This is a genomic window from Paenibacillus sp. FSL R10-2736 (genome assembly GCF_038000245.1).
In the GTDB taxonomy this organism is placed as follows: domain Bacteria; phylum Bacillota; class Bacilli; order Paenibacillales; family Paenibacillaceae; genus Paenibacillus_AQ; species Paenibacillus_AQ phytohabitans.
The window spans coordinates 749728-980413 of record NZ_JBBOBN010000001.1 but is presented as its reverse complement, the minus strand read 5'-3'; the positions used below and the strand labels follow the sequence as shown (position 1 = coordinate 980413).

Here is a 230686-nt window from a genome sequence, read left to right as displayed (position 1 = left end):
AAACTGATTGTTGATATTAAGGAAATCACCTAATCAAAAGACGGTAACGGTAACGTAATTTAACTATCGTTCCCCGTTAGTTCATGACTTTTCACTACTTAGGATGGCTTCAAATATTTTTTTGCCTGTAGCGTCTATCATAGTTCCTTGAGAAGGCTCTTTTTTAGTAATCCATTTCATTAATTGAGCAACATAATAATCCATAAGAGAATTCGAGAAAAAAGAATAATTGGATAGCAATACAATTCCTACATGGAGTTCCTTGTTGAAAGCTAGATAACTGTTAAAACCAGCTGAACCCCCATTATGCCAGAGGATACCTTTATCCAGGAGTTTATCCTCACCCCAGCCAAAATAACGGTTTGAATTTCCGATCCATATAGGGATATGACTTTTTTGGAGTGTAGAGGCTATCGGATTATCATCATTTAGATTGGCTTGGACAAATAAACTCAAATCGTTAACCGATGACTTAATCCCCCCAGCTCCTTCATGTATAGAGAGATCCCAGTGAGGGACTCTCTTCCCAGTTGAAGCATGTCCATTCAAAAACCTTCTATTCTGTTCTGAATCAAGTGTAACGGCTGTCTCATTCATCTTTAATGGGCTCGTTATGTATTTTTTTAACAGTTCATCATACTTGCTTCCTGACACCTTGCATAGAATATTCCCCAGTAAGCCCACACCGATATTGGAATATTCAAATGAACCAATACTATCCGTGTAGTCAGCAATAGATAGAAAAGCAGTTAAATCTTGCTCGGTATACATTGAATAAGGATTCGATCTTTTTTTTGCCAGATTGTGGTTTGTTGCCAACATAGGTAAACCAGAGGTATGAGTAGCAAGGCTTTTCAAGGTAATCTTATTCAAATAATCGTTTTTAACGTTTGGCACAAACTTACCAACCATATCATCCGAGGAGAGCAGTTTTTCCCGTTCCATTTCTAATAAGAGAATGGATGTGAAAACTTTGGTTATGGAGCCGATTTCAAACAACATATGCTCAGGAGGAATCGTACTTCTCTTTTTATTATTACTGAACGAAAAGTATTCAATACCGCCCTCTCTAATAATCCCGATCGCAAGATGTAGGTGTTTCTTATCTTTCGTGTAATCTGAAACAAAATTATGTAAATCCTTCATAGTAACAGCTACTCCTTTTAGTTTTATGATGCTTACAAAAATCCTCGGTATTAAACACTATATTAAGATAACTTCTATTAATCAGCGAGCGCTCGTGTAATATTCGCTTTTGCTTCATCAGCTACTCTTTCATCTTTGTCGTCAATTGCTTGCATTAATATTAACATCGGAATATACACAGCAATCAAACGAGCTAATAACTTCGTCTCTTGATCCACTTCCCCATATTCTCTGAAAAACTCAGTACGAGCATGATAAGGCAAAAAGCTATAAACAACATTCAAATCACAGGCAGGGTGACCAATATTCATATCTCCCCAGTCAATAATTCCTGAAACTTTTCCATTCTCGTCCACCAACATATTTTTAAAATGAAGATCACCATGAAGGAATACGTTCCTTTGTTTTACTTGGTCTGTTTTAAGCTGCACCAAATAATGAGCAATTGCAGAATGTTCTTCCTCCTTAATATGAATTTTCAGATCGGACAAGAATTTTAGCATTTTTTCTTTTCGTAATGCTATATCTGTGAGATTCCTGTGGTCATGTTGAATACCGTTTTCTTGAGCCACCTGTACTGGAAATGCATGCAATCTTTTTAAAAAATGCGCGAGTGTCGCTACCGATAATGTGCGTTGCTCATCAGTTAATCCAATTGGAAACATTCCCGATAAATATGGATAACCAAGAAATGGTGCAGGATAGTCACTATTCCCTTCACCTAAAAAAAGTGGTTTCGAATAAGGGATAGAAATAAAATCCTCAAGCTTCGGTAATATCTTCGCTTCCATTTTTAACGAATCAATAGCAACTTTTCTTCTTGGAAAACGAAAAACATATTCGTCTCCAGCAAGGAAAACTGTATTATCCCAACCATAACCTAGTCTTTTGATTTCTTTAGACGATAACTGTGGAAACTGACTACTTATTAATCTTTGGGCCAATTCCTCTGAAATTTCCCAATCTGCATCCCATAAATTCGAACTTCCCATATACCTTCCCCTAACAATTGGCGTTTTAATAATGACATGCAAACATGAAACAGTATTATTTTACCACTAAAATTTCATTGCGGTTGGTATTAAACAGTTATAGGAATTAACTCTCGAAACTGCCCTATAGTACATTTAAGTAACCTGTATCCACCACGCTATTCTGCCCGTTAGTGAGCAAAGGCAGCCGATCCACTGACCGACTGCCTTTGTGTCGTTATTGAGCTATCGTTTCCCGTTTAGTTTAAAAGTTACCCTTTCGTTCTAGCTTTTGGTACAGTAATTCCTTATGATCTTCTGATAGCTTTAATAAAGCGAAATCATCACGCTCGATTAGTTTTCTGACCTTAATTGATTCCTCACAGGCTAAATCATATAGATTCTTATCTATAATTCCGTTGATTAAAGCTTCTTCCAGTTCATCCGTGTCCTTTATAATTAATTCACCAGACGGTAACACAATTAAATCCAGAAACAAATCGTCCATCCACGGTACATTATTCTCGCTAACTCCATTTCGGGAACAAATATCGATGTACCACTGTACGGTACTGCCTTTTGAATCAAACATTGTTGTTACCGAATGGTTACGATCAGAAGGGAATTGCTGAAGCCATAAATAGCCATCATCAACAATGCAAAACTTTTCTCCGTGATATTTAACGTAAAGTGGGTCCGATACTTTGATAATCCGAAGGAGGGTGACATATCCATTGAAGCTATCCGATTCGATAAAAGACTGAGCGTATTCCCTAATTAAAACACGCTGCCAATCTGAACGGTCCCCGAACTTTCTCTTCAGCACCATTTCTCTCCCCCTATCTTCTTTGCTTTCAGCTTAATATTTTCCCATTTTAAGAAAAATGACTTATTTGAACTAAACTGTCCGTTAGTTTAATTATGAGTCCCTAAAGTCCATACATTCTTGAAGTATGTCTCGATTCCTTAATCCTCTAAAATTTGCATATTCTTAGCTGTTCTAAGCTGAGAATCAACTATACCAGGAAACTCGAGTAGATCGAATGCAACTTTTTGACCTTCTTTGAGAAACCGAAAGCCGTTCGGTAACCTATTTGAGTCTGGTAGTATTTTGCTAAAGGGTGCAAAACATGGTTACCATCCTGCCCGTCTAGCATTATCCGTCCGTAACCTTCATCTTCTTTGAACCAATTGACGATCCCCCATCTGGTGTTCGGGCAATCTAAACTGGTCTCTTTTTAAGAGGGTCTCATGGTCAGTCCATAAAACCACATAGACGACATTTAGGGTTAACTCCTTTACTTTATCTTTCAGTCAATAAGACTCAAGATATTATTCCAAATGAGGGTCAACTCCGATTTGCTTTCCCAAGGTTTCTGACGCCCACTACTGTGCATATGGCTTACATCATCAACTGATATATAAGCACTGTTGTTTAAAACGTTAAACCAATGTACTTGAAGTTGTTGACTTCCCGACTCCTGCTGGTCCTGACAATATATATACTGTTTGCATTAACGTTCCCCTCTTCCTGTAACTGAAAAATCATAATATGGCATATTATACCATAATCATTGAAGAGAATTATTATGCTAAACTGCGCATGACAAGGAGCTGCTCTGCCACTCTTTATCGAAGGAACTTCATATGCCATCGATATCACGTGTCACCCTTCCTCCACAACAAAAAACCTCCCCTCACCCCAAAGGATAAGAGAAGGCTTAAACGCGTCACCTCTGAAGCACGGCAGCTATATTTTCAGCTCCCCAAGCTTGATCAGCTCGACAACCGCTTGCGAACGGCCTTTTACGTTTAATTTTTGCATGACGTTGGAAATGTGGTTGCGGACGGTTTTTTCGCTAATGAATAACAGTCCTGCAATATCCCGTGTAGTTTTGTCCTGCACTAGAAGCTCGAATACTTCGCGCTCACGATGCGTCAACAGAAATTTGCTATGATGTTCGTTCCCTTTCAATGGTGTCACCCCTCCTTGCTCTGGGTTTGTTTGGTATAACAAGGTAAAGGGATACAGTCAAACCATACTATGTAGGGTGGCAGTTAATGGTGCTGTTGCAGCATTAATTTGGGCGGGGACAGACGCGGATCGCGGACAACCCTGGTATTCCTGACCAAAACGCATAATAAAAACGGCTTCAGCTCCTATCGTTAAGGGCGTCATCCGTTGGGGCAAAGTCTATAGAAAGCACGCTGCTAAGTAATGATTAGGCAGAAAATGTTGCTGTGAATCCGTCCGCCCGCAGCGTTAAGCCGCAAACTTTACCGGTCCGTCACGCCCTTTCGGTCACGCCGGCTTAATCCGGTAAGGCTGCTAACAACCCCAGTGTAATTTATGAAATGGATTCCATAGCAAGCTTTTTTATATGCGAAAATGTGAAAATTTCTATGGTAAAATAAAACCATTCCAATTCTGACTCGGGGGGCAGCATACGCCATGGCTAATATTAAAGAAATCGCCCGGATTGCCGGAGTTTCCGTAACGACCGTCTCGCGGGTGCTGAATAATCATCCTTATGTCAGCAAAGACAAAAGAGCCGCCGTCCTCGATACGATTGAGCAGTTAAACTACACCCGCAATATGAACGCCGTCCACCTGATTACTGGCCGTACCGGTACAGTGGCGGTGATTCTTCCGTATATCAATGCTTTTTATTTCTCGATTATTATGAATGGTCTTGCCCATGAGGCACTGCTCGCGCAATACCGGCTGATCCTGTGCCAGAGCAATTATTTGGCGGATGAAGAGATTAAAGTGCTGGAGATGCTGCGCAATAAAGAAATCGACGGTGTGATCATTGTATCGACTGCGCTGAAGCCCGAAACGATTGAGGAGTATACCGCGTACGGTCCGGTTGTAACCTGCCAGGACAGCGGGCAGCGCCGTTATTCCTCTGTATATATTGAGCATTATGCGGCTTTCAAGCAGGGGCTGCAGTATTTGAAGGGCAAAGGGTACCGCACCATCGGCTATTGCGAAGGCAGGCAGAATGGCAGCAGCGCCTCTATCCGGCAGACTGCCTTTCGCGAATTCATTGCTGAGCACAAGCTGGTTTTTCAGGAGGAATGGATGATCTATGACTGCACGACGGAAGAAGACGGTGCGGCCGTGGCACGATTGCTGCTGGAGATGCCGGAGCGGCCTGAAGCTATGATTATTACCGGAGATCATGTGGCAGCCGGACTGATGATTGAGGCGCGCAAAGCCGGTCTTAGTATCCCCGGAGACCTCGCTGTCATGGGCTTCGATAACCAGCCGATCGGCCGGTTGCTGGAGATCACCACCATAGATAACCACCTGTATGAGATGGGTGCATCCGCCTTCCGTATTATTCATGAGCAGATTAGCTCAGACAACCCTGACCCGGTCTACCGCAAGCTGGATTACCGGATTATTGAGCGGTCCACGGTGTAGAATCAGTAATCTGCGATCACTGCTTGTTTCCTAACCAATCGGTCAATTGCCGGCAGGTACGCGGAATAATTCGTGCTGAGTTAATCCAGCGTAGTCTCGAATGCTTTAAACTTCAATGTGGCGGAACGTTTAAAAAACATTGCGTATACCAGGCATTCCGCCGGGGATTACGCTGTTGTCTCTGGGATACCCGGCAGCAGAGCGAGCTTAGAGTAAGATAATTAAGTTTTGCTTCAGCCTGTAAAGGCATAATGTTGTACGTAGTGCAACTCCGGTTCATGGATACCCGAGTGTCCGGGAGGAATGTTGTACGGAATACAGGAATTCCCCCGATCTTCTGCTGGAACAAGAGGAATTGCTGCCTTTTCTACAACAATTCTTGATTTAGGCCGTTGTTATGAATAAATTGTTGTATTTCGTGCAGGAATCAAGTAGAAACAGCTATGCTGTCTGTTTAAAGGACGGTACCGTTTCAGGGGAACTTGAAGGATAAGTTATCATATGAAAAAGTATATATTCCTATATACTCAAAAAAATAAACTGCATCTTCCGCCTGTCGGGAGGCGTTTTTTGGTGTTTTAATTGTGCGGGTCAGCATGGATATGATAATTATCACATTTTTATTGACAGGTACTGGATGGGGATTTATGATAGGTCCATCATTGATAACGATTATCATTTACATAAACAAAAGGGGTGTCCAACAGAATGAAGATAGGTTATGCAGTACCCGCGGGTTTGCTTGCGGCTTCCCTCCTGTTTGCCGGCTGTGCAAGCAATGATAACAATAATAATGGCAACAACGGCAATAACAGCAATACCTCCGGGAATAATGCCGCAGCCCAGACGGGCAATGGGTCAACCGGTGCACCGGCCGCAACTGCAGATTCAACTGCTGCTGGCGTTACGGCGGATTTCACCACGGCCATCGACGAGTACCGGAAATATGTAATTGAACAATGCGACGAATTCGTGAAACAGACCGAAGGCTTCACCGATGCGGTGAAAGCAGGCAAGCTTGAAGACGCCAAAGCGCTGTATGCTCCGGCACGCATGTATTATGAACGGATTGAGCCCATTGCTGAAGCGCTCGGAGATCTGGACCCCAATATTGATGCCCGCGAGAACGATGTTGACGCTGCGGACTGGCGCGGCTTCCACAAGATTGAACAAGCCCTCTGGCAGAACAATACCACAGATGGAATGACTGATGTCGCGGACCGTTTGCTGAAGGATGCGCAGCTGCTGCGTGCCAAGGTGGAAACCGCTGAGATTGATGCCAACCTGCTCGTTACCGGAGCTGTGGAGCTGCTGAATGAAGTATCCTCCTCCAAAGTAACCGGTGAAGAGGAACGTTACTCCCACACGGATTTGTATGATTTTGTCGCCAATGTACAAGGTGCCCAGAAGATCTATGAGCTGCTGAAACCCGAGCTGGCCAAAAAAGACCCTGCGCTGGAGCAAACGATCGGCGAGCGCTTCACGGCACTGCTGAATGAGCTGGCGCCATTTAAATCCGGTGACGGCTACGTTTCCTACGAAACGCTGAAAGAAGCTGAGGTCCGGACGTTAAGCCAGAATCTGGACGCCTTAGCTGAGCCTCTATCCAACATGGGAACTATTCTGGGAGTGTGACCGGTATGAAAAAGAAAGACAGGACTTCCCGGGAAACTCCCGCGACAGAGAGCGTTCTCTCCAAGGATGCTTCTAAAGATCAGCTATTATTCGATAAAAAACTAAGCCGCCGCGATATGCTGCGGCTTACTGGCGCCTCCGGACTCGGCCTGCTGCTCGGCGGCGGCGGGGTAGGCAGCATTCTGGCGGCACGCAAAGCAGCCGGGCAGCCGGGCCAGACACTCTCTTCCCCGCAACACGCGGGAGCGGACATTATTCCATTCTACGGGAACCATCAGGCGGGAATCATTACGCCTGCGCAGAATTTCCTGTGCTTCGCCTCGTTTGATCTGACAACGACCAAGCTCAGCGAGGTCAAAAAACTGCTGGAGGCCTGGACCACCGCCGCCGCTGCCCTTACTGCCGGTACGCTGATCGGCAGCGTGAACGACAATCCCAATCTTCCGCCTGCCGACACCGGCGAGGCCGATGGTCTTACCCCCTCCAAATGTACGCTTACCTTCGGGGCGGGTCCTTCCTTCTTTGACAGCCGGTTCGGACTGGCTGCGAAACGGCCGGCCTCCTTCACCGATCTCCCGGCATTCACGGGAGATAGCCTGGAGCCGCAGTGGTGCGGCGGCGATCTCTGTGTGCAGGCCTGCGCCGACGATCTGCAGGTAGCGTTCCATGCCATCCGCAATCTGGCCCGCATCGCCCGGGGCACAGCCGTGCTGCGCTGGACGCAGGAGGGCTTCCAGCGCAGCGGCAGCGCCGACCCGGCAGGCGGCACACCCCGTAATCTGCTCGGCTTCAAGGACGGCACGGGTAATCCCAACGTCACCGATGACGCCGAGATGCGAAGTGTCGTCTGGAGCGGAAGCGGCGATGGCCCCGCCTGGATGAACGGCGGCACGTATCTCGCACTGCGCCGGGTACGCTTTCGCATTGAGGTCTGGGACCGCTCTACGCTGAGCGATCAGGAAGCAACGTTCGGGCGTCACCGGCAGAGCGGCGCTCCGATTGGAGCGCGGGATGAATTCGCCGAGCTGAATCTGGAGGCGGCGGATGCCAGCGGCAAGCCTGTCATTCCTCCGGATTCCCATTCAGCCCTCGCCCATGGGGACGGCTCGGTCAAAATGCTGCGGCGCTCCTACTCCTATTCGAGCGGCATGGATCTCAAAACCGGACAACTGGATGCAGGACTGGTATTTATCAGCTTCCAGAAGGATCTGGTGAAGCAGTTCGTAAGCATTCAGCAGCGTCTCTCGAAGAATGACCGGCTGAATGAATATATGGTCCATACCGGCAGCGCCGTATTCGCCTGCTTCCCCGGTGTACGGGAAGGCGGTTATATTGGGGAGACGCTGCTGGGGTGACGGACATTGGAAGGACTGCCCGGATTCAGCGTGAGGAATTGACGCTGAATTCGGCGCTGGATACATCCGGGTTCGTAAGGCTGCGCAGTGTGACCAGAAACAGCGGGATGAACGATGTGGGATGGATGTTCAGGGACGGATGTTCAGGGACAAATAATCCGGAGCAGACTGGAGATTTGAGAACAGGAAAGTGTGTCGCGGAAGTTGCGGGATGAATGAGATGTGGCACGAACGATCAAGAACAAATATTCCAGAGCAGACTGGAGATTTGAGAACAGGATGTGTGACGGGGAAATTGCGGAAAGAAACGGAGCAGCGGCGGGATTGAGTAAATGGAGGGGCGGCTGGCAGCTGGCACGGCGGCAAACGGAATCAGGCAAAATGTTGCACTGGGTACAACTCGAATACCTAGTTTCCTGCCTATTGGGACGGATTGTTGTATGAAATACAACAATCGCTTCGTTTACCAGCCTGGAACCGGTGGAATGCTGCATTTCATACAACAATTTTAGTTTAGGGGCAATATTTCAAAAGAAATGTTGTATTTCGTGCAGCATTGTTAGCGGAGAATCAGGTACAACAGTTGCTGCCTCCCCGTAGTTCCACTGTTCACTGCTGTAACAACCACGCTTCAGGTTCAACTCTTAAGTCCGCCTTCTATAGAGGAAACATAATAGCATGCTTATTCGCGAAGGGAATGATCCCGATGATCATAACGGTTAAAATCAGTCCATGGCGGCAGATCCGGGCAGCGCTGCTGCTGATCTGCCTGCTTCTGCTGCTGCCCGGCGCGCCGGCTTCTGCGTCAGGCGCGCCGCTCGATGAGCTGCTGCCGCCTGTAGGCAGCGCGCTAGTAGAGGCCGGCCAGAGCCGCTGGGATGCGGCGGCGGCCGATGTAGAATCGTTCGCGGCGCTGTGGCGCAGCGCGAACGAAGGCACGCCGGACTCGGCACTCGCCGGTCCGGCAGCTGAAGTCGACGCCGCGCTGGCAGCCGCGGCGCAGGCCCTTGCGGCCGGCGGCGGAGCGCCCGCCAAGGCCGCCTTGTCCACGCTCGCCAGAAGCGTGGACGCGTACGTCACCGCCGCCGCAGGCGGGGGCGGCGGTGACTCAGGCGCCGCCGGGCGCGCAGCGGCGGCGAAGCTGCTGCCCGCGGCGGAGCGCACGCGGGATGCGGCGCGCAGCGCCGACTGGACGGCGGCGGCGGAAGCCTACCGCGCCGTCGTGAACGGCTGGACGCCGGCGGAGCGCGGCATCCGGGGGGACAATCCCGCCGTCTACGGCCTGCTGGAGACGAAGATGAGCCTGCTGCGCATTGCGCTGCAGGCTCATCCGCTCCGCGAAGAAGCCGCGCAGGCGGAATCTGAGGCGCTGGTTGCGCTTCTGTCCGGCTACAGCGAGGGCAAAGCGGTCGATACAGGTAGTGCACCAGCAGAACCGGCCTCTATTGAAGGGCTGATCAGCTACCTGAACAAAGCTTCAGCCTCTGCCGAAGCCGGAGACAGTCCGGCAGCAGCCACGATAATGGAGCAGTTCATCACAGCTTGGCCGTCAGCAGAAGGCGCCGTACAGATTGCCTCGCCCAAGGTCTATGCCAATATAGAGAATGAAAGCACTGCCGTCACCGGCTATCTGCTCTCCGATCCTCCGAAGCTTGCCGTGGCGCTGGAAATCATGGACAATATGCTCGCCGAGCTGACTCCGCTGGCCGGAGAACAGACGTATACTGCGTGGGATGCGGCACTCATTCTGCTGCGTGAGGGACTCGAAGCGATTCTTGTGCTCGCCGCACTCCTCGCTTATCTGCGCAGGGAAGCAGAACCCGCAGCCCGGCGCTGGGTCTGGTCCGGGGCTGGGGTGGGGCTGGCCGGAAGCATCGGCATCGCCGTGTTGCTAACCTATACCATCTCGCAGGCAGCCTCCGGGGGAGCACGTGAGCTGATCGAAGGTATTGCCGGGCTGGTCGCCGTGGTCATGATGCTCACCGTCGGCCGCTGGCTGCATGGTAAATCCAGTACGGCTGCCTGGAATAAATATGTGGACCGCCAGATGCAGGGTGCTCTCGCCAAGGGCAACCTATGGTACCTGTTCTTCATCGCTGCGCTGGCAATCCTGCGCGAAGGAGCGGAAACAACTATCTTCTATGCAGGTATGGCTCCTGCTATCGCTACTTCCCAGCTGCTGCTCGGGATTGGCGGCGCACTTGCAGTACTGGTCGTTCTCGGCTACGCAATCATTGCACTGAGCGCCAGACTGCCGATTGCCGCCTTCTTCCGCACCGCCACAGTGCTGATCTATTATCTCGTGTTCCGCTTCCTTGGTGAGAGCATCCATGCGCTCCAGGTAGCCGGCAAAATACCGGCACATGCGGAGAGCAGCCTCCCATCCATCGGCTGGCTCGGCCTGTATCCGACCTGGGAGACCTTTGTGCCGCAAATGCTCATTCTCGCTTTCATCTTCTGGGAGCTGCTGCGCGGCAGACAAGCTTCCCGCAGAATGCGCACGCCAAGCCGGTTAACCAAATAAACACTCTAACATACAGCTGTCATATGCGTGAGTGACCTCAAACACGCAGATGACAGCTTCTATTTTGCCAGTCCGCCATATTCATTGTCCCCCTCTACTCCCTGCTCCCTGCTCCCTGCTCCCTACTCACCGCTCACTGCTCTCCAGCTTCTTCCCGCCGCCTTCTGTTCTCTCTTCTCTATTTTCTGCCCTTTGCTTCCTATTATCTGTTCTGCCCTCTCCTTTAACCTTTATTTCTTACCCCAGCTCTCCTTTCTGCCCTTTGTTGTCTGTTCTCTGCTTTCCAACACCTGCTCTCTGTCCTCTGCCACGCTCTGCTTCTTCCTTTTGCCCTTCCTATGATGCCATTGTTAGCTCAAATGCGCCTTCAGCCTCTCCCTGACTGTTACAACCAGCCTGCAAAGGAGAATTAAGTGGAAAAAGGTCACCTAATAATGGAAGAAATCCTGATTACAGCATCACAGTTGGAAAAACAACACTTAATTTCACTCAAATAGCAAACAACGAAGATATGAGTAGAATTAAGTAACATAAATCCACTTAAATTCAACAACAAGCAGAATAAGACTGGTTTAAATGACGAAAATCCAACTAATTCCCCGGCGGACGGACGCATTTCCAGCAATCACATCACTGGCAGACGCTTCTCTAGCAGACGCATCTCCGGCATACGCCTCCCGCAGGCGAGTCACCAGCCAGTACATCCCTCCCCGGCGTGCCATGTTCTCGGCAGACGTGTCCCCCGCAGGCGCCCCCCAATAAGCACCTCCCCAGCTATCACACTTCCAGCCGGCATGTCTCCCGTCCCCTTAGGGCAAACTCACTATTGCATCCTTGGGCGATTTGTTTTATTCTGAGTATGAAAATAATTTTCTTTATTATTAGCATATTAGTTAAAATAATTTCAGGAAACATTTCTGATTCACTGTTCATCTATTCCACAAAACACAGAAATCAGCGTCAGCTTTAGCGTCAACATAAGTACAAACAAACTACAGGATTACAAAGAACGAAAGAAAAGAAGGTGAGTACTTGTCTCCAATCCTGCATGCCCTGGAGCATGACAAGCCCAAGCTGTCGCAAATGGAACGCAAGCTGGCGGAACGCATACTGGCTTCCCCGGGAGAAATTGTCCATATGGGGATTACGGATCTGGCCGAAGAGTGCGGCATCAGCCCGGCAACCATTACACGGTTCTGCAAGGTGCTGCATTTCAAAGGGTTCCCTGATTTCAAAGTCAAGCTGGCGGCTGAGCTCGCCCACAGCGATGCTTCGCCGCAGGACGGCGGCTCCTCTTACCAGGATATCGTGGCCGGAAATCCGCTGCCGTTCATTGTCGAGGCGATGCAGGCCAATCATCTGGCCTCCATCCGGGATACCACGTCGCTGCTTGATCTCGGACGGCTGCAGAGCGTGATCGATCTGCTCTGCCGGGCACGGCGGGTCGATCTGTACGGGATGGCAACCTCATCCATTGTCGCCCAGGATTTCTATCAGAAGCTGATCCGCATCGGCGTGAACTGCACGGCTTTTGCCGATTCGCATATGCAGATTACTTCCGCTTCCTCGCTCGCTGCCGGTGATGTCGCGTTTGCAGTCTCTTATTCGGGTGAAACCCCGGAGACGATCGATGCGTTAACCTGTGCTGCGGCAAGCGGCGCAGCCACAGTCTCATTGACCTCATACGGAAGCAGCACACTGGCAACACTGGCCGATATCCCGCTGTTCTCATCATCACTTGAGCAGGGTATGCGGCGCGGTGATATGGCTTCACGGATCGCACAGCTGCATATTATCGATATTCTGTTCACCGGCATGGTCAGCACCCGGTTCGGGGATTTCATTCCCAAGCTGGAGCAGTCGTATCTGAATGTACAACACTACCGTCATAAACGGGGAGGACAATCATAATGAATATTTTGAAATTCCAGAACGAAGAAGATTTCGCAGTAACCGGGGCGAACCTGATTGCCAGCCTGGTGCAGAGCAATCCCAAGGCAGTGCTGGGTCTGGCTACCGGAAGCTCTCCGGTCGGCGTGTACGCGAAGCTGGTGGAAATGCACCGCAAGGGCATTGTGAGCTTCGCCAAAGCCTCTTCCTATAACCTTGATGAATACGTCGGTCTGCCCGTAGATCATCCGCAGAGCTACCGCAGCTTCATGAATGAGCATCTGTTCAACCATATCGATATCGATCCTGCCCGCACTCATGTCCCTAACGGAAATGCGCCGGATCTGGATGCCGAATGCCTGGCTTATGACCGGATGCTGGAAGATAACGGTCCTGTGGACCTGCAGATTCTCGGCATCGGCAGCAACGGCCATATCGGCTTCAATGAGCCGGATGCCAGCCTCAGCAGCGGCACACATGTCGTTGATCTGCTGGAGGAAACACTGGAAGCGAATGCCCGCTTCTTCGACAAGCTGGAGGATGTGCCCCGGCAGGCCGTAACGATGGGTATCGGCGGTATTCTCAAGGCCAAGCAGATTGTGCTGCTGGTGCGCGGGGAAGAGAAGGCGGAAGCGGTAAAAAATGCGCTGGAGGGTCCAATCACGACCCAATGCCCCGCCTCGCTGCTGCAGAGCCATCCGAATGTTGTGGTCCTGCTTGATGAAGGAGCAGCAAAATGGCTGAAATAAACGTTTCATCCGGTGAACTGCTGTACGGCAAAGTCCTTACTCCTGACGGGGTCATCCAAAAGGGTGTAATCGCCGTCTCGGAAGGCCTGATCCAATATGCCGGAGAGGCGGCCTGGCTTCCGGCAGCCTATGCTAGCTGGCAGACGGGAACTTCACCTGAGCCAGAGGGACTGCTAATTCCCGGATTTGTTGATGTGCATGTGCATGGGGGGGCAGGTCATGACTTCATGTACAGCGATGCCGATTCACTGGATACCATTACGCGCTTCCATGCTTCCCAAGGCACAACGTCTATGCTGGCTACAACTATGACTGCCGCCAAGGCTGACATTGACCGCGTGCTGTCTGAAGTGAATGCTTATCGTAACGCTGACGGCGGCATGCCTTATGCCCAGCTGGCAGGCGTACATCTGGAAGGGCCGTTCATCAGCCCGAAATGGCCCGGAGCACAGAATCCCGGGCATATTGTCCCGGCCAATACGTTATGGCTGGAGGAATGGGAAGCCCGGTATCCGGGGATGATCCGCCAGGTTACACTGGCTCCGGAACGCGAAGGCGCACTGGAAGCCATCCAGTGGCTGCGAAAGCATGGAATTACGGCAGCGCTCGGCCACACGGACGCCACGTTCGAAGAGGTTATTGCCGCTGCAGATGCCGGCTTAAACCAGGCTGTGCACATGTTCAATGCCATGACGCCGCTGCATCACCGCAAGCCGGGGACCGCAGGTGCCGTCCTGTTCGATCCGCGCATCCGCGCGGAGGTGATTGCTGATGGCATTCATGTTCATCCGGCAGCGATCAGCATTATCGCCCGGCTCAAGAACGGGCATAACCTGCTGCTGATCACAGACGCCATGTCGGCGACCGGACTCAGTGACGGGGAATATGCCATAGGCGATTTGCCCGTTATTGTCAGCGGCGGGATTGCCACGCTGAAGGAGCATCCTGAGTCGCTCGCCGGCAGTACACTGACCATGATCCGCGGCTTCCGCTACCTGGTTCAGGAGATCGGACTCAGCCTGCAGGAAGCTTCACAGGCAGCCAGCCTTACCCCTGCTGTATCGCTTGGCATGCAGCGGTCTATCGGGTCGCTGGAGGCAGGCAAACGCGGCGATATCCTGCTTCTGGACGATGAACTGAATCTGCGCGGAGTATGGATTGGCGGACGCAAGCTTGAGGCTGAAATCGGGTAAGCTGCGAGCTGTCTGCTTCTTCCCTGATCTATATATGTATAAGCAAGCCAAGCAGCCCTTCGGCCCGGATTCGGGTGCGGTGGCTGCTTGGCTGTTTGTGTCTGTGCTATGCCCTCATGCTGAATAAGCTTCATATTCCGCTGGAATACTAGCCTAATTGAGACAGGCCAGTTTACTTAATGCTTAACATTTCACGCTTAATGCTTAAATGCTTAATACCCGCTGCGCGTAGGGAAAATCCGTTCGACCATCGTGCGGAATTCATTCGCAAAGCCTTTAAGCGGATGCCCTGCACGGAATTCCTGTGCATAATAATCTGCCCGCTCAACGAAATCGGGGTTGGCCGAGACATACACATTCTTAAGGTCTGTTTTCCCCTTTTTAACTTCTGCGGCGATCTTATCCTTCATATCCTGGGTAAGTGTGTCCTTATCCGTTATCGCGGTTCCGTTACCCGGCGATACGCTGCGGATTCCAATGGTATTGCCCAGACTTTCATCGATGTCGCGTTTCATATGGCGTCCATCGACCATATTGCTGCGGGACATGATACCGTTGTTGCCGTTCCCCAGATAATTCTCCGGATCTGCAACGCCCGTACCGCCTACAGTACCCGTGCCTGTCATGCTTCCCGGAATTCCGGCAATGGAACCGCCTGTTCCTGTCATGCCCGGATTACCGGCTGCGGTTCCTCTACCGGTACGCATACTGTTGTCCATTCCGCCCATTCCGGCACCTATCCCTGTTTCCAGTCCGCCTGCCGGTCTGCCCGTACCGCTCAGCATCCCGGATGTGCCGCTGCCGCTGGTACTGCCATAGCTGTACGACTGGATTCCCCGGGTGCTCTTGGCATGGACTCCTCCGGACGCCTCTTCCAGCATTACGGCTACATAGGCGCTTTTGCCTACCAGCATTACGTTGGCTGAACGGACTTCCGGCATGGCCGCCACACGATTCGCCAGTTCCTCACTCATCTCCATACTGTCGAAGGAATTCGCACGCATTCCGTTCTGCGCAGAGTTGACGTGAATACGTCCGTCCGTCCCCCGTACACTTTTCGTTTCCACCGTATTGTCCGTTGCAGAGTTATTCGCACCGCATCCTGTAATACTCACCGCGCCCAGCAGCAGCGCAGCAGAAACCGTTAAACCGAATTTCGACCGTAACATCCGTTCATCCCCCGTCATAAGAATAGTTAAGTGCAGCGTAACAAGCTTTAGCATGGCCTCTGCCCTGCCAAGCTATCCTGAAAGGATTTGGCACATCGCCCTTTAACCGTCACGCGTAAGTGAAACTTGGCGTATCTTATAAACAGCAGACTGTGTTTCTCCGCAAGGTTAATGTCAGGAGGGGTGATCTTGAAGGTTTTATTCACGTTTTATGTACCAAGCGGCGGGGTAGAGACACTTAACAAGCTGCGGTGTGAGAGTCTTCAGAAAAGCGGCATCGAATGCCATGTGCTCTACCTCATGCCGGGGTCCGGAAGCCACAACCAGACAAACTTCCCGGTGTTTATCACTTCCGTGGATGCAGAGATCAAAGCGGTGCTGGATACGCATAATTATGATGCCATTATTGTAACTTCAGACTATTTACTGCTGGAACGTCTGCGCCGGTTGGGGTATGGCCGTATTCTGATATATGAATCTCAGGGACTTGGCAAGCGCAGTGATGCGAGGAATCTGATTATTGATTCTGTACCTTTTCTCCGCTCCTACTGCAATGCCGTACTGATTCCCCCCACAGATCATTTACTGGAGCTGTTTATCGAGATCTGTCCCTGGCTGCACCGTTATGTCATTCCCAACATTGTGGATGTACAGTCCTTCCAGCATATCCCCGGTGAACCGCCCTGCGATCCGGTCATCGCCTGGGTAGGACGGCTGGAAACCAATAAGAACTGGAGTGAATATCTGAAGATTGCCCATCAGATCCGGCTCCACAAGCCTGATCTTCATCTCTGGATGTTCCATGATCCCGATCTCGCTGCAGATGACCAGAAGGAGCAATTTAACAGAGAACTGCAATCCCTGGGCCTGAAAGACCGCCTCAGTGTGTTCACCAACATTCCGAATCATATTATGCCGGTATATTACTCATCCATCGCCGGTTCCGGGGGATTCCTGCTGTCAAGCTCTATCACAGAGGGCTTCGGGTATGCTGTAGCTGAGGCCATCTGCTGTACCTGTCCTGTACTTAGCACCGATTCTGACGGGGTCAGATCGTTTATTACCCACAACATTACGGGTAAATTTTACCCGATCGGAAATTTGGAAGCGGCTGTAAACGAAGGGCTGGAGCTGATGAACAACATTCCGCTGCGTGAAGCGATCCGCCAGCAGGGCCGGCAGCATATGGTATCCCGTTTTGGATTCGAGCAGTATGCCCACTCCTTCCGTGAAATGATGAATTCCTTCTCGATCTTCTGAAGATAACATGAAAAAGAACCCTCAACCCCGTACAGCTTCCGGGTTTTGAAGGTTCTTTTGGGTTATACGCCCTGTTTGGATACAATCTCAAACAGCTCAGTCTGAAAGATCTGCATGCTTCTCTCCCAGGTGAAACGCCCCGAGTCCAGCTCTCCTCTCGCGGCCAGACGCTGACGGAGCTCTTTATTGTAAACAAGTGCAGAGACATCCTCGGCCAACCGGTTCTCGTAACGGTACGACATCAGGCAGTTATGCCCGTGTACACAGTATTCGAGATTGCCCCCGGAATATACGGTGACCAGCGCGGCACCGCAGCGCATAGCTTCCAGCCCCGGCAATGAGCCGGTGTCATAGGTGCTGGAGCTGACAAAAATGTCGCTCTCATTATAATGATACGACAGCTCAGAATCATTACCCGGAGTACGTATTTGAAACCGTCCATCCCCAAGCATCGCTTGCAGCGTTTCGGAGGAAGCATATTCCGACGGTGGCGTGATAATATATATCTCCACTTCAGGATGCCTCTGTTTCACTATGTCCAGCTGCTGAAGCAGATAATCCTGTTCCCGGTGGCCGGAGAACCCGCCCTCGGGACGGCGCATAATGGCCGAGACGACAATCTTATTCCCGCCTCTGCCGCGTAAATGGGTATTAGTGAAATCAGGGTTTAGACCAATCGGAACAATTCTGCCCTTAATGCCATGATTAATCCGTACGATCTCCTGCTGCCAGCGTGAGAGTACAAGCAGGTTGCGGGTGATATTATAAGAGGCGAACGACAGATTATTATTGGGTAAAAAAGTCGGCTCATAGCATAGGGCCAGCCGGATATGCAGCCCCTTGCCCTGTTTACTGGCCCGCTCTGCAACCGGCACCGTTGTATAATAGTTGGAGATGATCACATCCCCGTATGGAAAATCATCTTCGGTAAGCACCGTTGCCGGTGCAGTGATAATGGGGCATTTCATTTCATATTCCACAATGCCGTGACTGGGTAAAAGAACAACCACCTCATGGCCAATTTCCGCCAGACGGTTGGCCAGCTCGGCCAGCATCCGTTGCGCACCGCCTCTGGACAACGTCAGAATCGGGAATGTCAGTCTCATTTCCCTCTCTCCTTTCTCAGCAGCTGCGTCAGAATGCCTTGATGCCTGCTCTGCACCAGAGCAATCTCCCGGTTCTGCGCTTCACTGTGTATGACAGAGCCCATCTCTTTGTGCACACGGTAATCCAGCAGCGGCTCCTCGATATAGGACCATTCATAATGCGGCAGGATACGCAGCCACAGATCATAATCCTGTGTATACAGGAATTTCTCGTTAAACCGTCCTACCTTATTGAAAATCTCCATGTCGAGCAGAACCGAGCTGCCGTTCACCGGACAGCCCGACATCATGGTCTCAATGAGATCACCCCTGTTATGAAACGGCATGCTGATGACTCCCGAGAACCGCTCTCCGAGCTCATTGATATAGTAATAGGCTGTATGGCTGAAGGAGGTTCCAGAGCTGCGGATGGCTTCCATTTGCCTTTTGATTTTATCCGGGTGGAACAGGTCATCAGCACTTAACCAGGCAAAATAAGCTCCGCTGGCCGCCTTGATTCCCATGTTGAGCGCCGAGGCGGTACCGCCGTTGGTTTTGCGGATATACACAATATTGTCCTTGTACGCCTCAAGCTTCTCCATATAGCGTGTAGAACCGTCATCGACAACGATCAGCTCAATGTCCGGGTAGCTCTGAGCCAGCACACTCTTCACCGCCAAATCCACATAAGGGCAATTATAGAAGGGAATCACCACCGAAACCTTGGTTTTTGGAATCATGCGCTCACCTCCTTCCCGATTCAATTTATACTGTTTTGCAGGCCAGCAAAGCATCCAGCGGCGCATGATCCTCGCCAAACGCTTCACGGAATGAAGGATTCTCCGCATGATGGAAGCCTTTCAGTACGGTTACAGCGTAGCCCAGCTTCAGGAAATCCTCAGGCTCCCAGCCGCTCCAGTGCTTCTGGTAATACTCTCCGTGCAGGTTGAAATGATCCTTTCCCTCCTGCGGGAAGAACCCCCGCGGCGTGAATACGACTACCCGGTTCGAAGCAATGATCTCCGCTTTCCGCAGCAGCTCCGTGCCTTCTCTCATCGAGAAATGCTCCAGGGAATCAATCAGTGTAACCGCAGAGAATGTTCCCGGCAGAAACAGCTTATCAATATGGCTGGCATCGGCATGAACCGGAATGATATGCGGGGATTTGTATTTGCGGTGCAGCAGATAAGGTCTGTGGATATCCAGCCCCAGCACAACAGCCGCTTCATATCGTTCCAGCAGCGTACCGGTACCGCTGCCGATATCCAGGATACTCTCGGAGAATTTCAGCTGCTCCAGCAGGACCGGCAGGAAGTCTTTCACTTCTATTTCCCGGTACATATGCTTTCCCTCCTAAAAGTTGTGATAACATCAACTTCCTGAATTCTCTTCGCAAAACTCAATTCGGAAGCATGGGCTTAATTAGTTGCACCCGCTTCTTATTTCTACTCCTGCTTAGCCGCCCATGGAAGCGATCAGGCTGCTCAGCGGGGCATGATAGCGGGCATTGGTCGCTGCGGCTTCAGCCATAATGACATCATAATGTTTGATCGTCCCCATGCCGTCATGCCGGCGGTAGGCCGTTAAAGACTGATTGAGCATAATAGGAGGGTATCCGTTCAGAATCGCCCGGTACCACAAATCATAATCATGAGTGTACGGAAGAGCTTCATTGAACAGGCCAATGGCTCCGAATATCTCCCGCTTGAACATCACGGTGCAGCCGTTGATGGGATTGCCCTGCAGGAAACAGCGTAAGTAGTCCAGCTGGTTATGAAACACTGCCGCTGCGTTCAGCTGGGTCAGCTGCGAATCCCCGTTAATGAAGTTGAAATTCGTGTACGTGATCAGCAAACGGTTCTGCTCCATGAACAGAACCTGGTTGTTGATTTTGTCACGATAGAACATATCATCCGAGCTAAGCCAGACTACATAATCCCCTGTAGAATGGGCAATACCGTGATTCAGTGCGGAGGCAGTACCACCATTGGCTTTGCCCAGGTAGTGAATATGCGGCAAATATGGGGTAATGCGCTCTGCATGCATGAATGATCCGTCATCAACCACGATAATCTCATAAGGCTGCCAGGATTGAGCCAAGGCGCTTTGCAGCGCCTGCTCAATATAAGGGCAATTATAAAAGGGAATGATTACCGATACTCTGGGCTTCATCATATTCTTCCTTCCTTGCCGGCCCTTGTATAGCCGATAATATCCGCAAGTGACCGGTCCAGACCGATCCCCGGCTTCCAGCCGAGAACGGCGGCATTGTCCTCAGGTTCTTCCTGCAGTACTTCTCTATCAGCAGATGCAGAGGAAGGCTGCACTGGAACGGCAGATGCTGGGGAAGCAGCCGCCTGACCTTCCTCCGCATGCTGCGGTCCCCAGTCCATCTCCACCGGAGCCGCTGCATGAGCCAGCAGCTTCCCGGCAATCTCCCCAAGCTCCCGCTGCGCCCCGGAGTCAATCCGGTAGATCTTGCCGGTCTCTCCTTGATCCAGAATATAGCTATAGGCTCTAACGGCATCACGTACATCCAGAAAGTCGCGCTGCACATGCCGCGAGGAGATCTTGAATGCGGCAGGTGGAGCTTCTCCCCTGCCGGCCGCAGCTTCACTGCGCACAATATGCTGCGCCAGTAAGGAACAGAAGCCGGTGGACGGTCCGGGACCAATCAGATTGGAGGGCTCCGCCATCAGAACAGGCTGTTTGAACAGCGTCCCCCAGGCCAGCGACACCAGTTCCTCCAGCGTCTTGCTGAGACTGTAGGGATGTGGCGGACCTGCCGCGGAATCCGGTCTGTACTTAAGCCGGGAGCCGGCCACCAGGATACGGCTGGCCGGCTGGAAACGCAGCGCCTCAAGCAAATACAATGTAGCCATTACATTAGTCTCCATATAGAGCAGCGGGTCTTGCCAGGACTCTGGAACCGAGTTCTTGCCTGCCAGGTGCAGCACCTGATCCGGCATGACCTCTCCAATCATCCCGGCGACAGCCTTACGGTCGCCGAGATCACAGATATATTGCTGAACGCCTGCCGGGAAGACGGAAGCTTCCGCTGCGCAGCGGCGTACCACAGCGGTCACTTCAGCTCCCTCAGCCGCAAAATAAGCTACGGCATGCCTGCCGGTAAAGCCGGCGGCTCCGGTTATCAGCAGCCTCCGGCCCTTCATGTCGGCATCTCTGAGCCGTGCATAAAGTCTGCAAGCTCCGCAAGCATCTCGGGATAGGACGGTAATTCGAAGTTCACGTCACTTCTGGTGCTGATCAGCGTCCGGTCCTGCACATGGACCCCTTCGGGGACAATCTCGACATCCTCCTTATGAAACGCCGACTGCATCATCTGCAGCAGTTCATATTTGCTCACCGGCCGGGGATGGGCCAGATGGATCAGCCCGGACAGATCAGCGTCCAGCAGGGAACTGATCACTTTGGCCAGCTCCAGTGTGGTGACTCCGTTCCACATCACACGTTCATAGCCGGTTACCCGGCCCTTCTGGGCCAGGAACCATTCCATGAGCCCGATGCCGCCGGAGCGGATTTCGGGACCAATAATGGAGGTGCGGATCGTCAGGTGGCCGGGGTCACGCACTTCTCCAAGGCTTTTGGTGATGGCATAAACCGATGTGCCGTCAGTGGCATCCTCTTCCGTGTACCCGCCGCGCGTTCCTTCGAACACGCAGTCGGTACTGATGTGGATGAGCCGGGCATGGACGCTGTCCGCTGCCCGCCGCAGACGGTGGGGAAGGAATCCGTTGACATGGTAAGCGCCGATTACGTCACGTTCGGCGAATTGATTCAGTACACCCATTGCATTAATAATGCAATGGGGAGAGACGATTTCGACCAGTTTCTCTACGCCGGCAATATCATCGGCATCCACATACAGCCCGCCAAGATCGTTCTTATCCCGGGTTGTATGGAAGACGTGATGCTTGCCCTGGCGGCGAAAAAAATCCGCCAGCATGTGACCCGCCATACCGTTTCCGCCGAGGATAAGCAGCTTCACTTGAGGAACCCTCCCCGGATCAGAATGTCCTTGATCTCTGCCTGATCCATCAGATTGTTCTCCGAGCTGAAGCTGTTGAAGGACACATGCGGGTATTCGCGGTAGTGCTCCTTCAGCTCCGGCATATCCAGGGTAGGAAGAATAACCAGATACTGCTCATCGTAGACAACGGTAGTTAAGCTCTCGAAATCACTCATGAGAATCTCATGGATTTTTTCACCCGGGCGGATTCCAGCCTCGATCATGCTGACATCTCTTCTGCCCGAAGCTTCGATCAGTACCTCGGCCAAGTCCACGATCCGGCAGGTTGGCATGGTCATAACGAAGATCTCGCCGCCGATGCTGACCTCAGAGGCTTTGAACAGCAGCGTGATGGCATCGCGCAGGGTGAAGAAGAAGCGGGTCATATTCATATCTGTGATCCGCACCTGTCCCTTGTCCTTGATCTGCTTCATAAACAAGTGGACGACACTGCCGTTCGTCCCCAGAACATTGCCGCCGCGCACCGTTACAAAACGGGTGCCTGAACCGATCAGGTTGGCGTATACGAACAGCTTCTCGCCGATCGCTTTGGTCATGCCGTAGAAGTTCGACGGATTGGCTGCTTTGTCGGTGGAGATGTAGATCGCTTTTTCCACATTGTTGGCAATCGCTGCTTCGATCACATTCTGCGTGCCGACCACATTGGTCTTCAGCGCCTCGTACGGCTGGTCTTCGCAGACAGGAACATGCTTGAGCGCCGCCAGATGGAACACATAATCCACTCCGCGGCATGCAGCCACGAGGGCATCCTTGTCACGGATATCACCGATGACGAAGCTGAGGCGCTTATCTTCAAATTCACGGCTCATGGCTACCTGTGCAGACTCGCTGCGGGAGAATACGATGATTTCTTTGGGATGCTGCGGCAGCAGTTGCCGGATAAGCTCATGCCCCCAGGAACCGGTACCGCCTGTAACCAGAATCCGTTTATTATTGAACATGCAGGTTCCCTCCAAGCAGAAATTTAACTACTTTAACCGAGACATCGGGGGTCAGGTACCCCTCCGGCGCCTCCCAAGCAGGCTTAAGCGACGTCATCAGCCGGGTACAGCGCAGAATGCTGTTCTGCTCTACGCCGGACACTACATTACTTCCGCAATCGACCGTCTCCGGACGTTCTGTGGTCCGGCGGATAGTCACTGTCGGCACCCCCATCAGGCAGCATTCCTCTTGAACGGTGCCGCTGTCCGTAATGGCGCACAGGGCATTACGCTCCAGATGGACAAAATCAAAAAATCCGAAGGGCTCATGGAATTCCACCAGCGGGTTCATAGTCAGCGGGAACTGCTCCGTAAGCTTGGAGCGTGTACGCGGATGGATGCTGCAGATCAGGCGGAGTCCATAATGTTCAGCCACAAGGTTAAGTCCCGACATAATCTTGAGCAGGGATTCAGGATCATCGACATTCTCGGCCCGGTGGGCAGTCACCAGCAAATACCGGCCTGCTTCAAGGTTCAGCCGGGACAGAATATCGCTGGACCCGATTTGCTCCTCATAATGCGTAATCACCTCATGGATCGGATTGCCGGTTAACACGATACGCTGGCTGGGGAATCCTTCGCTGAGCAGATGTCTTTTACTCTGCTGGGTATAAGGCATATTTATGGTCGAGACGGCATCTATGACACGGCGGTTTTTCTCCTCCGGCACTTTCAAATCGTAACAGCGGTTGCCTGCTTCCATGTGTACGACAGGAATACCCATCCGCTCGGCAAGGATTGCACACAGCGCGCTGTTCGTGTCACCCAGCAGCAGAATCCGGTCGGGCTTCTCCTGAAGCAGGATGCTCTCCAGGCTCCCGAACATGGCGGCCAGCTGGCCCCCGAGTCCGGCCTGCTTATCCTGCAGCACATAGTCCGGTGCGCGGAGTCCCAGCTCGGCGAAGAATATCCCGCTGAGGCTGGCCGTGAAATTCTGTCCCGTATGCACCAGCACATGCCGCTCCGCATGCTCATCGAGCAGCGGAATGATGACGCTGAGGCGGATGATCTCGGGCCGTGTGCCCAAAATCGTCATGATCTTCATGGGTTCACTCCCCTTTGATTATGGCCTGCCCTTAAGGAGGGGCAGGCGGTTCTGTCAGAGCTGGCAGCCGGTCCGGCGCAGCGGCGGTGAAGGACTGGCTGCCAGGAGCGGCGGAATCAGGGGTAGTTGTGCCCCTGATTCTGGTGATTCCGGCGGTTGTAGCTGAATCAGGGGCATTTGTGCTCCTGATTGGCGCGATTACGCCGGATGGAGCGGATTCAGGGGCAGTTGTGCCCCTGATTGGCGCGATTCCGGCGAGTGGAGCAAATTCAGGGGCATTTGTGCTCCTGATTGGCGCGATTCCGGCGGGTGGAGCAAATTCAGGGGCATTTGTGCTCCTGATTGGCGCAATTTCCGGCGGGGGCGGCGGATTTAGAGGGATTTATCCCTCTAATTAGCGCGATTCCGGCGGGGGCAGCGGATTTAGAGGGAGTTATCCCTCTAATTAGCGCGATTCCGGCGGGGGCGGCGGATTTAGAGGGATTTATCCCTCTAATTAGCGCGATTCCGGCGGGTAGTGCAGATTTAGAGGGAGTTATCCCTCTAATTAGCGCGATTACGCCGGGGGCAGCGGATTTAGAGGGATTTATCCCTCTAATTAGCGCGATTCCGGCGGGGGCGGCGGATTTAGAGGGAGTTATCCCTCTAATTAGCGCGATTCCGGCGGGGGCGGCGAATTTAGAGGGATTTATCCCTCTAATTAGCGCGATTCCAGCGGGCACAGCGGATTTAGAGGGATTTATCCCTCTAATTAGCGCGATTCCGGCGGCGGCAGCGGATTTAGAGGGATTTATCCCTCTAATTAGCGCGATTCCGGCGGCGGCAGCGGATTTAGAGGGATTTATCCCTCTAATTAGCGCGATTCCGGCGAGGGCAGTGGATTTAGAGGGAGTTATCCCTCTAATTAGCGCGATTCCGGCGGGGCAGCGGATTTAGAGGGAGTTATTCCTCTAATTAGCGCGATTCCGGCGGGGGCAGCGGATTTAGAGGGAGTTATCCCTCTAATTAGCGCGATTCCAGCGGGTAGTGCGGATTCTGAGGGATGCGATGCCGGCGGCGGCTGGCGCAGCGCCGGCAAAGTGCCGGTCCGCGGACTCCCCCGCGGACCTCAGCCCGCCTTGCGCCGCCGTCTTCCCCGGCGGCGCGCATGGCCCGCGCGGCGGTGCTTGCCGCCGCCGCTGGCCTTCCGGCGCGCGGAGCCTGCCGCGCGCTTCTTACGGCGCGGGCGCGTTCCCGCCGCGCGCGCCCGGGCCTTGGCGCGGCGCAGCCTGCCGCGCCGGAGCTTCGCGCCCCGCAGCCGTGCGGCGCGGCGCGAGGGGCGTACCCGCGGCGCCTCTGCCGCGGGGGCATCTTCCCCGCCCGCCGGCGAAGCTGCGGGCGGGGCTTCTTCGGCGCCGCTGACTTGCGGCGGCGCGAGGCAATAGCGGAGATGCCACCTCTCCGCTAAGCCGTACAGGCGGGCGCGGTAAGCCGCCGGGCCGTAGACGGCCTCGATGCGTTCCCGCGCCAGGCTGCCAATGGCCGCCGCCATGGCCGGAGCGGCCAGCAGCGTGTTCACCCGCTCGGCCAGCGCACCGATGTTGGCCGCAGGCACAAGCAGCTCACCGCAGCCCGCAGCGTTCAGAATCTCCCGCAAGCCGCCGGAATCATAAGCGACTACCGGCTTGCCGAAGGCATAGCCTTCCAGTGCCGTCATGCCGAAGCCTTCACGGATCAGGCTGGGAACGACCAGCAGATCCATAGCGCAGTAGGCTGCGGGCAGACATTCTTCATATCCGACAAATCTGAACCGGGAGGTTAACCCCTCCAGCTTCACCTTGCGGACACAGCGTTCATAGTAGCTTTTGTCTCCGGGGGAACCCACTACAATATAGCGGGCTGCCGGATGCTGCTCATGCACAAGGACAGCCATTTTGACGAAATGCTCCAGACCTTTTTCTTTATTAATGAAGGAAGAGACATAACCGATCAGCGGTTCCTCCGGCGCTACCTTCAGTTCACTCCGCCGTTCTCCCCGGAGCTTGCTCCAGGCTTCAAACATCATTTCCGTTTCATTCCAGGACGGGGGGAGCTGGGTCACCTTGCCTTCACGGATATCCTCGGGGAAGCAAGCCGCAGCCGTCTGCGAGATGGCCAGAATCTCATCGCTGTTGTTATGGATCAGCTCCACGCTGATCGGAGTGAATTCGTTATCCGTAATGGTCTCGGAGATCTTCCACACCACCGGAATGCCCAGTGATTTCGCTGCCATCGGCGGCAGAGCATGCACACAGGTACTGGAAATAATGAACGACGGGCGCACACCCGCAAGCCAGTCACTCAGCTCCTGGTACTCCCGGCTCTCCTGAAGCTTGCGGATGTCTGCCGGAAGGCCTGCGTATGGAGTGTACATTCCATAGACAAGCGGAATAGATAACAGCTGGACATTGATTCCGTAGCTCCGAGCCAGGCGCGTCAGCTTCCCGTCCTGCGGGGCTACGAGAATACAATTAAAGTAAGGAGACAGCTCCCGGCTGAAGAACAACAGCAGCTTCTCCGCACCCGTAATACTGCGTGTATTGGAAACATGGGAAAAGAGGACGATTGTAGCTTTGTCGGCCATGGTGTCTCGGCGCTCCCCCGCGAGGGCTGTGGAGCAGCCATTCACCTCCCTAAAAGTTTTACGAAGCATTCACTACAGAGCATTTCTTCGTGTGAAACTCGCTCCGGAAGCATCATCTTAAGTTTTACGAGCATGCGCTAAGCTTTACTTTCTTTCATCCGGTGGATATCCGCCGCAGGCAGGCTAACATCATAACCCGGTACTCCATCCAGTATATTGAGGGGGCACAGATGCCGGCACGACACCTGTCCCCGGTGATGCGCACATTTTTCAATCGTTCTGCGGGGATTTAGCCGTAAATGACCGTCAGCAGCTGGTTCAGGCGTATGGTGTAGGTGTGGTCCTTCAGGGTCCGTTCAAAAGCGCGCAGCGCCATATCCCGGCGTTCCTCCTCATGCGTCAGGTAGAAACGGATTTTATCCATCATTTCCTGCGGGCTTGAGAAGGTGTCAATCTCTTCCCCGACCTTATAGAAGGAACCCATGTCATCCCGGGCGTCACTGAGCTGCAGCGTGCCGCTGGCGGCGATTTCGAAGGTGCGGGGATTCGGCGATGCGGCCGGAATATACAACGTATTGTTATTGGCTACCTCATCAATGTGGGAGCGGTGCAGGTTGATGACAATCTTCGAACCGCTGTAGGTGACTGCCGTTTCCTGCGGAGACATCCATTTGCCGATCTCAATCCGGTCACCATAGATAGGCGCTTCCGGCAGACGGTCCCACCAGATTCCGTTAATCACCGTGTTGTAGCTCATCAGCTCCGGCATAATATCGCGGAAGAAATTGATCCGGTTCCAGTAAGCAGACCCGATGAAGCTGACATCGCGGCTGACCGGCGAACGTCCGGTAGTCGGGCGGTAATGCTCGCGGTGGGCAGCAAAAGGCAGATAATGAACTTCAGAGCACCCGAGGCCGCGGTAGAACTCCACGCAATTACGCTCCAGAGTGAATACATAGTCATAGTGGGCGACGATTTTCATGGTGAAATCCGTATAGTACGGATCATCGGTGAGCCATATCGCAGTTTTAATGCCTCTGCCGCGCAGAACGGCGACCTGATCCAGCGGTAAATCCAGACCGTCCAGGACCAGGACCAGATCCGGACGCTGGGCCGAAGCCAGCTCCACCAGATTCTGGCGTACATCCGTAATTGTTACCTGCGCGGTCAGTCTTTGCAGGGCGAAGAGTACCGCATCATCAAGCGGAGAATACGGATACCCTTTGCCTGAAGCCACATACATGACATGGATATTGCGTACGGGAAGCGGTTCTTCCGGCCGGCCATCCAGAATCGCCAGGCGTCCGCGCAGGTACCCTTCGTCGTATCCGACCTTGAAGCCGGTAAGGCGGCCACTCAGTTTCTGCTCTTCCGCAGGGGTCCGCGGCAGAGGCGGCGCAGGCATTATAAATTGATTATTCATGTTTATTCGCTCCTTCTATCCCATAATGGATTTCACCCTTGTGCAGCAAGAACTCCCAGCAAATGAGGCAGACGCGCGGTAAACGTGTGGTGGCGCAGTGTCGTCTGCAGTCCCCGCAGCGCATACTTGCGGCGCTCCTGCTCATGCTTCAGGTAATAGTCAATTTTGCGTTTTAGCTCGTCGGCAGAAGCAAAGGTCTCCAGGTCATGACCCGGACGGTAGTGGCTGCCCAGGTCCTCGCGGATGTCGGTCAGCTGCATCGTTCCGCAGGCACTGATCTCATAGGTCCGGGGATTAATGGAGAGGGACGGCAGCTGGAAGGTATTCCTGTTGTCCTGCCCGCCTTCCCACGGACGGTGAATATTAATGACAAGCTTGGCACCGCTGTAATAGTTGGCCGTTTCCTCGGGAGGGATGAAGCCGCTTTTGATGAATGGAGACAGTTCTTCGAAGGTGTTCAGCCGTTCCCAGAAGCCGCCGGCGATCAGCACCTTCTTGCCGCGGAGGAACGGGGCCAGTTCATCGAACAGCTCCGTCCGGTTGCGGAAGGCATTGCCGATAAATACAACATCGTATTGATACTGCGGTCCGGTACGGCGCGGGTAGAACATCTGCGGGTTGACGCACAGCGGAAGGTAATGCACCGAAGTCACACCCAGGGAACGGTAGAATTCCACGCAGCCCAGTTCGTGTGTAAACACGTAATCATAGTGCCGGCAAATGACTGATGTGTCCTCGGTAAAATACGGGTCATCCACAAACCAGATCGCTGCCGGAATACCCAATTTTCTTATTTCCGTAATTTGTTCCAGATGATTCTCGGGAAACACATGCAGCCCGTTCATCACAAGCACCGCTCCCGGCGACTCACGCGCTGCCACCTCCAGCATGGTCTCCGGAGAACAGATAATTAGCTCACTAACCAGCTGCCGCAGTGCTTCTGTTACTCCCGTGTCTATCGCCTGAAACCCTTGGGGCACATACATCAGCTTAAACGGCCGGCATGCACCCACTACAGGAGAATTCAGACGCTTCACGGCTTCACACAAGCCGAGACGGTATCCTTCCGTGTAACCGTCACGGTAATCCCGCGGACGCACGTTTCTATTTTTTGCTTTCACGGCCTTCACCCTGCCCCGTCATATTCTCAAGACAGTGTACTATATGCGGAGTCAGCATCCGCCTCATGGACATCTGTCTGTATCACGGCGAAATTGGCACATGCCCCCTGTCTTTCGCCCGCATGGCCCGAACCTTTGCAGATTTCATCCACTCCAGTTCCCCGGAAAGTGAGGGGGAGCGCCGAAGCCTTTAGTCAGGTCCTTTGCGGGCACCCCAAAATTCATATAGAATCGAAGAAACAGCTTTCCATCTATCCGGCTAAGAGGAGGGATTTAGAAATGAGTTCGATGTATGACCCGATGCTCTATCTCCGCCATGTAGACCTGCTTCGTGAACAGGTGCCTTCCTTTGATACTTATCCGTTTAACCTGCCGGTGGTGCGGGCATTGGAGCGGATTGCTTTTCAGAAGCAGGTCACATTTCTTGTAGGGGAGAACGGAACAGGAAAATCGACTGTACTGGAGGGAATCGCAGCCGCCTGGGGGTTCAATCCGGAGGGCGGGACGCTGAACTTCTCTTTTAACACCCGAGCCTCGCATTCGAGTCTCTATGAATACCTGCGGATTGCCAAAGGGGTCAAGCGGCCGAAGGACGGCTTCTTCCTGCGTGCGGAGAGTTACTACAATGTGGCTACTTATATCGATGAGCTGGACGAGGACCCGGAGGCTGGGCGATCCATCAAAGACTCCTACGGCGGCAATTCTCTGCATGAGCAGTCCCATGGAGAATCCTTCTTCTCCACTTTCGTCCACCGCTTCGGCGGACAGGGCATCTATATTCTGGACGAGCCGGAGGCGGCCTTGTCCCCCTTGCGGCAGATGTCGCTGCTGGTGCGGATGCATGAGCTGGCAGCACAGAACTCCCAGTTCATCATCGCTACTCACTCCCCGATTCTGATGTCCTATCCGGGTGCGGATATCTTCCTGCTGGAGGGAGAGAGCATTACGCCTGTGGCTCTGGAAGACACAGACCACTATACGGTGACGCGGGCCTTCATGACCGACCGGCAGAGAATGCTCCGTGAGCTGCTGGGAGATGATTATGCTTCGGATGCTTCGGACATATAACAGAACAAAATCACCCTAGCAGGTGAATTAGGCTGGAGCTATGCAGCCGGTGCAGCTGATGTAGATTTTAAGCCCATCTCACATTGCTCTATTCTGACTACTTTTGTTTGGGGCAGCCGCCGGTAAAATCAAGGGCACTTTTACCCCTCATTCTTGCCTTGGGCCTGCGTCCGGCGAAATCAGCAGAGGGATTTATCCCTCTAATTTCCTCATATCGCCCACTTTCAGCGGAATCAGAGGGATTTATCCCTCTAATTTCCTCATATCGCCCGCATCCGGCGGATTCAGAGGGATTTATCCCTTTAATTTTCTCCTACCGCCCTCTTTCGGCGGAATCAGAGGGATTTATCCCTCTAATTTCCTCATATCGCCCGCATCCGGCGGATTCAGAGGGATTTATCCCTTTAATTTTCTCCTACCGCCCTCTTTCGGCGGAATCAGAGGGATTTATCCCTTTGATCTTCTCCTGCCTTCAGGGGCACTTTTGCCCCTCATTCCCGCCTGCCGCCCACATCCGGCATATTCAGGGGCACTTTTGCTCCTCATTCTTGCCTGCTGCCCACTTTCGGCGGATTCAGGGGCACTTTTGCCCCTCATTCTTGCCTTGGGCCTGCGTCCGTCGAAATCAGCAGAGGGATTTATCCCTTTAATTTCCCAAGCCTCCGGCTTCCGGGGATTCAGTGGAATTCCTGATACAAGAACACATTTGCCCTTCAGACGGACCTGCTCCAAATTCCAAAGAAATTGATCCACAACAGACGAATATCCTACTTTCCTATACAATCAAAAAAGACACTTTAGCGGCACATCTGCCGTTAAAGTGTCTTTTGAATTTACAAAGCTGCTCTTTGATTCTCTAATAAAGCTGGTCGTCCTTCTCTGTATTGCAATCACTGTATTCATTGAGGAGCGCATCCAGCTTTACCGATTGGCGAAGCACCCTTACATCCTGCATCCCGTGTTCCAGGGCTAGTTTGTTCAGTTCCTGCCTTGCCTGTTCAATTTTGTCCTTGTAATCATCATTACCCATAGCGGCCCCCTTGTAGGATGAGGCTGTTCCAAGCCATTTTCCACTCTTTTACTAAAGTTCCAAACACATTGTATTCTATAATCCGTAAAGGGTCAATTAGCGGTTTGCCGCGAAAACAGGTTTCAAAAGCATAACGAGTTTATGCACAGCCCAGCCAAACATCGCTACCGCCATCATATCGAAACAGACATTGAACAGGAACAGATGCTTGCCGATATCCGCCCGGCCGTCACCCAGCACCGGAACAAGGAATGAGAATAACCCGATCAGTCCCAGCAGCATCATCAGTTCACCGGCAATCCGCGCCTGCTGCCCCCTGCTGCGGAAATAGTGAGTCATTACAATCGCATAATACACCAGGTAGAATAGAGCCAGAAACCCGAGTGTATGCGGCAGATAATTCTTCTTGAACTGGCTCCATGTACTATAGGTATAGTCGATAGCCCCCTTGGGCTTATTCATGCTTTTCTCATAGCTTCCAAGATAATAGGGACGGATGGACATGCTGTTCTTCGCTGCATATTTCATATTCTCTACCAGTCGCGAAGGATGTCCCAGATAGAAGAAGAGTACGTCTGTATGAGATACAAGATTATAGAAATCCGCTGTAAGCGAAGGATCATCCTGCTTAATGGCCGTGCCGGCCTGGAAATAATTCGTACCCGCCAGCACTTCCAGCCGCTCCGGCAGACCCAGCTCACGCAGATCACCGCGCACATCCGGAGATTCGTTCAGGATTCCGAAGAATACGGTCTGATAGAGATTGATATGCTTCAGTTCCTTCGGTGCGGCCACGTACAAAGCCACGGACACGAGCGCCGTTGCCACCGCAAACCGCAGCGCCAGCTTACGCCAGTTGCCTGTTCCATTCAGCGTCCGCAAACGCAGGAAGATCAGCGCAAACGCCAGGCCGACAGGTGCATTCTGGATTTTGGAGCAGATCAGAAACAGCACGGCCACGAAGAACAGCTTCAGCCCGCCCGCCGCCGGCCGCTCGGATCCGGCCAGCCGGAGTCCGAGCGCGAAGGTGAGCAGCATGAACACCATCGATACCGGCTCACCGAACAGTGAATTGAAATAGGCCAGATAACCGATATCATAGAAGACAAACAGCAGCCCCGCACCCATCAGCAGTCCCGTAATATAGGAGCCTTTGGCCCCCAGCTTCACGATCAGCCATGTCGCAGACAGCAACAGCAGCGCGTAGACACAGGCAACCAGCCGGATATCGAAATAGCTGCCATGTACTAGCCCGGCAAGCAATCTTGGCACCAGCACAACGAGAATTTGCGAAGAAGGATAGAAGCCCTTGAACAGATTTTCGTAGGAAAATCGGCTATGGCTATAGCCGAAAAAGCGGTCCGCGTAGCTTTCTGTGCTGTCATAATAATTCAGTCCGACCGTCTCCATCATGCGTTTGAAATCCCCGTTGTCGGCAACGCCGGTGAAGGGTTTCAGGAACAGAAGATAGAGGATCAGAACGCAGCCCGCAAGGGCCACAAGAGTCTCTGCTTTATTCAGCTTTTTCAAATCCCTGTCTCTCCTCCTAGCGCTGCGGAAGCAGCTTCACATATTCATCGGACAAGCCCATCAGCTTCAGGATATAGTCATAATCGGTCTGATATTTACTGAAATCCTCCACCGGCTCATACGTATCCAGCGAGATTGCCTCTCCGTCCGCGAAGCTTTTCCCGGGCACGAACATCACCTCATCATTAAAAAAGGAGCCTGTCGGCAAATAATAACGCATCCCTACCACATTGCTGTCAATGTTCAGCAGATCATGCCCAAAAGCGGTAAAGCCTTCATCCTTCAGCGATACCCCCAGCAGGTTGGCCACCGTAGGAAGCACATCCAGCTGTCCGCCGGTCCGCTCCACCACCTGTCCCTGCTCCATGCCGGGTGCATGAATAATTAACGGAATATTAAAGCGGCTGATCCGGTCATCATACGGGGTTCCAAGCGCTTCCTCCACCTGCTCCGCCGGGACATCCTTCGGCTGCAGGCCGAAATGGTCGCCGTACAGCACCAGCACAGTATCATCCCACATGCCCTGCTGCTTCAACCCGTCAATCAAAGTGCCGACCGCATAATCCGTATAATTCACTGCCGTCAGGTAATCGCCCAGCATTGTGCCCTGCAGATCATCCGGAACCTTAATCTTCTTGAAGCTGTCCGGAATCTGGAAAGGATGATGGCTGGATGCCGTTACAAGCTGGGCATAAAAAGGCGTCCCCTTCTTCTGCAATGCCGCCAACTTCTCCACCGCCGTAGCATAGAGCTGCTCATCCGAAGCCCCAAAGGCGTTGAAGTGATCATTTTTAAAATACCCTTTATCATAGTAGCCATTGAAGCCAAGCGCCGGGTAGAGCTCATTGCGGTTCCAGAAGCCTACCTTGTTCACATGGAAGGTGTAAGATTCATACCCCTTATCCCGCAGCAGACGCGGCAGGCCCGGCAGTTCCCGGTCCCCGAAGCCCGTTGACATCGCAAGCGTTGCAATCGGATAAACCGAAGTATTGCTCATGAACTCCGCATCCGAGGTGTTGCCCGGACCGACCTGCTGGAAAACATGCGGGAAATAAAAGCCCTCTCCGGCCAAGCCGTTCAGCACCGGTGTCAGCTCCTGGCCATCCAGCGACTGATGCAGCGGGAAATTCTGAAATGCCTCCATTTGGATTACAATTACATTTTTGCCCTTTTGCGATCCAAAATATTCCGGCAGTCCCCCTGCGATATCCTTGTATGGATAACCAGCCTCCAGCGCCTCCACCTTGGCAATTGTTTCATTAATATCCCCAGTGCCGATGAGGCCGTTATCCTCCTGGGCTTTGATCGCGGCAACCACCTCATAGTTCAGAAATCCGGCGCTTTCCGCCTGAACCAGCTCATTCGTAATTCCGCGTGCCGAATCAATGGAATAGGCCGACAACGAACCGCCGCCGATAATAGCAACTAGCAGGGCGACCAGATAGACTCTCCGGGCTCTGCGTGAAGACTGACTTCCACGGTGCTGCTGTACGGGACCATTCTTCCATCTGCGGAACAGCAAATAAATGATCATAATAATCAGATCGGCAAAAAACAGGTAATCAATCAGCTCAATCGTAGATTCTACGCTTTCTTTCACCTGGAACACCTGATTCAGCTCATAGAGCGCCAGATAAGTCGGCACCGAGCCGAAATGGTTGAAGTACACACTGGCCGCGAAGAACAGCAGCGACAACAGGCCGTTGAAGCTCCAGAAAACGGCCTTCCTCATCCGCACAGGTGTAATAAGAGCCAGCACCCCCATCATCAGCAGCACCGGGGCAATATCCGCAGCAATCCATTCCCACGCAATCCGGTCAAAAAACAAACCTCTCAGCAGCAGCAGCTTCAGCCAGACCAGTCCGATAACGATATAGAAATGAGCCTGCACCGGCGCAAGTTTCTTGTCGTTCATAATAATACGTTCCCCTCTTACTCTCTATATTGAAAATCCGTGTAAACTCTATTGCATTTTTCTGTAAAAGTTCAGATTTCTCTAGTATAGCAATACTTGAAATAGTTATCAAAACTGGAGGTTCTATTAAATGTAAAAAGACGCCGCCCTGGCGGGCGTGCGTCTTGGCTAAAGCACTACTAATTCATCTGAAACACAGGAATTCTATTCAGGGCTCATATTAAAAGATTATTCGAAAGCGTCAGTCTGCTGCATCATGTAAAAGACTCCGTCCATATTATACGAACCGGTAATTACAGTTGCTCCGTCCCGGCTTTTGAAGGCAATCGTACCTATGCCCGACATCTCTTTAACAAATCTATAATCCTCCAGCCGGATGCCGAACATTTCATCGGCGATGGCAGCAGCCGCAAGCTGAAGCTTGGCCTTATCCATATTCAGCAGATTTGTGCTTGGATCGGCGGAGGTGAATGAATTTCCATCGTAAAGCGCCATGTCTTCTACTTGAATAATATCTTGTGTAGAGTAATCCATAAGTACCGTAGTGGCCATACGTTCACTCTCTCCATACTTCAAAACGAGTATATCCCCTTTCGTGGCCACGGTGCGGCTGATGGAGTATAGACGCTCCGTCCCCTGTTCTCTAAACAGCTTAATTGCCTTAAGACCCGTCTGCTTCACTTCCGCAGTCACCTCATTCTCGCCCATGCTGAAGGTCGAGCTGCGGTAGACGCCGTTCTCGTAATCAATCTGCCCTTCATTCCCCATAAGTAAGTCATCGGTCTGTACGCCTAGCTCATCATCGTTTGTTCCGTAGTGGACGAAATGCTTAAGGCCGGTGACCGTGAATTTCCCTTTATAACCGGCATTCCGCAGCTGATCCATCGCTTCATCAATGAACTTGGAGTCAATTTCCTCGGGAGTGAAGAAGGTGAACATGTTCGTCCGGAACACTTCGCCTGTCTCCGTGTTGATCCAGACGGTAGCGTAGTAATCCCCCTCCTTAAAATCGACAGTAGCGATGCCTTCTTCCGGTTCTTTAAGCCGCTCCAGACTGGCAAAGGGTAGCTTATCCCCCAGTTGCTCAAGCATTACCTGTTCGGCAGTCGCCTTAAGCCCTTCATCCGTAAGATCAGCCTGGCCCGCAACCGGAGGATCGATTATTCCGGCGCTGCTTACCTGTAACGGATTAAAACCCCCGGGCTGACCGGACCAGCCACTTCCCCAATACACTGCCCCGGCTCCGAACAACAGGAGGATGACGGCGGCGGAGAGTATCCGCAGGCGGATTGCCCTGCGCCATCGGCCGGATGGCAACACCTGGTTTAGTGAGGAACCGTCCATTCCAATCTGCCGGGCCACCTCGCCAGCAGCTTCTTCCGTAAATTTCATTTCCGGAAACGGGCCTTTACGGGCCAGTTCATACCACTGCGGCTCCTGCTCACGCTTATCCATTACTCCATCCTCCTTAGTTTGTCCTGGATTTTATGACGTGCGCGGTGCAGCCTCGATTTGACGGTGCCGGGGGATATCCCGATCAGCCCAGCGATTTCCCGGACCGACAGCTCTGCTTTAAGATCAAGCACCAGCACCTCACGCAGCTTATCCGGCAGCTTCATTATCATGCTCCAGATCTCATCCACCTGCCGGTTACCGAGATATTCCATCTCCGCCGAACGGGCAACAGCCGCCTGCCCCGCAGCATCCTGCCGCTCCTGAGCCGTAGCGGGTAACGGCTGCATCCCGCCCCACAGCCCGGAGCGGAAAAACCGCGATTTGCGGTAGGAGAATACCGTATTGCGGGCAATCGTGAACAGCCAGGTTTTGAGCGATGAAATCCCCCGGTAGGTACCGATCCGGTAATAGCATTTGATGAACACCTCCTGCGTGAGCTCATCCGCCTGATCACTGTTTTTGGTCAAGAAATAAATATAATTCCACACATCTTCCCCATAAAGCTTCATTATCTGCCGCAGCTGCTCTTCACTGATAGCCTCCGCCTGCTCCAATCCATCCAGTTCCAATGGGTTCACCTCACTATATTTGACCTCAAGAATGGAGGGACGGTTCACTTTTTCTAATAAAAATCAACTCATTCCTTCATCCAGCCTGCTCCTCAGTGTTAAAAGCGGACTTCCCGGGCAGCCGACGTTGTTGCGTAAATTTTTTAATTTAAAAATCCTGCACAGAATACAACATTTCCCTGGTTATTTCGGTTCCATTTCGAAATTGTTGTACAAAAAGCAGCATTTCTCCTCATCCAAGCGGGTTAGCGGGACAATTGTTGTAATTTGTACAACAAGCCTCACGAACACCATGGTATCTTGCGATTCAAGTTGCAAAAAGCACAACATTTCCGCCAGTACAGCGTGTAATTAACTCAAAAAAACAAAAAAACAGAGGACCTGAGTCCCCTGCATAGTATATAGCTTGAACGAGAGGCTGCCCACTGTTCGCACCGATTCCAATTGCGGTGAATATTGCGACTTCCTGCCGCTCTGTTCCCGGAACACCGGTTAGTTAGCTCTTAAGAGCGATATGTGTGATGATCCTGAGCGTGCTTCAGAAATAGAGACATTACCCCAGCGGAGTGTTCACCAGCAGTCTTTTGATGGAACGGTTAGCTTCATGGAGCACGGTTTCCTTATCGACGGTCTTCAGCAGGCCTTTATGCATCAGAATTTGTCCGTCCACAATCGTCGTTTCCACATCTGCACGGGTGGCGGAATAGACAATCCGCGAGATCGGATCTATATCATAGGAAGGGAAGGTATGGAAATTGTACAGGTTGAGGATCGCCAGATCGGCTTTTTTGCCAACCTCGATGCTGCCGATTTGATCCTCCATGCCCACCGCCTTCGCACCCCCGATCGTTGCCATCCGGAACACACTTCTGGCGTCCATCGTGGTCGGCCCATGCTGCGGCTTCTGGATCACCGCCGCCAGACGCATTTCATTGAACATATCCAGGTTATTGTTGCATGGAGCACCGTCCGCGCCAAGGCTAAGATGGATATGATCATGCAGCATTCCAGGAGTGTCGGCGATGCCGGAGGCCAGCTTCAGGTTGGAGCCCGGGCAGTGGCTGACATGAACTCCGCGGTCCCGCAGAATCCGCTTCTCTTCCTCATCGAGCCAGACGCAGTGGGCCAGAATCAGGCGCTCATTCGCCAGCCCCAGATGATCCAGATACACCACGTTACGCATACCGGTCATCGCCTGCACAATCTCGATCTCCCCCAGATTCTCGGAAGCATGGGTGTGCACCTTGACCCCGTAGTGCTCCGAGAGATTACGCACCTCTTTCAGCAGCGGCTCCGTGCAGGAAATGACAAAACGCGGGGAAAACGCATATTGAATCCGCCCGTTGCCGTAACCATTCCACTTCTCCAGCAGATCCACGCTCTCCTGAAGGGAAGCTGCCGTATCCTCCTGCAGCGCTGCCGGTGCATCCGCATTCTTCTGATCCATCATCACCTTGCCGGACAGGGCGCGAATGCCGCTTTTGGCGATTGCCTGGAAGGCAAAGTCTGTATGATTCACCGTCTCCATATCCACTATGGTCGTTGTGCCGCTTGTAATTAACTCCCCAATGCCGAGCATAGCGGAATAATACAGCGACTCCTCATCATGCGCCGCCTCCAGCGGCCAGATCCGCTTGCGCAGCCAGTCCATCAGCTCCAGATCATCACCTTTGCCGCGGAACAGTGTCTGGCACAGATGAATATGGGTTTGCACAAAGCCGGGAATTACCGTGCGGTTCTTGGCATCAATTACTGTCTCTTCCCCCTGCGCCTCCAGGCCGCTGCCGATCTCCACAATCAGATTATCCTTGATGCGGATATCCCCGTATATAATCTCCTCTTGCTTGTTCATTGTAATAATCTCCGCATGCTTGATCAGGATGTTCGCCATAACCCATTCCCCCTTGTCCTTGTTGATGTCCAGCTGATGACTAACACAAAAAGGCCACAAAAATATGCCTCAGCATATTTTCGTAGCCAGAAATTTACGGTTCCCGGTAGAGACCCTTAAACCAATTATTAAGGATATACGAAAAGGACTATTCAATTGCTTCTGAATAATCCCATCATAAAGTAAAGACAACTTTCCTGTCAACATAAGTTATAAATATTAACACAGAACTATTCACAGCAGAATAAAATGAATTATCCACTATTATTATCTTCAAATATGTAATATAACATTACATAAACTATCCGGAAATCTCCGTCAGCACCTTCTCAAATACAGGAAAAGCCGCTACCCGGCCGGGAAAATGAATCTCGCCTCTCTGCACATAGCCAAGCGAGGGATAAATTTTGAGTACCCGTTCATTCTTCGCATAAGTATCCATCCGAATACTGCTATACCCGCTGTGACGGGCGTGCTCTTCAGCGAAAGCAATCAGCTGCCGGGCGATCCCTTTACCTTGGAACTCCGGATGAACCGCGAGCCGGTGCATGATCAGATGCGGCCCCTGCTGCTGTAACCATTCAATTGCCCCATATTGCTCCGCCTGATTCTCATCCAGCACAATAATACCGGCAATGGCTTCGTTGTCCAGACAGACAAATAATGTGCCTGTATCAATATCCGCTGCAATGATCTCACGGTTCGGATAGCTCTCATCCCATTGATCGCTTCCGCCTGCCTGCATAACTTGTACACATTTGGCAATCAGATCCATAATCTCTCCGATTTCATTGCTCTGTGCTCTTCGTATCTCATTCCCAATCATGTATAGTCCCCGCTTTCCTACCTGGCATTCGAACCCGGTAAAGTTCTGTTAAGAAGTCTACCATATCCGGGCGGAAATTCCGATAGGCCGCCATTTCCAGTATCGTCCATAGGCTATAGAGGCGGCAGGAGAACTTGCCAACCTCTATAGCCTCTCATCTTCTAAGCCACAGCTGCTGCTCTCTCAGCCCAGCTCCAGCTTATGCCCGTCCTCGAAGCCCTTGGCGAAACCTGCGTCGAACCCCACGTTGTATGCTTCGGTGTAGCCCTGCTGAAAGGCGTCTCCCGGCGGCAGCTCCGGAGGGACGCCCAGATCCGGGGGGAGCGGGACTACCTGCGCTACCGGCGGCGCTTCGACTGCCGGAACAACCTGTACCGGCGGCTGAACCACATGCACCCTGCGGACAAGCCGGCGGCGGAGTCTTCTTTTCTTGCGCAGCAGCGGCGCTCTCTTGCCCGTCTTGCGGATCAGTCCTCTGCGCGTTTTGCGTCCAAGGCCTCTGCGCACCCTGGTCTTCCGTGACAACAGCAGTGTGCGTCTGCGGCCCTTGCTGCCTGAGCGCAGCTTGCCAAGTCTCTTTCTCTTCATCTGTCTACTCCTCCTGTACTTCATCTACTTCTTGCAGCAGTACCCTCTGAGCAATCCTTGCTCAGCCATGGCGCAGCAGGAATTCCCTGTTTGGGCTCATGCAGTGAAATGCCGGATATCATCCGGCACATTGAACTCTGGTACCCGCTCAGAATCCTGATATTGTCGCTCAGCTTGCGGGCTGTCAGCTCCGATTGCCCCGTAACTTCGGCAATGCTCTCGAGGATGGCTGCGAGCGCGGCTTGACTGCGGGCGATCGAGCGGATCATCTCCAGCTTAACGGCATGTTCGGAGAGAAGCCCGCCGCTCATTTGCTATCGTCTCCGAAGCTGAATCCATCCCCGCCGTCTCCGCCGAAATCACCGCCGCCCTCATCTTCACCGCTGCCCAGTACTGCTTTCAGATTACTGTACAGCCCGTTCTCCAGCTTCGTCAGCCCCTCCACCATCTCTACGATCACTTCGTGGATGGAGAGTGACTCCTTCAGCTGGTCTTCATGGGAGTCGAATGCTCTAGCGTGGATATGATGATGGGTCCACTGCTTCACTTTTTCCGCTTCCACCGCTTTGGCTTCGAGAATCATCGCGATGTTCCACTGGATTACAGCGGTCGACTCCAGCATTTGCAGATAAGCCTTTTCTCTGCTCATCTTCCGCCTCCTTGCGCAGGTTACGCGTTACTCTTCTTCCTGACCGTTTAGTTCCTTGATCACTCTGCCTACTCCCTCTGCCATCGCTTCTTCAAGATCGGCAAGTGCATTCAAGTAAGCAATAATGTTCTTGTTAACCTGACCTGAGCTTTCTACCAGCCCACTGAATCCGCCGAAATCAGGGTCCGCATCCGGCAGATCGTGAACTATTTGCGACATACGGACGGCTACGTGGCGTTCGGCGTCGAGAATCCGAGCCATCTGTTCGTGCGTATGGGCCATGTGCTGCAGGACTTTTGTAATTTTACTCTGCACCTTCATGTCTCCTTTGCTCAAACGCCCTGCTACAGCATATGCGGCATCAGCCGTGACGGTGCCGGAGAAGCACCGCAAGTTATGGAGGTCCGCGTGTCATAAGACAGCTAAGCGCTGCGGCTGCAAGTGCTGCGGCTGCTAAGTGGAAAAACGTCACTTAATTTATTCGAATGACCGGGAATCAGAGCAACAAGTGGAAAAAGAACAACTATTTTCATATTGGCTGGGCAAAAAAGTGCATTAGTGAAGAATTAAATGCCTTTTTTCCACTTAGTGTGGATACAAAAGACAAAACGGGATTATTAAGTGGAGAAAATCCAACTGCTTCCGGCGAGAAGGACTGAAGGGGCAGTGGCGGAGGATTCGAGGGGACTGGCGGGGAAATCGAGGGGCAGTGGCGGGGGGACTCGAGGGGCAGTGGCGGGGAAATCGAGGGGACTGGTGGGGAACTCGAGGGGCATGGAGGGGGATTCGAGGAGCATGGTGGAGGATTCGAGGGGCAGTGGCGCGGAACTCGTGAGGCATGGAGAGGAACTAGAGCGGATAATGCCAGGGCTTACGGGAAGGTTACCGGCTGGAGGATATTGACAAGCAGCTCAACAGCAGACTATGCTTGGCTGAAATCGGAGCTATATTATAGTTGTCCGGATCTATGTATCCGGAGTGGAAGTGGAGGTAATCTATGAAACTTACAGACAACCGTCTGAATCTGCGGCCCCTGACTGCAGCCGAGCTGGAACTGGCCTTGGACAATTACGCGGAGCTGGAGCAGTCGCTGGGCTTGAACGTAACCGCAGCCCCAACCCTGCTGGATGACGAAGAGATGCGCTATGCCATGCGGGTGAGGCACGCCAAGGTTCTCCGGGATGAGCAGAACTATCCGTGGCTGACCAACTGGGCCATTATTCATCTGGAGGAGCAGCGGATTATCGGCTTCCTGATCCTCAAGGGCGGGCCGAATGAGCAAGGCGAGGTCATTCTTGGTTATGTCATTGATGAGAAGTACTGGGGGCATGGCTACGCTACAGAAGCGTTGCGGCAAATCACGGCCTGGATATTCAAACACCCGGATGCACGCTGGGTCATCGCGGATACCGAGAAGGATAATACTGCCTCGCACTGCGTGCTGCAGCATCTGGATGCAGAGCTGTACCGGGAGACCGAAGACCTGCTCTGGTGGAGAATCGCCCGGCCCGCCATTAGCTTCGATGATGATACAGGTATTTTGCGGGGAACCCAACACATATAAATACTTATCTATTAAAAAAGCTGCCCCTCAGGGCAGCGTATCTCTCAGCTTTTCTCCGGCTTCGCGCAAGGACTGGAACGTTCCCGCGTCACTCCACCAGCCCTTGAGCACATTATAACTAAGCTTGCGCTCTGCGGCATAAATATTGTTCACGTCGGTAATTTCCAGCTCCCCTCTCTTGGAAGGGGATACGCGGCGGATAATATCGAATACCGCTTCGTCGTACATATAAATACCTGTAACACAGAATTTAGTCTTCGGATGCTCCGGCTTCTCTTCAATATAAGCAATCAGGGAAGAATCCCCGCTGTCAAACACCGGTACCCCGTATCTCCGCGCATCATCGACCGGTTTCAATAACACCTTCGCCGTTCCCTGCGGCTGCTTCAGATAACTCTCCACATAAGGCTTCAGATCATCCATAAAAAGATTGTCACCAAGCAGCACAACAAACCGTTCCCCCGGCAAAATAAATCCTTCTGCCAGCTCGAGCGCTTCCGCGATGCCTCCTGCAGCTTCCTGGATTTTGTAAGTCAGGGATACGCCGAATTCCGCGCCGCTGCCCAGAAAGTCGGTGTACTGTCCTGCGGACTGTTTGCTGATGACCAGGAGAATATCGGTTATACCCCCCCGGCGCAGCCGGTCAATGCCGTAACACACCATAGGATATTTGCCGACCGGAAGCAAATGTTTGTTCATAAGCCGGGTCAACGGGTAAAGCCTTGTTCCTGTTCCGCCCGCCAGTATGACTCCTTTCACTTACTTTCCTCCTCTTTATCTATGTCTTTAGCCTTTGGCCTGGCCCCTCAGATGAATTGTGCGGGATCTACATGCCATTTCTCCATAAATAATCTTCGGTTACGCTCCACCAGCTCCTGAAGTGAGGAAGAGTAGACTTCCCTGAAGCTGGCGCTGCCTTCATGATGCACCAGACAATCTCCCGCGATCAGCAGCCGGTACCCCTTCAGTCTGGCGCGGTAGCAGTAATCATCATCCTCGTAATGGCCCGGTGAAAAGCGTTCATCCAGCAGGCCGATGGTATCCATGAGCTCTCTTTTGAATAATAAGCACAGCCCTACAAGCCTTCTGGCCTCCAGCCGTTTCGCCGCATCCGGAGCATTCGCCAAACGGGCTTCAGCATGATAACCCGGAATATCCGTATACCCCGTCTCCACCTGCTGCCGTCCGCTGGCATAATTGGTCACCGGACCCACCATTCCGATATCCGGGGCGCTGTACAAAGCGCTCTTCAGATTCGCCAGCCAGCCCTGCGACACAATAACATCATTGTTCAGCAGCAAAAGCTCATCTCCCGCAGCCAGCTGCAGCCCCAGATTGCAGGCCAGCGGAAAACCGCGGTTCTCCGGAAGGGAAACAAAGGTCAGCTTATTCGCGCGGCAGTAAGCATCCGTTTCGTCACTTGAAGCATTGTCGACCACAATAATTTCATAGGGTGAATCCGTATACGCCCTGATTGATTCAACACAGGAACGCAGCAGGCCGAGCCTGTTATACGTTGGAATAATAATGCTGGTCAGTGTCATAGGGCATTCCTCCACGCCGCCATCTGCCGGCGCTGCTCCTGCAGATGGCTCTCGGACAGCCGTCCGCTTGCCTGCTGCTCTCCAAGAACCTGGGCCAGCGCCTCGGCATGATCACCGGCGATCAGCTGTTCCATCGCATTTCCGGCCCCTGTGTTGCTCTGGCGCAGCCGGTTATGCTTGATCACATTCACCGTGCCTGCCTTCTCCACCCGCAGCTGCCGAATAATCGAGAGCGCATGCGCTTTCGGAGGCACCATAAGCTCACGGTAGCCGATCCGCTCCAGCGCCTTCCTTGACAAGGCATGGGGAACAGCTGTCATCGAGCTGACGCCCAGATCACTCCGCCCCAGTAGGGCATTCAGATACATTTTGCAGCGGGTGACCGCATCACTGAGGGCAAAGGGGGGCAGCAGATGATCAAGATCATTCAAGGCTACATCAACACCGCCATCCACCGCCTCCGCAAAAAGAGACATTTGCCGGGCGGGAATCACCATATCCCCGTCCAGGAACAGCAGAATATCCCCCCGGCTGAGCTTGGCGCCAAGCGACCGTCCCACATCATGTCCGGCAGATTCCGGAATATGCACAATTGTCGCCTGTGGGCATAGCCGGGTACGCTGGAAGCTGCGGTCGCTGCAGCCGTTAAGCACGACAATAATCTCCAGCGGCTTGAGCCGGGTTACCTGATCAAGCAACTTCAACAAGGTCTGCTCCTCATTCCTGGCCGAGATAACCACGGACAATGAACCGTGCAGAGCCGGCAGCTGCCGTCCTGCTCCGCTGCCGGCAGCATTGCCGGCGGCAGAAGCCCCCGCTGCCGTGCGGCGGGAACCCGCTTTGCCTGCCGCCTGCCGCCGGACAGCTGCAGCTTTGGCGGCGCTGCTCCGGCGGGGCGCAGCAGCGGCTGGTTTGGCCGCCTTGCTCCGGGAGGCGGCGCTGCCCGGCCGGGTACGCCGGGCAGAGGCCCTGCTCCTGCCCGATGCTTTTGCACGGGAAGATACGTGAACCTCCTGCCGGTGTCCGGGTGAAGGCTCCGGTGCTGCTGTCATCTCACCATCCCCCTTCGCCGGTTGCCGTCAATGAAGCCTGCTCTTTCGCCTCTGCGCTGAAGGACCAGACCTGCCGCATCCAGATGATCCGTGAGAATAACCTCACGCAAGGGATCTGTTCCCGCCTGCTTGGGCCGTACGGCATTCAGCCTGCCGACCGGCACCTTATGCACGGCCTTCACCTGCAGGCCCTCAAGCACCGCCTGCGCGTGTGCCAGAGGCGGCCGTGATAACAGGCCGCTCCCCAGAGAGGCAAGAGCTCTGCGGCTGAGTGCATGAGGCACCGCCGTCAGCGAACAGCCCTTCAGATCCGGACGGCCAAGCATAATGTTGAGCACATGCTTGGAGAGCACCACCGGATGCGGGAATTCCTGACGGACCGGACCGGAGTAATCATTCAGAGCCACATCTGTTCCATGACTGACCGCGGCCACAAAGGGACGCAGCTGTGAAGCGTTAAGCACAAAATCCCCGTCAATAAAGAGCAGGACCTCTCCCTTGGCCGCCTCTGCTCCAACACTGCGGCCCACATCATGACCGAGCGGCTGCTCGAAGTGAATGACATGTGCTCCCAGTGACAATGCAATCTTTGCCGTATTGTCGGCAGAACCGTTAACCACAACAATAACCTCACAGCGGGGATGGACTTCCCTGGCTCTGGCAATCACCCTGCCAATCGTTCCGGCTTCATTCATAGCCGGAATGATCACCGACACATAGGGAGCGGGGTGGTTGGCCGCAGGGAGCGGCACGGCAGGGCGCGCCGGCCGGGAAATCCGCCGTTTGGGTTGCAAAGCCCGCCGCCCCGTGCGGCGGGCAGATGTACGTATGTGCTTCAAGCTCATCCACCTTCCTTGCAGGGCATGGTCTCCGGGCTGAGGGTTACATCACAGTCTATGTAATCCGCTGTCCCGGGTAACGGCAAGTGTCTCCCTCCGAGCAGAAATTTGGACAAATGCCCTTCCGCTGCCGCAGTCCCGGTGAACCCGGATTTCGCTGTACTTATCAACATAAAGAGCGCAGCCGGCGGCTGCGCTCTTTGTGGTTCATCTTCCTGCTCTAATCAAACACCCGATGATCTGCAGCCGGCTTCACCAGAGGCGAACCGAGGGCGATCCAGGACAGCACTCCATAGAAGTGGGGAGTTTCGCGCAGGCGCACTACTTCAATCGTCGCGTCCCCGCCCGATCTGTTCTTCAGCGAAGCATGGAAATATGGCTGGTTGGTCATGGCGACCAGCACATAGCCGGTATGGCCGAAGCTCTCATCAAAAGATACAGTTACCTCAACACTCTGCGCGTCTCCATTAAACATGAAGGCTGTCATGCCGAACTGCTGCAGAACCTCCCGGTTCCCGGCACTCTGTACAGGACTGAACGACAGATGCTCGGGATTAACCGTTCCGGGCGCCAGATGGTCTCCGGTCACTGCACCTTGAGCAATATGATAGCTCTGCACGCTGTCTTCTTCCAGATGGCGGGATTGAATGGCAAATGAAGTGATTTTGGAAGCATCCACTGCTTCGTCCTGAAGCTCTGCACTCCCTACCGAACCTTCGGTCAGATGTTTGGTTCCGATGCTGCCAAGAGCAAGCTTCTCGCCGGTAATGCTGCCGTCCGTCAGCTGCCCTGCACCGCGCGTTTCCTCTGTGAGCTGCTCAAGCTTTTTCACAATGCCGCTGCTCAAATGACGCTCTTCCAGTGCGCCATCTGCCAGATGCGTGCCTTGGATGCTCTGCCCTTGCAGATGCTGGGCACCTACTGCACCTTCCGCCAGCTTGCTGCCGGTGATGCTGCCGTCTGCCAGCAACTCGGAGGTCAGCGTATCCTCGGCCAGATGGTCCAGACTGATGCTGCCGGAGCGGATATGGCGGCCGTCTACCGCGCCCGGGGCCAGATGGCCCCCGAATACGCTGCCCGGAGCCAGATGATAGGAACCTACTGCGCCTGCCGCCAGCTTGCTGCCGGTGATGCTGCCGTCTGCTATCTGCCCTGCATTGCGTGTCTCCGCTGCGAGATGGTCCAGCTTCTTCATAAGGCCGCTGCCCAAATGACGCTCTTCCAGTGCGCCGTCTGTCAGATGTCCGCTCCGGATGCTCTGCTCCTGCAGATGCTGGGCACTTACTGCGCCTGCCGCCAGCTTGCTGCCGGTGATGCTGCCGTCTGCTATCTGCCCTGCATTGCGCGTTTCCGCTGCGAGATGGTCCAGCTTCTTCACAAGGCCGCTGCCCAAATGACGCTCTTCCAGCGCACCGTCTGTCAGATGTCCGCTCTGGATGCTCTGCTCCTGCAGATGCTGAGCACCCACTGCACCTTCCGCCAGCTTGCTTCCGGTGATGCTGCCGTCTGCTATCTGCCCTGCATTGCGCGTTTCCGCTGCGAGAAGCTCCAGCTTCGTCACAATACCGCTGCTCAAATGACGCTCTTCCAATGCGCCGTCTGCCAGATGCTCTCCTTGGATGCTCTGCTCCTGCAGATGCTGAGCACCCACTGCACCTTCCGCCAGCTTGCTTCCGGTGATGCTGCCGTCTGCCAGCAGCTCTGAGCTCAGCGTATCTTCAGCCAGATGCTCACGCTTGATGCTGCCCGCGCGCAGATGGCAGCTGTCCACTGCTTCCGGTGCCAGGTGACCGCCATAGACGCTGCCGGAAGCCAGATGAACAGAGCCCACTGCGCCTGCCGCCAGCTTGCTTCCTCTGATACTGCCGTCCGGCAGCAGCTCAGAGCTGCGGACTTCCTGCGCCAGATGTTCCAGCTGGATGCTGCCGGAGGTCAAATGCTGCCCCCCCAGCGACCCTTCCGCGACATGCTCTCCGTGGACGCTCTGCGGCTTCAGATGTTGAGGCCCCACTGCCTCTGCCGCCAGCTTGCTGCTTCCAATACTGCCGTCAGGCAACAGCTCAGCACTTCGCACTTCGTCTGCCAGATGCTCCAGCTTAATGATACCCGAACTTAAATGCCGCTCCTCAAGCGATTCATCCGCAAGATGCTCGCCGTGGATGCTCTCCAGCTGCAGATGCTGTGAATGTACAGCTCCTGTGGCCAGCTTGCTTTCGTCAATACTGCCATCCGGCAGCAGCTCGGCGCTCAGCGTCTCGGAGGCCAGATGTGCGAGCTGGATGCTGCCGGTGCGGATATGGCGGCTGTCCACTGCATCTGGAGCCAGATGACCGCCATAGATGCTGCCCGCAGCCAGATGGAAGGAGCCCACCGCACCTGCCGCCAGCTTGCTTCCGCCAATACTGCCGTCCGGCAGCAGCTCCGCACTCCGGGTTTCATCTGCCAGATGCTCAAGCTTGATCAGGCCGGAATGCAAATGCCGTTCCTGCAGTATACCGTCAACCAGATGCTCGCCATAGATGCTCTCCTGCTGCAGATTCAGCGAGCTTACCGCACCTGCGGCCAGCTTCTCGCTGCTAATGCTGCCATCCGGCAGCAGATCTGAGGTCAGTGTATCCTGGGACAGATGTGCCAGCTGGATGCTGCCGGGCCGGATATGACGGCTGTCTACGGCACCCGCAGCCAGATGGCCGCTGTAGACGCTGCCTGCCGCCAGATGAAAAGCGCCTACAGCGCCTGCTCCCAGCTTGCTGCCTACGATGCTGCCATCCGGCAGGAGATCTGCACTGCGCGCTTCTTTCGCCAGATGCGCCAGCGTGATCTCGCCTGCACGGATGTGCTGCCCTTCTACGGCTTCCGGCGTCAAATGGATAGTCTGCACACTGTCCGGGGCCAGATGGACAGATTCCACAGCCCCCGGGGCCAGCTTCTCCCCGCTGATGCTGCCGTCCGGCAGAAGCTCCCCGCTGCGGACTTCTGCCGCCAGATGAGCCAGGCTGATGCTGCCGCCAGCTATATGCTGTCCTTCTACCGAGGATTCAGCCAAGTGGCTGCCAGCTACAATTCCGGCTGCGAGATGGCGGGAGGCTACAGCACCCTCCGCCAGCTTGGCGGCACCGATGCTGCCATCCTGAATCTGGATAGAGGATACAGAGCTAGGAATGATATGTCCGTTACCGATCGACATCGGACGGATATGCGCTCCGCCCACACTTCCCGGCGCGAGATGTCTGCCCTGCACCGATGTATCGCTGATGGAATCCGGTCCAACGGCACCTGCTGCTAAATGTTCGCTCTGCACGGCTAAAGCTGCCAGCTTTGAAGCACTCACACTGCCGTCAGCCAGCTTGATCGAGGTAACCGATAAATCGCCAAGTTTGTCTGTTGAGACACTCTCCGGCGATAATTTCAATGAAGTTACAGCATGGTCGGCCAAATGATGCGGCTGTACAATACTGGCAGCGAGGTGCGCCTCCTTCACTGCTCCGGAAGCCAGCTTATCTCCCGATACCGAACCGGACTGCAGGGCGGATGAAGTTACACTATTTTCCCCGAGATGCCTGCGCTCTACAGCTCCCGGAGCCAGATGTTCAGCGTCAACCGCTTCCTCCTGCAGCACGCGGCTGCTGATGCTGCCATCGGCCAGGTGCTTCTCTTCAACGGCACAGACTGCGATATGTTCTCCACTTACCGCTTCCCTGGCGAGGGCATTTCCGCCAACCGCACCGGTGGCCAGCTTGGCGGAAATGACACTCCCGTCCGCCAGCTTGGTTGAGCTGACACTCTGGGGACTAAGATGTTCTCCCGTAACAGAGTCATACGCCAGCTGCTCTTCCGTAACGGCCCCGGGAGCCAAATGCCCGGCAAGAACGGCATGCTGCTGGAGCTGCGCAGATCCGACAGATTCTATAGCCAGGTGGGAATTGTCTACGGCTTCGCGCTGCAGATGGGCCGAGGTGATGGCCTGCAGGGCAATTTGCGGTCCGCGTACTGCGGATTTGGCGATATGGCGTGTAGTTACCGCTTCATCAGCCAGCTTATGCGGCAGGATGCTCTGGTCCGCGATCTTGGAGGAAGTCACCGCCTGCTCAATCAGCTGTGTTGTACCCACTGCACCCTCTGCCAGCTTCACGAATGAAATACTGCGGTCCGCCAGATGCCGGCTGCCAATTTCCCCGTCAGCGATATGCTCCGCATTTACGCTCTCCGGGCTTAAGTGCTGGCTGCGGACAGCCTTCTCCTTGATCTGCCGTGATCCGACTGCTGCGTCCGCGAGATGCCCGCCGTCAATGATGCCCGCCTGAAGCTGCTCCTTCCCGATCAGCCGGGTAGCCAGCTGCTCCCGTCCAATTGCGCCAGGAGCCAGATGCTTCGATGTAATGACGCCCTCACCTACGTGGCGGCCTTCAATCACCGCGTCGCCCAGCTTGACGCCGCTGATCTCTCCATCGGCAATTTTATCACCGGATATCGATTCATCTGCCAATTTCGAGCGGTCAATGCTGCCGTTGCCGATGTGGCGGCTGACAATACTGCTGCTGAGAATTTTCTCGCCGGTAACCGCACCGTCATCCAGCAGCTCCGCCGTGATGATGAACTCACTGAGATGCCGGCTGCTGATGGCTCCGTCGGCAATCTGCCCTCCGCCAATAATCCGGTCCGCCAGCTTCTCCGGACCGATGCTGCCATTCTTCAGCTTTTCTCCGCCAATGGAATGATCCAGCAGCTTCCCTCCGCTGATACTGCCTTCCGCCAGATGCTCGCCGGCAATGGATTCCGGAGCAATCTTAGAGGAAGTAATCGCCTTGTCCGCGATGTTGATGTTCTGCACGGCATAGTCCTGCAGCCATGGCGTACCAATGATGCCGAACTTCAGCTTGGACCCGTCAATCGTGCGCGGAGCAATCTTGGCACCGGTGACTGCCGCATCGGACAGATCATCGGTATAGACGGGCTGCAGGCGCTCTTTTTCCACAGTTACAATGACAGCCGGCTCTACCAGAGATTCAACATCCTCATGCTGCTCCTGGTCCTCTTCCACTACCGTTTCCTGAATAGCCTCTGGTTCAAGCAAAGTCTGCCGGACCGCCTCCGGCGCCTCCAGGATTTCCACCCCGCTGACCTGCAGCGTCCGGTCCACAGTATCCACCGCTTCTACGGCGGCAGATTCTTTCACTTCTTGTATTTTGGGACTGCTTTTCAACATGCTAAGTTCAGTCTTATTGGGATCATCTACATAATAGAGCGGCTTTTTTGAACTGCGATGCTGATTTCTTTTGGAACTCTTCACAAGCAGTCTCCTCCTTCCATCTGTTGTTTCTCCTAGGCATCATATGCAGTAGTATGGGCTGATGACACCATTCCTCCGGCTAAGCTTTGTTAAGAAAAGGGTGTAGTGTTCAAAAGAATTTCATTCCCGCCTCTCAAAAAAGGGCATCTGCCGCCGCGCATCCGTCCAACCCTGACGGGCACGTACACACATACAATGACAGGAGACGAAAAATCAGCCGGGAAGCTACTTCAAGATAACGGGAGGAACGAACATGGGGCAAAAGCTCGTTGGGATACTGCTAAATGCCGCTGTGCACGGGGGCGTTCCCCGGTTAAAAACCGGACAGGAATCTCTGGCCAACTACGAGGAGGCCGCCGCCGCATACGGATTAACCCCTTGCTTTCTGAAGCTGTCCGGCATCGATACGCAGACCGGCTTCAGCAGGGCATATATAAAGGGTCCGCACGGCTACCGGAGTCAAGTCATCCCGACGCCGGAGGTCATCCATAACCGGGCGATCTATGACCCGGGCAGCAGTGGCGTCCAGCGGCTGCTCCGGCAGGGTATTCAGGTATACAATACATGCAACCGCTACGGCAAGGATCAGATTCACGGCCTGCTGGAGCAAAACCAGGAACTGCAGACGGTTCTGCCAGTCACATCCGCCGGAATGTCCGGCCTGAAGGAAATGATGGAGAGATATCCGGATCTCATTCTCAAGCCTTGCCGGGGAAGTGTAGGCAACGGGGTTATGCGTCTTACAAGGATCAGCGGGGCCGGGCGTTGGAAATGGAGCTACTCTCCTAACGGCTCAAGACGCTGGTACAGTGTGCCGGTGAATCAGGGCGCCATCCCCCGGGCACTCCGCGCCAGACTATCTTCGGTACCGTACCTGGTACAGGAGCGGATACCACTGGCTGAGATAAACGGCCGCCCCTTTGATCTGCGCATTACTGTACAGCGCGGCTGGGGCGGAGACTGGCAGGTGACCGGCATGTTCGCCAAGCTGGCGGCACCGGGCGGCTTCGTGTCCAACATCGCCAGGGGAGGCGAAGCACTGAGTTCGTCCTTCGCTCTGGAGAAGGCTTTCCCCGGCGAAGCAGCCGCGCGGATCCGCATGTCAGTCCTCTCCCTCAGTCTCGCCATTGCCCGTGAGCTGGAGCAGAGCCTCCCGGGCCTTGCCGATATCGGTCTGGACATCGGCGTTACGGGGAGCGGACGCTTATATTTCATCGAATGCAACGGGCGCGACCAGCGTTACGGCTTCAAGAAAGCCGGGCTCGGCCTCATCTGGAAAGAAAGCTACCGCCGCCCAATGGGCTATGCCAGATATCTGTATGAAGAGGCTGCACGGCATAACTCTTATTGATTTGTCTTCTATTCTATGTCAATATAATGCAGAGCGGGTGAGGTCCTTGGCTACCGGGACCTTGCTGCTGCATGATGGAAGGGAGATGGGCATGGTTAAACAATTGCTGCGGCTGATGACCGAGCTATCCTCACACAGATGGCTTTCCCGGGTAATGGGCGCTTTTTCCCATAGCAGACTCAGCCGCTTTATGATTCCGGTATTTATTCGTTCCTATCATATTCCTGCCGCCGAGGCGGAGAAGACTGCCGGAGAATACCGTACACTTAATGAATTCTTCAGCAGACGCCTGAAGCCGGGAATGCGGCCGGTGGCAAGCGGTGAACAGGCTGTGGCAAGTCCTGTGGATGCCATGATTACGGCAATGGGCGACATTAACTGCGGAACAATAATGAATGTGAAGGGTCAGGATTATACGCTGGAGGATTTGCTTAATCATTCACCACACCTCGAATTGTATAAAAAAGGCTATTATTTCGTCCTCTACCTGAGCCCCACCGATTATCACCGGATTCATTCCCCGTTAACCGGACAGCTGCGGGAGAGCGATTATATCCGCGGGCGGGCTTATCCCGTGAATGATTTCGGCATGCGGCATATGAAGAGTGTCCTGAGCCGCAACGAACGGCTGATTACTTATATAGCCGGCAGCTATGGCGAAACCGCCGTGGTCAAGGTAGGCGCAATGAATGTGAGCAGTATCCGCTACACGGATGAATCCGCTACTGAATGGCAAATAGGCGACGATCTGGCCTATTTCGAGTTCGGCTCTACCGTAGTTCTTCTGCTGGAGAGCGGCACCTTCACCCCGCGCCACGGGCTTACCGTAGACACGAAGGTGAAGATGGGCGAGCTGCTGGGTGAGATGCAGCGGGCAACTTAGCCGCCGGGCAGAGTCCGGCTTGAATGAAACAACTCAAGATGAATTTATGGAAGGTTTCCAGACAGACAAAGCCCCGCACAAGGATACGTGAGTGTATCTTGTGCGGGGCTTTATTTTGGGTTGAAGAAACCCTTCGCAATATCCGGACCGGATGACTCCTGCGTTTACCGTATATTTACCGTATAAAGGTGTTCCTTACCCGCTTCGCTCTCTGAGCATCAGTATACCCGGCTTACAATCGGCTCAACTGCGCTATCTTTGGTGCATTGTACTCGGTTTTTCGCATACAATCGGCGCGTCTGCCCTAACGCTGGTGCATTGCTCCACAGCCCCCTAATGAAGTTGGAGTCCTCCCCCATAAAAATGTAGACTGAATACAGGAGGAGGATGAACACAATGGGAAACTTAACAGGAACAAGAGAGAAGGCAGCGCAAGAGGTGTTGTCTGGCATTAAGGCAGCGGTGGTTGCCCGAAAATATGGGGTGACCCCAGCGACGGTGAATCAGTGGGTGAGAGATTACCGAGAGGCCCATGGGGAACAAGATCATCCGTATCCCCAGGAGCAGGTGGAGGAACTGAAGCGCCTCCTGGAAGTGGAGCAGAAATACGAGAAGGCCGTCAAGATACTCGGCGAAAAGGAGTTAGAGATTGAGATTCTGCGTGAACTGCTAAAAAAGCCAACCCCTGCTTATCCGAAAAAATCGAGGTAGCCGACATGTTCATTAAGCAGGGGAATACAGCAGCTTTGGTACTGCGTCTCATGGGGCTAGCAGAGTCCACGTACTACGACCGTAAGAAACGCAGGTCACTGTCCCCAAAGGCCGTTCAAGGGGGGCGTGGAAGACCCCAGCCAGGCTACTCCTTTAACGAGTCTGGGGAAAAGATTAGTGACGAGGAGATCCAGGAATGGCTGCTGGAATTAATCGCTGGAGAAGAGCACGTGTACGGGTACAAACTCCTGGCCAAGTGCTTGTGGAACCAGCACCGGTTGAAGCTCAATCACAAGAAAAGCTACCGGCTGTGTCAGGCGCTGGATATCCTGCAGCCCCAGCGTCAGAAGCGCTTTAAGCATCCCCGGAAGCTGCCGGAGAACCGAGTCATTACAGGAGCGGGCCAGCTCTGGCAGATGGACATTAAATACGGGTATGTGGAGGGACGTGACCGGCATTTCTTTGTCCTGAGCATTATCGATGTGTTTACCCGCGTCATCGTCGGCTACCACCGGGGATCGTCGTGTGAGGCCAAGCACGCCTGCCAGACGCTGGCGCGCGCCATGGAGCATCACTGCGCCCCTGACAGCGCACGCCCTGTGATCCGCACCGACAACGGCCCACAGTTCGTCAGCCACCTGTTTGGCGACATGTGTGAAAGCTGGGAAATGACCCATGAACGTATTCCGCCTCGAACGCCGGATTTAAATGCTTTTATTGAATCATTCCACAGTAATATCGATCGGGATTTGTTCCGCAAAGAGGCATTCGAAACGTTCGAAGAGGCCTATGAAGCGGTGGACCGGTACATGGACTTTTACAACAATCGCAGAATGCATACGAGCCTTCGTAACCTGCCGCCAGCTACCTTTGCAGAGTGGGTGCTGACCCTAGAAGACCGCTCCCGCTTCTTCTGGCCGAGAGAAAAAGCGAAATAAAGAGCATATCTACAACAAGTACTGATTTTATACGGAGGACTCCGGGATAAGGGGGTCGCACCGATTGTACTCGGTTTTTCGCATACAATCCCTCGCCTAGCCCATTTCCAGCTTAATCAAAGGGATTTATCCCTCTCATTCCCTCGTCCAGCCCATTTCCAGCTTAATCAAAGGGATTTATCCCTCTCATTCCCTCGTCCAGCCCACTTCCAGCTTAATCAAAGGGATTTATCCCTCTAGTTCCCTCGTCCAGCCCACTTCCAGCTTAATCAAAGGGATTTATCCCTCTAATTCCCTCATCTAGCCCACTTCCAGCGTAATCAAAGGGATTTATCCCTCTAATTCCCTCGTCCAGCCCACTTCCAGCGTAATCAAAGGGATTTATCCCTCTAATTCCCCGGATCACTCCGTAATCTTACTCTGATTAGCCACCTCGCGCGCTTTCTCCTGTACCTCTTCCGGCTCGCCGAGATAGAAACGGCTGATTGGCTTCACATCATCATCCAGCTTGTAGACCAGCGGGACGCCGGTTGGAATATTGAGATCCAGCAGCGCCGTCTCATCAATATCCTCCATGTATTTGATCAGGGCCCGCAGCGTATTGCCATGCGCCGAGATCAGGACGCGTTCCTTCTTGCGGATCAGCGGCACAATCCGGTTGCCCCAGAAATCGCCGACCCGGTGCACGGTATCCTCCAGGCTCTCTCCGCGCGGAATATCACCGGGACGCACTTCCTTGTAGCGGATATCATTTCTGGCATAACGCGGATCATCCGGCTCCAGCATCGGAGGCCGGACCGAGAGGCTGCGCCGCCAGATATGGAGCTGTTCCTCTCCGTATTTCAGTGCGGTTTCACTTTTGCTGAGGCCCTGCAGCGCTCCGTAATGGCGCTCATTCAGCTTCCACGATTTCTGCACGGGAATCCACAGCAGGTCCATCTCATCCAGCACATAGTTTAATGTCTTAATTGAACGCTTCAGCACCGAGGCGAAGGCAAGATCGAACGTGTATCCCGCATCCTTCAGCAGCTTGCCTGCTTTCTTCGCCTCTTCCACACCCTTCTCCGTCAGATCGGGATCACTCCAGCCCGTAAACAGGTTCTGCCGGTTGTATTCACTCTCTCCATGCCGTATCAGTACTATTTCGTACATAAGTTCTCTCCTTCTCCCGTGTGTTTATTCAGCTGCTCTTAGCGGCAGCTTCTCAGTTCTTATGCGGTTCATCCTTATATTCTGTCACAGACAGATGCTCTCTTCAACTTTACGTCCCCGGCTTCCCTGCAGCCACTGTAATAGAAGAAACGGCCCCGCCTTGAATGGGCGCGCCGTTCCGTCAGAGGTCTATATTATCTATTCCCCAAAAAGCCCTGCCGGTAATCCGGCAGGACTGACCTTCTCCCGCCTGGACGAGAAGGGCTTACATACTGTTTCGCTGTGCTCCCGGGTCACCGGGCCATCCAGCCGTATTCGGGAGCGCTGGTTGTCAGCGTATTTCCGACGGACTTTTCCCAGTGTGCTGCTTGAACTGGCGGCTGAAGAAGAAGATGTCACGGTAGCCCAGTGCATCCGCCACCTCAGTCACGTTCATACCGGCGTACAGCAAGAGATGCTGGGCCCGTTCGATCCGGGTGCGGATCACATAGGACTGAACCGAGGAGCCGGTGATCTCTTTGAACTTGATCGAGAAGTAACGCGGCGACAGCCCTGCCCGTGCGGCCAGGTCCTCTACCCGGTGCGCAGCCCCTGGATGCTGGCTGACATAGTTAGCCACCTCGTGGATCACCTCAGCCAGCTGGTTGCTGACATGGCGCTCGACCGGCACGACCTGGTCCTGCCGCAGCAGATGAATCATCAGCTGCTTCAGGATCAGGCGGCCTTCTTCCTCTGCAGCGTAGGTCTGCACCAGGAACAGGCGGACGTAACGGGCCAGCAGATGCTCGAACTCCACGGTCTCCGTCAGTTCGTGATAAGGCGCAGGGATCTCCGTCACCTCTTCAGCGACATCGAAATGAATATATGTAAGCACAAGCGGTTTCTGCGGATTATGTGTAGCACTGGTGTGATCCCCCGGGCGGAACAGGAAGCAGCTTCCCTTCCCCACCTGATAGGGCACCCCGCTGCGCACAACGGTTCCTTCCCCGCTCCAGACATAGAACAAATCATAATTTTGCAGCGGCTTCTCTCTTTTTTGCCACTTCCAGCCCGGTTCACAGACGATCTTCGCCAGGGCCGGGAGGATTACAAAAGAGGATGGCGATGCATGCAGCATATTGGTCCCTCCTAAAGTTTTGTGGGCATGCCTTCCCTGTATTCCTTCGAAATAACGGGCAGTAACACCCGCTTCGAATGCGTAAGCTTACTTTTCATAATACCTTGTCCGGTTCCCTTTTGTACATCTTCCCCTACCCGCAGGACTGTTCCTATCAACAATCTATCTGTTAAAATATAGGAATCATCCTACTATAGATCGGCGGGAAGTATATGGACTACCACTATCTCTTTCACTATTATGATGAATCCACCGGCCCCTTCCGGAATCTGTCTGACCTTTCGCCTCAATCAGCGGAGACGGTGCTGCAGGATATCCGGGAGCAGAGTAAGGGCTTTGCCAGCCAGCGTTCCGCCGATTATCTGCAGATCCGCCGCAGCCTTGAACAGAGGGCGAGAGAGCAATTTATCGCCAAAGGAGGCAAGCCGGTCCGCCGGCATCCGCATTACATGACTTTGGGGCGATGCCCCTGGCTGCAGCAGTGGTATCCACAGGGGATGGAGCTGAATATCCCGGTTGCGGCCTTCAACCCTGAGACGATCAGCTTCACCTACGGCGATTTATTTCCCACCATGCGCTATGCGGACGGCAAACCTTACCGCGGGCAGGTCTACACACTGAAAGAGATCCTTGAGGTGGTCCGCGAATACGGCCTGCCGCAGAAATGGAACGCAGCAGGAGACTCTGGCCCTGAGCGTTACGTCGAAGTCCAGATCTGGGAGGAGCCGCCCGGCTTATTCCAAAAGTATTTGTGAAAACGCGGCATTCCTCAGTGACGGCGGCAATTCACGGTGATATAATGTTAGGCAATGTTAGCGTATATATCCCAGAAGAATACCGGAAGGATGAAACTGATGAATCCACTGGCTGGACAATTGAATGACAGCATCAAGGCAGGCAATGAACATGTGTACGATATGCTCTCTAATCTCGGCAAAGCAATCTATTTCCCCAAAGAGGGAATCCTGAGCCAGTCTGCAGAAGCGACGGCTCATGCCAAGAAGTATAATGCTACCATCGGTATTGCTACCGAGAACGGAATGCCGATGCACCTTGGTGTGATCCAGGATAAACTCTCCGCCTACAGCCCCAAAGACCTGTACGGCTACGCGCCTCCTGCAGGCAAGCCGGAGCTGCGTACGGTATGGCGGGAGAAGATGCTGCGTGAGAATCCGTCGCTTGAAGGCAAATCCTTCAGCAATCCTGTCGTTACGAACGCCCTGACACACGGGCTTAGCATAGTTGCCGACTTGTTCGCAGAACAAGGGGATGCCGTCATCTATCCGGACAAAAACTGGGAGAACTACGAGCTGACCTTCGGCATCCGCCGTCTGACCGAGACCGTTAACTATCCGCTGTTCACCGAAGATATGAGCTTCAACAGCGAAGGACTGCTGGATGCGCTGCTGGCCCAGAAGGACCGCGGCAAAGCCATCGTCCTGCTCAATTTCCCTAATAACCCGACAGGGTATACACCAGGCATTAAAGAAGGCGAAGCCATCGTTGCCGCAATCCTGCGTGCCGCTGAAGAAGGCGTTAATGTCGTAGTAGTCAGCGATGATGCTTATTTCGGACTCTTTTTCGAGGATTCACTGAAGGAATCGCTGTTTGGCAAGCTCGCGAACCTGCATCCCCGTGTCTTGGCAATTAAGATCGACGGAGCTACTAAAGAAGAATTTGTCTGGGGCTTCCGCGTCGGCTTCATTACCTATGCTTCCGAGAACAAAGAGCTGCTGGCTGCCCTGGAGCAAAAAACACTCGGGATTATCCGGGCCACCATCTCCAGCGGAGCGCATCCGTCCCAGACCTTTGTACTGGATGCGCTGAAGGCGCCGGAATTCGCCGCCCAGAAGGAAGAGAAGTTCCAGATCATGAAAGGCCGGGCCAACAAAGTGAAGGCGCTGCTGGACAGCGGCAAATACGGCGATGACGTATGGACTTATTATCCGTTCAACTCCGGGTACTTCATGTGCCTGAAGCTGCTCACCGTGCCGGCTGAAGCCTTACGGCTCCATCTGATCCACAATTACGGGCTGGGCACCATCGCCCTTGGCGAAACAGATCTGCGCATTGCCTTCTCCTGCATCGAAGAGGATCAGCTTGAGGATCTGTTCGATCTGGTCTATGCAGGCATCCGCGATTTGGAGAAAGCCTGATTCCCAGCCTCTGCATACGTAAGTCAGCTCCGGATTTCCGGGGCTGACTTTTTTTGCCCTGCCCTATGGCATTGGCCTATACACGTTCTTCCCTCCGCACATACAATACGATGTACTCAAGTACAACAACTCAAACGCGAAAGGGGAATGAACATGAGCGAAGAAGTTAGAGGCGGATACGGATACGGACACGGTGCATTCACAAGCACAGGCGCAATTCTGGTTCTCTTTATCCTGCTGGTTATCATCAGCCGTTCACTCTTTGTCTAACCGGGAATAAGTCCCTGGAGGGAGCCCAGCGCTCTCTCCGCTCCCCGTGTTGCAGCATTCCCTGTTCCACCCAAGTAGAAACGGCTTTGCCGTCCTTTTAAGGACGGTGTTGTTTCAGCGAGAAATAGAAGGATAAGTTATCGTGTGAAACATATAAATTCTTATATTTTGAAATTAAGAGGAGAACTCCCTCTATATAAAAATGGCCTCACGCTCCGCGTCAGCAGAGTATGAGGCCATTTTTCATGTGCACATTTTTGTTGCTAAAAGAGTCTGTTCTACAAGTCATCCTCATCCGTCCGGGCTTCCTTGCGGGTTGAATAGGCCTTGAACAGATAGGCCAGCAGCGCTCCGCACGCCAATGTTCCCAGAACCGGCAGCGGACGCGCTCCCGCCTGAAGCAGAAGAGGCAGTCCGGTCAGCAGAGCCAGCACCAGATGCGCCCGGAATACAAACTGGATGGTTCCCTTGCTCTTGCTGCCTTCCGGCAGCGGATACACGGTCAGCCAGAACGACTCGCTGTGCAGCTTGCGCAGCGCCGTCAGCTGAATCCCCATCAGGAAGAGGAAGAAGATATAAATGCCGCTGCCGGTGTAGCTGTCCTGATTCATCCAGACCAGGAACAGGTCCAATACGGCAATCCGCAGAACGATTCCGAAGATATCGCCTCTGGCGAAGCTTTTGGTCAGGAGGAAGCGGTAGGCGGAATTCCGCTGCCAGGTTATGCCGCCGCCCCACCGGGACAGGTAGCGCCGGGCATAGACCCGCTGCTCACGTCCGGGGACATCAACGAACCAGCCGAGGACCATAAGCGCCCGGGTCCCCTGATTCTTCTCCATCGTAATCAGGCGTTCCCACGGAACAGAGTGCCGGCCGGGTACGGCCAGCGCTGCCGCGTAGGCTGCGGCCAGAATTACGATGAAGATCAGCGCGCGGACCGGCGGCTGCCATACCCAGGCCGCAACCATCAGGATGCCCACTGCCCAGCGCAGCAGGTTGTAGCCAATGGCAGCCGGCCGGGAGAGCATAGCGGTCTCCCGCCATAACCCGAAGCTGGCGAGAAGCTTCACCAGGATCAGGACCAGCAGCGTGGCCAGCAGCCCCTTATGGGATTCATCCGTGCGTATGTACAGCGGCCATAATGTAATGAGGACAAAAGCCAGCCGCAGGATCTTCCACACATTCCCGCTGACCCAGGAAGGGGCGAAGTACTCCTTCATCCGGTGGCCCTGCGGCAGCAGGAAGATCGTATCCGGAGTCTGCAGATAGGTCCGGAAGCTGCTGTGCACCGCCGCCGGCACCAGCAGGACGAGCATAATCCAGCGGATGGGAATACCTGCCGGGATATCGCGCAGCAGGGAAGTGTACCAGGCGGAGAAGATGATCAGCACCAGCAGGAACACCATTGCTACCCCGCTCTGGATGATATACCCCATATAGGGGATCAGGCTTCCTGTAAACCGGCTGCGCCGCTGCCGGCGCAGCTCCTTCAAATCCATATCATTTCCCTCCCTGAACCAGTTCGTAGAACAGCTGCTCCAAGTTCAAGCCCTGCAGCCCGGCCTTCGCGGTCATCTCGGCGAGCGTTCCCTCCGCGATTACCATTCCGCGGTGCAGCACAATGAACCGGTCGCAGTAATTCTCGATGGTGGAGAGGATATGCGAGCTCAGCAGAATGGACGCCCCGGATTTCTTCAGGTCCAGCATGAAATCCAGCAGTGAGCGGATGCCGAGCGGATCGAGGCCGAGGAACGGCTCGTCAATCACATACAGTGCCGGGCGTGCTACGAACGCACACATAATCATCACCTTCTGCTTCATGCCTTTGGACAGATGGGACGACAGCGTATCCATCTTGTCCTCCATATTAAAGAGTGCGGCCAGCTGGCTGGTGCGCGATTCATAATCGCTGCGCTCCACCCCGTAAGCTCTAGCAGTAAATTCAACATGCTCGCGGACGGTCATCTCCTCATAGAGGAGGGGGGACTCCGGAACGAAGGAAAGCGCGCTGTGGTAGCTCTCGGGATCGCTGCTGCGCGTCTTGCCCTGCACGGTAATCTCACCTTTATGCGGAGACATGAGTCCAAGAATATGCTTCATGGTTGTACTTTTGCCTGCGCCGTTCAAACCGATAAGCCCGACCATTTCACCGGGCTGAACCTGCAGGCCGATATCATGCAGCACCGGCTTGTTCAGGCTGTATCCTCCGCTTAAGCCCGTAATTTGCAATACGGGAGCTGTGTTCATTGGCCGTCACCTCTCGGGGTTTTGTTCTTGAGCCACTTCGGGGCTCCCTTGTTCTTGCGGTTCTTGTCCCGCTCCGCATTGCTGCGTGCCTTGCCTGCGGGTGATGCCGCGCTGCGCGTGCTCGCGGCAATCCCCGGCCGGTGCTGCTCACGCCGCACCGTACCAGCCCCAGCGCCAGCTGCGCCCAGCTGCCCTGCCGGAGCTTCGCCGCCCGTCCCTCCGGCTGTTCCAGCCGCCGAGGTCCGCACCTGCGGCTTGCCGTTGCGCGGCCCAGCTTCGCCGCCGCGCGGGGTAGAGCCTTCGCGGCGGCCTGCACCTGCGCCGCCGCCGCGGAATTCACTGCGCTCGCCCTCCGCCAGCGCCTTGCCAAAGGCCATTTCCCGCTCGTCCAGCTGGATATCCAGCTCGCGGGCGAATTTGCGCATGATGAACGTCTGCTGCTCCGTAACAATCGTTACGGACAATCCGCGTTTGCCCATGCGCCCCGTGCGTCCGGCACGGTGGACATAGTGCTCGGAGTCAAAGGCCGGATCGAAGCTGACGACCAGCGTCAGATTCTCAATGTCCAGGCCTCTGGCCGCCACGTCGCTGGCAACCAGCACCTTGAGCTTGCCGTCACGGAAGCGGCTCAGCACGTTTGCGCGCGTAACCTTGTCGGCATCGCCGTACAGCGCTGCGGCAGGTAGTCCCAGATGATTCAGCTTCGCGGTCACCTCAGCAATATCGTCGGTGGCATTCACGAACACAATCGCCCGCTCGGGCCTGTAGTGGCGGATCACCCGGCGCAGCATATCCACCTTGTTCCGCTCCTCGGATACCACGTAGTGATGCTCAAGACTCTGGGCCGTCATCATCCTGGGATCAATGCCCACCTCTGCGATGTTCTTCATTTCCTTGTTGGCCAAGAGCTTGGTCTCCGGTCCGATGGTCGCGGACAGCATAACCAACTGGCGTGTGCGCAGCGCGCTGCTGACGATCTTCGTCACTTCGCCCGCTCCGCTGAGCTGGAACATCTGGTCCGCCTCATCGAGAATAATCGTCGTCACCTCATGCATCTTCAGCTTGCGCAGCCCGATCAGCTCCCGCACGCGTCCCGGTGTACCTACAACCAGCTGGGGATGCTCGCGCAGCTTGTCAATCTGGCGTTTGATCGCCGCCCCGCCGATCAGCCCCATCGCCCGGATGCCCCGGTGGGCTCCATAGCGCTCTGCTTCGCGGAGAATCTGCATCGCCAGCTCCTGGGTTGGTGCCAGCACCAGCTTCTGCACCGATTTCTGGTCCGGATTGATCCCTTGCAGCAGCGGCAGCAGGTAGGCCAGAGTTTTGCCTGTCCCTGTCTGGGATGCGGCCAGAACATCTCTTCCTTCCAGCAGAAGCGGGATCGTCTGCTCCTGTACAGGGGATGGTTCGGTGATGCCGAATTCAGACAATCGGGCAACGAGGTCTTCCTGAATGCCGATAGCTGCAAAAGAAGCTTTATTCATAATAGTAATTCATCCTTTTCGCTTAAGATAATATGTTCATTATATGCCAAAAAGGCCTCTCCACCAAATGGAAGGCCATAAGTTCCAATCTACGCCATATTTTATATATGTAATTCCATCCTGCATGCAAAAGGGGACAAGCCGTTTGCTTCATAGCTGAGCAATCATTTTCTGTTCATTGCGTTATAGGTCAGCTTATCCGCCAGCCGCGGAAACAAGCCGTATAGACGAATCCCGAAGGCTGCCAGACCGGGCAGATCCACTTCTTCCTTGCCTTTGTCCATCAGCTTCACGATCTTGGCAGACACATGCTGCGGAGTCATCATGATCCGGCTCACGCTTTTCTCATAATTGCCTGAAGGATCGGCGGTCTTGAAGAATTCGGTGGCGATGGGTCCGGGGTTCACGGCCGAGACAATAATTCCGCTCTTGCGGAGCTCCTGGCGGAGCGCATTGGTGAAGCCGAGAACAGCATGTTTCGTAGCCGTATAGGCAACTGCGCGGGCTGTGCCGATTTTGCCGGCCATAGAGGCCACATTCACGATCTGACCGCTGCCGCGCTCCAGCATATGAGGCACTACCGCCTTGGTGCAGCGGACAATCCCCATATAGTTCACGTCCATCATGGCATCGAATTCGCCGGACTCCATCTCCGTAAAAGCCGCAAATTTGCCATAACCGGCATTATTGAGAAGAATGTCGATTCTGCCGTACTGTTCAAGAATCTCCGCGAAGGTACGCTCCACTGCCGCCTCATCGGTCACATCACAGACGAACAGTCCAAAAACGCCCGGTATCCCGGCCGCGGTTTCTTTCAGCTTGTCTTCCGAACGGGCCAGCAGAATGGGAACGGCCCCACGCTGGCTGATCATCTGTGCCGTAAGCGCACCGATACCGCTCGAAGCTCCTGTAATAACAACAACCTTGCCTTGTAATGCCATGGAATGTGTTCAGCTCCCGAATATCCGCCTAAGAGATCATAACCTGAATATCAAGCTCCCCGATGCCTTCCATCATAAGCGGAATACTCAGCGCTCTGCGCGGAAGGATGGACATGCTCTCTGTCTTCATTAACTTCGGCGGTGTAATGTCTACCGAAACCCCTTGATTGGAGAGAATAGTACTGGCATTGCCGCTGATCATGTTGCCAAGCTCCGAAATGGCACTCTGGCCCATCTCGTCCATTTCCGTAATCACATAGCCGCCCATCATGGCCGAAACCATCTTAAGCGCCACGTGCTCGGCGATTCCGAAGATAATATTCCCGCTGAGCTGACCTGTCATTCCCACTTGAATCCATATATGATTATCGATCAGTTCAATGTCCTTAATACCCAGAATACCGGTAGACGGCGAGACTTGTATCACCTGTTCAATTACAATTCGTGCAGACTCTAGAAACGGATTGATTACTTCTGCTTTCATGAAAGTGCTGTCCCCCCTCGACCAGGCTTTAGTCATATACCAAAAGTCCTAAGCAATAATGATTTATTATACTTCATATATCGGCATTATTCATCAAAAATTAATGGTCTTGTCGAATGAATTCACAAGATAGTTTGGACGGCGACATTGCCCTGCCGGGTGTAATCTCCTATAATTTAATCAAATGCCAACACTGAACGTAAGATTTGCGGCGCATTTCCCTCCGGGTGCAGCATTCACTGCGTATTTCCCCCTCATTCCTGGCAGACAATCCGCAGCATGCAGACCCTGGCCCATCAAGCTGTTAACGGCGCAAACGTCCTCTGGAAAGAAGTCACTTTCCCACAACGATACCAATATACGGCGGCACCAATCCGGTAGCCATTAGGGGGCAGTCCATGAATATCAGCCAGCTTGAAACACTGATTACCATTTCCAAAACCATGAGCTTCCGCAAGGCGGGAGAACTACTCAATTTGACCCAGCCGGCGGTTTCAGCACAGATCAAAAGTCTCGAAGAAGAATTCAAAACCCAGCTTGTGGACCGGAATCAGCCTGTAACCCTGACAGACCGGGGCCAGGTATTCCTCACGCATGCGGAGCAGATTGTAGGTATCGTTGAAGAGCTTAAGCAGCGTCTTGCGGATCTCGAAGAGAATCCCCAGGGGCATATTATTCTAGGCACGACCACCTCCATTGCCATTCAGATTCTGCCGCGGATTCTGTCCTATTTCCAGGACCAGTTCCCGCATATCAAAACCTCGATCTCGTCCATGTCCTCTTCACAAATCTATCAGCATGTCGAGAACGGTCTCGTCGATGTCGGCATCGGCTATCTGATCGGCCGCAGTCCCGGAATGACAACTTCCGTCCTATATTATGATACCTTTGAACTGGTCGTCTCGCCCCGCCATCCTCTGGCCCAGGTCAAATCGGCCGGTATTGAGGCGCTTGGCAAAACACCGCTTATCCTGCTGTCCCCGGACACCGTCGGCCGGAGATTCGCCGATGAAGTACTCGCCAAACACGGTATCCAGCCCCAGGTCATCATGGAGCTGACCAGCAGCGAAGAGGTGAAACGGATGGTGGAGCTGGATCTCGGGGCAGCCGTTATTTCCAAACAGTCTGTAACCGCCGAGGTCCGAAGCGGTACGCTCAAAATCGTCCCGATCATCGAGCTTGAGGTCACTCACCCTGTAGGCGTCATCACCAAATCCGGCAAGTATGTCAATTCGGCCATGAGACAGTTTCTGAGCGATCTTAAGGGAATGCCCGAAACCCAGTTCATCGGCTCAGAGTAACTATTAATCAGCAACCTGCAACCTATTCTGCCACCTTGGCCTAAGGAGATGTTACCTCTATGAATTTCGACCTGCATACCCATCATTTCCGCTGCGGTCATGCTGACGGAAGCATCAGGGATTATATTGAAGCCGGGATAACCGCGGGTCTTGATGTGATCGGAATTTCCGATCACACACCCTATTTCGGAAGTCCGTCCGAGCAGGCTTTTCCGCGTATCGCGATGGCCAAATCGGAGCTTGTCCACTACGTGGAGGAAGTACTGGCTCTGCAAAAGGAGTACGAAGGCCGCATTGATGTCCTGCTCGGCATTGAGTCCGACTATTTCCCCGAGCATGCGGAGCTGTACCGGAAGACGCTTGCCGCCTATCCGTTTGACTATGTGATCGGTTCGGTGCACAGCGTGGACGGCAACAGCATCTTTAATAAAAGCCGCTGGAAGGGTCTGGGTCCAAAGCAGAAGCTGGCAGCCAAAGCGGAGTACTACCGGCTGATTGCCGAATCCGCGCGCAGCGGCATGTTCCAGATCCTCGGACACATTGATGCGATGAAGGGCAACTACCCCCAGTTCTCGGAAATCTCCGCTCCCCGGGAGATTGATGAAGCCTTAAGCGCAATCAGCGAATGCGGGCTGGCCATCGAGATCAACACCTCGGGCGGCACCAAGCTGTGCGGCGGCTGGTATCCGTCGGATGAGATCCTGGAGCGGGCGCTGCATTTCGGCGTGGAGGTCAGCTTCGGCTCCGATGCCCATAAGCCTTCCCGGGTGGCTGATCAGCGCAATAACGTCGCCGCGCGGCTTAAGGAGATCGGATTTAAGCACTGGGTCTACTACAAACGGCGCGAGAAAATTACAGTAGGACTATAGCTGTAGGATAACGGAGACGGCTTAATTCTCTGCTGGACAAAATAAATGCACCGCATGCGGTCCGGCTGTTGACGATGCTTGCCATCGTCCGCCGTTACCGCTGCGGTGCATTTTTGCTATGGTTATTCCTTATTCAGATTATCGCAGGTGAAGCCCTGCTGCTTCAGCGTCCGCCCGGCGTCGCCGTACTGCGGATTCAGGGCATAGAAGCGGGCAATTGTACTGCTCCAATCCCTCTCGGTCAGCCCTTGAGCCCTAAGCGATTCGCGATGGGTCTCATTGTACTCTTGGATCAGGGCTTTCTGATCAGGGTCATATGTTTCTTCATGATACACAGCCGCCATAGGCAGGCGCGGCTTCTTCGGCAGCTCTTCGCCCGGATAGCCGATACACAGGCCGGCTACTGGGAATACATATTCAGGCAGCTGCAGCAGCTCAATCACTTCCGCTGTGCGGCGGCGCACGCCGCCGATCGGGATAATCCCCAGTCCCAGCGACTCCGCAGCAGCCACCGCATTCGCTAAAGCGATGCCGACATCGGTTGCACCGACCAGCAGCGCATCCACATCTCCTGCCGCTTCAAACGGCTGGTCTTCCAGCTCTGCCGCCAGCCGGGCCCGGTGAAAGTCCATGCAGAACACCAGGAATACCGGCGCTTCGGCCACATGCTTCTGGTTCCCGCTCAATACCGACAGCTGCCGCTTCCGTTCTTCGCTGCGTACCGCAATGACCGATACCTGCTGGCCGTTCACCCAGGATGGTGCGGCCTGGGCTGCCTCAATTATGGTCTTCAGCTTCTCTGGTTCTACCGCCTGCCCGGTATATTGCCGGAACGAGCGGTGGTTCGTAAGTAGTCTAATCACTTCGTTCAAGAGCTATGTCCTCCTCGCCAAATGCTGTTTCTGTATATCCATCATAGCCTAATGACTCCGGCTACCGCCAGCAGAAAGCGGTGATACCGGAATCCGGCATAGGGCACGCCACAAAAAAATGGACCCGAATCATCGGGTCCCAGCAGCAGTTATATTTTCAAAAGGGGGTCATGTACTTAGTTTAACCGGAGACTGTTAGAGTTTGATAACGGCATTATTTCATTTGTGTAACATTGTGAAGACTTTCATTACATCGCCCGAGCCGTCCGCCATCGGCAGTGTCCGCTCCAGGGTCAGACCGTTCTTGAGCATCACCTGCTCCGATCTGAGGTTGTCCCCGCGGCAGCGTCCCTCCACCTTCAGCAGCTCCAGTTCGCGGAACCCGTAGGCCAGCAGCAGCCCCAGTGCTTCAGTGGCGAAGCCGCGCCCCCACCATGCAGGATTAAGCATATACCCCAGCACCGCCTTGCCCTCATGCCGGTTCCAGTTCTGCAGGGAGACCGACCCGATCAGCTCCCGCTGTCCTTTGAGATAGATGCCTGTATGCAATGCGCAAGGGTCATAACCATGCAGCATCCGGTTCACCAGCTTATCCAGAACGCCCTGCTGGGAGGATGAGCCCTGGCGCAGCTGAATATGCGGCTGCACCTCCGGATGGGAGAGCAGCGCCCGCAGCACTGCACCGTCAGCGGATGCCATACTTTTCAGTTCTACCGCCGCTCCCTGCAGCGCCATACCCATAATCGCTTCATAAGTGCTCATGAACTTCACCCTCTTCTGCTGCTCTCGTTAAGCCGCATCCTCAAGCTCTGCCGTCTTACTCCCGGCGCAGAGTCAGTACAGTAAGCTCCGGCCGGCACATGAAGCGCAGCGGCATCATGGTTTCGCCGAATCCCCTGTTCACATACACCGGCATCGCCTTATTCTCTGTGTAATACAGGCCGTCTATGTATTTCTGCGAGCCGTAAGGCGTGAACGGCGCACCCAGCAGCGGCAGACGGATCTGACCGCCGTGGCTGTGCCCCGAGAGCTGCAGGTGAAACGGATACCCTTCCGCCGTATCGGCGTAATCCGGCTCATGCATCATCAGCACCGTGAACGTGCCGTCCGGGATGCCCTGGATTGCGGCCTCCGGGTCCGGCTTGCCATGCAGCATATCGTCCAGTCCAGCCACCGCCATCACGGCGCCGCCCTGATTGATCAGGTAGGACTGGTTCCGCAGCACCCGGAAGCCGGATTCGTTCAGCAGGCGGGTAAGCAGCTCCGTATTCTTGTAATCATGGTTGCCCAGGATGGCGTACTTGCCCAGCGGAGCTTCAAGCTCTGCCAGTATAGCGACCGAGTCTGTCAAATCCTCGGCGTAGCTGTCCACAATATCCCCGGTGAAGCAGATCAGATCCGGCTTCTCCTCCTTGATGTGCTTAGTCAGCCGGGCCAGATCATGCGCATCCTTGTTGAAGCCCAGATGCACATCGCTGAAATGAACGAGCCGGGTACCGGCAAAAGCCGAAGGGAGATCCTTCAGCGGCAGCTCCCTCCGCGTAATCTCCAGCCAGTTCGGCTCGCCCTGCCAGGCATAGCCGCCGGTAAGCAGGCCGGCGCCAACTACGGTTGCCGCCCCCCGGGCGAGGAACTGGCGGCGGGTCATTTTGCGGCCGCCGGCCCCCTCTTTCTGCGGAGGGGTATGACCGCCGGTGCCTGCTGCCGGCAGGTCAGACCTGGGAGAGCCCCCGGACGATTTTGTACTCATAGGGAGATTCTCCTTTCTATCCTGAAATCTATTCGGTTAATGCCGCTTATGTTCGTATACAGAGCATGCTGCGCTTATTGGCAATATTTCCTCCGGTTCATTCATCAGCGCCTGAGATACGGCTAATCGTCAGGCTAATCCGCTGGTTCATCAGACATCTTATTGCTTCCAGGCCGCTTCGGCGGGGTTCCGGCATCCGGTGCTTCCCGTTCATCCGGTGCTTCCTTTTCTTCCTATTCTTCCTGCTCTCTCTCCTCATGCTTATCCGTTACAGCTTCTTCCACTTTGTCATCAATGTCCACTTCTATAGCCGCCTCAATCTCCTCTTCAGTGGTGCCGGGTCCGAGAATTTTGCGGAACAGGCCCAGCATGGACAGGGCATAGGCAACGGTTATGAAGCTGAAGCAGATCTGCATAACTACAACAAGCCGCGAAGTGTTATCTATGGGGGCCACATCCCCGTAACCGACTGTCGTAAATGTAGCTACGCTGAAGTACAGGAAGGTGATCAGCTGGCTGAGCAGATCCTGGCCTATCCCCTCGCCCTGGAAGGAGGACTGGCCAAACAGCTTATATATGGATGTATATACGACTGTAAAAAAAATAATGCAGGTAAACGCCGCGATGCTGATCCGGACCAGTGTCTGCTGCAGCCTGACTTCCTTGCTGTTGGAGTCCTTGATCTCATGAAAAATAAACAGAATATAGAACAGGACCGAAGCCAGGACAAAAATCAGAATCAGACCGCGCAGTCCCCGGTTGCCGGGTACAATGGTGCCCAGATCGATCAGGTTCAGCAGATCCTCAACCGAAATCAGGGCATAGATCAGAATGGGAGCCAGCAGAACGCCTTTGCCCATCCAGCTCAGCTTAATCCGGAGAAACCACAGCGCCAGCAATATGATTACAGCAAAATTGAAAATCCATATCCACCACGCCATGCCTTACTCTCCTGTTCTACGGCCCCGGACTCCTGTCCTGCCCTGAAGGTACCGTTATCCTCCACGGATAAAATGCTGCGACCCGTCCCTGCCCCCTGTGCCTAACCGGCAGTGCGTTCACCGGTACCTGTCTTCACCTGCACATCGTCTTCTCCTGCTCCGCTGATTACAGTGATCCGGCATTCTTCCTCCGGTGTCTCCTTGTATGCCAGAGCGATGCCTTTATGCTCTATATCCTTGCGGCTGACCCGCCGCAGCTTGAAGCTTACTCCGATCTCTTTCGTGAACGGGAACGGGGTAAGCGTCAGCGTAGCGTTGTCCTGCCACTCTGCCTGAATCGCACGTCCGGAGGTGAAGCTGAATTCCTCGCTGCCCGAGAAGCCGTCTGCGAACCAGGGATGCTTCTCGGACTCGGCGCTGCCCGGCTCGCTCAGCGCCAGAAACAGCGACAGGTCATCACAGAACTGCAGCAGTCTGGCGTCATAATACAGTTCGCCTTCTTCAAGCGGCCGGCTCTGCTCCAGCTCACGGTGGATACGGGCTCTGCGCTCCGCTTCATCCTGCAGATACCGGGTGAGCTCCGGGCATTCCTCACCCGATACCTCGATCAGCCGCTCGAAATGGGAGCTGCACAGCAGCGCCCCATAAGGCGTATCCGCTTCAACCTCGTTGATGCCCCGTCTATAAAAGGTCAGCTTAGGCACAACAGGGAAGTCGATGAAGCTGTACGGCGCATCTTCCGCATCGTTCCAGAACGGAGTCTCATCCAGATCGATCCAGCCCCGGTCATGATTGCTCACCGCCCGCAGCACCTCCTCCCGGCGGCCTTCCGCAGGTGTATGCTCTTCCTTGAACCACTTCGCAAATTCCCCGGCCAGCAGCCCGTGCTCATGCTGCTTCACCATCACAAACGCTCCGTCCTGTTCACGACAAATCACTGTAATTCCTCCCCGTTATCCGCTGTCTGAATCCTGCCATCCACTATGTAGATTATAACATATCCACCTATATTTATTGGAATGCGGCACACCTTAACGGCTCTATTGTATGCGCAACACAATATAAGACTGTCTAAAAATGTACCCTTTTTCCACCCTGAAAGAAACATATCCGGCTGCATTAGCCATTTCCAGTTCCACCCTGATCAGGAAATTAACTTCAGGCGCAAACAGGCCGTTCAGGAAATACTCCTGAACGGCCTGTGGTTTAAGGATAGCAGCTGATTACACTGCCGCAGATATAAATGTAAAGAAAATGCAAGCTGTATCGTTACACGCCCAGCCAGCGCTTGAACATATGCTTCGTCGTCTGCTTGTTGATCTCGGCAATGGAGGTGGTCAGCGGAATTCCCTTCGGGCAGGCGCGCACGCAGTTCTGCGAGTTACCGCAGCCGTCGATGCCGCCGTCTTCCATCAGTGCCTCCAGGCGCTCATCTGAGTTCATCTCACCTGTAGGGTGGGCGTTGAACAGGCGCACCTGCGAAATAGCCGCAGGACCGATGAAATTGGTCTTCTCATTGACATTCGGGCAAGCCTCCAGGCAGACACCGCAGGTCATGCACTTGGATAACTCATAAGCCCACTGGCGCTTCTTCTCCGGCATCCGGGGTCCCGGACCCAGATCATAAGTGCCGTCGATGGGAATCCAGGCCTTAACCCGCTTCAGGGCATTGAACATCCGGCTGCGGTCAATCACCAGGTCACGGACCACCGGGAAGGTCTTCATCGGCTCAATGCGCACCGGCTGCTCCAGGTTATCGATCAGCGCTGCGCAGGCCTGCCGCGGCTTGCCGTTAATCACCATGGAACAGGCGCCGCATACTTCCTCCAGACAGTTCGATTCCCAGCACACCGGGACCGTATTGTCACCCTTCGCGTTCACCGGATTGCGCTGGATTTCCATAAGCGCGCTGATCACATTCATTCCCGGACGGTAGGCAAGCTCGAACTCCTCCGTATACGGGTTCGTTTCCGGCTCGTCTTGGCGGGTAATGATAAATTTTACGTTTTTGGGAGCTGCTGCAGTTTCCGCCATGTCAGTTACCTCCTAAAATTTTGGATAGCATAGCCTTCTCCGAATCCAGTTCGCCAAACTCGCTCCGGAAGCACACGCTTTAAGCTTTTAACGTATTGATGATCTTTCGATTCCGGCGCTAACTGCACTTTGTACAATTAAAACCAGGGGTTCCAGCCTAATTTACGATTTAACTGCACTTTATACATTTATATTTCATAAAAAGGCTCATTCCAGCCAGTCCAGAAGATTCTAACTGCACTGAATACAGTTATTCGTCTCCCATGCGGCAGCGGTGCAGGAATAGCTGTATGAAATACAGTTAAACTGCAGATTCCCCGCCGCCAGGACATGCCAGCAATTCAGCGTCCCTACTGTACTGCCGCTTCGTCCTATCAGTCCTTCGAGTAATCCCGGACCCGCGGAGGAATCAGCGATACATCCACTTCGTCGTACGAGATTTGCGGGCCGTCAGGCGTCCAGGCGGCTTTGGTCGTCTTGAGGAATTCTTCATCATTGCGCGTCGGGAATTCCGGCTTGTAATGCGCCCCCCGGCTCTCGTTGCGCAGCAGCGCTCCGAGGGTCATTGCTTCTGACAGCTCCAGCATATTCCACAGCTGGCGGGTGAAGGCAACGCCCTGGTTGCTCCAGCGTGAAGTGTCGCTCATGTTAATGTTGCGGTAGCGTTCCTTCAGCTCTTTGATTTTGCCGATGGTCGCTTCAAGCTTCTTGTTCTCACGCACTACGGTCATGTTGGCCGTCATCCATTCGCCAAGCTCCTTGTGGATTACGTAAGCATTCTCCGTGCCTGTCATCCCCAGCAGAGACTCATATTTGTCCGTCTGTGTCTTATGGAAGCTGTCGAACACCGTGGAGGAGATATCCTGGACCGACTTCTTGAGGCCCTTGATATATTCCACAGCCTTCGGCCCCGATACCATGCCGCCGTATATCGCCGATACCAGCGAGTTCGCGCCAAGGCGGTTCGCCCCGTGGTACTGATATTCACATTCCCCTGCGGCGAACAGGCCGGGAATATTCGTCATCTGGTTATAGTCAACCCACATGCCGCCCATCGAATAATGCACAGCGGGGAAGATTTTCATCGGAATTTTGCGGGGATCATCGCCCATGAACTTCTCGTAGATCTCGATAATACCGCCCAGCTTGACGTCGAGCTCCTTCGGGTCCTTATGCGAAAGATCCAGGTACACCATGTTCTCGCCGTTAATGCCCAGCCCCTGATCCACACACACATTGAAAATCTCACGTGTTGCGATATCGCGCGGCACCAGGTTGCCGTAGGAAGGATATTTCTCTTCGAGGAAATACCACGGCTTGCCGTCCTTGTAGGTCCAGATACGTCCGCCTTCGCCGCGCGCCGATTCCGACATCAGCCGCAGCTTGTCATCGCCCGGGATGGCTGTCGGGTGGATCTGGATGAATTCCCCGTTGGCATAATGTACACCCTGCTGATATACAGCGCTTGCAGCGGTTCCAGTATTGATGACCGAGTTCGTTGTTTTGCCGAAAATAATCCCCGGACCGCCGCTGGCCAGAATGACCGCATCCGCCGGGAAGGTCTGAATCTCCATCGTCTTCAGATTCTGGGCGCTGATGCCGCGGCATACACGCTCGTCATCGAGAATAACGGAGAGGAATTCCCAGTTCTCGCTCTTGGTCACCAGGCCTTCGGCTTCCCAGCGGCGCACCTGCTCATCCAGCGCATACAGCAGCTGCTGGCCGGTTGTCGCTCCGGCGAACGCTGTCCGGTGGCGCTTCGTCCCGCCGAACCGGCGGAAGTCGAGCAGCCCCTCCGGCGTGCGGTTGAACATAACACCCATCCGGTCCATCAGGTGGATAATGCCCGGTGCGGCTTCGCACATGGCTTTGACCGGGGGCTGGTTGGCCAGGAAGTCGCCGCCGTAGACGGTATCGTCAAAATGCTCCCAGGGCGAGTCGCCCTCGCCCTTTGTATTAACAGCGCCGTTGATACCGCCTTGCGCGCAGACCGAATGTGATCTTTTGACAGGGACCAGTGAGAATAGATGTACATGCGCGCCGGATTCGGCGGCCTTAATGGTAGCCATCAGGCCGGCCAGACCGCCGCCCACGATGATGATATCGGCTGATGCCATGATTGTTCCCCTCCTATATTAAAATCTGTATATTCCTAAATAAAGCTGCGCAGCGACTGCATCGCCGTGGCCGCGGTTTGAAATTCATCGTCACGGAAAGTCACCAGTGACAGTACAAACATGAAGGTAACAAGTACGAACACACCGAGACAGAGGATAGAGGACACCCGCTGCGAACGCGGCCCCACAGTAATACCCCAGCTGATCAGGAAGGACCACAGGCCATTGGAGAAATGGAAGCAGGCTGCTACAATACCGATGATATAGAAGGTCATCAGCAGCGGATTAGTCACAATATTGTGCATGACACCGCCCAGTTCTTCATGTTCTACATTGCCAAGCGCCACCTGGACACGGGTATCGTACAGATGCCAGACAATGAAGATGAAGGTGACGATTCCGCTGATGCGCTGCAGCGTATAACGCCAGTTTCTTTCCAGATTGTAGCGGTTCAGGTTCGGCTTCGACTGATAAGCGATGTACAGGCCGTACACTCCGTGGTACAGCAGCGGCAGCCAGATGCCGAACAATTCCAGGAAGAAGACCAGCGGCAGGCTGTTCAGCCAGAGCACACTGTCCGTGAAACCGGAAGCACCACCCTCTACTGCTGCGAAGTTCGTCAGCATGTGCTCAAGGAAAAAGGCCCCGAGCGGGATAATGCCGAGCAAGGAATGAATCTTTCTGGAATAAAATCCTCTCATGCAAAGTGTCCCCTTTCCAATTAAAACAGCGTTTTCAAATTATCTTTTTAAAGAGCATACACCGCCGGGAGTACAGTTGAAACAGGGCAGCGGCAGGCTGCAGTAAGCAGCAAAATGTCTATTTGCACCACTTTTCATTGTTTTCCCGGACTTTGCTTTATTATTCACAATATGTGAATATCTTGTGTCACTTTTCATGTTACTCTTTTTTCGCTTATAAGGGAATTGCAATCTAATTATTAATCGTTATACAATAAACGCATAAGAATATTTTTAATATGATAATAATTCTCATTTAGACTGAGAATTCACTTCAGTTTCAGACGAATACTCCTATAAATCAACGTATCTCCCGGCTCCCGGCTATGCTTTTTATCACTAATCCATTGGAATCCTTAATCAGCAATCATCTAATACAATCCGCCGTTTACAGATTGGGACAAAGGAGTGCTTGTAATGTACGATGATTTAGACGCTTTTGCTGCAGTTGTGGAGCATTCCAGCCTGAACCGGGCCTCCCGCCAGCTTAACCTGTCCCAGCCCGCTCTGTCCCGCAAAATTTCCAAGCTGGAGGAACGGCTCGGGGTCGCCCTGTTTCACCGTTTCGGCAAGCGGCTGGAGCTTACGGAGGTAGGACGGCTCACTTATACCTACGCGCTGGAGCAGCGGCAGCAGCGTTCCAAGTTCCTGGAAGCGTTGTCCAAGTTCAAGGAAGGCGAACCGCAGCTCGTCACGCTGGGGGCCAGCCTGACCACACTGCAAACCACGCTGCCTCCTCTGGTGAATGCCTACATGGAGAAATACCCGGCGGCTGAGCTGAAGCTGATCACCGGGAAGACGCATGAGATGGTTACCGCAGTCAGCGAGGGCAAATGCGATGTCGGCATCATCGCCTCCCAGGTTCAGGAGCCGGGGCTGCGCTGCATCCCGCTGTTCGAGGACCAGCTCCGGCTGGTCGTTGCCGAGCACCACCCGCTGGCCCAGTCTCCGCGGCTCACGATGGAGCATCTCTCCCGGCTGCCGATGATTCTCTTCTCCAAGGGCACCTGGTACCGCCGGACGACTGATGATCTGTTCCAGCGCTGCGGCGTTGATCCCGATGTGCGGATGGAGATCGACTCCTTCGAAGCGATTGTCCGGCTGCTGCCGACCATTAAGGCGGCCGCGCTGCTGCCGAAGTCTTATCTCCGCCCGGAGCTGCTGAACGGCGGGGGACTCGTCTCCCTGCACATCAAGGAGCTGGAACAGACGCAGCGGACCACCTGCCTGATCTACCAGGGCAGCGGCGGACTTAGCACTGCAGCACGCTGCCTCGTGCAGGTAACAGAAGAAGTGTTCCTGTCCGGACGCGAATAACAGAAATCACCCGGCAAGCTTCCATATTGCTACGGAATAGCCTGCCGGGTGAATGTGTTACAGAGATTTTATGACATAGGATTAGCGGAACTTGCCTGCATCAATGGCAGCTTGCTTCTCATCCAGAACTTCCTGGTAGCCTGCATCCAGGTAAGTCTTCTTGGCTGCTTCATAGGTAGCATCGAATTCAGCTTCAGGAGCCAGCACGACCTTCACATACAGTTCCTGGAACAGCGTATTCAGGTCCGCTTTGTATTCGTTTACCTTCTCCAGTACAACGTTGAACAGGGCATCCGGTGTACGGAATTCGGCAACTTCATCGTAATACTTCACCAGATCATCAGCAAGCGTCTCATAGCCGGCCGGTGCCCAGTTGCGTAGATTAGCCGTGCGGGTTTTGGCTGCATCCGGATACTGTGCAATTTCAGTTACAAGGCCCCAGTAATCTTTGTTATTGTTCTGTGCCAGAACAGCTTCGCCTTTGTAATCTGGATTCTTCAGCGCGATACCGTCTGCATCAAGTGTATAGTTCTCCCCTTCGATACCGTTCTGGAATTTGAACAGGTTCTCCGGCTGGCTGAGCCATTCCAGATACATCCAGACTGCAGCACGTTCCTCAGGTGTAGATTCATAGTTAATCCCCATGATGAAGCCGAACGGCCAGTAGGCGCGTCCTTGAGGCTTATTGCCTTCCGGAACACCTGCATAAGGAGGCACTACAGCAAATTCAGCATCCGGGTTGTTCTGCAGGGTAGCTGCAAAGACATCCGTATTATTTGCCAGGTAGAAGGCGAAGTTCCCTGTTTTGCCGGAAACAAATTCAGCTTTGACCTTAGGCTCGTCGTTACGCAGATAGAATTCCTTATCAAGCAGACCGTTATTATACTGATAGTTCAGGTTTCGTAAGTAAGCCTCTGTATCAGCCGTGGTAAGGTCAGCTACGCTAAGATCGGAATACAGCGCACGGTATTTCGCGTCAACCGGCCATTCACGGAAGGCATAGTTAAAGTTATAGAAGTTCTGCAGCAGGTTGCCGCCGGTCACACCGAGTCCGGCCTCTTTCCATTTCGCCAGCATCTCGTTGTATTTCTCCAGGGAAGTCAAATCTTCAACCTTCATGCCAACCTTTTCAACCCAGTCCTTGCGGATAATGTTGACGAAGTTGTCGGCTTCAGGGCGGGCAGCGAAGAAGAAGGTTTTCTGATCATCCACTGTACCATACTGCTCAATAGTGGAGCCCATGTTTTTCCAATAGGTTGGTGCGTAATTTTCGATTTCAGCATAATCCAGCGGCTGCATAACATCCTCACCATAATAAGTAAGCGCTTGCGGCATGTCGTAATGGAAGATGATATCAGGGGCTTTATGCGATGCCAGCAGTTGCTCGTAATCTGTTACCTCTTTGGCGCGGGTAATCGGTACATAATTGACTTCGATATTGTACTTGTCGCCAAATTCCGCTTGTACCCAGCGGGTATAATAGTTATCGGACACATTCCAGCCCTCATACGCCCGTTCGTAGACCGGAATATCCAGCGAGACCTTCTTCTCGAAGCCCTTGGAGTAATCAGGGAAACTTCCTTCAGTCTGGTTCGTAGCTGCGGCTGATTCTGCCGGGGCTGTGGTAGGCTCGGTGTTGCCATTCTTAGCGTTGTTATTTCCCCCGGAGCATCCGGCCAGCATACCGGCCGTCATCACAGACGCCATCAATAATGAAACAAAACCTTTTTTGTTCATCGCAATTCCCCCATTTGTAATTTTCGGATTCAAATAGAATTACTATATACTAGAGCGCTGGACTACTCCTTGACCGCCCCGAGCATAACACCTTGAACGAAGTATTTCTGGACGAACGGATACACACAGAGAATAGGCAGAGTAGCAAATACTACAACGGATGCCTTAAGGACCTCCGGATTACTGAGCTGTACCTGGGTGGCTTCCAGCTGGAAGCTTTCACTCGCCTGGATAACCAGATAATAGAGCTTGAGCTGCAGCGGCCGCAGGGAGATCTCATGCTTAATATAGAACAGGGCATCCTGGTAAGCATTCCAGCGGCCGACTGCGTAGAAGAGGGCAAGTGTCGCCATAATCGGCTTGGACAGCGGCAGGACAATGCTGAACAGGATCCGGAAATGCCCGGCACCGTCGATCCGCGCCGATTCTTCCAGACTTACCGGTATACCGTGCGTTAGCGAAGTCTTCATAATCAGCAGATTGAAGGCACTGAACGACAAGGGCAGAACCAGTGACCAGATCGTATCCATCAGTCCCAGATTGTTAATATTCATATAGTCCGGGATGATGCCTCCACTGAAGTACATCGTGAACAGGAAGATGAAGGTGATGACCCGGCGGCCCTTGAACTGGGCTCTCGACAGCGGGTAAGCGGCACAGATGGTCAGAATCATTCCCAGAATCGTGAATAGTACAGTCACGATAACCGTGATATACAATGAACGGAGGATACTGGCATCCGCGAAGATTTTTTTGTACGCTTCGATGGTGAAGCCCTGCGGCCACAGAAAGACCTTATTGGCAATGACAAAGGAGTCAGAGCTCAGGGATTTCGATACGACATGAATAAACGGCAGCAGGCATATTAGCGAGACTAAGATGATTGCGAAGCGGATCAGAAATTCCCAGATATCTATACGTGCTTTATGGGGTGCGGCAGAGCCCCCGGCTGTTGCTTTCATGGTTCCTCTCCTTTCTACAATATTCCATCCTCGCCAAGTTTCTTGGCTACACGGTCCGCTGAGATGACCAGAATAATACCGATGACGGACTGGAATAATCCGATGGCTGTCGCCCGGCTGAAGTTGCCGCTCTCGATCCCCCAGCGGTACACCAGCACCGGAATGGTCGTGGTGAACTCTGTGGTGGCCTTATTCTGCAGAGCGTAAATACGCTCGAAGGAGCCGTCCATCACTTTCCCCAGAGCCATGATCAGCAAGGTCACAATAGTCGCACGGATGGAAGGCAGCGTGATATTCCACACCTTTCTCCAGCGTCCTGCTCCATCGACCGTAGCCGCTTCATACATCTCCGGATTAATCCCGCTCATCGCCGCCAGGTAGATAATGGTGCCCCAGCCCATACTCTGCCACACACCGATGGCCAGGTAGCTGATCAGCCAGTTATTGTCTTCCTGCAGGAACGGAATACGGGTACCGCCCATGAGTTCAATCAGATTGTTAACAACACCGCCGCCTTCACTAAGAAGCTGATAAGCGATAGCCCCGATAATGACCCAGGACAGGAAGTGAGGCAAGTACAATATCGTCTGATTAATACGCTTGAAGCGTATGCTTTTGACCTCATTCAGCAGCAGCGCCAGCACAATCGGCATTGTGAAGCTGAAGCAGAGGTCAAGCACGTTGAGCAGCAGCGTATTCCGGACGGCCTTAATGAAATCAGCCTTGGCGAACAGCTCCTGGAAGACTTCCATTCCGACCCAGTCACTGCCCCAGAAGCCCCGTGCAATTTTGTAATCCTTAAAAGCAATTACAAGTCCGGTCATCGGCAAATATTTGAATACGATTACAAATGCCAGCGGAAGCATAACGAGCAGGTAGAGCTGCCAGTCACGCTGCAAATAATATCCGAATCCCTGTTTCTTTCTTAATAAAGGACTGTTATTAGTTTGTGAAGCGCTTGCAACTTTCAAAATTTTCACCTCCTGCCTTCAATGTTCTTCTTGCCGGCCAATGTCCTCCGGCTCGATTTCTATGCTAGCCCCTTTGCCTGATCTTGAAAATCATGAGTATTGATGATCACCATCAAATTTGATTGAAGTGCCGTTCTAAAGGCCTTTGCAGCACAATTATGATCAAATGTGATAGGCATTCCCAAAAATAATAAAGCGCTTTCAAATGTAGACAAAAAAAATCCGGCCAGGAGAAGGCTCTTAGGAGCTCTTACTCTTGGCCGATTTAAAGCTGCTTGGCGGCATGCCTTCGTATTTGCGGAAAAAGCGGTTGAAGCTCTGAACATTATAATAGCCAACCTCTGCTGCGATTTGCTTGATTGAGCATTCCGTATCCAGCAGCAGCTCTTTGGCCTTCTCGATCCGCAGCTGATTCACAAAATCAATCATGCTATTGCCGGTTTGCTCATAGACGATCTTGCGCATATAAGAATAGCTGATACCGATTTCCTTGGCCATATCCTCGAACACAATCTCTTCACGGAAATTTTTCTTCAAATAATGAATGATTCGTTCCGCATGATTGGTTTCACTCGTGCTGCGGTCCAGGCTCTGTACGATTTCAGTGAAGAAACCATGCAGATATTCCTCCAGCTCATCCAGTGTATCCATTGCAGCAAGAATGGAGTACACATTCCCTCTGCCCATAACCATCCGGCCCGTGCTGATATGATTCTCACGGAGGTGCTTGATCGTTGCCCCCATCAGCTGATAGTAGATGAACATAATATTATCGTAGGAAATATTCTCTTCCGAAGCGATCTGGCTGCGGATGCTCTGAAGCTCTTTGAATATCCCGGCCAGTTCACCGGCATCCAGGAAGTTGAGAATCCTCCGCTCACTGCTCTCGGAATCGAGGTATTTACGGCTGCCATCCTCTTCATCGTGCCAGTACATAATGCTTCCCGCCCCGTTAATCATCCGGCGTTTGATGACTTCCATCGCTTCAAACAGCCGCAGGGCAACCCTCTCGGGTGCATCAGCCAAATCACTTACACCGATTGTGACTGAATGCTCCAGCAATTCAAGTGATTGATCCCGGATCTGCTCCAGCGCCTGACGGATCAGCCCCTCCTTCTCCCCGGACTCATCCGGAGCAAAGTTCAGCACAATCACTATACAGCCATCGTTATGATAGACACTGCGGGCGAGAATTCCCTCCGGGAAGAAGCTCTCATACTTCGCATTGAGCAGATACCGGTGATAGCTGCGCGTCTCCACATTGGTATTGCCCACATACCGCCGGTACTGGTCAATAGACACGACAACAACTCTGTAGCCTACTTCCGGAAAAGCTTCCGTGATCCGGGGCGGAATCTCACCGCGCAAAAGACGGTGAACTGCAAGACTCCGGGTATCCTGTTCACGCTCCTGCAGCAGCTGGAACAGGCTTTCCTCTTCCTCCTGCATGCGTTTGAACGCCATATCCAGGAAGGCCAGCTCATTCTTATTGACCACACCCAGGTCGCTCTTCGAGCGGATCGTCCGCACCAGCTGCCGGAGGGGCCTGGACAGCCAGGTCGCAAGAAAGATGGCAAGCAGCGTCCCGAGCAATATGATAGCTCCGGTAAGCAGAATGATATTCCCCTGCATATCCCGTGATTTGATCATCAGCTCATCCATGGAGCTCCAGCTCACATTCCACCACCCGGACACTGCCGAACGGCTCCATGCGTATATCATCCGCTTGCCGTCCAGCTCGTGGAATGTATAGCCTTCACTGGATTCCTGGTTCAGTATTTCCTGAAGGTAAGGCAGCTTCCGACCATCAGAGAGCAGCAGTGAATGATCATTGTAGGAAATGACCTTACCGTCTGAGTCCAGCAGCAGGTAGTTGCTGTCTCCAATCTCTGTTGCATGCAGATATTTGCCGATCTGGCTCTCTTTCAGGTTGACTACGATAATCCCGCGGGTGGTGGAGGACAGGCGGTTGAGGGGATAAACATACGACACCACATTTTCACCCGACTCCAGCTTACGGGGAACCCATACCCCGCTGATGCCTCTGCGTCCTTCAAGCGCTTCTGTGATCCAATCGATGGACTCGTACCGTTCCAGCGTCGTGATGCTACTGTCAGTAGAGAACACATAATCCGAATCATTCAAATAAAAGTACGAAGAGTACACACCGTCTACCCGGCGGTTCAAGTTCAACAGTTCTTTCGTCACGGAGAGTGCCAGGCTCACATTGTTGTAATTTGCGTTAATTTCATCGTACGTCTCAAGGCTGCGGATACGGTCAAAAATATTCGTCGCCGCCAGACGCGACGTGTCCTGGGCCAGATTGGCAAGCGCATTCTCATTTAACTTGCGGTTGGCATTCAGCCCGGCAAGCGTCGATTCTCCAATGGCTACTTCTGAGTTCTGTATAATCTGTGACCCGCTGTACCATGTCAGAATCGCTGTGGGAATCGCCATGATGCAGAATAGTATCAGTGCCAGCTGCAGGATCATCGGTGTTTTTTTCATATTGCTATCCCCCTAAGGATGTCTCTATATATAACTGCCTTGAAATTATCTTCTGTCCATACCTCAGCTGGCTGTATCAATATGTTACCGCTTACATTTAAATTTTCCAACCCCCTGAGACAATTAATTTGTGCCTCGCGGCAAATCTCTCCGTCCGGATCACTTCAATGTTTTTATTTTAACATTTCAGATTACATTTTACATATGTGTATAGGAAATTTTTTCAAACAAATTCGGATTATTTGCAGACCACTTGGCAATGTTTTCTTAGCCGAAGCCCATTTCCGTCATTTGCAGGTGAATGTCACTTGACACCGGACTGATTTCCGCTTAAGGTTAGTTACATGAGTAATTAACCAGTTAGGTGGTGAAGCGGTGGGTATCCAAATGGATGACAACCGGCCGATTTTCGTGCAGATTGCGGAGCTGATTGAGAATGACATCATCGATGGAACCGTGCCCGAGGAGACCCAGGTGCCTTCCACGAACCAGTTCGCAGCCTTTTACAGCATCAATCCGGCAACGGCGGCCAAAGGCGTGAATCTGCTCGTAGAGCAGGGAATCTTGTATAAAAAGCGGGGGATAGGAATGTTTGTTGCAGCGGGAGCACGCTCCGAATTGACGAATAAGCGCAGGCAGCAGTTCTATGAGCAATATGTGGTGGCAATGATCCGTGAGGCCGCCAAGCTGGGCATTACAACAGAGCAATTGTCTGAAATGATCCGTAAGGGGGATGAGGACCGATGATGGTTATGGGGAAGAAGCATGCAGCAGCGGCAGTTCCATCCGGCGCAAAGCTCGATTTAAGCCATGTGAGCAAGGTTTTCCGCGGAGGCCAGGGCGTACATGATATCTCGCTGAGCCTGGAGCCGGAGATGATTCATGGACTGATCGGAGCCAACGGCAGCGGCAAAAGCACCCTGCTCTCCCTCATTGCCGGCCAGAGGTTCGCAGACAGCGGACTGATCACGTATGGCGGCGATCACGTGAATGAGCATGCAGCGGCACTGAGTCAGATCTGTCTGGTCAAGACCTATGAACGCTCCTGGGAGAACTACTCATTGAAGGAAATCTTCAAGTTCGCCTCGATCTTCTACCCCCATTGGGATGAGCAGCTGGCCAGTGAGCTGATGGACAAATTCCAGCTTAAGGGCAGCAAGAATTACCAGCAGCTGTCGCGCGGCGGCCAATCCATGGCAGGGATCATTAAGGGGCTGGCCAGCCGTGCTCCGCTGACGCTGCTGGATGAGCCGGTAATTGGCCTCGATGCCTCGATGCGCGAAATCTTTTACCGGACCCTGCTTGAGGATTACAGCAATAATCCACGCACCTTTGTAGTGACTACACATCTGATCGAAGAAGCGGAGAACCTGTTTGAACGGATGGTTTATATCAAAAGAGGTCGTGTCGCCTTCCAGGGTCCTGTAGAGGATTTTGCCGCCAACGCCGTCTATGCTTCCGGACCTGCTAACGTGCTGGAGAAGCTGCTGGGGGATGTCCGGGTACTGCACAGTGAACGCCTGGGGGGCAAGCTGCTGCTTGCGCTTGAGGATCTCTCCGGCCCCGCCGAACGCAGAATGCTCCAGGATCAGGGCGTTGAGCTGTCTCCGGTTCCGCTGCAGAAGCTGTTCGTATATCTGACGCTGCGCGATGCAGAGAATTCGCAAGGAGGCGGAAACCGATGAGCTACCGGAGTTTAATGAAGTTTCATCTGAAAGATTACCGCAGAGGCGCCTTGATTCTGCTGAGTATATTCGTTTGTGTGGACACCGCCCTGGTACTGTTGATGAAGTTTCTGCCCGCCTGGGATATGGGAACGGCGGACAATATCTTCAGCGTTAACCGGAATATTATGTCTATCTTCATGATTGTCAGCATGATCGTTACCGTGGCTATTACCTTTCCGCTGATGAGCAGCTTCAGTGTGACCCGCCGCAATTTCTACGTCAGCTCGCTGCTGGCCCTGCTGGCCTTCTGCATAACGGCTGCGCTGGCGGAGACTGCCGTGTATCTGATCGGCCGGGCTGTTCTTCCTTCGATCGGACTCCCGGTTGATGTGGACCGGCCGATCCTGCTCTCTGCGTACGTGTTCATGCTGACCCTGCTCGATGTGTCGGTAGCCACCTTCCTGATCGGCGCCTGTTATTACAGATTCAAAGTAATCACCGGAACCCTGCTGGCCATCGTGTATTTCGGAGCTGTCGCCCTCATTTCCCAAATGTTCCCTTCCATGGAGTACATGGAGAACTTCGCATTATTCTCGTCAGACCCCGCAATGCTCGAGCCTGGAACCACTCTCCTAGTATGGGGGATGATCGCCCTGTGCGCCGGGGCCGGGTGGCTGATATACCGCCGGACTGACATCCGGATGTAGCCGTCTTTCTGAAGAGCAAAAAACGTCCGGCTGCACGTCAGCCGGACGTTTTTTTGCATTCTTTTATAGAGATACGCAGACTGGTCTTCCGCACCTAATCCGCATTCACCGCTTCATCCTCGAATTCCCCGATGCTGTCATTGGAGCCGATTACCACCATAATATCCCCCTGATGCACATGGTCATGCGCCGTCGGGGCAACGATGATGCCGTCCTCACGGTTCAGGGCAATGATGCTGCAGCCGTATTTGGCGCGCGTGTTCAGCTCGGAGAGGCTTTTGCCGTCCATACAGGCAGGCACTGTCAGCTCAACAACCTTGTAATCCTTGGAGATCTCAATATAGTCCAGTAAGTTCGGTGTCACCAGCTGGTGGGCCACACGGATTCCCATATCACGCTCCGGAAAAATCACCCGGTCCACGCCCAGCTTCGACAATGCGCGCCCATGCAGAATCGAGATCGCTTTGCCGACCACCTGCTTGACACCGAGCTCCTTGAGCAGAATTGCGGCCAGTATACTCCGCTCCATATTATCGCCGATCGCCACAATCCCGCAGTCGAAATTGCGCACTCCGAGGGAGCGCATAATCCCTTCATCCGTAGCATCCGCCATCACCGCATGGGTCAGCCGGCCGGTCATTTCCTCCACCCGCTCCTCCTGATGGTCGATCCCAAGCACCTCATAGCCCATGGACATCAGCTCTAGCGCCAGACTTGAACCGAAGCGGCCCAGGCCGATTACAACAAACTGTTGTGCTTTCATGTCTCTATTTCCCCTTATCCAATTATCATTTTGCCTTCCGGATACTTATACAAAGGTTTACCCTGTTTCGGACCCAGTGCATAGGCCAGCGTCAGAAGTCCAAGCCGTCCGGCGAACATCGTCAAGCAGATCAGGATTTTGCCGACCTGTGTCAGCTCCGGCGTCAGTCCCAGACTTAGTCCCACATTGGCGAAGGCCGAGGTCGTCTCGAACAGAATCATCAGAAAAGGCAGACCCTCCGTAGTCGACAGCATCATCGATACCGCAACGATCAGCAGCAGAGCCAGCAGCGTAATGGTCAAGGCCTTGAATACGCGCTCCTGGGCCAGCCGGTAACGGAAGAGTACGATGTCCTCCCGGCCGCGCAGCATGGAGATGACTGCTCCGATCATCAGCGTGAAGGTTGTCGTCTTGATGCCGCCGCCGGTTGAACCCGGGGAAGCGCCGATAAACATCAGAATGACGATGAAAAACTGTGTCGCCTGGCGCAATCCTGTAATATCCAGCGTATTGGCTCCGGCTGTACGCGGTGCAACGGACTGGAACAGGGATGCCCAGATTTTGGTCCCGAGGTTCATAGGTCCCAGCGTCCGTGCGTTGGTGAACTCGAAGATGAAGATCACTGCCATCCCTGTCAGAATAAGTCCGAAGGTCATCGACAGCACTACCTTACTATGCAGCGACAGCCGGCGTTTCCGCCGGTACTCGGCCAGATCGGACATCACGATGAAGCCGATCCCGCCGGAGATGATCAGGAACATCACGACCAAGTTGATCACAGGATCACCGACATATGCTGTCAGGCTGTTATCATGGCCGCCAAACAGATCAAACCCGGCATTGTTAAACATCGACACCGCATGAAACAGGCCATAATATAAGGCACGCGGAAGCGGCATATCAAAGGCAAAGCGGACGGACAGCAGGATGGCTCCTGCCGCCTCAATAACCAGCGAGTAGATCAGCACTTTGCGGATCAGCCGCACAATCCCCTCCATCGAGCTCTGATTCATTGCTTCCTGGAGAATCAGCCGGTCCCGCAGCGAGATTCTGCGTTTAAGCACAAGCGCAAACAGCGTGGCCATCGTCATGAAGCCGAGTCCGCCGATCTGGATCAGCACCAGAATGACGGCCTGTCCGAATCCGCTGAGCTGGGTTCCGGTATCCACAACGGCAAGTCCGGTCACACAAGCGGCAGAGGTCGCAGTAAACAGCGCATCCATGAAATGAAGCGGCTCCCCGGCTACACTTGATACCGGAAGCATGAGCAGTAAAGTGCCTATCATAATTACTGCGGCGAACCCAAGCACCAGGATTTGCGGAGGAGCAAGCTTCAGAAATCTGAAGCCCGTTATTTTGGGAAACGGTGAAACCAAACTCCTCATCCTTTCAGGTTCCTTATTGGAAGTTAAGAATTGTTCAATATCAAATAAACATACAAAATTATATACGTTATTGCCTAACTTCACAAAGAATCATTTTCAAAATAAGCTGGAGTACAAATAAAGAACAATCTGCAAATAAACAAGCATAAGCTTGGACCTCTCCACGTAAAAGGATAATACGGCAATTTTTTGTAACTGCCGGGCAAGTAATATTATAATGGAATGTACAAGAGTATTTCATTTCAAGGAGGCGTTTCATGAATCCCGTCGGCCAGCCCCTACAGCAGCGGCCCCTTACCACCAAACTTATCCTTGCTGGAATTCTCGGACTTATTGTGTTTGTCATGTTCCAGGTCGCCCCCCAGCTCTTCCAGGGCTCCGGTGAGGACACAGCAATTATCAGCAAAAGCGAAGTGCAGGACAAAGCCGCCGCATTCGCAGCACAGCAGCTCGGCCACGAAGCAGGAGTGAAGGATGAATGGACTATCCTCTATAAGACAGACTCCTCTTTCTACGGCTATATGTCCAGGGAGAAGCTGCTTGAGGATTACACCAAGAACAAGCTGGACCAGCGGTACCCGTTCGATGTCTACCATGCCGCACTTTATCCTTCCGGTGAAGCGGATGCCCTGCTCTCCGTGGATATCAATATGTATACCGGTGAAGTAGTTGCCTTTGCCCGCCGAGCCGATGCCGGTGCCGCAGGACTCGATTACGGGGAAAGACCGGCCAAGGTTGTAACAAGCCCTGCCGGTACTGCAATAACTGCAAGCAGTGAAGCGGGTCTTACCCTTGAGCAAAAAGAAAAGCTGGCCCGCCCGTGGCTGCAGCTATGGGGTGCAAATCCGGCGAAGCTCCAGATCGAGACGGGCAGCGATGAGTACGGGCTTGTCTACACGGAGAGCTCGGTTAAGGTCGGAGATGCGCTGCTGCATTATAACTTTAACTTCTCCGGTGAGCAGGTCTCCTATTTCCGCGCAGGATTCACTGCCCCGGCCTGGCATGATAGCTATGTTAAAGACCAGACCGCTCTTGCCAAGAAGCTCACCTTGTTCGGCTATGGTCTGCCTACACTGCTTCTGGGTATACTTGCGCTGATCTACAGCATTCTGCGCCGGGGTCACACGTCCTGGAGGCGCGGGCTCTTCCTTAGCTCCGCCCACTTCCTGATTATGATGGTCAGCAGCTACAATGTGCTTCCCGAATCAGGCGGTGACAGTGCCGAAGCGCGGATTACCGCTGTAGTAATGTTCATCATCTATGTTCTGTACAGCCTGCTAATGTCCTCACTGCTCTACTTCTCACTGGTTGGAGGCGACGGCCTGTGGCGCGCAGAAGAGAAGCTTAACCCCTGGCCGCGTGCCAAAGAGCCCGGTTACGGCCAGTATGTACTGGACAGTATCCGCGCCGGATATGTATGGGCATTCGTCCTGCTCGGCGTGCAGACCATCATGTTCATTATTCTGTCGTTCGCCTTGGATAACTGGTCCACCACGGACGCCAGCCAGTCTCCCTACAATATGAAATACGCCTGGCTGCTGCCGATTGTCGCCTGGCTTGCCGGTCTCTCTGAAGAGGCTGTCTACCGGTTGTTCGGCATCCGGATGCTCAAGAAGCTCGTGAAGAATACCTTCATCGCTGCACTGATCACTACGCTGATCTGGGCGCTCGGGCATACCCTCTATCCGATCTATCCGGTCAGTTCGCGCCCGATTGAGCTAACCGTAATCGGTTTGCTGTTCAGCTATATTTTCCTGCGCTACGGCTTCATCGCTGTGATGTTCAGCCATGTGGTGTTTGACAGCATCCTGATGGGGGCCACGCTGATCTTCATGCAGGATAAGGTGAACATCGGCGCCGGTATTGTCACGATCATCCTGCCGTTCATCGTCGGCTACATCGTGTACCGCTTCAACCCTCCGCGGGGGCCGGAGCAGGCGGAGCCGGTCCAGCCTCTGACCTAGACATAGACGGAACCGTATCGATCCGCCCTGCATATCCAAATGGGGCTGTCCCACAAGCCATGAAATGGCTGCTTGGGACAGCTCTTTATTTTGCAGTAGCATCAACGTGGGCACTTGGGTGGACGCTCCGCGAACGGACCGTTTTAAGCGGGATACGAAACACTTTTTTCAACAAACACAAAAAAGAAATCGCCTTTTTGGTAGAATGGAGGTACCACCCAACCATTTCAAAAGGAGCGATTTCTTTGTACATTCAATAGTCCATGGACCCACTTTGCTTGCCAAGGGATCTGGAAGAAGACATTCCTTTGGACCCCTCGCTCGTGGCGTGGATGCAGCCGTCAACCGGCTGAACGAAACCCTCTATGACGCTGCCTATTCCCGGTGGCGGCCGCGACAGCCCCCCTCCTGAAAGGCTCACCATAGCCATCATCTACGCCAATACCCAGCGCAATTATTCGTCCCGCCCAATCGTTTACAGTGACCCGATTACGGTATGCGGTATGCGGTATGCGGTATGCGGTATGCGGTATGCGGTATACTTAATTGCACTTCGTACAACTAAATCGTCTGATTTATAACCGATTCTCCGTTTAGTTGTATTTCGTACAATTAAATGGCCAAGTGAACCTTCATTTTCACCATTCTGGCAGATTTAGTTGTACAGACTACAGTTATAAGAGGCAAGCCTGCCTTTTCGCAGTTTTTAATTGCACAGTATACAACTATTAGTGAATTCCCACTTGGAACTGAATACATCAATTGCTGCATTGTTGGATGAACTCGGCGAGTCCTCCAAATCCAAATCAGTGGTGAGAAACTTGAACTTGCGACGCGGAGCTCGAAGAACAATTGCTGCAGAAGCCCAAAGATAAACCGCTGGGAGCCCGAAATAGGTATCTTAAGTAGAAGAAATTCTACTTACGGGACAGCCCCTTCTGCTCATAATCCGGTAGGCACACCGTTTCTATGACTCGTCCTGCACAGATTGATACGGACGGCAGGGAAACCGGAGCCGGATCAGCGTCCCTTCACCAAGCGAGCTGTGAATGGCTACGCCATACTGCCTGCCGTACTGCAGCTGAATCCGCTGGTCCACATTGCGGATGCCATAGCCGATTCCCTGGCCCGCAGGCTCCAGAATCTGCCCGATCAGCTCTTCCTTCATCCCGAGCCCGTTATCCTCCACCTCGAAGATCATATCCGCTCCTTCCCGGTAAGCCCGGATGATCAGCGAAATCTCATCATCGTACCAGGCATGCTCCAGCGCATTCTCCACAAACGGCTGCAGAATAAACTTCACGCTCTCGCTCTCCAGAACCTCCGGTGCAATATCATAAGTCACCTGGATACGGTCCACATTCTTAATCCGCTGAATATCCAGATAAGACTCGGCAATCTGCAGTTCCTGCTCCACCGGAATGATCATCTCCCCGCGGTGCAGCGTCAGCCGGTAGAACCTGGCCAGCGAACGGATGACCTCATGCAGCTTATCGATCTCCCCCAGCTTGGCCATCCGGCTGATCGAAGAGAAGGTATTATACAGGAAATGCGGATTCATCTGGGAATGCAGCACCTGCAGCTCGGTCTCTTTCTTCTCCAGGTTGACGACATAGACCTCGTCAATTAACCGCTGTATAGTTGAAGCCATGTCGTTAAAAGCACTGCCGATTTCCGCAAACTCATCATTGCCCTGCACCGGCATCCGTTTGTGGAAATCCCCTTCCTTAAAAGACTTCAGGGAAGCGATCAGCTTCTGGAAGCTCCGTGCGAAATACTGGGACATCACCAGACTGATCAGAAAGAGCAGGATCAGAGTGATCAGACAGATGCCGATGGTCACATTACGGACCTGCTGTGAATTCTTCTGCAGTGAAGAATACGGAATCCAGGCTACTACGCTGGCGGGCATATTCGTAACCGGCTGTTTAATTTGCATATAGGAATCCGGCTGCTGAATATAGTCTGAAGCAGCTGAGGGCAGCAAATCCGGTTTAACCTTGTTGCGGGAGCTTATGAAGAGCAGGCGGTTGTCATTATCCACGATGAACAGAATACTGTTCTCGCCCAGCTGTCCCGAGCCGGCATCAGAGAAGATATACTTCATATTCGCCGTCATCTTGATCAGGCCGTTCAGCTGCAGTGTATCGTAATTGATCAAGGGACGCAGGTAGGAGATGCTCGCGTCCGTCCTGTCGTTGCCCACCTGCCGCCATTCATAGGAGCCGTAATGCAGCTTCAGCCCTCTATACCAGTCTTCATTCTCAATACGGTCCATGTGAAATAGGGAATACTTACGGACATCGCCCGCTGCACTCTCGTTGTAATAGAATTCTCCGACATTAGGGTTGCTGACATACACGGACAGCTTAACCTCCGGGTCCGGCAGATTCGCAGCATTCTCCAGCCTCGGAAGAATATACTGCGACATGATGCTATATTTCTCCCAGCCGGAATGATAACCTGTCAAATAACGCGAGAGGGTCTGATCCGTATATAGCTCGTCGGTGCTGCGGACCACATCCTTCAGCCGGTAATCGACGTTGCTGGCAATTTGCCTGACAGCCACCTCCAGATTGCTTCTGGTGTGCTCCTCAGTGGAACGCACGGAGGAGACATAGGCGTAGCTTCCGATGCCGATAACCGGTGTCAGCACCAGCAGCAGATAGGAAATAAGCAGCTTGTAGCCCAAAGGCATGTATAGGGGTTTCGTACGCTTCCTCTGCATGCCGGATCAGCTCTGCTTTCTGTAATCGGCTGCGGTAATATTGAAATATTCACGAAATTGCCTGCTGAAATAAGCGATATTCTTGTAGCCCACCTTATCAGCCACTTCGTAGATTTTGTATTGATGCTGATCAAGCAGAAGAATCGCCTTCTCCATCCGGATCCGCACAAGGTACTCATTGAAGCTCTCGCCTGTGTGCTCCTTGAACAGGACCCCGAGATGGTTCGGTGAATAGGCGAAATGGCTGGCCACCAGCCGTAAGGTAAGATTCTCCGTCAGCCGCTCCTGAATATAGACCTCAATTTGCTCCATCAGCCGGCGGTTCTTATGCTGCTTCTTCATGAACAGGATCTCGGAAATCTGGAACAGCGTATACCGCAGCCAGCGCTTAATATCATCCACCGTCTCCAGATGATGAATGGCGTCCATTTGCTGCAGACTCTCATAGGTTTCGTTCAGCGTCCCCAGATAGGCTTCGAGCCGGGTGACGATATGAATGGAGAAATGATAGACCTTCACCGGATGCTCGAACAGGGCCGCCATCTCGAACAGCTCATCAATGCAGTCGCAAATATCAGCCAGCCTGTAGCCTGCCATAGCCCCGAACATTCCCTCCAGCACAACGCTCAGCTCTTTAATATCCTGGGTCATTCCCGGCTTGTTCATTACGGGGGGAATCACTCTGTTCTTGCCGAGGAACATTTTGCCGTTCATATATGCCTTGGCCTGGGAAAAAGATGAGCTCAGCGCTTCCAGAGCAAACACCTCAGCACCATAACTCACAGTAATAGTGTAAGCAGTGTGCCCGCGAACCTTCAGCACCAGCTGCTGAAGCCACTCCTCCAGCTCCAGGCGCTGCCCGGTATACACGAAACCAAGCTGTGAACGGTTCAGCCGGCACCATTTCCCCGCACTGGCAGATTCAATCTCTGTCCCAATATACTGGAACAGCCTGTCCAGACCGGCATAGACCTCCTCCGGATGCTCCTGTACCCGCCGGAGGACATCATCTGCCTCAATCAGCACTGCGGAGGCGCTGGAGAAGGCCAGATCCAGCGGATACCGGGCCAGGAAGGCCCCCAGTGTCGCACCGTCAATACTGCCCTCCAGCAGGTGCTGCAGCACATCATTTTTGATGAAATCAAAGGACGCGATTACGCCGCCGTCTTCCGGACCTTTGCTCCGCTCAAGATTCAGTTCAGCCGTAGCGGTGCGCAGCACGCCGATGAGCTCCTCATCATCAACCGGTTTCAGAATATAGGCATGCGCCTTCAAATCAAGCGCCTGCTTCGCATAGTGAAATTCCTGGTATCCGCTGATGAACACGATCTTCAGCCCCGGATTCAGCTCCAGCGCCAGGCGGGACAGCTCCATGCCGGAAACCACGGGCATCCTGATGTCCGTGATCAGCAGATCAATCTCATGATTCTCGATATATTGAAGAGCGGCAAGCGGATTGCTCTCGCTGCAGACCACTTCAATGGCAAGCTCACTCCAGGGAATCAGGCAGCGCAGACCCTCCAAGTCATAATTTTCATCGTCCACCAGGACGGCTCTGTACATCGCAATCAGCACTCCTTCATGCGGAAAAGAGGGTACGTATCGTATCCCTCTTCTTTCCAAACGTTTAGAATTGCGGGGAATAGGCCTTGATCTTCTTAAGATTGTTCCGCCATACTCCGGTTTTCCAGGCGAGCAGCCTGTCATATCCCAAACCCGCTGCTTCCCTGTCTGCTTCCTCCATCAGCTGCCTGACCTCTTCCCCGCTTGCCGCAAAAATCATCCGGGGGATTACCTGCGCATACTGGTCTTTCAGTCTTTGCAGAATAATTCCCTCTTCGGAGGCAGGCGCCGGATCGAGATTGGAGAATTCGGTAATGTTCATCGTCGTCCTGAACGTTACATTCGCTTGCCCGAGTGTTGTCCAGTCCCGGGCTTCCGCAGGCAGCAGCTTCTCGCGTCTGGCTTTGGCTGAATCAATATATGAGGTATTACCATACCAGTTGAATTCCCCGATCTTCAGAGCATCATACTGCTTCAAATTACGGCCAATATAGGAATCATTTGGAATTGGAATTCCATCCTCCACTTTATCATAAAACATTCCCTGCGGCCCGAAGAAAATAATACGCTGTCCCTCCGGGCTCGTCGCCCAGTTCATATAGGAGAAAATGGCCTCCGGATCTCTGGCCCCGGTTGTAATCACATTGACATTCCAGCCCAGCGTATTGTATCCGGAAGGGTATACCTTATCCGGGTCCACACCTGCCCGGTGCACCGGCCAGATGATATCGTATCCGTCTTGCGGATCTTTGGCCGAGAGCTGATTATCCGCCTCGCGGCCGATCCCTTCCACGATGGCGTCATACGCGCCGAATACAGCGATCCGGCCGGTTTTGAGCTTCTCCAGCACCTGATCCCGGGTTTCGGTCAATAGATCCGGGGAGGTCAGGCCCTGGCGGACCAGCCGGTTAGCCAGCAGCACCGTGTCCAGAAATGCCGGATCCCGGTACACAGAAGTCAATCGGGAGCCGACGGGCACACCGAAGATTTGTCCTGAACCTGGAGAGATGAAGCTTGGTGTCCGGTTATCCGCCGCACCGCTGTACAGCATGCCGATCATCTGTATATCCGCTCCGTCCCGGGTCTCCCCGAAGTCAATCGGGACGAGTTCAGGATACTTTTGCTGCACCCGCTTCAGATAAGCCTCCAGATCATCCCATGTCTCCAGCTTGGGGGAGCCAAGCGCCCGGTAGATCTTCTTCTCAACCAGGAAACCGGCGTTGCCGCTGCCGTTGCTGCCGTTAATATACCAGTTCGGAATCTGGTACAGCTTGCCGTCTTCACTGCGCAGCATGTTCAATGTATCCTCGCCTATGGTCTGGACAAATTCAGGATATTCCGCCAGATAAGGGTCAAGTGCCACCAGCTTGCCTGCTTTTTGCAGCCGTTCCACATCCTTGCCCCGGTCCATGACCAGCACATCGGGGAGCTGATCCGAGACAATCATCGCGTTCAGCTTCTGGACGGCAGCCCCGCTGGATTGTACCGGAGTAAGCGTAACCTTCAGATTATCAGTGATCCAACGGCTATGCGGCCTGCCCTCCCAGGTCGGCGCCGTATACCAGTCATAGTTCACAAAGACGGTGAACTGGACCGGCTTCACCTTGGCAGCCAATGCTGAAAGGGCGGTGGCCGGATGATCCGCAGGCAACGTATTGCCGGGATCACCGGAACTGCCGGAATTGCTGCGATTAGCGCTATCAGCATTACCAGTCCTGTCAGTGGTATTGGCGTTACTAATGCTACTGGCATCGGCAGTTCGGCTTGAGCTCAGTGCGTTAGGGCCGTCCTCCGAAGTGGCCTCCTGCGTTTGGAGGTCCGTTAGTTGACCGCCGTTTGAGCAGGCAGCAAGACCACCCAGAACCAGCATAACTAACAGCAATTGCAGCAATTTGCCTCCCTTCCCCCCATTGCAGGCAGCCCGGTTCTGCCTTTCCTGCAAGAACCGCAATAACATTGACCTGTGCATAATCCTCACCATTTCTTTACGTTGATGCCTCTATTCTATCGCCAATGCCGCCCTGATTAATAGACCGACATTTCCCATAAAGAATAGCCGTACTGTGTGCCCCGCTCCGTACCGTTCACCTTCACATACCGCGCGCTGACCGGGGTGAAGCTGATATCGTCCAGTTCCCCGTCTCCGGTTGCCGCCGAATAGGCCGTTGTCCAGTTCGTGCCATCTGCCGAAGTCTCAATGGTATAGGATTTGGCATACGCTCCCTCCCAGTTCAGCAGGACTCGGCTGACCGTCTGAGCAGAGCCGAGGTCAACCTGAATCCACTGCGGATCACTGAAGGCCGATTCCCAGCGGGTGCCAGGATCTCCGTCCACTGCTCCTGCAGCGGGCTGTTTCGGATTCTCCGAAGCGGTAACTGCCTTATTCAGGGCAAGGTTCACTGACGGCGGTGTTCCGCCGGTAATCACCTGCTGCACGGAGGCATCATTGTATCCAGCTGCAGTTACCGTAACCGCGTAAGTCTTCGCTGCTGGGAACAGCACGGTGTTCAGCGTAATTTTACCGGCTGTCACGGTATAATCCGCAGCCGCCGCTGTAGTTCCATCCACCTTCACGGCACTGATGGCACCTCTCCAGGCTGCATTATCTGTGAATGTTAGCTCAACCGGCTGGCCGGCTGCATTCTGCGTTGTATCGGCTGCCAGGGCAGGCGGAGCAAGCGGTGTCACGGTGCCGCCGCTGCCGTACACTTCCAGTTCCCATAAAGAATACCCGTATTGTGTGCCGCGCTCCGTCCCGTTTACCTTCACATAACGTGCGCTGACCGGGTTAAAGCTGACATCATCGAGGTTCCCGTCTCCAGTTGTGGTGGAATACGCTGGCGTCCAGTTCGTACCATCTGCCGAAGTCTCGATCGTATACGATTTGGCATATGCTCCCTCCCAGTTCAGCAGGACACGGCTGACCGTCTGATTCGAACCGAGGTCGACCTGAATCCACTGCGGATCACTGAAGGCCGATTCCCAGCGGGTACCCTGATCTCCGTCCACTGCACCCGCAGCCGGCTGTCTCGGATTCTCCGAGGCAGTAACCGCCTTGTTCAAGGCCAAATTCGCAGAGGTTGTTCCGCCAGTGACCACTTGCTGCACTGAAGCATCGTTGTAGCCCGTTGCCGAAACCGTAATCGTGTAGGTCTTCGCCGCAGGGAACAGCGCGGTGTTCAGCGTGATTTTACCGGCTGCCACGGTATAATTCGCTGCCGCCGCTGAGGTTCCGTCCACCTTCACCGCACTGACCGCGCTTCTCCAGGCAGCATTATCCGTGAATGTCAGCTCAATCGGCTGGCCGGCTGCATTCTGCGTTATATCGGCTGTCAGGGCAGGCGGAGTGAGCAGCGTCCCCGAATTCACCTTCGTCGGGTCAACCTTCACCAGCTTCTTGGCTTCAACTACAGCTGAGCCCGTAATTCCTCCCGCGTTGCGGAACGTAACGGTAATTGCCGCATTCGTCGGATTCCAGACCAGTGCACTATATGCCGATCCTTTCTTATACACAGTTGCACTATACCCGTTCGCCGCCCAAATGTCTTTGGTGCGTGATCCAAGAGTTGCCATGTTATGCACGAACCAGTACGTATTGAACAATTCATTCTGCTGCGGCAGTGCCGGATTCCATTTATTCAGTACAGCCTGCGGATCGCTCAGCGCCTGAATCGGCCAGACAATATGGTACCAGTCCGTTTCCGGCCCGCCGTTATCGGCTACGAAGCCGCTGTATAATCCGGCAGCCTTGGCTGTGTCGAACCCGTAGCTGGTTAAATATTCTGCCGTTGGCAGCCAGTGGATACCATAGACATACACCGGATTGCCGTTGAAAAAGGTTCCGAAGAAGTTCGAGCTTCCGTAAATCTGCCCGACAGATTTATGCGTATAGCCCGGCAGCCAGTTATCCTGGTCGTAGTTGAACCAGTATTGCTGCACCGCTCTAAGCTCGGTCGTGAAGCCCATAATGGACGCATCCCGGAACGCTGTGTTGCCGGTCAGTGTACTCCACATATACTGGCCAACCCAGCCGAACAGCGATTCTCCTGCCGCTTCCTGGTTATTGCCGCTGTCATTGTCGGCATAACCGCCGGCCCATGAATGGCCTTCATACGGGTCGAAGTTGCGGAAGTAAGGATACTTCGGATCCGTCTTCGACGGATTGGCGTAATCGCGGATCAGCTCATCCACCATACCGCTGTATTTATTCCTGAAGTCGGTATCATAGGTGGCCAGCACGGCGGAGGCAAATACATAATAGCCATACGTAAAGTGATGGTCCGTGATGCCGGAGTTCGCGCCGAACTCACTGTTCTTATAGATCAGGGTTCCCCAGTCGGAGTTGTAGTCGAAATAGTAGTTAGCTTCTCCCGAAGTGTACGTGTACCAGTCTGTCAGCACCGTCTTCATCCGGGAAAGGAACAGATTCTTGTAGCTCTCGCTGCCGATTTGATCGGCGATCAGCACGCCCATTGCCAGCGGATGCAGCTTCTTGCCCTGCCAGTAAGCATCGGCCTGCATCAGATTGGCGGCGGTGTCCGTATCCAGCAGCGCCAGATAATTGAGCAGATCCTGGCGGGAATAGGTGGAATCGCCCGGCTCGGTGAACTGCGGCACAATGCCGTAGAATTTATCGGCAGTGGCAAAAGAATTGCCCTCTGTAACCTTCATCGTTCCGCGGATCGACGGGAAGGAGACAGCGGTCAGCGGAGTTGTGGTAACCTTCCACTGGTGGGGGAGCTGCGCCATCAGCGTTGTATTCGGAAAGCCTGAACGCTTGAGTTCTGTAGTCGCATTGAAGGTGGTAGTGACATCCGATGTGGTCTCGTTGAAGGTATAAGCTACCTTCGTATCCGTCACAAATGCATATCCGTGCTGGTAGAAGTAATTCAGATTTGCGGGTGCCGGAAGAGCCGACAAGCTCAGGTAGTTCTGGCCTCCGCCCAGCTGGATTTTGAGCTTGGCGCCGACTTTCTTGAAGGTTGTGCCGGCCGGTGCATACAGCCCATAGTTTCTGGTCACCATTACGGGCGTTGGCGCGCCATTGGAATTCGTGACCGCAATGCCGATATGGTCTGCAGTAACCGTGGCGCCGTCAGCCGCCAGAATCGTATTATTGCTGTCATCGAAGAAGCGGGCCGTTGCCGGCAGGTAGACTTCAGGACTGGCAGGATCGCTGAATTGTGAATAGAGATAAGGCGAGCCTTTGACGAAGGTCGTCTTCATCTTCTCAGCAGTACCATCGCTTAACACGGCAGTTGCTGACCAGTCGCCGTAAGCGGTTATCCGGTTCGACATCCCTGAAGTATTAATGTTGCTGGCCATCAGGAACAGATCCGGGCTGCCTGCGGCTTCCTGCGCCTTGCCGTCGGCACTTAAGTAGCCTGCGCCCGGGTTCAGAACGCTTAGTCCCTGCTTGGTATATTTCGATTTGAGCGGAAGGGTAATGATGCCGTTTCCGAGCTGATTGATCATGATCGACTGCCACCAGTCATTGGAAGGCAGCGGCGCAGTCAGTGCATCCGATTTATACAGCGGATATTTGGGCTGGGGAACCGAGAGGTCATTCGCAGCATAGCTGCCTTGACCTACGGCCACTGTTGTCAGCGCCGGCAGTGCGGGAATGTTATAGACCGGCTTGGCATCACCTGTCACATAATCATACGCCTGAAATTCAAAGATCGAGTAACCGAAGGAGGTCGCTCTGCTGATACCGTTCATCCGCAGATAGCGGCCGGTGGCGTAGATTGGAAGATTAAGTGTGCCTCCGTCGCCGTGAAGCTCCCGGTAGATTGTAGTCCATGAACTGCCGTTATTCGAAACCTGAATATCATAGGTCCTTCCGGCGGCAGCCTCCCAATTAATGATGACCCGGCCCAATGTCCGTACGCTGCCAAGGTCCACGCTAAGCCATTCATTATCGGTAGCGTTGGAGGACCAGCGTGTGGTCAAGCTGCCGTCAAACGCCAGTGCCGGCAATGTGGAGCCAGCCGGGAGATAGTCAGCCACCTGATAAGACGATGCCGTCGCCGGCTTGTTCAAGGCCACATTCGGCCCCAGCACTACCGGAGGAGGATTAACGCCGCCCGTGCCGTATACCTCGAACTCAAAGAGGGAAATGCCGTATTGCGTCAGACTCCGCACGGTTGCCAATACCCGCACATAACGGCCGGTGCCGCTGAGCGTGAGATCATCCACGCCGCCATCTCCCGTAGTTGTGGAATAGACATCACTCCAGTTCAATTCGTCCGCGGATACCTGGATTTTGTAGGACTTGGCGTACGCCCCTTCCCAGCGCAGGACAACGCGGTCTACTGCGGCAGATGCCCCGAGATCAACATAAATCCAGTTCGGGTCGGTTCCCCACGCGCTGCTCCATCGGGAACCCGTATTGCCGTCAACGGCCAGATCCGGGGTGTTATTGCCCTCCGTGCCCGACGCATAAGCAGGGCGGTCCTGGGAGAGCAGATAAGAGCCAGCGGCATGCGCCCGGCCGGGCGGAAAGACCAATGCGACACTTAGCAGCATGATTATGCTCAGAAAAAAAGCGGTGCCGTTTATACCTTTCTTGCGTTTTAACCTTTTGGAATATGTCATTACCCTTAATCCTCCTCATGTCTATTGGTATGCAGCCATCCAGCCCATAACAAAATCTTTCCTGGTGTGATCATCAGCCTCCTTTACCTTGGTTTAAGCAGTCTACATCCCACGTATAGAAGCGCTTTCATAGATTCAAGATAAGCGTACCTTTTACCGAAACCGGTTGCAATTATACAAATCAACGATTTTATGCAGAAAGTAAGGATTAACTTATTTTCGCAGCAAAAGACCGGTCCTTCATCATCTAACGGATAAAAATTAAGGCCACTTCTGGGGCAGCCTCCGGCGAAATTAAGGGAACCAATGCTCCTCGTTTCTTTCGGGTCGGGGTAGCACATTGTATTCGGTTTTTCGCATGGCTCGTTTGCCTTCACGGAAGCACATTGTATTCGATTTTTCGCATACATTTGATCCGGTTGCCCTCACGGAAGCACATTGTATTCGGTTTTTCGCATACATTTGATCCTTCATTGGCCCGTCTTCCGGGGGTTCAGCGGGATTCCTGACGAATAGCATAATTTCCTATGTCACCAAAAAACCGGCCCCCATGGGGCCGGCCTCTGTTTCGTTACCGTTTGAGCCTATTTATAATGACGGTTCCTCATCCTTGAGCGCATCCAGAATCTGCCGGGCCAGCTTCTCGCCAATAGACAGAACACGGAAATCTTCCACGGAAGCTTCCTTGATCTTCTTCAGCGAGCCGAAATGCTTCAGCAGCGACTTCCGCCGCTTCTCCCCGATTCCCGGAACCGAATCCAGCTTCGAGGTGACCATCGATTTGCCGCGCTGTTCGCGGTGGAACGTAATTGCGAACCGGTGAACCTCATCCTGAATCCGCTGCAGGAGATAGAACTCCTGGCTGTCCCGGGCCAGCGACACCGGTTCGGCGGAATCCCCGACCAGCAGCTGCGCCGTTCTGTGCTTATCATCCTTGACGATACCGCAGACCGGAATGAACAGACCCAGCTCATTCTGCAGAATATCGATCGCCGAGGAGATCTGCCCTTTGCCTCCGTCGACCACGATCAGGTCAGGCTGCGGCAGATTCTCCTTGAGCACCCGTTCATACCGCCGGCGGATGACCTCACGCATCGTCTCATAATCATCCGGCCCCTGCACAGTGCGGACCTTATATTTACGGTACTCTTTGCGGGCCGGCTTGCCGTCAATGAACACAACCATCGCCGAGACCGGATTCGTTCCCTGAATATTCGAGTTATCGAATGCTTCAATCCGGTTAAGCGATTCAAGTCCCAGACTCTGCCCCAGACTGCTCGCCGCACCGGAGGTGCGCTCCTCATCCCGCTCAATGAGGCGGAACTTCTCATCCAGCGCCACCCGGCTGTTCTGGCAGGCCATGCCGACCATCTGCTTCTTGAGCCCGCGCTGCGGCACAAGTACCTTGATGCCCAGCCATTCCTGCAGGGCTGCCGCTCCTCCGGCCGCGTCCACGGTTCCTTCAGCAGCCGCTTCCTGTTCCGCCTGCTCCTGCGGCGGCGCTGCAACCTCCGCCCTATCTTCCGCCTCCAGCGCCGCCTGCATTTCCCGGCTGCCCAGCATGCCTGCAGCAGTCTGCAAGCCCGTTACCGCAGCACCTGTACCGGTCTCTGGCGTTAGCGCTTTAACGGCTCCGTCACTCAGCATATCCGGCAGCAGGATTTCCTGCGGCAATGCCGGGTTATCGCTGTAATACTGCGTCACATAGGACATGAAATCACTGTACGCTTCCCCGTAGAACGGAAAAGCCGACGAGTGGCGCTGAATCATTTTACCCTGCCGCATATACAAAATTTGCACACACATCCAGCCCTTATCGACTGCATAGCCGAAGACGTCCCGGTCCTTGGTATCAACCGTGTTGATCTTCTGCTTCTCCATCAGGGCATCGATGTGAATAATCTGGTCCCGCAGCTCCTTGGCACGCTCGAAATACAGCTCTTCTGCGGCTTCCTGCATTTTCTTCTGCAGATCCTTCTTCACCGCATCATGCCCCCCGTTCAGGAAGGACGAGATACTCTGCGTAATCTCCTCGTAAGCAGACTTCGGCACTTCCTTCTCGCAGGGGGCCAGACACTGGCCCATGTGATAATACAGGCAGACCTCCTTCGGCATCACCCCGCACTTGCGCAGCGGATACATCCGGTCCAGCAGCTTCTTGGTCTGCTGGGCCGCATAGCTATTCGGATACGGGCCGAAATATTTAGCTTTATCTTTCAGCACCCGCCGCGTGACCTCAAGACGCGGATGCGTTTCATTCGTTATTTTTAAATACGGAAAAGTCTTATCATCCTTCAGCAGCACGTTGTAACGCGGCATATGCTTCTTGATCAGATTGCACTCCAGAATGAGTGCTTCCATATTGCTCGATGTGACGATATATTCGAAATCAACAATATTGGCGACAAGCCGCTGCGTCTTGCCGTTGTGGCTGCCGGTGAAATAAGAGCGCACGCGGTTCTTCAGCACTTTGGCCTTGCCCACATAAATAATAGTACCCTCATCATTCTTCATCAGATAGCAGCCGGGCAGATCAGGCAGCAGCGCCAGTTTGTTGCGGATATTATCCATATAATCCATGAGTTCTCCCCCACCTGTTACTACACTGTTATAAGGTAAGTTTAGAATAGAATGTACTACAGATTCAAGCCTTATTATAGAACACCCGTTTCTATTTGACACACAAAGCGCCTTCGGATGACCGAAGGCGCTTTGTGTGAAGGGGCCGCGAGGCCCCCGGATACAGCGGAATTAATCTTTTATTGATGTTTAGCTACGATATTCTTAAGGGAATCCTTGGAGTTCAGTCCTACGACTTTGTCCACGGGTTGGCCGTCTTTGAAGAAGATCAGAGTAGGAATACTCATCACTCCAAAACGGGAAGCCGTCTCAGGATTCTCATCTACATTCAATTTAGCAATTTTTACGCCGTCTCCCAGCTCGGTGGACAATTCCTCCAGAATAGGGGCAAGCATTTTGCAAGGGCCGCACCAAGGTGCCCAGAAGTCTACTACTACAGTACCTTGACCTTCCACTTCATTAACGAAGGATTGGTCAGACACGTTCACGATAGCCATGATATTGTTCCTCCTCAAAGTTTTGTGAGCATCCGCTTCCTGAAACAGTATTGTTCAAAATACTTGGAAGCCTAAGCTTAGCTGTACGAAATAAGATCCGCTTCTATAGCCTGAGCCAAGATGGCGAAAATTACTCCGAGAATATAGCGGGATAAAATGCTTCATGTAATATGATAACCAGATTACCATTTAGCGACACATCCACAGTATAACATAAATACAATGCATTTGTTATATGTTTTATAAAATTATATTGTATAAAATCAAATTAGCCTAAGGTTTAACTTCATCGTCCGGGAGGTTCCGGATATCCCGAAATATTCGAATCCAAGCTTGTCATATAAGCGGACGGCCGCCTGATTCTCCGGATCTACACTAAGAGAAACCGATGGGTATCCATCGGATACGGCTTGCTGGATGATAGCCTCCATAAGTCTGATTCCCAAGCCCTGCTTTCTATAGCCGGGCCGTATAGCGACACCTAATTCCGGGGTTTCAGCATCCACGAATCCATAGCCTTGGTTCGTCTCATCAAACAGTCTGTACCAGGCAGCACCTGCGGGCTGATTGTCAAGCAGAGCGATTAGCGCCCTATCACCTTCTTTCCCCCACTTCTCGTTGTACTTCACGATATCCGGTGAACTCAGCAGTTCACTCCTGGAGGGCTTCCCTTGTACTATATTGATTGACTCATAATGCATATCCATTAGAAAATGGTATTCCTGCGGTTCCATAGGTCTAATACTTATCATCGAATCACCTCTCTGCATCTCATACAAGACTAGGCGCCGATCTTATCTTTACAACTTCCCGGCAAGTTCGTATACTTGAAGAAAGCGCATTAATTGTCAATGACTTCTCTCACATGTATAACTGTAACTTACTTTGCACAGTCATGCAACAGCAAGGAGGAAGAAACGATGGATGTCAACGCGCAAGTCCGTGACCCGCGGGAGCATGTCAACGAAGAGCCCCGTAATGACCTTGGCGACCTAATGGCCGGTTTTTTTGGAATGACAGGATTTATGACCGTAGTTTTCTTCGGGATGGTTATCATCAAGTTTATTATGTCCGAATAAAGCTGCAGGCAGCAGAGCGACAGCTAAGTTTACGCAAAAGCTAGATGCATACGGAGAACTCATACCAAACAGCGGCGGGGCCAGGGACTTCAATGTCCGGGTCCCGCCGCTGTTTGTGTGCGGGCAGAGCAGCTCTTATTTCTGCTGAAAATCCTTTTTCGGCGAGCGGCACTGATTTGAATGATTGAGTAACGCAAAATCCTGCACCAAATACAACATTCCCTTCGCTTAAGCGACCCAAATCGAGAATTATTGTATGAAAAGCAGCACTTCACCCCCACCGAGCAGTTAAGCACGACAATTGCTGTATTTTGTACAACATTCCTCACAAACACCCCGTTTCTTATGCTCCCAAGTTGCATTCCTTACAACATTCAGGCCTCTTAAGCAACAAAAGACGGACCACTCATAACCTCCGCAGCCAGTAAGCGGCGGGATTATAAATGATCCGTCCAGTAATATATATCATGCAGCGGAATTTATCTTACCGTACCCCGCTGATTGTCCCCATGGAGTGGAATGACATCCACAAACGGGGCGATCCGGTCCATCAGCCGCTGGCCTTTGTAGACCTCTTCGCCATCCTTGCTGGTCATGCTCAGATGCTTCTCCAGCCCGTCCAGCGGATAGTTCGAGGTGTAGAAGGTCGGCTTGCGGTTCATCCGGTAATTCAGGATCGCACCCAGCACATGGTCACGGGCCCAGGGATTCAGGTTCTCGGCACCGATATCGTCAAAAATGAGCAGATCGCAGTTTTTCATCGTATCTACCATTTCCTTAAGCTTCTGGTTGTCCATCATAATTAGCTTCAATTCCTCGATGAAGTCCGGCATGTATACAATCACGCCGCTGTAACCGGCAATTGCAAGCTCGTGAAGCAGATAGCACATCAGGAAGGTCTTGCCTGTCCCGAAGCTGCCCTGCAGATAGATCCCGCGCGAAGTCAGGCCCTCGGCCCGCACAGTCGCAATGTAATCAAATATCCGGTTCACGGCACTGGCCCGCCGGGGGTCCTTGCCCATAATGTCCATCTCATCATATCCGCCGTTCAGCACCCGCTCATCCACATAGAAGCTGCGGATCCGCTTGCGGATGTTATCCTGGTTATCCTGTGCGATCTTCAGCTTGCAGGGTGTCTTGCGCTCATACAGATCCGGTATCCCGTTAACAGTCTCCACTGTAAGCTTGCTGTAGTGTCCCTGGAAATCATTCGGACAGTTCTCCAGGCCCGGACAGTTCTTGCAGTGGCGGTCCTCCTCGACATACTGGTAGAGCCGGCTTAAGTGCAGCCGCAGCCGTGACTCATCCAGCTCGGGATGATCAGCCTGAAGCTGCTTGACCAGGGGATTATTAAACAGTCCCTGCTCCAGATCACGGGAGCGCTGGCGCAGAGTGGAATTGTTCATCGAACGCAGCACTTCGCCCATAGACTCCATCGCCGCACCTCGCTTTCTTTAGGGCGTTCTAAGGACGCCCTTTTTCTTACTGGCCTTAATCTCGGCCGCTTTCTTCATCATCGCCGCGAATTCCTCATCCGATACGGTCCCGGCACTGCCGTCATCCAGCACAATCGGGATCTCCGGCTTGCCGGAACGTCCGGTGTTCTTCGTATATGAACGCTGACGCGTCCCCGCCGCAGCCGTGCCGGCAGAGCCGGAAGCCGCTCCTTTACCCTTCACCTTGGACTGGTCGCGGATATACCGCACAGCCTTCTCGTAAGTATTCACCTGCTTGACCAGCATGTTGGAGGCAATGGCCTCCACGAAATTGCGGTTCATCCGCTGGTCGCCGCCGGAGGCCACCATTGTCATCAAATAGTGAATCAGTACATTGATGACTTCACCGTTCAGCTTGTAGTTCAAATCGATCTTCTCGAAGATATCCATCAGCTGGCCAGGAACAGCCCCGGGGAAAAACGTCTGCAGCAGACGTGTATAAGGTTCGTTGCGCAGCATCATATTATATTGGTGAATGTCGCATTTGGACATAAATTGCGGAGGCACTTCTACATAGAACTCCATTTCGACAGACTGCTCCACCGGCGCACCGGAAGGATCACTCTCATCAGCGGCAGCAGAGCGCAGCGATACCACCTTGGCAGCGGCGATCTCACGTTTCTCCTGGCGCTTCATATCCTGGCGGAAATGCTGGCTGGCCTTGTACTGCAGTGTATCCAGAATCACCTCGCCATCCGGCGTGAAGACATCATCCTCGTCGAGCAGGCGGCATAGATCCTGCGGGCCAAGCTCGTACTTGCGGGCCACATAATTAATAACGCCCATCTGGTTATGATCGAAACGCAGCTTCTCCACATGCGCACGGTTGACCGACTCACGCGGGAACCGCAGAATGATGTCGCTGTAGCCGATATTCGGCTCTCCGCCGTCAACTGTTCCCGGCTGACGCACGGTAGCCACCTCGGCCAGCGCCTGCTCCAGTTCGTAATCAATGACATGTGTATTGAGCTCAAAAATATCATAAAAGGGCAGCGAAATATTCTCTTTACCGACCGACCGCCGGCTCCATTCTTCCGGTTCCCGGTTCCAGAACTGCTCACGCAGCGACAATACGGCGAATTTGCCGATCTTATCCCTGAGCAGCAGCGTTAAATGCTGGGTCGCAAAAAATTCCGACGGCGACAACGGCGGCATTAATTCGTACTCGTACATATAATCATCGTTCTCCGCGGCATAAATCCGGCAGGTCTGCAGCAGCCCCACCGCTTCCAGCCGTGAAGCCTGGTCAACTAAATATTTGCGGCCCTTCTCATTGGGCTCCACGCCCAGGGTCATAAAGAGCCTGCGCTGCTGCTCCACACCGGAATACCCGATGGATTCAGCAGGAATATGCTCGAACAGCAGTCTGTACAGGCTGATGGCAAAAGCGCCGACCATCGGCTGATAGACCGAACCGAGCATTCGTCCATCCACATGGCTTAGACCGAATTCGCGGGAAACGCAGTACCGATGATGTTCGGTGAAATGATGCAGGTTGCTCATACGCATCTGCGGAAAACCTCCCCCTCTTCTATACGAATTCATATAGATTTCTATTCTATCACAAAACACCCGGCCGGAAATGTAAAAAAAGGCCCAAAAAAGCTGCTTTTCCCCCTATTATCGACAGCTTTGTAACACTTGCTGATTCTAGCGGAAAAGATAAGAAAAAACGGCTTCCCCTTAGTTTTGAAGGAGATCAGCCGTTTGTTGTCTTGCCTGCTCTGCACATTCCTCAGAACATTTTGTATCCGCCCAGCCGCAGCTTCTGAATGGTCCAGCCGCTCAGTACAGCACCGGCAAGGCCGGCTATACCGGTCAGATAGTCGACTACATGAAAGGTAGAGAGATGCTCCCATAACGACATGGAGCTCCGGTCCCAGATGGAGTAGACCACTACGGGAAGAATAACGATTACGAACAGGTATGCGGGAAACCATGTAGTCTTCATTAACATGTTAAGGATAAAGCCAATGCCAAACATCATAACAAAGAACAAAACGGCCAGAACAAACACTGGAATAAATCCCATCGTACCGCCATCCCCTCTCTCTATAAAGAACCGCACACCAAACCTTATTTAATAGTAAGTTTACTAGAAAAAATGTAGCGAAGCAATGAACATTATCGTCCAGTGGTTTGCAATCAGCGCAAATGGCGGCTGCAGAGTTTGCTCTTGGCCGTTCGCATGCGATACAATGCAAATAGCAAATGGAAACGGCTGCAGCGTCTTCATAAGAACGGTGCACGTTTCTTTTCGGAAATATGTTTATACATATTAAACGTATGCAAATTTAAAAGGAGTGAGAACATGAACGAAGCCGCTTTGACACTGGAAGGCTGGTATGCCCTGCATGACTTCCGCTCTCTCAATTGGACTGCCTGGACGGCAGCCGATGATGAAGAACGCGCCGTTGCCCTGGAGGAGCTGCATGCTTTCATGCAGGAGTGGGGGCCTGTGGAAGAAGCCAAGGAAGGCAGCTCCACCGTGTATTCCATCGTTGGCCAGAAAGCTGATTTCGTGATGATGTTTCTGCGGGAAAGCCTGGAAGCATTGAATGCGCTTGAGACTGCTTTTAACAAAATTGCCTTTGCCCAATATACTACCAAAGCCTATTCATATGTAAGTATTGTTGAACTCAGCAACTATGCCGCAGGAGGAACTGCGGGAGACGGCAGCGATCCGATGCTGAATCCGCATGTTGCCGCCCGGCTGAAGCCTATTCTGCCGCAAGCGAAGCATATCTGCTTCTATCCGATGAACAAGAAACGCGAGCTTGCGGACAACTGGTACATGCTCGACATGGACAAACGCCGTGAGCTGATGCATTCCCATGGCCTGATCGGCCGCGGATATGCCGGTAAGGTGAAGCAGATCATCTCCGGCTCCGTCGGATTCGATGACTGGGAATGGGGCGTGACCCTGTTCGCTGAAGATGCCCTGCAGTTCAAGAAGCTGGTCTATGAGATGCGCTTTGATGAAGTGAGTGCCCGCTACGGCGAGTTCGGTCCCTTCTATGTCGGCAATCTGCTGACTGAGGAATCGTTCGAAGAGATGCTGAAGCTCTAAAACAGAGAATAACCAACAGTATTTAAAGGGAAGTCTTCCTTACAGGAAAGCTTCCCTTTATTGGACTTTTGCTATAGTAACAAGAAACTTGCTTATGACGCTGCTGTCCAATATACGCAAATAGACCGCCCCCTCGCGAAGGTATGCGGTCTATTTGTCGTGTCATATTCACAAATTCTATATCCTCAATCAGACGGATTCTTACCATCAGCCTCTTCGTCCTCATCATCCTCGTCCCCATCCCGCAGACTCTCCAGATATTCAGCCGTCGCCCGGTCACGGGCGCGGCCCTTATCCTTCAGGCGCTCTATGGCCGGGAGAATGAGAATATCGATTTCCTTCTGGATATTGTAAGCCAGATCATATCGTGTCTGATCCTCAAGATAAGAACCCACCTCAATTAGAGCATTGTAGCGGTCCAGCTCCTCACGCGTGAGCAGTCCGCGAACTTGTACGCTGCAATGGCGCATCTTAGAGGAATCTTCCCTTCTTGAGTACCAGCGGAATGCCGCCGATAATGAGCAGGTAGCGCATGTCTACAACCTTCTTCAGCTGCGCCGCTGTCCAGCCCTTATAGGTCTTGTCGCCCACTACTGCAATCCCCTGGCCTTTGCCCAGCGAGGCTACGGTGCCCTTGTTGCTGAACGCAAACTTCTTCGGCTGCTGGCTGCGGATGGCCGCTACAAGATTATGCGCACAGCATTCTCCCTGCTGCATAGCAATCTGTGCCGTTGGAGGGTAAGGACGCCCTTCCGGATTAATCATAAGGGAACCGTCACCAATGATGAAGATATTCTCATGTCCCGGAGCACGCAGGTATTCGTCTACCTTCACACGTCCGCGCATAGCTTCGAAGCCGGCAGCTTCAATCAGACGGTTGCCGCGGATACCGCCGGTCCATACGATCGTGGAAGCTTTGATTTCTTCACCGGTTGCAAGGATGACACCGCCAGGCAGGCATTCCTTGATCGCCACGCCGAACTTGAAGGTTACCCCCTTCTTCGTAAGCACTGTCATGGCATGCTCGACAAGCTCCGGAGCAAAGCCAGGCAGCGCTGTAGGAGCAGCTTCTACATTATAGATGTTGACCATACTTGGATCGACATCATATTCTTTGCAGAGCGCCGGAATCCGGTCTGCCAGTTCAGCCACAAACTCAATGCCGCTGAAGCCCGCGCCGCCGACAACAAAGTTGATATGCTCTTGTGCATTATTCTCATTCTTGTATTTGGCAAATTGATACTCAATATGTTCACGGATCAGCCGCACGGAGTTAATGCTGCGGATGGTCAGCGCATATTTGTCGAGTCCCGGGATTCCGAAGGTCTCAGGCTCGCCGCCAAGTGCGATTACGAGATAATCATACGAGAGGGTTCCGTCTTCCAGAATAACCTTCTTCTGCTGGGTACGGATCTCCTGTACGGAAGATTTAACAAGATCGATTTTGAATTCATCGATAAGCTTGGAGATGGATACGCGGGTATGCTCGATGCTGTCCGTTCCTGCTGCTGGCATATGCAGATGGGTCGTGAAATAATGATACTCATGGCGGTTCACCAGGGTTACATCCGCTTCATTATAATTCAAAGCTTTCTGCAGCCGCTGGGCGGTCAAGATACCTCCATATCCCGCGCCTAGGATAACAATTTTGGGAATACTGCTCATGTTCCGGCTCCTTCCAACAGGTGAATCTGTCTATGTGTTATTTTTTGTAAAAAAATTAGGTTTCTTTTGTGAATTTATACACTTAAATTCAGAAGAATTTCCAATAAAACTTAAAGGATTTCTAAAATAACCATATCCATTGTAAACCTTAGTATCGTTTTAATCAAATACAATCATACAACAAAATGTCACATTTTTCAGTGAAATCAAAGGCTTTGCAGCGGGGTGCCACAATGTTTATAATGAGTAGGTAAGCAAGTATGGCAATTTGAAACTATCAACTCGGAGGTGTAATATTACGTGACACTAGAGCAATCCGTTCCTATGAGCGATCTCATCATCATAGGCGGGGGACCAGCCGGTATGTTTGCCGCTTTTTACGGCGGTATGCGCCAGGCTTCGGTAACACTTATTGAAAGTATGCCCCAATTGGGGGGGCAGCTTGCTGCTCTTTATCCCGAAAAATATATTTACGACGTGGCCGGTTTTCCCAAGATCACCGGACAGGAGCTGGTGGATAACCTTTCACGGCAGATGGAGCTCTTCCAGTCTGATATCCGTCTGGAGGAGAAGGTTGTATCTGTTGTGAAGCAGGACGAGCGCCACTTCATCGTCACCACCGATAAAGCTGAATATCACAGCAAAGCTATTATTGTCACAGCAGGTGTTGGCGCATTCGAGCCGCGGCGCCTGGAAGTGCCTGATGCGCAGCGTTTCGAGAAAGCCAATCTGCATTATTTTGTAAGTGATCTGAATGCATATAAAGGCAAGAAAGTGCTGATCAGCGGCGGCGGCGATTCTGCTGTAGACTGGGCGCTTATGCTTGAGCCTATCGCAGAGCAGGTAACCCTGATTCACCGCCGGGATAAATTCCGCGCGCATGAGCACAGTGTCGAGAATCTGATGGCCTCCAAGGTCAATGTTATTACGCCATCCGAGATCACTGAGCTGCATGGTGAAGAGTTCATCACCAAGGTAACCCTGTCTCATATCAAGACCAAAGAAACGCAGGAAATCGAAGTAGACAGTGTCATTGTCAATTTCGGCTTCGTTTCCTCACTGGGACCGATTGCGGAATGGGGAATTGAGATCGACGGCAACTCTATTGTGGTTGACTCCCGCATGGAGACCAGCATTCCGGGTATCTTCGCCGCAGGCGATATCACCACGTATCCGGGCAAGCTGAAGCTGATTGCTGTAGGCTTCGGAGAAGCGCCGACTGCTGTGAATAACGCCAAGGTGTATATTGATCCGGAAGCGAAGCTGTCCCCGGGACACAGCAGTAATCTCAAACTCTAGGATTGCGTATAACCTAAAACTTACAATAAAAGGGTATCCTTTCAGGTTGATTCCACCTCAACTTGAAAAGATACCCTATTCTGTGTTACTTGCGGTTTGATTAATTCTGGGTGCTGTAAAGGTATGCTCTGATCTTTAGTGAAGAACCGCATGAACTGGAGAGTGTAAGTTCCGTTTGCGAATTTCAGCGAGTAGCAGAGCGATGAAATCATGCTCCAATTGCAGCTCTATCGCTCTATGATAAGAGTCCAGCAGCATCTCATCCGACAATTCAACCATAACGTTCACCTACCTTTCCTTTATTTGGATCTGAATCTATCATAGCAAACTATCATTATTCGAACAAGCGTTCTCATTATCCACAAGCTACTGTGGAGATCCTGTGCATAATATGTTAGTAAGGGTTGTAATGTCAGGTACTGCACGGTGGACTATGGGGATAATAGTTATGCACAGGGCAGATATCCCGCTAATCCTTAAAAATAATTTTTAGAATGTTCATAATTGGCTGGGATATTTATGTTCATATTACCTCGGAATTGACACGACTAAACGCAATATTAGCTTATTAATGTATTTATCGTCAATTATTAAAATTTTCTTAATCAATTTTCGGTTATTTTGGTCTTGTATTTACTTCCAGAATCCATATTTTCCCCCGCTGATCCACAGCATAATCGAAGCCCAGCTCACCGATGCCGGGGAAATGCCGCTCCAGCAGCTCAATGCAGACTAAAGTCAGCCGGCGCATCTCCGCTTTCTTGGCGGAGGTCCGGATTCTCGGCAGCGATCTGTTCAGTCCCTGACGGCAGCTGAGCATCGTTCCCCCTTTACAGAGATTAGTAACGAACAATCCCGGCCGGGCTACTCTGCCTACCATGGAGCGGAATTCCCAGTGATCGCCGTTTTTCACCACTTTGACCCGGTAATCAATCGGACGCCCGGAAATCCGGGCAAGGGAAATGCCTTGCTGGATCAAATATCTCCGCTTTACCTTGAAGCGGTCCAGCGCGTACCTCATCGAAGCAAAATCACGGTATATACGTGTATTATGCATATACGTGAAGCCGTAACCCCGGTGATCCCGGAACACCTTGATCACCCCGTAGCCTCCGCCGCCGACAACCGGCTTAATCACAACATTCCCGTATCTTCCCAGCATCGCCAACAATCCGGCAGCACTATATTCCCGTGTTCTCGGAATGTAACCGGCAACCCGTGAATCGCTAAGCAACGCCGCGGTCTTCAGCAACTTGCTTGCCAGTTCTCTCCCCGCCATTTTTTCGCCCTCTCCTTTCGAATTCCCAGCCTACCCTATAGATTACTCACGAAAGACCGCACCCTCCTGTATGATTGTCCGTGGTAAGGGAGTCCGCAGCAAAAAAGGGCATATAGCCGCAAGGGCCGTATGTCCCGGTGTTCCGTTTATTCCAGAGCTGGAATATTCTTAAAATTCGTTGTATTATAGCCTGGAGGGGAGGGTTTCCTAATGGCACAGTTTTTTGAAATCCTGTATTGGTTTGCGATGGTCGGCATGTCTGTTGTACTGGCAGGAACCACGATACTCGTCTGCGCGCTGGGCTTCAAATTCATCAAAGACCGCCGCAGGGTTCTAGGCGCCGGCTGTATCGCCTTTTCCCTGGGGGCCGCTGCCCTGATCGTGTTCATGATTAATTTCAAATTCATCCTACCGGCCTGAAGCAAAGCTCCCGGCAGCTATGGCAAAAGACATCGGTAGAGCAGACTGCCTTTTATCATCGCTGCCTTTGAGCGGAATCTAACGTATACATGCCTCATAGATTTGCCTGAGATACTATATTCTATGACACCGTGAAGGGTTGGCCTGTGCCGATGGACAGCTTCATTAGCTGAATCTCTCAAGCCTTGCAGCACCTCCGGTAACGCGCCACACCTGAATTCAATTCTTGCCGTCAAAATACACCGCCAACTGCCTCGTTACCGATTCTCTCACCTCTTCGCCGGACCGTTAGCTCCTCTTCCTCCACATTTCCAAAGTACTCGAACACTCATATCCCATCCATAATTTCACATTTTCATCATTTTACACAATATACCTTAAATGGTTCTATGTTAGAATTAGTAGCGTGAATACTCGAAAAAAGGAGAATATAACGTGTCGAAACCTGTATACGGCAAACAAGCGGCTCCGTCCAAGACGATCGAAAAGAACTCCGGACCCGCATGGGCGCTCTGCATTGCCTTCATCCTGTTCCTGGGGTGGACCCCCTTCCAGGTTGGATTGTTCAACGGAATGAGAGTGGAATTTGAGAAGCCTATTTATATGGCTGCCTTGCTGAGCGGTCTGCTCCTGCTGGTCTGCGCTGTCCTGTACTTCAAGACCTTCAGGCTCGACGGGCAGCGAGATCTGCTTACCTTAGCCGCAATTCTGCTCCCGTTAACTTACGCCTTGTCCCTGTGGGGTGCCGCTTCGCATTATATGGCCATGAACATGCTGTTCACCCAATTCACTTATGTGGCGGTCTTCATTACCAGCGTGTATCTGCTCCGCCAGAGGCAGCTTAATAATGTTATTCAGCTGGGTATCCTCGCAATCGCATATCTGATCGTCGGTTTCGGTCTATTGAACTGGCTCGGAAGCTGGAAGCTTGCCGGCAGTCTTGTAGGCTGGTTCTCGGATACTGTGGTCAACGGCAAGTACACTGAAGCGGTGATGACCGATTCGAACGGGCTTCGCCTGACTTCCATTTTCCAGTATGCCAATACATATGCAGCGTTCCTGATGGCTTTTCTGTTCGTCGCCTTATTCGCGCTGATCCGCTCCCGGAAATGGTACGGACAGCTGATGCACGGATTTATGCTGGTTCCCTTCATTGTCTCGCTGCTGCTTACCTTGTCCCGCGGCGGTCTGGTCCTGCTGCCTGTGGTATTCATTATTCTGCTGCTCTTCCTGAAGCCTGTGCAGCAGATACTCTGGATTATTAATCTCGCCATTGCCGGCGTATTGTCTCTGCTGATTACGAATCCGGTAACCAGACTGGGACTCGAGCTGAATACGGCCTTCACTTCCTCTGCAGCCTTTGAGGGCTGGGGATACCTGCTTGGTGCATCATTCTGCGCCGCCGCTCTCTGCTGGGTTGTCCAGCATTACTTTGCCCCTTGGCTGAGCCGCAAGCTCGGCAGCACAGAATCACGCCGCTGGAGCGGAGTATGGATTCCTGTGGTGTCCGTTGCCGGTGTGTTGATTATCGCCTTCCTGTTTATCGGAACCCGTGCGCGTAATATTCTGCCGGAGAATATCGGAACACGGCTGGAGAATATCAACTTCAAGCAGCACAGTGTACTTGAACGCTTCACCTTTTACAAAGATGCCATGAAGGTGGTCAAAGATTATCCGGTACTGGGGACCGGAGGCGGGGGCTGGGCGTCACTCTATGAGCACTACCAGAACAACCCTTACCTGAGCCGCCAGGTCCACAACTTTTTCCTGCAGTACCTGATTGAAGTGGGTATTCTCGGCTTTATCGTGTTCATGGGCTTCATCCTGTTCATTTTCTGCAAGTATGTAAGAGGGTACCTGAAACGCGACAAAGACGATTACGATAACGGGTTCTTCTATCTCATTATCGCGTTGTCGATTCTTGTTCACAGCCTGCTTGATTTCAATATGAGCTATGCGTTCATGGGGATTCTGGTCTTCCTCGCTCTGGGAGGGATGACCGTTGTCATGGAGAGCAGACCGCTCCGTCTCAAGTGGAACAAGCTTTGGATCAGAGCCGGGTATTTCGGGCTGCTGGGAATCGGCACCGGGTATCTGCTGTTCCTGTCTCTGGGGTATATCAGTTCCAGCTCTGAAGCCTATACCGCCAAGAAGCTGGTCAAAGTCAGCCAATCCTATGAAGAGATCAAGGCCCCTCTGGTAAAAGCACTCAAAACCCGCCCGAATCATCCCGAATCGGCGGCTTATCTATCCATGCTGGATCAGCAGGTATTCACCCAAACACAGAATAAACAGTTTCTGGAGGAATCCTATACGGTGTTGACCCGCGCACTTGAAGGTGAGCCCTATAACAAAGATCTGATATCCCAGCTGGCGAAATATTATGATCTGAAGGGCCAGAGTGAAGAGTCTTACCGGGTGTATCTCGATAATGCGGACAAGTTCATGTGGGATATTAACTGGTATGATCATCTGATCAGCCGGGCCTCGCTCCTTGGGCTGCAGGCCTATGCGAAGCGAGATGAAGCCGGGGAACAGAAATATTTCAACAGTGCACTGGCTTCCTACAAGCATGTAACGGACGGCATTGAGCATTTGAAGACTCTTCCACCCGAGCAGCTTCAGGGCCGTGAATTCTTCGTCACCTCAACGATTGCTCTGAACGCAGGCCGGATACAGGTCCTGTCCGGTGACGAGGAAGCCGCCCGAACAACAGTACAGCAAGGCTTCACCAACGGTTACGAAGACTTGACGGAGACCGCAACCCTCTGGGATACAGATTGGTACAGCGCGGTGATCGGCCGTTCCCAGGAGCTGGGAGCCGCAGCCTTGAAGCGGGCACTGGAGGCTTATGCACTGGGCCAGACGGATCTGGGGGATCAGGAGACGGTTAATAAGGAACGGTATTTCAAAACCGGTCTGGATGCTTATGCCCATGCGGCTGCGGATGAAGAATGGTTCAGTACCCTTCCGGCTGAAGATCAGCAGGGACGGGGATCGATGATTACTTCAGTTATGCTGCTGAACGCCGGTAAGATCCAATATTTATCGGAACAATGGCAAGCCGCCGCAGCCACACTGCAGCAAGGGCTGACTGAGGATTATAACGATGCCGTCAACCGGGAAACGGCCCGCTGGTATCTCGCTGTACAGCAGAGAACCCAGAGTGCCCAGGATCAAGCAGTGTATGACAAGCTGATTACGGCTGATCCGGAAGAAGCAGTCAAGATTAACGAAGTTGCCGTTATGCCGCTCTAACTGTACTATTTCAAATTAGAGAACAGTAAAAACAGGCTGTCCCAAAAGCTGTAAAATGGCTTCTGGGACGCCTTCTTTTTTTGAGTAAGATCAACCACACCGGGAATCGTCACGTTAACCGTGCATTCGGCATTCTCCGTTTAACCGCTTCAATGGTCCAGGGACTGATGATGCTGCGGCCGGCAGGAAGGAGAGCTGTGGAAGATTGCATCAACCGGATTAACGAATTATTATTTATATCAGGTCTGTTGGTGTCTGGGAGGTAGTCAAATGTCAAAAACGATATTAGTTGTAGACGATGATGAAGAAATCGTAAAACTCATCACCAAAAGTTTAAGGTACGAGCAATTTGAAGTCATCACAGCCAGGTCCGGGGAAGAAGCCTTATCTGCAGTGGATGATAACCACATTGATTTCATTGTACTGGACATAGTGATGCCTGATATGAATGGACTTGATGTCTGCAGAAATATCCGGACATCCTATAATGTTCCCATCCTTTTTTTAAGTGCGCGTGATCAGGACATTGATAAAATCGTCGGTCTCGAAATAGGAGCAGACGATTACATGACCAAACCTTTCAGTATTCAGGAGCTGGCCTCCAGGATAAAAGCCCATTTCCGAAAAGTGGACAGGCTGCATAAAGAGTGGGATGAGCTTAGTCCCGGTAGAGAAAAGGCGGATGCTCCGCTTATTTTGAACGATAAAACGTTTGAAGCCTTCCTGCATACCCGGAAGCTCGACTTATCCGCGAAAGAATTTCAAATTCTGTCTATCCTTATGCGTCATCCCAATCAGGTACTCAGCCGTGAGCAGATCTATGAGAAGGTCTGGGGAGACGAGTACGGAGAAATCAATACCGTAACGGTCCATATCAAGAATATCCGTAAGAAGCTGGGTCCTGAACATAACTTCATTAAAACCATTTGGGGTATAGGCTATAAATATACGGAAAGAGAGCAATAGGATGAAACTGAAAATAAAACTTCCCCTCTTATTCCTGCTGATGCTTCTCATTCTTATGTTTTCCATTGGACTGTACTTGAAGTTTGTCTTCGCAGTATATTCCCCTATACGCACTACATTGCTGGACTCACGATATATAGCATTGCTGCTGCCCATCTTTGCCATCGCCTGTTGTATATTTATTATTCTGATCATCTATATTTATAGAAGCATTGAGAAGCCCATTCGGCTCCTGAATACCAGGCTGGGGGAAGTAAATGTTGTTCATCCCCTGCCTCCGCTGGCTTCGAGGAGTAATGACGAGATCGGAGAACTTTATAAGCACTTCAATAAGATGGAGCATAAGCTGCAACTCGCCCACAGAGAACAAACCGATATGATTGCAGCCATCGCCCACGATTTGAAGACACCCCTGACCTCTATTAACGGTTTCACCGAACTGCTGGCTACACACAAGGACTTACCCGACACTGAAAAGCAGGAATATTATGAACTGATTCAAAAGAAGTCAGCATATATGGTTGAGCTCATCAATGATCTCTCCAGCTTCACCAAACAAAAACTGGAGCTTGAATCCATGGTAGCCGGGCCTGTAAGGGCAACAGAGTTATTTGAAGACATTGCTTTTGAATATGAGTACGAGCTGGCTGGACTTGACAACGAACTGACTTGCCGCCATTCATTCACGGACAGTATATGGCTAATGGTCAATGAACCGATGATCCGCCGGGTGTTCGGCAACCTCTTCAGCAATGCTGTAAGATATGGGGGGAAGAATAAGCTGAACGTGTATATGACCGGATACCTGAGGGAGCATCATGCCTATTTCCAAATCGAGGATAACGGAATTGGCGTGCCGGATAAGGATCTCTCTTCTCTGTTCCTTAAATTCTTCACGGTGGATAAATCGCGGCAAATCCAAAAAGGCGGACTTGGGCTGGGCCTGGCAAGCTGTAAATCTATTATTGAGCATCACGGAGGAGAGATAATGGCCTTCCCTTCCGAATATGGCGGTTTGGGGATACGATTCAGCCTTCCCCTGGCTTCACTTCACTGATTGTATTTACGCACTTCTGCTTCAACAACCAAAGATTACAGGCTGCTGCCGGGTGTGACACCCAGGCAACAGCCTTTTTGTGTTTTAGCAGTTTATAGTTTTTTATATTCTCTTTATAAACATTTATTTTTCTTTTACCGAAGCTTCATCTTTGGATGTAAAAATAATTTCTATATTAGAAGCACTAAAGAAATAAACAAAAAGCAAAAGAAGCGGAGGGGAAATTTGGAACTGTAGGAGCGGTAGCGACCGCCCGAAAGCTTTCCGAAGGAAAGCTACCTCGTAAGCATAAGCTGTCACCGGATTTCACCCGCGAACAGCGGTTCAAAATCAAGAAATCTGGGGACAACAGCGGCTGGAAGTCCAAATGTTCACCGCAGTGACGATGAAGCTTCAAGTTCAAAAAGGAGGATATTAAAATGTCAATTGAGTTCAGCCGCTGGCCCAACAATTACATGATGTCATACCAGGTTACCAAAGCTTTGGGTATGGCAAGCCTCGGTGCTACGGATGTCACCGAAATCTACGAGGCCTGCAAAAGAATTGACCCCGATGACAAAGCTACGTGGCACAGGGAGTGGCTCATCACCGCTCAGGCATTGGAAAAACACGGCAAGGAGGCTGAAGCGGCCGGAAACTGGTATACCGCACGGAACTGCTATATTCGTGCCTGCAATTACTATAGAATCGCAGAGTATTCGGTGATGGATGATGATACCCGGAAAATCCGTATCTTTAAAAAGGTTAATGAACTCTTCGAAGCTGCCGGAAAGTACTTCGATGTCCCGCCGGAGAAGATTGAGGTTGATTACGAGGATGTTAAGCTGGATGGTTACTTCTTCTCCCCTTCCTGGATAGAAGGCCCCAAGCCGACTGTATTTGCGCTTAACGGTGGTGACGAGTGGTCCATTGAGAATTATTTCTGGTTGGGTCCTGCCTTCATTGCATGCGGATATAACTTTTTGGTCTATGATCAGCCCGGCACCGGTCTCTCGATGTATGAAAAGGGAAAGGGCAGACGGGCGGACAGCGAGGCGTTTCATTCCCGGGCCATCGACTTCCTTCTGACACGGCCGGAAGTCGATCCGGATAAGATTATCGTGCACGGGGAGAGTTTTGCGGCTTACGACTCCTTGCGCTTCGCTTCGTTCGATCACAGAATTGCTGCCGTCATCTCCGACGGAGGTACGCATGCCTTCGACTGGAAAGCCATGCTGTCCTGGATGCCGCCAAGTCTGGCCGCACACGGCATGCGAATTCTGGGGGCAGACAGCCTGGAGGATTTTGCGGGGAATCCGCGTTTTGCCTATGATCTTGAGGGCGTACTCCACCAGATCGAATGTCCGCTGCTTGTCATGCATGGAGCGGAAGAGATATTGGTTCAGCCCAATCCGCTGACACAGGCTATGAAGAATTACGAGCAGGCAGGTTCGACTAACAAGACATTCTTCCCGATAGAGGATAGACGGCTTGGCGGATTAGAGCACTGTCAGGTAGATAACATCAACGTGCTGCATGAGGTAGCGCTGAATTGGCTCTGTTCCATTGGGCTTGGGCCAGCCGCACCCCGCCAATCTTAGGGATTGTCATAGGAGGAGTTAACAGCTATGCGAATTTTATCAGAGAAAAAAAGCGGCAGCACGCCCGCTATACAGATTGACGGAGTGCACAAAAGGTTTGGCGATTATACCGTATTAAACAATCTTTCGCTGGAGGTGAGCCAAGGAGAGATCTTTGGATTCCTGGGTCTGAATGGCGCCGGGAAGACAACGACGATCAAGATGCTCCTGGCGATGCTGAAGCCAACCTCCGGCAAGCTCTATATGTTAGGTGAAAAGGTCGATGCCGGAAACTCTAAATTATGGAGTAAGGTCGGATATTTGGAGGAGGCTACTTTTTATCCCGATCTCACGGTAACTGAGAATCTTGACATCGCAAGGCGCATGCAAGGGGTGGCTGACAAGGATGCCGTACATCAGGTGATCTATAAGCTGGGACTTGAGCCGCACCAAAAGAAAAAAGCAAAGCATCTCTCTTTGGGTAACAAGCAGCGCCTGGGACTTGCGAAAGCGATGATTCACAATCCGGAAATTCTAATCCTGGACGAGCCGATCAACGGCCTTGATCCCGCAGGCGTGGCAGAGATACGGAATATGTTATATAATCTGGCAACCAATTTCGGCGTAACTATTTTTATATCCAGCCATCTGTTAGAGGAGCTCTCGAAAGTGTCCACACGCATTGGGATTATTCATAATGGGCGCCTTGTTAAGGAAGTCGCAATGGATAAGCTGGAGCAATCCTTACAGAAAAACCTGGTGGTGAACGGACTGAACAAACCTGCCTTAAAGAAGGTGCTTGAAGAGCATGGCTATGCCTTTGAGGACACCCTGGACGGCTCTATTAAACTAACCAATGAACATGCGGCAGATCATCCTGAACGGCTGGCCGAACTGCTCGTTCAACGCAATCAGCCGCCAACATCGCTCCGGGTGATTACGGAGGATTTGGAAGGGTATTTTCTCCGCACCATTGGTATGACCAGGGGGATTAAATAATGAATATTCTATCTGTGTTACATTGTGAGATTCGCAAGATTATCCGCTCAAATGTGTTCTGGATCATGTTTCTTGTGTTAGGCTTCGGCCCCATCATGATGGGCGTCGGAAATGTATTATCCAGTGACGCCGGCGGTGTCAACTGGGAGCAGTATTTAACCGGATTGCTTGATACACTTGCTCCGCTGGGGCTTATCGGATATACCTTTGTTGCGGCATGGGTATTCGGACGGGAGTTTGCGGATAGAACCATCAAAGATTTGCTGGCAAAGCCCGTGTCCAGAGCGAAAATTGTATTGTCCAAATTCCTTGTCATTTTAGTATGGTGCCTGTTACTTTCCGTCTATATGTTTGCCGTGGGTTTTGCCGTAGGGGCGATCATGGGAGCCCAAGGCGGGTCCGCTTCCTTCATTTCGAGCTTGTTCTTTAAGTTCCTGATCACCTCGCTATTGTACATTTTTGTGACCGCACCAACCATTCTTTTGGCTAATGTGACCAAGGGCTATCTGGCACCCCTGGGGCTCATCCTGATCATCGTCATTCTGTCCAATGTGTTGGCCTCATTTGGATTTGCACCCTATTTCCCATGGACCATCCCGTCGGTATTTCAAAGCACCGGTTCCTTACAGCTCAGCAGTATATTGATACTTGCGTATACAGGGATCATCGGAATAGCCGGAACATTTGCCTGGTGGAGATATGCGGAGCAGCCATAAACAAGGAAAGCAACACCTGACAAGCTGATTGCAGCTGATCCGCAAGAAGCAGTCAAGATTAACGAAGTTGCCGTTATGCCGCTCTAACTGTAGTATTGCCAGACCAGAGAACAGCAAAAAGAAGGCGTCCCAAAAGCCATAAAATGGCTTCTGGGACGCCTTCTTTTTTTTGCGTAAGATCAACGTGTGCACTTGAATGGACGCTCCGCGAACGGACCGTTGTTCCAATTCAACCGCGTGCCGCCATATACTCGTCCTTCAGGATAGAGTATTGGTAAGAGTCCAGCCACTTCCCCTTATACCGCATATGTTCTCTCAGATGTCCTTCATATACCATCCCTATGTGTTGCATGACTCTGGCAGAACCGATATTCTCCGGGCGGCAGGTCGCGTAGATCCGGTGAAGATCAAGGTTATTGAAGCCCCAATCCAGCAGCACGGCGGCAGCCTCACTTGCAATACCCTGTCCCCAATACAAGCGGTTATAGCAATAACCGATTTCTCCCTGCCCTTCTCCGCTGATATGTATCCCGCAGCCGCCTACCAGTACATCCTCCTGCTTCAGAACGACTGCGTACTCGAACCCCTGGCGCGGCTCCTGCTGTTGCATATCCAAGGTCAGCCGGATGTAGCTCCGGGTATCCTCCAGGGAATTAGGTCCCCAAATCATGTACTGGGCCACAGCCGGGTCGGAGGCATACTCATGTACCCGCTGGACATCCTCAGACCTGAATTCCCGGATCAGCAGCCGGTTTGTTTCAAACTGCATGCTTGGTCACATCCTTATGCTTACTGTTGTAATCCGGGGAGACTTCATGGCTCAGCAAGTTCAATTCTTGCATATTGCTCTGCGAAATCTTCCCCTTGGTTCAACGCTTGGATTAACTTGAGAAGCCCCTCTTCTCCTGCACGAGCGAACCACCGCGTAACTTCATAACAAGCCAAATTGTAATTCTTCCAGGCTTCCGGAGTTCCATAACTGAAAGCATCATACGAGTCTAAAAGGCCGTAATCCACAGGCTTCTTCCCTTTATCCGTTACCAGTTCCCATGCCGCTGTGCTATTAGACAATCTCCCGTCCGCCATTGAAGCCAGCCCTTCATCAAACCACACAGGCACTACATTGCGGTTGCGCAGTCGTTCCCTCAATTCAGCGTGGGTGAATTCATGCGAAATCACATTTTCATTAAACCCGTCCGGGCCGATCACAATATAGTTATTCCAGGGCAGGTAATAGGTTTGTCCGGTCGGATTTTCAGTGTATTTCCCCAGACTCCTGGAAGTTAGCGCCACAATCAAATACGGAGTCGAAGTTCGCTCACCAAAAATAGCCGTAACCTTCTCTTGCGCAAGCTCAACGTAAGATAGCAGCTGATCCTGCAGTTCCTTCGACATATCCGGCTCTATATAAACATCCGGTGCCACTTCAACCATGCTAGAGTAATTGACCAAGGCAGCATGCACCGGCTTGGCATAGACTCCCCAAGAGATCATCAGCAGTGCTATTAACAATATACCCGACGCAGCTATTACTTTCATTTTCCGGGTCAATTTCAGCATTTAGTTAAACAGTCCTCTGCCAATAAAGTTAGCCGTAACCGGCTGCTTCCCGATCTCCCGTGACCATACAGACAATTGACCAGTGTGATGGATCTCATGGGCAATCAGATGCCGCATGACTTCGCCGTATTTATGGAGTTCGCGTTCCCCTTCATCCGTGATATCAATCATGATCCGGTCTTCCAGGCTGTCATTCCAGCCGTACACGAATGGAGCCAGCTCCTCATGGCACCGCGCGGATAAATCCTTGACCTGCTGCAAGCTGGCTACTTCCTCGAATGAAGGAATCTCAATCTCTTTCTCTTGTATTCCGCCACAGATCCAGCCATACTCGACGGTCACAATGTGATAGAGCGTAGGAAGAATGTATCCTATGCCTCCAGTGCGTAATTTCATCAGCTCTTCCCCGTCCACCGTCTCACACCAGTCGAACCAGTCTTTGCGCACCTGCCAGTTATACTCGAATAGCTTCAACATGCCGCTGCCTCCAATACTCGTAAATTTCATTACGCTTACTATTCATGATTCGCGATATTCCCCTGTTATCCTCCCTCGTAAACCAAGTGTCATTAACTCATATCCTTTCTCTGCACCACTATATCCGGCGGTTTGTGAAGTATTGATTATAGCTGTACTTTTCACACGTAACGTATAATCTCGTAGATCAGACTTTTACATTGATCAAATCGTTCCAATAAGGAGAGGTTTTAATCATTGTGAGAAAATCAAAACGCTTGTCAGCTATGTTTGTAATTTTCCTGCTCCTGTTCTCGTCTATTCCACTATCCCTGTCTGCAGAGGAAATACGCCAAGAAGAACAGGTGGATCTGGGACCTTGGGCGTTCAGCGCCTTCGGACCGGGTACAGTACCAGCTACGAACCCCGAACCTATTGTTCAAGATCCAAATACAGTAATAATGAGTACGTACGGCGGAAAGATTGCTTCTGGAGAGGAGGGACTTTCCTTTTATTACAAAGAACTTCCCGTTGACACGAACTTTGAGCTCCAAGCCAAAGCTACAGTGAATTTATTTAACAGCAGATCCAGCGTCGGCACGCCTAATCAGAAATCCTTCGGACTTATGCTCAGGGATACTGTTGGAACAAATGGAGATGACAGCAAAACCATTTCTAATTATGCTGCAGTCGGTGCGTTGGATCAGGTAATGAAAGGATTTTATAAAAAAACCTCGCAAATAAAGCTTCCTGCATTTAGTGGAATCAATGCTCCTGCTGCGGGAGAAACCTATAATCTCAGCATTAAAAAATCAGGCAATACTTATCTGCTAAGCATCGGTGAACAAACTCAAATTGTAACACTCGACGATACATTCACGGATACGATCTTTGCCGGAATCTATGTAGCAAGAGATGCGGAAGTAACCTTCAGTGAACTAGACATCAAGGTCGAGGCCAAACGTGTATCCCACTTAATCGCTGATACGAGCGGGATGACCAAAACCTCCTATCTGATGGGTGAACCCCTTGATCTGACCGGACTGGCCGTTAAGGCTGTCTTTTCTGATAACAGTGAAGCCGTGTTGTCTTCCGCTGATTATATTGTTACCGGCTTTGACAGCACTAAGGCTGGAGAGAATACGATCAAGATTAATTATAACGGCGCTTCGGCAATCATCCCGCTGCAAATCATTCCGCTGACAGTGACCTCCTTATCGGTAAAATATGAGCCGGCCAAAACGGTCTATTATCCGGGAGATACGTTTGATCCGGAGGGACTTGTGGTCGTTGCTGACTATAATGATCATTACCTGATCACCGAACTGGACCGCAGTCTCTATTCGCTCTCCATCGGCGGACAGCCCGTTACTGAAGCATCGCCGCAGGTGTTTACGGAGTCAGGTCCATATGAAATCAATATCACCTCCACAGAGACTCCATCCATGGCGGCTGCTTTTAACGTTGAAGTCATTGACGCTGCCCTGTCCAAGCTGGAGATTAGACATGAACCCAGACAAACCGTCTATTACACCGGTGATTCCATCCAGTTAGAAGGATTAGCAATTTACGCCCATTATTCTGATGACACTCAGATCCGCCTGACCAAAGATGAATATACCGTCTCTCCCCTCAACACCTCGGTACCAGGAGATAAAGAGATCACAGTTACCCATAAAGGATTAACAGCAACCTTCCACGTTAAAGTCCAAATGAAAGAGCTAACCGGTATCGAAGTAACAGGCTATCCGGCAACAACTTTCTTTATAGGCGATAACTTTAACAGCGATCATCTGATCGTATCTAAAGTCTATGACAACTTGGACCGGGAAGTCCTAAGCGATTTCATCCTGGACAGCTCCAAGTTTGATAACCAAAGGGCCGGAGTATATGAAATCGGAGTCATCCCTGAGGATACATCCATTCAGCCGATTACGTATTCAGTCACGGTAAAAGAAAAGCTTGAACCCGTCTGGCGCAGCATTCAATTCGGCCAATCCACATCCGCTGCTAATAACAAGATGCTTCTACAAGAAGACGGAACGGTAGAGCTGATTGCGCTGGAAGGCGGCGGCAAGGTTACTGAGGACCACGATGGCATTACCTTCTATTACACAGAGCTTGATGCGTCAGAAGATAATTTCGTGCTGTCTGCGGATATTAGGGTGTCGGCTTTTGCCAAAACTCCATATGACGGACAAGAGTCATTCGGCATCATGGCGCGGGATGCTATTGGGACGCCAGGAAATTCCAGCGTATTCGCCTCGAATATCGCTGCTATCGGCGGCTACAGCGGCGGTACCAAAAGCGCAATCGGCACCCAGCTGTTTGTCCGCTCCGGCATCTTGAAGTCTGACGGAACCGGAAGTAAAGGCATTCAGACCATCATGCTGAGGAATGAACGGCCTGCCCCCGGCAACACGGCTCCTGCAGCTCCTTATCGTCTAACGCTCTCCAAGACGAATAGCGGCTTTACTGGACAGCTTAACAATGATCAGGAAGCTATCATTTTTGAGCCGGATATTCTTAACGTACAAGACGCCAAAATGTATGTCGGATTCTATGCGGCACGTCTCGCTACGATTAATATCCGCAATATCCAGTTGACGGTGACGTCAGCTGCTACAGATTCTCCTAAGGTTGAACCACCGGCAGCTCCGGTCATACCAAGCTTGAGCATACTATCTCTAAGCAAGACTTCTACACCAGAATATCAAATGATTGTTCGTCCTAATGTCAACGGAACCGTAACAGTGAAGCAAGGCTCTAAAATCATCGCCCAGGATATCGAGGCTAAAGCCGATAAGCGTCTTGCGGTTCCGGCGGTACTCGCTGATCAGGGGGATACGAACTTCAGCGTTACTTTTGTACCAGAGGATACCCAGTATTTGACCTCTTACGATAAAATCGTCCATAACTTCACAGTAACCCTGAGCAGCTATGGGGAGGGAGAACATATCTATGTATCTCCTGCGGGAACAAGTGCCGGGGAGGGTACGGCTGATCTCCCGCTTGATCTCGACACCGCCATTGAATATGTCAGACCAGGCCAGCATATTATCGTGCTTGACGGCCATTACGTGCGGAAATCACCGCTTGTCATTCAGAGGTACAATGATGGAACTGCAGCCGCGAAGAAGTACCTGGAGGCGGCACCAGGGGCAAGACCCGTCATCGATTTTGACAAAAAAACAGAAGGCGTGCTGCTCAGCGGGAACTATTGGCATGTGAAGGGGATTGATTTCACCCGCTCGGCGCCAAATACGAAAGGCTTTACGGTTGGGGGGAATTATAACATCGTTGAGAATAGCCGCTTCTATGCAAACGGGGACACGGGGCTTCAAATCAGTCGTACAGACGGAACGGCACAAGAAATCGCCGAATGGCCATCCTACAACTTGATTCTGAACAGCACCTCCTTCGATAACCGCGATCCGGCAGACAATAATGCAGATGGCTTTGCCGCGAAATTGACTTCAGGTATTGGAAATATTTTCAGAGGATGCCTGGCACATAACAATATTGACGATGGCTGGGACCTGTACACCAAGGCAGGCTCAGGTGCGATTGGTCCAGTATTAATCGAGAATAGTGCAGCCTTCAATAACGGATATTTAACAGACGGAACGGTTGGCGCCGGTGATAAAAACGGGTTCAAGCTGGGGGGAGAAGGCATCCACGTCCCGCATACCATCCGCAATTCCATTGCCTTCGGAAATGGCGCATATGGCTTCACCAGTAACAGTAATCCGGGTGTGATTGCTATAAACAATATCGGATTTAATAATACGCGCGGAAATATGAGCTTCACCACTTATGACCAAATTACAGCAGACTTTAAGATTGACGGCTTCGTATCCTACCAGACGAGCATCATCGGGAAAGATCAGTATCCTTCTTCTTTGGCTGCCGACAATAACTTCATGTACGATGGTACAGCGTCAGTCAATAAGTCAGGCAAGCAGCTGACAGATGCTAACTTCGCAAGTTTGAATCCGGTGAACTCTTATACGAGGGATGCGGAGGGAAATATCATCTGGGGTGACTTCCTGAGGTTCATTCCTTTTGAGGAGCCGGGACCGGGAACTCAGCCAGAGCCAGAGCCAGAACCGGAACCAGAAACAGAGCCAAGTCCGGGTCCTTCCGCTACACCGGCGCCTTCTGCCACACCGGGTCCTACGGCTGCACCTGAACCCACGGCTACACCAAGTCCCGCTGCTGTACCAAACACCGGCGGTTCCGGATCAGCCATTGGAGATTCTTCTACGACCGTACTCCTGCTGGATGGCAGCGTCAGAATTGAACTGCCCATAACGGTTGATGCAGGGAAAGCCAGCGCCATACTGAAGGATTCCTCCCTGCAAAAGATAATCGCTTTGGCCAAAGCTGATTCAACCGGTATTAAAACTATCCGGATTCAGCCTACAGCAGATGAAGCCAAGGACATTAATGAATATGAGGTAAGCCTCCCTGCTTCAGCATTTCGCGCAGGAGCTTCTGCCTTGCAGATAGAGGTCAGCTCGTCATTGGCCACGATTATGTTACCAGACAGTCTATTCCCTGCGGCAATGCTCGACGGTGCGAAGACGATTACTTTATTCCTAAGAACAGTCGATGCTGAAGGGCTGCTCAAAGGGAAGTTAGGAGACAGCCCGCTGATCGGGTATGAGCTTCGCCTGGATGGAACAAAGCTTCAACTAGACAATCTACAGTCACCCGTACAGATCGGCCTTCCGCATTCACCAGCCGTTCCTGCGGCGGATAACGCCTTTATTGTTGTGTGGCATGTCAATGACAAGGGAATCATCCAGCCTGTAGTCAGCGGGGATTATAATGCAGAGAAGCAGCAGGCCATTTTCTCAACCACTCTTTCGTCCGGCCACTATGCAGCGGTCTATAATCACAAGACATTTCAAGATATCACCCATTCCCATTGGGCAAAGTCCGCAGTGGAAGTCCTCACTTCCAAGGGTATAATTAACGGTATATCAGCAACTGAATTCCGGCCGGATCAGTCCGTTTCACGTGCGGATTTCGCACTTTTACTGGTGCGGGCTTTGGGACTGAATGCAGCAGAAGGGGGCGGCTTCGCGGATGTGTTATCCAATCCTCCGAATGAACCTATATCCAGACAAGAGATGTTTGTTATGGCGGCTAGAGCCCTACAGGCTGCAGAAGGCTGGAAACAGGGGGCGATAACTGCCTCTGGTTTAGATAGCTTCACAGATCACGACCAGATCGCCGGATACGCAGCAGATGATATTGCGGCCTTGGCAGCAGCAGGTCTCATCAAGGGAGACGCCCGGCAGCAGCTCAAGCCCACTGCATATTCCACGCGTGCTGAAGCGGCGGTGTTAATTTACCGAATTCTTATGCGCAAATAAAAGAGAACCCCCAAACCATATTGAAGTGGTTTTGGGGGTCTTTTATGCCTGAACCCACTTTATTTGGTATAAGATTAAAACATTTATGAGCGTACAAATGGTACAGGAATTAAGGTCTATAATGTAATTAACATCCCAAATACACAAAATCACAACAGGATTTCCGAAAGGAAATCTTGGAGAATTTTCTTCACTGGTAAGTTAGCAGTATTTAATAAGTCATTTACACGTTGAAGTATTTTAGGATTGTCTAATATCATTTTTTTACTTTCTTGATCTGTAAAACTTCTTAGTGTGTCAACGCATATCTCGAATAACTCCTCATCATTAGTATCGAGCAAGGATAGTAGAATATTAAGTTCAAGTACATTGCACTCATTATCCAAACAATATGCTAATTTCTTCTGCCAATCTATTGGTTTACTAAGCACTTGATTAGATAGTTCGGCCCAATCACTTGGGCTAAACTCTGTAAGCATCTCGCTTGCAATGACACAACCATCATCGTACCAAGAATCTACTGTTGTATCAGTAGCTAAAAGGTTATCTAGTTCTTTGTACATTTTGATGCCTCCACTTATTTTAAAATTAAAAACCTGACGGGCGAGGCGCGTTTATCGTGCCTGTTGGATAACCGCTTGTTACATCTTCACCAACTTTGATCACGTCAATTTCTATACCATTTATAGTAGCCCTATGCCAAGTTGCTCCATCCCTTAATCTTTTAGAAATAGCAGGAGTATTACCAACATAAGTAATGTCCCTTATAATTTGTTCATCACTCCAGGATTCTGGAAATAAGGTACTCTTTTTTAGTTTAGAAATATTCCCGTCAGGGAACTGCTTTGTAAAAACTACATTTTTTGTACCATAAGCATTAGTGGATAATACTTCAACTGCGAAATTGTCGTTAACATTGTTAATGCTAGGCGAATGTCCTCCTATTAAATCATTTTTCGGAATCCTTCGTTGTCCTTCTAGTATCTTTGTTTCCATTTCCGGACTAATTACTGTTTTGGGAATAACGACACTACCACCGTTCCCCAGCCCCTCAATCTTACCCGCACCGGCACCCATCTCATCCATCGCATCCATATACTGCTGCTGCACCGGCGTCCTCGGCAGTGAAGGTCCATCGGGTATCTCCCCTGCCTTGAAGGCCAGCCCCTCTGGTGTCTGTAAGACCGGACCCAGATCCGGGAGCTTCTGCTTGATCCCTTTCAGGGCATCCTTCGCCGCTTGGCTGACAACGTCTTCCACTCCGCTGAACACTTTCCCGGCTTTGCCGATTTTGGTGACCTGCATTCCCGGTACAAGGAGGGAAGCTACCGAACCCAGCATCGCTGCCTTCTCTTCCGGCGTTCCTTCGTCAAATTGATGATAAGCCATCTTGGCCGCTTCCACCAGCACTTCCGGATGCTCCATGATATATACCGCTTGATCCTTCATTTCTGTCGTTGTTTTGACCGGGTCGACCACAAGCTTGAAGGCAAACGTAGCCGTATCTGCCAAGCCCATCACTACCTCTTTCACCAGTCCTTCGGTAAAGGCCAGCACCACCGCATCTGCCTGATGGACTCTTTTCTCCCATTTCGTTAACCCGTATGTATCATCCAGCCACCCCAGGTAGCTGGTATACATCGGTGTGAAGTCATTAGGCACATAGACTTTGTCCACATAAAAAGCCAGCATCGTCTCATTTTCCTTGTTGCCTGCAGTTATCGGAGTGCCATCCGGCAGTTCCAGCGGCGGACCGTTCAGCCGTCTTGCAGCTTCGATCTGCTCCTGGACCTGCCTCACAGCCTCAGCGATCCTGATCTCCTCCCGCTTCACTTCCAACTGGCTTCGCGCATAGGCTCCAGCTGCATTCTTCTCCATCGCCATCCGCAGCAGGAGGAGATATTCTTCGTTATGTATGAGCGGTACACTCTCCGCCGTGATCGACGGATCATAATCGCAGGCTTTGACAGCCGGCTGCTTGAAATAGCCGCTTAGATCCTTCCCTGCTTCATATTTTTCACTACTTCACATTTTAATCCATATGTTACTTCTGACGAATTATAATCATGTCTTCGTCAATTAATCTAAGATCTCACGAGCTTCCGCCTTACAGCTTGAGGTCAGTTCATCACTAGCCACGATTATGTTACCAGACTATATATCCTCTGCGGCCCATATGCAGCTGTCTATAATCACAAGACATTTCAGGATATTCCCCATTTCCATTGGGCATAGTCCGCTGTTGAAGTGCTCGCTTCCAAAGGTGTAATTAACGGCAGTTCAGAATTGGCCGGAGCAGCCCGTTTCACGTGCTGATATTGCTTTTTACATAAACGCAAAACAGCTCCCAGCTTGTTTGCAAGATGAGAGCCGCTTCACGCTTATATTTTCATAAAATGATGATCCTATAATCTCTATCTATAATAATAAACTTGTCATTAAAATCTATAGATAAACCCTCGTATTTCTCGACAAGCATTTCATTAAGCGTTAATAAATCTGACCCTTCCCGAACATACAAATACATTTCGTTAATATTTCGAGTTATAGGATCAAGATGCATCTCAACTTTCATAATATCATTTGAATTTCTTTCAATAGTAGTTATTTTGTATACTATTTTCTCGACATCTTCCTCCACATTTGAATCGTTTCCAAACATTTCACCAAGTGATGAATAGTTCGGTTTTCCCCTCCTGAATATTTCCACTAACCCTATAACTAACTCCTGAAATGAACTTTCTGAAAATTTCAACTTTAACAATTCCCATGAGTTATCAAACATCCAACTCATATCATTGGGATCATTATCACTATCATCCAAAATTCCAATAACTACAGGTTTTCTATAAAGAAATTTCGAGTTAATTCTTTCATCATTATTTAAAAACATTAAAATCCCCTCCCATCTTTTCTGCCATTTTACTGTATAACCTATCCCATACTGCCTCTGTGTTACCTTCTTTAAATAATGCTTGAACCATAGGGTCACTGGAAAGCTCTCTTTGTGTTTGTTTAAAAACTTTCTCAACATCCAGTGGATGTATCGCCCATCCAAGAGTTCCTCTCTTAATACTGAACGTTACCCCATTTGGAGTCACAGCTCTTATTTCTGCCATATCGAAATATACCACTGTTTCTAGGTCAGCAATACTAAACCTACTACTACTAGGATGATTATGAGTAAATGTTGTATCCTTTGCTATATCTTTATAAGCAGAAAGGTCAATTTTTGCTTGTTCCCCATCAGAGATTAATCTACCAATCACATTGCCGTCATTATCGAAAAACAGACCATGCTCAAACGGCTCATTTCTAATACCATCTTCTAAATATTTAACTGTTGAAGGTGCTTTGTCTACTTTCCCTATACTGGATAGTAAATTTTGACCACCCGAACCCTCACTTACTACACCTATGTTAGAATCTGCACTACTAGATTTACCCTTCCCCTCAGATAAAGGAACATTCAGCTTCTTCACCCTAGACGCAGATATTTCACCCGCACCGGGGTGCAGCGGAAGGCTTCTCTTTATCGTTACATTGCCGCGCATTCCTTCAATCCCTTGAAAACTGGCGACTACACTGCTAATGATTATACCATAGGCCTGCAGCTTCGATAATTTCGCACCGGTCCAGTAGTTGGTCCCGTCTTTCGCTGCCAGAATCTGCTCCTGCATGATATCAACGGGCACATTATCCAGATTAGATTTGATTTCTCCATTCCTGACGGCTTCCTGATACGCTATGGATGCTTGCGCCGCCTCCTGGTCTGTTATGCCATTTTTACTGAGTACCCATGTGTTTCCTATAAGTGTTTTGCTGTACTCCTCAAAGTTATATTTCTTCGCTTCCGTATTGCTATCCAGCGCCAACTTACGTTCAGCCGCCTCAATCTGCAGCCGCTTCACTTCCAACTGGCTTCGCGCATAGTTCCCAGCGGCACTCTTCTCCATCGCCATCCGCAGCAGCAGGAGATATTCTTCGTTATGTATGAGCGGTACACTCTCCGCCGTGATCGACGGATCATAATCGCAGGCTTTGACAGCCGGCTGCTTGAAATAGCCGCTTACATCCTTCCCTGCTTCATATTGAACCTTGGCTACACCTAGGGACGCCAGCTTCCGGCGTGCTTCCTCGGCCTGCGCGTGGACGGCCTCCATCTGCGTCTTGTTCCCGAACGCTTCATAGACCTTGAAGGCCATCTGCGCCTTCGCGATCCCATCACGCGCCGCGAAGATATCCTTCAACTTGCTTAGGGCCGCAATACCCTCTACGGTCAAAAGCCCGGACGTTTGGATGATATTGCGCAGCTTCTGCACTGCCGGATCGTTATTCAGCTCATCCTTTCCCATCAGGACGGTAACCGAAGTGATCAGATGCGATACACTCTTCTGCACAAAGGCTGGAATGGAAACGCCGCCAGCGGCATTTGACGCCCCAAAGCTTCCGAATGCACCCGCGAGAAGACTAAACTGCTGCGTAAGCTTGTCGGCCTGCCGTTTATTCTCCTCCTGGAGTCCTGCGACTCCTTTCAGGGCGGTCCGGATAATATCCTCCAATTTCTCTGCTTCTACGGTTAATTCATTGATCATGACCTGGGCCTTCACGAGGTGGTCTCCCATGGGAATTCCGCCCCAGCCACTGGACTGGCCCTTCAGCTGCAAATACAGCCGGTTGGTGTCCTGGCTTACCTGGCCTATTCTGGTCTGCAGGCGCTGGACTTCATCCTCGTTAAATATAAGCTTCGTTGACGCCATGTCCACCCTCCCGCTTTGTCCGCACAGCAATATTTCCTATGTAATTTATAAATAATATTTAGGATATTCTTTTTTATTATCGGATTATTTTTCCATAAATTTTATAGTTATCCATCCCTCCGGCATTTCCTTAAACCTTGATCCGTTGTCATTCCAATCTTCTTCTGCTTTTTTGGCCAAATAAAAAACCTCCTGAAAAGTGTAGTGTACTTCTTACACAATTCAAGAGGTTGGGAAGCCGTGATTAACGGCTGCATATTCAGCTGTCTATCTCAAATTACAGTGCTAAAATCCAGTCTTAGCAAGGCTCAGCCGCCGGCTTGCCTGCATCTTCCTTCGTACGGAAAGAAGATCCGCAGCCGCACGTAGCAGTTGCGTTCGGATTATTGATGGTGAACCCGCCCGTCATACCGGATTCCTCGAAATCAATCTCCAGGCCGTCAAGGTAACGGATATCGTCTTTGCTTACGACTACCTTCAAGCCCTCGATGTCCATATACACGTCTTGCTCGCTTTCGTTATCATCGAAGCCCATGGCATAAGAGAACCCGCTGCAGCCCCCGGGTGTTACGCCCAGACGGAGAAACATATCAGGTACTTCCTGCTCAGCAAGCATGGTCTTCAATTGGCCTGCTGCTAATTCACTAATGTTAATCATAACTTTAACCTCCTACAAGTTTTGTTAGCATCCGCATCCTTATCTCACTTCGTGCAAAACTCGCCTCGGAAGCATAAGCTTAAGTTTTGTTGGCATACTTCTGCAATAGCTTTTATCAACCAGCCCTAAGGCCTCAGGTAATGTTCAAATAATTGCACTTCTATAATTTAAATTAAGTATACTCCACTATTCTCTTAGCCTCAAGTCGCAAACGCACCGCAGTTATGCATTTCATGCCGGATTCCCTTAAGTTTTCTGGCGGTTGCTCCCCCTCCGGGAGAGGTTTATAATAGGAAAAGCGATATACGTAAAAATTCGGAAATTTGTCACGAGGTTACATCTAACCTCTATTTCATGCCGGTCTGCAGCCGGCTCATTTCATTAGCTCACGATTCTGCGATGCAGCTGCCTCGCCAACCTTCAGGAGGAAATTATATGTCTACCCTTATAACACCCCACATGGATGCCCGGATGGCGAATATCATTGAGAAGGTCCGCGGCGGAGAAAGATTAAATTTGGAAGATGGCGTTTATTTATATGAGAGCAATGATTTATTAACGATCGGGCAATTAGCCAATGAGGTTAACCAGCGAAAAAACGGGAATAAAGTATATTTTATCGAAAACATGAGTCTATATTTCACCAATGTCTGCGAATCCCGCTGTGCATTCTGCAATTTCCGCAAGGATGAGGGAGAAGACGGCGCTTATACCCTTTCCGGCGAGGAAATGGTGCAATATGTGCAGCAGCATATCCATCCCGGCGTACGCGAGTTCCACATTGTCGGAGGCCATAATGATAACGTGCCCTTCCAGTACTATGTTGATTCGCTAAAAGCCTTGAACGAGCACTTCCCTGACGTCACTCTCAAGGCCTACACCGCAGCAGAGATTGACTTCTTCACCCGCATCAGCGGCCTTAGCATCCGTGAAGTGCTGGAGCAGCTGCGCGCCGCCGGACTGAAGACCCTTACCGGGGGAGGGGCAGAGATTTTGTCCGACCAGTACCGCAAAAAAATGCGTGTAGACAAAGCCAATGTCGAGGAATATCTGGAGGTTCACCGCACCGCTCATAATATCGGCATGAGAACACATACGACTATGTTATACGGCTCCATTGAGTCCCGGGAGGACCGCATCCGCCACATGCTGCAGATCCGCGAGCTGCAGGACGAAACGGGCGGCTTCATGGTGTTCATCCCGCTCTCGATGCAGCCTAAGAACAAGAATGCAGGCATCATGCGCCGGAACTCTGCTTACGAGGATCTTAAGACGATTGCGGTAAGCCGTCTGATGCTGGATAACTTCGACCATATTAAGGCTTACTTCATTAATATCGGAGCACAGCTGACCCAGGTAGCCCTCAGCTTCGGAGCTTCAGATGTACATGGCACGATTCTCAAAGAACGGATCAGCCATGCCGCGGGCGCATTGACCCCGGAAGGTCTGACACGTGAAGAGCTGATCTGGCTCGTCAAAGGGGCCGGACGGATTCCGGTTGAACGGGATACTTTCTACAACGAGATTAAAGTATACGAGTAACAACTAACCGCACCAGCCAATAACCCAGCGGAACTGCCTTGCCCATCTCGCACCATACCTGAAAGGAAGATCGGTTCGCATGAGAACTCTACTTGTCCTGGGCGGCGGCTACGGCGGTCTTGCCCTCATTCAGCAGCTACTTAACAACCATCTCCCCCATGATGTGGAAATCGTCCTGGTTGACCGGATGCCGTATCAGGGAATTAAGACGGAATATTATGCACTGGCCGCAGGAACTGTAACGGATTATCATCTGCGGATTCAATTCCCGGTTCATCCCCGCTTAACGATCCGCTATGGTCAGGTGGGCTCCATCGATCTGGAGAGCCGGGTGATATTCCTCGATACCGGGGAGCCGATATCTTATGATATTCTCGCGATAGCGCTCGGCTGCACCGATAATTACCATAACATTCCCGGAGCCGAGCACTATGCCTGCAGTATTCAGAGCTTTGCCGGGACCCGCGAAACCTACCGCCGGCTGAACGATGTGAAGCCTTACGGAACGGTCAACATTGTAGGCGGAGGACTGAGCGGAGTTGAGATTGCCTCAGAACTGCGGGAGAGCCGGCCTGATCTGAACATCTCCATTCTGGACCGCGGGGAACGGGTATTGTCTTCTTTCCCGGCCAAGCTGTCACAGTATGTGGAGGAGTGGTTTAATGAGCATCATGTGGAGACCATAGGACGGGTATCCGTCTCCCATGTAGAAAAGGATGCCATCTTCAATGGCACCCAGGCAATTCCTGCTGATGTTACGGTCTGGACTGCCGGCATTCAGCCGGTGCAGGTGGTCCAGCAGCTTGAACTCCCCAAAGACCGTGGAGGACGGATCATTGTGGGCAATTATTACAATGTGACCGACTATCCGGAGGTATACGTGATTGGAGACTGCGCCAGCCTGCCCTTCGCACCAAGCGCACAAGCCGCAGGTGCCCAGGGAGAACAGGTGGGGCAGATTATTCAGGCCCTATGGCGGGGTGAAACGCCGAAGCTGCATAAGATCAAGCTTAAGGGAACTCTCGGTTCACTGGGTAAAAATGCCGGCTTCGGCCTGATGGGCCGCCGCTCCGTCATGGGCCGTGTTCCGCGCCTGCTCAAAAGCGGCGTGCTCTGGATGTCTAAGCGCCATTTCGGGTAGCCCAACCAAACCACGGCTGCGGGTTTAGTCGATTTCAAGGCTATCCCATGCCTCAGCCTCTTTAATGGCTGCCTCAATCGCCTCTTCAAGTCCGTCGGCGGATTCGGCTTCAATAATCTCCCCGTCGACCATGGCGAAGGGCTGCAGATAACATTGTCCGCAGTTGTTCAGACAGCCGTACTCCACCACATCGTATTCGGGGTTTTGCTCCAGCTTATTTTTGAGCTTTTCTGTACCATGTCCGATATTACTGGCACAAAATTCTATAATTGGTCTCATGATGATCTCCCTATTCTGCGCTAACCATTTTATTTTTTAACTTTTTGTACTATAATAAACATACGAAAGGAGTGATTGAGAAATGAGTGAGAATGTACAAAGTGCAACCATGTACGATGAAGTATTGGAAGTGCTCGATAAACTTCGTCCGTTCCTGCAGCGCGATGGCGGTGACGTCGAACTGATCGATGTAGAAGACGGCATCGTTAAGTTGAAGCTTATGGGTGCCTGCGGCAGTTGCCCAAGCTCCACGATCACGCTGAAAGCCGGGATCGAACGCGCTCTTGTTGAAGAAGTAGAAGGCGTGGAAGAAGTTATTCAAGTATTCTAATCCCGTATCATAGATCATCCCGGCCTCCGTTGAGAAGGCCGGGATTTTTTTTATTATAGTGGATTTCACAGGCAGGATCAACCCGCCGCGTTCCCGGTAAACTTACCCATCCCTCCCAAAGGCCAGAAATGCCCTGTCAACCGTTCCCGGCTGACAGGGCATTTCTGGTCTTCTCTTTAGTTGTTCAGCTTAAGCTTTAGGCTTAGAATGCAGGGATAATTGCACCTTCATATTTCTCTTCGATGAAGGCTTTGGCTTCAGCAGAGTTCAGGGCCGCAGCCAGCTTCTGGATCGCATCGGAATCTTTGTTGTCCGGACGGGCTACCAGCAGGTTGGCGTAAGGGGAATCTGCTCCCTCGATGAACAAAGCATCCTTGGTTGGAACCAGGCCGGCTTCCAGCGCATAGTTGGTGTTAATCAGCGCCAGATCTACCTCGTCCAGCTGACGCGGCAGCATTGCTGCATCCAGCTCAATGATTTCAAGCTTCTTAGTGTTCTCAGTGATATCAGCTTTGGTGGAAGTGATGTTGGTGTCATCCTTCAGTTTGATCAGACCGTTCTTAGCCAGCAGGATCAATGCGCGTCCGCCGTTGGTGGCATCATTCGGGATAGCAACCTTGGCACCGTCAGCCAGTTCGCTGATCGCTTTGATCTTTTTGGAATACGCGCCGAAAGGCTCAACGTGAACCGCGGTTACAGATACAAGATCCGTGCCGTTCTTGGCATTCTGGTCATCCAGGTAAGGCTTGTGCTGGAAGAAGTTCGCATCCAGCCCCTTCTCGGCAAGCTGTGTATTAGGAAGGATATAGTCCGTGAATTCTTTGATCTCAAGCGTAATGCCTTGTGCTTCAAGCAGCGGAGCAATAGCTTTCAGAATTTCCGCATGCGGTACAGGAGAAGCTCCAATGACCAGGGTTACCGGTTCTGCAGCAGGTTCAGTGGTCGGTTCTGCAGCAGCAGCTTCCGTTGGCGCCGTTGTAGCCGCAGAGTTTGCCGCGTTATTCGCAGCGTTATTGTTGCCGCAAGCTGCAAGCACCAATATCATGGTCAAGCTGAAGAATGTGAGCAGTACTTTTTTCATCTGTAAATCCCCCTCTAATCAATAATTTGTATGAATAAGGCTCTATATGGACATACCTTATTTCCGTGTAAAATGTCTTACCAGCCGGTCACCGGCCATTTGCAGCAGCTGCACCAGAATAACCATCAGGGTCACCGAGATAATCATGACTTCCTTCTCATAACGGTAATAGCCGTAACGGATCGCCAGGTCACCCAGACCGCCGCCGCCTATCATCCCCGACATTGCGGTATACGAGACGAGGGTAACAATCGTAATCGTAACACCGGCCAGCAGACCCGGACGAGCCTCCGGCAGCAACACACGCATTACAATCTGTCCCGTGGATGCTCCCATACCCTGCGCCGCTTCGATGATCCCACGGTCAACCTCCCGCAGTGCGGTCTCTACCAGTCTGGCGAAGAATGGAGCCGCGCCGATCACCAACGCCGGAATCGTTCCAAGTACGCCTATCGAGGTACCCATAATCGACTTGCTGAACGGAATCAGGGCAACCATCAGAATAATAAAGGGAACCGAACGCAGAATATTTACGACGAATGATAATACCGAGTAAACAACCCTGATAATAGTGTTATTAGACTTGCCCCATAAATATAACACAATTCCGAGTGGTAAACCAAGGATAATTGTGAATATTCCTGAAAAAGCTAACATTTTTAATGTTGCGACCGTGGCATCAAGCATTTCTTCCCAGTTAATCGCGCTAAAATCCATTCCGCCCATTAAGAAATCACCTCCACATCAAGGCCTTCAGCCGCAAGCTCGGAAAGTGTTGCTTCCACGGCTTCGGATGGCCCTTCAAACCGGACGATCAGCTGACCATACGGGACGTCCTTGATAGTAGAAATGGTTCCCTGCAGAATGGCGAAGTTAACTCCGGTTCCCTGAGCCACATGGGAAAGTGTCGATTCGTACGTCTTTTGCCCGAGAAAAGTAATTTTGACCGCCTTAGTATATCCGGCATGTACAGCATCAATCGCTTGCCGCAGCGGTCCGTCTGCCTGAGTTTCACTGCGGATGAATTCTTTCGTAACCTCATGCCTCGGTTTCAGAAAAACCTGGGCAACGTCGCCCTGCTCCACAATCCCGCCCCCATGAATGACAGCCACCCGGTCGCAAATGCTCTGAATAACGTGCATCTCATGCGTAATCAGCACAATCGTCAAGTGAAATTTCCGGTTAATATCCAGCAGCAGGCGCAGTATTGAGTCCGTTGTCTGCGGATCCAGCGCTGAAGTCGCTTCATCGCACAGCAGAACATCAGGATCGCTCGCCAGAGCACGGGCTATTCCGACCCGCTGTTTCTGGCCTCCGGACAGCTGAGCCGGATATTTGTTCCGGTGCTCCTCAAGTCCGACTAGAGCCAGCAGATCCTGAACCTTCCGCTCAATCTCCGTCTTGGAGGTTCCGGCCAGCCGCAGCGGAAAGGCGATATTGTCATAGACGGTTGCGGAGGAGAGCAGATTGAAATGCTGAAAGATCATCCCGATCTTGCGCCGCTGCTCCTGCAGCTGTCCCTGGCTGAGTGCGGTCAATTCCACCCCATCCACCCATACTTCACCCTCGCTCGGACGTTCCAGCAGATTAATGCAGCGGATCAGCGTGCTTTTGCCGGCACCGGAGTGGCCGATCACACCGAATATCTCCCCCTTCTTAATCGACAGGCTTAATCCGGAAAGCGCCGTTGCGGCCTTGCTTCCTTTACCGTATACTTTCGTTAAATCTTTCAGCTCTATCAATCGCCCCGTCCTCCTTCTTCCATGCAATTTACAACAAAAAAGACCTCTTACGATCCGTGCAGATCGGAAGAGGCCGTGTGTGTGAAGTAAACAATGCCGTCTCATCTGCCAAGACCGCAAACTTAGCGGCATTGTAGGAATTAGCACCATGACATTTGCAGCCAGCAGCTAAGCTGTGTACAAATCGGTTGCCGGGCTTCATCGGGCCTATCCCTCCGCCGCTCTCGATAAGATTATAGTATGAAGTTATATATGCCGTTTCATGTTAGAAGTAAATACTTGCATAAGTATATTAAGTTTCCGGTTCTTTGTCAAAGGTAAGTTTTTACGGCTGTCCGTGCTCTGAACGCTGGCTGGATGCAGCTTTATTCTTGTGCCACTGCTCATTGCTGTACCTGAAGGCAGCCGATAAAGATTTGCACACCATCTCCAGGCTCTGCCTCAAATCCTCCAGATGACTGTCAAGATCCTCCAGTTGGATTTTGTCATGCAGCCCCTGATGGCGTTGCCAGAGATCATCCGTCATCTCAGCGTTCATGTAGTGAATCTCGGCATTGCGCCGTTTGCGCAGATTCTCCACCGGTTCGCGGTAAGAGTTCCTGATCTTCTCCAGCTCATTGGCCAGAGCGTTGTGCGCATGAAGCAGCTGAAATTGGCGAAGCACTGTGAAGTAAGAGAAATGCGCTTTGACTTTACCTGTATTCAGATCATACAGACTGTTCAGAACCGTACCCAGCTTGTCCAGCAGGGAGAACACCCGGATGAAGCCGTCCTTATAAAAATACACATACCTGGCGTACTCTCCCTGTTCCGTGGGCGACATATCATCCATATAACCGGCAACCACCGACTTCCGGTAAAAGGCGGCGGCGAACCAGCTCTGCTCCAGCTCGTCCAGCGATGAGATCAGACCGCGTGTCCATATCTCCAGCTTGCGGTATTCATGGTCACGGTCTTGATGTGTGTTCATCTCCTTGCGCAGCATGGAGGCGACCTTCGCCATGTTGTCCATGGCTTCGGCCAGTACCCCGCTGTTCTCGCGGGGCGGCTCTCCCAGTAATGTCCGCAGCATATTTGTCCTCCTCAGAATACTTAAGATCTATACAAGAGGGAAATAACGGTTCCAGTTCCGGTTCACCAGTTCAACCGTGTCCTCATGCGGAACCAGCTCCTCCGGGTACCCCGGCTTCATCCGGGCATCTATTACAATCGGCAGGGAATAGCTGATTGCGTTACGCAGTGCATGGGTCTCCGCATAAATATCATCCGCCGGATTAAACCGGGTGAACACTGTCCACAGGAAGGAGGTTTGTGTGCGCACCGCTTCAGCGGCATCGTCCACCAGAACAATCAGCGGCCAGGCTGTGCCCTTCTCCTTGAAGGAAGCGGCCAGCCTGACGGGAAGCTCAGGGTCTTCTATATAGGATGCTCCGGAAACGGCTAAACATCCGCCGCAATAGGGCACGGCGCCGGTGATTGCTGGAAGGTGACCCTCCGTATAGGTTCTGGGCAGCTCACGGATCGGGTTGCCGGTGCCCATCATCACAGCCTTACTGCCATGATTCAGCTTACGGCCGGTATAGTCAAGGGTATCCATGGAGGTGTTAGCGAAGATCACCAGATCCGATGCCGGATTAAAGCGTTCAAGCACGGTTTCCAGCAGTTTAGGGAAATCCGTAAGCTCAACCGGTTCATTCGTCAGGAGCAGGAATTTCGTTAAGGAGAGCTGGCCTTCCCCCAGAATACGGAAAGCCGAAGCCAGTCCCTCACGCGGATAGCTCTCCCTGACAACAGCCGAAGCCAAGGCGTTCGAGCCGGATTCGGAGTACGCCCACAGAGCTTTCACTGAAGGCATCATTAGCGGATAGGCCGGAGCCAGCAGCCGCTGCAGATAATCCTTCAGATAATAATCCTCCTGGCGGGGTTTGCCGGTAATCGTGGCCGGAAATATCGCGTCCTTGCGGTGCCACATCCGCTGCACATGCATCACGGGAAAATCATGCTGCAGCGAATAATAGCCGGATTGACTGCCATATGGACCTTCCGGTCTCCGCTCAAACGGAGACACCCGCCCGCGGATGGAGAATTCAGCTTCTGAAGGAATGCGGTGACCGCCCAGGGGGTCCTGCACCATAGGGAGCTTCCCGCCCAGCATAAGGGATGCCAGCATCAATTCCGGAAGCCGCTCTGAAACCGGGGCAACAGCAGCCGCAATCAGGGCAGGAGGCCCGCCGATAAAGACAGAGACCGGAAGGGTCTCCCCCAGCAGCTCAGCCTGGCGGTGATGGAAGCCGCCCCCTTTATGGATTTGCCAATGAATGCCGGTCGTGCTGTCATCATGAATCTGGACCCGGTACATCCCGAGATTATGGTCTTTGGGGTTGGTTATGCTCTCTGTATAGACCAGAGGAAGGGTGATGAACGGCCCTCCATCCTTAGGCCAGCTGGTAATTCGGGGTAATTCCTGTAGCGGATTACTGCTGCGGCAGATGCCTAGGACCGGCGCTTCACCTTGTGGTATATTCTTGGTTCCTGCTCGGATCAGGTCAAGCAGCAGGCCCTTTTCTCTCCATAGTCCGGCAGCTGATGGCGGAATCATCGTTTCCATAGCTGCCGTCATGGATTTCACTAACTGCTCCGGGCGGGTCCCGAAGGCCTTGTTCACCCGGCGGACAGTACCGAACAGATTGGTTGCAACCGGGAACGGCGTTCCTTGTACATTTGTAAACAGCAGCGCCGGGCCGTCCTCACCGGCCACCCGGCGGTGAATCTCGGCCAGCTCCAGATGCGGATCAACCGGAGTATCAATCACAGCAAGATCCTTGTCTCTGCGGAGCTGTTCGATCCATTGTCGCAAATTACCGTATCCCACTAAGCGTTCCTCCTCGAACCGGGCCGAACCTTGTCCCCATGCCCTTAACGGTAATCTTATTGCTTCTTGTCCGTTCCGCTTAACTGCCAGACACGGACACTCATATAACATAGAACCCCAAACAAGCCGGCAATCAGCAAAATATGCGATAACGCGGTAAATATGTACAGTCGTTCATTATACAGCGTATGAACCACAGCAGCCCCACTGAATACCTGCATCAGGCAGAGCAGCACTGCGGCAACACCCAGAGCCCTCAGCTCCGGCAGCTCTTTGTATCTCCAGAAAGCCAGATGTCCCAGAATAGCAGTCAGCAGGAACAGCAGCGCTGCTGCAACCCGGTGTATGAATACAATGCCCACCCCGCCAGACAGCTCCGGAATCCATTCCCCATTGCACAGCGGCCAGCCTGAACAGCCCCCCTGTGAATCGGTATGACTTACATAAGCTCCAATATACACGACCATATAAGAATATAACGCAGTAAACCAGGTTAAGTTACGGAAGCCCCTGCTAACTTTCGGTTCTGCAGTGCTATTCTCTTCCCCAGAAAGGTAGCTCCGTCTGGCTCCAAGCGCAAGCATCAGTGAGCTGGCGAACGCAATCAGCGAGAATCCCATATGTAGAGCCATCACTGCAGCAGACTGCGACTTGATTACCGCAAGCGCTCCCATTCCGCCTTGCACCACTACGAATATAAGGGTTAACAAGGCATAGGTAAGCAGATCCCTGCGCTTACGGGCGTAACGCCAGAACGCAAACATCGAAGCCAGTGACATTAGACCCGCAAGTCCGCTGAACAGGCGATGGGTATATTCAATCAGGGAGCCTACGGTATAAGCCGGTATCAGCTTTCCGTGACACAGCGGCCATTCATTCCCGCATTCCAGCCCCGAACCCGTCTTGGTAACCACCGCTCCGCCGAGCAGCGCCAGAAACATAACGAGGCAGGTTATATAGCTAAGCCATTTTAATTGAAGGGTCGTCAATGTTATCACCCGCATTTTTATAGGAATGAATTAGTATAATGATTGCGCCCGCAGACCATTCTAGAAAAAAAACACCGCTTCTGCTCGGGTAGGGCGAAAGCGGTGCTGCTTCATTACTTGTGGATACTAAGGTAAACATCCAGCGCCGTATTCAGGAAATTCTCAATTTCCTCACGGGACTTACGAAGCTTATTCACGAATCGGACCAGCTCCCGTCCATCGGTATAAGCGACAAAGCTCGGAATGCCCAGAATATTCTGTTCCTGGCTGACGTCGCCTACTGCATCGACATCCACTTCAACGAGTGTAAGGCGGTCACTATATTTCTGTTCCACATCCGGCATGAACGGATCAATGAATTTGCAATCCGAGCACCAATCCGCCTTGAATACCGCCACCGTTAAGCGCGGAGATTGTATTGACACCTGAAACTCAGCAGGAGAACTAATTTTGTCCATCTATTATCCATCCTTTCTCATCTAACCGTTACCCATGATTCTCTTCTCTTTAAGTGAAGCAAAATGTACGGAATAAGTCAAATAAAAAAGACAAAATAAGACAATGATCACAGCTTTATTCGTTTGCACGCACGTGCGCCGGCTGCAGCTTCATTAAAGGATTCAGCAGTTTGCGCAGCGGACGCGGGTAACCAGCGATTTCCTTGCTGCTCAGTACACCCAGAACAATCAACAGCACCAAGTAAATGATAACCACGGCAGCTCCAACGACCAGACATGTAATCAGGAATGCCAGTCTTGCCGGCATCAGATGAGTCAGCATAATCCCCGCTTCATTGAGGCCATAACCGATTCCGGCCGATGCGAGTACAGCGATTGAGAATCCGCCCCAGCGTTTGCCGAGAATTTCGAAGGGAATGATCTTTTTGAGCATCCGCAGATTAAGCAGCGTAATGACAATGAAGCACAGGGCCGTAGAGCCGATGATGCCATAAATGCCGAACAGCTGGCTGAACAGGAAGTTGGAAGCGAACTTCACAATAATCCCGGCAAGCACGTAATACATCGAAATCCGTGATTTGCCCATCCCGAGCAGAATAGAGTTCGTAGTCATCATAGTGATTTGAAAAATAGTGCCCAGCGTCAGCATCGCTACAATCCCGCTGCCGTCCAGACTGCTGAAGATCAGTCCATTGACAGAATATGCCGCCACAACGAGAGAGAGTACAATCGGTGTGCCGGTAAGAATAGAGATACGCATGGCAAGGGTAACCTGGCGTTTCAGATGCTGTTCATCTTTGCGGGCGTACGCCGCTGAAATAATCGGAATGAGCGACGTACTAAGCGCGATGGAGAGCACCGGCGGAATACCCGCTATACTCTGTGCACGGCTGCCGAAGATCCCCAGAGCCCGGGTAGCTTCCTCCATTCCGATCCGTCCGCTGAGCAGCGGAACAATAAAGGAAGTATCGATAAAGTTCACAACAGGTACTGTGATCGAAGATAATACAATTGGAATGGACAGCTTGAAAATATCTTTATAAATTCCAAGTAACGGAAGGCGTGCCTCATTCGATTCATAAAGAGCAATCTGCTCCTCGCTGCGGCGCATCTTCATCGCGTAATACAGCATGACACCGAAAGCGCCGACGCTCCCGAGCACACTGCCGAAAGAAGCGCCTGCAGCCATCCATGTGTTGCTGTAGCCTTGACGCAGCAGAATAAAAGCCAGCAGAATTGCCGTAGATACCCGGGCAATCTGCTCAATAATCTGTGAGATACCTCCGGCCATCATATTATTGCGCCCCTGGAAATAACCGCGCATCATCGCGATTGCGGGGAACAGCAGCAGCGCCGGGGCAATCGCCCGGATTGCCAGCGTACTCTCAGGAACCTTGGTGTACTCCGCATAATACGGAGCGGCTATGTACAGTATTGTACTCATTACAACACCTACAACAGCTGCAAAAATAAGGGCGGCACGATATACCTGCTGCGCTTCATGCGGACGGTTCAGAGCATAACGCTCTGATACCATTTTGCTCAGCGTGCTGGGTATTCCGGCGGTCGCCAGCGGAAGAAGCAGGAGATACACATTGTTAGCCTGTGTAAAGGATGCATTCCCGATATCATTGAATAGATGTTCCAGCGGAACCCGCTGGGCAAGTCCAAGGATGCGGGCCACAAGTGCGGCCGCAGCCAGAATAAGCGTGCCTTTAACAAAAGATTCTTTCTTGGTGGACAAGCTGTTTCGCCTTCTTCACAATAAATTTAATACCGTCCGATCCAGATAAAGAAGAGGACGACCATAACAATCTGCAAAATGATCTTGACTACGGTACTGCTGAACAGCCCCAGCAAGGAGCCGAAGCTGACCTTGACCGCCTTGCCGGGCTTCGAGCCGGCAATCAGTTCACCGGCAAAGGCCCCGAGGAACGGGCCGATCAGCAGACCAAAAGCCGGAATGAGAAAGGGGCCAATAATCAAGCCGATCGTGCTGCCGATGACGGATGCCCGTGAGCCGCCGAACTTTTTGACTCCCCAGGCCCCGACCACATAATCGGCAACGAACAGGACCACTACAATCAGTGTCTGGATAATCCAGAACCAGGCGCCGAAGGAGTGGAAGGAAAAGAACCAGCCGTATACGAAGAAGGCCAGATAAATCGCCAGCGCGCCCGGCAGGATTGGATATACCGCTCCTGCCAGCCCTACTGCAAACAAAGCAATGATCAGAATCCAACCCAGGATCGTCAATTCCTTCAACTCCTCAAGTTTTGATAGCAATAAAAGAACTCCAAAAGGTGTCGCTCGTAACTGCGGTGAATGTTTGAGCTTCCGGCCGCTGTTGCCCCCAGATTTCTTGATCTATACCGCTATTCGCGGTGGAAATCCGGTTACAAGCCTAAGCCTGCTTAGAAATTCTACCGGCCGAGGTACCAGCCTCCGTAAGAATATACTTCTCGATCACTTCCGCGATCCCGTCATCATTGTTCGTAGCCACAACAGCATCGGCTTCCTGCTTAACGGTCTCCTGGGCATTGCCCATCGCTACGCCGAATCCGGCCTGCTGAATGGCCGCCAGATCATTTAGACTGTCGCCGACGGCTACAACCTGGGACATGTTAATGCCAAGCAGCTTGCAGACTTCCAGAATGCCGGATGCCTTGTTGACGCCAAGCGGATTAATCTCCAGATTGAACGGCGAGGAATTGGTGATCTCCAGCCCGCCCAGCTCCTGCAGACGCATCAGCAGCTTATGGCGGATATCATTATCCTCAGTAGAATAACCGAATTTCAGCCATTCCCTGCTGTCAATTTCGCCGTCCCAGGTGTCGCGGTTATATACTTCATCCACGGAATAGGCCCAGAACCAGATATCGAATTCTTCGGCAATCTTATGCATCTGTTTGACCAGTTCCACATCCATCAGGGACCGGCGGTACAGTTCTCCCGGTGCGCGCCATACTTCACTTCCGTTTACCATAATCATTGGGGTCTCCAGGCCAAGCTGCACGGCATAAGGCATCGCACTCCGGGACGAACGTCCGGTAGACAGGCAGACATGTACGCCGGCATTCATCGCTTTTTTGATCCATTCCACCGTTTTGGGGGTAATTTTCTGTTCATCATTCAGTAGGGTTCCATCCATATCCAATGCAAGCAGGCGGTATTTGGCAATCATTTGCCACCCCTCCATTCTTGTATGTCTCCCGGTCGGGAGCAGCTGTGTATTTGTCAATCAGGCTACGGCGGTTCGTCAGTTTGTTCCTGTCGTTCCGGCAGTTCCTGCCGCATTATCTGCTCCTTCCGAAGTAGTTTCAGCATCTCCGTTGGCCGGATCTGCATTTTTCACATTTTTCTTCGGGTTGCCATCCAGGCCGTACTCCCAGTCATACGCATCAAATATTTTACGCGCGACCGGCGCGGCACTGTTGGAACCAAACCCGCCTTCAGGGATGACCACAGCAACTGCTAACTTAGGATTATTACGCGGGGCAAAAGCAATAAATACCCCGTTATCACGCAATTCACCTTTCCCCAGCTGCTGGGAGGTACCTGTCTTACGGGCAAAATCATAAGGGAAATCCGTAAATGCAGTAACCTTACTGTTCATGCCCTGTTTGATTTCTCTCCAGAAGGACGGGTCAAAGGTAGTTACTTCATCCAGCACCTCGCGCTCAAACTTTTTGACCACATTGCCTTCAGAGTCGGTGATCTTGCTGACCAGCTGCGGCTTGATGCGCACACCTTCATTGGCAAGCGTGGAAGCATACTGTGCCAGCTGCAGCACCGTATAACGGCCCTGCTGCCCGAAGGAGGCATAGACCAGTGCGGCTTGCGCACTGCCCGCTGCCTTGATATCGGTGTAGTTAATCTGTCCCAGATACTCATTGGGAAGCCCGCTCTGTGTGGAGACACCGAGGCCGAACTCCTTCATATACTTATCCCAAACTTCAATCCCCTTGCCCTTATATTGCTCATAAAGCTTCTTGCCGACCATATCCACCATGAATACGTTGGAGGAATCCTCAATCGCTTTGGCCGGGTCCATCGAACCGTAGACATGTCCGGAGGAATTGCGTACGGAGGATTTGTCATCCTTACCGAAATAAGCGATCCCTTTATCATTGTACCGGTAAGAGGTGCTGAAGAATCCTTCGTTCAAGCCCACAAGCACACTCAGCGGCTTAATGGTTGACCCCAGCAATACGGTTGAACCGAATCCATGGCCCGACATCCCCGAAGAATACGGAGTAATCGTCCCATTCTGATAGTTACCCATAATTTTATTCCAAGTATCGGAATCCAGCTTCTCCGCCGTCCAGACATTGGTATCATAATCCGGCATACTGGCCATGGCAACAATATTGCCTGTATCCACTTCCATAGCTACGGCATAACCCGTGAGTGCATCGGGGTGGGTTTTGCCCTGAACGGCATGACTGTGCAGCCAGCTGATCTGCTCCGTAATGGCCTCTTCCGTCTTGAGCTGGACGTTCTTATTAATCGTCATCCAGACATCATTACCCTTGACCGGCGGCACAACCTCTTCAACCTTCTCGGCCATATTCTGCGGATTCACTGAAATGACCTGATAACCATTCTTGCCGCGCAGCTCCCGCTGATATTGCAGCTCCAGACCGTCAAAGCCGACAAACTCATCATCTTTATAGTTCAGGCCGGGATCGGCATCGATCTTCTTCATTGCGTTCTGTATGTTCTTATAGATATTAAGTGTACTGGACGATTTGAAGGGCTTGATATACCCGACTGTCTGCACAGCAACTGTGTCCTTGTCATAATGCCGCACGCCTTCTTCAACAATCTCAAGACCGGGGAACTCGCTTTTATGCTCCATGAAATAAGCAACTTCCTGGGTGGTAAGACCGGACTTGATCTTGCGTGCCATATAACCCGAATATTTTTTGAAATATAAATCCAATGAAGTAATTACATTATTCACCGTCAGCTTCTCGCCGTCCGGATCACCATGTTTATCGAATTCCTCGACCAGCCGGGTTGCCAGCGCATAGGCGTTAGCTCTAGATTCCGGCTTCAGTGCACTGATTCCGGTCTCCTTATCCACGGCTTTGGCCGTATATTCCTTCGTCAGGGTGATATACAGCGATTGAACGGAGGTCGAATAGGCAATTTCTTCTCCTCCGGCTGCGCGAATCGCACCACGGATGGACGCGAGCGGTACACTTTTGGTATCACGGCTGGTCTCCACCTCGGTCAGCTTAGGTCCTTCCACAAACTGCACAACAGCCAGACGGATAATAATTACGCAAAAGATTACAAACGTGCTGAAGAAAAACACGTTGAGCCGCAGGCCAAGCGAACTCTTGCTGTCCTTCTCGTCCGGGGGAGAGGCCTGCTTTCGGAAAACACTCACAGTTTTTCACTCCTCTACATCTCAAGTGGAAACGGCTTGGCTGCCCTTGATAAGGACAGCACCGTTTCAGCGGGAAAATAATATAAACCTCTTAGTTCACAGTTGACTCTTGTTTCTCCGCTACTGGCGGAAGATTTTTTTTGGGGACTCCATCGAGCCCGTATTCTGAGTCATAGGCTTCAAATATTTTGCGGGCCACCGGTGCAGCACTGTTCGATCCAAAGCCGCCTTCCGGAATGATCACCGCTACAGCAAGCTTGGGATGCTCGCGCGGAGCATAAGCAATGAAGACTCCGTTGTCACGGACCGCACCGTACGCATCCATTTCAGAGGTCCCTGTCTTGCGGGCAAAGTCATACGGGAATCCGTCAAACACCTTAACTGACGTGTTCATCCCCTGCTTGATTTCCTTCCAGTAAGAAGGATCAAACGTAATTTTGTCCAGCACTTCCCGTCCGAATTCCTTAACCGTATGGCCTTCGGCATCAGTAATCCTGCTGACCAGCTGCGGCTTGATCCGTTCCCCTTCATTGGCAAGCGTCGCTGTATACTGGGCAAGCTGCAGTGCGGTATATTTACCTTTCTGACCGAAGGAGGCAAAGACTAACGCCGCCTGGACAGAACCCGCTTGCTTCGTGTTGATATAATCGGCAACTCCGGCACTCTCACCCGGCAGTCCGCTTTGTGTCGACACCCCAAGTCCGAAGGCCTTCATATACTTGTCCCATACCGCGATTCCTTCACCCTGATACTTCTTATAGAGCGCATTGCCGACCCAGTCTACCATAAAAGCATTGGATGACTCCTGGATCGCCTTGGCCGGATCAAGCGGCCCCAGGACGTGACCGGAGGAATTGCTCACTGAGGAACTGTCATCTTTGCCGAAATACGCGATTCCCTTGTCCGTATACGTATCGGTGGTGGTGAATAAGCCTTCATTGAGACCAATTAACACACTTAACGGTTTGATTGTGGAACCCAGGAAAATCAAGGACTTCAGGCCATTCCCTGAGACACCGGAGGTATTCTGGTTAATCGTGCCATTCTGGTTATTATTCTTAATCTTATCGTACACTTCCGGCAGCAGCTTCTCGGCATTCCAGACATTCGTATCATAGTCCGGCATGCTGGCCATGGCTACTACATTACCTGTATCCACTTCCATCGCAACCGCATACCCGGTTAGAGCATCCGGATGATACTTACCCTGTACCGGATTGGTATGCAGCCAGCGGATCTGATCCATAATCGCCTGCTCTGTCTTCATTTGCACGCTTTTATTGATCGTCATCCAGATATCGTTGCCCTTGACAGGCGGAACCGATGCAATGACTTCCTCAGCCATGTTCTGCGGATTAACGGAGAGGGTCTGATAACCGTTCTTGCCTCTAAGCTCGCGCTGATATTGCTGTTCGAGACCATAGATACCGACAAATTCATCTTCCCTGTAAGTCAGGCCGGGATCAGCACCCGTTTGTTTCATGGCATTACGGATATTCTTGTATATATTATAGTCCTCTGTAGAACGGAACAGCTTCATATAACCTACCGTCTGAACTGCCACTGTATCCTTGTCATAATGGCGGACGCTTTCTTCCACAACAGCTACCCCAGGATAGCTTTCCTTGTTCTCCATCAAATGAGCGATTTCCTTCACTGTCAGTCCCGTCTTAATTTTGCGCGGGACATAACCAAGCGATTTCTTATAATCAAGATCCAGCAGAGCAAGGATATCCTCCTGCGAGAGTTTTTTGGCGGAAGGATCACCATATTCATTAAAAACTGACGTGAGCCGCGCCACCAGTGACTTCGTCCTTGCCTTGGCTTGAGCAGTGAAGTCGTATACTCCGGTGTCCTTATTCTTGACTTTGGCTGTATATTCTTTGGTTAAAGTGATATATAACGACTGAATGGATGTGGAATAGGCAAGTTTCTCACCGCCGGCAGCATGAATAATTCCCCGGATCGCCGCAAGCGGCACATCCTTGGTCTCCCGGCTGGCCTCGACCTCAGTAAGCTCAGGACTCTCCACAAACTGCAGCCCTGCAAGGCGGATAATAATGATGCAGAAAATAAAAAAAGTGCCGAAGAAAAACAGATTTATGCGTAAACTCAGGTAGTTTCGGGCAGAACCTCCATCCGGGCGGGAGCCCGGCTTACCGAACCATCTCACAGCATGTCCTCTCCTTGTATGTTATGCAAAACCGTGTATCCGGCAGTCCACAGGCAGAGCTCTTCTTACACGCTGTTATTGTACCATAGATGGAGGAGCTCCCGCTTCTTGTCAGAGGATGTTTTCCTTGATATGCGTTGAATCGAAATCCTTGGTATTGAACCAGTTACCGCTGCTGGCCCAGGTAGAATCCAGCGGAATCCAGGCTTCCCTGCTGCTGATATAGACCTCATTCCAGGCATGGGGGCCATAACCGCCCTGCCCGTCATAGCCCCTGCCGGTTACAACCCGCACCTGAAGGCCCTGCGAACGGGCCATCATGGCATAGAGGCGGGCATAATCTATACATACCCCCAGCCGGGTATCAAAGGTATCCTGCGGAGTCTGCTCATGCCAGATCCGTTTCTGCTCATAGTTCTCTGCCTTGGTATAGTCATAGGTGATGCGTGAGCCGATCCAATCATAGAGCAGCTTGGCCTTCTCTTCATCCCCGTCAGCCTGTCCGGCAATATCTGCGGCTGCACCGGCGATGTCCGCGGAGATATCATGGTCAATCACTTCATATTTGCGCCGCAAAATATCATTCATCTCGGCGGCTACCGCCTTGGTCAGCACCGGAAGCTTACCCCGGACCTGTTCACCGGCCAGCGGCTCAAATACCGCTGCCGCACTCTGGCTGTAGATCGGCGAGGACTCCACGTAGCGGCTGAAGCCGCTGTCCGGATTCAGCCCTACGCCGATGTAGAGCGCGAAGACCAGGACAAGTGCGCGGGCAAGCCCTGCAGCGAAGCCGAGAACGGCACCGCTCAGACGGCTGGCCCCCGTAATCTTCCCTGTAGTCCTTGAAGAAAATCGCGGCAGCCGGAAAGGCAGGAGCAGGAACAGCAGACCCAGCATTAGGCGGATCAGACTGTAGGACAGAAGGAGCAGGAGCAGGAACCGCACAAGCGGAGAGTTCGCCAGCACCGATACTGCTGTGTAATACACCTGCTGCCACTGGCTCAGCCGGATGTCAGGGAGAACAACGCCTGATGCCCACTCCCCGGCTAGTGGCGAGAGGTATACAGCGGCCGGAACCGCCATGATCAGGGCCGCGATCGCCATTATTCCTGATCCGAGCAGTCCAAACAGCCCTCCGGCTGCTCTTTTGAAGCCCCGGCCCCAACCCTGCAGTACGGAGAACAGCACGACCACCAGCAGGACGATCGAGATGATATTGGCCTCACTAAGACTATCTATCCAGCTGTTTAGCATCTCTCTCGCTCCTCCTTCTGCGGCTATATAGTCCTTGGTTCAGCTGCACTTTTATTTGCCGGCCTGCTTCCGGGCTTCATCGATAAATGTTTTGGTGGTATCCGTTACACTCCACTTTCCAAGACTGACCCCGCGGAAGATTACTTCAACCTTATCCTCTGCTGCTGAGCCCTTCACTTCCAGGTTCGGAGTAGTGATCGTAAAAGTACCGTCACCGCCGGAGGTATACACCGCATCCTGCGCTTCCTTAAGCATGACTTCCTGCGCTTCGTTCTTCAGTGTGCTGACCGTCCCGTCCGCCACTTTGTTAACAGCATTACCTATCTGATCCATGGTCACCCCGCTGTAGATGAACAGGCCTGCAACGATAATGATAACAATTGCCCATTTCAGTACAGTCTTAACGAGATTAATTACTGCAAACAGCAGGACAAGCGCAATAACGATAACAAGCCAATTCTCTCTGATAAATTGTGACCACACTGCCGGATCCATCAATTTCACAACACCCCTATCGCAAATTTCGCCACTCCGGAACTCCTGTCCCGTCAGACATTTCAATAATAATCATTATTATACATGAATGCCTCTTATAATTCATGGTTCCCGGGCTGCAGAAGCGCATACAGAGTTTGGCCAAGAAAATGGTATAAGCCCCCTCCGGCGCACGTAAAGTACAAGTAGGCCGTTTCTTCCAAGTGAATTCCGTTCCATTACTCATCGGCTGGCCACCAATCTGGAGGTGTTACCCGTGAAAACCGCGCTGTGGCTGTATCTGTTTCTGTTCCTGGCCTTCTTTGACCTGCATGCCCAGTATCCCATTCTGACGCCGTTTGCCATGTCTTTGGGAGCTGGGCCGGCCTTCATCGGCTGGATGATGGGGATGTATTCGCTGACCCACCTCCCCGGCAACCTGCTGGCCGGTGTACTGGTTGACCGCAACGGCAGCCGCCGTTACATCGTCTTTGCCCTTACAGCAGCCGGGCTAATTCTGCTGCTGCAGGCCCATGCCCAGCTGCCCTGGCATCTGCTGCTGCTGCGCGCAGCAAGCGGCTTCGCACTGGCCTTCCTCTCGCCTGCCTGCATGACCCTGCTGGCCTCCCTCTCCTCTGACCCGGCTACCCAGGGCAAGTACATGTCAGGCCACGGGATCATCCACACGTTGGCCTCTGTGGTCTCACCGGCGGCTGGTGCGTTCATCGTGGCCAAGGCCGGCTATTCCGGTACCTTCAGCACGCTGGGCTGGCTGCTGATCCTGACAGGTGTGATGGCCTTCTTCAGTGTCCCGAAGCATTCTCCTGCGCTGGCTGTACACAAACCCGCTCTGCCGCTGCCGCAGGAGAAAGCAGCGAATCCGCTGTCAGCCGATATTCCAGTCTCTAAGCGCTACTATCTGCTGCCTTTTTTCGTATCCTGCTCCCAAGGGGTACTCTTCTTTGAACTTCCGCTGTCTCAAGGAAGCGGCGGAATGATTTCGACCGGAATTCTGCTGTCGCTGCTCAGCTTGGGGGCACTACTGACCCTCAGCCTGTTCTTCCTGAACCGGCTGGCCCCTGGCATCCGCATTGCTGCCGCCCTGCTGGGAATGGCGATCTGCTTCTTCACTCTGGCCGCCTTCCGCAGCATCCCGGCGGGAGCCGTTCTGTTCATGCTGGGCGCAGCCAAAGGTGTGTTATTCCCGGCCATGGCTTCCCTGTTCATCAGTCTGGGCGGTGCAGGCCGGATGGGCCGTACCTTCTCGCTGCAATCCATCGCCATGTCGCTCGGGGCATTTGCCGGGCCGGTAGCCGCCGGACAGCTGCGGGACTATGTCTCCCCTTACTTCATTGCCTTCGTGCTGCTGATGACAGCCCTTCTGCTGCTTCCCCCCGGGAGATCCGGCAGTCCCGCTGCTTATTCTCCGGGCTTGAACGGCCATGCCGCCTGATTCCAGCCGCATTCGCCAGCAATCACCCGCATTTTTTCTGCCGGGTGATTGTTTGTTTGATGACGTTTGTTTTTACGACATTTCCCGGGGAATGAATACATATTGCTCTTTGAGCTGTTAAAATTGGCGAAGCTTAGGTACAATATCGTCATAACCAACTACGATCCGGGAGTGAGCAACAATGTCTATTACCATTATTGTCGAAGGCAAGAATGACCGCAGCCGGCTGAGACGGCTGCTCGCGCCGGAGGTCGACATTCTGTGCACTTTCGGCACCTTGAACACACTCAAGCTGGAATCCCTGCGCCGCACTGTCGGTGATGGAGAAGTATACCTGTATATGGACAATGACAGCTCCGGCAAAAAAATCCGCGGCGTACTGCGCGATGCCTTTCCCGATGCGGTGCATATGTATACCCGGCGGGGTTATGCCGGTGTCGAAGGCACTCCTGACGAGTACAGCATCACCCAGCTCGAAAAAGCCGGGCTTGAGGAATATATTCTCTATCCGCAGCCGTTCAGCAACAACTAGCTGGCTCCGGTCTATAGTTCAACACCAAAAACGCCTTGCCGGTCCTCCTTAAATGGAAGGAATCCGGCAAGGCGTTTGGTATATTTCGGCAAATCTATTCACGGGCCAGCTTCTTAACCGATTCTGCCAGAAACTCGGGAGTCACATTCTCCGTATCGCCGGCATCATATAATCCCCGGAGGCGGTTGGTCCGGTCTACCAGACCAATAAGGTTGGCATGGGCGAAATCATCCTTACTGTTGCCGTAGATCAGAACCTTGAATGATTCTGCCGCCAGCTTACGCACCTGCTCCTGATCCCCGCGCAGGAAATACCAGCCGTTATAATCGGCATGAAACTTGTCGCCGAATGCCTTGATCGCTTCACGTGTGTCGTTCTCCGGGTCAAAGGAAATGGAGACAAATTCAATATCCTTGCCGAAGCTGCCATCCTTCACCAGCAGATCCTGTGTCTGTGACAGCATGTAAGTAGTAATAGGGCACACATCCGGGCATTCGGTGAAGAAGAAATAGACCAGCCTTGCTTTGCCTGCCGTATCCGCAAGGCTCACCTGCTGTCCATCCACATTCTCCAGAGAGAAGTCCTGTACCTCCCCGATGACCGGCAGCTTCTTGTCTCCGAAGCTAAGCGAATTCACTACCAGATAGACGGCCATAATTACCGCCGCCAGCAGCATCAGCCAGGTCCATTTATAGCGTTTCAAGGTCTGCACAGGACCCCTCCCCATTCATCATAAGAATCCGTACTTCCACCGCGTGTATCTATAATTTAACCGTGGATCGTATTCAATACCAGCACAATCAGACTTATGGTCAGATAGTTAATGGAGAAGAAGAAATTTTTCTTGGCCCAGGCATCATCATCCTTCGCCTTAAATCCGATTAAGGTTAAATAGAGCCAGGCCAGCGACAAAGCTGACGATACAATCAGATAAAATATTCCTGCATAGTCATACATGTACATCAGTACAGGGATAGGCAGCAGCAGTGCCACATAAGGGATCATCTGGAATTTGGTGCGGCGTGTCCCTTTGACCACTGGAAGCAGCGGGAACCCTGCGGCCCTATACTCCTCTTTGCGGCGGATACCAAGTGCCCAGAAGTGGGGCGGCTGCCACAGGAAGAGCATGGCGAACAGCAGCCAGGCACCAAGGTCCACGGTTCCGGTAACAGCCACATAACCGATTACAGGCGGCATGGCACCGGAGATGGCTCCCACGGATGTGCTCCAGGTAGATGTTCTTTTGAGCCAAAGGGTATACACTACAACATATACGAACATGCCGACGATGCCAAACAGTCCGGCCAGTACTCCGCAGAAAGCAAACAGCACAGCCAGGCCGGCAATACCGAGCCCAATGCCGTACAGCAGCACTGTCTGAGGCTTCAGCCTGCCTGTAGGCAAGCCACGCTCACGGGTTCTTTCCATCTTCATATCCAGATCCCGGTCGAAATAATTATTGAATACACAGGCCGAGGCCATAACCAGCATAGTGCCGAGCAGGGTAAGGATTAAGCGCCCATATTGTACATCCCAGCCTGAAGCTACCCAGTAGCCTGCAAAAGCAGCGATCAGATTGGAACGGATAATACCGGGTTTCGTCACCGTAATGAAGTCGCGCCAGCTTGCACCTTCCGGTGGAGACTTGGCAGACATTGATGCGGAATCGGAAGAAGCTTGATATCTCAATTGATTGTCCACGTATGGTGTTCCTCCTTCTAAGGGACTTCTTAACGTTCCGCCGGAGCCTGAGTAACCGTTCGGCTACATCTGGATAATATTACTCGCTCCGCTATTAACTTTATCATAGCAAACTGGGAAAGACTTTGACAATCATTGACCATGATGTTCATCAATTCGACAATTACGTGACAATATTTATTTCCTCCCCCCTAAATAACTGGACGCTAAATTGGGTAGTTATTAATAGAGAACTTCCGTACAAAGGAGATCTGACAATGGATACCGCTACACATTTTGTTATGGGACTGGGACTCGCCGGTCTGTCGTTCGTTGATCCTTCAGTCGCCGCGAATGGGACACTTGCCGGTGCCGTAATGGTCGCTACTGTACTCGCTTCTCAGGCACCGGATGCTGATACTGCGCTGCGGCTGAAGGACAATGCAGTTTATATCCGCAATCACAGGGGAATCACCCATTCCCTGCCCTTTTTACTGTTATGGCCGGCTCTGATCACAGTGGTCATAGGTCCGGTCTTCGGATTAACGGATCTCCATGCCTTAAGCCATATTGCGCTTTGGAGCTTCATCGGCGTTGCCATCCATGTGTTCTCGGATCTGTTCAACACCTATGGGACCCAGGCGGCACGCCCGTTCACCGAGAAATGGATTGCCTGGAATATTATCCACATCTTCGATCCGTTCATCTTCGGCAGCCATGCGGCAGCGATCATTCTCTGGATCAGCGGGATTGTGCCTCCGGCGCCCTTGTTCATTACGCTATACGCAAGCATCGTCTTGTATTACATCTGGCGGACGCTCGTACATGCGCGTATCACACGCAACATCAAGAACAAGGATGTGCACCATAACGCTGGTGACCGGTACTTTGTCATCCCTACGATTTCACCTACACGCTGGAACGTGGTCAAAGCCAAGCCGGATGGCAGCTACAACGTCGGACTGCTGAACAACGGCAAGCTGGAATGGTTCAAGCATGCGGTGTGCTCCACTCACCCCGCTGTTGAACATTCGAAATCCCATCCGGATATTCAGGCTTTTCTGTACTTCACCTCTTACGCTGTCGCCGAGGTCGAAGAGCTGCCCTCTGGTTATATTGTACGCTGGGGGGATGTTCGTTATTTACACCGTAAGCAATTCCCGTTCGTTGCAGTACTGGTCATGGACAACCAGTATCATCCGCTGAATACTTATGTAGGCTGGCTCAGCAGTGAGAAGCTCGATGAGCGCTTCGCCATTGATCCGGGGACAGTTAAGACATAGCAGCGTAAACAAGGCATATCCTGAAGATGGATGGCATCCGCCCATGCGGATGCCATCTTTTTAATTTATACGGGCAATGAGTTGAAGCTCACCCTCTTTACGAATTGTTGTATGAAATACAGCAATTCCCCCGCTTAGCGGCTATGAAGGAGGAGAATGCTGCCTTTTGCAACAATTTTTGATTAGAGGCGATTTAATAAAGAAAATGTTGTATTCTGTGCAGGATTCCGTCATTGGACCTTTACTGGATTCTGAGGTCTAATTCTCTCACCGCCTCTTGACGCCCCGGACCGCATAAGGCACAATCACAATAAAGCGGTTACAGTTTATACTTCATGATATGAATTGAAAATCCCGGGGTGCAGAAAGCACTCCGGGACTCGCTCCACCGCTATTGCAGCAGAAAGGAAGGCTGGAACATATGGGTAAAGGTCTGTCACTGTGGTTCGCCTGCTCTTCAATTCTCATACTTACGGCAGCTTCCATTTCAATCAGCTATAACATTTGGCTGGCGCTGCTGCTCGGCGCCCTGTGCGTGCTCAATATCGGCTGGGGCTTCATCATCAAAGCCCGGCTGAGACGCAAGGCCGAGCGCAAGCTGCCCTCCTCTTAACGGTAAGGCAGGAAGCCCATCCGTTCCTTCACGCCTTCCAGTGTCCGGGCAGCACTGCTGCGCGCGCTTTCGGCACCTTGAGCCAGAATATCGCCCAGTGTGCCTGAGCTGCGGATCTCATGGTATCTCTGCTGGATGGGTTCAAGCAGGGCGACGATTACTTCGCCAAGCTCTTTTTTGAAGCCGCCATACATTTGCCCTTCATACTTGTCAGCTATCTGCTGGAGGCTCATTCCCGAGCATTCGGCATAGATACTCATCAGGTTGCTGATCTCAGGCTTATTGGCCGGATCAAATACCACTTCGCGTCCTGAATCCGTGGTTGCGCGGCTGATCTTTTTGCGGATGACATCCGGCGGATCCAGCAGACCGATTCTGCTGCCGGCATTGGGGTCGCTTTTGCTCATTTTTTTGGTCCCGTCATCCAGAGACATAATCCGCGCCCCGACTTCAGGAATATACGGCTCAGGAATGGTGAAGAAATCACCGAACCGGTGATTGAAGCGCCCCGCCAAGTCGCGGGTCAGCTCCAGATGCTGCTTCTGGTCTTCACCCACCGGTACCAGATCGGCGTTGTAGACCAGGATATCTGCAGCCATCAGCGATGGATATACGAATAATCCGGCTCCTACGGATTCTTTGCCTGCCGATTTATCCTTAAACTGCGTCATCCGTTCCAGCTCACCCATAGCAGTCAGTGTAGTCAGAATCCATCCCAGCTCAGCATGCTGAGGCACGTGGGACTGCATGTAGACATGGGAGATGGCAGGATCAATGCCTGCAGCCAGATACAATGCAGCTACCGATTCCGAATTCTCACGAAGGGCAGCGGGGTCTTGGGCAACCGTAATGGCATGCAGATCCACCACCATGAAGTAACATTCATATTCCCTTTGAAGCTTGACGAAATTCTTGATCGCTCCGATATAATTCCCGAGTGTGAGCGAACCGCTGGGCTGAATCCCCGATAATACTTTTTTAGCCATGATCTTTATCCTCCATCATCTGTTTATTCCGTTTGCGTCAGGACGCAAAAAGGCCCCACATCCGCAAGGGACGTGAGACCGTGGTACCACCCTTATTCGCTGCTCCTAAGTTATCCCTGAAGGACAGGCAAGCAGCCTTAGCTTCCGTTAACGGGGAAGAGCCGGCCGGTCTACTGAAGGCTTATGCAGCCCGTTCGATCGCGGCGCTCAAGGGTCCATTCGGTCAGAGGTGCACCACCGGTTCACATCAGCCACCGGCTTTCTGAAGGTACAGTCCATGCTTACTTGTCCCTGTCATCACGTTGTTGTCATTCATTGTTGCCTTCATCATAGAGCGTGCCGGAGAAGTTGTCAAATCTCTAACCACCGCCGAATAAATCTGGTATGATAAGGATATTCGTGTATGATCTGATTACAGTTTATCAAAGGAGCATATCTCTTATGAAACAGGTGACCAAAGGGCAGTGGAACGGTTATGATACGTACATTTTGCATAGCCGTGAGCTGGAAGTCACGCTTTTGCCCCGGCTGGGGAACAATGTAATTTCCTTATGGGACCGCAAGGAGGAGCGGCAAATCCTGCGCCAGCCTGATGAAAGCGACTTGGCTTTTTATATTCAGAAACCTTATCACTTCGGCATTCCGCTTCTGGTACCGCCCGGCCGTATCCGAAACGGGCAGTTCGCGTTCGATGGCACCAGCTACCAGTTCGACCGGAATTCAGGCGATCATCATATTCACGGCCTGCACCGTACCCAAGCCTGGTGCGTCAGCGATATTGAAGAGGACGAGGAGGGCTGCGCGGTAACAACCGAATTCACAACTACGGATGATCCGGAGTGGATCAGGCAATTTCCCGAGCCGCTGAAGCTTGAGATGACATTCCGCCTGCAGGGCCCCGACCTGGTGCAGACACTCAAGGTTACCCATCTGGGCGGCAGGCGCATTCCATTTGGTATCGGCTATCATACATGGTTCATGCTTGACGGCGCCCCTGAGCGCTGGAGCCTAACTCTCCCTGTGCAAAGCGTTTATGAGCTAAATAATGAACTCCTGCCTAGCGGACATTTATTACCGCTCGGTGAACTCGATAGTCTTAACAGCCATATGAACCTCCAAGGCAAGAATCTGGATACGGCCCTGAGGATGGATGATCATCAGCCTGCCGAAGCGTTACTGATGCGCGATGACGGCTATGGACTGCGTTATTCGGTGGACAAGGAACAATTCCGCCATTGGGTCCTCTATACCAAAGGAGAAGCTGACCAGTTCCTCTGCATTGAACCGCTCACCTGGCTTCCGGATGCGCCGAATCTTCAGCAGGATGCTTCCTTCACCGGAATGGCCACGCTTGAACCGGGCCAGACACTCGTGCTTGGCAGCTGCTTGCAGATGATTTATCCCGGCCAATAAATTTCATATAATTACCAGCCTCTAAACCTTCGAAATTCGTGCATGAATTCTCCCCCTAGCGCTCATACTATCTTCACAACGGGCGAAGGAGGTGAACAAACATGGGTCAAGCAGGTCAACAAGGTCGTGGTAGCCGTTCTAACAACCTGGTCGTTCCTCAAGCGAATGCAGCGCTGCAGCAGTTGAAATATGAAGCAGCACAAGAGCTTGGAGTAACTATCCCGGCTGACGGTTATTATGGGAACTACACTTCCCGCGAAACCGGTTCTTTGGGAGGATACATCACCAAACGTCTGGTGCAACTGGCAGAGCAACAACTGTCCGGTCGTTCGTAGTAGCAGCCTTATCATAAGTATCCGGCCAAGCGCATAGCTTAGGCCGAGCAGCTTCACAGCCCTCCCGCGCTTCTCGTCGAAGCGCAGGGGGCTTTTTATATGGGCATGCAAAGATATATATAATCGGGTAATCAGCCAAAGGACTGGTCGGAGACATCGCCATGGTTACTGCGGGGGTAGCGGATCATCAGGTTGGCCATATTGTAATTAGACTCCAGTGTCGCATCCACCACCACCATCCCCTGGCGGACGGCAAATTCATAGCTGATCTCGCCATGAGTCCAGCGCTTCTTGTACTTCAGGCTCTCCAGAGCCATCACCCGGAAAGAAGATTGCTGACCCGCAGTTAATCCTTCCTGCTCCGCTGCATAGCTCCCGCTGCGACCGGCAAGCGGATTATGGCGGATGCCGAACTTTCCGATGACGTTATTTCTGATTTGCACAAATACGATACCGGAAGTCAATCCTGACAATTCTTCCTGCAGTTCCTTAAACACCAGATCGATTTGTCTTGCCAGCGATAGTTGTTCCGTCCTCAACATACATATCCTCCTAGAAGTTTTGTGGGTGATACAAATTCCATGATTCAGCTTCACAAAACCCGCTTCGTAAGCTATGGCTTAAGTTTTGTGTGGGTAAAAATACAGAGTAGTAAAGTATCAGCCTAACAGCCCTTATATAAGGCTTTAGGCACATTATAGGTCACTAATTAAACGCATTCAACATTATCCAACATAATTGGGTTATTATCCCTATGAATGCGCAAATTTCTTAATACCATTAGCTAAATCAATCCTTTTATCGCCCTTTTTCGACAAAAACGCAACTAAAAAAGCCCCTGTTTCCAGGGGCTTTGCGTATTCATACCATATTCTATAGCTATTGCTTTACTGCAAAAAATTCAATTCGCCTTATTTCCGACAAATTCTTAGGCCAGATGCGCTGTCATTTCCAGGAATTCATTAATGTCTGCAGTAATCAAATCTGCGGCCCCCTGCCAGAAGTCCGGCTTGGACAAGTCCACGCCAAGATGCTTCGACACCAGATTCTCCAGTGTCATAACTCCGGTATCCTTCAGCAGGCTGTCATATTTATCAGCAAAGGATGCACCTTCCTGCAAAGCAAGCCGGTACAGTCCGGTACTGAACATATATCCGACAGTGTAAGGGAAGTTGTAGAACGGCACATCCGTAATATAGAAATGAAGCTTGGAGGCCCAGAAATGCGGGTGGTACTCCGAGAGCACACCGCAGAAGGCTTCTTTCTGCGCTTCTTCCATCATGGCAGACAGTTCTTCCGCATTCACCAGACCCTCCTTGCGTTTCTCGTAGAAGCGGGTCTCAAACAGGAAGCGGGCATGAATATTCATGAAGAACGCTACGCTGTTCTGAATCTTCGCTTCAAGCAGCGCCAGCTTCTCCTCAGCATTGCCTGCGGATTTCACCTGTGCATCAGCCACTATGACTTCGGCGAAGGTCGAGGCCGTCTCAGCCACGTTCATGGCATAGTTCTGATTGAACAGCGGCTGGTCATCCAGCAGGAATGAATGATAGGCGTGACCGAGCTCATGCGCAAGCGTCGATACATTGGACGGAGTACCGCTGTAGGTCATAAAGATGCGCGATTCTTTGCTCTCCGGGAATGATACGCAGAATCCTCCGGGGCGTTTGGCCGCACGGTCTTCGACCTCAATCCATTCATTGTCAAAAGCATGTTCGGCGAAATCCGCCAGCTTCGGACTGAATTTGCGGAACTGGGTAACAATATCGGCTGCCGCTTGTTCATAAGGGATTTTGCCGGAGGACTTGCCGACAGGCGCTTCCACATCAACCCAGGCCAGGGATTCCAGACCCAGAAGCTTCGCCTTGCGCTGCAGGTAGGACACAATCGCAGGCTTGTTCTTCGTAATAACCTCCCACATCACATCGAGCGATTCCCGCGTCATGCGGTTAATGCCAAGCGGCTCCTTCAGCACATCCTCCCAGCCCCGGCCCTTATACAGCTTCAGGCGGAAGCCGGCCAGATGGTTAAGGGTGTCGGCACAATAATCAGCAGCGCCGGCCCAGGCCTCTTCCCATTTGCGGAACATGGTGCTGCGGACCTCAGGGTCCTCGTCATCCAGCTTGTTGAAGGCTTGGCCGGCAGACAGCAGCTTCAGGCCTTCTTCATCCTCAAAAGGAATCTGGACCCGGCTCACGATCGTTTCGTAATGCTCGCTCCAGCCATGGTATCCGTCAACTGCCAGTTCAAGCGCAAGGCTCTCAAGCTCCGGACTCATCTTCTCCCGGGCCTGATCACGGCTCTCACTGAGCACGAAGCTCAGCGGGGCAATCTCCGGCCGTGCCATCCATTCAGCCCATACCCCGTCCGGAGTCTGGCGCAGCACATTGTCGAATGCAGAGCTGACGCCCTCGAATCCGGCCCGCATGCCAGTTACCTTGGACGACAGCCTTACAGCCCCTTTGTCCTGCTGATTCTGGGCTCCCAGACAGCCGGTGAATTCTGCAGCCTGCGTGAGGCGTCCGGCACAGCTCTGCAGCAGTTCGATCACACCGTCCAGCGACCCCGTAGAAGCAGCATCGGTTGGCGCAACTGCCGCAGCGACCTGCCGGCGCAAGCTTTCAATGTCTTCCTCCAGATGGTTCAAAAAACTCTCAAACTGGGGGGAAGCCGAACCTCCAGGGAAAATGGATTCCAGTTCCCAGGTCAATGATAAAGGCTGTTTCATGTATTCTCACCATTCCTTTGTTCATATTGGTTTTCTTTGTATTTGTGCTGCAGCCATGGTAAAGTGAATTACGATAGTCCACCAATGTTAAGGAGGCCACCCTTGTGAAGCCACTGCAAATTTCGCCGGAAACGGCCATTACGTTATCCAAACAACTCGGCGTTCCGCTGGAACACCTGATGCATATGCCTCAACATATCCTGCTGCAAAAAATCGCCGAATTATCCAAGAAAGCAAGTACAGAGCAGGACAAGGAATGATTCCCTTTAGCCATACCTGGCCTTATGATATTATTCTGGGAGACATGTACGTGCAATACTGCCCGTTCTGCGACCAGGAGAATGTTCTTCTGCCTATGAAGCCCAAAGAGCTGCAAATCGTGCGTGACGGCAAAAAAAAGCTGCTGGTCTTCCCCTGCTGCAGTGCCAGCCCCACGGTCATCGACAATGACGGGGACTATCTGCTGTTCGACCGGGCTGTCCGCTAAGCAGCGGAAGACAGTTCCCCGGCTTCAGTCACCAAATACAGGCGTATGAGGAGTTTTCTCTTCTACGCCTTTTTGGTGTCCGGATGACTCCGGACCGACATTCAAAATCCAAGTGCGGTTCTCTATGTAGCCGACGGAAGCCCGTCCGGATCAATCTCTTCTCCGCGCATCTGCTCCCGCAGAATGGCCCACTGTTCACGTGAAGCGCGGATCATAGCCGCATCTGTAATTCTCTGGTCATTAATTACGCGGGAGAACCACCTCACAGCCACAGCGAAATCACCGACACGGCGGTTAAGCTCCCCGATCAGATACATCAGACGGGCATCATTTCCTCCGGAGGAATCATTCTCGAACACCTTCACATACTCATCAAGCGAGTAACGCAAGAAACGCTGCTCCTGTACCGTATCCCCTTGATAGCGGTATAGCCAGGCAATATGGTGCAGCAGGCTTGCAATGATCCGTTCCTTGTCCTTGATGCTTTGTGCGCAGATCAGAGCCAGCTTGTAAGTCTCCAGAGCTACCTCCCAGCTGCGCTTGTCCCCGAAGTCACGGGTTACCCAGCGTCTGCCCACCTGCGCTTCAAAAGATTTGCGCTGCCATTCCACCAGTTTGTCTGCTGAATTCTCCGTGGATGCGAAGCCGCACTTCGGACAGACACGCACAACATAATAGTCAGGATTCTCATCCTTGTAATACGAGCAGAAATCAGCATCACGGCGGATGGCTTTTTTGAGACTGGGACGTACTCTGGATGTTGAAAATTCATGTTCGCAGTTGCAGCATACAACCTTAATTGAATACAGGGGTATTAATTCCGGCAAAACGCCCTCATCCTTTCACAGCAGCTCTTATTCATGGGGCATATTGACAAAATGATGCGCAGGACCCGCCAGCCGGCTGAGTACGAACGAACGCAGGGGCTCTTCCACACCGGTCTCTTCAAGTGCGGCCTTCATGCAGTTCAGCCAGTCATCCGCCCGTTCCGGAGTGATGGGAATATGCATATGCCTGGCTCTCATCATGGGATGGCCGTGCTGCTCCGAATAAAGTGCAGGACCACCAAAAAACTGGCTTAGAAACTGATATTGCTTCTCCAGTACAGGAGTAATATCTTCAGGAAATAACGGACTTAGCTGCGGGTGGAGCTGTACCTTGGAGTAGAACACTTCCACCAGACGGTGAACTCCCTCGGCACCTCCCAGGTTGTCAAACAGACTCTCATTCGAATTCATTGGAGGCTTCAGCCTTCTTCCCTGTTAATCTGACAAGCAGTTATTTTATTATACCAAAAAATAAGCTCCACAGTTATCCCTGCCTTAAGACATGCATCCTAAGGGAAAAAACACAAAAAAAAGGCGCCAAACCTAAGTTCAGCGCTCGTTAACTACTGTAGTCAGTAGGTTCTAAATTCTTCATCACCAGGCGGGACAAGAGAGACCCGGATTACATATACAAAAGCACAAACAAGAACTCCGGCAACTACACTCATCACCATCACTCCATCCCTTAAATCAATCTTGATCAGATGTGCATTAATTAATTTTATAATATCATAATTCCGGTGAAAAAGCACCGGTAAATGTAACCGCTTTCCTCGTTATTTTTGTGCTGTTTGTCCCACTTCCGGCATACAACTAAGCATAGAATTGGAGGTGCCATCGATGACACTGAACAAAATTGCCGGCCCGCTGCTCGGTATCCTGCTGGCGGGCTGCATGCTGCTGATGCTGATCCATCCGTCCAGCTCTCTGGATGCGGCACTTCGCGGGCTGGCTGTCTGGTGGGACGTGCTGTTTCCTTCATTGTTCCCCTTCTTCGTCATTTCCGAAATCATGCTGGGCTTTGGCATCGTCCACCTCTTCGGGGCGCTGCTTGATCCGCTTATGCGCCCGCTCTTCAATATACCCGGCAGCGGCGGATTCGTGGCTGCCATGGGATATGTGTCAGGATATCCCGTCGGCGCCAAATTAACCGCCAAGCTGCGGGAGCAGGGAATGATCAGCAAGGTGGAAGGGGAACGGCTGGTGGCCTTCACCACCTCCTCAGACCCCATTTTCCTGCTTGGCGCCGTATCCGTCGGGTTCTTCCATGATGCCTCCCTCGGGCTTATCCTCGCCCTTGCCCATTACGGGGGCGGATTCATCGTCGGCCTGCTGATGTCATTTCATGGCCGCAGCAGACCCGGGGACTCCGGGACAGCTCCCTCTACGCCCGCAGCCCCCTCATCTGCAGCCCCGTCAGGACCAAGCTACGGCAGACTGCGCACCGCGATGAATGCCATGGCTGAAGCCCGCCGCAAAGACGGCCGAAGTCTCGGCGAACTGCTTAGGAACGCCATCCAGTCCTCGCTTCAGCTTATTATTGTCGTTGGGGGGCTGGTAGTATTCTTCAATGTGCTAATGGAGCTGCTTGCCCGCGCCGGAATTATGTCCATGCTGTTCAGTACCACCGGCCGGCTGCTGTCCCTGGCCGGATTCCCGCCGGGGCTCTCGGCCGCTCTGGTCAGCGGGTTATTCGAGGTGACACTCGGCGCCCGCTCGGCCGGAGAAGCGGCTGCAGGAATTCCGCTGCAGTTCAAGGTGGCCGCTGCAGCGTTCATCCTCTCTTGGGGCGGATTATCCGTTCACGCCCAGGTAGCCAGTATACTGAATGGCACCGGACTGCGTTACCTTCCCTTTATGGCCGCACGGTTAGTGCATGCCCTGCTCTCTGCCGGACTTGTTCTTCTGCTCTGGAAGCCGGTGGTCAGCTCAGGATTGGCCGGACAGTGGGGCACACTGCCCGTTGCCTCCGGCCTGGCTTCACCGGATTCGGCCCTGATCAGCAGCATCAGCCTGCTCTGCCTGCTGCTGGCCTGCATGCTGGTGCTGTCGCTGCTGATGCTGCTGGCGGGCAGGCTGCGGCGTTTTTAAAAGATTCAAATATTGTGTTCCGGGTCAAGATTGATTATGATCGGTGTATGACTGAATCATACAAAGGAGCCTGTACATCTTGAGATATTATGTTCTGGACCGCGGAGATGAATTGTCCATCCAACTAGCGGAGCAATTTCACAAGCTGGCGGCGGAGCGGGATTTGGAGCTGGATGCCAAGTCTCCGGAAATTGTGATATCGATTGGCGGCGACGGCACCATGCTGCATGCTTTTCATACGTTTATCGACCAGATTCCTAATTTGGCTTTTGTCGGTGTGCATACCGGGCATCTGGGCTTCTATGCGGACTGGCAAGCTGAAGAGCTGCCGACCCTGATTGATTATATGTGCGGAGATATTGGGCCGCATAATCCACGCATGGTGCAGTATCCGCTCCTTGAACTGGAAATTCACAAGAAGTCCGGTTCAAGCTCGCATATTGCCCTGAACGAATTCACACTTAAAGGCGTAGACGGAACGGTTGTCATCCAGATTGATATTAACGATGTAACCTTCGAAATGTTCCGCGGTGACGGCATTTGCATCTCTACCCCCTCCGGCAGTACCGCTTATAACAAAAGTCTGGGAGGCGCCATGGTGCATCCCACGATCGAGGCGCTGCAGATTTCGGAGATTGCTTCGATTAATAACCGGGTATTCCGCACGATGGGTTCACCGCTGCTGCTGCCCAAGCATCATCACTGCGATATTTTCTCGCGCAAGGATCAGCGTCTGCTGCTGACCGTGGACCATAACAATATACCTGTGGATGATCTGATCTCTGTACGTTGCCAGGTGTCCGACAAAAAAATCAGTTTTGCCCGGTACCGCCCTTTCCCTTTCTGGAACCGTGTCCGTGAAGCGTTTCTAGTGTAGGATTTCTGGGGAATAGAAGGATATCCGAACCAAATGATACGTCTGCTTTCCATTGCTCTTACAGCCGGAGATGCCCCGCCTCTCCGGCTTTATCATGCCGCCTGCCCGGAGTCCTGCTACCTCCGGAGCATCGTTCATAAGAAATGGACAGAGGGAATTTTCAAATGGTATAATGAACCTATTTTACAAAGTTTGCTAATTAAAAGGAGAGAATCTATTGAAAAAACTACTATCCCTCATTGGCGTGAGCCTGCTGGCCCTCGTACTGGCCGTTCCCGCTTTTGCAGCAGAGAAACCTATCAAAGTCTACATAAACAACAGCAATCTTACCTTCACCGCCGGAACCCCTTATCTGAAGGATAATACGGTGCTGGTGCCATTCCGGGTTATATTCGAGAAGCTCGGGCTGCAGGTGCTATGGGATTCCAAGACAGGAACAGTTACAGGGACAGGGACAGGCCTGAATATCAGCCTTAAGGTCGGCAGCAAACGTGCTACTGTCAACGGTACGGTCAAGCAGCTTACGGTTGCTCCGGTATCCACGGCAGGTACAACTTACATACCGCTGCGTTTCATAGCTGAAGCCACCGGCGGAACAGCCGTCTGGGATTCAGCCAGCCGGAGCGTGAAAATTACAGTACCGCAATCCTCCTCCAGCGATGAGAAGGATATTACAGCACTCATTCAATTATCCAATAAATATTATAATGAAGAAAAAGCCATCAGCTTCTACTCCCTGGTGGATTCCGAATCCGATAATATGGAATCTGTAACGGATATGAATTCCCTGTTCGAGCTGTACGACCTCAAGAATACCATTACAAGCCTTAAGATTCTGAGTCTTGCCGGAGACGAGGCTACTGTCTACACTGTCGAAAGCTCGGTTAGAACCGGCGGTTATTATATCCCGGATGAGCAGTTCGAATATTTGTACACACTGGTCCGTAAGGACGGGTCCTGGAAAATCTCCGGAATGGAGGTACAGGAATCCACGGTGCTGCTTACACGCGAGCAAGGCATGAAGCAGGCGGTGCTTCCACAGGGTGACGCCACAGTAATCAAGGATAATCTCAGCAAATATTATCAGAACATGACTACCCAGAATGTTGATGGAACCCAGGCACTAATGACCTCTTACGGTGAGGAATACGACGCTGCCAGTGCAGCCGATCTGCAGGATCTTTTCGATTCCTATGATCTCAGCTACTCGCTGACAAATGCGAATATCTACTATTATGCGGCCGACGAAGCTGCGGTCTACACGGAAGTCTCAATAAAAGACGGTGAATCGGGAGAGAGCTACACCCAGTCCCTCATCTTCATTCTGAGCAAATCGGAAAGCGGCTCATGGACCATTGACGACACTTATCACATCAGCTTTGATAGTGCGCAATCCTAGAATATCAAAATATATCAAAAGGATGTATGAACTTATGAAATCAGCCAAGATCCTTACTGCAGCCCTAAGCGGCTGCTTGGCTTTATCCATCGCTTGGGCTCCTGCCGCTTCGGCCGCAGACGCTGCTGCTTCCACTGAAGCAGTGCAATCCTCCAAAACGGATATCATCAATGAAATTATGGAATATCTTGAGTACTACAATGTGGAGGGTATTGATCAGGATACGCTCATCCGTGGTGCGATTGACGGCATGGTAAGTACGCTGGATGATCCCTACAGCCAATATTTCGATCAGGCGGAAGCCGCTGACTTCGGCCACGCGGTTGATCTGGAATATGTCGGCATCGGCGTCCGGCTCGTATATACGCCCAAAGAACTCTACATTGAAGAAGTGATGAGCGGTTCCCCCGCAGAGAAAGCCGGTCTGAAACGCGGGGATATCATTCTTAAGATTAACGGTGTAAGGGTAGATGATACGGCAGGCGATGAGCTTGCCGGCGCGTCCGGCACGAAGGTCTCTCTGCTGATCCAGCGGAACGGCGTTAGCAAATCCTACAGTGTTACCCGCAGTGAAATTACCACAACATCCGTTACCAGCACAATTATCGGGTCCAAGGTTGCCTATATTGCCATCAACGGCTTCACACAGACCGCTGACGAAGAGTTCTCCACAGCGCTGGATAAAATGCGAGCAGCAGGAATGAAGTCACTGGTGCTCGATCTGCGTGACAATACAGGCGGCTACATGGATAGCGCCCAGAATATTGCCGCCAAGTTTATGGATGCCGGAATTATGATGTATACCTCCGACCAGAGCGGCGTACTGACACCTGTAACGATCACAAACGGCAGCAAAATCGGCGTTCCCGTTGTTGTACTGACCAATGAATACACCGCCAGTGCTTCCGAAGCTTTGACCGGGGCACTCCGCGACAACAAACTGGCTACAATTGTCGGTACCCGTTCTTACGGCAAGGCGCGGATTCAGAGTCTGATTCCCATGTCGGACGGCGGCGAGCTGAAGCTGACAACGATGAAGTATCTGACTCCAAGCAAGGAGGATTTCAACCACATCGGACTCGCTCCTGATATTGAGATCAAGGGCAAAACGGCCCAGCTGATCACGGCTCTGCAGATCGCCGGACTGACCGGAATCACAGCCTCCGGTGACAATCATATTCTCGATATCAACGGTGCTGCTTTTGCCGGAAATGTCGGTCTGATCAAGCAGGGGGATAAAGTCTATGCCTCCTCCCGCGTACTGTCCGCGCTTGTAGAGAGTGAAGTAACCTGGGACGCGAAGAACAAGAAGGTGCTGATTACGACCGGGGCCGGCAAAAGTTCGGGATTCACCCTGGCCGCCAAAGAGGCGCTATACCAGGACGGCGAAACCTTCATCGAGCTGGGTGCCTTCAAGAAAAAGTTCCCGCTGCTTACATGGAGCTACAACGCTGCCCAGAATCAGCTGAAATTATCGGTTAAATAATTGGATTTTTGACACTTATTTAATACCTCCAGCATTCTCTGTGGAATCTAAATGGATTTATGTCACTTAATTCTGTCCACATCCCCGTTATTCGGCAGGTAGGCCGCAAATAAGTAACGTTTTTCCAACTATTTCGCTGAGCATTTGAAATCCGGTATTATTAGATGTACTTTTTCCACTTATCTGCTTCTCTATATGTGCGCAATAAGCTCAAATCATTATTAGCTAAAATACAGCACTGACATCGAAAGAGTCCCTCCAGCCATGTGGCTGAAGGGACTCTTTAGGTTATCGGCAGCGCCTAAGCGACACTGCGGGAGAATGCACCGAAAAATTGGAGAAAACCTGGAGAATAACCGCCCCGTGAACAGGCGTTGCTAACTTTGGCTGTTATTCGGGTTCTGGCTGTTCTGGCTATCCTGTTTATTTTGATTGTTTTGGTTGCTTGGGTTATCTTGCTTGTTCTGGTTGCTTGGGTTATCCTGCTTGTTCTGGTTGTTCTGTCTGTTGGGATTGTTCTCTCTGTTCTCTTTGTTCTGCTTTTGATTATGTGAGTTGCCTTGATTGCCACCCTGATTGCCCTGCTGGCCTCTGCCCTGGAACTCTTTATGGTTCTTCTTGCCTTGCTCCTTGTTGCGGTGATTCCGGCTCTGGTGCTCACGCACAGGTCTGTCTTTGGCAGCATGCTCCCGGCCCGAACCGCCTGCGTTATCCTTGTCCCGGTTCCCCCCCTTAGACGGGGATTCGCGGTGATCTTTCACATTCCCTGCCGACTCGGCAGCCTCCTGCTCCAGTTCTTCCTCCGTTCCCGGTTCAGGAACTTCCTTAATCAGAATATCCTTGAAGGTTCCCTCCTGCGGAGCTTCCTTCAGCTTGTGCAGCACAAAATACGCACAGCCAAAATTACAGTATTCATTAATATAATCCACCATGCCTGAAATAGCCGTATCCCGGTTCACCTTAGGGTGATTATCCCGGTAGAAGCCCTTCAGACGCAATTGGCTGTACCCCCAGTCGCCGATAATATAATCGTAGCGGTCCAGCACCTCGCTGTACCTTCCGCGAAATGCTTCCGGGTTCCAGCCGTCCTTATGATCGAGCATGAGCTCGTAACCTTTTCCACCTATAACGATCAAGCGTGTGTCGCCTGCCTTTCTATGAGAGGGTTGGGGGCGTTGATAAGCCGTCATTCCATGACTCCATCAACGCGGAGGGGTGGTGCAACCGCACACCCCAGGACCTCGCCGCTAACGCGCCATTGGTCCTTTCCCCTTTTTAACAACTGAAACCTGAAGCCGTAACCTTAAGGCTAAAGCATAGAGCCAATTTAAAGCTAATACTTTAAAAAAGCATTTAAAACCTACCCCCTGTGACTCCGTCACGAGGCAAATTTGCACAGCAAATTTTTGTAAAGATTACATTATAGAACGCACACAAGATTAAGCACTACACTTAAGCCTGGGAAACCGAACGCGCCTCACGCGCAACCGCAGCAGACTTCACCTGATCATGCGCATGATAGGAGCTGCGCACCAGTGGACCCGCCTCCACATGGCTGAAGCCGCGCTTCATTCCCTCTTCCTTCAGCATAGCGAATTCTTCCGGCGGATAATACTTCTCCACGTTCAGATGTTTCGGCGAAGGCTGAAGATATTGTCCTAATGTCAATATATCACAATCTGCCGCTCTCAGGTCATCCATCGCCTGCAGAATTTCGTCCCACTCCTCGCCGACCCCAAGCATAATGCTCGATTTCGTTGGAATATCCGGCTTAATCTCCTTCGCACGGCGCAGCAGCTCCAGGGAACGGCGGTATTTGGCTCTGGCCCGGACACGGTCCGACATGCGTTCCACGGTCTCGATGTTGTGATTCAGAATATCCGGATTGCTGTTCATCACGATCTCCAGACTCCCGCGGTCGCCCAGGAAATCGGGAATCAGCACCTCTACGCTGCACAGAGGAAGACGCTTACGAATAGCGGCCACCGTCTCGGCAAAAATCTGCGCGCCCCCATCCTTAAGGTCATCGCGGGCCACGCTGGTAACCACACAATGCTTAAGCATCATCCCTTCTGCTGCTTCAGCCACACGTTCGGGTTCGAGCAGATCGAGTTCAGTCGGCAATCCTGTATTTACAGCGCAGAAACGGCAGGCCCGTGTGCAAATATCACCCAGAATCATGAAGGTTGCCGTACGGTTCGCCCAGCATTCATAAATATTCGGACAGCGCGCTTCTTCACATACGGTATGTAACGTCTTGGAACGCATCATGCCCTTAATTTCCTGATAATCTTCACCGGTGGTTAACTTGATTTTGATCCAGTCTGGCTTGGGCTGTTTGGCTGTTCTATTAGTCAAAATGATGAAACCCCGCTTTCGATCTGAATGTCATTTTCATAGTTAAAAGTTGCTGCCTCATATTATAGCATGTGGAATAGTCATTTGCCTGTTTTTGTGAACCTTTGGGAGGTAACGGATAAAAATAACGCTTTTGCTTCAATCTAAAGAAAAGCACCTGCAAGGTGCCATTTCATGAGGATGTATAGATGACTAAGCGTCCGGAACACAGGAGGTTGAGATTATGCCTGCCCTATTCAGAAGTTATAACACCCGGAGAACCCTTATATGCATGTCGGCAGCCGCCTTGCTCTGGGGCAGCAGCCCTGCTATGAGTACCCCCGCCCACGCTGCCCGTTATCATAAGCTGCCGGAGCTGACGTCCAGCGGTCCCGTAGCCGCAGACAGCAAAGAAGCCGCCGCCGCTGCCCGCAAAGGGCTCTATGAACAGATGAGTGCAGCAACCGGAATCCCCTGGTTCCGGTTCGCTGCGATTGATCAATATGAACGGTCTGTCGCCAAAAAGAAAAAAAGCACTGCGGCTTCAGAAGCAGACTCCGCAGCAGCTCCGGCCCGGCTCACCGGTATCTCCATCCCGGCACCCGTATGGTCCGGACCCCTGAACCCTAATCAGGAGGATAAATTCCCGGAATCCATCACCTTCTTCGGCGGCTTCGGCCGTGACGGCACGGGAGACGGCATTGCCGATCCCGGGAATGATATTGATGTGCTCTATAGCATGGCAGAGCATCTGCTTAAGTACGGCAGATCCTCCAGCGACTTCAGCATCGGCATCTGGGAGTATTACCATAACGGCCGCGCAGCTCAGCGGATAGCCCAGTTCGCCAAGCTGTATGAGCATTTCGGGCGGCTTGACTTGTCAGGCAGCGCCTTCCCGCTGCCCATAGGTACGAACTACGCCTACCGCAGCACCTGGGGAACAGGCCGGAGCTGGGGCGGGGCGCGTGTACACGAAGGGACGGACTTGTTCGCACCGCATGGCTTGACCGTCCGCAGCACCTGCTTCGGAGTGGTGGAGACCAAGGGCTGGAACCGTTACGGCGGCTGGCGGATCGGCATTCGTGATATCGAGAACCGCTACCATTATTACGCGCATTTGATGGGTTATGAGAAGTCCTTATCCCGGGGGGATATTGTGATTCCAGGCCAGACCATCGGCTGGGTGGGCAGCTCCGGATACGGCAGTCCGGGCACCCAGGGCAAATTCCCGCCCCATCTGCATTACGGGATCTACCGTGACCGCGGAATTACCGAATGGGCCTTCGATCCCTATCCGCTGCTCAAACAGTGGGAGAACCAGGAATTCCGGCAGCTCAAAAAAAACAAAAACAAGAAATAAGCCTCTGTTTCATACAGATCTTCATTTAATGCAGCATCAGACAGCCAAACGGCTCAATCTCCACTAGCATCCGCTTATCGGTGCGGATGGTGAGTCCGCTCAACAGATCAACCAGCACAGTTTTGTCCGGGCGGTAATTGCACAGCTCAAGCTGGTACGCATTAGGAGAATTATTGATAATAAGGCCCATCCGGTCCTGTTCACTGCGCCGCACATAACCTAGGACATTGCGGGGTTCGTCTGTAAACCACGGGCGGAATCCGCCTGTCCGCAGCACTTCATGTTCTTTTCGCAGAGAGATCAGCTGTTTGTACCATTCCTGCAGCAGGATATTCTGATCCTGAGCCTCCCAGACCATCGGCTGCCGGCAGTGGGGATCCGTAGCCCCTTCCATTCCAACTTCATCACCGTAATAAATCATGGGCAGACCTATATAGGTCATCTGGAAAAATACAGCCAGCTTCATCCGGCTTAAGCTTGTGGATTCATGGTCCCAGCCCCTGCCTCCCTGCTTGCAGGCAGTCAGAAAACGCAAGGTGTCATGGCTGCCCAGCAGCTGGAACATAGCTGAATTAGCCTGATCATTATAGAGGGCTTCCTGGTGCAGCACCTGTTCCATGAAGCGGACCGGGCCCGCAGATTGTCCGGCAAAAAACTCCAGCACCGCATCCCGCAGCACGTAGTTCATCCCGCCGTCGAACTGGTCTCCCCGGAGCCACGGTCCGGAAGCATGCATAATCTCACCAATCAGCAGGAGGTCGGGGAACTCGGCCTTCAATTCCCGGCGGAACCTCGGCCAAAAGGCCGGGGACACTTCATTAGCCACATCCAGCCTCCAGCCGTCGATTCCCGCCTCCCTTACCCAATACTTGGCTACCTCCATCATATAATCAGCTACATCCGGATGATCCATATTCAGCTTCGGCATGCTGGCTTCCGCTTTGGCGAAGGTCTCATAGCTGGGAACCGGCGCCTGGCGTACAGGGAAAGAACGGATATAGAACCAGTCTTTATACGGCGATGTCTCTCCCCGCTCCAACACATCCTTGAAGGCAAAGAACGTATCCCCGGCATGATTGAATACCGCATCGAGCAGAACCTTCATCCCGTGTCGGTGTGCTGTATCAACCAGCATTTTCAGATCCTCCATCGTACCAAAGCCCGGGTCCACCTTGTAATAATCCGATGTATTGTATTTATGCTCAGAAGGCGATTCGAAGATCGGAGTCATATAAATGGCGGTCACACCCAGCCCGTGCAAATAGGGGATTTTGTCTGCAATGCCTTGTAACGTCCCCTGGTTGTAGCTGCTGGGATAAATCTGATAAACAATCGCATCTGCAGTCCAGGAAGGCAGCAGGGTTGCCTGCGGACGGTGAATATATGCATATTGAAAAGCCCCGGCCTGCTCCCGGTTCTCCGATACTCCCCTCTCTCCATACCATACATTTTCCCCTGCGGGATTCTTGATATGGAACTGATACCGGCATTTGCCGGTCTCCGTCCGGAGTACCGCCTCATGAATGTCATATGCCCCGGCAGAACCGGTCCGCTCCATCTCCTGCGGAAGCTCGCTGCCGGGTGAATCGTAGCGGTCGGAATGAATAACGGTACAGCAGAGCGACTGTCCGCTCTGCACAAATAAACGCAACTTAAGGGTGCCGGAACCTACCGGGAAAGCGAAAGGGTCTTCGGCCGTATGGTATAGAAACAAATGCTTGGACATCAGGTTCAGTCTCCTTTGGTACTGCATAGAGTAGCTTGCACAATCTGTGTTATTATGGCAGGTAGAACGAGTTCACTGTCATGGAATACAAATACCGTTATGACCGAGAGGGATCGCTATGAAAGTTACGATTAAGGATATTGCCCAGGCGGCAGGGGTTGCCAAATCCACCGTATCCAAGGTAATGAATGACTCTCCCAAAATATCCGAGGAAACGAAAACCCGGGTCAGGGATATTATTAAACAGATGAACTATACTCCCAGCAGTATTGCCACCGGACTTGCCAGACAAAGCAGTAATACGGTCGCAATCCTGATCGATATGTCTAAGGAAAGCGAATTTCTGAATCAGTTCTTTTATAACATTATCGGCGGGGTGGAGAGCGTCATCGGACCTCTGAAATATGAGCTGACCATTGCCAACATTCAGCATGATCAGGCTGAGGGGCATTTCCTGCACAGACTGGTGCTGAATAAGCGGGTGGACGGTATCATTGCCAACACTTCTGTGCTGACTCCTGAGCTATGCGCAGAGCTTAACAGGCTGGAGTTCCCCTATATCTCGATCGGTGAAATTAATCCTCCAGGAACATGGGTCGATTGTGACAATGAGCTGGGAGGAACCGTGCTGACTAAGCATCTGCTGGAGCAGGGATATTCCTCGATTGCTTTTATTGGCGGAGAGCAGAACGAGCCTCTGTTCCTGCGCCGTATCGCCGGTTATACGGCCACGCTGCGTCAGGCGGGACTTCCGGTGCGCAGCGACCGGATTATCAATGGCAGAGCAGCCGAAGAGGATGGCTATGACGCGGCTATGCAGCTGCTGCAAAGCGCAGAACCGCCCGATGCTATTGTCTGCATGAGTAACTTCTCTGCTTTTGGAGTGCTCCAGGCTGCCCGGGAACTGAAGGTCCAGATTCCAGCGCAGCTGGGCATCGCCACGTTCGATGAATACCCGCTGTCTCCCTATACCACACCTCCGCTAACTTCACTCAATATGGATACCTTCCAGCTCGGGGTCTCCGCAGGACGGTTATTAATGGACAAGCTTGGCACCACGGTCACTACTGAGAGCGGACAGCTGCTGGAGCCGGTGCTGATTCCAAGGTTGTCTTCCCTGCGAAGCAGTAAGTAGTCTGCGGACTGAATAGATTAAATGAGGCAATTCGTCCGAATGAATAACCCGGACTGGACTTGGCTGGGCTATACCGGCCCTACCCGGGGGAAACCGGTTTCCTTGAATTGAAATTAACACGCACTATAGGCAATGTCAATGTGAAATCATACAATAAAAACTGCATGCCGAAGAGCCCCTTCCACTGAATTGTGAAAAGGGGCTCTTCGGCTTGTCCGTTTACCTTCCCTGAATTAATGACCGGAGCTGCGGATAAACTGCAGCACTTCCCTCATCATCGCCGGGCTCTCCTCGCTGTGGCAGACCATATGCCCGCTCTTTTCCATAATCAGCACCTGCTTGCGGCCGGAGGGGATGGTCTGCTCCAGATAGCCAGCACTTTTGAATTTGACCAGATGATCGCGCTTGCCCTGCACAATGAGGGTTGGCAGATCCATCTGCGGATAGATCTCAAAGCTCTCGCGGACCAGACGCTGAAATTCTCTTGTGGCCTTCGCGGGAGTGGAGCCCCATTTACGGATGTAATTCCTGATCATCTCCGGCTGCCCCAGCGTCCGCAGGATCTGGACCGGATTCAGCGGAAACACAGGGGTGGACAGCAAAGTCAGTGATTTGATCCTGGCCTTATATTGAACCGATAGATGGGAAGCAATCAGCGCCCCTGTAGAAAAACCTATCAGATGTACACCCTCTGTCCGGTTAAGCAATGTACTCAGCTCATCCTCGGCGCTTTGCCGCCAACCCAGGCGGTCCGACTGGAGCAGATCACTCCGGCTGCCCCCGTGTCCTTGTAACGTAAACGTTCTGGACAGGCAATCATGCGCTCCGAGAAACTGGGACAATGGAGCAATCTCATATTCGCCTCCGGTGAAGCCGTGTATAAACAAGCAGCTATCCATCATTTATCCTCATTTCACCCCTTATTAATATCCATTTTATCCATTTATAGAAAAATAAACCTTAACAGAGCTGAAGTCAAGGTTTACTCCCTGTTCCTGCTATGAACCGACTGCAAAACAGCGGTTATCTCTCCCACCAGATCAGACTCAGCGCAGAGATAATGGTTCCGACCGCAGCACTTGAGGAGGTTACATTGATGCTGATTGCATTGTTAGGCGGAACGATGATACTTCCGGTAAAGGCCGGAGTAAATACTCCCGGCGCTAATTGATAAGTGGCTAATACGCTTCCTCCGGTGATTGCCGCGGTAGAGGACTGAACCGTCATGGCACTGGCCGCCGGGCTGCCCAGATTATTATTCACCGGAGTTACAGTAGCAGGCGAAGTGATTGTCCCTCCTCTAACAATGGTAAAGGTTCCTGAGATGGAGGTCAGCAGCGAGGTCCCGCCGATGCTGCCGCTTACGCGGGATAAATATAAGGTTCTGCCGCTGCCGGCCGGATTATTGATGCGCACTGTGATGATGGCAGAAGCAAGTCCCAGGACAATCGTTGCCGAGTTCGAAGCATTCGCCGAGAATAAAACGGCAGACTGGGAAGCGCTTATCTCCGGCGGTGCGCTAATGTCCGGTGCCCGAAAGGTATTCGTCATCTCTACATAGACCGGCTGGTCATTATCATTAATTACATAATTATTAGGCATGATCCGCTCCCTCCCGTTCTGGCTCTGATCTGATTCTGGTTCTAGTTCTCCCACCAGCTGATGTTCCCGGTAGCCGCTGTACTGCCAGATGCAATTGTAATGCTTATCGTAAGCGAACTGCCGGGGGGCAGGATTATTCTTCCGTCCAAATCAAGAATCACCGGACCTGTGGCCAGCAGCAGCGACATTAACGTTGCCGGACTTCCGGTGGGTGCCGCCGTTGCTGTCCGTGCAGTCGTCACACTGGTGACGGCGCTGCCGAAGTTATAGTTGACCGGGGTTACGATAGATCCCCCGACTGTTGCATTGCGCAGCAGTGTTAAGGTTACCGCAGCTGTCCCGGTGCTCGCGATTACGCGCGAAATATACACCGTACGCCCGCTGCCGCCCGGATTGGATACCTGCATCACAAGCGGAGCAGCAGTCGTAACTGTGGAAGCAAAGGAAAATCCGAACAATAAGCCTGACATGGCTGCCCCCGCCTCAGGCAGGGTATCAATACCGGGAGCAATATAGGTGTTGACCTGCTCTGTATACAGCGGCTGACTGTTCTGGTTGAATACAGCATCATTGGGCATAGCTTTACCCTCCCTCTCTCTAGCATATTCTCATAGTATGCAAGGACGTCTGGCAGGTTGTTTGGTAATATGCGTATTTTTGCACCCGCAACCCAGTCATCCTCTTAAATTCTCCATATAGTAATATCACACCATTCGAATGGTCCAGCTTAAACGTACAGGCTTCACCCTGTTCCACCCGCCAGCTTATATATGCTTGAGACCCAGACGACGGTTTGGGTCTTTTCATGAGTAAGCAGACGATATCCATTCTATGAAGAAAGGATGAATAACTTTGCCGAATTTCAGTTCATTTCAAGCCAATCCGGACAATCTGCGTACGCTTATTTTTGGCCGGGACCCTTCGACCCTGATTGACCGCCCACTGACAACGGATGCCAGCGGAAATCTGACCACCGTTATCTTAAACGGAACCATCTCCAGTGTGCTCGGCGCTACGATTACTGCTGGTACATTAACATCTGCCGGTACAGTTACCAACATCCTTGCCGGTACGATTACTAGCGTGCTTGGCGCTACGATCACCGCTGGTACATTAACATCTGCCGGTACAGTTACCAACATCCTTGCCGGTACGATTACTAGCGTGCTTGGCGCTACCATTACTGCTGGTACATTATCGTCAGCTGGTACGGTTACTAACATCCTTGCCGGTACGATTACCAGCGTGCTTGGTGCTACCATCACTGCCGGTACATTGTCTTCGGCTGGTACGGTTACTAACCTGCTCGACGGTACCATCACTAGCGTACTTGGGGCTACCATTACTGCCGGTACATTGTCTTCGGCTGGTACGGTTACTAACCTGCTGGATGGTACGATTACCAGCGTACTCGGCGCTACCATTACTGCTGGTACATTATCTTCGGCTGGTACGGTTACTAACCTGCTCGACGGTACGATTACTAGCGTGCTCGGCGCTACGATTACTGCCGGTACGTTAACCAACCTGCTGGACGGTACGATTACTAGCGTACTTGGGGCTACGATTACTGCTGGTACATTATCATCGGCTGGTACGGTTACTAACCTGCTCGATGGTACGATTACTAGCGTGCTTGGCGCTACGATTACTGCTGGTACATTAACTAACCTGCTCGATGGTACCATCACTAGCGTGCTCGGCGCTACCATTACTGCTGGTACATTATCATCCGCTGGTACGGTTACTAACCTGTTGGATGGTACGATTACTAGTGTGCTTGGCGCTACGATTACTGCTGGTACGTTAACCAACCTGCTGGACGGTACGATTACTAGCGTGCTCGGGGCTACGATTACTGCTGGTACATTGTCTTCGGCTGGTACAGTCACCAATATCCTCGCCGGTACGATTACTAGCGTGCTCGGCGCTACGATCACTGCTGGTACATTGTCTTCAGCCGGTACAGTCACCAATATCCTCGCCGGTACGATTACTAGCGTGCTCGGGGCTACAATCACTGCTGGTACATTGTCTTCAGCCGGTACAGTTACTAACCTGCTCGATGGTACCATTACCAGCGTGCTCGGCGCTACAATCACTGCTGGTACGTTAACTAACCTGCTCGATGGTACCATCACCAGCGTGCTCGGCGCTACGATTACTGCTGGTACATTATCATCCGCTGGTACAATTACCAACATCCTAGCCGGTACCATCACTAGCGTGCTCGGCGCTACCATTACTGCTGGTACATTATCATCCGCTGGTACGGTTACTAACCTGCTCGATGGTACGATTACTAGCGTGCTCGGCGCTACGATTACTGCTGGTACATTGTCTTCGGCTGGTACAGTCACCAACTTGCTAGATGGTACGATCACTAGCGTGCTTGGCGCTACGATTACTGCTGGTACATTGTCGTCAGCTGGTACGGTTACTAACATCCTCGCCGGTACAATCACCAGTGTGCTTGGTGCTACCATCACTGCCGGTACATTGTCTTCGGCTGGTACGGTTACTAACATCCTCGCCGGTACAATCACCAGTGTGCTTGGTGCTACCATCACTGCCGGTACATTGTCTTCGGCTGGTACGGTTACTAACATCCTTGCCGGTACGATTACTAGCGTGCTCGGCGCTACAATCACTGCTGGTACATTGTCTTCAGCCGGTACGGTTACTAACCTGCTCGATGGTACGATTACTAGCGTGCTTGGCGCTACAATCACTGCCGGTACGCTGAGCAGCGTAACCTCGATTTCACAACGCAGCTTTATTGAGCTGGCTACAACCGGAATTGCAACTTCAGATACCTACACGCCTTTGCCGGCCAATACTACCAGCGTACTGGGCACCTATTCTTACTTCATTGTGAATACCGGAGCCAATCCGGTGAATACCCGTGTTGAGATCAGCGCGGACGGAACTAACTATTTCGTGGATACTACAGGCGACAATCCGCTGCCGGCCGGTTCGGTTGATGTCATCGTGCCTGCACGGTTCCTGAAATACACCCGCCTCTCCTATCAATCCTCTACACCGGGTGCGGCTTCTACGCTTAATGTCATTTTTGATGCACAAGGAACGTAAAAGAAATGCCCGTCATATGATGCAGAAGCAAAGAGTGCATGGATATCCATGTACTCTTTCCTGTGCAGCATTCTGCTTCTACATAAGACGGCAAAACGCGACCCAGTGCCTCAACTAACAATAAGCAGTACCCGAATGATATGGCCCGCCAAGGAGGAACAATCGTGAATAAACCTGCCAAACCCACGCTCGGAGTGCAGCTGATTGTCAAAAATGAAGCCGAGCTCCTGCCCCGCTGTCTTGCCAGTCTAAGCGGTGCTGATGAAATCATCGTTACCGATACCGGATCTTCAGATCAAACGATGGACATTGCCCGGGCTTATGGGGCTGACGTATATGCGGTCGAGTGGAGTAATGATTTCTCGGCAGCACGCAATTCCGGATTATCCTGCGCGAATACCGACTGGATACTGGTGCTGGATGCGGATGAAATATTGCAGACTTCCATAGAGTCAATCAAGGATATCCTGCAAGGCAGCACAGCCGAAGCTTATACAGTACGCATAGAGAACTGGCTGGGGAGTAATCCGGAGGACCGTCTGTATCACAGCAATGTGCGGTTATTCCGCAATGGACAGGGCTATCTTTTCAGCGGAAGAATTCATGAAAGTGTAGATCCCTCTATTCTAAAAATACATGGAGCCGCCGCAATCGGAACCAGCAGCATAGAGATCATTCACCTCGGCTACCTGCCCTCCATTATGAGCGCCAAAAATAAAATCAGCCGCAACGAACAGCTGCTGCGCCTTGCGCTGGAAGAAGAGCCTGACGAGGCCTTTTACAGCTACAATCTGGCGGTCACCTGCTGTCAGGACGGGCGGCTGAAGGAAGCCGAAGAACTGCTGCGCCATACGCTTGGCCATGCTCCGCTTCAGGTCTCCTACCGTCCGTCCATGATTCGTGATCTATGCAAAATCTATCTGGCCACCGGTAAAGTAAAAGCGCTCGACAGCCTCCTGACACGCGAGCTTACGCGTTATGGCGATTATCCCGACTTACACTATATTCAGGGACAGTCCTGGGAGAGCCAGGGGCTTCCTGATCGTGCTTATCAGTCTTACCAGCATGCAGTGGACACTTCCTCCGCCGCTGCTCCGCACAGAGCTTATGTCAGTGAACAAGGCATGGACAGCTTCCGCCCGCTGCACCGCATGGGGGTCATCTCACAGCAGCTTGGCAAGCAGGAGGAGGCCGCCCGTCTGTTCTACCGTTCACTGCAGCATCATTCGCTGTATCTCCCGGCGATGCAGGGTATCGCCTCTGCCTTTCAGCAGCTTGAGGTGCCGGATGAAGACATCGCCGGGCTGCTAATGCAGCTGTCCGGTACCGGGCAGAGCGCAGCAAGAGGCGCAATTATCCGCACTTTATATGAGCTTGGCGCTTATAAGGTAATTGCTGAGCTGCCGCCTGAGCTTTTTCCGCTGGAGACAGCTACTGTGCTGCTTATTCTCTCTTCCTGGGTCAGCACCGGGAAATATCATGCGTTCAACAGGACTGCAGCCAAGCTGCGGGCACAACCCTTGCAGCTGTCTCCCGGTCCCGGGGGATTGGATACAGAGACTATGCGGCAGCTATGGCTCCTTGAAGCGGTCTGTACGTGGGAGCTTGGCGAGAAGCTCCAGCAGGAGAAATGGTTGCAATCGCCTGCGGAGCTGCGCTCCGGATTGCTTTTTATCGATACACAGTTGTCGTCAGAAGCAGTCCTCCCGCAAGCAGCCGTTGCCGATTCCAGCAACTCTACGCTCATTACCGAGGTAATCCGGCTCGCTGTGAAGCTGGAGCTTGTGACACTGGGTAAGCTGCTTGTGGAGCGTTTTCCTGCTTATACAGGCGATCTGGCGGAGGCGCTCTATGAAGAAGGCTGGCGGGCGGAGGCGGGGGAGCTGTTCATCCGTCTGGTCAGCAGCAAAGAAGCGCGGGGCTCGACACTGCGGTATCTCGGAGAGATGCTGGCGGATAAAGGGCATTATGCCGAAGCAGCGGACTGGTACCGGCTTTCGCTCGAAGGATCTCCCGGGGATGAGGCAGCCAGTGCCGGATTGGCGCTCTGTTATCTGCATTTGGCGGAGCTGGGGCTTGGAGAAGTTGCAAACAGCTTCAAGGGGGAGAAGGCCCACGGGCCTCTTCAGGAGGATCGGGCAGCGATTGCCCATTCCATCGAGGTGCTGAACCGCACGCCCTGGCACACGGCTTGGAATTACAAACAGCGGCAGAGAGGAGCAGACCTGAGCTTATGAAAAAAGCACCGCGCAAACCGCTGATCTCCTTATGCATGATCGTCAAAAATGAAGCCGACACTTTGGCACGCTGTCTGCAGAGTGTCCGCGGTGTTGCCGATGAAATTATAATTGTGGATACAGGCTCCACCGACTCCACGGTTTCCATCGCCCGCAGCTTCGGTGCCCGGATCATCCCGTTCCCCTGGACCGGGGATTTCGCGTCCGCACGCAATGCCGGTCTGGCCGGGGCGCGTGGAAGCTGGATTCTGGTGCTGGATGCGGATGAAGAACTGGAGCCCGGGAGTAAAAAAGAATTGCTGGTGTGCGCGGAGCATACGGAGTATGAGGCGTTTTTTGTGCGGATTCATAACCACAAGGGGACGGACCGCGCTTCGCAGACCATTACGGTCAATCCGATCCTCCGCATGTTTAAGCGCCGTGCGAGCTATCGTTTCAGCGGAATTATTCATGAGCAGATTGCCGCTGTGATTGTGCAGGAAACCCCGGCGGCCGCGATGCATATGAGCACCGTTGTGGTTCATCATTACGGCTATGCCGACGGGGTTGTGGAGAAGAAAGATAAAATCAGCCGTAATATCGGGCTGCTTAAGGAACAGCTGAGGATGAATCCGGGGGATGCTTTTCATCATTTCAATATGGCGGTTGAATATATGCGGCTGGGCGATTACGGGCATGCCCTGGAGCATATCCTGACCTCGCTAGACCATGTGGAGCCGGATACGAGCTATATTCATCTGCTGTATAAATACGAAATCCGCTGCCTGGCTGTAACAGGTGATCTCCCGGGTGCGCTGGAGGCTTGTGAACGGGGCCTTGCCCTCTTCCCGGACTATCCCGATCTTCATCATATAAAAGGGGCTTTGCTGCTGCAGGTGTCGGCTTTTGCCGAGGCCAAAGCTGCGCTGGGCCGGGCGCTGGACATCGGAGCTTCGCCTCCCGCCTACCATACGGAATCCGGTCTCGGTACTTACCTTACCCGGACTCTTCTGGGGCAGGCATGCCAGCAGATCGGCGAGGATAACGAAGCAATAGCCTGCTTCACAAGGGCGGCTCAGCTCCATCCGGAGCCCTTGCCGCTGGTCACCCGGCTGGTGCGGCTGTTCAAATGTGCCGGGCGTGAGCTTGAAATCAGGGGCTGGCTGGCCGAGCATTTGCCCGTCATCCTGGCGGAGCAGCGCCCGGAGCTTGTGCGGCTGCTGGTAACGGACGGTTGTTATGCGGCGGCGGCTGATGTGTTGGGCGGCGGGGTGAATGAGGATGCTGCGGGAGAACTTGCTGCGAGGGAACAGGTCGTGCGGGAGTTTGGTGAGGGAGAGTTTGCTGCGGGGGAAACAGTTGCGCGGGAGCGTGTTGAGGGAGAGCTTGCTGCGGAGGAACAGGTCGTTCGGGAGTTTGGTGCAAATAAGCGGAGGTCGGGGGCTCATGCTGAGGAAGGGCAAGATTACGCTGGAGAACCAGAGGCCGCATCTGCCGATTCTCTGATTCGGCTGCTTCAGCGGACCGATGCCACTTCCGCAGCCAAGCTGTCGCGCGGCGATATAGCGGAGCTGCATCAGCACCCTGCGATTGCCCGAACAACGGGCGGGACAATGTCCGCCTCCGAATCAGCGGCTTCAGCGGTACAGCCCTGGATATCCCTCGCTGACAAGGTACTGGCTACGCTGGAGGCTACATCCGTCTTTTCCCCGGCGGCCGCAAGAGCTCGTCTCGCACTTCCGCTTCCCAGACCAGCTGATTAGGAAGGAGCTTCTGACTATGCATAATCCAGGGCTATCGCTCTGCATGATTATTAAGAATGAGGCCCAGCATCTGGAGAAATGTCTGAGATCCGTGCAGGGATTGGTCTCCGAGATCATCATTGCAGATACCGGATCGACGGATGGCAGCATGGAGATCGCCCGCAGGTCCGGTGCCCGGGTCATTGAGATGCCATGGGAGCATGATTTCTCCAAGGCCAGGAACCGGGCACTGCGGCTGGCCTCCTATGCCTGGATTCTGGTGCTGGATGCGGATGAAGCAATCGCAGGCTGGAAGCTGGAAGAGGTGGAGCGGCTGCTGGAGACGCAGGGTGCTGACGGTTATTTCCTGCCTTTTATCCACTATGTGGGTGAGTGCCCGGAAAAAGATTATGTTACGGACAATGTGTGCCGGCTGTTCCGCAATGATGAACGCATCCTGTTTCGTGGCAGCATTCATGAGGAGGTGGCCTCCAGTATCTGGAGCCTGCCGGGAGGACATATCGCATACGCAGCTTTGCCGGTGCATCACTATGGATATCTGGATGGTGAGCTGCAGCGCAAGCATAAAACCAGCCGCAATCTGGAGCTGATCCACTCCGCTCTGCACCTTGAACCCCGCAGCATCCATCTGCGGTACGCACTGGGTACTGAGTATTACCAGCAGGGAAACTACAATGCTGCGGTGGAGGTTCTCCTCCCGCTGCTGGAAGAAGTTCCGGCTGACTCCGGATATACCGCTGACCTTTACCTCAAAATAGCCTACGCTTTGGAGGCCGGAGAACGTCCGGAAGAGGCTCAGGCTGTCTACGAGGCCGGGAGCATTCTGTATGCAGATTTCACGGATCTGCTGGAGAGCTATGCCGGGCTACTGATGGAACAAGGTGCGTTATGGCGGGCTTACGATCTGCTTCAGCGGGCGCTGGACAGCGGTAATACCGCGCATAAATACCCCTCCTCCTCCGGCAGCGGCACAAGCCGCACCCGCTTATTCACCGGGCAGGTCTGCGAGCAGCTGTTTCTATATCAGGAGGCGCTGGACCATTACAGGCAGGCTCTGGTCTACACCCCTGACGATTCCGCCGCCTGGGCACAGCTGGCACCGCTGTGCCTGCTGTCCGGACAAGAGGAGCAGCTGACAGCCATCACCCGTCAGCTGCTCCCTGCCTTGCCCCAGAGAGTGCTGAGCAGGCTGGTGCCTGCCGCACTCAATGCCCGCGCCGCCGGGTGGCTGGCGGCGCTCAGCGCAGCACCGCATCTGCCGGAAGCCATCCGGCAGGTTGTGCAGGTGCTGCTGGATACGCTGTTCCGGGACCCGGAACAGCCCTGTACCGCATCCGTCCGGCTGGAACGGATGCTGCTGGATGAGCCGGATCAGCCTTGGATATCCGGCTATCTGTGGGCCTTGTCCTGCCGCAGCGGCGGGAGCGCTGCAGCAGGACAGTGGCTGGAGCGCCTGGCCCGGAACAGGCCAGGCATTGCTGCTGTGCACCGCTGGCTCGCGCAGCAGACCGCCGGTGCATCAGCTCATCCGGCAGAGCGGGAGCCGGAGCCGCATATGGAATGTGAGGCCGATGAGCCTGCTGATGCTGCGGGAACTGACAGATGGCGGGAAAGAGGTCCCCGGCATGCTGAATCCGGCAATTCCGCCATCCCGCAGCGCACCGCTGAAGATTACGCAGACAATTCTGCTCCGCCTTCCGGCAGCTCACCACAGCTTGGGCTCAGCACAGATACACCGTTAAGCTTTCCGGATATTTCTTACGCTGCGCAGCTGCTGGTCCAGGCAGGTGCTTGGGTTACACTGCTCCTGTTATTCAAGCCAATGGAAGCTTCACGTTTCCATTGGAGCCGCTTGCCCCAGCCTCTGCTGCACGGGCTGCTGCACGCGCCTGCTCCGGTCAAGGAGCAGTGGTGCGCTATGTATACCGGGCAAGCACATCTTTACAGCTCACCCGGCGATGCTGCCGAATGGCTGCTGTACGCAGCGATGGCTAATTCTTGCGGGCTGCTTCCCCGGCTTGACCCCGCTGACGAACAGGCGCTGCGACAATCCGGCGGACCTGCGGCAGCCATTGGCCTCAGCTACCATAAGCTGCTGCTAGCAGCGGAGGTTCATCCACAAGGGATGCCTGTCGTTTCCGGCAGCATCCCCTGGCTGATGCTTGTAAAGTCCGCCCTCCAGGCAGCACCGTGACACGGACCTTACCTGCCAGGAACCGCTTCTCAGTATCTCTCACAACATTAATAGAACTTAAAATTTATAGAAACTGCTAAAAGGTCTCGTAACACTCTATGGGCCTCAGCGACAGTCAGCAACACTCAGCACACTCAGTAACACCTCAGCACACTCAACAACACTCAGCATCACTCAGTAATACTCAGCATCACTCAGTAATACTCAGCAACTCTCAGCATCACTCAGCATCACTCAGCATCACTCAGCATCACTCAGCATCACTCAGCGACACTCTGCAACACTCTGCAACACTCTATACTGGCTGTCATCAGCTGATTGCATGACGCACGATAGATAGAAATGCAGGTAGCCAGCCGCTTCAATCCATTCTGCTTGCACATACAGCAGAATGGAGTCATTTCATCCTTTGAGGACAAGCCCGGTAATATTACTCATTTCCCCATCTCGCCCACTCCTAGCGCAATCAAAGGTATTCGTATCCCCTTATTCCCCACATCGTCCATCTCCAGCACAACCATAGATATTTCTATCTCCCACCCTCCACCCGAAACTCCCAGGGTAACATCAAGAAGTTTGTGTAAAAGCATAGAACAAGCTCCCCGGTTTGTTTAGGCGTAGAGTTAGGTTAGCAGTTAGATATACGATTAGATATAACAGTTAGATAATCTGAATTTAGACAACAACCCCGCAAGTTACCGTTCAAAGACTGCGGGATAGCGGAATACGTAAATATTTATCACTTTTATTCGTTTCCGGCAACATGGAGACTTCTCAGTATGCACCGCAGACCTAAATGTTGTACGTTATGCAACTTCGACCTATAGATAACTGGGTGTTTAGGAGAATTGTTGTAAGAAATACAACAATTCTCCTGCTGAACCGCTCTAAAAAGGAAAAATCCTGCATTTTATACAACATTTCCGGATTTGAGCTGATATCCTGAGGAAAATGTTGTATTATGTGCAGGATTTTATAAAAATTACGCTTTCCGCCGCAGAAAGCGGGCGGATGAACCGGGGAATTCCTGCGTCAACCGCAACCACCCTGAGGTCCAGATAATCGCAGGGTGTAGAATTAGTTTTATAAGCTGCAACCTTAAGTCCAGCCAATATAGATGTACAGTTAAGTATTCAGTTAGATGTCCAGTTTGTTGTTCAGTCAGTTGTTCAGTCAGTCAGTTTGTTCAGTTAGTCGTTCAGTCAGTCGTTCAGTCAGGCACCCAGTTACTCCCAGGCTCCTGCCCCCTATTCCCTCCACTCCACCAGCCGGGGATGCTCATCCAGAATGGAGCGGTACTGTTCGAGGCTTCCCCATTTTCCTTCGGGGTCAAGCTCCATGTAGCGGTCGTATTTGCGGCGCAGCTCTTCGGGTTCCAGTGCCCAGCCGTAGTGCTTCACCCGCAGCTCGGCCAGGAAGCCCGGCAGAACCGCATAGGACAACGCCAGCCGGGGGACATGGTGATCCATCCGCGGGGTGTAATAATAGAAGCCGGGCAGATAGCGGACCAGTGTGCGCGTGTGCTTCATGTGGATATTCCAGTGCTCATCTTCCCGGTAATGGGTCGTGCCGCCCCAGAAATCAAACAGCCTGAACGCTACCCAGTCGTAAGCGTCCTGATCGATCAAACGCCGCATTTCCTGCTTGGCCCGGTCTTCATAGAATTCATCCGCATCTACGGACAGCAGCCAATCCGGGCCGGTAGATACCGCCAGATCCCAGAGTGTTTTGCGCAGCTCCCATTCACGGCCGAAGATAGAGTGCTCCAGTGTCACCAGCTTGCTAACCTTGGCAAAAGAGTTGCACAGCCGTACCGTACCATCCGTGCTGCCGTCGTCCACTATTACGATATCGTCGACAAATTCGCTCAGCTCTTCCAGCACCTGCTCCAGATAACGGCCGGTTTCATTACGCACCTGCATCATCGCCGTCAGGCGGTTGCCGGATGTCTTGCGCAGCGGTTCATGCATGCTCTTCGCCATCCATTACCCTCCCTCTCAAGCCTTGTACGGCTTCTTCCATATCGGCCATTTCTGCAAACAGCTGTCTGGCTCCCTGGTCCGCTCCCGCCGAACGCAGAAAGCTGCGAATAGCGTCATGCCGCCGGCCATACAGCAAATGCAGTGTCCCTTCAATCACCGGAAGCTGCACTGCACCCTCCAACACCGGAGAGGTGCCCCCTGCAAGCCCCGGAATCTCAGGAGCCCCTGCTATTCCTGCTATTCCTGCAAATCCGCCCAGCCCAGTATTCTCCGCAGCGGCCGTCCCGTCCGCCTCCATTTCCTCATAGAGCTGCAGCGCCTTCTCCCACTGAAAGGTTCCGATGTAATTCAGCAGCAGCCGCTGCCGGGCTTCCGGCCCGGATAACCGGCTCAGAATCCCATTTGCCGCGGCACCATCCTCATTTACCGTGAAAATCTCTGCCCGGAGCAGCTCATGCTCCGCCTCGCCGCCACTCAGCCACTGCTTCATCTGCGCCGCCTTCGCCCTTTCCCCGGCCGTAAACGCCGTGATTTCGTATTGCCGGACGGCAAGCTCCAGATTGCCTTTCTTCGCTTCGATCGCCGAGAAGAAACGGTAATGCGAATGCAGACAATCCGTATAATCATGCAGCAGCATCAGCTCAAAGGATTGGGCCAGATACAGCGAAGCGGCTTCATCTCCCCGCAAATATAAATAAGAAGCGGCTAAATAATGTACTGAAGGCTGAAGGGGCATCTTGGCGCACATGGATATATAGAATGCGGTGCGGTGCCGGCGCTGTATGTCCAGCCAGCCGGCCTCCTCATCCGAAACCACGGGAGGCTGCCATAATTCCGTAAGCGCCTTGTTCCAGATCGCTTCGTAATCGGACAGAAAGAACAATTGCTCCTCCCGGCGGAGCAGTCCGTAGGATAAGGGCTGGTCTCCGCTGAGATACACAATTCCCTTCCGGCGCAGATTCTGCTCCAGATATATCCGTTCTGATGTGGTTCCCGCCAGATCGGCCTTCGCCGCGAGCAGCGCACTGTATTTGTCCCAGAGAACACTATCCTCCCCTTCCGGACAAAGTTCCAGCAGGGCTATAGTATACGCAGGCTGCAGCGCCAGCACATCCGGGAGCCAATAAGGCGAAGAGACAAGCAGCGTATATTCTTTGGCATTCAGACTGTACAATTCGCCCAGCGTCACGGACCTGATTCCGCTGCCCCGCTGCTGGGCAGGCGTCATCCGCCCGGCAAAACAGACCTCACCACGGTCCGGGAGCAGCTCCAGCATTCTTTTATACTCATAATTCTCCCAGGAAACACGGCTAAGCACGATATAGTTCATAAGTGTCCCTCCCCCTCCCCGCCGGGGGCTGACGGATGAAGCTTATTCTGGCTGCCTGCCGGCTCACCAGCATAACCCACCGACAGATCCGGGTCAGGAATAAGCGCCAGACTGCGGAAGAAGCCCTCCCGCTTCATAATCCTTCCGGGCGTGACTCCGCTTCTGTGTGCGATGCGTTCAAGTGGAAGATGCTGCGTTGTCCCGCCTGCCCCAGGCCGCTGCCCGGGTTCTTCCGCTGCATAATCCGCACTGACAACAATATCCGCCCGGCTATGCTGCAGGACTTCCACCAGCTTCTCGATGTAACGGCTGTCATATGCCGCAGAGGCAGATAAGTAGACAATGACTTCGCTGCCATAGAGAGCCGAGATATTCTCCAGCGCGTGCAGCCAGGGCTTCTCGCCATGAACAGTAATCACAGCGTCACGCTCATGCACCGGAAATTCGGGAAAAGACTGGCTCCAGCTGTCCCGGACCCACACCCAGCGGATATTGCTGTAGCTCTGGCCTTCCTGCAGCGTCTGCTGCCGCTCACGCGAATCCGCTGCCGTCCAGTTTTCTTCGAAATAGACAACAGTGGTCACAAGCGGAGTCTCCGCCGTATGCCGGCCCAGCGGAATTGCCGGCTGCGGCAGACAAGCAGACAGATCACCGGGAATCTGGAGCAGACCCGCATCAGCAGGACTGCCCTGCAGATTCCATTTCCGGCGGTATGCCCGCGCCCCCGCTGCAGAGGACGCATTGCCTGCGTTAATCACAGCGCCTTCCTCCAGCGGGTGAAGGACATGCACATATACCGGATCACTGAGCGCAAGACTTGCCCCCTGCATCCGGGCCCGCAGACACCAGTCTGCAATGATCAGCCTGCGCTCCACTAGGGATGAATCGAAGCCTCCTACCCTCAGCAGCAGCTCTCTTGCTATAAGCAGACAGGAACCGCCCAGTATCTCCGCATACCTCCACTCCCCTTGCCGTTTGTCCAGAGTGTGGGCTACATAAGCTGACAGTTCAGAGTATCCGGCAAAATGCAGCCGTTCCTGCCCCTCGCCCCATTCACTGGAGGAACGCGGAGCCACCACGCCCACCGCAGGATCATCAATAGGCGGCCACAGCAAATTGCCAAGCCAGCCGGGAGACACCATCACACGGTCCTCCAGCAGAACGGCAAAAGAGGTCTCAGCATAAGCCAAGGCCTCATTCACCCTGTAATTCCCGGCGGCAAAGGGGAGAAACACCAGATTCGGCTCCCCCGAGAACTGCTCTGACAACCATTGCAGCGGAAATTCAGCAGTCATCGGAACGGCAATCAGCCGCACGGAAGAACCGGAGTGCCGGAGCAGCAGCCGCAGGCATTCCGCCGACCACTGCGCATGCCGCAGCTCTACCACAAGCGTAACGCCTCCCTGCACCGGCAGCGGAAGCAGCCCTTCCCGTTCCAGATAGCTGTATCTACCGGCCAGACGTTCCGTGCTGACAGCTTTTACAGTATTCAAGGTTTCAATTGTATGGATTGCATCCATCGCTTCATAGGACATCCTGACTCACACTCCATTAGTCATAACTGCGCTGTCTATAGTGTATGAGCGGGATAGGGCAGGTATCCCTATCTGCCGTATTCAGCGGACAAATGGTAAGTTAACTAGCGCTACCACCCGCCTGTCATTACTACCGGCCTGATTCCGCCGGCATCGAATTCCATTCGGTCAATACATAACATACGGTTGCCCGGCTCCGGGTCTCCGATGATTCTCCGGTGATAGACGATAAGCCATTCATCACGGTCAGGAAGATGTAAATATCCGTGATGGCCGGGGCCTTCCGCTAGAGGCTCCTGCCTCTCCAGTATGGTCCCTTTGTTATCGAATGGCCCCAGCGGATTATCGCTTACACCGTAGGCCACCCGGTAGGTCCCGTTGGTCCACCCTCCCTGCGACCACATCAGATAATACAGACCGTCCTTCCTGATCATGCACGGTCCTTCCACATAACCCGGCGGGGTAATAGAGCAGATCATTTGTCCGTCCGGGAAAGGGACAAAGCCCGTCATTTGCTCATTCATCCGGGCCACGTTGCAATGTCCCCAGCCCCCGTAATACAGATAGATTGCACCGTCATCATCCTTGAACAGATGAGCGTCAATGGGCTGTGCGCCGTGAATAAACTTGCCGATCAGCGGCCGGTGGAGGTACCCCCTGTAGGGGCCTTCGGGAGCATCCGCAACGGCAATCTCCAGCCCTCCTGCTTCACCGTCCTTCTGGATATCGTTCGAGGCAAAGACAAGATAATACCGGCCGTTATGCTCAATCTGGGTCGGAGCCCATACCGCTCTCCAGATCCAGGGGAAATCATCCATTTCAATTATGCCCTCATGGACCTTCCAATGGATCAGGTCCTTGGAGCTGAAGGCATCCAGATTCATCTGCCGCGTATATTCCGTAAATGATCTGGTGGCATAAATATAATGCCTGCCGTGATAGGTCCTGGCTTCGGGGTCTGCATACCAGCCCGGCACGATCGGGTTCGTAATTCCTCGCAAGCGAACCTCCCTCCTTTCTCCGCAACCTGCAAATTAACAGCTATATAATCCGTTCTCTTCCTGTTCCCGGATCCAGACCTGCATGAAGCCGGATTCTCTGTTGTCCCAGGCGTAATAGGGAATGAACCGGAGCGGTCTGCCCTCTTCATCCCGGCTCTGCAGCACCGTCACCCCGCCCAGCAGCTCCGGCAGGTGTTCCACCCGGAACTTCGCCCCGGGCGGAATGGAGCAGGCATCATAGGACAATCCGGGATGATCCGTCTGCTCCAGACAGTACACCACGGGTCCCCGCTGAACGGCAACCCTCCCTCTGTCCGCCTCCACTTCAGGCTTGGCCCGCACAAGATTCACGGGCATATCCAGCTCAAGCACAACCCTATCTCCCGGCGACCAATGCCGGTTAAGCACCAGATACCCTTGATCCGTCAAGGCTCCGGCCCCGCTGATGCTGACGCCGCCAGCCTCCAGCCGGTATCCCCTGCACCATTCCGGCACACGCAGCCGGATGCTGAAGCCGGCACTTGCTGCAGGGTTCACCTCAAGCTCGATCCGGCCATCCCAGGGATACAACGTGCTTTGCTTCAGCCTGACGCCCAGTCCGCTGCCCAGCACAAGCTCTGCCTCGCTGTTCATGTACTGATTGACCACCAGGCCTTCTTCTGCAGTAGCATAGACGAATTGGCCCAGGGAAGGCAGAAAGCGGGCCAGATTGGTCGGACAGCAGGAGGTTTCGAACCAGGGCACACGATGATGCCCGCCCTGTGAAGCAAGCGGATTGACATAGAAGTACTTATCCCCGGACAGGGATATTCCGGACAAGGCGCCGTTGTACAGTTCACGCTCTACCACATCGGCGTATTTGCCGTCTCCGAACGTCAGGTTCATCCGGTGATTCCAGAACACCATGGCAATGGCGGCGCAGGTCTCGCAATAGGCTGTTTCATTGGGCAGGTCATAATCGAAGGTGAAGCCTTCATTATGCCTGGACGGCCCAATGCCGCCCGTTACATACATGTTGCGCTCCACCGTGTGGGTCCAGACCCGGTGCAGAGCCTCTGCATAAGCGGAATCCCCTGAAGCATGGACAATATCCGCCATTGCCGTGTACATATACATGGCACGGACAGCATGCCCGGTCACCCGCTTAATCTCGCTGACGGGAACATCATCCTGGCAATAGGCCGGCCCCCATTCCGGATTGTCCCAGATCGCGCCCGCGCCATATCCATGGCCGCGCTCCTCCAGCAGCCACAGCGCAAGCTTCCAGTAGCGCTCGGCCCTGGTCACGCGGTACAGCTTCACCAGCGCCAGCTCAATCTCCTGATGCCCTTCCACCCAGTGCCGCTTGCCGGGGCCAAACACCTCATCATAATGATCGGCCAGACGGCAGGCCACCTCCAGCAGCCCGCGCTTGCCGGTCGCTTCATAATAGGCAACCGCCGCCTCAATCAAATGGCCGCCGTTATACATCTCGTGCTTCTCCATATCCGTCCATTTGCCCTGCGGATGCTCCAGTGTGAAGTAAGCACTAAGGTATCCATCCGCTTCCTGCGCTGCCGATATCAGCCCGATAATCCGGTCGGCTTCAGCTTCCAGCGCCGCATCCCGCCTGGGCATCAGCGCATAGGCTATGCCTTCAAGCACCTTGTAGACATCCGAGTCATTATAATATTTGCCTTCGTAATGCCCCTCCATCAGGCCCCCGGCCTTGGCGAAGTTATCGATGCGCCCGGTATCCTCACATTTGGACAAGCAGTCCGGCAGAGTGGTCTGCCGGAGCACCTCCAGGCGCGGCCGCCAGAAATGATCATTAATTGTTATACTCGTAAAAGACACACCCTGCCAGGCATGCAGCTTCGCTTGTTGCTCTGCCATTTCCGTTCCCCGCCTCCTTTATCCTTTTAATCCTGTTAAGGTAATGCCCTCCAGAAAGTAACGCTGCCCGGCCAGAAACACAATGACGCAGGGCAGAACGACGGTGGCCGAGGCCGCCATCAGCAGATCCCACTGCGCGGTGTAGGTACCCTGGAACATTTGCAGACCCAGAGCGAGAGTAAAGAGACTGTCGCTTTTCAGGTAAATCAGCGGGCCCATGAAATCGTTCCAGGAGGCCAGAAAGCTGAATAAGGCAACCACGATGATCGCGGAACGGCTTAAGGGAAAGATGAGCCGGGTATAGATTTGCCAGTAATTCGCCCCGTCCACAAAGGCCGCTTCATCAAAGTCGCGCGGAATCGTCAGATAGAATTGCCGGAGCAGGAAGATATTGAAGATTCCGCCGCCGAAATAAGCGGGTACAATCAGCGGATACAGCGTATCGTATAGACCCATCAGCTGCCAGCCGAGAAAGCTCGGGATAATCGTCACTGCCGCCGGCAGCATCATGCTGGTCATCAGGATGGCAAACACCGTATCCCGGCCCTTCCACTGAATCCGTGAGAATCCGAAGGCCCCGATACTGCTGGTAATTACAGTTCCCACAAGTACCGTAACCACGATGATCAGTGTGTTCTTGAAGAAAATATCGAACGGCAGCACCGTAAGCGCCTTATGAAAATTGCTCCACTGAAACGGCTTCGGTATCCATTCGGGAGGCATGGTAAAAATCTGCGATAAATTCATCAGCGAGCTGCGGATCAGCCAGACAAACGGAATGACGAACATGGCAGAGATCAGGATAAGCGCTCCGTAGCTTGCGGTAAGTGATAGCTTCGATGGCCTCAAGCACGGTCCCCCCCTTCGTAATACACCCATGACTTCGAGGTTCTGAAGACGATAAAGGTAAAGAACAGAATAATGATGAACAAGATCCAGGCCAGCGCGGACGCATATCCCATCTCGGCATCCCGGAAGCCCGTTCTCCACAAATAAAATACATAGAACAGACTCCGGTTGTTCGGTCCGCCCTGCGTCAGAATATAAGCTTCGTTGAAGACCTGAAAGGAGCCGATAATCGTCATGATCGTATTGAAAAAGATCGTAGGGGTGACCATCGGAACCGTCACGTGGCTCAGCTTGCGGAACCAGCCGCCTCCATCCACCTCAATCGCTTCGTAATACTGCCGGGGGATACCGGAAAGTCCGGCGAGAAAAATAATCACCGTGCTGCCGATGCCCCATAGCGTGGTAAGAACCACTGACGGGATGACACTGCTCTCCCCGTACAGCCAGTCGCTGGTCGGCAGATGCAGCCGGCTGAGCAGTGAATTGATGAGGCCCAGATCGGGATTGAGCAGCCACATCCAGATCATGGCCGAGGCCACCGCCGGAACGATGCTCGGAAGATAGATAATCGTACGGAAGATGGCTCTTCCCTTTACATTGAGATTGAGCAGAAGCGCGATGCCGAAGGAAATAAGAATAACTGCAGGCACACGCAGCACGACGAAATAAAAGGTGATTCCCAGCGATTTATAGAACAGCTCATCCTCACCTGAGAACAGCCGCACGAAATTATCCAGACCGACAAAAGACGTCTGATCCTTGAACACATTATAGTTGGTCAGGCTGAGCACCAGGCTTGCGATCATGGGACCCAGCGTAAAAATGGCAAATCCAAGTATGGCGGGGGCGGTGAACAGCAGCCCATAGAACATTCCCTTTCGCATACCGGCCTCCAGTCTCGAATTTCGCAAGTAGAAACGGCTTTGCCGTCCTTTAGACGGACGGTACCGTTTCAGCGTGAAATAGAAGGATAATTTAAAGCGTAAGCATATAAATTCTTATATTTGCAAAAAGAACGGCGAACGAGGCATCGGACGCCGTCCTTACTACTAGTTTCGCAGTTAATTATTCCTTGATATCGCGGCGTCCCTTAACTTGGGCCTGGGCCTTTACGGCAATCGAGTCCATCGCTTCCTGGGCGGTTTGCTGGCCGAGCCATACCTTATCCAGTGCGGGATTAACCAGATCCATAATATTGTTGAAATTCTTCACATAGCCGGTCGGCGTCTGGTGCCCTTTGGTCAAGATTACATCGACGATGGCTTCTTTATAGCCGGAGGGTCTGGCATCCAGATTCTCTGTCCATTTGGCGAGCAGCGCCGGATCGGTGTACCAGTCCTTGGGAGAAGGCATCCATGTTCCGGCTGTAAGCATATCAATGGAAGCTTCAGGATCGAGCAGCGCCTTCAGCAGCTCCCAGGTCTCCTGTGGATGCTTGGTGGATTTGAAGATGGAGAACATGCCGCAGACCACGGTGGTTACCGGCTCTTTCATTACAGGCATGACCCCGACGTTAAAGTTGAACTTAGACTGGGCCAGACCCGCGCTTGCCCATTGCCCGTCCACCGTCATCGCTACCTTCTTGGTCTGGAGAGCTACATTCGTTGCCGGAATATTCTTCGACTGCACGGGTGAAGGGGATACGTGGTGCACATTCATCAGATCGGCTATTTTCTGGAGGGCTTCAACAGCTTCCGGCTGGTTAAGCGCGAAGGTCTTGCCATCCGCCGAGATGAAATCCCCGCCGTTGGAATAGATAAAGTTGCTGTATACACCCCACCAGGTGGAGAGATTTGCGCCATATTGCTTAATTTTTTTGGGATCGAAGTCCGGGTCGGCTGCTGTTTTGCCATTGGTGTCCACAGTCAGCTTCTTGGCGACCTCGACGAATTCATCCCAGGTCCAGGCATCCGCCACATTCGACGGGGGAGGCTCTATTCCGGCTTCCTTGAAGATATCCTCATTGTAGAACAGTCCGAAGGATTCCGGCCCTGGTCCGATTCCAATTACATTGCCCGGCTCCAGTGAATAGGTAATATTGGGAACCAGCGTATCCGGACTGATGTCGGCATCCGTATCGAGAAATTCCTGGAGATTATAGAATTTGCCCTGCTCCGCCATCGGAAAGGCAATCGTACCCGATTCCATCATGGCGATATCCGGAACATCATTTCCGGCGACCATGGTCGTCAGCTTGGTATCATAATCAGCGGCAATATGCTGAAGCTCAACCTTGACATTTGGATGCTTGGCCTCGAAGTTCTGGATGGCTTTTTTGTAAGGAGCCACTTCTTCCGGTGATCCCCATACAGTCATCCGCAGCGTAATGTTCTCCTTCGATCCGGCATTCCCGGAAGGCGCGGAAGTCTCAGGGCTTGCTGTACCCGACTTCGAGCACGCAGACAGCACAGCAGCTAGCATCAGAATCAGAGCCAATGTAATGAAGACCGGTTTTCTTGGTAGCAACATATTCCGAGCCCCTCTCGATTTCTAAGTTCAACGGGTTCATAGCTGCAGTCTATGATGCCTTTATTATAAATTACAGGATAGCGCTTACATAACCCTAATCTCTTTGGATTGGTGGACTGTGATTGGGTTTACAGCGGGAGTGTAATGGCCACCTTGGTGCCTTTTCCCGGAGAAGAGAAGATGGAGATTCCGTACTCGCCGCCATAGGTCATCTGAATGCGGTCAATGGTATTCTTAATGCCCACGGAAGATGCTTTCTGGTGCAAAATCGCATCTACAGTTGCCTGGCTCATGCCACGGCCGTTGTCGGCCACCTCGTAATACCGGGTTCTGCCGTTAATCCAGCCGCGGATTCCGATGATGCCGCCCGATTCGGTCTGATCGAAGCCATGCAGAATCGCATTTTCCACAAAAGGCTGGAACAGCAGCCGTGGCACATCATATTCGAAGAGCCGCGGGTCCATATCATACTCTACAGTGAACTTGTCCTCGAACCGGATCGACATAATATAGAAATAATTATTCATCCAGTTCATTTCTTCGGACAAAGGAACGGCGCCCCATGTCTTCCTCGAAGTATAATGCAGCATATTGGACAGGCAGACAAGCATCTTGCTGAGCTCCTGCTGATCATTCTCAATCGCCGTCCAGTTCATCACATTCAGGGTATTGTACAGGAAATGCGGATGCATCTGCATGTTCAGCGCCTGAATCTCGGCTTCCTTTTCCTTCAGCTTGGTCTCGTAATTCTCTGTCACGAGCAGATGGATCCGGTCATTCATCCGGTTAAAGCGCTGCGTCAGAATGCCGAACTCATCGTTGCTTACCACATCCACGCGGGTCTGGAAATCTCCTTCGCCCACCGATCTCATCGCGCTTAACAGCCGCTTGATCGGTTTGGTAATTTTACCGGCAATGAAAAAAGCGAGGATAAGCGCCACTATCCCCATCACCACGGCCATGACAGTAATGGAAGCGCGGATCACCGGCACAAAGCTGCTCACCAGCCCTGCTTCCGGAATCCACACGACAGACATCCAGCCGGTAACCTCCGAGCGGTCAAAGCAGACAATCACCGCCTCGCCGTCCAGCGTCATTCTCCGCGCCCCGCTTTTCTCCTGCTGCAGCTCGTCCAGCCACGCCTCCTTATAGGTCTGCGCAATTGCCCCCGGCTCACTGCTGGCGACCACCTTATCATGCGGATCGAGCACCATATAGCGCGAGCTTCCCGGTATGCTGTCCTCATACAAGGATTTAAGCACCTCGGATTTGAAGCTAATGGCAAGTACAGGGCGTTCCACCCCGGCATCCATTTTCTCCAGCTTCGTATTGCTGAGATAGGTGAAATCAAGCACGCGTGTGGCCGAGAACAAATAACGGAACTCCAGATTCCCGTCCTGCAGATAAGGCTGGTTGAACATAGATACGAAATCATAGGTAGGAATCCATACCAGCTTCCCCCCTGCCTGCCGGGCCAGATCGTATATATCCGATTGAACCGGGTCTCCTTGCGGCAGCGTTTGTCCGAAGGTAAAGTAGGAGGTCCATAGCTGGTAGGCATAGATATCCTGGTTCTGGGAAAAGGTTTTGCCGAGCACTGCCGTCACCTGCCGGTCCGCCGCAAAAAGCTCCACTTGGTTCGCGGGGTCCAGCTGGCTGAAAATGCGGAACAGATCCTTATCGAGAAATAAGGACATGCTGTTCTGGTCCACGATCCGCAGCTTCGTGTCCATGACTTCGTTATTTTTTTTGACAATCTCATACACATTCTTCTGCGCCTGCTCCGTGATAATCTTCAGGCTGGTCCGATAGAATAATGCCCCTAGTACGAGCAGGGGAACCGCGATCAGCAGGATGTAGCTTGCCAGCAACCGGTAACGGAAGGTAATCTTCATGCCTCCCGTTTCCTTTGCGAAAGTGCGTGCTTATAAGCTTTTGGCGACATGCCATGATATTTCTTGAATACACGGCAAAAATATTTCGTATCCTGAAATCCGCATTCCAGGGAAATTTCGTATACTCTGAACTGCTCCGCTGCAAGCAGCTCTTTGGCCCGCTTCATACGGACCGCCGTCACATGCTCGGAGAAGGTTTTGCCCGTCCTGTTCTTGATCAGCGTACTGAAATAGGAGGGGTTAAAATGGAAATGCTCGGCTGCCCGTTCCAGTGTAAGGTTCTCTTTCGTATGCCCCTGTATCCAGCCCAGGCATTCCGCGATGACCACCTCACTCTTATCCTGTCTGGATAAGGCGAGGGCTAGATGCGCTTCCCGGAGCGCATGGTTAAGTTTGGTCATTAATTCCTGGTAGGAGCTGCATGAACGGATCAGCATCGTGGCCGTATCGGTCAGCATCTGCCCCGTCTTTTTGTCCAGAATATCCTGATGGTCACTCCGGATCTGCAGCAGCATCAGCGATGCCTGCTCCTTCAGCAGCATGGGGCTGGCCTGTCCGGCATCCGCGAGCTGGTAGACGATCTCACCGCAGACCTCCTGAACAAGGGCGGCATCGTCCATTTTCAAAGCATCATACAGCCTGCCCCAGTCAGGAGCTCCAGCCCCGGGTGTTGAAATAAGCTCATCCGCAAAAAGCAATCCCTGCCGGAAATCGTAGAAATTGTAGCTGTTGGCCGTCCTGGCTGCAAGATACGACCGCGGCGCTTCGGCAAGCAGGGAATGGCATTGCGGCCCAATCCCGTGGGCAAGCTGTCCCGCATGCGCCCACTCAGCCTCCAAAGACTGGGCGATGTAGCGGGCTTCCTCCCGCTTGCCTTGGGTAAGCGCTTCCAGCGCAATCAAGGTCACGGCCGCCTGAACGCCGTCCTCCATCATCCCGCTTAAGGGAACGGTTATGGCCTCCCCCCACTCAGACCAGGCCTGCTCCAGAGAGCGGACGAAGGAGCCGCTGTCCTGCTGTTCCCCGCTGTCCCGGCGGTGCTGCAGCTCCGAATACACAGCCACACCGCTCTCCCGCAGCCATTCATAACGGTTCAGCTCCTCCAGCTCCTCCGGGGCCGCACTGCCGTTCAGCCAGGACAGTATCAACCGGCTCAGGTAGGCGGAAGAAGCCAGCTTCAGCCGGTGCTGCAGCTCTTCCTCTTCGCGGTACTGCTGCTGTTCCGCTGTCAGCTGAAGGTCGATCCGGCTTAAGACCTCCGCAATTTTCTCAATCTCCACCGGCTTCAGCAGGTAATCAAAGGCGCCGTGACGAACCGCCTTCTGCGCATACTCGAACAGATTGTAAGCGGATACCATTACAACCCTGGTTTTAATGCCTTCTACCTTAAGCCGTTCCAGAAATTCAAGTCCATCCATGCCAGGCATGCGGATATCCGTCAATATGGCTTCCGGACCGTGGGCTTTCACCAATTCCATGGCCGACAAGCCATCCTTCGCCGCCACCACCTGGTCCTCCGGCCGCAGCCGCCCAATCAGATTGACCATCCCTCTGAGATGTCTGGGCTCATCATCCACGATCAATATTCTCACTATGCTCAGCCCCCCGAATTGGTTTGAATTACATATCAGCCGCATCTTTGCCCTAATTATAAAAGCCGTTCCGGCTTATTCATAGTGCATTAATATTGGATTGGTGGACTATTATTGGGAGCGTGCGCGGAGTCCGGGAAAGAGCTGTTTCTATGCCGCGTTAAGAGAGGCTAACGTTCCTGATACGTAAATAGCAATCTGGTACGAGGGTTTCACGTTTCTATGCCGCGTTAAGAGAGGCTAACGTTCCTGTCACGCAAACAGCAACGTGGTACGATGTTTTCACGTTTCTATGCCGCGTTAAGAGAGGCTAACGTTCCTGTCCGAGCAAATACAGAAGAGCCGCCCATTTCATTGGCGGCTCTTGCTTGCAAATTATAGTCTTTTTCATTATCGCTTAAACGCCCGCAGGCCTGCATTATCGCTGTCCCTGACCCTTCAAGGTAAGCAGTTGGATTTTCTCCACTTAATCATTCCGGTTTGCTTGCCTTACAGAAATTAGTTGGATTTATGACACTTAATCCTGTCTATATCCCCGCCGTCAGCGAATCCGGCTGAAATTAAGTGCCGTTTTTCCATCTAAGTCCCGGGAATCAGAGAATCTGCCAACAGCAGATGGAGTTTTTCCACTTATATGTTCTACCAATCTATATCCCATTACTCTCCGCCGCCCGCATTGGCCCCGGCATTTCCGGCGTTTGTGCTTGGCGCAGAGTTGCCGCTCCCGGCCGGTGTGTTATTCTCTCCGCTGTTCGTATTCCCGGCTCCCCCGCTTCCCTCAACAGCTGTACCGTCCGCACCGGTGCCGCTCTTCTCTGTGTTCAGCGAAGGCGCCGGGATCGCGATTCCAGGTGCGCTGCTGCCGTTCTCGCCGACAGGCTGGCCCTGATTGTCGTAATAGTACATCGGGACATCACCGACAACCATCAGGTAGGAGACAGGAATTTCTGTGTCCACGATCTGCGGCTCCATATCAAACGGAATGACAACCGCTACCTCGGTAACAATATGAATAAAGACTTCAACGAGAATCATGTTGATGCCGGCATTTTGCTGCCGCGTGTTCAGTTCCACCTTTACCGCACCCTGCGGTTCGATTTTGATCGGAATATCCGGCCCAAATGAAGCAATCAGCGGACTGCCCAGCGCCTGGCCCAGCGGGATATGCTCCGTCTGGTTATGCAGCTCCTGCAGCGTGGACTGGATGACCTCGGCCGCCTGTGAAGTAATCCGCATATGCTCCTTATAGTTGAGCATGAACCCGGAGATTTTGCCGTTCTTATCCGTCTTCCAGTCAATCAGCGCTTCCGCGTTCCCGCCGTCCGCAACCTGGGAAGTAATCGCCTTGTTAATGGATTCCGTAGCGATTTGCTTCACCCGGATCTGCGCCAGATGGAGAATCGGCGGCTTCAAATGCTGCTCCACATAACGCAGCCCCTGAAGCACAGCCAGAATCAGCAGCAGGCTCAGGATGATCCAGAATCTGCCCCGGCGGTGCGGCTTCCGGCCTTTCCCGGCCACGGCCTCCTGCTTCTTCCGCTCCCGGCCGCGGAACAGGCTGAATCCCCCGCTCCGGCTGGCTTTGCGCCAGACACGGTAGCCCGGAGCGCCTGCTCCTGCACCGGTCGAAGCCGTCTCATAACCCGCTTCCTTCCTGTCCGGCCGGATTCCCGACCTAGAAGGCTTCGCCACGAATACACCGCCCCGGCTTGATGCCCCCGCCCCGGACCTTGACGGCTTCGCCGCGAATCTTGCTCCCGAACCCGGCGGCCGGAAGACTGCCTTCGACGGTTTGGCCTTGAACGCCGGGCTGCGCCCGGCCGGTCTCGGCAGCCCGCTCCAGCTGAACCTCGGCAGCCGCAGACGCCCGAAGATTGATACGCCTGCCCGCCGGTTCCCCCATTTTCTGATTCTGCCCATGCCTTGCAGTCCCTCCCGACATTCCTGCGGTCAAGCCGCCCATGTACTATAGGCTATTCGGGACGAACGCAAAATAACCCCACAATGTGGGAAAAGCAGTGAAGACACTTATCCTTTTTAACCGAAAATGAGCAGTTCCCGGTGTAACACCGAAGAACTGCTCTACGCTTCTACTTCCTTTTATCCTTTATATAGATTGAACTGGAATTTGAGTTGGAGAAGGGAGTGACGGAGGGGAATTTTGGAACTGTAGGAGCGGAAGCGTCCGCCTTTGTCTACGGATTTCTACCGCTAAAGGCGGTACAAATCAAGAAATCTGTAGACAACAGCGGCCGGAAATCCAAATATTCACCGCAGTTACGAATACTTCTTTACTTAAAATCTTAAGTTTAATCTATATTGCACCCTACCCCATCCGCTTACGCTTATCCTCCTGCAGATGCCCCCAGTGACGGCGGACAAAAATAGCGATCAGAATTACCATAAACACCGCATACCAAGTAAGGAATCCGTTCCATTCCTCCCGGGGGACAATCAGCGAGGAGCTGATCGTTCCAAACAGCCAGATGTAAGACAGATTCCCAAGCACCGTCCCCCAGATAAAAGCAGCAGGCTTAATCGGAGAAACGGCCGACATCAGATTGATAATATTGCTCGGCACAATCGGAATCGTACGCAGCAGCACCAGGGTCCAGATGCCGTAGCGGTCCAGATACATCTGCCATTTGTCATAGCGCTTCAGCTTATATCCCCATTTCCGGTCAAACCACTCCGAAAGATAGCGCCGGAACAGGAAGTAGACGAGCACCGCACCAATATTACAGGCCAGCCAGCTGACAATCATCCCGCCAATAACATTAAATACAGAGACGTGAAGCACAATCAGGATCGCTAGTGGGAAAAATCCGAATAAACTTTGCAGTACCGCCAGCGGAACGGTAGCGAATAGAATGGAAGGGCCGCTCAATCCAAGACTCTGCAGCAGCCAGTCGATCCAGGCATTAATGGTCTCGGTCACGGAGTTCTCCCCTTTCCTGACTCCTTGCAGCAGCTGTCTCCTGATTTCATACTGAACATAAGGGAATCGCTCATTAACGTTTGTTTCGTGAATCTCAAGTGGAAACGGCGTTGCCGTCCTTTAATAAGGACGGTACCGTTTCAGCGAGAAAGATAAGGAACATTTATTACGCGAAGCATATACATTCTTATCTTTTCAAGAAAAACACCCCTCTCGGGGTGTTTGTTGAATGAGTTTGCTTATGATATGTACATCTAAAGAACAGTCGTTAGCGTACAAGTTACAGAATTGTAGCCTATGTTCTTTCAATCATAGCACACATCGATCTTCTCTGCCAAATAGCTGATTCGCTGAACAATCTCTACAAATCCACTCCGGTAATCCACTCATTCACCTTGGCTTCATTGTTATCGACCCAATCTTTGGCCGCTTCCTCCGGCGATTGTCCGCCTTGGATCTTGACCATAACCTGAGCCATATCGTCTGCGGTCCATTTGAATTGGCTTAGGAACAGATATACATCGGGCATATCATCCTTCAGACCTTTTCGTACCATAGTATGGATCTGTTCAGCACCGCCGTATACATTCCTCGGGTCATCCAGATATTTCAGATCCATATTCGCGAACATCCAGTGCGGAGTCCAGCCGGTAACTACGATCGGTTCATTATTGTCAAAAGCTTTCTGCAGCTCCTGTGCCATCGCCGCCGAAGAGCTCTCAAGCAGCGTATAATCGCTTAATCCGTACGCTTCAATTGCCGCTTCAGTAGCCGTCATAATTCCGGCACCCGGTTCAATTCCGATAATCATGTTATCCAGCGAAGCCGCAACCTCCGCATTGTTCAGATCCTCAATGGAATTGATATCCATATAAGCGGGAACGGCAAGTCCAGTCTTCGTTCCATCCAGATTCACACCGGCATCTACGATATCATTGCCGTATTTCTCCAGATAGGAAGCATGGGTACCCGGCAGCCAGGCGGCTACCATCGCATCCGCACTTCCATCAGCAATCCCTGCCCACATTGGACCGGCATCGACCTGGAGCATTTCTACCGTAACGCCAAGCTTCGATTCCAGTACTTCCTTAACCACGTTCGTGCTGGCAATTTCCGAATCCCAGGCTACATAAGCCAGCTTCACCGAAGAATTATCCTTGGACGAGCATCCGGAAATAACAACAACCATCATCAATAGCATAATCAAGCCAAGCTGGCTCAGTTTCATCGATTTAAATTTACTCATATGAATTAAACACTCCTCTATCCTTGTTGTTTGGGCTTGAACAGCTTCTGGGTCAGACGGTCCAGCAATATCGCAATAATAACAATGGCAATTCCCGCTTCGAAGCCTGCCCCCGTCTTGGCCTGTGATACCGCACGGTACACATAGGCTCCGACACCCTGGGCGCCGATCATTGACGAGATTACGACCATCGACAGTGACAGCATAATGGTCTGGTTAATACCGGCCATAATAGTCGGCAGGGCAATCGGCAGCTGCAGCTTGAACAGCTTCTGTCCTGCTGTCGATCCGAAGGCATCCGCAGCCTCCACCAGCTCCGGCGATACCTGCCGGATGCCCAGGTTCGTTAGACGGATGGTTGGCGGGATAGCAAATATAATAGAAGCAATCACCCCGGGCACTACACCCAGAGAGAAGAACGATACCGCAGGCAGCAGATATACGAACGCCGGCATCGTCTGCATAAAGTCAAGTATAGGCGTAGCAATATTCTGGAAGGTCTTGCTCTGCGCACAGAGCACTCCCAGCGGAACCCCGATAATTACAGCCAGCAAGGAAGCCGTCAGCACAAGGGCCAGCGACTGCATCGAGGGGTCCCATAATCCGAGATTATCAATCAGCAGCAGCCCGATCACTGCGAACAATGCCATCCGCCATTTGCCGATCCAATAAGCCAAAGCGGCGATAAGTATGGTCAGCACAATCGCGGGCAGGAATGTTAGCGCCGCATCAATGCCGCTTACCATTCCGCCGATCACAGCATGAATGAGATCGAAGAAGGGGCCGAAATAAGTCGTCAGCCAGTCTTCGAGCCATTCTACGCCCTTTCCGAGCGGTATTTTGGGTAAATTCATGAACCAAGTCCTCCTTCCGGAACCGCATTACCGGCAAGTGCGGACAGCACGGCTCCCTTGATGACAATGCCCTTCAGCTTGTCACCCTCATCTACTACAGCAACCGGCAGATGCGTCTCCGACATCATCTCGAACAGGTCATTCAGCAGGGTATCCGGCCGTACACGGGGAATCTCCCGCTGCATGACTTCCAGAATGCTCCGGTTCTCTTTCAGTGCCTGTGCCGCATTCTCCGCTGTAATTACACCTTGGAGCTTCATTTCATTATCCGCCACATACAGGCTGGATACTCCGCTGTCCCGCATAAGCTGCAGGGCTACCCGGGGTCCGCGTTCCGGACGGATCATCTCCGGCTGGCGCATGACATGAGCGGCGGTCAGCACCTTGGACAAGTCGACGTCCTCAACGAATCGTTCTACATATTTATTCGCAGGCTGAATGAGGATCTCTTCCGGCGAACCGATCTGGACAATGACGCCGTCCTTCATCAGTGCAATCCGGTCACCAATCCGCAGTGCCTCATCAAGATCATGCGTGATGAATACAATGGTCTTCTTCACTCTGGCCTGAAGCTCCAGCAGCTCCTGCTGCATATCCTTGCGGATCAGCGGATCAAGTGCACTGAAGGCCTCATCCATCAGCAGGATATCCGGATCATTGGCCAGCCCTCTGGCCAGACCGACACGCTGCTGCATGCCGCCGCTCAGCTGATCCGGGCGGTGATGCTCCCAGCCCTTAAGGCCGACCAGCTCGAGTGCCTCCATGGCAAGACGGGTTCGCTTGCTTTTCTCCACACCTTGCACTTCCAGTCCGTATTCAGCATTGGCCAGCACACTGCGGTGCGGGAACAACGCGAACTTTTGAAAGACCATGCCGATATTCTTGCGCCGGAACTCTCTTAGCTGCTCCGGATTCATCTGGACAACATCCTTGCCCTTGAACAATACTTGGCCCCCAGTGGGCTCAATCAGCCGGTTCAATAACCGGACGAGCGTGGACTTACCGCTGCCCGACAATCCCATAATGACAAATATTTCTCCTTCTTCAATGCTGAATTCGGCTTTATTCACGCCAACCGTCAGCTTGGCTTCCCGGGCAATCTTCTCTTTGGACCAGCCTTGTTCTAATAATGGAAGTGCCCGTACCGCATCATGACCGAATACTTTGGTAAGCTGTTTCACCTCTATAATTGCCATGGTGACCTCCTTCTCTCCCCTTAATATTTCAGGTTAGTTCTCCTGACCTAGTGTAACGGACTTGTGAAAAGAGACGCAAAGCGCATATTCGCTTAAAATTTAGTGTACAGTTTTAACTTTACGAACTTTACGTATAGAATACTCTGTTTAACGCCATATTCCGTTCCAGATGAATTCTTTACTTATAGCAGCGGATTTGATTACAATACATTGGAGAGGTTTGTTGCCTGTCAGCCTATTCCTCAGGAGGGACATCATGAATGATTTAGAGGGGCTTCTGCCCGAACAAATAGAGCGAATCAGCAAAGTCCGGGAGCGGGTCATCGATTCCATCGGTAAAAATATGGATTTGTACGGGATTACCCTCTCCATTGGGCATTTATACGGTTACATGTATTTCAATCAGGGTCCGGTTACACTGGACGAACTGAGCAGCACTATGGGTATGAGCAAGACATCGATGAGTACCGGTGTGCGTACGCTGCTGGATCTGAAGATGATCGATAAAGTCTGGGGAAAAGGCACCCGCAAGGATCTGTTCGAGGTGGTTCCCGACTGGCATCAGAACTTCAGCGACTACTTCTCCATTAAATGGAGAAAAGCAGTCGAGGGTAATATGACTGCACTTAACAAATCATTGTCCGAGATCCAGCAGATGAAGCAAGAATATGCGGACGAGCCGGACATCGGACGTCTGCTTTTGACCGATGAGGCCAAAATTGAGGAAGCGATCAAATATTACCGCTGGCTGCTGAAGCTGATCGAAGCGCTGGAGACCGGCAAGATTTTTGAATTAATCCCTAAAGAATAATATCAGCCATATACGTTAATCCTATCCGCACAAATGCAAACGGCCGCGATCCTTATATTCAAGGATCGCGGCCGTTTATCATTGTCTGTTAATGTACCGTTACGGAATCTCCACCAGACTGACGTCATCGATATAAATATGGTTACCAGCCTGGATGGCCGTGTTGGTCTGTGCGCTGTTTCCGTCAATGAGCCCCATAAGGAATACCAAATGTGCACCCGCATCGGTGCTGTCATTCATAGTGAAGGTGTAGCTGTACGCCTCCATCTCACCGGTCAGAGCTACGGCTGTCACCGGTAAATACTTGTTGTAATCCGGGCCGAAATGCTCAACGGCCACTTCAATCAGCCGGTTCACATCCGAACGGGCCTTGAAGGTCAGAGTGTAGGTCTTGCCTTGCACAAGCTTCAGGTCTCTGTAATCAACCTGCGCAGTGTAATTATATAATCCGGTGAAATTCAACGAGATATCAAGCTCCTCATCCTTAACTGCGGCACTCCCCTTCCCCGGTTCTTCGAAGTATTGCGTCCAGCCCTTAATGCCCTGATCCGCATTGAAGGTTCCGTTATCCAGCGTGCCGCTGGCAGGTTCGATGACCGGACCGCCTGTGACCTCTCTGACCACAATATCATCCAGCGAAATGGTGTGCGCAGTACCGTTGGCCGTCCCGTCTTCACCTACGGTTTTGCCGATCAGATAGTTCAGCTTCAGCGGGCTGTCATTCGTAACACTGAACTGCGCGCTGTAAGTCGCCCAGGTTGCGGTGACATCGAACTTCGCTTGAGCTGACTGGGCCGAGGTTTCGCTGTACTCCACAATAATCTGCCGCGCAACCGTAGATTTGGCCTTGAAGCTCAGCTCGTAGGTTTTGCCTGCTTCCAGCTTGATATGCTCCTGATAGAACTGTGTACTCCAGGTATCGCTGCCGGCAGCGGCAATCTCGATCTCCGCCACACCCTCGTTCACCTTAAAGTTTGAGACTCCGCCTCCCCCGGACCATGTCGACCAACCCGAGTCACCGCTTGTGAATGAACCGTTGACCACCAGATTGTTGTCATTGGCCAGAATGGCCTGAACGACACTTGAGCCTACATAACCGTCAGCTTCCACGGTAATCTTATAGCTGCCCTCTGCCGGGAATGCTGCGGCACCGATGATAATCGCGCCGGGCTTCAGACTGTAAAGTTCATCCGCGAGCGCTACACCGTCCACCTTCACGGCATTAATTTTGCCGGACCAGTCCCCCTTCTCTATGAAGGTAAGCTCGATCGGCTGCGACACCCGGTTACCGGTGCTGTCTGCGAGCAGCTCCTGCGGCTTGGCCGGCGCGTCCTTGATCTCGAACTTCACATTGTCGATGATGATGTCATGGCTCTGCGGAACGCTCACACCGCCCACCTTGCCAAGCAGGAATTTCAGCGAAAGCGTATCATTCGTTGCCTGCCGGAATTCGAATCTGTAATGATCCGTTGCCGGTGATACATCGATTGTCTTATCCATTGAAGAGATGTATTTCGCATTCTCCGCCTTCACGCTGATCTGGCGGGCAACGCTGGAGCTGGCATCGAATTCGACCACATAATCAGAGCCGGCAGCCGCCTTCAGCCCATTCTGGAACAGCATGACCGAATATGCCTGGTTACCGGTATTCGTAATGCTGAATTTCGCCGCTCCGTCCACTGCCGCCGCAGTACTCTGCCCGCCGTCTTCCGTGACCAGCCGCTCCCAGCTGTTCAGACCGAAGCTGAAGTCCCCGTTCAGCAATGGGTAATAGGTCAGGGCCGGGTCATAATAGAAGCTGGTGCGCAGCAGAATGAAATTATCCACATACACGGTTCCGTCAGTACCGCCAAGCCGCAGGACGAATTGACCCAGGTGATCCGTTGCTCCTGCAAGGTTGGTGAACACCGCCTCTACCTGCTGTTTGTCTGCTGTAAGCTGCACGGGCTGTGAAGCGTATACCTGCCCGTTATTGCCCTGCAGTTCAATTACTGCTGTCCGTGGGGAGGCGCTTTCGGCTTCAAAAGTCAGCTTATAATCGTGCCCCTGCACCAGGAAGATTCCCTTCTGCAGCAATGCAACGTCAGCGCTGCCGCCATCCCCGCCTGAAATTTCAAGCTTGAGGACGCCCGGGTCTACCACAACCGGAAGCACCGCTGCACCACCTGCAGCCGTGGTATGCCAATAGCTCAGCCGGTCCGGCTCGCCCAGATCAAAGCTGCCATTGTAGAGATGGTTGCCGCTTCCGAGCGGCGGTTTGGCACTGTCATGATCGAAGGGGATACTCTCAATCTCTTCGAGCCTGGCATTACCGAGCCATACCGGTGATGCATTGGTGCCCATATTGAACTCGATCCGCGCTGCGTTGTCCGAGCTCTCCTTCATTTGGAACATCGTCTCGAAATGCTGAATCTCCGTTGTCAGATCAGCTTTGAACGCCGGTGAATACGACGGGAATCCCAGCGGCGCCCCGCCTGTCAGGCGGACACTAATATCACGCGCCGTATCCGTCTTGGCATCGAAGCTCAGCTTGTAGTATCTTCCCTTCGCAACTGAGACGATGGCCTGCGGCTGAATCGAATAAGAATTTCCGCCGGCGCTGCTGATGTTTACCTTAAGGAAATTCTGCCCGCCTATCGGCTCAACCGATAGAGCTGCATCCGCTCCTTCATCCTTGTACAATACCCAGTGCGCTGTATTCGGAATGCCCATTCCGGCATCGCCTTCCACTTGTTCGGTGAAGCCGCTGTTATAAATGAAGTTGTCGTCCCCAAGCGGCAGCTTAGCTCCCTCCAGATAAGGCTCCTTCTCAAACTCAACCGGTACCGGTTCCCGGTACTCGCGTCCGGTTAGCTCATATATTCTGACATAGTCAATCTCCATGGAACTCGGAAATACTGTATCCTCTGTAGGGTCACCGTCAAAGTTACCGCCTACCGCCAGGTTCATCAGAAGGTGGAATCTCTGGTTGAACGGTGCCGGATACGCATTCATTGCCGGCTGGCCGCTGCTCTTGCTGTACCAGTCATTCTTGGTGGAGAATAAGACTCCATCCACATACCAGCGGATTTCCCCCGGCTCCCACTCGATGGAGTAGGTGTGGTAATCTTCAATCGTGGAATTGCCCGGCAGCACATATTCCTTGCCGGAATAGACGTTATCCGGCCACTGGGAACCATAGTGAATGGTTCCGGCAACCACATTCGGCCGGCTGCCCCAGCCTTCCATAATATCCAGCTCTCCGGAGGCAGCCCAATTGCCGTAGGTGTAATCTTCCGGCAGCATCCAGATCGCCGGCCAGAGCCCCTTGCCGGTCGGTGCTTTCGCCCGGATCTCGAATTTACCGTACAGTTTGCTGTACAATCCCTTTGTTTTGATCCGTGAGGAGGTATACGGTTTACCGCCTACAGCTTCTTTAAGCGCGGTGATGACCAGCTTGCCGTCTTCTTCCTTCACGTTCTTCCTGTCGCTCGTGTAATACTCCAGCTCATTGTTGCCCCAGCCCGGATTGCCGACAATGGTTCCGTCTCCAAGGTCATAAGTCCATTTAGCCGGATCAATAGAACCGTCGTTGAATTCATCATTCCACACTAGAGTCCACGGATCGCTGGTCGGTACCGGAGTTGGTGTGACTTCCGGCAACGGGGTCGATGTAGGCAGCGGACTCGGCGTAATTACCGGTGTTGCCGTCGGTTCGGGCGTCGGCGCTGGTGTTGCCTCCGGTGTCGGCTCCGGCGTAGCTTCCGGCGTTGGCTCCGGCGTAGCTTCCGGCGTTGGCTCCGGCGTTACCACTGGCGTCGGCGCTGGTGTAGCTTCCGGCGTCTGGGTCACAGCCGGTGTAGCCGTAGCGGCAGTCTCTCCGCCGCTTGCGGCAGCAGGAGGCTGGCTGGCCAGAAGTGCAGCCGGATTCAGATTCGTGCTGCTGCCCTGCTTGAGGGCAAAGCCGCCTACAGTAACATCATCCGCCTGATTCAGCACGGTGCCGAAGCTGCCGCTGCCCTGGATCGTCAAGCCTTTAGCCCCGGCTTTAATGAGCAGCTCGGCCACCTGCGCTTTGTCCATCAGCACAATCGTGCCGGAGGCTCCCCACACCAGCTTAGCGAGCTTGCCGGAGATGTTCAGTGCAATGCGGCTTCCTGCCGGATCTGCGGTGGACACCACTCCATAATTCCCTCTAAGGGTGACCGTCTTCTCCCCCGCCGGCAATACAACATTGGTGAATCCTTCTCCGGTGAGATTGCCTTCTTCAAGGATGGCACCTGAGTTCAGCTGTATTGTTCCCGCTGTTGTGGTCCCGCTGGCAACAATGCGGACTGTGCCGCGGGGCTTCGCAACCTGAATAGTGCCGAGACTGCTGTCCGCAAGGGTCACGCTGTGTTCACCGCCGCCGCGGATATAGGTTGTGCCTTTAACCTGCACACCTTCAATACGGATATCCCCTTCTCCGATACCTTCGGTAAGATAGAGATTGCCTTCAATTATGCTGTCCTTGAGCGTAGCTCCTTCATGGTTCAGCACCACATTCCCCTGCACCGTCCCCAGCTTCACTTCCCCGCCGGAGGACTGAAGCTCCTGCACCAGCGTATCGGCCATCTTGGCCAGCTCGGCGCGGGTAATGTTTCCGTCCGGCTTGAACAAGCCTCCCGGATAGCCCTGAATATAGCCGGCTGCAGTAAATGCATCCGCTGCTGAAATGACCTCGCTGGCTGCCCCGGCCAGATCGCTATACACCGGCCCTGCATGATTGACAGTCTCCAGCCGGAAAATCCTCTGCAGCGCCACAACCGCTTCCCCGCGCTTCAGCTTAGCTGCAGGCTGGATATGGTTATCTGCTCCTGCACTTAGATAACCTGCCGCTACCGCCTTGGCGATATCGTTCCTGTACCAGGCTCCCGCAGGTATATCCGCCGGGAGTGAGGCTGCCGCATCCTTGTAGCCAAATATGCGGTTGATGATGGCCGCGAATTCTGCCCGCGTCACCTGATAATCCGGCCGGAAGCTGCCGTCCCCGTAACCGGAGATCACACCGCTGCGGCTCCAGCGCTGTATGGCATCCGCCGCCCAATTGTCCGTGCTCACATCAGTAAACGCTTTCATTCCAGCGGCAGCCAAATTCCCTTTCTGCACCGCAGCTGTTGCATTCCCCGCAGCTGCCAGCTTACTCTTCGCAGGCAAGGCGCCTGCCGCTCCGCCGCCCAGTGGTGACAATAGTCCGGTAATGATCACAGCGGCCGCTAACACCGCAGATACATTTCTTTTCATTCCCATTATGCCTCCTCTAGTTTCCAGTATCGCCCGTTCCGCAATCACATGGCCGGGTAGTTCACAGCTGCAATAATCGAAATCGGTTTCGATAATATCCATACTTATCCCTTGAGTGCAATAAACCTTTGACTTGTTTCGGCAAGTTGAATAGACTCTAGAAAGAACTATTTCTTAGCAGCAGACGAGTGTCCGATGAACGGCCCTATAGCCTGAGAAACCCTGGCATACCCGTCTTTTGGCCCTGTTACAACTATTAAGCGGGGGTGACTTTAGCATGCAGATGAATATCAAAAAAATTGCCGAAATGGCCGGGGTCTCTGTATCCACAGTTTCGAAAATAATGAATAATTACAGCGATGTTTCCGAAAAAACGAAGCAAAGAGTGCTGGAGATTATCGAACAAACCGGATATACCCCCTCAAGCTCCGCCAAAACACTGGCTACCAAGAAGTCGAATCTGATCGGGGTTATTTTTGCCGGTGAGCTGAATGTGGAGTTTACCCATCCTTTTTTTGTAGAGGTACTGAATTCCTTCAAGAAGCAGATGGGCGTGCTGGGTTACGACCTGATCTTCTTTTCCAATGAGAAATTCATCAGCAGCGGCGATTATTTCTCGCGTTGCCTGCATTTTCATGTGGATGGCTGCGTCATTATCTCCGGACAACAGATGGAGCCTGCCATACAGGATCTGGATAGGAGCAATATTCCCTGCATCGGCGTTGACCTGGAGCTGAACGGCAAGAAATCCGGCTATGTGATGTCGGATAATTACCAGATTGCCTCCAAAGTGGTGGAGCATTTCTATCTGCTCGGCCACAGGGAGCTTGGCTTCATCGGCAGTACGGCCGATTCGGATATCTCCAACCGGCGCGAAGCGGGCTATGTCAAAGCCATTGCCGGTTTCGGTCTGACGATGAATCCCAATTGGTTCGTGCATGGTGATGATTTCTTCGAGCCCAGCGGCTACGCCGCCATGAAGCAGCTGATCCAGACCGGCAGTCTGCCGCAAGCCATCTTCGCCGCCTCTGATCTGCTCGCCCTGGGAGCGGTCCGCGCCTTGAAGGAGCATGGCCTCCGTGTGCCGGAGGATGTCGCCATCATCGGCTGTGATGATATCGAGGCCTGCCAGTATACCAGTCCGACACTGACTACAATCCGCCAGAACAAGGAACGGCTGGGTGTACTCGCGGCCCATATGCTGTTCGATCTCATTAATAATCAGTCGGAAGGCGGCTCCTTCGTGGTTGAGCCGGCGCTGATCATCCGTGAATCCTGCGGAAGCGGGTTGAACCGCTGAGCTGCGCCTCCTTCCGGGTGCAGCTTACTACCTCCCCTCTGTTTCATCATTCCGTACTTACCTGAACCATACTGAAACCGCTTTCGATAATATAATCTCTCATTTGATGGGATGGTTCAAGGTACCGTTTTTCTGTTTATGGGGACCATTTTTCGGCTTGGTCCCCATTATTTGTGTTTAAAAGCGAACGGGCAGGATAATGGAAATGATTCGTAGAAAAAAACCAATAAATGAAACTGGCAAAAGCTCAATCCGGACAATTCTACCGGCAGTTGAATAAAGCGCATGTGACCATTCAACCATCACTTGATAGGATTGCATTTGCGAAAATGCTATGCTGTTTTCGACAGTGCGCACTGTACATTTTGTTTCATTGGAGGTATACAATGCTCGACTTGCGTAAAATTGGAGCTTATATTTCGAAGCTTCGCAAAGACCAGGATCTGACCCAATTGGAACTTGCCGATCAACTGAATGTAAGTCATCAGGCGGTATCAAAATGGGAGCGAGGCGAATCGCTTCCGGATATCGGAACGCTTCCGAAGTTTGCGAGGTTATTCGGCAAAACGGTAGACGACTTTCTAAATGCAGGAGACAATGCAGAAAATCGGGAGCATCAGCACCTAGGAACGATCGTTGAGGAGATCGCAGAGAACAGGCCGGACCGAGTTGCAGTGATGGTCAATACCGGTGAGGTGGAGATGGAAGAGCTTGTAGAGTTAGCGCCGTTTGTAAAAGCAAGCGCTTTGCATAAGGTTACAGAACGAGTAGACAGCAGCATCCTTAAGTTAGACGTGATCATGCGGCTGGCTCCGTTCCTTGGAACAGGTATATTGGATGAACTGGTTCATCAGGCAGATGAGGGCAGCGTGAGCTGGAATTCCGTTCAAGGGCTGGCACCCTTTATTAGCAGAGAAACGTTAAGCCGCTTGGTAGACCGGGTTGCAGATGGCACCATCGATGCGGACCAGATCACAAGCCTCGCACCTTTTTTGGACAGGGAAAATCTCGAGAAGTTGATTAATGGAGTCGAAGCTGAGCAGCTTAGCCCAGATCTGCTGGCAAGCCTTGCTCCTTTCGTGGATCAAGAGACATTGAGCAGAATGGTGACAATCTTATTGAATAAAGTAAAGTAGACACGTATAGCAGGGACCGGAGAATGGTGATGACGAATCCGTCAGCTAACAACAATTTAGCAGCATTGAGGCTGTGTCCCCTCGGTCTGCCCGAGGGATTTCGGAATTAAGCTAACGGGAAACCTTATCTCAATAAAACAGCGGCAGTCCAGGACTTTGTTTTCTCGTCCACGGCTGCCGCTGTTTTCCATAGTTGTGGCTGGTCTAATACATATCTCACGATATCTGACGATTTAATGATTCGGAAACCGCCTTGATGCAGAGTGTATTAAAGAGCTGTTGGGGCAATCACCTGCGGGTCCAGTGACAGGCTGACCAATTGGCCCGCGTGGGTGAGACCTGCACCGAATCCGTACAGCAGGATCCGCTGCCCATTCTGCACCTTTCCTTCGCGGATGCCAAGATCGAGGGCAAGCGGAATACTGGCCGCCGAGGTGTTGCCGAAATATTCAAGGCTGTACAGCGCTTGTTCGAACGGGTACTTCAGCCGTTCACAGATCGGTTCAATCATCCGCAGATTGGCGCTGTGCGGGATGAACCAGTCCACTTCCGCAAGATCCGCTCCTGCGTTCTGCAGCACCTGCTGCACCCCCTGCGGAACTGTCCGGACCGCCCACTTGAAGACCTCACGCCCGTTCTGTACCAGCATGCCAGTAGCAGTAAGCTCCACCCCGTTCACCTTGTCCGCCAGCCCCGTGCGGTAGACATGCTGCGCTCCGCTCCCGTCGCTGCCGAGATTGAACCCTAAGAAGTGATCTTTATCCCCGCCGCTCTCCACAAGCACAGCCCCTGCACCATCACCGAACAGAATACTGGTACTCCGGTCAGTGTAATCGGTGATTTTGGACAGCGCGTCAGCGCCGATGACCAGCACTTTATGATGTAGTCCCGAAGACACCAGCGCATGAGCCGTATGCAGAGCATAGACAAACCCCGCACAGGCGGCACTCATATCTATCGCTCCCGAAGTAAGCGGAATACCGAGACGGTTCTGCACAATGGCTGCCACGGAAGGAAAAGAGAAATCGGGCGTACTGGTAGCCACGAGCACCATATCGACATCCTGTATACTTTTACCATAACGTTCCATCAGATCCTTAACGGCGGCGGCACATAAATCACTGGTATATTCATCTGCGCGGCTGATTCGGCGCTCCCGGATACCTGTCCGCTGAACAATCCACTCGTCATTGGTATCGACCATTTGCTCCAGATCAAGATTCGTAAGTCTCCGGGACGGTACATAAGAGCCGATCGCTGTAATTCTTGCACCCTTCATCAATATCACCTCATCGTTAGTTATAGTATCTGATATTAGTACTTGGTACTAATAATAACTTAAACTGAATTACTTTGCAAAAAAATTACAGGTGAAAATGATTTCCAGCTCGCCTTGTGTGATCAATGTATCTTACCATCGTAAAGATTCAGTGCTACAATCTTTACAGTGTAAAGATAACGGAAAGGAAGGCTGCAGGAAGTGACGGATAAACCCTACCACCACGGCAATTTACGGAGCCAGCTTATAGAAGCAGGCATTAAGCTTATTAACACAGACGGCATCAACAGCTTTTCCCTGCGCAAGGTCGCAGCCGAATGCAATGTCAGTCATACCGCCCCCTACAGCCATTTTAAAAATATAGATGAGCTGGTATCCGCCATGGGTGAGCATGTCACAGAGCAATTTATGGAGTCCCTGCGTGCATCCGTTCAAGGACAGGAGGACCGCCAGGAAGCGATGTTCCAGCTGGGGCAGGCGTACATTGATTTTTTCATGGAGCATCCGCAATATTTCCAGTTTTTATTCTACCACTCAGGCTTAGTCATTGATTTAGACAACTATAATTCCGACAGTTATCTGCCATTCGTTCTATTCCGGACCACTGCCTATCAATTGTTCACAAGCATCGGACTGCCGGAAGCAGAGTTCTCCCGTCAGTTGATTTCACACTGGGCGATGGTGCACGGCATTGCTTCACTGCTTACCAATAACGGGGTGCGTTATTCGGGGAACTGGCGTGATTTGTTAGCGCTCGAATCTGTAGTTAAGGAGACATGAACCATGAGAATGATTGTACACGATCTGCAGGAGCAGGAATTCGCAGGATGGGCAGAGGGCGGGCAAGGAGAGCTGACTGTTATCTCGGACAATGGTACCATCCGCCAGTGTATGGGCTGCTTCGGCTGCTGGACCCGGACGCCCGGCGCATGCGTGATACGGGATGGCTATAACAATCTGGGTGAGCTGTTCTCCAAAAGCGATGAACTGATTATCATCAGCAAATGTATGTACGGCAGCTACAGTCCTTTTGTCCTGAATGTGCTGAACCGGAGTATTTCCTACGTCCTCCCCTATTTTGTCACCAAGAATGGAGAAACCCATCACCGCAACCGGTATGATCACCTGTTCGAATTATCGGTGCATTTCTATGGGGACGACATCACCGAGGCTGAAAAAGACACAGCCAGATCGCTGGTCACCGCGAACAGCCTGAATTTGTATTCTGCAGGAAACCATGTGTACTTCCATGACAGCCTGCACAGCATTAAGGAGGCGATCCAATGAACATCGCCATGATCAACGGCAGCCCCAAGCCCGTTAACAGTAACTCAGGTATTTTGTTGAAAATGCTCGAGCCGCTTATCCGCACGGGGAATGAACTAACCTACTATAATCCGAACAAAAGACCGCTCACCCCTGCGCAATACAGCGAATTGTGCCGTATGGATGTGCTGGTGATTGCCTTCCCGCTCTATGTAGATGCCATCCCTTCACACTTGTTCAGGCTGCTGGCAACCCTCGAGGAATACCTTAAATCAGAGCAGGAGCAAGAACAGGAAGAACAGGATATCTACGTCTATGCTATGATCAACAATGGCTTTTATGAGGGCAGTCAGAATCACATTGCTCTGGATATCCTTAAACACTGGTGCACACGGGCCGGAGTTCATTTCGGGCAGGCGCTGGGTCAAGGTGCCGGTGAAATGCTGGGCTCCCTGGAGAAGGTCCCTCCCGGCAAGGGTCCGCTTAAGAACCTGGGAAAAGCAATGCACAGCATGGCCGCTAATATCCAATCCAGAAGCGCAGATGATTCTATGCTGTTCAGCCCCAACTTCCCGCGCTTCGCCTGGAAATTCGCCGCGACCCACTCCTTCTGGAATGCTACCGCCAAGAAGAACGGCTTGAAGAGAAAAGATATACTCAGAAGGCTGTAAAATATACTGAACGCACGCCAGTACAAGTATTGATCGTAATGGTTGTTACGCCGGGCCTTGCGCCATACGTTCCGGGTCGCCGCCCGGCAGCAAAAGTTGCTATATAAGCTGAACTTAAGAATGACAGTTAGCCGATTAACGCCCCTGTGCCGAGCAAGGAATTCGCAATACAGTAGCGCAATAGAGCAGCGCAATACAGCAGGATAGATTAGATTCTTAAGTTCATTCTATAACTCTAGCTGACGTCCGCCTGTGGAGGCCGATGTAAATGAGGGTACTTTGACGTTGATCCGAATGCGGTTGCAAATACGGTTGCGAATGCGGACACGGTTGCAGATACATTTGCCTAGAAAAGTACAAATGTTGTACGTATTACAACTCGGATACATAAATTCCGGGATATTCGTAAGGATTGTTGTCTATCACGAGGGAATTGTTGTATTTCGTGCAAGATTTCAGCTAACTATATTGAACTTAAAAACTGACTGGGGATTACGCTGCACACTCCGGGTTACCGCCCGACAGCAAAGGCGGATGTTAGCCTGTGTTGCAGACAGTTACGCCGCAAAGCTCCTCTAGAGTTAAGGAGTGCGGATGCACATTTCGGAATAGTTGTATTTCGTGCAGTTAAAAGACGGCGAAAGACCGGAAAAGCAGGAATAACTGTATTCTGTACAATTAAAATAGAGAAAAGTGTCTCTTTATAGCATAGGAGAGTTAAATAAGTGTATAGAGTGCAATTAAACCTCCCCTCGCGCAATAATTGATCATTTTAGTTGTACAAAATACAGTTATATCGAACGATGGCCAGCCGATGGATGAATCCCTTGAGTGCAATTGGGCGAAAGCTTCCAGTGCAGCGGATGGTACAGCAGCGCTACACTGATCAAACATACAACAAGAGCCCGGTCCCTTAACAGGACCAGGCTCTTCTGCATACAGCTCTCTTACTACATTCGGAGGATTTCATCTCCGGGGATTCGGCGGCCCATTGGCACACAATCTCATTTCCCCGCCAATTCCACCGTAACCTGCTCCACCAGCTTCTCCGGCTTCGCCGTGTTCCTTGACCGGCAGTTCAGAAACTCCACATCTTCCCCGTTCTCAACGTAAAAGGCCGGTCCTTCGTGGTTCTCAATACTGACCTGCTGAAATTGCACATCGCGGACGTTGCCGAGGTAGAATCCCCGGCGCTGCATATTCTCCATACCAGTCATCATATCGGGATGGCCGGGCACCGCATGTTCCGCCATCGAAATATCAATATTAGTGAAGGTGATTTCCGATACATACTGCTCGGCAAGCCCGTACAGGAATCCTGCCGCTGCGTGAACATTGCGGGCAGTAATATTGGCATAATGAATCCGCCGGAACTGCGGGGTCTCCTCCGTTACCGGATATGGGTTCTTGTCCCAAACATACTTCTCCTTGCCCCGCGGCCCGCAGAAATAATACAGGTTAAGCGTGAAGGGACAGATCACATCCTCCATCACAATGTTGCTGACACGGATATCTTCAATGATCCCGCCGCGCCCTCTCCGCGATTTCATGCGGATGCCGCGGTCCGTCTGCTTGAACACACAATTGCTGATCGTCACGTTGCGGATATCGCCGCTCATCTCACTGCCCAGCACCACCGCTCCATGCCCGTGAACCATCACGCAGTTCGTAATCGTGATATTCTCGCAGGGAATCCGCTCCTTGGTGTCCTCGGTGCCTGCCTTAATGGCAATGCAGTCATCGCCCACATCGATATGGCAGTTGCTGATGCGGACATCACGGCAGGACTCAGGATTAATGCCATCCGTGTTCGGCGAATCTGCCGGATTCAGGATCGACAGATTATCGATCGTCACATTGCTGCAGCCGATGGGATTTACGGTCCAGCTCGGAGAATTGATCAGCTGTACATCCCTGATCGTTACCCGGCTGCAGTTGTCGAAGCCGATCAATCTCGGGCGGGGATACTCCAGCTCTTCGGGATGATTCCGGTGCTTCTCCCACCAGGGTGCACCGTTTCCGTTAATGGTCCCACTGCCTGTGATGGAGACGTTCACTAGATCCGCTCCATATATGCAGGCCGCGTGCACCTCCTGCTTCACCCCTTCCCACCGTGATACCACGGCCGGGTAATCCTCCGGATCGGTACTGAAGGACAATACCGCTCCTGCACTTAAATGCAGCTGAATGTTGCTGCGCAGGCGCACTGCACCTGTCACAAATGTACCGGCCGGAACATACACCGTGCCTCCGCCGGCGCTGTACGCTGCCCAGATGGCGTCCGCAATCGCTGCCGTTGCCGGAACCCCGCTATCCCGGAGCGCTCCGTAATCCGCAATATTAAACACTGCGCGCCTCCTTTCTACTAATCCACTGCTGGTCCAGGTAATCCACTGCTAGTTCAGGCAGCCTCAAGCTTTGCTACGCTTTCCGCCTGATACAGCCACTTCAAACTCCACTACGATTCTGCCGAACCGCCAGCCTCAGACTCTGCTACACTTTGGCCGGGTACAACGCCTGCATCTCCACACAGGCCATCACCAGCGCCCCTACTCCGTGCAGGTCATTGCTGACCTTCGGACGGGTGACATAGTTACGGTAATCCCCTGCTGAGGTCCCGATGCAGATGTCCGGCAGAATCAGCCGGTCCTGCTCATCCCACTCCAGCACCTGAATTAAGCCTTCGTAGCCTTTCCGTGCCGCCGCTGCAGCTTCAGCCTCCGCCGGTAGAATGCCCAGCTTCACCGCTTTGGCAATCGTATAGACGAACAGGCAGGAGCCGGAGGTCTCCAGCCAGTTATCCGGCTCATCCCCCTTGTCGACCACCTGATACCACAGGCCGCTCTGCGGGTCCTGATAGCGGATGAGCGCCTGCACGAAGCCGCTCAGCTCGGCGGCCAGCTCCGCCCGGCCCGGATCATTCTCCGGCAGCTCATCCATGAACTGCGAGAGCGCCAGCCCGTACCAGCCGAGCGACCGGCTCCAGAACTCCGGCGAGCAGCCGGTTTTCGGATTCGCCCATGGCATACGGCGGCTCTCATCCCAGGCATGGTAGAGCAGGCCGGTGGCCTCGTCTTTCATATATTTGCGCATCAGCCGCTCCTGGTGCAGCACTGCTGCACGCAATTCCTCTTCTCCATAAGCATTCGCATACTTCAGGGAGAAGACCCCGGCCATATACAGCCCGTCGAGCCACATCTGATTCGCATATTTGTCCTTATGCCAATAGCCGCCTTCGGAGGTTCTGTTCAGCGTCCGCAGTAGATTCCTGAGCTTAGCCGCAGCCTCCCGGTACTTCAGCTTGCCGGTCCGTTCATGCAGCGTGAAGAGCAGCAGCCCCGCTTGTACGGCATCCAGCTCATCCCGGGCAAAATAGAAATTGCCGTATTCATCCACCAGATCATCCACATACTGCTGGATGTATTCGATATAGCGGTCCTCTTGGACAGCCTCCCACAGCAGCTCCATCCCGCATAGAAACACGCCTTGGTGATAATGCCAGCGGTGCGCAGGCGGAAGCTCCCCCGCTTGATACGTATCCATCAAAGAATCACAGGCTTTTTGCGCCCATTCTAAAGGTGTTTGCGGCAGACTGCCTATCATTGTTATACCCCTTTCATATTTCAGAATACCCGGCCTGCATTCAGCATCAGCCCTTCATCGAGCCCAGCATCGCGCCTTTGGCGAAATGCTTCTGCAGGAACGGATACACCATCAGAATCGGCAGCGTTGCTACCACGATAACAGCCATTTTGATCGTCTGATCCGGCGGCGGCACCGTGCCATCGAGCGTTGCACTGTGATCCATCCCGCTGGCCAGCACGACAATCTGTCTCAGCAGGACCTGAATCGGCCACTTGGCGCTGTTATCCAGATACAGAATGGCGCTCATATAAGTGTTCCAGTACGTCACCGCATAGAACAGGGAGATCGTGGCAATCGCCGGCAGCGATAAAGGCAATACGATCTTGAACAGAATGCCGAAGTCGTTGCAGCCGTCGATTTTGGCCGATTCCTCCAGTCCTTCAGGAATGTTCTGAAAGAAGTTCTTCAGGATAATCATATTGAAGGCACTGATCGCCGACGGGAGAATTAATGCTGAATACGAGTCAATCAGGCCCAGCTCTTTGACCACAAGGAACGTTGGAATCATTCCGCCGTGGAACAGCATCGTGAACACCACCAGGAAGTTAAATACCCGGCGTCCGTCCAGATCCCTGCGGGAGAGACCATAAGCCATCAGCGACGTAATGAACATACTGAACAAAGTCCCTATAAGTGTTACCCCGATCGACACACCCAGGGCTCTGAAGATTGTATTCGTTGAGAAAATAAATTTGTAGGCCTCCAGACTCCACACTTTCGGAATCAGTACAAATTTGTTGGCCGCCAGCTCTGCGCTGGTTGTGAAGGACCCTGCTACTACATGGACAAAGGGAAGCACCGTTACCAGCGCGATGATGGCAAGCAGTGTAAAGTTGACAGCGGAGAATATTCTGCCGCTAATCGTACGGTCTTCTACCATTTCAATTCCTCCTGCGGCATTTTAATAAACGCCTTCTTCTCCTATTTTCTTGGATACCTTGTTGACGGTCACTACCATGATCAGACCCACGATCGACTTGAAGAAGCCGATGGCTGTACTATAGCTGAACTGCCCTTGCCGCAGTCCGGCGGTGTAGACATACGTATCGATAATTTCCGCAACTTCCCGGTTCATGGAATTGAGCAGCAGGTAGACATGTTCGAATCCAAGATCGAGTACGGAACCGATTTTCAGAATAAACAGGGTAATGATGACTCCGCGGATCGCCGGCAGTGTAATATGCCAGACTTGTCTGAGCCTTCCGGCTCCGTCCATACGCGAAGCTTCATAGAGCCCGGGATCGATCGCAGCGATGGAAGCCAGATAAATAATCGTACCCCAGCCCGCTTCCCGCCAGATGACCTGAATGATGTACATCGGTCTGAACCAGCCGGGACTCAGCAGGAAATTGATTTTGGAGAATCCGAAGTAGGCCAGCAGTTCGTTGATAATCCCCCCGTCCATCGTCACCATGACGAAGGAAATCGAGACGACGATAACCCAGGACATGAAGTGAGGCAGGTAGACCAGGGTCTGGAAGAATCTTTTGAAAAAAGTGCCTCTGAGTTCATTGAGCATCAGGGCGAGGATAATCGGAATCGGAAAATAAATGAGTATATTCATCCCGAACAGGATCAGGGTATTCCCCAGAATGTTCAGGAAATCAGGTTCGGTGAACAGCCGGCTGAAATGCTTCATTCCAACCCACTCGCTCCCTGTAATCCCTTGGTAAGGCTTGTAATCCTGGAAGGAGATAATCAGTCCGTACATCGGCAAATATTTGAAGACAATGAAATACAGCACTCCGGGGATCAGCATCACATAGAGTAATTTGTTTCTCCACAGCCGTTTTTTAAGCTCGCTGCTGCTCTTATAGCTCTTAGGCTTCGGTTCGGGAACTACACGGGGCTGGGCGGTAACTTCCTGCATGATTCTCTTCCTTTCTCTGTAAATTCTTCTATATTTGAAAAAAAGGCTGCCGAAGCGCTAACCCAAGCAGCCTTCTTTCATGTGGTCAGCCCGCAGTCAAAGCTGCTGCGTTCTGCTTATTTTTTGTACGCGGCATTGTATTCTTCGATGATTTGTGCCCCGCCCCGGCTCTTCCAGTTCTCGACTTCTTTCTCGAATCCGGCTTTATCGAGCTGGCCGTACATGTATTTATAAGTGGCATCTGTAATAATCTGCTGAAGCTCAACACCTTTGGACGTATAGGTTGCCGAATCGAGTGCCGCTGTAGGATCAGCAACCCCGACCTTCACATTTTCCAGCACCAGCTCTTCCGCATGAATGCGGCCCGGCAGCACGTTCAGACTCTGGTACATGCCGTTCGTTTCGTATTCGCCGATTACGCTGTCTTTGAAGCCTTTGACTTCACGTTCAATCAGTTCTTTATTGTCTGTAGCTTTGGCCTTGCCGTCCTCAACGGTATAGTGTGTTCCTTCAATCCCCCAGTACATCAGGTTGGCCACTTCAGGGGTCATCATTTTGTCAAAGAAGGCCAGGATCTTCTTCAGCTCTGCCTCATCTTTAACCGCTGATTTCGGGAACAGCACTACGTTGTTATAGCCGGGGATCATCCACTGGGCGAACTTGCCGTCAGGTCCGGCCACCATACTGTGTGTGTCCAGCACAGCATCCGGAACGTTCTTGATCAGGTCCTTGTTCAGGGAATCGATATCCTGCATGGAACCGCCGATATACAGTCCTGCTTTGCCGCTGGTGAACGTATTTACCGCATCCGTTTTACTGGTTGCTGCAAAGTCCTGATTCATGTATCCGCCGTCACGCAGGTTTTTGAAGAAATCCATTGTGTCGAAGTACTGCGGGAAGGTAAATTCCGGAGCCAGCTGGCCGTCCTTCTCCGCCCAGTTGTTCGGTGTGCCGAACCAGGAAGAGACGGTTTTGAACGCACCGTACACCAGCTCATTCCGGTCAACAACCCCGATCGTATCCTTTTTCCCGTTGCCGTCAGGGTCCTGCTCCGTGAAGGCTTTAGCCATTGCGAACAGTTCCTCGGTATTGGCCGGTGCTGCGAGTCCCAGCTTATCCGCCCAGTCCTTACGGTAGATAATCCCTTGGCGGGCCAGCGGACGGCCGATATACAGGGTATACAGCTTGCCGTCTACCTTGGTGTTATTGAGGATTTCCGGCTTCAGCTTGTTCAGGTTGGGGAATTCGCTGAGGAGCGGCCCGATCTCCCAGAACTGTCCGTCCTTGATCGCTTCCTTCATCTGCAGGAAGGTCGTCTGATTCTTCAGATACGTAACCTGCGGCAGTGAGCCCGTGGCGAAGGAGGAGTTCAGCTTCTCTTCATAGGTATCTGCCGGGAAAAACTGATAGGTCAGCTTCGTATTCGTCAATTTCTCCACTTCCGTCTTGATCGTGTCCGGTGGAGTATCTGTCGTGTTCAGCGGGAGCATGATTTTGATCTCTGTCGGCTTTTCCGGTTCTGCTGCCGGCTCTGTAGCCGCTGCCGTGTTGGTTCCGGTGCTTGCACCTGGATCTTTGGTTGCCGCCGCCTCATTATTGTTGTTGCCGCCGCATGCGGACAGCATGCTGAGTGTCAGCAGCGAGCTGAGGAGCAGGGTGAAGGATTTTTTCGTCATTCCTTTTTGACCTCCGTTTAACTTGTATTGGTTACAAGCCTCACATTACAGTCCACGGAGGATTACGAATACAATCATTTACTCATAAAGGCGCGCTGGGGCTGGGGGTGTGGGTTAATGATTATCGTGTGATGGGGGAGGGGGATATACATTGTGCGGTAGGCTGGGCATGGAGCGTGGGGATGGACATGGGGGAGGGGAGCGGCGGCGGGCGGGACTACGTGAGCTTTGGAC

The 230686-nt window shown here is 52.5% G+C and carries 190 protein-coding genes and 2 riboswitches; of the genes, 65 read left to right on the top strand and 125 right to left on the bottom strand.

What is annotated here, in order from left to right; translation table 11 throughout:
* Positions 1–81: 81 nt before the first annotated feature.
* From NSQ73_RS04325 to NSQ73_RS04310, 4 genes are all read right to left on the bottom strand, one after another.
* Positions 82–1146: a serine hydrolase domain-containing protein gene (locus NSQ73_RS04325; RefSeq protein WP_340985488.1), complete on the bottom strand. Its 1065-nt coding sequence runs from the start codon at positions 1144–1146 to the stop codon at positions 82–84.
* 77 nt (positions 1147–1223) lie between these two features.
* Positions 1224–2138, bottom strand: a complete 915-nt coding sequence (locus tag NSQ73_RS04320; protein WP_340985487.1) for a phosphotransferase — start codon at positions 2136–2138, stop codon at positions 1224–1226.
* Between the two features lie 244 nt (positions 2139–2382).
* On the bottom strand, positions 2383–2946 hold the full coding sequence (locus tag NSQ73_RS04315; RefSeq protein ID WP_340985486.1) for a DUF402 domain-containing protein: 564 nt from the start codon (positions 2944–2946) through the stop codon (positions 2383–2385).
* A 921-nt stretch (positions 2947–3867) separates the two neighbouring features.
* Positions 3868–4092 carry a helix-turn-helix domain-containing protein gene (locus NSQ73_RS04310; RefSeq protein WP_019908812.1) on the bottom strand — a complete coding sequence of 75 codons (225 nt, stop codon included), beginning with the start codon at positions 4090–4092 and terminating at the stop codon, positions 3868–3870.
* A gap of 477 nt (positions 4093–4569) precedes the next feature.
* On the opposite strand from NSQ73_RS04310, the gene NSQ73_RS04305 reads away from it, so the two are divergent.
* The 8 genes from NSQ73_RS04305 (at position 4570) to nagA (ending at position 14893) form a co-directional block, all read left to right on the top strand.
* On the top strand, positions 4570–5547 hold the full coding sequence (locus tag NSQ73_RS04305) for a LacI family DNA-binding transcriptional regulator (protein WP_340985485.1): 978 nt from the start codon (positions 4570–4572) through the stop codon (positions 5545–5547).
* A 708-nt stretch (positions 5548–6255) separates the two neighbouring features.
* Positions 6256–7182 (top strand): iron uptake system protein EfeO, encoded by a 927-nt coding sequence (efeO, locus tag NSQ73_RS04300; protein WP_340985483.1) that lies wholly within the window; start codon positions 6256–6258, stop codon positions 7180–7182.
* Between the two features lie 5 nt (positions 7183–7187).
* Positions 7188–8537, top strand: coding sequence for an iron uptake transporter deferrochelatase/peroxidase subunit (efeB, locus tag NSQ73_RS04295; protein WP_340985482.1), 1350 nt, complete (start codon positions 7188–7190; stop codon positions 8535–8537).
* On the top strand, positions 8534–8752 hold the full coding sequence (locus NSQ73_RS04290; protein WP_340985481.1) for a hypothetical protein: 219 nt from the start codon (positions 8534–8536) through the stop codon (positions 8750–8752). Before efeB ends, NSQ73_RS04290 begins: the two co-directional genes overlap by 4 nt.
* 491 nt (positions 8753–9243) lie before the next feature.
* Entirely contained in the window at positions 9244–11061 is a 1818-nt protein-coding gene (locus NSQ73_RS04285) for an FTR1 family iron permease (RefSeq protein ID WP_340985480.1), read from the top strand.
* A 1032-nt stretch (positions 11062–12093) separates the two neighbouring features.
* Positions 12094–12972 carry a MurR/RpiR family transcriptional regulator gene (locus tag NSQ73_RS04280; protein ID WP_042217199.1) on the top strand — a complete coding sequence of 293 codons (879 nt, stop codon included), beginning with the start codon at positions 12094–12096 and terminating at the stop codon, positions 12970–12972.
* Complete coding sequence (gene nagB / locus NSQ73_RS04275; RefSeq protein WP_340985479.1) at positions 12972–13700, top strand: glucosamine-6-phosphate deaminase; 729 nt, start codon at positions 12972–12974, stop codon at positions 13698–13700. The genes NSQ73_RS04280 and nagB overlap by 1 nt, the downstream gene beginning before the upstream one ends.
* Positions 13688–14893, top strand: a complete 1206-nt coding sequence (gene nagA / locus NSQ73_RS04270; protein WP_340985478.1) for an N-acetylglucosamine-6-phosphate deacetylase — start codon at positions 13688–13690, stop codon at positions 14891–14893. Before nagB ends, nagA begins: the two co-directional genes overlap by 13 nt.
* 212 nt (positions 14894–15105) lie before the next feature.
* Here the strand turns inward: nagA and NSQ73_RS04265 are convergent, their stop codons facing one another.
* Entirely contained in the window at positions 15106–16062 is a 957-nt protein-coding gene (locus NSQ73_RS04265; protein ID WP_340985477.1) for a YhcN/YlaJ family sporulation lipoprotein, read from the bottom strand.
* Between the two features lie 183 nt (positions 16063–16245).
* Here NSQ73_RS04265 and NSQ73_RS04260 point away from each other — a divergent pair, with 183 nt between their 5' ends.
* A complete protein-coding gene (locus NSQ73_RS04260; RefSeq protein ID WP_305954227.1) occupies positions 16246–17322 on the top strand; it encodes a glycosyltransferase family 4 protein in 1077 nt (358 codons plus the stop codon).
* 62 nt (positions 17323–17384) lie between these two features.
* Here NSQ73_RS04260 and NSQ73_RS04255 read toward each other — a convergent pair whose 3' ends face one another.
* The 8 genes from NSQ73_RS04255 to wecB all read right to left on the bottom strand — a co-directional run bounded on the left by NSQ73_RS04255 (position 17385) and on the right by wecB (position 24483).
* Positions 17385–18428, bottom strand: a complete 1044-nt coding sequence (locus NSQ73_RS04255) for a glycosyltransferase family 4 protein (RefSeq protein WP_042139746.1) — start codon at positions 18426–18428, stop codon at positions 17385–17387.
* A complete protein-coding gene (locus tag NSQ73_RS04250) occupies positions 18425–19147 on the bottom strand; it encodes a glycosyltransferase family 2 protein (protein WP_171718756.1) in 723 nt (240 codons plus the stop codon). Before NSQ73_RS04250 ends, NSQ73_RS04255 begins: the two co-directional genes overlap by 4 nt.
* Before the next feature lie 25 nt (positions 19148–19172).
* On the bottom strand, positions 19173–19748 hold the full coding sequence (locus NSQ73_RS04245; protein WP_042139748.1) for a class I SAM-dependent methyltransferase: 576 nt from the start codon (positions 19746–19748) through the stop codon (positions 19173–19175).
* 114 nt (positions 19749–19862) lie between these two features.
* Complete coding sequence (locus NSQ73_RS04240; protein ID WP_042141602.1) at positions 19863–20579, bottom strand: glycosyltransferase family 2 protein; 717 nt, start codon at positions 20577–20579, stop codon at positions 19863–19865.
* On the bottom strand, positions 20579–21580 hold the full coding sequence (locus NSQ73_RS04235) for an NAD-dependent epimerase/dehydratase family protein (RefSeq protein ID WP_340985476.1): 1002 nt from the start codon (positions 21578–21580) through the stop codon (positions 20579–20581). The genes NSQ73_RS04240 and NSQ73_RS04235 overlap by 1 nt, the downstream gene beginning before the upstream one ends.
* Complete coding sequence (locus tag NSQ73_RS04230; protein ID WP_340985475.1) at positions 21577–22416, bottom strand: dTDP-4-dehydrorhamnose reductase family protein; 840 nt, start codon at positions 22414–22416, stop codon at positions 21577–21579. The genes NSQ73_RS04235 and NSQ73_RS04230 overlap by 4 nt, the downstream gene beginning before the upstream one ends.
* A complete protein-coding gene (locus NSQ73_RS04225; protein WP_042139752.1) occupies positions 22413–23399 on the bottom strand; it encodes a polysaccharide biosynthesis protein in 987 nt (328 codons plus the stop codon). The genes NSQ73_RS04230 and NSQ73_RS04225 overlap by 4 nt, the downstream gene beginning before the upstream one ends.
* Positions 23389–24483: a non-hydrolyzing UDP-N-acetylglucosamine 2-epimerase gene (gene wecB / locus NSQ73_RS04220; RefSeq protein ID WP_340985474.1), complete on the bottom strand. Its 1095-nt coding sequence runs from the start codon at positions 24481–24483 to the stop codon at positions 23389–23391. Before wecB ends, NSQ73_RS04225 begins: the two co-directional genes overlap by 11 nt.
* A gap of 86 nt (positions 24484–24569) precedes the next feature.
* On the opposite strand from wecB, the gene NSQ73_RS04215 reads away from it, so the two are divergent.
* Positions 24570–24881, top strand: coding sequence for a hypothetical protein (locus NSQ73_RS04215; RefSeq protein WP_340985473.1), 312 nt, complete (start codon positions 24570–24572; stop codon positions 24879–24881).
* Positions 24826–25419 carry a hypothetical protein gene (locus NSQ73_RS04210; RefSeq protein ID WP_340985472.1) on the top strand — a complete coding sequence of 198 codons (594 nt, stop codon included), beginning with the start codon at positions 24826–24828 and terminating at the stop codon, positions 25417–25419. Before NSQ73_RS04215 ends, NSQ73_RS04210 begins: the two co-directional genes overlap by 56 nt.
* A gap of 172 nt (positions 25420–25591) precedes the next feature.
* Here the strand turns inward: NSQ73_RS04210 and NSQ73_RS04205 are convergent, their stop codons facing one another.
* The 3 genes from NSQ73_RS04205 to NSQ73_RS04195 all read right to left on the bottom strand — a co-directional run bounded on the left by NSQ73_RS04205 (position 25592) and on the right by NSQ73_RS04195 (position 29638).
* On the bottom strand, positions 25592–27085 hold the full coding sequence (locus tag NSQ73_RS04205; RefSeq protein WP_340985471.1) for a glycosyltransferase: 1494 nt from the start codon (positions 27083–27085) through the stop codon (positions 25592–25594).
* 289 nt (positions 27086–27374) lie between these two features.
* Positions 27375–28508, bottom strand: coding sequence for a CgeB family protein (locus NSQ73_RS04200; protein WP_076247543.1), 1134 nt, complete (start codon positions 28506–28508; stop codon positions 27375–27377).
* 32 nt (positions 28509–28540) lie between these two features.
* Positions 28541–29638 carry a CgeB family protein gene (locus NSQ73_RS04195; RefSeq protein WP_371916299.1) on the bottom strand — a complete coding sequence of 366 codons (1098 nt, stop codon included), beginning with the start codon at positions 29636–29638 and terminating at the stop codon, positions 28541–28543.
* Between the two features lie 279 nt (positions 29639–29917).
* On the opposite strand from NSQ73_RS04195, the gene NSQ73_RS04190 reads away from it, so the two are divergent.
* On the top strand, positions 29918–30697 hold the full coding sequence (locus NSQ73_RS04190) for an AAA family ATPase (RefSeq protein ID WP_340989186.1): 780 nt from the start codon (positions 29918–29920) through the stop codon (positions 30695–30697).
* Between the two features lie 856 nt (positions 30698–31553).
* On the opposite strand, the gene NSQ73_RS04185 is transcribed toward NSQ73_RS04190, so the two are convergent.
* The 11 genes from NSQ73_RS04185 to NSQ73_RS04135 form a co-directional block, all read right to left on the bottom strand.
* Positions 31554–31727 carry an aspartyl-phosphate phosphatase Spo0E family protein gene (locus NSQ73_RS04185; RefSeq protein WP_171718320.1) on the bottom strand — a complete coding sequence of 58 codons (174 nt, stop codon included), beginning with the start codon at positions 31725–31727 and terminating at the stop codon, positions 31554–31556.
* A 96-nt stretch (positions 31728–31823) separates the two neighbouring features.
* Entirely contained in the window at positions 31824–33257 is a 1434-nt protein-coding gene (wsfD, locus tag NSQ73_RS04180; RefSeq protein ID WP_340985470.1) for a glycan biosynthesis hexose transferase WsfD, read from the bottom strand.
* A 16-nt stretch (positions 33258–33273) separates the two neighbouring features.
* Complete coding sequence (locus NSQ73_RS04175; protein WP_340985469.1) at positions 33274–35172, bottom strand: LTA synthase family protein; 1899 nt, start codon at positions 35170–35172, stop codon at positions 33274–33276.
* Positions 35173–35400: 228 nt separating this feature from the next.
* Positions 35401–36627, bottom strand: a complete 1227-nt coding sequence (locus NSQ73_RS04170; RefSeq protein WP_340985468.1) for a hypothetical protein — start codon at positions 36625–36627, stop codon at positions 35401–35403.
* Positions 36627–37205, bottom strand: a complete 579-nt coding sequence (locus NSQ73_RS04165; RefSeq protein ID WP_340985467.1) for an RNA polymerase sigma factor — start codon at positions 37203–37205, stop codon at positions 36627–36629. Before NSQ73_RS04165 ends, NSQ73_RS04170 begins: the two co-directional genes overlap by 1 nt.
* A 544-nt stretch (positions 37206–37749) precedes the next feature.
* The gene (locus NSQ73_RS04160) at positions 37750–39087 is read right to left on the bottom strand and encodes a 5'-deoxyadenosine deaminase (protein WP_340985466.1); all 1338 of its coding nucleotides are present in this window, start codon (positions 39085–39087) and stop codon (positions 37750–37752) included.
* Between the two features lie 63 nt (positions 39088–39150).
* Positions 39151–39249: riboswitch (purine riboswitch) on the bottom strand.
* Positions 39250–39388: 139 nt separating this feature from the next.
* Positions 39389–39913, bottom strand: a complete 525-nt coding sequence (locus tag NSQ73_RS04155) for a GNAT family N-acetyltransferase (protein ID WP_039306861.1) — start codon at positions 39911–39913, stop codon at positions 39389–39391.
* A gap of 183 nt (positions 39914–40096) precedes the next feature.
* Positions 40097–40501, bottom strand: coding sequence for a hypothetical protein (locus NSQ73_RS04150; protein ID WP_216626658.1), 405 nt, complete (start codon positions 40499–40501; stop codon positions 40097–40099).
* A 20-nt stretch (positions 40502–40521) separates the two neighbouring features.
* The gene (locus NSQ73_RS04145; RefSeq protein WP_171718325.1) at positions 40522–40812 is read right to left on the bottom strand and encodes a hypothetical protein; all 291 of its coding nucleotides are present in this window, start codon (positions 40810–40812) and stop codon (positions 40522–40524) included.
* Positions 40809–41150 carry a hypothetical protein gene (locus NSQ73_RS04140; RefSeq protein WP_039306867.1) on the bottom strand — a complete coding sequence of 114 codons (342 nt, stop codon included), beginning with the start codon at positions 41148–41150 and terminating at the stop codon, positions 40809–40811. Before NSQ73_RS04140 ends, NSQ73_RS04145 begins: the two co-directional genes overlap by 4 nt.
* A gap of 27 nt (positions 41151–41177) precedes the next feature.
* Positions 41178–41471: a nucleoside-diphosphate sugar epimerase gene (locus tag NSQ73_RS04135; RefSeq protein WP_081751236.1), complete on the bottom strand. Its 294-nt coding sequence runs from the start codon at positions 41469–41471 to the stop codon at positions 41178–41180.
* Between the two features lie 676 nt (positions 41472–42147).
* On the opposite strand from NSQ73_RS04135, the gene NSQ73_RS04130 reads away from it, so the two are divergent.
* The gene (locus NSQ73_RS04130) at positions 42148–42714 is read left to right on the top strand and encodes a GNAT family N-acetyltransferase (protein WP_340985465.1); all 567 of its coding nucleotides are present in this window, start codon (positions 42148–42150) and stop codon (positions 42712–42714) included.
* 27 nt (positions 42715–42741) lie between these two features.
* Here NSQ73_RS04130 and NSQ73_RS04125 read toward each other — a convergent pair whose 3' ends face one another.
* The 5 genes from NSQ73_RS04125 to NSQ73_RS04105 form a co-directional block, all read right to left on the bottom strand.
* A complete protein-coding gene (locus NSQ73_RS04125; protein ID WP_340985464.1) occupies positions 42742–43473 on the bottom strand; it encodes a sugar phosphate nucleotidyltransferase in 732 nt (243 codons plus the stop codon).
* A gap of 47 nt (positions 43474–43520) precedes the next feature.
* Complete coding sequence (locus tag NSQ73_RS04120) at positions 43521–44258, bottom strand: glycosyltransferase family 2 protein (protein WP_340985463.1); 738 nt, start codon at positions 44256–44258, stop codon at positions 43521–43523.
* Entirely contained in the window at positions 44255–45310 is a 1056-nt protein-coding gene (locus tag NSQ73_RS04115) for a glycosyltransferase family 2 protein (RefSeq protein WP_340985462.1), read from the bottom strand. The genes NSQ73_RS04120 and NSQ73_RS04115 overlap by 4 nt, the downstream gene beginning before the upstream one ends.
* Entirely contained in the window at positions 45307–46155 is an 849-nt protein-coding gene (locus NSQ73_RS04110; protein WP_340985461.1) for a glycosyltransferase family 2 protein, read from the bottom strand. Before NSQ73_RS04110 ends, NSQ73_RS04115 begins: the two co-directional genes overlap by 4 nt.
* 214 nt (positions 46156–46369) lie before the next feature.
* The gene (locus NSQ73_RS04105) at positions 46370–51439 is read right to left on the bottom strand and encodes a WIAG-tail domain (protein WP_340985460.1); all 5070 of its coding nucleotides are present in this window, start codon (positions 51437–51439) and stop codon (positions 46370–46372) included.
* Between the two features lie 253 nt (positions 51440–51692).
* Here NSQ73_RS04105 and NSQ73_RS04100 point away from each other — a divergent pair, with 253 nt between their 5' ends.
* From NSQ73_RS04100 to NSQ73_RS04085, 4 genes are all read left to right on the top strand, one after another.
* Positions 51693–52790, top strand: a complete 1098-nt coding sequence (locus NSQ73_RS04100) for a YheC/YheD family endospore coat-associated protein (protein WP_340985459.1) — start codon at positions 51693–51695, stop codon at positions 52788–52790.
* 91 nt (positions 52791–52881) lie between these two features.
* Positions 52882–53673, top strand: a complete 792-nt coding sequence (asd, locus tag NSQ73_RS04095; RefSeq protein ID WP_042141610.1) for an archaetidylserine decarboxylase — start codon at positions 52882–52884, stop codon at positions 53671–53673.
* A 396-nt stretch (positions 53674–54069) separates the two neighbouring features.
* Positions 54070–54384 (top strand): helix-turn-helix domain-containing protein, encoded by a 315-nt coding sequence (locus NSQ73_RS04090; RefSeq protein WP_340985281.1) that lies wholly within the window; start codon positions 54070–54072, stop codon positions 54382–54384.
* Positions 54385–54389: 5 nt separating this feature from the next.
* On the top strand, positions 54390–55322 hold the full coding sequence (locus NSQ73_RS04085; RefSeq protein ID WP_340985280.1) for an IS3 family transposase: 933 nt from the start codon (positions 54390–54392) through the stop codon (positions 55320–55322).
* Positions 55323–55724: 402 nt separating this feature from the next.
* Here the strand turns inward: NSQ73_RS04085 and gpmA are convergent, their stop codons facing one another.
* Positions 55725–56474 (bottom strand): 2,3-diphosphoglycerate-dependent phosphoglycerate mutase, encoded by a 750-nt coding sequence (gene gpmA, locus NSQ73_RS04080; protein WP_042217227.1) that lies wholly within the window; start codon positions 56472–56474, stop codon positions 55725–55727.
* A 331-nt stretch (positions 56475–56805) separates the two neighbouring features.
* Positions 56806–57591 (bottom strand): AraC family transcriptional regulator, encoded by a 786-nt coding sequence (locus NSQ73_RS04075; RefSeq protein ID WP_340985458.1) that lies wholly within the window; start codon positions 57589–57591, stop codon positions 56806–56808.
* 212 nt (positions 57592–57803) lie between these two features.
* On the opposite strand from NSQ73_RS04075, the gene NSQ73_RS04070 reads away from it, so the two are divergent.
* From NSQ73_RS04070 to NSQ73_RS04060, 3 genes are all read left to right on the top strand, one after another.
* On the top strand, positions 57804–58346 hold the full coding sequence (locus NSQ73_RS04070; RefSeq protein WP_340985457.1) for a hypothetical protein: 543 nt from the start codon (positions 57804–57806) through the stop codon (positions 58344–58346).
* 99 nt (positions 58347–58445) lie between these two features.
* Entirely contained in the window at positions 58446–59747 is a 1302-nt protein-coding gene (locus tag NSQ73_RS04065; protein ID WP_042141612.1) for an aminotransferase class I/II-fold pyridoxal phosphate-dependent enzyme, read from the top strand.
* Positions 59748–59900: 153 nt separating this feature from the next.
* Positions 59901–60017, top strand: a complete 117-nt coding sequence (locus NSQ73_RS04060) for a YjcZ family sporulation protein (protein WP_209994562.1) — start codon at positions 59901–59903, stop codon at positions 60015–60017.
* 278 nt (positions 60018–60295) lie between these two features.
* Here NSQ73_RS04060 and NSQ73_RS04055 read toward each other — a convergent pair whose 3' ends face one another.
* The 5 genes from NSQ73_RS04055 to NSQ73_RS04035 form a co-directional block, all read right to left on the bottom strand.
* Positions 60296–61516 (bottom strand): ABC transporter permease, encoded by a 1221-nt coding sequence (locus NSQ73_RS04055; protein ID WP_076247521.1) that lies wholly within the window; start codon positions 61514–61516, stop codon positions 60296–60298.
* Position 61517: 1 nt separating this feature from the next.
* The gene (locus tag NSQ73_RS04050; RefSeq protein WP_042139777.1) at positions 61518–62264 is read right to left on the bottom strand and encodes an ABC transporter ATP-binding protein; all 747 of its coding nucleotides are present in this window, start codon (positions 62262–62264) and stop codon (positions 61518–61520) included.
* Positions 62261–63748 (bottom strand): DEAD/DEAH box helicase, encoded by a 1488-nt coding sequence (locus NSQ73_RS04045; RefSeq protein ID WP_340985456.1) that lies wholly within the window; start codon positions 63746–63748, stop codon positions 62261–62263. Before NSQ73_RS04045 ends, NSQ73_RS04050 begins: the two co-directional genes overlap by 4 nt.
* Before the next feature lie 164 nt (positions 63749–63912).
* Entirely contained in the window at positions 63913–64689 is a 777-nt protein-coding gene (locus tag NSQ73_RS04040; RefSeq protein ID WP_076247519.1) for an SDR family NAD(P)-dependent oxidoreductase, read from the bottom strand.
* 28 nt (positions 64690–64717) lie between these two features.
* The gene (locus NSQ73_RS04035) at positions 64718–65173 is read right to left on the bottom strand and encodes a chemotaxis protein CheX (protein ID WP_039306920.1); all 456 of its coding nucleotides are present in this window, start codon (positions 65171–65173) and stop codon (positions 64718–64720) included.
* Positions 65174–65571: 398 nt separating this feature from the next.
* Here NSQ73_RS04035 and NSQ73_RS04030 point away from each other — a divergent pair, with 398 nt between their 5' ends.
* Positions 65572–66474 carry a LysR family transcriptional regulator gene (locus tag NSQ73_RS04030; protein ID WP_042139782.1) on the top strand — a complete coding sequence of 301 codons (903 nt, stop codon included), beginning with the start codon at positions 65572–65574 and terminating at the stop codon, positions 66472–66474.
* Positions 66475–66533: 59 nt separating this feature from the next.
* Positions 66534–67343 carry a histidinol-phosphatase gene (locus NSQ73_RS04025; protein ID WP_042139783.1) on the top strand — a complete coding sequence of 270 codons (810 nt, stop codon included), beginning with the start codon at positions 66534–66536 and terminating at the stop codon, positions 67341–67343.
* Between the two features lie 122 nt (positions 67344–67465).
* On the opposite strand, the gene NSQ73_RS04020 is transcribed toward NSQ73_RS04025, so the two are convergent.
* The 8 genes from NSQ73_RS04020 to NSQ73_RS03985 all read right to left on the bottom strand — a co-directional run bounded on the left by NSQ73_RS04020 (position 67466) and on the right by NSQ73_RS03985 (position 75758).
* The gene (locus NSQ73_RS04020) at positions 67466–68215 is read right to left on the bottom strand and encodes an NADPH-dependent oxidoreductase (RefSeq protein ID WP_445669481.1); all 750 of its coding nucleotides are present in this window, start codon (positions 68213–68215) and stop codon (positions 67466–67468) included.
* Between the two features lie 219 nt (positions 68216–68434).
* Entirely contained in the window at positions 68435–68977 is a 543-nt protein-coding gene (locus NSQ73_RS04015) for a GNAT family N-acetyltransferase (RefSeq protein ID WP_340985455.1), read from the bottom strand.
* Between the two features lie 55 nt (positions 68978–69032).
* Entirely contained in the window at positions 69033–69965 is a 933-nt protein-coding gene (locus NSQ73_RS04010) for a metallophosphoesterase (RefSeq protein ID WP_052422083.1), read from the bottom strand.
* A 233-nt stretch (positions 69966–70198) separates the two neighbouring features.
* Positions 70199–70906, bottom strand: coding sequence for an ion channel (locus NSQ73_RS04005; RefSeq protein ID WP_052422084.1), 708 nt, complete (start codon positions 70904–70906; stop codon positions 70199–70201).
* Between the two features lie 101 nt (positions 70907–71007).
* The gene (locus tag NSQ73_RS04000; RefSeq protein WP_340985454.1) at positions 71008–71844 is read right to left on the bottom strand and encodes a DUF3891 family protein; all 837 of its coding nucleotides are present in this window, start codon (positions 71842–71844) and stop codon (positions 71008–71010) included.
* Positions 71845–72175: 331 nt separating this feature from the next.
* Positions 72176–72940, bottom strand: coding sequence for a succinate dehydrogenase iron-sulfur subunit (gene sdhB, locus NSQ73_RS03995; RefSeq protein ID WP_042139785.1), 765 nt, complete (start codon positions 72938–72940; stop codon positions 72176–72178).
* A 374-nt stretch (positions 72941–73314) separates the two neighbouring features.
* Positions 73315–75057 carry a succinate dehydrogenase flavoprotein subunit gene (gene sdhA, locus NSQ73_RS03990; RefSeq protein ID WP_076247508.1) on the bottom strand — a complete coding sequence of 581 codons (1743 nt, stop codon included), beginning with the start codon at positions 75055–75057 and terminating at the stop codon, positions 73315–73317.
* Between the two features lie 35 nt (positions 75058–75092).
* Entirely contained in the window at positions 75093–75758 is a 666-nt protein-coding gene (locus tag NSQ73_RS03985; protein WP_042139787.1) for a succinate dehydrogenase cytochrome b558 subunit, read from the bottom strand.
* 456 nt (positions 75759–76214) lie between these two features.
* On the opposite strand from NSQ73_RS03985, the gene NSQ73_RS03980 reads away from it, so the two are divergent.
* The gene (locus NSQ73_RS03980; RefSeq protein WP_039306940.1) at positions 76215–77114 is read left to right on the top strand and encodes a LysR family transcriptional regulator; all 900 of its coding nucleotides are present in this window, start codon (positions 76215–76217) and stop codon (positions 77112–77114) included.
* A gap of 81 nt (positions 77115–77195) precedes the next feature.
* Here the strand turns inward: NSQ73_RS03980 and NSQ73_RS03975 are convergent, their stop codons facing one another.
* The 4 genes from NSQ73_RS03975 to NSQ73_RS03960 form a co-directional block, all read right to left on the bottom strand.
* A complete protein-coding gene (locus tag NSQ73_RS03975) occupies positions 77196–78851 on the bottom strand; it encodes an ABC transporter substrate-binding protein (protein WP_042139788.1) in 1656 nt (551 codons plus the stop codon).
* A 62-nt stretch (positions 78852–78913) separates the two neighbouring features.
* Positions 78914–79813: a carbohydrate ABC transporter permease gene (locus tag NSQ73_RS03970; RefSeq protein WP_171718345.1), complete on the bottom strand. Its 900-nt coding sequence runs from the start codon at positions 79811–79813 to the stop codon at positions 78914–78916.
* Positions 79814–79827: 14 nt separating this feature from the next.
* Positions 79828–80784, bottom strand: coding sequence for an ABC transporter permease (locus NSQ73_RS03965; RefSeq protein ID WP_039306946.1), 957 nt, complete (start codon positions 80782–80784; stop codon positions 79828–79830).
* A gap of 240 nt (positions 80785–81024) precedes the next feature.
* The gene (locus NSQ73_RS03960) at positions 81025–83292 is read right to left on the bottom strand and encodes an AraC family transcriptional regulator (protein ID WP_340985453.1); all 2268 of its coding nucleotides are present in this window, start codon (positions 83290–83292) and stop codon (positions 81025–81027) included.
* Between the two features lie 375 nt (positions 83293–83667).
* Between NSQ73_RS03960 and NSQ73_RS03955 the strand changes: the two genes are divergently transcribed.
* The 3 genes from NSQ73_RS03955 to NSQ73_RS03945 are packed head-to-tail and all read left to right on the top strand — an operon-like array spanning position 83668 to position 85666.
* Positions 83668–84039, top strand: coding sequence for a GntR family transcriptional regulator (locus NSQ73_RS03955; protein ID WP_340985452.1), 372 nt, complete (start codon positions 83668–83670; stop codon positions 84037–84039).
* Positions 84036–84977 carry an ABC transporter ATP-binding protein gene (locus NSQ73_RS03950; protein WP_340985451.1) on the top strand — a complete coding sequence of 314 codons (942 nt, stop codon included), beginning with the start codon at positions 84036–84038 and terminating at the stop codon, positions 84975–84977. The genes NSQ73_RS03955 and NSQ73_RS03950 overlap by 4 nt, the downstream gene beginning before the upstream one ends.
* The gene (locus NSQ73_RS03945) at positions 84974–85666 is read left to right on the top strand and encodes a hypothetical protein (RefSeq protein ID WP_042139792.1); all 693 of its coding nucleotides are present in this window, start codon (positions 84974–84976) and stop codon (positions 85664–85666) included. The genes NSQ73_RS03950 and NSQ73_RS03945 overlap by 4 nt, the downstream gene beginning before the upstream one ends.
* A gap of 94 nt (positions 85667–85760) precedes the next feature.
* On the opposite strand, the gene NSQ73_RS03940 is transcribed toward NSQ73_RS03945, so the two are convergent.
* Together NSQ73_RS03940 and NSQ73_RS03935 are read right to left on the bottom strand one after the other, a co-directional pair.
* Entirely contained in the window at positions 85761–86429 is a 669-nt protein-coding gene (locus NSQ73_RS03940) for a potassium channel family protein (protein ID WP_039306954.1), read from the bottom strand.
* A 14-nt stretch (positions 86430–86443) separates the two neighbouring features.
* A complete protein-coding gene (locus NSQ73_RS03935; protein ID WP_340985450.1) occupies positions 86444–87814 on the bottom strand; it encodes a TrkH family potassium uptake protein in 1371 nt (456 codons plus the stop codon).
* Between the two features lie 257 nt (positions 87815–88071).
* Here NSQ73_RS03935 and NSQ73_RS03930 point away from each other — a divergent pair, with 257 nt between their 5' ends.
* On the top strand, positions 88072–89778 hold the full coding sequence (locus NSQ73_RS03930; RefSeq protein WP_340985448.1) for a CPBP family intramembrane glutamic endopeptidase: 1707 nt from the start codon (positions 88072–88074) through the stop codon (positions 89776–89778).
* Between the two features lie 967 nt (positions 89779–90745).
* On the opposite strand, the gene NSQ73_RS03925 is transcribed toward NSQ73_RS03930, so the two are convergent.
* From NSQ73_RS03925 to NSQ73_RS03895, 7 genes are all read right to left on the bottom strand, one after another.
* Entirely contained in the window at positions 90746–92506 is a 1761-nt protein-coding gene (locus NSQ73_RS03925; protein WP_042139796.1) for a sensor histidine kinase, read from the bottom strand.
* Positions 92507–92512: 6 nt separating this feature from the next.
* Positions 92513–94069, bottom strand: a complete 1557-nt coding sequence (locus tag NSQ73_RS03920) for a helix-turn-helix domain-containing protein (protein WP_076247494.1) — start codon at positions 94067–94069, stop codon at positions 92513–92515.
* A gap of 64 nt (positions 94070–94133) precedes the next feature.
* The gene (locus tag NSQ73_RS03915) at positions 94134–95960 is read right to left on the bottom strand and encodes an extracellular solute-binding protein (protein WP_340985447.1); all 1827 of its coding nucleotides are present in this window, start codon (positions 95958–95960) and stop codon (positions 94134–94136) included.
* A 134-nt stretch (positions 95961–96094) separates the two neighbouring features.
* The gene (locus tag NSQ73_RS03910) at positions 96095–100666 is read right to left on the bottom strand and encodes a galactose-binding domain-containing protein (RefSeq protein ID WP_340985446.1); all 4572 of its coding nucleotides are present in this window, start codon (positions 100664–100666) and stop codon (positions 96095–96097) included.
* Positions 100667–101254: 588 nt separating this feature from the next.
* Entirely contained in the window at positions 101255–103246 is a 1992-nt protein-coding gene (uvrC, locus tag NSQ73_RS03905; RefSeq protein ID WP_336100928.1) for an excinuclease ABC subunit UvrC, read from the bottom strand.
* Positions 103247–103425: 179 nt separating this feature from the next.
* Positions 103426–103743, bottom strand: coding sequence for a thioredoxin (gene trxA / locus NSQ73_RS03900; RefSeq protein ID WP_039306971.1), 318 nt, complete (start codon positions 103741–103743; stop codon positions 103426–103428).
* 263 nt (positions 103744–104006) lie between these two features.
* Positions 104007–104495, bottom strand: a complete 489-nt coding sequence (locus NSQ73_RS03895; protein ID WP_340985445.1) for a GNAT family N-acetyltransferase — start codon at positions 104493–104495, stop codon at positions 104007–104009.
* A 168-nt stretch (positions 104496–104663) separates the two neighbouring features.
* Here NSQ73_RS03895 and NSQ73_RS03890 point away from each other — a divergent pair, with 168 nt between their 5' ends.
* The gene (locus NSQ73_RS03890) at positions 104664–104822 is read left to right on the top strand and encodes a YqzM family protein (RefSeq protein ID WP_144026185.1); all 159 of its coding nucleotides are present in this window, start codon (positions 104664–104666) and stop codon (positions 104820–104822) included.
* Positions 104823–105301: 479 nt separating this feature from the next.
* Here NSQ73_RS03890 and dnaI read toward each other — a convergent pair whose 3' ends face one another.
* The 3 genes from dnaI to NSQ73_RS03875 form a co-directional block, all read right to left on the bottom strand.
* The gene (gene dnaI / locus NSQ73_RS03885; protein ID WP_340985444.1) at positions 105302–106258 is read right to left on the bottom strand and encodes a primosomal protein DnaI; all 957 of its coding nucleotides are present in this window, start codon (positions 106256–106258) and stop codon (positions 105302–105304) included.
* Between the two features lie 18 nt (positions 106259–106276).
* Positions 106277–107827: a helicase DnaB gene (locus NSQ73_RS03880; RefSeq protein ID WP_042139801.1), complete on the bottom strand. Its 1551-nt coding sequence runs from the start codon at positions 107825–107827 to the stop codon at positions 106277–106279.
* 226 nt (positions 107828–108053) lie between these two features.
* Positions 108054–108350 carry a YuiB family protein gene (locus NSQ73_RS03875; RefSeq protein WP_039306983.1) on the bottom strand — a complete coding sequence of 99 codons (297 nt, stop codon included), beginning with the start codon at positions 108348–108350 and terminating at the stop codon, positions 108054–108056.
* A gap of 279 nt (positions 108351–108629) precedes the next feature.
* Between NSQ73_RS03875 and hemQ the strand changes: the two genes are divergently transcribed.
* Positions 108630–109388 (top strand): hydrogen peroxide-dependent heme synthase, encoded by a 759-nt coding sequence (hemQ, locus tag NSQ73_RS03870; protein ID WP_171718207.1) that lies wholly within the window; start codon positions 108630–108632, stop codon positions 109386–109388.
* 185 nt (positions 109389–109573) lie between these two features.
* On the opposite strand, the gene NSQ73_RS03865 is transcribed toward hemQ, so the two are convergent.
* Together NSQ73_RS03865 and NSQ73_RS03860 are read right to left on the bottom strand one after the other, a co-directional pair.
* Positions 109574–109858: a hypothetical protein gene (locus NSQ73_RS03865; protein WP_340985443.1), complete on the bottom strand. Its 285-nt coding sequence runs from the start codon at positions 109856–109858 to the stop codon at positions 109574–109576.
* Between the two features lies 1 nt (position 109859).
* Positions 109860–111053, bottom strand: coding sequence for an NAD(P)/FAD-dependent oxidoreductase (locus NSQ73_RS03860; protein ID WP_039306992.1), 1194 nt, complete (start codon positions 111051–111053; stop codon positions 109860–109862).
* 324 nt (positions 111054–111377) lie between these two features.
* On the opposite strand from NSQ73_RS03860, the gene NSQ73_RS03855 reads away from it, so the two are divergent.
* Positions 111378–112352, top strand: coding sequence for an NAD(P)/FAD-dependent oxidoreductase (locus NSQ73_RS03855; protein WP_039306995.1), 975 nt, complete (start codon positions 111378–111380; stop codon positions 112350–112352).
* Positions 112353–112487: 135 nt separating this feature from the next.
* Here the strand turns inward: NSQ73_RS03855 and NSQ73_RS03850 are convergent, their stop codons facing one another.
* Positions 112488–112631: a sporulation histidine kinase inhibitor Sda gene (locus NSQ73_RS03850; RefSeq protein ID WP_042217282.1), complete on the bottom strand. Its 144-nt coding sequence runs from the start codon at positions 112629–112631 to the stop codon at positions 112488–112490.
* Between the two features lie 337 nt (positions 112632–112968).
* Positions 112969–113631, bottom strand: a complete 663-nt coding sequence (locus NSQ73_RS03845) for a YheC/YheD family protein (protein WP_042139804.1) — start codon at positions 113629–113631, stop codon at positions 112969–112971.
* A gap of 210 nt (positions 113632–113841) precedes the next feature.
* Between NSQ73_RS03845 and NSQ73_RS03840 the strand changes: the two genes are divergently transcribed.
* The 7 genes from NSQ73_RS03840 to NSQ73_RS03810 all read left to right on the top strand — a co-directional run bounded on the left by NSQ73_RS03840 (position 113842) and on the right by NSQ73_RS03810 (position 122606).
* The gene (locus NSQ73_RS03840) at positions 113842–114051 is read left to right on the top strand and encodes a hypothetical protein (protein ID WP_042139805.1); all 210 of its coding nucleotides are present in this window, start codon (positions 113842–113844) and stop codon (positions 114049–114051) included.
* 435 nt (positions 114052–114486) lie between these two features.
* Entirely contained in the window at positions 114487–117309 is a 2823-nt protein-coding gene (locus NSQ73_RS03835; protein ID WP_340985442.1) for an O-antigen ligase family protein, read from the top strand.
* A 270-nt stretch (positions 117310–117579) separates the two neighbouring features.
* Positions 117580–118275 (top strand): response regulator transcription factor, encoded by a 696-nt coding sequence (locus tag NSQ73_RS03830; RefSeq protein WP_042139808.1) that lies wholly within the window; start codon positions 117580–117582, stop codon positions 118273–118275.
* Between the two features lies 1 nt (position 118276).
* Positions 118277–119332 (top strand): HAMP domain-containing sensor histidine kinase, encoded by a 1056-nt coding sequence (locus tag NSQ73_RS03825; RefSeq protein ID WP_340985441.1) that lies wholly within the window; start codon positions 118277–118279, stop codon positions 119330–119332.
* A 419-nt stretch (positions 119333–119751) separates the two neighbouring features.
* Positions 119752–120912, top strand: coding sequence for an alpha/beta hydrolase (locus tag NSQ73_RS03820; RefSeq protein WP_340985440.1), 1161 nt, complete (start codon positions 119752–119754; stop codon positions 120910–120912).
* Positions 120913–120939: 27 nt separating this feature from the next.
* Positions 120940–121890: an ABC transporter ATP-binding protein gene (locus NSQ73_RS03815; RefSeq protein ID WP_340985439.1), complete on the top strand. Its 951-nt coding sequence runs from the start codon at positions 120940–120942 to the stop codon at positions 121888–121890.
* Positions 121890–122606: an ABC transporter permease gene (locus tag NSQ73_RS03810; RefSeq protein WP_340985438.1), complete on the top strand. Its 717-nt coding sequence runs from the start codon at positions 121890–121892 to the stop codon at positions 122604–122606. The genes NSQ73_RS03815 and NSQ73_RS03810 overlap by 1 nt, the downstream gene beginning before the upstream one ends.
* Before the next feature lie 229 nt (positions 122607–122835).
* On the opposite strand, the gene NSQ73_RS03805 is transcribed toward NSQ73_RS03810, so the two are convergent.
* Genes NSQ73_RS03805 through NSQ73_RS03795 form a run of 3 tightly spaced genes read right to left on the bottom strand, consistent with a single transcriptional unit; the run spans position 122836 to position 124643 of the window.
* Complete coding sequence (locus tag NSQ73_RS03805) at positions 122836–123375, bottom strand: GNAT family N-acetyltransferase (protein ID WP_340985437.1); 540 nt, start codon at positions 123373–123375, stop codon at positions 122836–122838.
* A 44-nt stretch (positions 123376–123419) separates the two neighbouring features.
* Entirely contained in the window at positions 123420–124166 is a 747-nt protein-coding gene (locus tag NSQ73_RS03800; RefSeq protein WP_340985436.1) for a hypothetical protein, read from the bottom strand.
* Complete coding sequence (locus NSQ73_RS03795; protein WP_340985435.1) at positions 124167–124643, bottom strand: DinB family protein; 477 nt, start codon at positions 124641–124643, stop codon at positions 124167–124169.
* A gap of 239 nt (positions 124644–124882) precedes the next feature.
* On the opposite strand from NSQ73_RS03795, the gene NSQ73_RS03790 reads away from it, so the two are divergent.
* Positions 124883–130006 carry a bacterial Ig-like domain-containing protein gene (locus NSQ73_RS03790; protein ID WP_340985434.1) on the top strand — a complete coding sequence of 1708 codons (5124 nt, stop codon included), beginning with the start codon at positions 124883–124885 and terminating at the stop codon, positions 130004–130006.
* 149 nt (positions 130007–130155) lie between these two features.
* On the opposite strand, the gene NSQ73_RS03785 is transcribed toward NSQ73_RS03790, so the two are convergent.
* The 5 genes from NSQ73_RS03785 to NSQ73_RS03765 form a co-directional block, all read right to left on the bottom strand.
* The gene (locus NSQ73_RS03785; protein WP_340985433.1) at positions 130156–130569 is read right to left on the bottom strand and encodes a hypothetical protein; all 414 of its coding nucleotides are present in this window, start codon (positions 130567–130569) and stop codon (positions 130156–130158) included.
* Positions 130570–130594: 25 nt separating this feature from the next.
* Entirely contained in the window at positions 130595–131884 is a 1290-nt protein-coding gene (locus tag NSQ73_RS03780) for an EndoU domain-containing protein (protein ID WP_340985432.1), read from the bottom strand.
* Between the two features lie 511 nt (positions 131885–132395).
* On the bottom strand, positions 132396–132899 hold the full coding sequence (locus tag NSQ73_RS03775; RefSeq protein ID WP_340942489.1) for a hypothetical protein: 504 nt from the start codon (positions 132897–132899) through the stop codon (positions 132396–132398).
* Positions 132886–134616, bottom strand: coding sequence for a hypothetical protein (locus NSQ73_RS03770; RefSeq protein ID WP_340985431.1), 1731 nt, complete (start codon positions 134614–134616; stop codon positions 132886–132888). The genes NSQ73_RS03775 and NSQ73_RS03770 overlap by 14 nt, the downstream gene beginning before the upstream one ends.
* 448 nt (positions 134617–135064) lie before the next feature.
* Complete coding sequence (locus tag NSQ73_RS03765) at positions 135065–135424, bottom strand: HesB/IscA family protein (RefSeq protein ID WP_039307246.1); 360 nt, start codon at positions 135422–135424, stop codon at positions 135065–135067.
* Between the two features lie 435 nt (positions 135425–135859).
* On the opposite strand from NSQ73_RS03765, the gene mqnE reads away from it, so the two are divergent.
* Both mqnE and NSQ73_RS03755 read left to right on the top strand, forming a co-directional pair.
* Positions 135860–136966, top strand: coding sequence for an aminofutalosine synthase MqnE (gene mqnE, locus NSQ73_RS03760; protein ID WP_039307245.1), 1107 nt, complete (start codon positions 135860–135862; stop codon positions 136964–136966).
* Between the two features lie 79 nt (positions 136967–137045).
* Positions 137046–138107, top strand: coding sequence for an NAD(P)/FAD-dependent oxidoreductase (locus NSQ73_RS03755; RefSeq protein WP_171720118.1), 1062 nt, complete (start codon positions 137046–137048; stop codon positions 138105–138107).
* Between the two features lie 24 nt (positions 138108–138131).
* On the opposite strand, the gene NSQ73_RS03750 is transcribed toward NSQ73_RS03755, so the two are convergent.
* Complete coding sequence (locus tag NSQ73_RS03750) at positions 138132–138386, bottom strand: YuzB family protein (protein ID WP_039307242.1); 255 nt, start codon at positions 138384–138386, stop codon at positions 138132–138134.
* A gap of 82 nt (positions 138387–138468) precedes the next feature.
* On the opposite strand from NSQ73_RS03750, the gene NSQ73_RS03745 reads away from it, so the two are divergent.
* Positions 138469–138717, top strand: coding sequence for a NifU family protein (locus NSQ73_RS03745; RefSeq protein ID WP_039307240.1), 249 nt, complete (start codon positions 138469–138471; stop codon positions 138715–138717).
* 202 nt (positions 138718–138919) lie between these two features.
* Here NSQ73_RS03745 and NSQ73_RS03740 read toward each other — a convergent pair whose 3' ends face one another.
* The 14 genes from NSQ73_RS03740 to NSQ73_RS03675 form a co-directional block, all read right to left on the bottom strand.
* Entirely contained in the window at positions 138920–139798 is an 879-nt protein-coding gene (locus NSQ73_RS03740) for a MetQ/NlpA family ABC transporter substrate-binding protein (RefSeq protein ID WP_171720119.1), read from the bottom strand.
* Positions 139799–139855: 57 nt separating this feature from the next.
* Positions 139856–140524, bottom strand: coding sequence for a methionine ABC transporter permease (locus tag NSQ73_RS03735; protein WP_340985430.1), 669 nt, complete (start codon positions 140522–140524; stop codon positions 139856–139858).
* Positions 140524–141540 (bottom strand): methionine ABC transporter ATP-binding protein, encoded by a 1017-nt coding sequence (locus NSQ73_RS03730; RefSeq protein WP_042139824.1) that lies wholly within the window; start codon positions 141538–141540, stop codon positions 140524–140526. Before NSQ73_RS03730 ends, NSQ73_RS03735 begins: the two co-directional genes overlap by 1 nt.
* A 98-nt stretch (positions 141541–141638) precedes the next feature.
* A riboswitch (SAM riboswitch) is annotated at positions 141639–141774 on the bottom strand.
* 91 nt (positions 141775–141865) lie between these two features.
* Positions 141866–142612: a Cthe_2314 family HEPN domain-containing protein gene (locus NSQ73_RS03725; RefSeq protein ID WP_340985429.1), complete on the bottom strand. Its 747-nt coding sequence runs from the start codon at positions 142610–142612 to the stop codon at positions 141866–141868.
* A 27-nt stretch (positions 142613–142639) separates the two neighbouring features.
* Positions 142640–144412: a UbiD family decarboxylase gene (locus NSQ73_RS03720; RefSeq protein ID WP_340985428.1), complete on the bottom strand. Its 1773-nt coding sequence runs from the start codon at positions 144410–144412 to the stop codon at positions 142640–142642.
* Between the two features lie 56 nt (positions 144413–144468).
* Positions 144469–145401 (bottom strand): COX15/CtaA family protein, encoded by a 933-nt coding sequence (locus NSQ73_RS03715; RefSeq protein ID WP_336100894.1) that lies wholly within the window; start codon positions 145399–145401, stop codon positions 144469–144471.
* 113 nt (positions 145402–145514) lie between these two features.
* Entirely contained in the window at positions 145515–145859 is a 345-nt protein-coding gene (locus NSQ73_RS03710; RefSeq protein WP_039307230.1) for a thioredoxin family protein, read from the bottom strand.
* A gap of 115 nt (positions 145860–145974) precedes the next feature.
* Positions 145975–147603: a putative polysaccharide biosynthesis protein gene (locus NSQ73_RS03705; protein WP_340985427.1), complete on the bottom strand. Its 1629-nt coding sequence runs from the start codon at positions 147601–147603 to the stop codon at positions 145975–145977.
* A 26-nt stretch (positions 147604–147629) separates the two neighbouring features.
* The gene (locus NSQ73_RS03700) at positions 147630–148115 is read right to left on the bottom strand and encodes a DUF456 domain-containing protein (RefSeq protein WP_039307226.1); all 486 of its coding nucleotides are present in this window, start codon (positions 148113–148115) and stop codon (positions 147630–147632) included.
* Positions 148116–148263: 148 nt separating this feature from the next.
* On the bottom strand, positions 148264–149043 hold the full coding sequence (locus NSQ73_RS03695) for a Cof-type HAD-IIB family hydrolase (RefSeq protein ID WP_340989183.1): 780 nt from the start codon (positions 149041–149043) through the stop codon (positions 148264–148266).
* A gap of 75 nt (positions 149044–149118) precedes the next feature.
* Positions 149119–151257 (bottom strand): peptidoglycan D,D-transpeptidase FtsI family protein, encoded by a 2139-nt coding sequence (locus NSQ73_RS03690; protein ID WP_340985426.1) that lies wholly within the window; start codon positions 151255–151257, stop codon positions 149119–149121.
* A 91-nt stretch (positions 151258–151348) separates the two neighbouring features.
* A complete protein-coding gene (locus NSQ73_RS03685) occupies positions 151349–153430 on the bottom strand; it encodes a peptidoglycan D,D-transpeptidase FtsI family protein (RefSeq protein ID WP_340985425.1) in 2082 nt (693 codons plus the stop codon).
* 111 nt (positions 153431–153541) lie between these two features.
* Positions 153542–154684, bottom strand: a complete 1143-nt coding sequence (locus NSQ73_RS03680; RefSeq protein WP_039307218.1) for a transglutaminase domain-containing protein — start codon at positions 154682–154684, stop codon at positions 153542–153544.
* A 51-nt stretch (positions 154685–154735) separates the two neighbouring features.
* Positions 154736–155179, bottom strand: coding sequence for a hypothetical protein (locus NSQ73_RS03675; RefSeq protein ID WP_042139835.1), 444 nt, complete (start codon positions 155177–155179; stop codon positions 154736–154738).
* A gap of 256 nt (positions 155180–155435) precedes the next feature.
* Here NSQ73_RS03675 and NSQ73_RS03670 point away from each other — a divergent pair, with 256 nt between their 5' ends.
* Together NSQ73_RS03670 and NSQ73_RS03665 are read left to right on the top strand one after the other, a co-directional pair.
* Positions 155436–156611 carry an MFS transporter gene (locus tag NSQ73_RS03670; RefSeq protein WP_340985424.1) on the top strand — a complete coding sequence of 392 codons (1176 nt, stop codon included), beginning with the start codon at positions 155436–155438 and terminating at the stop codon, positions 156609–156611.
* 181 nt (positions 156612–156792) lie between these two features.
* Complete coding sequence (locus tag NSQ73_RS03665) at positions 156793–157143, top strand: DNA primase (protein ID WP_039307212.1); 351 nt, start codon at positions 156793–156795, stop codon at positions 157141–157143.
* Positions 157144–157237: 94 nt separating this feature from the next.
* On the opposite strand, the gene NSQ73_RS03660 is transcribed toward NSQ73_RS03665, so the two are convergent.
* Positions 157238–157855, bottom strand: coding sequence for an SCO family protein (locus NSQ73_RS03660; protein ID WP_152679882.1), 618 nt, complete (start codon positions 157853–157855; stop codon positions 157238–157240).
* A gap of 56 nt (positions 157856–157911) precedes the next feature.
* The gene (gene cyoE / locus NSQ73_RS03655) at positions 157912–158844 is read right to left on the bottom strand and encodes a heme o synthase (protein WP_042217328.1); all 933 of its coding nucleotides are present in this window, start codon (positions 158842–158844) and stop codon (positions 157912–157914) included.
* 257 nt (positions 158845–159101) lie between these two features.
* Between cyoE and NSQ73_RS03650 the strand changes: the two genes are divergently transcribed.
* Together NSQ73_RS03650 and NSQ73_RS03645 are read left to right on the top strand one after the other, a co-directional pair.
* Positions 159102–160106 (top strand): metal-dependent hydrolase, encoded by a 1005-nt coding sequence (locus NSQ73_RS03650; protein ID WP_042139837.1) that lies wholly within the window; start codon positions 159102–159104, stop codon positions 160104–160106.
* A gap of 421 nt (positions 160107–160527) precedes the next feature.
* Positions 160528–160719, top strand: coding sequence for a hypothetical protein (locus NSQ73_RS03645; protein WP_042139839.1), 192 nt, complete (start codon positions 160528–160530; stop codon positions 160717–160719).
* Here the strand turns inward: NSQ73_RS03645 and trpS are convergent.
* Positions 160716–161705 (bottom strand): tryptophan--tRNA ligase, encoded by a 990-nt coding sequence (trpS, locus tag NSQ73_RS03640; RefSeq protein ID WP_042139840.1) that lies wholly within the window; start codon positions 161703–161705, stop codon positions 160716–160718. The two genes, NSQ73_RS03645 and trpS, sit on opposite strands and share 4 nt — an antisense overlap.
* 441 nt (positions 161706–162146) lie before the next feature.
* Between trpS and NSQ73_RS03635 the strand changes: the two genes are divergently transcribed.
* Complete coding sequence (locus NSQ73_RS03635; RefSeq protein WP_340985423.1) at positions 162147–163118, top strand: aldose 1-epimerase; 972 nt, start codon at positions 162147–162149, stop codon at positions 163116–163118.
* 101 nt (positions 163119–163219) lie between these two features.
* A complete protein-coding gene (locus NSQ73_RS03630) occupies positions 163220–163453 on the top strand; it encodes an alpha/beta-type small acid-soluble spore protein (protein ID WP_039307200.1) in 234 nt (77 codons plus the stop codon).
* A 131-nt stretch (positions 163454–163584) separates the two neighbouring features.
* Here the strand turns inward: NSQ73_RS03630 and NSQ73_RS03625 are convergent, their stop codons facing one another.
* Together NSQ73_RS03625 and NSQ73_RS03620 are read right to left on the bottom strand one after the other, a co-directional pair.
* A complete protein-coding gene (locus tag NSQ73_RS03625) occupies positions 163585–163995 on the bottom strand; it encodes a hypothetical protein (protein WP_042139842.1) in 411 nt (136 codons plus the stop codon).
* A 386-nt stretch (positions 163996–164381) separates the two neighbouring features.
* Positions 164382–166181: a M3 family oligoendopeptidase gene (locus NSQ73_RS03620; RefSeq protein ID WP_340985422.1), complete on the bottom strand. Its 1800-nt coding sequence runs from the start codon at positions 166179–166181 to the stop codon at positions 164382–164384.
* 104 nt (positions 166182–166285) lie between these two features.
* Between NSQ73_RS03620 and NSQ73_RS03615 the strand changes: the two genes are divergently transcribed.
* Complete coding sequence (locus tag NSQ73_RS03615) at positions 166286–166441, top strand: YycC family protein (protein ID WP_076248154.1); 156 nt, start codon at positions 166286–166288, stop codon at positions 166439–166441.
* Positions 166438–166668 (top strand): hypothetical protein, encoded by a 231-nt coding sequence (locus NSQ73_RS03610; RefSeq protein WP_039307194.1) that lies wholly within the window; start codon positions 166438–166440, stop codon positions 166666–166668. Before NSQ73_RS03615 ends, NSQ73_RS03610 begins: the two co-directional genes overlap by 4 nt.
* A 122-nt stretch (positions 166669–166790) precedes the next feature.
* Here NSQ73_RS03610 and NSQ73_RS03605 read toward each other — a convergent pair whose 3' ends face one another.
* Together NSQ73_RS03605 and NSQ73_RS03600 are read right to left on the bottom strand one after the other, a co-directional pair.
* Positions 166791–167495, bottom strand: coding sequence for a DUF2225 domain-containing protein (locus NSQ73_RS03605; RefSeq protein WP_340985421.1), 705 nt, complete (start codon positions 167493–167495; stop codon positions 166791–166793).
* A 27-nt stretch (positions 167496–167522) separates the two neighbouring features.
* Positions 167523–167906 (bottom strand): globin domain-containing protein, encoded by a 384-nt coding sequence (locus NSQ73_RS03600; RefSeq protein WP_042139845.1) that lies wholly within the window; start codon positions 167904–167906, stop codon positions 167523–167525.
* Between the two features lie 429 nt (positions 167907–168335).
* Here NSQ73_RS03600 and ylbJ point away from each other — a divergent pair, with 429 nt between their 5' ends.
* From ylbJ to NSQ73_RS03580, 4 genes are all read left to right on the top strand, one after another.
* Positions 168336–169586, top strand: a complete 1251-nt coding sequence (ylbJ, locus tag NSQ73_RS03595; RefSeq protein ID WP_340985420.1) for a sporulation integral membrane protein YlbJ — start codon at positions 168336–168338, stop codon at positions 169584–169586.
* A 79-nt stretch (positions 169587–169665) separates the two neighbouring features.
* Positions 169666–170463 carry an NAD kinase gene (locus tag NSQ73_RS03590; protein ID WP_039307186.1) on the top strand — a complete coding sequence of 266 codons (798 nt, stop codon included), beginning with the start codon at positions 169666–169668 and terminating at the stop codon, positions 170461–170463.
* A 217-nt stretch (positions 170464–170680) separates the two neighbouring features.
* Positions 170681–171862, top strand: a complete 1182-nt coding sequence (locus NSQ73_RS03585; RefSeq protein WP_340985419.1) for a copper amine oxidase N-terminal domain-containing protein — start codon at positions 170681–170683, stop codon at positions 171860–171862.
* A 34-nt stretch (positions 171863–171896) separates the two neighbouring features.
* Entirely contained in the window at positions 171897–173348 is a 1452-nt protein-coding gene (locus NSQ73_RS03580) for a S41 family peptidase (protein ID WP_340985418.1), read from the top strand.
* 377 nt (positions 173349–173725) lie between these two features.
* On the opposite strand, the gene NSQ73_RS03575 is transcribed toward NSQ73_RS03580, so the two are convergent.
* Positions 173726–174484, bottom strand: coding sequence for a YutD family protein (locus tag NSQ73_RS03575; protein ID WP_340985417.1), 759 nt, complete (start codon positions 174482–174484; stop codon positions 173726–173728).
* A gap of 316 nt (positions 174485–174800) precedes the next feature.
* Entirely contained in the window at positions 174801–175706 is a 906-nt protein-coding gene (gene lipA / locus NSQ73_RS03570; RefSeq protein WP_039307183.1) for a lipoyl synthase, read from the bottom strand.
* Between the two features lie 223 nt (positions 175707–175929).
* On the opposite strand from lipA, the gene NSQ73_RS03565 reads away from it, so the two are divergent.
* Entirely contained in the window at positions 175930–177045 is a 1116-nt protein-coding gene (locus NSQ73_RS03565; RefSeq protein WP_340985416.1) for a M23 family metallopeptidase, read from the top strand.
* A gap of 25 nt (positions 177046–177070) precedes the next feature.
* Here the strand turns inward: NSQ73_RS03565 and NSQ73_RS03560 are convergent, their stop codons facing one another.
* The gene (locus NSQ73_RS03560) at positions 177071–178771 is read right to left on the bottom strand and encodes an alpha amylase N-terminal ig-like domain-containing protein (protein WP_340985415.1); all 1701 of its coding nucleotides are present in this window, start codon (positions 178769–178771) and stop codon (positions 177071–177073) included.
* A gap of 118 nt (positions 178772–178889) precedes the next feature.
* On the opposite strand from NSQ73_RS03560, the gene NSQ73_RS03555 reads away from it, so the two are divergent.
* Positions 178890–179906: a LacI family DNA-binding transcriptional regulator gene (locus NSQ73_RS03555; RefSeq protein ID WP_340985414.1), complete on the top strand. Its 1017-nt coding sequence runs from the start codon at positions 178890–178892 to the stop codon at positions 179904–179906.
* A 233-nt stretch (positions 179907–180139) separates the two neighbouring features.
* Here NSQ73_RS03555 and NSQ73_RS03550 read toward each other — a convergent pair whose 3' ends face one another.
* From NSQ73_RS03550 to NSQ73_RS03540, 3 genes are all read right to left on the bottom strand, one after another.
* Entirely contained in the window at positions 180140–180808 is a 669-nt protein-coding gene (locus NSQ73_RS03550) for an alpha/beta hydrolase (protein WP_340985413.1), read from the bottom strand.
* Positions 180809–180929: 121 nt separating this feature from the next.
* Positions 180930–181508, bottom strand: a complete 579-nt coding sequence (locus tag NSQ73_RS03545; protein WP_340985412.1) for a hypothetical protein — start codon at positions 181506–181508, stop codon at positions 180930–180932.
* Between the two features lie 41 nt (positions 181509–181549).
* Positions 181550–182086, bottom strand: a complete 537-nt coding sequence (locus NSQ73_RS03540; RefSeq protein WP_171720140.1) for a hypothetical protein — start codon at positions 182084–182086, stop codon at positions 181550–181552.
* Between the two features lie 274 nt (positions 182087–182360).
* Here NSQ73_RS03540 and NSQ73_RS03535 point away from each other — a divergent pair, with 274 nt between their 5' ends.
* The 4 genes from NSQ73_RS03535 (at position 182361) to NSQ73_RS03520 (ending at position 190774) form a co-directional block, all read left to right on the top strand.
* Entirely contained in the window at positions 182361–184601 is a 2241-nt protein-coding gene (locus tag NSQ73_RS03535; protein WP_340985411.1) for a beta strand repeat-containing protein, read from the top strand.
* A 164-nt stretch (positions 184602–184765) separates the two neighbouring features.
* Entirely contained in the window at positions 184766–186838 is a 2073-nt protein-coding gene (locus NSQ73_RS03530) for a glycosyltransferase (protein ID WP_340985410.1), read from the top strand.
* Positions 186835–188580 carry a tetratricopeptide repeat-containing glycosyltransferase family 2 protein gene (locus NSQ73_RS03525; RefSeq protein WP_340985409.1) on the top strand — a complete coding sequence of 582 codons (1746 nt, stop codon included), beginning with the start codon at positions 186835–186837 and terminating at the stop codon, positions 188578–188580. The genes NSQ73_RS03530 and NSQ73_RS03525 overlap by 4 nt, the downstream gene beginning before the upstream one ends.
* Before the next feature lie 16 nt (positions 188581–188596).
* Positions 188597–190774, top strand: a complete 2178-nt coding sequence (locus NSQ73_RS03520; RefSeq protein WP_340985408.1) for a tetratricopeptide repeat-containing glycosyltransferase family 2 protein — start codon at positions 188597–188599, stop codon at positions 190772–190774.
* 1247 nt (positions 190775–192021) lie between these two features.
* Here the strand turns inward: NSQ73_RS03520 and NSQ73_RS03515 are convergent.
* The 15 genes from NSQ73_RS03515 to NSQ73_RS03445 all read right to left on the bottom strand — a co-directional run bounded on the left by NSQ73_RS03515 (position 192022) and on the right by NSQ73_RS03445 (position 211536).
* Positions 192022–192756 carry a glycosyltransferase gene (locus NSQ73_RS03515; protein ID WP_340985407.1) on the bottom strand — a complete coding sequence of 245 codons (735 nt, stop codon included), beginning with the start codon at positions 192754–192756 and terminating at the stop codon, positions 192022–192024.
* Entirely contained in the window at positions 192737–194086 is a 1350-nt protein-coding gene (locus NSQ73_RS03510; protein WP_340985406.1) for a hypothetical protein, read from the bottom strand. Before NSQ73_RS03510 ends, NSQ73_RS03515 begins: the two co-directional genes overlap by 20 nt.
* Positions 194083–195621: a hypothetical protein gene (locus tag NSQ73_RS03505; RefSeq protein ID WP_340985405.1), complete on the bottom strand. Its 1539-nt coding sequence runs from the start codon at positions 195619–195621 to the stop codon at positions 194083–194085. Before NSQ73_RS03505 ends, NSQ73_RS03510 begins: the two co-directional genes overlap by 4 nt.
* A 110-nt stretch (positions 195622–195731) precedes the next feature.
* Positions 195732–196622, bottom strand: coding sequence for a glycoside hydrolase family 43 protein (locus tag NSQ73_RS03500; RefSeq protein ID WP_340985404.1), 891 nt, complete (start codon positions 196620–196622; stop codon positions 195732–195734).
* Between the two features lie 33 nt (positions 196623–196655).
* The gene (locus tag NSQ73_RS03495) at positions 196656–198497 is read right to left on the bottom strand and encodes a glycoside hydrolase family 127 protein (protein ID WP_340985403.1); all 1842 of its coding nucleotides are present in this window, start codon (positions 198495–198497) and stop codon (positions 196656–196658) included.
* A gap of 18 nt (positions 198498–198515) precedes the next feature.
* Complete coding sequence (locus tag NSQ73_RS03490; RefSeq protein WP_445669651.1) at positions 198516–199286, bottom strand: carbohydrate ABC transporter permease; 771 nt, start codon at positions 199284–199286, stop codon at positions 198516–198518.
* Between the two features lie 56 nt (positions 199287–199342).
* Entirely contained in the window at positions 199343–200230 is an 888-nt protein-coding gene (locus NSQ73_RS03485) for a carbohydrate ABC transporter permease (RefSeq protein ID WP_039307163.1), read from the bottom strand.
* A gap of 181 nt (positions 200231–200411) precedes the next feature.
* A complete protein-coding gene (locus NSQ73_RS03480; RefSeq protein ID WP_340985401.1) occupies positions 200412–201815 on the bottom strand; it encodes an ABC transporter substrate-binding protein in 1404 nt (467 codons plus the stop codon).
* Positions 201816–201943: 128 nt separating this feature from the next.
* Positions 201944–203710 (bottom strand): sensor histidine kinase, encoded by a 1767-nt coding sequence (locus NSQ73_RS03475; RefSeq protein ID WP_340985400.1) that lies wholly within the window; start codon positions 203708–203710, stop codon positions 201944–201946.
* Positions 203707–205302: a response regulator transcription factor gene (locus tag NSQ73_RS03470; protein ID WP_340985399.1), complete on the bottom strand. Its 1596-nt coding sequence runs from the start codon at positions 205300–205302 to the stop codon at positions 203707–203709. Before NSQ73_RS03470 ends, NSQ73_RS03475 begins: the two co-directional genes overlap by 4 nt.
* Before the next feature lie 657 nt (positions 205303–205959).
* On the bottom strand, positions 205960–207222 hold the full coding sequence (gene yunB / locus NSQ73_RS03465; RefSeq protein WP_340985398.1) for a sporulation protein YunB: 1263 nt from the start codon (positions 207220–207222) through the stop codon (positions 205960–205962).
* A 406-nt stretch (positions 207223–207628) separates the two neighbouring features.
* On the bottom strand, positions 207629–208240 hold the full coding sequence (locus NSQ73_RS03460; protein ID WP_042139861.1) for a TVP38/TMEM64 family protein: 612 nt from the start codon (positions 208238–208240) through the stop codon (positions 207629–207631).
* A gap of 361 nt (positions 208241–208601) precedes the next feature.
* Complete coding sequence (locus NSQ73_RS03455) at positions 208602–209486, bottom strand: glycine betaine ABC transporter substrate-binding protein (protein ID WP_340985397.1); 885 nt, start codon at positions 209484–209486, stop codon at positions 208602–208604.
* 17 nt (positions 209487–209503) lie between these two features.
* On the bottom strand, positions 209504–210340 hold the full coding sequence (locus NSQ73_RS03450) for an ABC transporter permease (RefSeq protein ID WP_039305343.1): 837 nt from the start codon (positions 210338–210340) through the stop codon (positions 209504–209506).
* On the bottom strand, positions 210337–211536 hold the full coding sequence (locus NSQ73_RS03445; RefSeq protein WP_042139862.1) for a quaternary amine ABC transporter ATP-binding protein: 1200 nt from the start codon (positions 211534–211536) through the stop codon (positions 210337–210339). The genes NSQ73_RS03450 and NSQ73_RS03445 overlap by 4 nt, the downstream gene beginning before the upstream one ends.
* A gap of 256 nt (positions 211537–211792) precedes the next feature.
* On the opposite strand from NSQ73_RS03445, the gene NSQ73_RS03440 reads away from it, so the two are divergent.
* A complete protein-coding gene (locus NSQ73_RS03440; RefSeq protein WP_171720151.1) occupies positions 211793–212347 on the top strand; it encodes a GbsR/MarR family transcriptional regulator in 555 nt (184 codons plus the stop codon).
* A gap of 99 nt (positions 212348–212446) precedes the next feature.
* Here the strand turns inward: NSQ73_RS03440 and NSQ73_RS03435 are convergent, their stop codons facing one another.
* Entirely contained in the window at positions 212447–217609 is a 5163-nt protein-coding gene (locus NSQ73_RS03435) for a carbohydrate binding domain-containing protein (protein ID WP_340985396.1), read from the bottom strand.
* Positions 217610–217892: 283 nt separating this feature from the next.
* On the opposite strand from NSQ73_RS03435, the gene NSQ73_RS03430 reads away from it, so the two are divergent.
* Together NSQ73_RS03430 and NSQ73_RS03425 are read left to right on the top strand one after the other, a co-directional pair.
* Complete coding sequence (locus NSQ73_RS03430) at positions 217893–218909, top strand: LacI family DNA-binding transcriptional regulator (protein ID WP_340989181.1); 1017 nt, start codon at positions 217893–217895, stop codon at positions 218907–218909.
* Positions 218910–219295: 386 nt separating this feature from the next.
* Complete coding sequence (locus NSQ73_RS03425) at positions 219296–220045, top strand: helix-turn-helix domain-containing protein (protein WP_340985395.1); 750 nt, start codon at positions 219296–219298, stop codon at positions 220043–220045.
* A gap of 268 nt (positions 220046–220313) precedes the next feature.
* Here NSQ73_RS03425 and NSQ73_RS03420 read toward each other — a convergent pair whose 3' ends face one another.
* Positions 220314–221324, bottom strand: a complete 1011-nt coding sequence (locus NSQ73_RS03420) for a ketoacyl-ACP synthase III (protein WP_340985394.1) — start codon at positions 221322–221324, stop codon at positions 220314–220316.
* A gap of 201 nt (positions 221325–221525) precedes the next feature.
* Here NSQ73_RS03420 and NSQ73_RS03415 point away from each other — a divergent pair, with 201 nt between their 5' ends.
* Genes NSQ73_RS03415 through NSQ73_RS03405 form a run of 3 tightly spaced genes read left to right on the top strand, consistent with a single transcriptional unit; the run spans position 221526 to position 223261 of the window.
* A complete protein-coding gene (locus tag NSQ73_RS03415) occupies positions 221526–222104 on the top strand; it encodes a TetR/AcrR family transcriptional regulator (protein ID WP_340985393.1) in 579 nt (192 codons plus the stop codon).
* Between the two features lie 3 nt (positions 222105–222107).
* Entirely contained in the window at positions 222108–222611 is a 504-nt protein-coding gene (locus tag NSQ73_RS03410; protein ID WP_340985392.1) for a flavodoxin family protein, read from the top strand.
* Positions 222608–223261, top strand: a complete 654-nt coding sequence (locus NSQ73_RS03405; protein ID WP_340985391.1) for a hypothetical protein — start codon at positions 222608–222610, stop codon at positions 223259–223261. Before NSQ73_RS03410 ends, NSQ73_RS03405 begins: the two co-directional genes overlap by 4 nt.
* 1004 nt (positions 223262–224265) lie before the next feature.
* On the opposite strand, the gene NSQ73_RS03400 is transcribed toward NSQ73_RS03405, so the two are convergent.
* The 5 genes from NSQ73_RS03400 to NSQ73_RS03380 all read right to left on the bottom strand — a co-directional run bounded on the left by NSQ73_RS03400 (position 224266) and on the right by NSQ73_RS03380 (position 230452).
* Positions 224266–225609 carry a glycoside hydrolase family 28 protein gene (locus NSQ73_RS03400; protein WP_340985390.1) on the bottom strand — a complete coding sequence of 448 codons (1344 nt, stop codon included), beginning with the start codon at positions 225607–225609 and terminating at the stop codon, positions 224266–224268.
* Between the two features lie 145 nt (positions 225610–225754).
* A complete protein-coding gene (locus NSQ73_RS03395) occupies positions 225755–226864 on the bottom strand; it encodes a glycoside hydrolase family 88/105 protein (RefSeq protein ID WP_340985389.1) in 1110 nt (369 codons plus the stop codon).
* A gap of 46 nt (positions 226865–226910) precedes the next feature.
* Positions 226911–227786, bottom strand: coding sequence for a carbohydrate ABC transporter permease (locus NSQ73_RS03390; protein ID WP_039305372.1), 876 nt, complete (start codon positions 227784–227786; stop codon positions 226911–226913).
* Positions 227787–227807: 21 nt separating this feature from the next.
* A complete protein-coding gene (locus NSQ73_RS03385; RefSeq protein WP_042139871.1) occupies positions 227808–228776 on the bottom strand; it encodes an ABC transporter permease in 969 nt (322 codons plus the stop codon).
* A gap of 116 nt (positions 228777–228892) precedes the next feature.
* Complete coding sequence (locus NSQ73_RS03380) at positions 228893–230452, bottom strand: extracellular solute-binding protein (RefSeq protein ID WP_340985388.1); 1560 nt, start codon at positions 230450–230452, stop codon at positions 228893–228895.
* Positions 230453–230686 lie beyond the last annotated feature (234 nt).

Coding starts and splice junctions, on each gene's coding strand:
- NSQ73_RS03815 (WP_340985439.1), top strand. CDS start 120,940: ATGCGAATTTTATCAGAGAAAAAAAGCGGCAGCACGCCCGCTATACAG.
- NSQ73_RS03920 (WP_076247494.1), bottom strand. CDS start 94,069: ATGTACAGAGCCGTCCTGGTGGACGATGAAAATTATGACTTGGAGGGT.
- NSQ73_RS04205 (WP_340985471.1), bottom strand. CDS start 27,085: ATGGCCGACAAAGCTACAATCGTCCTCTTTTCCCATGTTTCCAATACA.
- NSQ73_RS03830 (WP_042139808.1), top strand. CDS start 117,580: ATGTCAAAAACGATATTAGTTGTAGACGATGATGAAGAAATCGTAAAA.
- NSQ73_RS04120 (WP_340985463.1), bottom strand. CDS start 44,258: ATGACACTGACCAGCATTATTATTCCAACGTATAACAGGCTCGGCCTG.
- NSQ73_RS03695 (WP_340989183.1), bottom strand. CDS start 149,043: ATGATTGCCAAATACCGCCTGCTTGCATTGGATATGGATGGAACCCTA.
- nagA (WP_340985478.1), top strand. CDS start 13,688: ATGGCTGAAATAAACGTTTCATCCGGTGAACTGCTGTACGGCAAAGTC.
- NSQ73_RS03560 (WP_340985415.1), bottom strand. CDS start 178,771: ATGTCCAAGCATTTGTTTCTATACCATACGGCCGAAGACCCTTTCGCT.
- NSQ73_RS04100 (WP_340985459.1), top strand. CDS start 51,693: ATGGGGCAAAAGCTCGTTGGGATACTGCTAAATGCCGCTGTGCACGGG.
- NSQ73_RS04075 (WP_340985458.1), bottom strand. CDS start 57,591: ATGCTGCATGCATCGCCATCCTCTTTTGTAATCCTCCCGGCCCTGGCG.
- NSQ73_RS04285 (WP_340985480.1), top strand. CDS start 9,244: ATGATCATAACGGTTAAAATCAGTCCATGGCGGCAGATCCGGGCAGCG.
- NSQ73_RS03630 (WP_039307200.1), top strand. CDS start 163,220: ATGGGTCAAGCAGGTCAACAAGGTCGTGGTAGCCGTTCTAACAACCTG.
- NSQ73_RS03510 (WP_340985406.1), bottom strand. CDS start 194,086: ATGAACTATATCGTGCTTAGCCGTGTTTCCTGGGAGAATTATGAGTAT.
- wecB (WP_340985474.1), bottom strand. CDS start 24,483: ATGAAGATCATGACGATTTTGGGCACACGGCCCGAGATCATCCGCCTC.
- NSQ73_RS04110 (WP_340985461.1), bottom strand. CDS start 46,155: ATGAGCTTGAAGCACATACGTACATCTGCCCGCCGCACGGGGCGGCGG.
- NSQ73_RS03855 (WP_039306995.1), top strand. CDS start 111,378: ATGAGCGATCTCATCATCATAGGCGGGGGACCAGCCGGTATGTTTGCC.
- NSQ73_RS03405 (WP_340985391.1), top strand. CDS start 222,608: ATGAACATCGCCATGATCAACGGCAGCCCCAAGCCCGTTAACAGTAAC.
- NSQ73_RS03485 (WP_039307163.1), bottom strand. CDS start 200,230: ATGCGAAAGGGAATGTTCTATGGGCTGCTGTTCACCGCCCCCGCCATA.
- NSQ73_RS03410 (WP_340985392.1), top strand. CDS start 222,108: ATGAGAATGATTGTACACGATCTGCAGGAGCAGGAATTCGCAGGATGG.
- NSQ73_RS04140 (WP_039306867.1), bottom strand. CDS start 41,150: ATGAGCAGAGAAAAGGCTTATCTGCAAATGCTGGAGTCGACCGCTGTA.
- NSQ73_RS03680 (WP_039307218.1), bottom strand. CDS start 154,684: ATGCTAAACAGCTGGATAGATAGTCTTAGTGAGGCCAATATCATCTCG.
- NSQ73_RS03780 (WP_340985432.1), bottom strand. CDS start 131,884: ATGGAGAAGAATGCAGCTGGAGCCTATGCGCGAAGCCAGTTGGAAGTG.
- NSQ73_RS04085 (WP_340985280.1), top strand. CDS start 54,390: ATGTTCATTAAGCAGGGGAATACAGCAGCTTTGGTACTGCGTCTCATG.
- NSQ73_RS03450 (WP_039305343.1), bottom strand. CDS start 210,340: ATGAATTTACCCAAAATACCGCTCGGAAAGGGCGTAGAATGGCTCGAA.
- NSQ73_RS04175 (WP_340985469.1), bottom strand. CDS start 35,172: ATGAACGACAAGAAACTTGCGCCGGTGCAGGCTCATTTCTATATCGTT.
- NSQ73_RS04115 (WP_340985462.1), bottom strand. CDS start 45,310: ATGACAGCAGCACCGGAGCCTTCACCCGGACACCGGCAGGAGGTTCAC.
- NSQ73_RS03735 (WP_340985430.1), bottom strand. CDS start 140,524: ATGGGCGGAATGGATTTTAGCGCGATTAACTGGGAAGAAATGCTTGAT.
- NSQ73_RS04090 (WP_340985281.1), top strand. CDS start 54,070: ATGGGAAACTTAACAGGAACAAGAGAGAAGGCAGCGCAAGAGGTGTTG.
- efeB (WP_340985482.1), top strand. CDS start 7,188: ATGAAAAAGAAAGACAGGACTTCCCGGGAAACTCCCGCGACAGAGAGC.
- NSQ73_RS04225 (WP_042139752.1), bottom strand. CDS start 23,399: ATGTTCAATAATAAACGGATTCTGGTTACAGGCGGTACCGGTTCCTGG.
- NSQ73_RS03935 (WP_340985450.1), bottom strand. CDS start 87,814: ATGAGGAGTTTGGTTTCACCGTTTCCCAAAATAACGGGCTTCAGATTT.
- NSQ73_RS03390 (WP_039305372.1), bottom strand. CDS start 227,786: ATGGTAGAAGACCGTACGATTAGCGGCAGAATATTCTCCGCTGTCAAC.
- NSQ73_RS03840 (WP_042139805.1), top strand. CDS start 113,842: ATGGCACAGTTTTTTGAAATCCTGTATTGGTTTGCGATGGTCGGCATG.
- NSQ73_RS03810 (WP_340985438.1), top strand. CDS start 121,890: ATGAATATTCTATCTGTGTTACATTGTGAGATTCGCAAGATTATCCGC.
- NSQ73_RS03650 (WP_042139837.1), top strand. CDS start 159,102: ATGGATACCGCTACACATTTTGTTATGGGACTGGGACTCGCCGGTCTG.
- trxA (WP_039306971.1), bottom strand. CDS start 103,743: ATGGCTATCGTGAACGTGTCTGACCAATCCTTCGTTAATGAAGTGGAA.
- yunB (WP_340985398.1), bottom strand. CDS start 207,222: ATGGGCAGAATCAGAAAATGGGGGAACCGGCGGGCAGGCGTATCAATC.
- NSQ73_RS04200 (WP_076247543.1), bottom strand. CDS start 28,508: ATGAATAATCAATTTATAATGCCTGCGCCGCCTCTGCCGCGGACCCCT.
- NSQ73_RS03515 (WP_340985407.1), bottom strand. CDS start 192,756: ATGGCGAAGAGCATGCATGAACCGCTGCGCAAGACATCCGGCAACCGC.
- NSQ73_RS04145 (WP_171718325.1), bottom strand. CDS start 40,812: ATGAGCGGCGGGCTTCTCTCCGAACATGCCGTTAAGCTGGAGATGATC.
- NSQ73_RS03725 (WP_340985429.1), bottom strand. CDS start 142,612: ATGCTGCGGACATTACTGGGAGAGCCGCCCCGCGAGAACAGCGGGGTA.
- NSQ73_RS03480 (WP_340985401.1), bottom strand. CDS start 201,815: ATGTTGCTACCAAGAAAACCGGTCTTCATTACATTGGCTCTGATTCTG.
- NSQ73_RS03620 (WP_340985422.1), bottom strand. CDS start 166,181: ATGAAACAGCCTTTATCATTGACCTGGGAACTGGAATCCATTTTCCCT.
- NSQ73_RS04265 (WP_340985477.1), bottom strand. CDS start 16,062: ATGTTACGGTCGAAATTCGGTTTAACGGTTTCTGCTGCGCTGCTGCTG.
- NSQ73_RS03625 (WP_042139842.1), bottom strand. CDS start 163,995: ATGTTGAGGACGGAACAACTATCGCTGGCAAGACAAATCGATCTGGTG.
- NSQ73_RS03980 (WP_039306940.1), top strand. CDS start 76,215: ATGTACGATGATTTAGACGCTTTTGCTGCAGTTGTGGAGCATTCCAGC.
- ylbJ (WP_340985420.1), top strand. CDS start 168,336: ATGACACTGAACAAAATTGCCGGCCCGCTGCTCGGTATCCTGCTGGCG.
- NSQ73_RS04235 (WP_340985476.1), bottom strand. CDS start 21,580: ATGAAGGGCCGGAGGCTGCTGATAACCGGAGCCGCCGGCTTTACCGGC.
- NSQ73_RS04040 (WP_076247519.1), bottom strand. CDS start 64,689: ATGGCATTACAAGGCAAGGTTGTTGTTATTACAGGAGCTTCGAGCGGT.
- NSQ73_RS04030 (WP_042139782.1), top strand. CDS start 65,572: ATGAATATCAGCCAGCTTGAAACACTGATTACCATTTCCAAAACCATG.
- NSQ73_RS03845 (WP_042139804.1), bottom strand. CDS start 113,631: ATGGCGGGGAGAGAACTGGCAAGCAAGTTGCTGAAGACCGCGGCGTTG.
- efeO (WP_340985483.1), top strand. CDS start 6,256: ATGAAGATAGGTTATGCAGTACCCGCGGGTTTGCTTGCGGCTTCCCTC.
- NSQ73_RS04240 (WP_042141602.1), bottom strand. CDS start 20,579: ATGAAGCCCAGAGTATCGGTAATCATTCCCTTTTATAATTGCCCTTAT.
- NSQ73_RS04065 (WP_042141612.1), top strand. CDS start 58,446: ATGAATCCACTGGCTGGACAATTGAATGACAGCATCAAGGCAGGCAAT.
- dnaI (WP_340985444.1), bottom strand. CDS start 106,258: ATGGAGTCTATGGGCGAAGTGCTGCGTTCGATGAACAATTCCACTCTG.
- NSQ73_RS03710 (WP_039307230.1), bottom strand. CDS start 145,859: ATGGACAAAATTAGTTCTCCTGCTGAGTTTCAGGTGTCAATACAATCT.
- NSQ73_RS03565 (WP_340985416.1), top strand. CDS start 175,930: ATGCCTGCCCTATTCAGAAGTTATAACACCCGGAGAACCCTTATATGC.
- NSQ73_RS04070 (WP_340985457.1), top strand. CDS start 57,804: ATGGACTACCACTATCTCTTTCACTATTATGATGAATCCACCGGCCCC.
- NSQ73_RS04245 (WP_042139748.1), bottom strand. CDS start 19,748: ATGTACCGGGAAATAGAAGTGAAAGACTTCCTGCCGGTCCTGCTGGAG.
- NSQ73_RS03975 (WP_042139788.1), bottom strand. CDS start 78,851: ATGAACAAAAAAGGTTTTGTTTCATTATTGATGGCGTCTGTGATGACG.
- NSQ73_RS04045 (WP_340985456.1), bottom strand. CDS start 63,748: ATGAATAAAGCTTCTTTTGCAGCTATCGGCATTCAGGAAGACCTCGTT.
- NSQ73_RS03960 (WP_340985453.1), bottom strand. CDS start 83,292: ATGAAAAAAACACCGATGATCCTGCAGCTGGCACTGATACTATTCTGC.
- NSQ73_RS03850 (WP_042217282.1), bottom strand. CDS start 112,631: ATGGTTGAATTGTCGGATGAGATGCTGCTGGACTCTTATCATAGAGCG.
- NSQ73_RS03785 (WP_340985433.1), bottom strand. CDS start 130,569: ATGTACAAAGAACTAGATAACCTTTTAGCTACTGATACAACAGTAGAT.
- NSQ73_RS04025 (WP_042139783.1), top strand. CDS start 66,534: ATGAATTTCGACCTGCATACCCATCATTTCCGCTGCGGTCATGCTGAC.
- NSQ73_RS03745 (WP_039307240.1), top strand. CDS start 138,469: ATGAGTGAGAATGTACAAAGTGCAACCATGTACGATGAAGTATTGGAA.
- NSQ73_RS03540 (WP_171720140.1), bottom strand. CDS start 182,086: ATGCCCAATGATGCTGTATTCAACCAGAACAGTCAGCCGCTGTATACA.
- asd (WP_042141610.1), top strand. CDS start 52,882: ATGGTTAAACAATTGCTGCGGCTGATGACCGAGCTATCCTCACACAGA.
- NSQ73_RS03645 (WP_042139839.1), top strand. CDS start 160,528: ATGGGTAAAGGTCTGTCACTGTGGTTCGCCTGCTCTTCAATTCTCATA.
- NSQ73_RS04255 (WP_042139746.1), bottom strand. CDS start 18,428: ATGAGACTGACATTCCCGATTCTGACGTTGTCCAGAGGCGGTGCGCAA.
- NSQ73_RS03505 (WP_340985405.1), bottom strand. CDS start 195,621: ATGTCCTATGAAGCGATGGATGCAATCCATACAATTGAAACCTTGAAT.
- NSQ73_RS04010 (WP_052422083.1), bottom strand. CDS start 69,965: ATGAGTACAAAATCGTCCGGGGGCTCTCCCAGGTCTGACCTGCCGGCA.
- NSQ73_RS04035 (WP_039306920.1), bottom strand. CDS start 65,173: ATGAAAGCAGAAGTAATCAATCCGTTTCTAGAGTCTGCACGAATTGTA.
- NSQ73_RS04055 (WP_076247521.1), bottom strand. CDS start 61,516: ATGGATTTGAAGGAGCTGCGCCGGCAGCGGCGCAGCCGGTTTACAGGA.
- NSQ73_RS03525 (WP_340985409.1), top strand. CDS start 186,835: ATGAAAAAAGCACCGCGCAAACCGCTGATCTCCTTATGCATGATCGTC.
- NSQ73_RS04320 (WP_340985487.1), bottom strand. CDS start 2,138: ATGGGAAGTTCGAATTTATGGGATGCAGATTGGGAAATTTCAGAGGAA.
- NSQ73_RS03420 (WP_340985394.1), bottom strand. CDS start 221,324: ATGAAGGGTGCAAGAATTACAGCGATCGGCTCTTATGTACCGTCCCGG.
- NSQ73_RS03820 (WP_340985440.1), top strand. CDS start 119,752: ATGTCAATTGAGTTCAGCCGCTGGCCCAACAATTACATGATGTCATAC.
- NSQ73_RS03580 (WP_340985418.1), top strand. CDS start 171,897: ATGAAATCAGCCAAGATCCTTACTGCAGCCCTAAGCGGCTGCTTGGCT.
- NSQ73_RS03865 (WP_340985443.1), bottom strand. CDS start 109,858: ATGCGCCATTGCAGCGTACAAGTTCGCGGACTGCTCACGCGTGAGGAG.
- NSQ73_RS03750 (WP_039307242.1), bottom strand. CDS start 138,386: ATGAGACCAATTATAGAATTTTGTGCCAGTAATATCGGACATGGTACA.
- NSQ73_RS03910 (WP_340985446.1), bottom strand. CDS start 100,666: ATGACATATTCCAAAAGGTTAAAACGCAAGAAAGGTATAAACGGCACC.
- NSQ73_RS03805 (WP_340985437.1), bottom strand. CDS start 123,375: ATGCAGTTTGAAACAAACCGGCTGCTGATCCGGGAATTCAGGTCTGAG.
- NSQ73_RS03550 (WP_340985413.1), bottom strand. CDS start 180,808: ATGATGGATAGCTGCTTGTTTATACACGGCTTCACCGGAGGCGAATAT.
- NSQ73_RS04060 (WP_209994562.1), top strand. CDS start 59,901: ATGAGCGAAGAAGTTAGAGGCGGATACGGATACGGACACGGTGCATTC.
- NSQ73_RS03800 (WP_340985436.1), bottom strand. CDS start 124,166: ATGCTGAAATTGACCCGGAAAATGAAAGTAATAGCTGCGTCGGGTATA.
- NSQ73_RS03895 (WP_340985445.1), bottom strand. CDS start 104,495: ATGATAAGTATTAGACCTATGGAACCGCAGGAATACCATTTTCTAATG.
- NSQ73_RS03665 (WP_039307212.1), top strand. CDS start 156,793: ATGTCTATTACCATTATTGTCGAAGGCAAGAATGACCGCAGCCGGCTG.
- NSQ73_RS04015 (WP_340985455.1), bottom strand. CDS start 68,977: ATGAGCACTTATGAAGCGATTATGGGTATGGCGCTGCAGGGAGCGGCG.
- mqnE (WP_039307245.1), top strand. CDS start 135,860: ATGTCTACCCTTATAACACCCCACATGGATGCCCGGATGGCGAATATC.
- NSQ73_RS04170 (WP_340985468.1), bottom strand. CDS start 36,627: ATGGATAAGCGTGAGCAGGAGCCGCAGTGGTATGAACTGGCCCGTAAA.
- NSQ73_RS03425 (WP_340985395.1), top strand. CDS start 219,296: ATGCTCGACTTGCGTAAAATTGGAGCTTATATTTCGAAGCTTCGCAAA.
- gpmA (WP_042217227.1), bottom strand. CDS start 56,474: ATGTACGAAATAGTACTGATACGGCATGGAGAGAGTGAATACAACCGG.
- NSQ73_RS03985 (WP_042139787.1), bottom strand. CDS start 75,758: ATGAGAGGATTTTATTCCAGAAAGATTCATTCCTTGCTCGGCATTATC.
- NSQ73_RS04325 (WP_340985488.1), bottom strand. CDS start 1,146: ATGAAGGATTTACATAATTTTGTTTCAGATTACACGAAAGATAAGAAA.
- NSQ73_RS04305 (WP_340985485.1), top strand. CDS start 4,570: ATGGCTAATATTAAAGAAATCGCCCGGATTGCCGGAGTTTCCGTAACG.
- NSQ73_RS03740 (WP_171720119.1), bottom strand. CDS start 139,798: ATGAAAAAAGTACTGCTCACATTCTTCAGCTTGACCATGATATTGGTG.
- NSQ73_RS03860 (WP_039306992.1), bottom strand. CDS start 111,053: ATGAGCAGTATTCCCAAAATTGTTATCCTAGGCGCGGGATATGGAGGT.
- NSQ73_RS03380 (WP_340985388.1), bottom strand. CDS start 230,452: ATGACGAAAAAATCCTTCACCCTGCTCCTCAGCTCGCTGCTGACACTC.
- NSQ73_RS03385 (WP_042139871.1), bottom strand. CDS start 228,776: ATGCAGGAAGTTACCGCCCAGCCCCGTGTAGTTCCCGAACCGAAGCCT.
- NSQ73_RS03940 (WP_039306954.1), bottom strand. CDS start 86,429: ATGAAAGCACAACAGTTTGTTGTAATCGGCCTGGGCCGCTTCGGTTCA.
- NSQ73_RS03520 (WP_340985408.1), top strand. CDS start 188,597: ATGCATAATCCAGGGCTATCGCTCTGCATGATTATTAAGAATGAGGCC.
- NSQ73_RS03430 (WP_340989181.1), top strand. CDS start 217,893: ATGAATATCAAAAAAATTGCCGAAATGGCCGGGGTCTCTGTATCCACA.
- NSQ73_RS03755 (WP_171720118.1), top strand. CDS start 137,046: ATGAGAACTCTACTTGTCCTGGGCGGCGGCTACGGCGGTCTTGCCCTC.
- hemQ (WP_171718207.1), top strand. CDS start 108,630: ATGAACGAAGCCGCTTTGACACTGGAAGGCTGGTATGCCCTGCATGAC.
- NSQ73_RS03435 (WP_340985396.1), bottom strand. CDS start 217,609: ATGAAAAGAAATGTATCTGCGGTGTTAGCGGCCGCTGTGATCATTACC.
- uvrC (WP_336100928.1), bottom strand. CDS start 103,246: ATGGATTATATGGATAATATCCGCAACAAACTGGCGCTGCTGCCTGAT.
- NSQ73_RS03445 (WP_042139862.1), bottom strand. CDS start 211,536: ATGGCAATTATAGAGGTGAAACAGCTTACCAAAGTATTCGGTCATGAT.
- NSQ73_RS03395 (WP_340985389.1), bottom strand. CDS start 226,864: ATGATAGGCAGTCTGCCGCAAACACCTTTAGAATGGGCGCAAAAAGCC.
- NSQ73_RS03675 (WP_042139835.1), bottom strand. CDS start 155,179: ATGGATCCGGCAGTGTGGTCACAATTTATCAGAGAGAATTGGCTTGTT.
- NSQ73_RS04050 (WP_042139777.1), bottom strand. CDS start 62,264: ATGAACACAGCTCCCGTATTGCAAATTACGGGCTTAAGCGGAGGATAC.
- NSQ73_RS03495 (WP_340985403.1), bottom strand. CDS start 198,497: ATGGCAGAGCAACAAGCGAAGCTGCATGCCTGGCAGGGTGTGTCTTTT.
- NSQ73_RS04135 (WP_081751236.1), bottom strand. CDS start 41,471: ATGAAGGTGCAGAGTAAAATTACAAAAGTCCTGCAGCACATGGCCCAT.
- NSQ73_RS04130 (WP_340985465.1), top strand. CDS start 42,148: ATGAAACTTACAGACAACCGTCTGAATCTGCGGCCCCTGACTGCAGCC.
- NSQ73_RS04250 (WP_171718756.1), bottom strand. CDS start 19,147: ATGATTCCAAAAACCAAGGTTTCGGTGGTGATTCCCTTCTATAATTGC.
- NSQ73_RS03610 (WP_039307194.1), top strand. CDS start 166,438: ATGATTCCCTTTAGCCATACCTGGCCTTATGATATTATTCTGGGAGAC.
- NSQ73_RS03825 (WP_340985441.1), top strand. CDS start 118,277: ATGAAACTGAAAATAAAACTTCCCCTCTTATTCCTGCTGATGCTTCTC.
- NSQ73_RS04005 (WP_052422084.1), bottom strand. CDS start 70,906: ATGGCGTGGTGGATATGGATTTTCAATTTTGCTGTAATCATATTGCTG.
- trpS (WP_042139840.1), bottom strand. CDS start 161,705: ATGGCTAAAAAAGTATTATCGGGGATTCAGCCCAGCGGTTCGCTCACA.
- NSQ73_RS03795 (WP_340985435.1), bottom strand. CDS start 124,643: ATGTTGAAGCTATTCGAGTATAACTGGCAGGTGCGCAAAGACTGGTTC.
- NSQ73_RS03880 (WP_042139801.1), bottom strand. CDS start 107,827: ATGCGTATGAGCAACCTGCATCATTTCACCGAACATCATCGGTACTGC.
- NSQ73_RS03555 (WP_340985414.1), top strand. CDS start 178,890: ATGAAAGTTACGATTAAGGATATTGCCCAGGCGGCAGGGGTTGCCAAA.
- sdhA (WP_076247508.1), bottom strand. CDS start 75,057: ATGGCATCAGCCGATATCATCATCGTGGGCGGCGGTCTGGCCGGCCTG.
- NSQ73_RS03475 (WP_340985400.1), bottom strand. CDS start 203,710: ATGAAGATTACCTTCCGTTACCGGTTGCTGGCAAGCTACATCCTGCTG.
- NSQ73_RS03950 (WP_340985451.1), top strand. CDS start 84,036: ATGATGGTTATGGGGAAGAAGCATGCAGCAGCGGCAGTTCCATCCGGC.
- NSQ73_RS03440 (WP_171720151.1), top strand. CDS start 211,793: ATGAATGATTTAGAGGGGCTTCTGCCCGAACAAATAGAGCGAATCAGC.
- NSQ73_RS03945 (WP_042139792.1), top strand. CDS start 84,974: ATGAGCTACCGGAGTTTAATGAAGTTTCATCTGAAAGATTACCGCAGA.
- nagB (WP_340985479.1), top strand. CDS start 12,972: ATGAATATTTTGAAATTCCAGAACGAAGAAGATTTCGCAGTAACCGGG.
- NSQ73_RS04150 (WP_216626658.1), bottom strand. CDS start 40,501: ATGAAGAGAAAGAGACTTGGCAAGCTGCGCTCAGGCAGCAAGGGCCGC.
- NSQ73_RS03545 (WP_340985412.1), bottom strand. CDS start 181,508: ATGCCTAATAATTATGTAATTAATGATAATGACCAGCCGGTCTATGTA.
- NSQ73_RS03890 (WP_144026185.1), top strand. CDS start 104,664: ATGGATGTCAACGCGCAAGTCCGTGACCCGCGGGAGCATGTCAACGAA.
- NSQ73_RS04155 (WP_039306861.1), bottom strand. CDS start 39,913: ATGATTGGGAATGAGATACGAAGAGCACAGAGCAATGAAATCGGAGAG.
- NSQ73_RS03765 (WP_039307246.1), bottom strand. CDS start 135,424: ATGATTAACATTAGTGAATTAGCAGCAGGCCAATTGAAGACCATGCTT.
- NSQ73_RS04315 (WP_340985486.1), bottom strand. CDS start 2,946: ATGGTGCTGAAGAGAAAGTTCGGGGACCGTTCAGATTGGCAGCGTGTT.
- NSQ73_RS03930 (WP_340985448.1), top strand. CDS start 88,072: ATGAATCCCGTCGGCCAGCCCCTACAGCAGCGGCCCCTTACCACCAAA.
- NSQ73_RS03490 (WP_445669651.1), bottom strand. CDS start 199,286: ATGTTCGTCATTCCGTTTGTCTGGCTGATCCGCAGCTCGCTGATGAAT.
- NSQ73_RS04160 (WP_340985466.1), bottom strand. CDS start 39,087: ATGGCGAACATCCTGATCAAGCATGCGGAGATTATTACAATGAACAAG.
- NSQ73_RS03600 (WP_042139845.1), bottom strand. CDS start 167,906: ATGAATTCGAATGAGAGTCTGTTTGACAACCTGGGAGGTGCCGAGGGA.
- sdhB (WP_042139785.1), bottom strand. CDS start 72,940: ATGGCGGAAACTGCAGCAGCTCCCAAAAACGTAAAATTTATCATTACC.
- NSQ73_RS04185 (WP_171718320.1), bottom strand. CDS start 31,727: ATGGGTAATGATGATTACAAGGACAAAATTGAACAGGCAAGGCAGGAA.
- NSQ73_RS03970 (WP_171718345.1), bottom strand. CDS start 79,813: ATGAAAGCAACAGCCGGGGGCTCTGCCGCACCCCATAAAGCACGTATA.
- NSQ73_RS04190 (WP_340989186.1), top strand. CDS start 29,918: ATGTATGACCCGATGCTCTATCTCCGCCATGTAGACCTGCTTCGTGAA.
- NSQ73_RS03925 (WP_042139796.1), bottom strand. CDS start 92,506: ATGCAGAGGAAGCGTACGAAACCCCTATACATGCCTTTGGGCTACAAG.
- NSQ73_RS03455 (WP_340985397.1), bottom strand. CDS start 209,486: ATGAGTAAATTTAAATCGATGAAACTGAGCCAGCTTGGCTTGATTATG.
- NSQ73_RS03775 (WP_340942489.1), bottom strand. CDS start 132,899: ATGTTTTTAAATAATGATGAAAGAATTAACTCGAAATTTCTTTATAGA.
- NSQ73_RS03635 (WP_340985423.1), top strand. CDS start 162,147: ATGAAACAGGTGACCAAAGGGCAGTGGAACGGTTATGATACGTACATT.
- NSQ73_RS03875 (WP_039306983.1), bottom strand. CDS start 108,350: ATGGGATTTATTCCAGTGTTTGTTCTGGCCGTTTTGTTCTTTGTTATG.